We start from the raw sequence: 173208 nt of genomic DNA, 5'->3' as shown, positions 1-173208 counted from the left end.
GGGCTAAGGGCTAAGGGCTAAGGGCTAAGGGCTAAGGGCTAAGGGCTAAGGGTATTATGGAGACAATGTTGTATGGAGACAAAGTTGTATGCTGGGATCAAACTGCAGATAAATGAAATGTAACTCACTTTGTACTGATCGATGTTGCATGGAAGATATTGTTCGCAAATAAGGTGAAGAGAGCCATGTAGCTACTTCATCTGAATGATGACATTCCGTCAGAGACAGAGGAAGGCTTTGATAGCATCATATTTTTACAGAAATAATAAATTAATATTATCACCTTTGAAGTCAAATACTTAACAATGAAAAAAATCATAGTAAAAACAGAGTTAATCAAGCTAGAAACCCTCGAACAGAAGCCTACTGGTTTAGAGACCGTCAGAAGAAAGTAAGATTTCAGTCGTAACACCAGCCAACGCTTTCTTGGACGGTCATTCCACTGACTACCTATTTAATTGATTAAGTCATGACCATTATTACTCTATCTCGACACCATCTCAGTTATCACTTCTGTGATATATAAACTCAAATGGTCTTTGTGTATTATTTTCATAAAGTTAAATTTATGAGTTTTAGAAACAACAGCAACAGCAACAGCAACAGCAACAGCAACAGCAACAGCAAATTAAATATAATCAGCACAATATGAAGAAATAAAGTTTCCTTTCAAAATTAAATCTGATCAAAACCGCAAATAGAATGCGACATAAAATTAACATTCTATTTTGTATAAACTACCAGAACGTTATACGGGAAGAACGGCACTTATGAGTTTGATCTTAATTCTTAATTTTTCCTTAAGTTTTAATGCGCTGGATTGTTTCATTCCACACAGACATTTGGACAGTACAACACCCAATAGCAGTTAATAGAATGTCCTACCAAAATGGTAGATCCTTTATCCAATTCACATTAGCAATAATCCAGTAAACAAACCTATTCTGTAATAAATCAAGCCATATCTTTATATTTCTTGTCATACTCGTCATGAATAGCCGTGAAATAAGATTCTTAATAAACAAGAACACTTCATACATAAGAATATATTTATTCTGTTCCAGGTAACGCTGTTATTACTGGCTGTTTCTAATGCCCAGATGACCATCACGGCTAACCTTGTTGCATCAACCTGCGATGTTAGCTTATCCACCAATAACGTCAATCTGGGTAACTATACAAAAGCCAGTTTACTTCTCTAACAACTACGATAGCCACCACTCTGAAACCTTTTACTGTGGGCGTGAATAACTACGAAACACCACTAAAAGGTAGTGATATAGCAAACTGAATCGATGTGGAGCATGTCACCTTTAATAATACTCCGATCAAAATCAAGAGCATTATAGCAACAGAGCCCTCAGAAGAGATTAACAATTAAATAACCCGACGATTATTTTCTGGTGGTACGAATCCGCCCACAGGAAATGCTACAGCGGCGGAGGAGATGTTAGTGATATTCAATTAATAAGGGGTAAAATATCTCCTTTGCAACAAACACTATCTTATAGTTCAGGTTAATATAGAAAGGTTAAGACTGAGTCTAATGCAGAAAAGATATTTTTTAGCCATAATACCAATTGACTCACAACCCATTCTTTAACTGTTCAAGTTTTAGGGTATTCCCTTCATGCTTTAGCTGGGAATGAATTACTCAACATATTTTCAATGGAAACAATGGCATAATAACATGAGGTAACACATGTCTAACATTATAATATTCAGCAAGCACGATTTAATTAGATTTTACTTTAAAAAACTAATAACGGATATCTTTGATAGAAATTTTGGAGGGCATGACACACAAGTAAAAATCTGCTATACACTCTTTGAGTTTAACACAGTAATATCTGAGACTGATAATGCACACATAATTCTTGATGCTGACAATATCGATAAAAGTGACATGCTTGATATGATTCTTGTTTTAAATAAAGGAAAAAAAAGGTTCAAACTATTTTTGATTTTAAAAAATAGAAATAGTTTAAATTACTTTTCTGAATTAAAAAAAATCCCTGTCGTTTTCATATGTAAAAGTTCAGCACAAGCTCTATTAGAAAAAACATTAGAGGATTTCATATCAAACCAGAGAATAAATGACGGCGAATTAAAATTAAATAAAAAATCAAAAAAACTTCATAAACTAACCAAAAGAGAAGGACAAGTGATATACTATTTATTAAAAGGACTATCCAATGGTGAAATAGCTAACATCCTTAGAATTAATTATAAAACAGTCAGTTCACATAGAGTGAGTATTTACAGGAAGTATAACGTTAATAATTCCATTGGGCTTTATCTGCATCCCGAACTCCATCGCCAACTTCTTCATACAAGTACACAGATAGAATAGACAGCGGCAGGGAGTTGATATAAAAATCGCGGCACCAAACTTTTATATCTGGCCCACAATCATTGTTAAAAATCGGTATATAAGAGTTTTCTATTGCAAATAGCGTAGCTATCTACTTTATATTAAAAAAAGCCATTTAACAGGAATTTTTAAAATCTCTATGTATTTTTGGCCGTCCTTGATATTGCAAACATGATACCAGCCATCGCAACTTTCGGGAGATACTAGCTAAATACAGTGTCAACGTCGGCCACTCCACATTTATTTTTAAGTTAAATGCTATACCCGAGGATGGGAAAAACCATATTAGCACTGCCATGAGCATTCAGCTAATTATCTCAGATATGTCGATACTCATTGGGAGTTTCCACGCGATACCATCACTTAGTGTACCTGTGTTACCTCCACGAATTCATTTTGAGGCCAGGTAAAATAGCTATTCATTTTCATTCCAAATGATAAAATCCGCACCCTATTTTAACCACGTATGGCAATATTCCTAAAACTATTAGTCCATCATTATGTAACTGATTATAGTGACCAACTAAAGCTCATCACCGCATTATAGGACATAGCCCCCTCGCCACTATTTGTAGTTGCTGCGATTAACACCGAACACATGACATAATCCCCCCACGAAATCATTCACCCTGATATTCCCAATTAACAAGAGCTATTCAGGAAGTCTGACATAAAGAGCACGGTAGCCTTTTTTATATTTAATTTTCCATTTTCATTGGATGACCGATGTTGTCCTGAGGTAAACATATCACCTCTGTTCAGGCGATAGAATTCAGTAAACCACGACATAATGACATTATAGCACCATAGCGACTTTTCGGTGCAATAGTAGTAGTTTCCAGTAGATACTTGTAACAACACGTCAAATCTACATGCATAAATAACATTCTGTCATTACAAGTCTGCCATTGAACAGAATTAGCTGTGAGCCGGTCAACAACAATAGACAATATCTCATCAAGTTCGGTACAGAACTGTAACATAATGCAGGGTCATAGCCTGAGAGCATCTTCATCAATTCCTTCCCATTATTTAGCTTATCTTACCCTCTTTAGTCAAATATGGAAAAACAGATGCGAGAAGGAATTCTTAATGTATTAGAAGCTAATAGCCTTACCGCTCGTGGTCATATTTGCTATTCGCCAATAAAATGGCATCATCTCGTTGGCAGGGATTCATTCAGAATATTATAAAGTCTGCAAACACACAGTTTATAGGGCTCTCACAGCTGCAGAATGATATTCAGATGGGTTTCATCTGATGAGTTTTTTGAAAAATTGCAATGGCGTGGATGCATTATGGAAATTCCAAGACCGAATACTGGGCAATCGGAGATAAAGTTAATTTATACATTTGTTTTCACACATATGTAATGACTTACGGGGAGGGATAAGGACAAATATTAACGTTAGATCTAGTGAAAAGTACTTCATTGTATTCTTAGCGCACACTTTCACTCTACTAGCCATCAAACTCCGTATTGTAGATAAAACTCAACCTATTGGCGGTATCACTACGAAATGTTCATTTTTTGAAATTAACAATATCTGATTTCGTTATTAATATTAAATACAGATGCAACCATATTTGTATATGTAATAAGTAAATTTTAATCTTCTAATAAAATAATTTTACTTGTTGTGTTTTTATTTTTAAATATACTGATTTTGCTTCAGGAGAATAATTGATATAGACGTATAGTAGTTTTATTAGCTTTATCTTTAATTTTTTTGTTATCTAAATTTCCCATATACTTAATCATAAGTAGGAGTCAATATGTCATTGTTAATTCAATATGATGAGGCCACAGAGAAGTCTTATGACTTAGATGGCTTTTCAGCTAAAACTGAGACGAATAATTATAGCTATACATCCGCACGTGTCGCGAAAAGTGTTTATAACAAATATAATGTTAAAGGGAGAGCTAAAGTTATAGGCTATTATACTGATTGGTCACAATATGATGGCCGACTAGATAATAATCAGCAAAAAAGTTTACGCGGACGTGGCGTTGATTTAGCTCTGGTTGATCCACTTGCTTATGACAAGTTGATCATCGGATTCTGCGGAATTGTTGGCGATCAAGGTGATAAACATCAACTAATTGCTCAACAGTCACCTTTATTTGGCCGTTTTTACCCAGGTGAGGCATCATTTATCGATGCTTGGGGAGATTGTCAGTCTTACCGTAATTGTGGATTTCCTGCTTATCAGGATATTCCTATGCCACAAGGTTTTAACCAGCTCAACGCTATGGGAGTACTCGGCGGGCTGAGAGATTTGCAAAGAAAAGCTCTTGAGCAAGGCCACGAACTAGCTTTATCTTTCAGTATCGGTGGTTGGACCATGAGTAATGCTTTCCATGACATGGTGAGAGATATTCATCTTCGTCAGGTATTTTGCCGTAGCGTAGTAGATATCTTCACTCGTTTCCCTATGTTCTCAGAAGTTGACATTGATTGGGAATATCCTGGTTCAGCAGGTAATAATAATCCTTTCGATGAAAATGACGGAAAATGCTATGCCCTCTTAATTAAAGAGTTAAAAGGTATGCTGGTTGCAGCTAATCGGCCAGATGTAAAAATAAGCATCGCCTGCTCTGCCATCCCTGCAATTATGGCCAAATCAAATATCCCAGAATTAATCAGTGCAGGTTTATATGGACTGAATGTCATGACATATGACTTCTTTGGAACCCCGTGGTCTGAATTAGTTACCCATCATACTAATTTACATTCAACACCCGAAACCTCCTATAGTGTAGAGTCTGCAGTTGACTATCTACTCGCACAAGGTGTACCTGCAGAGGCTATCAATATCGGCTACGCAGGATATTCACGAAATGCAAAAATGGCTAAATTAAGCACTCTATCACCGTTAAGTGGTAACTATAATCCTGGTGATGGCAATACTACTGGCACATTTGATTCTGGTTCAACTGAATGGTATGACATAATCAATAATTATTTAGACCTGGAGAACAGAAAAGGAAGAAATGGTTTTAACTTATATACAGATGAAGTGGCGGATGCTGATTACTTATATAATCCAGAGTCCTCACTGTTTATTTCGATTGATACTCCTCGAACCGTTAAAGCAAAAGCGGAATATGTAAAAAATAAAAATTTGGGAGGCATCTTTACCTGGACAGCCGATCAAGACCAAGGATTACTTGTTAATGCTGCACGCGAGGGGCTAGAGTGCCCTGTTGTTAAGCAAAACATTGATATGTCACCTTTCTATTTTAAAGGTATCAATGTCACTCCGTCACCAATTGAAGCAATAAGAACGGTAATCACGGGGCCTACTATTTCCAAAATAGGAGACAAAGTGACTCTTTCAGGTGAAAACAGCTCATCTGCCACCCCAGGATCATTGCAGTTCACTTGGATAACTCCAGACTCTGTAAATCCAGATGCCAAGGACAAATCTGTCATTAGTTTCATTGTCCCATCAGTTAACAGCTCAATGGAAAAACTTCAGTTTATGCTTTCTGTAACTGATGGCGTTGACCATGCTACTGTATCGCACTCTATTTCTGTAGTATCACCTCCAGATTATCCAGAGTGGCAAAAAGAGGCGACTTATATTGCTTCTGATCGAGTAAGTTGGAAAGGCGATAATTGGGAAGCGAAATGGTGGACATACGCAGCTGAACCAGGAACTGCTGACCCCACAGATGCTTATCCATGGAAAAAATTAATTTAAAGTAAGATTTAAGTCCATGATCGATTGCTCGCTATTAAGCAGTCGATATAAATAATTTTCTTATAGTTTAATAAAAGTATTTTTATTATTTAAAGTTATAGATACCCAAATGAATAATAATATAAATTTAATATCACAATTACTCGATTCATCATTATCAAACCTTACTGATATGGGTTATGGAGCGATCGCTGGAATAATTGCATGGTTGCGTGGGAGATATCATTACAAGCCATTAAAACACTGTTTTTTTGATGCATTAATATGTTTATTTATTGCTTTTTCAGTTCGCGACCTACTCGTTTTCATTGATGTAACCACTGACCTTGCATATTTATCAAGTGTCACTATTGGTTATATGGGAACTGATTACATATCTAAATTAGTCAGATGGAGGTTTGGAGAAAAAAATATTAACATAGGAAAAAAGAATGATGAATAATTTCAAGCTAAGCAAAAGAAGCGAACAAAATTTAATAGATGTCCATCCGGACTTGATTAAAATTGTACATTATGCTCTGAAAATTAGCACCGTAGACTTTGGTATTATCGAAGGTTTACGTTCTATTTCCAGGCAAAAAGAGTTATTTACTAGTGGTGCAAGTCAGACATTTAATAGTCGCCACCTTTCAGGTCATGCCATTGATATTGCTGTTTATATTGATGGAAAAATAAGTTGGGAGTGGCAATATTATGAACGACTTGCTAACACAATGAAGTCAGCAGCTAAAGAATTGAATATCCCTATTGAATGGGGAGGGGATTGGAAATCGTTAAAAGATGGCCCACACTTCCAACTTCCGTTCAAAGAGTATCCGATATGAACTGGACTATTATTAAAATACAGTCCATAGCCATGATTTTTTTGGGAGGCTTTGCCGTTTTTCTCCTACTGAGTATAAATAGTCTTTTTAATGAGAACAAAAAACAAAAAGTCGCACTGGCAATGGCGAATACTAAGAATGAACTGCTTGCGGATACAATCAATACTTTTAGGATTAATGAGTCTGAAAATTGGGTTGTTACGGAGCGCTACTTATTACTTGATCAGCAACTAAAGAAGAAAGTCGATGCGGAAACGACACAACTTCAACATGCTTTATCCCGTGAGCAATGTGCTAATAATACTATCCCTGATAATATTTTTAACATCTTGCAGTAATAATAATGAAAGAAAACAAACAAAATTCATTTATAAGTACCCGGCAGATATATTACTAATCTCGTGTAACAAACCTAAATTATCAGGTAATACATGGCGAGACATTGCAATTCTCGCCAAACAGCGTGGGCTGGCTTTAGATATATGTGCCAATCAGATAGATGAAATTATAAAGTGGCGAAAGAACATAGATATTAAATCAAGTAATTAAATATTTTCACTAGTAGTACTAATGGGGAAATTGTGATTAAGCATATCCCATTCAACCAAAATAGAGTTATATCCTGCAACTATGCAGTTGCTATCAATCCAAAAGGAGTTATATATGAACGAAGTAAATAAAAGTGCAACCGGTGCTATATTTTTCCAGCAGAAAAACTTTAATGGCAAACCTCACAATTATAAAGAGCGTGAGATTGTCTACAACCTATCTCCGGAACTCAATGATAAATTCCTATCAGTTGACATTGCAGAATTAAGTATTGTTCACGGCTGGCGACATTATCATGATTCTCAGCCTGAACAAATCTATAAGGTGTGGACAACATCACAGCCGGATATCAGTGATATTCAAGGATTGTCGAAGTTTGTGACTGCACCAAAAGATACGGAGCTTCTGGCCATTAAGTTGACCAATAAATCACCAAGCAACAATCTGGACTATGTTTTCATTCAAACATATACAATTGATAATCCTGTGAACATTTCTGCTAATGGTGATTATGATATTATTGGCCTTATTCCGAATGATGGAAGAATGTATGTAACGTCAATTATTCTGTTCGATAAAAACAAGACTCCTCTGGAAATCGGTTCTGCCTATTTCATGTATGATACTTCTGCGAAAGAACTTAAAGCAGTTACTTATTCTGAAACTTTCCCTGCTGGCTGGGAACTGGTTAAAAAGACAGGATATCGTTTTGAACTCGTCATCAACAGTATCACTCAAAGCCGCAATGGCGTGGCTATGGTAAAGTAATAAGTAACTAATAAATTCGCCACATATATTATATGTGGCGAATTTAAGCCTCTCTAACAAAGTTTTAGCTCGCATAGGTCACAGTTTGCAATACTGATACCGAAGACATTATTGGCTTGCATGAATTTATCCAGCGTCAAAATAGACTTTATGCCCGTACCCTGATGAGCTTCGCGACTGATGAACCTTAAAAACTGGGCAGATTTTAGAGCGCCGCCTCATAAACACTTGCTCGGAAAATATACTATTTTTGGTAATGTCGCCTATTTATTTTTTTGATCTAAAAGGTCTTCCGCCGCCTGCATTCCCCCTATAGGTGTTATCCGTCAGATGTCGTTACAGGGTAAAGTATTTCGCTAGCATAAACGTTGTATGGGGCAGCGATGACAAATGGAGGAAACCTACACCAACATTAAAAGGTAGTGGAAATATCTATGCTGTGCGGTCAATACTGGAGGCCAAGCTATCAAGTTTCGGCTAACAGCCAAACGAAATTCCGCCGCTACACTGCGTTTATTTTGCAAGACTATTCGACACCACAGTAAACCTGCGAGATTAACCATTGAAAAAAGTGGTGCCGACAAATCCTGTAAAGAAATCATTGCCATCAGACAGAAGAAATATCTGAATAACCAGGTTGAATGAGACCACCGAAATATCAAACAACGGATATGACAAACTTTGGGATTCAAATAGTTCCGATGGGCCCAGATACATCTGGCCAGCATCGAACCACTACAGATGATATGCAAAGGGTAATATCAACATCTGCAAAATGATGAGTTGTCACCCGTGGACAAATTTTGTCTGCTGAAGGCTAGAAAAATCCACTGCGCAACGTTTACTAGCTTATCTACGTTAATACGACAGAACCAGATTGCTAACTATCAACTAGTCATTCTGGTACAACGAATAGTAAACAAGATGAGTGATTATATTATGTTAATTATCAGTTTCAATAATATAATATACACATCACATATTACTGCCATGTTAATTGTGAAGTTTATATAACAAAAATAAGAGGCCTACATGTTTCTATCAAGAGAACTAAAGTCATTCATATCCGTCGCTGAAGAAAAGTCAATAAAGGTAGCAGCAGAACGCTTGAATTTGAGCCCTCCCGCTGTATCAAGTATGCTAAAAAAAATGGAGGAACGGTTAGAAATAAAACTCTTTAAATATAAAAATGGGTCTATGGAAATGTCACGTGATGCTTTTATGTTATACAAAGACTTATCAAGTCACTATCACGGACTGTGTGAAATTGAAAGTAAAATATCAAGGAAAAACAAGAACATTAACATATACCTTGATAAAGACCTGTACTTTCTAGTTGATATGATTAGTTGCTATTTCATGGCTCTTGGTATAAGCGCAAAAGTTAATTTCTCTAATGCCTTATCCAGCTATATAGACTTAAGCATTAGGAAAACCATTAGTGATGAGAAAGATAGCAACACTGATTTAATTGACATAAAGTTTAGTTTGATCAAAAAGATAGGCAAAGAAGCCAATATAATGGTGCTTGACCCCAGATTTAGTGATATTAGTATTTTCCACGAATTGAAAAATGAAGTAACAAAAAAATATGGAATTGAGAAAGTGATATTTACTGAAGATTTCCATTACTTGGTTGAGATGGTATCAACGGGGTTGGCAGTTTCAGTACTTCCAAGTATCACTCACTTTTCGAAGTCCGTTAATCAAAGTTCATTAGAATTTGAGTTGAAAGAACTCAACCTTAAGCAAGCGATACATTTAAATAGTGACAAAGTGAAATGTCCATCTTTGAAATTAATAATTTCTGACTTCATCATTGCTCTTAAAGATAGATGTAACTGCAATTTATAATGAATTGTAGTCCCTCCGGTTATAGTACCACCCTCAATGAGGGTCTCCGGCCAGTTCTTGTCTCGCGTAGATAACTGGCGGCATATCGTCAAGTGAACTATGTGGGCGTACTTAGTTATATTCTGTGCGCCAATTTTTTGTTAGTACGCGAACTTCAGACAACCTTCTGAACAGATGCATATCGAATATTTCTGTTTACAGCGATTTGTTAAATCACTCAATAAACACGGTTTGCATTCCAAAGCCTTTGCCTGGCGTAACTTATAGAACATCAGCCAAAACCATATACAGGATATTGATGTGCTGGCTTTTACAATGCTTCGACCACCTGTATATCCCTTGCTGTGTTCAGACGGTATACAGCAGGCTTCGACTGAAGCACACAATCCGGTCACCCGTGCCGGGCATCATCAACCTCTTTAAAAACCCGCAAGGTCTGAGTTTCAGTAGAACATGCTGTCTTCATCATGCGCCATTGATTGTATTTTAACCACACAACTCCATTATGCAGCAAAGCTAAATTCAGGGGACTACAAAGGCGGCTAACTATTCTTATCATTTTATGAAAAATTTAATTTTTAGGGAGGGGGAGAAAAGTCCTCAGTGAGGCATAAATAACACACCCAATATTTACCTCTATTCAATTATAATGTCTCTATGCTATTTTATAAATTATATGAGGTTATCTTTTGTGTTAACTCCTGCTGAGGTATCGGTATTCAATACTACTGCTATCAACGTTGTTCCTAACTTTTATATTATGTTGATGAGGCAGAGCTGGTTATGCTACTTCCTCTGCATCTGTCACGATTTCAGTCACAGATTCGGCATCGCTGACATCTTGGTGGAGAGACATCTTAATCCTATTAGATATCTGCAACTGATCAGTAATGGCAAAGTTGAACAGAATAGTGTTGGTTTAGATAAAACAGTTTATGTAGCATATGGTTAAGATAGCATTCTTCAATTGCAACTGAACTTGGAGAACGAACACCACATAAAATAAACGCCTGCCCTTCAATATTAAATCAGGGGTAAACAGGTTAACTTGTGATATTTTTATTGAAGCCTGTGATGGAACGTCCAAAATACTAGTTATCACTTTAAAAATAATAGCTTTTAACGTTGTTGTATTTATAATTACATCATGAAAACTCAGCTATCCTTATGTCTGTTTGGCGTTAAGGTATACGACAACGATTTTATTTAAAGAAGAACCCATTTACATTTTTAAAATAACGAAAAATCAATTAACAGACAAAAAAAGAAAATAAAATCAATAGGTTAAAAATAAAACCCAATAAATAGCCAACAAAAGATTATTGATTTTATTGGGTATGGCTTTATAGTCGAGACATCACAAACATGCTTAACAAAAAGATAAATAACAATCAGTTACCAAAAAAGAAAGCAATTAAAGATAGGGTGGCATAAACACTGAGGTTAATAGGCTACTGGTTTATAAAATAAAAAACATCATTGCAAATAATTTAGCCATAAATCAGGTATTGCGGCAATCCTTGGGGCGTTTGGTGAACTGCATTTTTAACCGCCCTAATTATTATCAGAGAAGATGAATGGTTCTTTAATTGCTAACTACAATAATAACGTATATGAAACGCACACCGATTTGGGAATTTTCCCACAATGAAAAAGCTAATTCTTATATTGTATGTATTACATCAATACGATAATCACCTACTTAAAATAGTTTACTAAACCTGGTGGAATTAATGCATAATTTTTTTTGGACGAAATCATTCAAAACACCCTCGGGACGTAGGTTCGCAGTTGCATGCGCGCAACCGCGAATGTTGAAGACCATTACTTGGGTTAATATCCTTTTCCAGTTACTTTTTCCTTTAAGTTTATCTTTTACGCCGGTTATTGCTGCGGCACAAACATCAAAAGCAACAATAATAAATGTCACGACAGAACCTTATATTCTTAACACCAACGAAAATATAGAAATTATAGCTAAAAGATACGGTTTGACTGTAGATGAGCTTAAAAAAATTAATAATTATCGCACCTTTTCAAAACCTTTTAGCTCATTAACTACAGGGGACGAAATTGATGTACCCCGCAAAGTCTCACCATTTTCCATTGATAATCAAAAAAATAGCAACACAGACATCTCTCTGGAAAATAAATTGGCCTCTCATGCTCAAACCGGAGCCACTGCATTAGCCACCGGTAATGCGGCCAAATCCGGTGAACGCATGATCCGCTCTGCCGCCAACAATGAATTCAACAACCAGGTACAGGGCTGGCTCGGTCAGTTTGGAACCGCGCGTGTACAGATGAATTTGAATGACGATTTGAAACTCGATGGCAGTGCTGTCGATGTATTGGTGCCACTCTACGATAATCAAAAATCAATGTTATTTACCCAGTTGGGGGCCCGTAATAAAGATAGCCGCAACACCGTAAATATCGGAGCCGGAGTACGTACCTTCCAGAACGACTGGATGTACGGTGCCAACACTTTCTTTGATAACGATATGACGGGAAAAAACCGCCGGATCGGTGTAGGTGTAGAAGCCTGGACCGATTACCTCAAACTGTCTGCCAACAGTTATTTCGGTACTACTGACTGGCACCAGTCACGGGATTTTGTCGACTACAATGAACGTCCCGCTAACGGTTACGATGTACGTGCCGAAGCCTACCTTCCTGCTTATCCGCAGTTGGGCGGTAAGCTGATGTATGAAAAATACCGAGGGGATGAAGTGGCTCTATTCGGTAAAGATGACCGTCAGAAAAACCCGCATGCCGTGACGGCCGGGGTAAATTACTCTCCCATTCCATTATTAACCGTGGGAGCAGAGCATCGTGCCGGTAAAGGCAGTAAGAATGACAGCAGTATTAATTTTCAGTTTAATTACCGGTTGGGTGAGTCCTGGCAATCACATATTAATCCCACTGCGGTGGCTTCAACCCGCACACTGGCAGGCAGCCGCTACGATCTGGTGGAACGTAATAACGATATTGTGCTCGATTATCAGAAACAGGCACTTATTAAACTGACTCTTCCAGAGGAAGTAATGGGAGAGGCTTTGTCCCGTGCAACAGTCAATGCATTGGTGGTGTCGAAATATGGGCTGGAAAGAGTTGACTGGGATAGCGCTGGGCTAATTGCAGCAGGTGGAAGCCTGACACAAGTATCGCCTCAGAAGGTATTGCTCACATTACCTCCCTATCAGTCAACACGCAGTAACAACATCCATACCTTAAGTGCTGTGGCTCATGATCGGCAAGGGAATGCTTCTCCCCGTGTAACGATGCAAATTGTGGTCATACCGAGCACCGCTAAAATTATGGAAGCAAACCTGACTGTAGTCAGAAATAACGCTATCGCTAACGGCACAGAGACCAATGAAGTTAAAGCCATTGTTACGGATGCTGGCAATAATCGGCTATCGGGCCATGCGGTAAGTTTCAGTGCTGATAATGGCTCGATGGTCACCACCGTCATTGGCACTACAGGCGCTGACGGAGTAGCCACCGCGACAATGACGAATATGACGGCAGGCACTACCTCGGTGAAAGCTACAGTTAACGGTATGAACCAGAGCGTACCGACCATTTTTATACCGGACGATAGTACCGCTCAAATTACGGCAGCAAACCTGACGGTAGTCAGAAATAACGCTATCGCTAACGGCACCGATGCCAATGAAGTTAAAGCTATTGTTACGGATGCTGGCAATAATCCGCTATCGGGTCATGCGGTAAGTTTCAGTGCTGATAATGGCGGGATGGTCACCACCGTCATTGGCACTACAGGCGCTGACGGAGTAGCCACCGCGACGATAACGAATATGACTGCCGGTGATACCTTAGTCGAGGCTACAGTCAATGGTATGAGCCAGAGTGTACCGACCACTTTTATGCCGGACGACAGTACCGCTCAAATTACCGCAGCAAACCTGACGGTAGTCAGAAATAACGCTATCGCTAACGGCACCGATGCCAATGAAGTTAAAGCCATTGTTACGGATGCTGGCAATAATCTGCTATCGGGTCATACGGTAAGTTTCAGTGCTGATAATGGCGGAATGGTCACCACCGTCATTGGCACTACAGGCACTGACGGAATAGCCACCGCGACGATAACGAATATGACTGAGGGTACAACCTCGCTGGAGGCTACAGTCAATAGTATGAGCCAGAGCGTACCGACCATTTTTATACCGGACGACAGTACCGCTCAAATTACAGCAGCAAACCTGACGGTAGTCAGAAATAATGCTATCGCTAACGGCACAGAGACCAATGAAGTTAAAGCCATTGTTACGGATGCTGGCAATAATCTGCTATCAGGTCATACGGTAAGTTTCAGTGCTGATAATGGCGGGATGGTCACCACCGTCATTGGCACTACAGGCACTGATGGAATAGCCACCGCAACGATAACGAATATGACTGCCGGTGATACTTTAGTCGAGGCTACAGTCAATGGTATGAGCCAGAGTGTACCGACCACTTTTATGCCGGACGACAGTACCGCTCAAATTACGGCAGCAAACCTGACGGTAGTCAGAAATAACGCTATCGCTAACGGCACAGAGACTAATGAAGTTAAAGCCATTGTTACGGATGCTGGCAATAATCTGCTATCGGGTCATACAGTAAGTTTCAGTGCTAATAATGGCGGGATGGTCACCACCGTCATTGGCACTACAGGCACTGATGGAATAGCCACCGCAACGATAACGAATATGACTGCCGGTGATACTTTAGTCGAGGCTACAGTCAATGGTATGAGCCAGAGTGTACCGACCACTTTTATGCCGGACGACAGTACCGCTCAAATTACGGCAGCAAACCTGACGGTAGTCAGAAATAACGCTATCGCTGACGGCACAGAGACCAATGAAGTTAAAGCCATTGTTACGGATACTGGCAATAATCTGCTATCGGGTCATACAGTAAGTTTCAGTGCTGATAATGGCGGGATGGTCACCACCGTCATTGGCACTACAGGCACTGACGGAATAGCCACCGCGACGATAACGAATATGACTGCCGGTACTACCTCGGTGAAAGCTACTGTGAACGGTATGAGCCAAACAAAAGGTGTTAATTTTACTCAAGTTCTCAATATTAAAATCGAAACGACACAGAATAATGCCATTTCAGGAGAAGAAAGCAATACGGTCAAAGCCACTGTTTCAGACAAAAATGGTAACAGAATTAACAATGTCAAGGTTGACTTTACCTCTTCTGAATCATCTGGTATTACACTAACGCCGTCCAGTGGTATGACTAATTCAAATGGCGAAATAGTTTCTTCCGTGTCTAAAAGCGGTTCGATTGGCGGGGAAATCAAGATTACAGCCACTATTTCAGAACGCGGAGAAAATGACTCATCGCTTGTTAATTTCTTAACATTACACCCAGCATATAATGTTATCGCACCAGGTAATCATCCTTTTGCATATAAAGATAGGTTCCCAACGACCGGATATGCAGGTGCTGAATTCCAAATAAACGCAAGTGGAAATATAGCAGCAAATACAAACTATACTTGGACTTCAAGCGAAAACGCCTCGATGAGTGTTGATAATGAAGGCAATGTTACTTTAACAGAGGGTAATATTCGCAATAAACCAGTCAAAATAACAGCAAGAAATAATACAGATGCTTATCGTTATGAGTTTGAGGTAACTAGCTGGTTTATCACCCATGAAGATAAGCGTACAGGAAATTTCAATGATGCCCAAAATTACTGTTTTACCCAAGGAATGGTAATGCCTAAACGTGATCAATTGACTAAAGGTGAAGGTATACGTGGAATTGGTTCATTATGGTCTGAATGGCAGAAACCGGAAAACTGGTCTGGTAGTGCTCCAAATACTGCGTATTGGACTGATACTCAGCCACCAGCAGCACCGAGTAATAGGTATATGGTAGATATGGGTACTGGGAAAGGTAGTGAATACAAAACAAATATTGGCGCATATCTGGAGTATATCTCATGTATTAAGATTGACACCCCTCAGATAATGTAACTCAGTTGTATTAGCGTAGGTAAGTTAGTCAAAGTTAGCTGCCTGTTTTAGGCAGCTAACTGATGAAAGTACTCTCCTGGCTAACTTTTTGTACAATAAAGTGCTTGATTTACTCTTTATACATAATGTGTGCCAGTTCAATACCTGACGATATCGCCCTTGATTAATCATAAAGGCCAGCACTGTCCCAAGATTTAGTTTATCTCGACGTAATCAAGCATCAAACTGACTTTTATTTAATCGCTAAATATTGTAACGCCCTAAATCATTAACTACCTCAAAATTCATTTTTGAGACATTCAGGTGTTTTAATAAACTTTTTGATAAGGTGAATTTAGATTATATTAATTTGTATAATGATTTTCTTAATGATACTTTTAGTCACCCAGTATTTTTAGTTTGATTAAACTGGCGATAACATAATTGTGATGGGTATGTTTATCTCCAGGTTAGAAAGGGGAATATCTTAATGATTTTTTAATGTATCCAGATGCATGTTTTATGTCATTTCTGCAAGATATTAATACTTATGTAATATTGTATTTTAAATCTAATATAAAAAAACTCATAAATAATTTCATTAAGATATCTATTTATTAGAGCATTAATAGACTCATTCTTATGATGATGAATTACATGAAAAACAAAAGAATAAAGTAAAATGAAAAACTTACCTAAAACAAGTCAACTTAAAAATCTAAGGGCAGTAATTTTTACTGGAAGTATTCGTGCTGCGGCTAAAGCAACAAACCAAACACCTTCATCAGTGAACAGAAGTATACAGGGACTTGAAAATATTGTGGGGGGTGATTTGTTAAAGCGAGGAACAAATGGTATCCAGTTAACCGAAATGGGCAAGTTTTTTGAACCCTGCATGAATAAAGTCCTTAATGAGCTTGAACGTAGTTTGGATGATTTATCCCAGTTTATTAATGAATCACAAGGCGCTATTCGGTTTGGCTGTTCACATTTACCCGCTTATGGAGTTATGCCCGGCATCATTAAAAACTTTCAAAAACGATATCCTCAATCAAAACTAACAGTTGTCGAAGGACAATTTTCCGAACTTGTACAGTCAATTCGAGAAGGTAAACTTAGTTTTTTCATCGGGATAACAACGCCAGATATATCGCTAAATGAGTTTCATGTAGAGTACCTGACAGATACTCAGTTTTATGTTTTCTCCAGTAAAGACCATCCACTCATTAACAGTAGCTCATTAGAGGCTCTCAAGAATGAAAAATGGTATTTACCAGGGGCTGGAGCTGATATGTTTCGTTCTCTAGAGAAAATAATATTCCCTTATGGCGTTGGTACAGAGCACTCTGTTTTATACGGTGACTCTATTGCTATTGCAGAACAGTTGATTCTTAATGAAGGTTACATATCAATTGGCCCAAAAGAAATATTAGAAAATCAATATATTGGCAAGAAACTTTCAATTATTAATGTTTCAGAAGAACTTCCAGTCGGGCGTTACGCTATTATTATGAGACTAAAAATGAAACAAGCACCAATCACAAAATGGCTTATTGATGAAGTTCGGCATAGGTTTTTATCAGGAGAGCACTAGCCAAATAGAATATTTTTGGTAAAAAACAGATGAGATAATATATGAATAACACGATTTATATTTAGTGAAAATCATCTACATGATTAATTAAGCTCAGCTAGAATTATAAATCCTAACCATACATTTTATTAACATAGCTATAATTATAATCTTAGGGTAACGTATAAGTGAAATAAAGCATTACTGCTCAGAAGACGGGTGCACGGAGAGTCGGCGCAGTGTATTAAGGTCAGTTTTTGACATTACAGCTGCTGACCTGCTCCCCATTAATTAGTACACCCTGACGTTAGTAATATCTTCATAAAAAAATCGATCATAGGCTGAATTTACCTGCCGGGAGCTTAGGTTTATCCAACTGATGAACTCTTCGTGCTAAAAATAATATTTGGTACTTATCCGTTTTATACCTCGCAATAATCAATCTAAGTTGAAAGATAAAATTTACAAATCCCTCCTGCTCATTTAATGAAGCAGTGCCAACGATTCTGAAGTATTCGTCATTTTCCCCATCACAAAAGCCAGATTGGCTGCAGCGACCAAAGATGCGGCATGGGCGTCAGTGCTCATTTGCTGTGCATTCAACAATCCATTAGCAGCCTCGTTGGCGACCGTTATGGTACCGACACCATTGCGATAAGACTCCAGTGCGGCGTCATAGGTAATAAACGAGGTTTTCACCAGAGTTAATGCCGCCTGATTAGCTTCAAGCGCAGAACGTAAAGTATCTGCTGCGACGACAATTTCACGCACCGCCAATTCTTGCGTTTTCTTAAATCCTTCGGCAGCAACCGCAGCTCGAGATTCCGCCTCTTTCACCCGCGCGGCACGTATCCCACCATCGTAAAGAGGAACACTGACACCGACTAAAATACTGGAAGATGAAGTTTGTGGGCTAATACCCGGCAGGCCCTGAATATCAAAATGCCCATCACCGCTTGCTACCGCCCCGGCCAGATAGACTTTCGGCAAGAAATCAGCTTCTGTTGCTTTGATACCCGCCTTAGCCGCCTCGACCGCGGCATAGCTGGCCAACACATCTGGCCGCTGAGAGAGAGCCAGTCGAATCATCTGTTCGGTTGGTGCGCTCATCCCATCAGGTAAAGCACGATCTTCGGCATAAGCGACTTTAATATCCAATGAGGGAGAAACCCCCATTGCGCCCAATAATGCCTGATAAGCATCACGTTCAGTGCCCTTAGCCACCACACGACGCAACTCAGACTGCGCAACTTGCTGGCGTGCCAGTGCGACTTCAACTGTCGTCGCGATACCATTTTTGCGCCGTTCCTCGGCAGCATCTTGAATCTTTAGGCTATTTTTCAGTGTTTGTTCTGCTATCTGGCGCTGAGTTTGTGCCGCACCATATTGGAAATATGTGCGAGTGACATCATAAATGAGCTTCTGGTGCATACCATTAAAGGTCACATTGGCGGCATAAGAAGTCTGTTTAGCGGCATCAAGCAACGCGCTGCGCTGACCAAAATCAAAAATAAGCCACTGTAATGCCAAGGCAGGAACCACCGCACTTCCGCTGGTTTTCAAATCCTTTTCGTTGCCGATGGCATAAGGTAAAGGCGTGGTCGTACGCTGGTAACCACCAATCACACTGGCCGAAATTATGGGTAAAAATATAGCTTCCCCCATTCCGACCGCCAGCGCAGCCTGCCGTGCTTGTTGCCAGGCAATGCGGGTATCTGGATTTTGACTCTGGGCGATATCAATCAATTCAGGTAACGAATAAGTATGCTCGCTTTTTATGCTGGGTGGCGCTGCTAATTCCGCCACCAGCGGGTTCGCCGGCACAGAAAAATTGCCGCTCCCTATAGGCGCATTTGCATCCGCCTTCCAGGGTTCGGTATAAGATGCAGGTGCAAGATCCAAGCTGTCTGTAGCACAACCGGCGACCAGTATGCTCAGACTCAATACCGAGCCAGTCAGACCTATTTTGGCTATCCGGGCCATCAATACAGCGTGCGTCATCATGTCATCCAATTTCCAGAAGTTTCTCAAGCCGCTTTATACGTTGTTGAATAGTCAGATCAATCGGCGATGCTCCCTGCCGTGATGATTCGCTATTCGCTCCTTGCTCATCCGATAATGTCGCGGCACCGCTACCTGTCGAGAGGCGACGCAGTTGTGCCACATCAGAGGCCGACTTTTCCGTCGGTAGAAACAGCACCGGGCACAACTTACCCATCTCTGCCAGTATGGCCTGTAAGCGCGCGCACTCTTCTCGCGAGGGGCGTAATTGTGCAGGTTCAAAGGGGATCAGCGCCAACTCTTCTTGCGCGCTGGTAATCTCCGCCTCGATCGTTGTCGCTTCTCTGAGCGCTGCAGGCCGGGCATCGGGCGCTAATGTGGCCAGGTTTGTCAGCCCCTTCAAGGCCTGGCTAATATGGACCTGCACCGCGTCTACAATCGCCACCGGCCACAGTCGGGTGAAAATCAAATACACCACCAGATTACCCAGCAAAATACCCAGCACCCTATCCAGAGCTACGCCCAGATCGGTGCTTGGCCCGAAGCCTTGTAATACCGTCAGCAAGAAAGCCAACCCAACCTGTACACCGGCATAGGCAATACGTTCACTGCCACATGACACCCAAGCGGCCAAGAGAATGCAACCAAATACCAGCGCCATCAATTGCCCGATATCGTTCATATGGGGAATGATGAAGATAATCGATAGCACTCCCATCAATGCCCCGATCAAACAACCAATAATCCGCAAGACTAGCTTATGTACCGTCTCACCGGTGGTGCCCAATGCAGCAACATAACAAGTGATCATGGCGGTATGAATGTCTTGCCAATCCAGCGCGGTGTATATCAGATAACAAATCAGTGCCGCAGCGGTAGTTTTCAGCGCGAACTGCTGATGAACAGGATTGGTTAGGGCGTCTGCGGCAAAGAAGGTGGATTTCGGGGCATTCAGGTCTTGCCCAATATCGGCAGTTGCCAGTGCTGTCAGCGCGTTTCTGATTTCATTAATTTCATCGCTGGGATCGTCAATGGCGAAGTGAGGGGTAGGCGCAAGATTGCCAGCAGCAATCGCCTGCGCCGCGCCATCACAGTAAGCCGCCAGCTCAAGTCGTGCATTCTCCGGTGAAGTCGCAGGTAAAGCCGAAGTAGCCAACAATAACCGGTAACTGCTTTTTACTGCACTTTCAAGCCAGGCCGCTTCAGCCGAAGGCCGCAGATGAAAAATACGCACAAAAAGCGCCCGTTGCTGATGCTCATTTTGCCCTTCTTGCAGCAGTTCCTTAACCCTATCCATAGTGGCAACATCAGGTTGACGCAATGCCTCGGCCACCGCCAATAATCGCTCAGATAGGCTGTCGCGCAATAAGCGCTGTGGCATGCGGCCAAAGAAAAGGTTAAAAACAATCAGCAGCAGCATGGGGGAAACAGCCATTAGCCAGGCATACAGCAGCCCCCGCGTAGCCACTTCTCCCATGGGGATATTGCTCAGTAACGTCATGACAAAAGCAATCACCAGCGCAATAATGCTGCCGACCGGGCCGAGCTTACTGGCCGATCCGAGATAGAGAAAGAGAAACGAACTGACAATCAAGGCGGCCATGCGCAGTGGCGCGGCTTCTAGCGTGAAGTGGATGAGTAGAAATACCAAGCCAACAACCAGCGACACCAATATGGTGATCGCAACCGCCATCACCATGCTCTCGACGCCATCAGGTTTCATCACGAAAATAATGAGATAACAGCTAATCGCGGATTCTGGAATGCCATATATCATGGCAATCATCGCCATCAATGCACAGAGCGCAGCAACACGCCACGCCTGAGCCACCCTGCCAGGGAAATAGGCTAGATCAACTTTTGCCTGACGGATTATGCCGCCAAGCGTACCGTCAGCAACCCTCGTCATTTCGCACGATAACCACAGCAGTCGCCCCGATTCGCATCAGGTCCTCCGGCGGTTTTTCCAGACTAATTCTGACAGGGAAACGCTGAACGACACGCACCCAATTTAATGACTTCGGCACATAAGGCAGGCCACGTGGGATATTCAACATATCTTCAGAACTTACACCCCAACCAATACCCTCGACTCGCCCCTGAATCGCGCGCTGTCTGTCCGCCATAACATAGACAGTGGCGCAATCACCCACCTTGATATGCTTCAACTCCGTTTCGCGGAAAAATGCCGAAGCATGCCAGTGTTCGGTATTGATAAGTGTGAAAATAGCCTGGTCCGGGACGACAAACTCCCCGGCAGAGACAGTCAACCCGACAACCCGACCATCATGAGGCGCGCGGATTTGCGTATTCGCCAGTTCCCGCTCGGCAATAGCAAGTGCCGCGCGGCGCGCCACCACCAGCGCTTCCGAAGCAGCGGTGCTGCTGACCAACGCCTCAGCGGCAAATGACTGTTTTAATGCCTGTTTTAGGCTGACCTCAGCATCATGTTTCGCCGTCGCGGCATCATCTACCTGCTGGGCGGTAACATAGCCTTTGGGGAGTAGCGGTTGTAAGCGAGCTAACGTCTGAGTCGCTAATTTGAGATTGGCTTGCGCCCGAACAATCTGTTCATTGGTAATGGCTGCGTTGGACTGCTCTGCGACCACGGTGCGTTGCTGGGTATCGCGGGCAGCTTCTGCCATTTTCAACTCAGCCTGCGCTTGCTCGACTTGCAAACGGTAGAGGTCTGGCTCAATGGAAAACAACAAATCACCACGTCGGACTTTGCTGTTTTCCTCAACATTAATTGAGATAATACGGCCCGGAACCGAGCTGGCAATATGCACCACGCTAGCCCCCAGTTCCGCATCCTCAGACAATGGATTCAGTGTGGTCTGCCGCACCGATAGCCAGCCAAAAATCACGGCGGCAACAATGATAACGCCAGCAACAATGAGTGCCAGTCGCCGCTTACGCTCACTCCCTTGTAGTTTATTCATATTCATTATTCATCGCGTAAACAGTAATAGGGAACAGATGAATGCCACAGCAAGCGCCAGGCAGACATACACAAATAGCCGCCATGGCAGCACCTCATCAATACCAACGCGAATAAACAGAACACGAGCAATCACCGCAGTGATTATCCCGATAAAGGCGCAAGCCATCCAGGAAGGAAAATAGGAACCCACTAGCGAAAATGAAGGAGCCTCAGCACCAGAGCAACCACTCAGGGCGATAACTGATAACAGAACCCATGGATCACGCCACAATCCCTGTTTTGCCGTACTTAAAAACCTGAAGAAAAACCGCTGCTGCTTCCTGATGGAAGTCATATTATTCATTGAACAGCCTCAATTAATACGCGGAACCCCACCTGAAGGCAGGGTTTGCCATCATAAAAACCGCTAATGATCACTTCCCAGCGTGTTTTTGAAAATTTGCCCATCTTTCATAATGACTCTAAATGCTTTATCTGGCTGGGCTACGAGTTGGATATCATCGAGCGGATTACCGTCCACCAAAATCAGGTCAGCCAGCGCACCATTTTCCACTACGCCCAATTTTCCTGGATACGGGTTTCTCGGGCCAGAGAAAGCACAAAGTTCAGCGTTAACACTGGTCGCCATTTTGAGAATCTCAAGCGGTGAATACCACCGAGTCAGCTTGGCTAATTGCGCCCCTTGTCGGGTTGCCAGTCGGGCATCAAACAGCGTGTCGGTGCCCCATGCTGTCTTGATATTGTATTTTTTTGCCAACATATAGGCGGTATCAGTCCCTGCTACCATTTCAAGTTGCTTGGCTCGCGATGCCGGGCTTGGTGTTGGCACCGCATCTTCATCATCAAGGAAAGGTTGCAAGCTCCACCAGATGCCTTTTTCGGCCATTAGCTGCACAGTTTCCTCATCCAACAACTGGCCATGTTCAATACACTTAACCCCGCCTTTGATAGCCATAGTAACAGCACGAGGGGTGTAGGCATGGACGGTCACATAGGTGCCCCAGTTTTCAGCTGCGGTTACTGCGGCCTGGATTTCGGCTACAGAACCTTCCGTCACATCGATGGAGTCGTACATGGAGCTGACACCACCACCGGCCATATATTTGAGTTGCGAAGCACCTCGCATAAGTTGTTCTCTGGCGCGCAGCAATACCTGATCAGCACCATCGGCAATTGCCGTCATCCCCACACGCTCGGCATAACTTAAGGGATCTGATGGGGTATGCGGCAACTCACCCAGCAAGCGAAAATCACCGTGCCCACCGGTTTGAGTGATAAATGCACCCGAAGGGAAAATTCGTGGGCCAATAGCGACATGTTCATCAATGGCTCGTTTCAAGCCAAAAACCGGCCCGCCCATATCACGTACCGTGGTGAAGCCGCGCATTAAGGTGGCATCAGCTTCAGCAATGGCCAGCGCCTGAATATAGTTAAAATCTGCCGTCATGGCAGTCATCATTGACGGGCGAGCCATAATGGCGTGCCAGTGAGCATCAATCAGCCCCGGCATTAATACGCCGCCACCGCCATCAATTAGCTCCACATCCGGTGAAAGCGGTGTATCCGCAGGCTCTACCGACTTTATTTTGTTGCCTTCCACTAATACTCGCAGCCCGTCTCGTAGTTGGTCTGAAACACCATCAAAGACACGAACATTAATAAAAGCCATCACACGTACCGCATTAGCGGCAACATCTCTTTTTTGCGATTTTGCTCCCGGTACAGCCGCCGCAACCGTTGCCGCAGTAATAGGGGCTGATTGAGCTGATTTTTGGGAAAATACCGTATTGATACGTATGAATGCCGGGCTATTACAGAGGCAACCTTCGCCATGCGTGTGGGGGAGCTGAATTAATGGCATATGAGACATAAAGTTCTCCTTAATGAACAGTCCCCCAATAAGCAAGCCGAGGGCACGCTGTCGATCATAGAACAAATTCTCTGATAACAACTTATTTTTATGACAAAAGTTGCCCCGAAAGAGTGATGCTACTCTTATCCTATGATGACAAATCGAGTAATCACATTTTTATTTTCAGATTATTTAATACTGTCAGGCTCTGATATCTCCGTTCAGAAAGAGAACTGTTTCAGCTTAAGTTGATGCGTTTTTTCATTGTCATACGGTGTTCTGTTTTCATCAACCAAACGTCCGGCAACATACTTTTTCACCGACTCCATGTTATGAGTGGTTTTAGAGGACGCTACCGTAGCTAAATACCCTTTCCTGAACTCCAGCGAGGTCTGAGACGAACTTTCATCATTAATCTGATGGTAAGTGTAGCTTTGCGATTGTAACAACATCCCCAGTGACAACGGCGCTGTTGGGTTCAGTGCTTCATGATAGCTGGCTTGCAGATGAGATTTTGTGTGCTGTACCCTATTACTAAGCTCACCTTTGCTGTTACTAGCTTCTTCAGTCGTTTGGCTAAAATTGTATGCGAAGGTATCTTTCTCTTCTTTCTTAAGCGGATTGGAGGATGTTTGCGCTTGCTGGAAAGATGCTGAAAAATCAGCTAAACCACTCAGGTAAGTACGCGCCTTATCCGTCTCCGACATGAAAATTGTCTTTTCGCTGCTGTCTATTTCATTGGAACCATAATGGCTATTCATTGCACGAAAAGTGGCCTTAAACATATCCATTTGTGTCTTGTCGCCACGCCCACGGAAATTTGCATTATCTAACTGTTTTTCATACGCAGAAAGTGCTCGAACTTGCTGTCCGTATGTTCCCAGCACTTCAGGGTGACTAAGGTCAGTATTTAATTGAAAAGTGACATTGCTGTCTTTGTAACTTAGTGCTCTGCTGGAATTATCACTTTGATAATTCAATGACTGTAGAGAATCATTTCCTTGCCGAACATCGGTATTCAAGTCAACCGACTTCAGGATTGTATTATCAAATTGAGTTAACCCGTCAATATTGACGACTGGCGGCTGAGCAGACAATCCATCAAGAGTCGCCTGAAATGCATCGGCAAGATCTGAGATAGCCAAAACCTCGTTCTCATTAAGATCGCCATCGCCAGTTTGTATCTGTGCAACTATGCCATCTTGCTGTCGGGACAGCGACACACTGACTTTCACACCACTTTGCGTAACGATATCCAGTGCAACAGCGGCGGCTTTATCATTGTCGCCACTGGTCTGAATATCAACCGGTGATGCCACCACACTGGAGAAATCTGTTGGATCATCTTTCAGTTGTAATAACAGTGCCTTTCCCAACCCCTGAAAAGAAACAGATGCTGGTTGATTGAGATTTGCGCTCATCAGATAGGTTAATTGACTATTACCACTGGTGATCGACGTACGTAACTTTTGCGCACCAATGTTATAAATGGCATTAATTTCATCAGCGGCATCACTCAAAGTGACACGAGTCGAAGACTGAAACGGAGCCGGTGACTGTTTTGCTCCGGTAATAACATTGCTCATAACGCGAGGGACCGGAAATCCGATACTACTGATCTGGCCTACCATATGTCTCATCTCTTTTATTTTGCCTACCTCTGGTATCGACCAAAACCTGACTGACTTAAATAAAAGTGGCTATTACTGTGCCTACTTATTTTGATAAGCACCCTATTTTGAGATAAAACATTAACGTGATGTACCTCGTCGATAAAAAAATAAGTTAGATATAGTATTTAGTATTAAACTATTGATGTTTATATCTTTGAATTGAGGCCGTGATGTCGAAGGTAACGAAAATATTGTTAGTGGAGGATGATCACCGCCTGGCCACTTTAATCGCTGAATTTTTAGCTAAACAACTGTTCGAAGTAAAAATAATTAGCCGTGGTGATACCGTTGCTGAATATGTGAGAAATAATGCTATTGACTTGATCCTATTGGATATTATGTTGCCGGGCATGAATGGACTTGATGTTTGTAAGGTTATTCGCGAATTTTACCACGGCCCGATTATAATGATCACGGCATTAGGGGAGAGCCTGGATGAAATATTGGGGCTTGAGTTGGGTGCCGATGATTATGTAATTAAACCCATAGAGCCACGAGTATTACTGGCAAGAGTACGCGCCCAATTACGTCGATTCACTCAACCATTAAACAATCTTCAAAACTCCACAATACAGACAACAGAATCAACAAATCTTATCTTTGGCCAACTTACGATTGCCCCCGCCTCTCGAACAGTCACTTTATATGAACAAGATATTCCGATGACAACAGCTGAATTTGATGTTCTGCTGCTACTGGCAAAAGATGCCGGTAAAGTGCTTAGTCGGGATGAATTATTGTTAGGTTTAAAAGGCATCGATTTTGATGGTGTCGATCGCACGATCGATATTCATATTTCCCGATTACGTCGGAAACTCGATGATGACCTTGATATTCCCAACAGGATTAAGACACTGAGAAGTAAAGGCTATCTATTTAACAGTCATGGCTGGGACTGATTGAGACTGCAGATTATGAAAATAAAATTTACGCCACGGTTTCGTGTATTTCTGCGGTTTTACTTGTTTTGGTTATTAGCCGCTTTAGCTCTTTATTACTCGGTATTAGTTATCCGGAACCAAGTGACGCAAACCCTGACGCATATGATTCAATATCAGATGATGCAGAAAACCCTCGCCAGTATTGAGGAACATATGCGTATGCAACCACCACAAAATTGGCACGAAGACGTGCAAAAAATGAACAACTTATTCTCCTTTCCGCTGAGTATAGAAAAAACCTCTAACTTGAAGAATCGAATGAATAAAGAGGACTATCAAATATTACTCAAAGATGGGGGACTATTTGTTCATGATGGTTTTATCTATAAAGTTATCAAAGGCACTGATGAGGTTTTATTGATTGGCCCTATTATCGCCACTTTAAATGATAATTCCGATGGCATATCAAGCTATGAAATACAGCTTTTGTTGTTTGAGTGGGGCGGAACCATCATATTAAGTTTTATTTTTTCCTATATATGGCTAAGGCCAGTATGGAACAGCGTCAACAATTTGCGTAGCACTGCACAGGCATTAAGCGCCGGCAATCTTACTGCACGCGCATCACCCAAACAGTCATATCTGGTCAGGCCGATAGCTTCGGCGCTCAATAGCATGGCCGCAAAAGTTCAACAGTTTGTCGCCTTGCGACAAGAGATGAGCCACACCATGGCCCATGAGCTCCGAACCCCGATTGCACGTATTCGCTTTCACCTGGCGAACTACCTCGACCATCATTCAGACAAAGACGATTTTTCTGATATTAATCGGGTTTATCAAGAGTTGGATGAAGTTGAAACACTCATTTCAATGGCGTTGAATTATGCCCGTTTTGAGCGGCAGCGTTCGCATTCATCCACGGAAACAATATGCATCAACATGGCTAGAAGAACAGGTAAAAATATCTCATCTCAGCGACCGGAGAATCGATGTGAAACTCCGCGCCAGTGATGACCTGGGTTGGATAGAGATTGACCCTCAGATCATGCCTTATGTTACGCAAAACTTGCTCAGTAATGCTAAAAAATATGCCAGAGAAAACATTTATCTGAGTGCAGAACGAGTGGGAGAACGTTTATTTATCGTTGTCGAAGATGATGGGCGTGGTATCAATCAAGCCGATTATAAAAAGATATTTTTACCGTTTTATCGAGGAAAAGTTGATGAAGAAGCGGGAATCAGTGGCTTTGGTTTAGGTTTATCTATTGCCTTACAAGTCGCTCAATTGCACGGCGGTAGTCTCAGTGTTACTCGCTCTGAGGAGCTAGGAGGCGCGAAATTTACTCTGGAGTTCCCCTGCAAATATCGCCCTCCCGTAACCACCTGATACGTTTTGGCTGTAAATATAAAATTAGAGTCACGGCCACCCATTTAATTTCAGATATTTAAATTTTAAAATAACGTAACAGGGCTAGATTTTCACTAGCCCTATTTTATTTCGCCAGTAGTAAGCGAATAATTTTACAATTTGTAACAGGCTGTACAAAAGCTAACACTCAGGCAACTAAACTACCTAACATAGAATAAAAACAACCCCTAATATAGTGGCATAAATTGAATGCACAGACAGCAAAAATAAAATATCAACGTCTATTTAAGCACAGCAATACTTTATTATTTCAAGCGGTCATATAATAGTGATATTTAATTATTCACAATAAAAGCCATCTGTCGCTTTCATAGAAAAAATAACCTATTAAAGGGACTACAATATGAATATTGCATTAGTAGATAGCTCACCACTGGTGGTATTGGGGTTAGAGCACGAACTGAAAGAAAAAAATCTTGATATCAATGTGATAAGCATTTCTGATAATTTTCAACAATTAGAACATGACTTAAGTCATAAAAAGATAGATATCGTTTTTCTCGGGATTTTAGTTGCAGATGACAAACCATTTCATAGCATAAAGCAGGTTTATCAACTCAAACAACGTTGGCCTGATATTAAATTCGTCCTCTATACCGATATCAAAAATGTCAGTGTTTTACGGTATTTTTCATATATGCAAATGGATGCAATATTATCGAGTAATGATTGTCTGAATAATATCATTGAGATCAGTAAAGGGGATTTTTTTTACAGTCATAAATATAACAGAGAATTTATGCAAAATACCATCGGGCATAACTCGATGAGCCGAATGATGACCAATAATGAAATTGAGGTTCTTGACAGAATTTCGCTCGGTGAATCGGTTTCTGAGATTGCGGTACAGTCTCAACGTAGTATCAAAACTATCAGTAACCATAAACGCAATGCCATGAGTAAGTTAGGAGTAGAAACAGATTGGGAGCTTTCTTTATTTGTACTGAGTGTGCTAGGAAAGATCCCAGCCTACCCAGAAGACAGTAAATTTGCGCTCTCTTGATAACTATATAGCCATCTCTCAGTATCTATATTACTAACCTTTTTAACCCGAGAGAATTCCTACAAGGTTTGTAGATATTTCAGATTATTAAGTAAGGAGACTATAAATTTTAGTTGTATTTCTATCTGGGAATGGACATTGATCTTGAAGTATTAGGTCAAATAAAAATAGAAGATTAGCGTAATGATCTGACAGTAGATCACGCAACAGAACAAAGCACCACAACAACCACATGTTGCGATCAATTTTGTCGAAAAAATTGGTATTTACCAGATAAAAAGATCGTGTATATTATTTTCATAGTGAATCAGAGTTGTTTTACCATCATTTGCAGACATGATGGTAACATTCAGTAGAATTCATTATTAAACAGTCATGAATTACCTACCAGCTATGTATTTTTAATATTAATCCATCCCTACCGATTAATATTTTTGGAAAAAAATAACGACATTGTATTGCCATATAACTTGCAATGTTTTTATCGAAATTCTGCGATTTTAAAATTTGGCCTTGCGCCATACAACTGACGGGCAATCAATATTAGCCCATCAACTTATATTAAGTTATTTAAATAAAGGTTATTTATGTCTCTTTTCAATAAAGCATTATTAGCAACAACTATTTTATCTACTTTCGCATTTACCGCCCAAGCAGCTGATAGCGGTTCTGGCACTGTGACCTTCACCGGTTCTATTATTGATGCACCTTGCTCAATCACACCAGAATCTAGTGACCAAACTGTTGATTTGGGGCAAATATCTTCAGCTTCATTAGTCAATAAAGGCACTTCTACTCCGCGTAATTTCAGTATTGAACTGGAAAAATGTGATATCACCACAATGAAAAACGTGGCAATTACCTTTACAGGTTCTACTGACAATACTGACCCGGCACTATTGGGAATTACCGGTACAGCTAAAGGTGCAGGTGTGGTCATTACCGATGGTAGCGGCTCAACTATCAAGCTGGGTCAAGCCTCAGCCGCTCATACCTTGGGGGCAGACAACAATACCCTGATATATTCCGCATACCTGCAAGGCAATAGCGCCACTGTTGGTAGCGTAGTCCCTGGTGAATTCACCAGCGTAGCTAACTTCACCTTAGCTTATAACTGATTTTCGTGAGAAGCATATGGCATTATCCGTGTGCTTCTTCCTGAATAAACAACAGTCGATATTTCCTATCATTATGATGAGATTATTATTGCCACTACTGATTTTATTTTTTTCATCGCCTATTTTTGCTATTCAACAAGAAAAAGGGCGTGTCAGTATGAATGGTGTAATAATAAATCCGGCTTGTGCTATTTATTCAGACACCCTTGACCAAACAGTAGATTTGGGAATCATCCCAATAGAAAGAATTACCGAATTACCTTCAGGCGAAGGCTATCCTTTCTCTATAACATTAATGAATTGTATTTTGCAATCCAATAATAATAGCACCACACAATATTCCACATTTAGCCTGGCCTTTGATGGGCCGACAGAAAATGGCAACAATTTATTCGCGCTGAGTGGTGATGCCAAAGGGGTTTCCTTTGAACTCAGAGATGAACAGGGAAAAAAAATAACACCGGGTTTAGGTATTTCTCATCACGGTGTATTAGACGAAAAGAAAACCTTGAATTACTCGTTGCATTTAATCAGAAACTCAACGCTTCCCCAATCCGGGCGGTTTCATGCTGCGGTTCATTTTATCCTGACTTACCAGTAAGCGTTTTTTCACTTGGGTATTTCACTCACCCCTTTGCCAGGCATTTTGTTCGCTAATTCGGTCATTTATATGAATACCCCAATGAATCATCTTAAGACAATTTATAAGACCGTCATTGCCTCGTCATTGGTGGGACTCATTGGGGCGGCGAATGCTGTCGAATTCAATATGGATGTTATGGATGCGGAAGATAAACAAAATATCGATTTATCGCGTTTCACTGCCTCCGGTTATGTTATGCCAGGGCAATACTTGTTAGTAATCAATGTGAATCAACACAATTTACCGGAGCAAACAGTACCTTTCATGCCACGCGAAGGCAGACCTGATAGCAGTGAACCTTGCCTTGCACCGGTAGTGATTAAGCAGTTTGGTCTGAAGCCAGAAGTATTGAGCAAAGTGATGTATTGGCATCAGGATCAATGCGCAGATCTCAGTGCATTGGAAGGTGTGGTGACAAAAACAGACCTCGCCGCAGGGGTGCTTTACATCACAATTCCACAGGCCTGGCTTGAATATGTCGATGCCAATTGGGTGCCCCCAGCCCTGTGGGATGACGGTATTCCGGGATTGATGCTGGATTACAACCTCAATACGTTGTTTAGCAAACCTAATCAAGGAGATACCACACGTAATGCCAGTTTAAATGGCACCACAGGTTTGAACTATGGCCCATGGCGACTGCGCGGTGATTATCAAGGTAATTATAGTCATACCAGCGGAAATAATAGCCAGCAACAAAGTCAGTTTGACTGGAGCCGGATTTATGCTTACCGGGCCATTCGCTCATTAGCCGCCACGCTAACCATAGGGGAGAACTATTTCTCTTCTGATATTTTTAACACTTTTCGTTATACCGGCCTGAGTTTAGCCAGCGATGAAAAAATGTTGCCGCCAAACTTACGTGGCTATGCACCGGAAGTTAGCGGAATTGCACGGACTAATGCCAAGGTTACCGTAAGTCAGCAAGGGCGCTTGATCTATCAGACCACTGTGCCATCCGGGCCTTTTCGAATTCAAGATTTAAATAGCTCAGTCAGTGGGTTGTTAGACGTCAAAGTGGAAGAACAGGATGGTAGCGTACAGACCTTTCAGGTGAACACCGCCACCATCCCCTATCTGACACGCCCGGGTGCCATTCGCTATAAAACGGCAGTTGGCCGCCCATCAACACTGAGTCATGGCTTTGAAGGCCCCGCTTTTGCCAGTAGCGAATTGTCCTGGGGGATCAGCAATAGCTGGTCATTATATGGCGGCGCAATTATTGCTGGTGATTATAACGCGTTATCCATGGGCCTTGGCCGCGACTTGTATGCTTTTGGCGCACTGTCGGCCGATATTACTCAATCTTATGCCACAAATTTGCCACAACAAACGACGCAACAAGGTAAATCTTTCCGGTTGAGTTATGCCAAACGGTTTGACCAGCTAGACAGCGAGGTCACCTTTGCCGGTTACCGCTTCTCGGAGCGCGAGTTCATGACCATGGACCAATATTTGAGTAACCGTTATAGAGACAATACCGCGGGTACGGACAAAGAGATGTACACCATTACAGCAAACAAAAACTTCCCCGATGCGCGGGTCAGTTTATATCTCTCGTACAGTCATCAGACCTATTGGGATCAGCAAGCGGCGGATAGCTATAACCTGACCCTCAGCCAATATTTTGATGCGCTATCGCTGAAAGAGTTATCCGTTAATGCCTCCGCCAGCCGCAGTAAAAATAATGGCATTAATGATGATGCCATTTATTTGAGCCTGTCAGTTCCGTTAGGAAATAGGCAAAGCATCAGTTATAGCGGGCAGCACAGAAATAACAGTTATAACCAAACCGTCAGTTACATGAATAACAATGCACAAAATAGCAGCTACAGATTAGCGGCTGGTTTGAATAGCCAACAGGATAATGGCACCAAAGGCCAGTTCAGTGGGTTCTATAACCAACGCAATAGTATTGCGGAAATGAGTGTTAACACCGCCTACGCACAGGACAGTTATACCTCCTATGGCTTATCAGCCAGAGGCGGGGCAACGCTGACCACCAAGGGCGCGGCCTTGCACAGTAGCGGCAGCAGCGGCGGCACCCGTTTAATGGTGGATACCGACGGCGTGCCCGGAGTACCCATTGAAGGGCAAAACTTACGTTCGAATACCTTCGGTATTGCTGTTGTGAATGATATGAGCAGCTATTACCGCACCGATACCCGCATTGATATCAATCAGTTAGATGAAGATGTCGAAGCCCGTCAATCAGCAGTCGAAAGCTCATTAACCGAAGGCGCTATTGGTTATCGCCGTTTTAGCATGATGAAAGGCGCGAAAATTATCGCCACATTGCGGCGGGATGATGGTAGTTACCCCCCGTTTGGCGGCAGCGTATTCAACACCAAAGGCCAGGAATTGGCGATTGTCAGTGATGATGGATTTGCTTATCTGAGTGGTGTTCAGCCAGGTGAGACACTGGATGTGGCATGGAATGGCAGCACACAATGTCAGGTGAATATTCCTGAGAAATTACAGGCGCAGACGCATTTATTACTGCCCTGCCAACTCATTAAATAGGTAAATACAAAGATGCAACACATAAAGAAAATAGCACTATTTTGCACATTCGTACTCAGTGCTCAGGCAGCGAATGCGGCCATCGCTTTAGACCGTACCCGCGTGATTTATAACGGTCAAAATAAGTCAGTCAGCCTGAATATCAGCAATGAAAATAAAGAATTACCCTATCTCGCCCAATCATGGATTGAAGACAGTGACGGTAAGAAAATCACCACACCATTAGTGGTCACCCCGCCCGTCCAGCGAATTGAGCCGGGTGCGAAAAGTGCCGTCAGAATTTCCGCCATGCCTGAAGCGCTGAAATTGCCACAGGATCGCGAGTCACTGTTTTATTTCAATCTGCGGGAAATCCCACCACGCAGCGAAAAATCCAACGTCATGCAAATTGCATTACAAACCAAAATCAAACTGTTCTATCGCCCACAAGCCATTACACCAAAGTCAGGTGATATCTGGCAGCAGCAAGTGGTATTACATAAAACAGCACAGGGCTATCGGGTCGATAATCCAACGCCTTATTACCTGACCATTATTGGTTTAGTTAATAAAGGCACGGTATTAACCGGAGAGGAACCATCCACCATGGTGGCACCGAAGTCCAGCAGTGAACTGAAATCGGCTCATTTTAGCCAACCAGTACTGACTTACATTAATGATTTTGGTGGCCGCCCGTCACTGACGTTCAGTTGTAATGGGGCGACTTGTCAAACCGCAAAATCAGCAGGGTAATAGATGAAGAGATTACACCGAACAACAATAGGTTACCGTCGGTTATGGGCAATGGTCTGTACATTGTTACTCACAATGGCTTATATCGGACAGAGCCAGGCCGTGATTGTTACTGCCAGCTGTAACGCCGGCACCATTACTGCCGGGCCTTATATTATTTCAGCTATGCCGACTAATTTGACCGATGGTTTTGTGATAGCAAAGAGGGTGATGACCACTTCGTTTACCTATAACAAGACGGGGACGGCAGCTGACCAATTAATCGTTGGTGGTTGGTATACTCAGGGTACGATGAATAGCATCCATAGAACTATCCCGGTGTTAGGGGCAAGCGGCATAGGTTTTCGTATGACCAATATGGGCAATAGCCCTGGAGGTTCAGTCAGCACAACTGCGTTCAATATATTAAATACCCGTACAGTCCAAACCGCCGGTAATCAATTAATAGCGACCGAGACTTGGTTACAAGAATTTGTGGTTACCAACGCCCAAGTCTATAGCGGTGGTAAAGTAACAGGTATCGCTGGAGCCTTACTGAATCTTATTTTTGGTAATACCAATACCTGGAATGATAAGAATCTGCTGCCCGGTGGTAGTCGCTGTACTGCTTTCCATATCTTGATGGGCCAGGATATTATCGCACCAGAAGGCGGCGGCAATATTCTGCCCGAATTACCGCCACCAGCTAACCCAACTTGCGATTTAGGTGGCGTCAATATAGAGGTGGGCTTACCGGAGGCAGAATCATCCTCATTGCTCAAAGAGGGAGATATCAGCGGCGGTAAGTCATTTAGCATCCCGCTAGGGAATTGCGGTAAAGATGCAAAACCCTATATCACCTTTACAGACAGTAATAACAAATCCAATCGTACCAATATCTTATCATTATCACCGAGCAGTACCGCCAAAGGCGTTGGTATTGTGCTGGAGAAAAGTGATAGCAGCCAGGTGCAATTAGGGGCGCAAAATACCACCGTGAGCAGTAGTAATGTCGGCCAATTTTTAGTGGGAACCTCAACATCTGAGGGTGGTTCCGTTCCTTTAAACCTGACCGCAAAATATATTCGCACCAAAGGTGAATTAGGCACAGGTGGTGTTAAAGCCGATGCAATATTTACCGTGGCTTATCCTTAAAATATCACACCATCTTTTCTTTATTATCTTGATGGATATTTATCGTATTGGGTCAGTTATTTATTAATATATTGTCACTTACCCCAGGGAAATGACAATTAACTTACAAAATAATTAAAAAGAGCGATTACATGTATAATATAATTATCTTTAGTGGTTGTGGACTCATTCGATTCTCATTACAAAAAACCGTTACCGACGTTATGAGGAAAGATATTTTTTCGACTAACACTATCAATACTTTTGTGTGCTCAGAATTTGACAGTTTTATCGATTTATTAATTCAAAAAAATGAAGTGATATGTATTTTTGATGTTGATGGCATCAGCATAAAAAATCAGGAAAAGGTCTTTTCTTTAATTCGCGCGCGCTTTGGAGAATCATCTCTAATGGTATTGTGGAAAGGTTCTGAATTGAAGTTCTATTATGACTTTTTGCAGTCAAACACCCAATTTCTATTAAGTAAGTCAGCGACTACCAGTGAGATTGAGCACAATTTTTATCAATTAGTTAAGATGAAAAATAAAATAAAAGAGGGTAAAAAAAACTCGAATGTTAGACATAAAACCCCAAGCCGTCGTGGTTTAACTCATCGTCAACAACAAGTATTGAAGTTTATTATGCTTGGCATGAACAATAAAGACATTGCCGAACACCTAGGTATTAGCGATAAAACGGTCAGTGCACACAGAAAAAGCATCTACGATAAATATAACGTGAAAAATGAGATCAGTCTTTATTATAAAGTTAATGAGTCAATGCTACATTAATACACTTACTGGCGGGATGGTTCGTGCCCTGATTGAAAAGGCTCAGAGTAATATTCTCACGCACCTCTGAGCCTGATTTTATCTGCTAAATTGCAGGCAGTTATCTGCCAGCATTACATTTTTTTATCTTGAATTTCAAAACGCGGTGCAACAAAGCCATAGAGTGTCCACCCGAGGAACGTCACGATAGCACCATACATCATGGCTTCTTCACCGGATGAATACAGAGCATAGAAGCTATATAGAGCACCAATTAGTGCAATGATATTGGCTGCCCGAGCTTTGGCCGAATCTACCTTAGCCACTTTCTGAATGATAATCAGCGCCGCCATCGACAAGATATAAGGAATAATATTGGTGACCACCGCCAGATTAACCAGCACGTTAAACTGTTTATTCAGTGAAGGGCTGATGGTCATCAAAGACAGCACCGTCTGAATAACCACAATAACGAGCATGCCTTTGATGGGTGCTTCTGCTTGACTGATTTTGGAGAATACTTTCGGGAAATAACCTTCATCGGCAGAGGATTTAAACACCTGGGCAATAGTAAATTGCCAGCCGAGCAAGGAACCGCAGCAAGACATCACCATCAGCGCCATAATAATTTTACCCACGGTAGGGTCAAACATCTGGGCGAAGGCCAGACCAAAAGGTGCGGTAGAATTCGCCAAATCCATATTCGGCACAATACCGGCAATCACATTGGTTGAAACGATGTAAATCACCGCTGTACCCAGTGTTCCGCCCAGCACCGCGATAGGGACATTTTTCTCCGGATTTTCCACTACATCAGTGTTGGCGCAAGCGGACTCCAACCCCAGAAATGCCCACAAAGTCATGGCAATAGAAGCACCAATAGCTTCAAATGTCGGTACATGATGAGGGTTCCAGGACTCGACATACAGGGTCGGGCTAAACCAGAACCAGCCAATAACGGACAACCCCACTACCGGGATGATAACCCCCCAGACGGTAATTTCACTGATCTTACCGGTAATACGTGCACCACCGAAGTTAGCAACAGTACACAGCCACAACACACCTATTGTTGCCAGACAGATCCCCAACGGACTCAACTCTGCCCCCATCAACTCAGTACCGTAACCCACCGCCGAAATAGCAATGGCTACGTTAGCAATCAATAACGACACACCATAGGTATAGTTGGCCATAAAGTTGCCAGACTTACCGAAAGCATATTCCGCATAACCGCCCATACCGCCCGACTTACGGCTAAACATCCCGCATTTGGCGAATGCATAGGCCAACGCCATCGACCCCACAGCGGTCACTAACCACGAAACGATAGAGATAGTCCCGACTTCTGCCAGTTTGGTTGGCAGCATGATGATCCCGGACCCCATCATATTCACCGCAGTCAAAATGGTGAGCTGAACAACGCCCATTTTGTTCGATTTAGACGCACTCATTATCCTTACTCTCTGTAAAAATTGAGAAAGCGGAGAGCATGGCTGGATGCACAACTCTAGAGCCACGCCCTCCGCAGTTTTGGTTATCAAAAAATCAATTTGGCTCAATACGTAGCCAACAACTTATTGTTTGATGACATAGCCATAAGCACGTTTACGGCCATCAGCGTCTTGCTGGATATAGACCCCCTGCAGCTCAGGCGCAAAGCCCGGTAACAGGTTAATGCCCTCTTCCAACGCCAGGAAGTAACGCTGTACTGAACCACCCCATACTTCACCGGGAACGACACACAGAATGCCGGGTGGATAAGGCAGTGCACCCTCGGCGGCGATACGGCCTTCTATCTGATCCAATGCCACCAACTCGATATTGCCACGGACAAATTCGATATGTGCTTGTTGCGGATTCATTACTGCTTTCGGGAAATGCGCCTTACGGAACATCTCTTTCTGCAACTCTTTCACATTGTGGCTGACATACAGATCATGCATTTCCTGACACAGCTGGCGGATGGAGTACCTCTGATAACGCGCTTCGTTAGCCTGATAGATTGACGGTAACACTTCAGCTAACGGCGCATCTTGTTCTAACAGGCGCTCAAAACGCGCAATCTGAGCAACAAGATGCTGCATCTTGGCCATATCTTCCGCTGGGGTCAGCAGGAACAGAATCGAGTTAAGATCGCATTTTTCCGGCACGATGCCATTTTCACGCAGGAAGTTCGCCAAAATGGTGGCCGGAACACCAAACTTCTCATACTCGCCGGTCTGCACATTGATACCCGGTGTGGTCAGCATCAGTTTGCATGGGTCGACAAAATATTGATGTTCAGCATAGCCCGCAAAGGAGTGCCAAGGTTCCCCCGGAACAAAGGCAAAGAAGCGCAGATCATTGGCCATTTGGTCGGTATCGAACTCCTCCCACCGACGGCCATCAATAGTTTCTGGCACAAACGGGCGAATGTGTTGGCACAGCTTCAGCAACTGTTTACGGGTTTCGATCCCCAGCTTGACGCAGTCCATCCACATGCGCTTACCGCTTTCACCTTCATGCATTCTGGCATTCACATCCAGCGCAGCGAATAGCGGATAGAATGGGCTGGTTGAGGCCTGCATCATAAACGCGTTATTCATTCGTTTATGATTCACATAGCGCGCCTGACCTTTGATATGTTTATCTTTTTTGTGGATTTGCGAAGTCTGAGAGAAACCAGCCTGCTGCTTGTGGACAGATTGAGTTACCAGAATACCCGGATCGTTTTCATTCAATTCCAACAGCAGTGGAGAACAATCTTTCATCATTGGGATGAACTGTTCGTAACCCACCCATGCAGAGTCAAACAGAATGTAATCACACAGATGACCAATCTTATCCACCACTTGACGAGCGTTATAAATCGTACCGTCATAGGTGCCCAACTGAATAACAGCCAACCGGAATGGCCGTTGCTCTGTGGCTCGCTCTGGTGCCACTTCACGAATTAAATTGCGCAGATATTTCTCTTCAAAGCAGTGCGAATCGATACCACCGATAAAACCAAACGGGTTACGCGCGGTTTCCAAATATACCGGGGTCGCGCCCGCTTGAATTAATGCACCATGATGTACCGACTTATGGTTATTACGATCAAAAAGAACTAAATCACCTGGGGTCAATAAAGCGTGTAGTGCAACTTTATTTGAAGAGGAGGTTCCGTTCAGAACAAAGTAGGTTTTATCGGCATTAAAGACTTTTGCCGCGTGTTGCTGTGCTGCACAAGGTGCCCCTTCATGAATAAGCAGGTCACCCATGGAAACATCAGCATTACATAAATCTGAGCGGAATAAGGTCTCACCAAAATAATCAAAGAATTGGCGGCCAGCGGGATGACGGCGGAAGAATTGCCCGCCCTGATGCCCTGGGCAATCAAACGCTGCATTCCCCTGTTGTACATATTCCACTAAACTGCCGAAAAACGGCGGCAGGACTTCTTTTTCATATTTGGTCGCAGCAGCTTCCAGTTGTTTACCATAAAAATCATTATTGCCATCATTCAATTCAAATACGCTGGTTACCCGCGGTAGAATTTCAGCGGGTAACTCTTCTCGATGGCAAACGGCAACGAATATCGGCAGACCAAAACCAGTTTGTTCTATCCTGTCGAGTAGCCCCGTCACGGCATCATCTACGGAAATAACGACGGCGGAGACATCAGTGAAATTTGTATCATGAATATCAACAAGTTCGCGTTCAGTAGTAAAGCAATGTGCTGTATTGGCACTGAACGCAACTTTTAATTTTTTCATATTACCTATCTCTTTATTTATCTATGGCAAAGCATAACCACAGAACCAAAGTGTTATTGGCTCTGACGATAAGACACTGTTATCCGTAATAATTGAGTTTATGAAATTGAGGAGGGGAACAGCCTGAGGTAAAACAGATGGAAATCAAAACAACTGCGTTGCGATAGCATGACCAGATGAATCACGCGTTGGATATGTGAGCAAAATTTATGTTGGTATTTCATCGCCTATTTCCTTTCACCTCTCTTGTTGCGGAAATCGGGATTATTGGAATCAATTGATAGCCCGGAAATATTATCTAATCCATTTTTGAAAATTCAAGCCATTTTTTACAAAAAAAATAAAATTAACTGTATTTTTACTTCTTAATTTCTCACTAAAATAGGAATATTACGATTAGTTAACGGGTCAATAAAAAATCATTAAAATAAGGTATCAATAAGGCCGCCTTCCCTGCCAGCAGTAATAAAGAGATACCTTAAAATATTCAGGCGATCAGCGAGTGACTTCTTCCAGGTAATCCAATACATCTTGTACCCGATACCATGTCATCCAGGTTTTATCGTCCAGTGGATGTTCGGTATATTTTTCCACTGCTGACACCAATTCCAGCATCTCCAGAGAGTCGAGATGAAGATCGACAATCAGACGCGATTGCATATCCCAATTTTGGGTCGCGCCCGAGTAGGCGCGAATCTGGGTTAGTTCTGACTTAAGCCAGCACTGATGGGGGCTTTCTGATTTCATCACTTAGCCTCTGACGGGTTATTGGGTTGCTGACTATTGGTGAATTTATCTGCGCGATATCGATCTTTCTCAGTAAGAACGCGAGTCTGCGCCCCTTCTTGAGTCAATACCACATTAGCACCCTTATTATTGATCCAGGATTGTGTCAGCTCTGGGATCGAGGGATTTTTCCCAACCCCAACAAATTGATTACCCTGAGCATTAACTGAAGTAGAACTTTTTGGCTGCGAGCCTCCCAATCGGTAAGCTAATTTACTACTCAACTCGCGCGTCTGTGCACCTTGTTGCGTCAGTGTCACCACAGAATCATGGTTCGCCAGCCCGGATTGTGTTGACGCCGAGGCTGCCTCCACCTTCATACCAAATGAAGTCCCCTGGGCATTAAGATGCTTCTCAGCTACAACCTTAGCGGGAGTCGCACGATAAGTATCATCAGCAGTTTGCTGCAATGTTCCATCTGAGTTGACCTGAATATCCAGCGTAGTCATAAAGTTAGGTTCTTTCCCTGGGACGAGTAAATCCGCTTTGTAACTCACCTGAGGCGCATCTTGCCTGACCTGCCGAGTTTCACCGATACTGCGTGAAGAGGTTGTTACAGCATCCGATTTCCCCATTCCGGCAAATAAAGTCCCCTGCGCATTGACCGAGGTGGGTTGTTTTGATGGTGAGTCACCCAGCCCATAAGCCTGTTTTCGACTGAGATCACGAGCCTGTCCACCTCGAGTCAATATCACTTCAGAACCTGACTTATCCCGCGAGGATGACACTGTGTCTTCAGTATCGGCTACAGTCTTGGCAGAATTAAGAGGCTCGTCGGCCTCAGCCATAGCAGGAACTGCATGATAAATGCCATCTGTGTCTTCCGGTGTTTTGTCTGAATTCAACGCATTATCCGACACAGGGATATCTCTTGCTGTGGATAAACCCGATGTATTGTTCACTTGAGGTGCATCTTGCTCAGCCTTATCCGCCCCACGTATTGGTGCAGGTGCAGGGTTCTGTTGCCCAAACCCAACAAATTGATTACCAAAACTATTTAGCGAAGCGGGCTGTTTTTTCTCCACGCCATCCTGCCCATAAGACTGTTTTCGGCTAAGATCACGAACCAGCCCATCGTTGGTCAGTGATACCTTAGCATCCTTGCCTAACCATGATGGTGTTGGCCCTTTCATACCAAATAAAGTCCCGGAAGAATTAAGAGATTTATTGGTCGCGGAAGTGCTGGCAGAAGTAGCAGGTTTAAGATTATCTGGCGATGCTGATGCACTATCAACTTCGTCGAATGCTTGAGTAGACGAGTCCGTCATATCTGCTTGTGTTTGAGAGGCTGTCGCGCTCTGCGGCTGGTTATTCTCAGGTTTGGTTGTCGTCTCTGTACCTGATATATTTATAGTTTCAGTCGAAATATAAGTGCGGGTAGATGGCGGCGAACCATAATAATAATTATTTGTCGTCGTAATATTAGTAATATTCGGTGCGACAGGCTCAGGCTTGGCTGTATTATTACCATTAGCGGGAGCGGGTTGCGCTATATCTTGGTCGACTGCAATACCATCAACTGGTGATGAAGGTGCATCTGGCGTTGCAATATCGGGCATCAACCCAGCTATTATTTGCGTTTTTTGCTCCAATGCCGCGAGTAGTGAATACATTACCATCACTTTATCGCCTTTCTTGGTATGTTGTGCAAACTGCGCCTTCAACGTATCAATCGTATTATTGTTAGTGGTGTTTTGCCCATCATAGAGATATTCGACGGCTCCCTCGGGATTCTTCCTTAGCCCTTCCAGAATACCAGGTGACAACTTGCCCTCAAGTTTGGAAATAATATCCGAACAGACATCTTTCTTCAGATAGTCAGCACAAAACTTAGTTAAGTTATCTGATTTATTGTTTTCCCCAGATAACCCCAGCTTTTCCGAAAGGGCAGAGGTCAATGTCTTTAACGCCTTATATGCAGAATTCTTTTTTTCAGTAGACCCCGGCGACTGGGAGAAGTTATCCATCGCTTGATAGAAAGCTGTTGCTTTGCCTATTAAGGCTTTATCTTGCATATCCGCAGGAACAGCATTAAATAATGCCAGCGCTACTTTAGTACCCTGCTCTATGGTAGAGTTTTTTAAATCACGGCCGTAGCCATGATTCATCACTTGGGTTAACTTCTCCAAATTACCAATCCTGGCTCCATGTTTTTGCAAACTGGTGAAAAAGACCTCCATATGTTTGGCCTTGTTTACCTCACCTAATGGCTGCCCATTAGCAGAACTTTGGCTGAAATGAAGAACGCTATCACTATCAACCGCAGAGGAACCAGGGAATTGTAAAGGGGTAACTGAAACTCCGGAGAGGTTTCCCGCCAAAGAGTTTTCATTACTGGGGGACGCTCTACCAGAATCAGTCCGTGAGGAAATTGGACTTACAGCAGTGCGTACTAAAGACTGCGGCGCAATCATAAATAATCTACCTTATATAAACAGCTTAAAAATTTTGTAATACAACAGTGCGCACCGGTTGCAAAAAAAATATCCAGCACTCTGCGGTATACCGTGCTCTTAATATTTTTAGACGATCATATTATTACTGGTTTGCGTCACGCTGCTCGAATAAGTAGCAGGCCATAAACCCTGCTACTTTATTTAAAATATTATTTAATTCATATAACCAGCATTATAACGATGTAAATCTTCTGTGATTTTAGTTAGCAATTGGATCATGGTTTCAAAGCTACTATTATCCTGTCGAAAAACTTCCACCAATCGCGATACACTACTACTTACCGCATTTTTTTGACTATCCAGGGAGGATTGTAAACTTTGAAAAACTTGTGTAAGCATATCTCCTCCATTCCATCCGGTATTGAGGTCAGCTACAGTTGAATATATTTTCCTGATAGGATCTAAATTAGGAAGAATTTGAATTTCACCACCAGCAATTTGTTTTATGATAAAATCATTGCCCAGTTTATTTTTCCAAAAATCAAATGCTTTACTGTCTCCTTTAAAAGTATAAAGAGGTGTTGTGGTATCGTTATTAGGAGACCAACTCCAATAATCATCGGTGCCACTTACTGTAAAACTTGTATATTTCCCAAAAACCTTGTCCATTTCCTGTACAAAAGCCAGAGGTTTGAATTCTATTTTTCCATCCTTACCCGCTTCCATAAACTTACTGATTGTACCCAGTGCGTTATTGGTATCTTTCATAAACACTGCGGCTGCTTTATTAATTTCGACATACGGTGCCTGAAAATCCGAATGTATTGAATCAATCAGATTTTCCAGTGTTGCAATATGAGCTGGTGTTCCCTTATTACCGGCTGCTACAGTCAACTTTCTTTGTGCAGCGCTGTAAGCATCGCTATTCATACTTGCCCGGCGCGATAGCCCCCGCGTCTCCAGCTCTTCCGATGATACTGGGGACTCGAACAGATGAGAATTACTGTCTGCTATCTGTTGCGCCAAAGCATAAGGATCGTCCTGAGGTTGCTGCAATGCTGAGAAATCCCAATCGGATAGCGGCATCGTCTGCGCACCCGCTCCAGGGCTATGGGCCAGAGGCATTTTCATGCCGAACATAGATTCCAGAGCCTGTTGTGGTGATGAAATAGAAGTTGTCATATTGATTCCCTATTTAAGCGCGAACCAGGGCCAGGCCAGCTTGGAGGGTGCCGTCGCGCATCGCACTGATATGCTGACGTATCTCTTTCACGTTCTCGGTACTCTTATCAATCTGTCTCTCTTTATCACTGGCAATACCGCGCGCCACCTCTGCCACAGAGTTTTGGATCATTTTATCCGCTTCAGCCTGTTTGACTTCCACCATATTAGAAGCGTTGACCAACTGACCGGCGTTATCGGACATACGTGTCATTTGCTCAGTTACACTGCCCATAGTGCGATATTTATTGGTTTGCTGTTCGTATTTCTGATTATGCAGATCGGCATTGTTCTGTGCTTCATTCACTCGCTGTTGCTGTTGCTGCTTAAATTGTGCCTGTTCAGCTTTAGTTGGTGTCGCGACCTGTTTCAGTGTTTGCCCATCCGGGCCAGTACGGTTGATAACATTCTTAGCTGGCGCCCCCATTTGATGTATCTCTAGTGAGAGTTTCTTGGCATCAGCACCGTGCTGATTAGCGGGTTTCAAATGGTTCTTAACTGCCTGACTCTGCTTAAATAAACCGCCCGCCTGCAGACCTGTTCCTACCGCGGTAATCGCCATAGATGTGGCAAAGCCGATAACAGCACTATGGTAGATTTGTTTCCCTTCGCGGATAGTGGAATCCGCTGCTTTCAGTGTCATATCAGCACTTAAAGAAGCAAACATGCTATTAATTTGGCGCTCAGAGGTATTGAGTTCAGCCATAACCTCGCGCAGTAGGTTGAGCAAGAAACTCATCATGCTATTAGTCTGAATACCGACAAATTCACGCTGTTTGGTCGCATCCGGAGATTCAATTTTATTGTTCCCTTCCTCCAGAGTTATCCCGACGCTATTGGCTTCTTTCAGCAAAGCGCCACCCAGCATCATCTGAGCGGCCGATGCCAAATTGCGTTGTTCCACATCGTCCGTCGCCAGTGCATCAAACAGGGCACGGTTACTCGAACTCTTTTCGAGTTTAGCCTCCTCCCGTTGTAATACCGTCGTCAGTGCTTGTTGGAATTTTGCTGCCACGGGTAAAGAGGTAATCGGCAAATCATCCAGGCTTATGATCTTGTCAGGCGCATCAAGCCCATCAAGTTGTGTCAGCATCTGATCATGATTCATCGCCACCTGCGGCACCATCAATTGTGGTTTTCCGGCGGTATTAGCAACATCGGAGGTTATTGACTTAACATCGTGCAGTCCCAGCTTGCTGGCGCTATGTTGCTCGGCATCAACGGACGCTGGCAGCAGAGCCAGGTTGGGGTTAGTATTGATGCTAAAATGATTTTGGGTTTGTTGGATAGTTGTCATAAATAGTTTCTCCTAAGATTAAACAAAGCTGCTGCTTGCCATCATGTTGGCTTTGGCTTTGCCGGATTCATTCAATGCCGTGAGCATGCCTTCGAACATCTCATTAATTTGGTCATAGCCTTGCGACATGCTCTTAATCAACGCTTTCAATAAATCATCCAGTGCCTGGATAATGGCGTTATTCAGCATCATGCCCGCCAGCATCTCTTTCATATCGCGGGTCATGCTGCTGGAATATAAATTCAGCCCACCGCTGACTGCAGTCTTGGTCACGCCAAGAGCCATGTTGGCACCATTAAGGCCCATTTCGACTTTACGCGCGGTCACATTGGTAACTCTACTCACGTCGTCAGCTTTATCGGCAATCTTCGCCAATGGCTTGCTGAGGTTAGTGGCCTTGCTGCCCAATTTGCCAGCGGTACTGATGAAATCACGCGGTAGCGCTTTCACTGCGCTTTTCATCAGGTTAGCCACCTGCTTACTGGCGTTTTTGGCAAAATTCACTGCCGTCTGACCGATATTTTTGGCAAATGATGACAACGAAATGAGAGAAATCGCGAGGAAAGCAACGGCCGCTAATACCATGCCCACAATGCTGCCGATCTCTTTGGCTTTTTCTTCCGGTACTCCGCAGGCAACTAGCATATTGGTGATACCGGTTGAGATTTCTGCCGCCAACATCTGCATCAAACTACCGTTGCCAGTCTCCTCCAGAATGATATCGGCCACTGTCATGGCGATACCAATTGCCGCAATAGCCAACGTCAGCGGCCCGGCAGTTCCCAAGGAAGCGATGGTTGCCACAACCGATACTGCCAACATGATGTAACCAAAGATTTTACTGGTGCAGGAAGACGCTTTACTCGCCTCATCAGCTTTAGCCTGAGCCGCTTCCGCTTCTTTAGCTTTTTTCGCTGAGTCTTTACGCGAGGCTTCACTGATGGTATCCATCACTTCCTGCTGCTTGCGCATACTTTTAATCGAGTCGTCGTTCATCGCCTTCTTCAACTGCGCAGTCAGTAGTGTCAGCACCGATAGCGCATTCTCCCAACGCTCACCGTCTATCTGCGGCGGACGAGTAGCATCATCAATAAAGTTATTAATTTCGATGCGATGATTATTTGCTTTTTGCGAAACAGCGACAGACTCATTCAGGGCCTGCTCATAAACCCCTTGAAGCTGCGTACTGCTGAGTACAGCGACATCAAGTTTGCTCTCCAATACTGTGATGCTATTGGACAACTTCTGTTGATTTACCTGTAAGGCATTTAGCCTAATGTTTAGCTCGGTAACCTTATCGGTCAGTAGCTGATGTTGCGCCTGCTGTGCTTGGGTTTGCGGCGGCGTGGGGAGTGCTTTCAGTTCCGATGTCGCCTGCTCCAGTTTCAGCTGAGTTGCAGCTAATTTCTGTTGATTACTACTGGATTTTGTCTGTAGCCCTTGTTGCTCTTTCGTCAGCTCAGCTACCGCCCCTTTGCTTTGTAGCCAGCTCTGTTCACAGTCCTTAACCTTACCATCGGCGATTTTTAACTCATTGGTACTGTCTTCAAATGCTGATAACAGCTGTTCTCCTTGTGCCTGCAGAGCAGAGGATTCTGAGTTAATCATTTTCAGGCGGCTGCGTAATTCGTCCATGTTGCCATCATTTAATAACTGACGCAGTGTCGCTATTGACCCTATCAACGATGCCGCGGCATTAAAGCTGGCGCGGTTTTTCGGAGAGTTAGCCCCCGAACCTGCACTGGCACCAGCGGCTTCTTGTGAGTGTTGTTGGGTTTCCGTCTGAGCATTGGCCTGTGCAAGAGTCATCCTGGGTGCTGCCAGTCGTGGTGCCCCCTCTTTGGCTGAACGTCGTTCTTGCTCCGTTGAAACCAATTCCCGGCAAGCATCCTCCAGACCCAGAAGGTTTTTGGTACTATCATCACGTATCTGGTTAATATTCACACCTTGCGTAAAGGTGCGAATATTATTGATTCGTTCACTGCCACTCTGCGTTATATTTGCCATATAATACTTTTACCTTATTGAATCAGAGTTATTCTTCTGCTGGTTCATTTTCTGTCAGATTTTTCTTTAATGCGGTTAAATATACGGAGGATTTTTGTTGTAACTCCGAATCATTACTTTTATTAAAGGTACTTTCAAAACAATGCAACGCAGCACTACTTTTTTTCAGCATTAAATTACACTGTCCGGCATGAAATAATGGGCGGTAATCATCTTTTGCCAAAACAAAAGCCAGTGAATAGAGTTCTGCCGCTTTTTCATAACGTTTTGTTAGCTGATAAACTGCCGCCAGCCCCATAACATAATCAGTATTATAAAAATCATAAATACTGAGGAAACGGAAAAACGTTTCGGCCTCACTTAATTTACCTTGTTGATAAAACTCATAGGCGTAAGCATAAAGTCCATCCATTGTACTTTGTGGAATACCATGAATATCTTTATAACTGGCGCCATCCATTAATGCCTGGCAAAGCTCATCAAAAACAACATCCATATCTTCAGTCTGATTTTGTTCTGCATCATGTTTCTGGTTCATATACTTTTTCCTAATTAATAATATGAGAGTTATGATGCAGTGCTGATGTTTGCATCATAAATAGTTAGAACGGTTAGTTCTTATAAAAAACGATTCAAGTTAATTTTGCTGGCTATCGTTAGTCTCTTCCTGGGCAGCCTGATTGGTAGCAATATTGGCCTCCAGTTGCGCCAGTGCAGCATCGACATCAATGCCCATATTTTCCAGCTCAATGCGTATCAACCAGTGAATGATGGACATCACATCATCCAACCCTTGCTCATCAATAAAGCTGTTTTTACGATAATTGCGCCATATTTGCCGCGCTAAAGGAATATCCCTAATTACCGGCACCCCTTGGCTTTCGGCATAGGCAATAATGGCTTTTGCCTGGAGGCCTTGAGTTTTCATCATAATATATGGTAGCGGGGCTATTTCAGTATTGTAATAAATTGCCATCGCAATATGCGTTGGGTTTGCCATAATAAAGTTTGAGTCACGAACATCCGCTTTAACTTCTTCTGACAATAACTCCTGATGCAACCCTCTACGAGCACTTTTAATATGGGGATCACCATCATTATCTTTGTGTTCTTTTTTTACCTCCTGCTTTTCCATTTTCAAATCTTTCATAAACAGGAAAAACTCAGTCAAAGTATCAATTAACAAAATTATCAATGCCACTGCCAAAAACACGATAATAAACGTAATACACAAACTCCCCCACTGACCGATCATTCCATTAATTGTCGTGCGGTAGAGCATAAATATCTCTTGTCGCCAGAAAATAAAGAACAACGCAGCAGAAGCACCAAATACTAATAAATACAGAAACGCTTTCACCAGTTCTTTTAATGAACGCAGTGAAAATATTTTTTTAAATCCAGAAATCGGATTTAAGTGAGAAAAATCAATTTTTATCGCTTCAGTTGCTAAACGAAAACGGCTCTGTAATAACGAAATAATGGCTCCGGGTAAAAAGCAGGCCAACAATACCGGGACAACTGCCATTAAAAACAAGCTATACAACTTATCCAGTAAGGCCTCGACCCCCATCGCAGTGGGTGAGAGCAAAATCCTTTGCATTAAACTGCCGAGGCCCATCAAACTGGAAAAACCTGACACCGCAAAAGCCCCGGCAACCAAGACTACTGCTGCAACCATATCCTTACTTTTAAAACTTTGCCCTTTCTTCGCCGAGTCACGAATCTTTTTGTCTGTGGGCTTTTCTGTTTTTTCAGCCATGAGAAATCTCCGCTCTTATTACTGCGCCACACCAAATATGTCGCGCAACGGACTCAGGGAGATCATATTAGCCAGCATGGACGGCACCTCATTCTGGAAATAGAGCAGGAAGACCATAAATGCAACCGCAGATTTAATCGTTAATGATAATGAAAAGGCATTGAGCTGCGGGCAAAAACGGGAATATAGCCCCAACGCTACCTCAGTAATAAACAACGTCACCAGAATAGGAGCAGCCAATATAATGCCCTGCACCACTAACTGATTAAGCCAACGCCCCAACGGCAGGCTGTCAAAATGAGTGAATCCACCAGCAAACGGTAACAACCGGTAACTCTCGGCAAGGGTCTGCGCCAATTGATACATTCCCCCCTGCGCCAGAAAAATCATCACCACAATATGGCTGACCAACACCGACATCTCTGACGATTCCACACCATTGGCAGGATCGATGGTATCGCTGATGGTTGCCCCGCGCTGGTTATCGATCAATTCACCGATAATATTCGCAATAAGAAACGGTAGGCTCAAAATAAACGCCAGCACCAGGCCGATCGCCAGTTCATATAGAATGACTTCACCGAGATTGATTTCTTCCCAGTTAAGTTCACGCGCCGAGAAAAAAGGCCACATCCCCAGAGCCAGAAAGATGGCAACACAGTTTTTAATCATGCCGCTGTTAAGCAATTTACTGCTGAGAAACGGCAGAAAAAAGAATAACGGTGCAATCCGTACCCAAGCTAACGCCAGCTTCATTAGCCCCATCTGAAATGCAGAATAGAGCGACACATAAAAAGCCAGCATATCCTGATTCATCACCCCACTCCCGCTGGTGACAATGCGATAGCTAACATTTCAGTGGCGTAGTTCATTATTTTGTCCGACAACCAACCTGAGATCATAAAAAGCGAGCCAAACACCGCGAGCAGTTTGATACCAAAAGGCAATGTCTGCTCTTGCAGCTGGGTCACGGTCTGAATCAGACCAACCAACAGGCCAACTGCCGTAGCTACCATCACTGGGATCGCCGACAGTATGACAATAAGCAACATGGCTTTATTACTGGCGTAAATAATTTGTTCCATAATTTTGTTACCTGGCTAATGCTGTGCCAGCTCCATGTATTGCATAATCAGTCCTTTGGAAATCAGCGTCCAACCGTCGATTGCCACGAACAAGATCAGTTTTACCGGAACAGAAATAGTGACCGGGCTCATCATCATCATCCCCAATGCGAGCAGAATGCTGGAGATAATCAGGTCTATCACCACAAAGGGCAGATAGATGTAAAAGCCAATCTCAAACGCCGACTTGATTTCACTTAATGCATAAGCAGGCAGTAGAGAAAACAGCGTGGGTTCGCGCGAATCTGCCTCAGCACTGGCTTCCTCTTCACTACGACCTTGTTGCAACGACTCAAAGAAGTTGAGCAATTCCGGGTCAGAATATTTCTTCAGATAGGACTTGTAACTGCCAAGCCCCCCTTCGACAAAGTTATCCACCGAATCAACATTGCTGAAATCCACCTTTTCGGTGCGCATATATTGATTTACATCCTGAATCACCGGCATCATCACAAACAGTGACAACAATAGTGCAATCCCGTTAAGCGTCAGACTGGAAGGCACCTGTTGCACCCCCATGGCATTACGTACCATGATCAGCACAATTGATATTTTCAGGTAACAAGTTCCCGCCGCGATAACAAAAGGCAGTAACGTCGAAAATGCGATAATCGCCAGTAAGGGGATATCCCCCGGTATCGTTGGCATAACTTATGACCCCAGGTTGCCCTGGTTCGCCAACTTTGTGACCTCCAGACCCAGTTCTTCACCATCATCGATATAAATAAGTTCGCCTTCTGCCACCAATTGTTTATTGGCGTAGACTTTCACTTCCCGGTCTTTATCTGCACCCAACGAGTACACAGCACCAGGCTGAATATGCGCCAATTCTTCAAACGGAATTTCACTGTGGCCCAGGACAAAGGTTAATTTCACAGTCAGTTTGGCAGCATCAAAGCGGCCAGGTAAGCTCTCTGGCAGCACCTCTTCCAATGTGGGCGCCATCTCTTGCGCTTCCTGCTCATTATCAATATTTTCTTCTATCACGAACTCGCCCTCTTGCTGTTTCTGAAAGCGGGCCACCGGGCGGCCCGCTACGTTTAAGCACAATTGCAATTGCTGAATACAGAGCACATCGCGCAACGCTAATGATTGCAATAATCCGGCGCTGATGTGGCTGTATCCCAACACCCAGTCAACTTGCTGAGTCACACTTTTCCATAATTGCTGCCCTGCGGGCTGGCTCTCAAGCCGGCTGAAAGGTGAGGCTAGCAGCACCGTCCCCAACACTGGTTCTGCCACGGTTAGCCAAGGCTGGTTGACTTCTTCACCATCAACAATCTCAAGATTTTCCACACGGAATTCAGCGGAAAAAAAAGTACGCCCACTGTTTTCTTGAGTAAAAATTCCGGTCAGGCTTTGGTTATCCAGCCCCTGCCAGGCACAACTTTTCAGTTCTGGCCAACGAAAGCGACACCAATTGTCGACCGACACCAGCGCCGAAATTTTTTCAGTGACACTGCTCAGTTCCAGTCGGAAATAACGTTCATCAGCCTGTGGCGTGATAGCGTTTCGATCCGGTTGATAGCGCTGCTGCCAGCGCGTAACCTGAATGTGGCGCGTACTGAGTCGACGGATATTGAGCATAATTATTTTTCATCCTCCTGCTCTGACTGTTGCTGACCACGACGTTGTTCATCTTGCTGTTCATCGCGGAAATACAGCGGATTCTCCGATTCCAATAAATGATGGTTGTTCTGTAACGCCTGCTGAACTTCCACACTGTCAGTCATGGCAGTCAATTCACCAGCAGTAGACACTTCAAACTTCACCGTTGGGCTGTCTTTCCACTGAGTAAAGGTGTAACTCAAGGTACGACGCCCGGTTGTTGGCTCACTTTCTGCACGTTCCGGCATTGCGGCCATCACTGTCTGAGCGGTGGTTTTAACCTCTTCAGGTTGAGTGACCATAGGTGCCTGTGTCGCCAATGGCTGTGCGGCCATTTGTTGGTTGGCAAACACCGGTGATCGATCACTGCTTAACGTACTTTCCTTTTTTTCCGCTAACGGCAAAGAAGGTGTTGATTCACCCTCAGGCTCAGACAAAACCACCATCGGCTGTTCAACTGCTGAACGAGACATGTTTGGCATATCCTGAGAAACCGAGGTGTAAGACTTCTCTTCTTTATGTTCCGTCCTGATAGCGCCAGAGGAGGCGACGGATATTGTCGGTTTCTCCGGGTTATCTCTGGTAGTAGCAACCAAACGAGGCTGCGGCTGTTCAGCGTGACTCTTCGGGATGACATTCGGCTGAGTCAATGTTTCTGCCAGTTTGGTCAATACGTCTGCCGTCACGACGCCACTCAGTTTGTCCACAACCGGCTTGGCACGCGTTTCTACCCTAGCCAGCGGTTGCTCTGCTGACTCATGTCCCTGCACTGAAGCATTTAGTTTCTGTGAAGCATCCGGTTTCTGTGCCGATACCCGCCCAGTCTGTTGTGCGATATTCGGCAACGCCATCTGTTTACTTAATGGCATGGGCATGCTGTTTACCATCATCATCGGAGCAGAAACTGAGGGTGATAACTGCTCCTCGGCCTGTTTTTTGCGCTGCTTTGCCCGAGCCAGCAACTCCGCCATTTTCTTTTGCACGTCCTGTTGCACTGATTTCACTACCTGCCCATTATCGCTGCGCAATTTTTCTGGCCGAGATACGGCGGCAGGTTCATCTGTTCGAATATCAGTAGAAGCGCTATGAGTTACCTGTTTTATTGCCACCATATGTGGATAGCTCCTCAATTTCGTATTGCTGTTGAAGTTCTCTATTTAAACGTCTTCTGCTACTTTCGCGCTTTAGATAAGTTCGGAATTTCTCACACCGAGTGTCGATTTCCCGTAACTGGCGCTGCATCTGCCGTTGCCTCTTTTCGAGTGCTATCTGTTCCGACTGGATATTCTCCAGGTCATATAACTGACGAGCAATTTCCGCCAATAAAGCAGCCTTATGGCGTTGGCGTTCAAAAAAGGCTTCGCGGGTCAACTCAGCAGATTGGTCATACAGGCTACTTTGAGCTTCCATAACCTGTATCCGTGTGCGGATATCATGCTGCTGTTGCAGCAGCTCCTGTAACGAGCGCCGCAACAACTGCTGCTGTTGTTTGACTCGTTCCAGCCGCCGTTCCGTTAGGCTCAGCAGATTTCTTACCATTAGTCTGCCAACTCACTGAGTTGATTGAGTGTGGCGGAAAACTCACCAGGCTCTTCCATCGCTTGTTGCAAGAAGCCTTCAATAACCTCTCTATTATCCAGTGCATGATCGTTGTCGATATTTTCACCGCGCTGATACTCACCGAGATCGAGATAGAGTTGAATTTGTGCCAATCGCCCAAGCATATCGCGGGTTTTCGCCGCGTCCTGACGATGCTGTGCAGTGGTGACTTTGGAAAACACACGGCTGATGCTGTGCAGAATATCAATCGCCGGGTAGTGACCACGCCCGGCGAGTTTTGCACTAAGGTAGATGTGGCCGTCGATTATCGAGCGAATTTCATCACCAATCGGGTCGGATTCTTCTTCGCTCTCCAATAGCACGGTATAAAAAGCGGTAATAGAACCATGCTGCAATGCGCCGGGACGTTCCAATAACAGTGGCAACTGCTCGAAAACTGATGCCGGATAACCGCGCCGGGCGGGAAGTTCCCCCGCCGCCAATGCCACATCGCGCAAGGCACGGGCATAACGCGTCATGGAATCGACAAACAGCAGTACATCTTTGCCCTGATCCCGAAAATATTCCGCCATCGCCGTTGCCAGCAAAGCGGCATTGCAGCGCTCAACCGCCGGGCTGTCTGAGGTGGCGTACACCAGAATAGTTTGTGCGGCACGCGGGGAGGCCTGCAATTCATGAATGAATTCGGTCACCTCGCGCCCTCGCTCACCAATTAGCGCAATAACACAAATATCCGCCACCGCATGGTTCATAATCATGCTCATCAGGGAGGTTTTACCGCTACCTGCTGCGGCAAAAATCCCCATCCGCTGCCCCTGGCCACAGGTGAGCAGGCCATCAATCGCCCTGACCCCAGTCACCAACGGCGTGGTAACCGGTCGACGCAAATTGACACTGACCGGCGGGCTATCAACCCGACACTGCGTGGTGAATAGCGGTTCTGACGATGCCGCTGCATGGCTAAGCACGCCCACTTCTTCTCCGGCAGCGTCGTAAATTTTACCCGCCAGATGTTCGCCCATCTCAAAAACAAAAGGCTGGCCGGTGGGACGTATCACTACTTCACGCGTCAGTCCCTGTGCTCGCCCAATCAAACTCAGAATAGTTTGCCCTTCCCTAAACCCTACCACCTGAGCTTTAGCGATCACTTCCGGCTGACGCAAATCACGTTCAATAAAACAGATTTCACCAATAAAGACCCCATGTAACGGGGCCTCTAGCAAGCAACCATGGATGCGCGATGGGTGCGCACAGCTATCAAAGAGATTCATAAATCAGCCAGCTAACATGGTGGTTAATCGATGACTGCGCTCATAAAACTCATTTAGGCTGTCAGCAAATAACTCTGCATCATTCATTGCTTCTTCACGCATCACCGCGGAAAGTACCAGGCTGTTATCCATAAAACTCAATGCGGGCTGCCCAACCTGGAAATTACGCGGGGTATATTCCAGTAGTTCGCTTAACAATGTTTGACCCAATGCTTCAAGATGCCCCATTTGGCATTCAGACAAATTGCTCCACAAAATAATATCGTCGGTTAGCAGATCAACATTAATAGGTGGAGCCTCATTCAGCTCTAACTGAATAGTTGAATGACAATCAAGCTGTGAGTTAATTAACTCCTCACGACCTTCAGTGGATAAAAAAGAATTCAATGCTTCAACAAAACGGTATTTCATGGTAGTTCTCCTTACACGGTTTTAATTACATTCACTTTCACTGTCTCGGAGATCTCATTAAATGAGAGCACCTCCAGTTCAGGAAAACGACTCTCAAGAATTTTTTTCACAAAACGACGAATATCCACTGGCACCAGCACATTCATATCTCTAATGGAGAGATAACTGTTTTCCACTGCCTGGGCAAAAGCCTGAATAATGTCATCGGTTTTTTCCGGGGCAAGGCTTAGGAAGCCGCCGCCAGAAGCCTGACGAATCCCTTGGCGAATCATGTCTTCAAACTGATCGTTAATCATCAGAACATTCAAACGTCCATCGGTCGCAAAACGGGATGAGATATAACGTGCCATTGCACCACGTACATATTCCACCAACATCATGCTGTCTTTCTCTTTTGGCACCCACTGCACCAGGGTTTCCAAAATTAGTTTCATATTACGGATGGAAATCTTTTCCATCAGCAAACGCTGAAATACTTCGGTAATCTTTTGTACTGTCGCGTGGCGATAGCACTCTTTTAATAATTCTGGATATTTCTTTTCCAGATCGTCTAGCAGGTTTTTGGTTTCCTGAATCCCAAAGAACTCATTAATATGATGTAGTAATAAAGTTCCGATACAGTCGATGATTTCACTAATATCATCACGTACCATTAAACCTAGTTGTTTAATCTCATCCGCATGTTTACTGGCAACCCAAGTACTAACAGCACCATGCTCATCGCTAAAGTGAGTTAAATCCAGACCCAAATATTCCAGTTCGTCGTTAACCGTCAGAAGACGCAAACCACCAAAGCAAATATTATAATCACCGGCACGGATTTCATTAATCAGCACAATGATTTTGTCGCTTGGCACTATCGGTGAATAGTTAATTGCAATATCAGGGATACGGTAACCATAGCGCACGAAAATATCTTTCTTGATACGTGACAGGAAACTATGTTCCTCCAGCAATGACTTATGTATCTGGCTTACCGAAATAATAATTGGCAGCGTTTCTGGTACATATTCATCTTCTGAAATCTGACTTTCTCGTCGAGTCTCACCTTCAGCCACTTCAGAACTGACTTCAGCATCACTTTGTTCATCACCGGAGAGACGTTTTTTCTCTTTGCGCTTCTGTAACTTGCGATACCACAGTAGCGCCACCATTAACCCGGATAAGAACAGGAAAATGAACGTTGGAAACCCGGGCAGAAAACCGATACTAAAGACAATAATAGCGGTGATTAAAATGGTGAAATCTTTGGCAAACAGCTCAGAGACAATATTTTCACCGAGGTTTTTATCATTACCGCCCACGCGAGTCACAATAAAGCCCGCACTGATGGAAATAAGCAGCGCTGGAATTTGCGCTACCAAACCATCGCCAATGGTCAGCAGGGTGAAAGTGTTCAGTGCCGTAGGCATATCCATGCCCAATTGCGCCATCCCGACGGAAATACCACCAATCAGGTTGACAAAAATAATGATAATCCCAGCGATAGCATCGCCTTTAATGAATTTCATCGCGCCATCAAAAGAGCCGTACAGCTGACTCTCATTTTCCATATCACTGCGTTTTTCTTTTACTGTTGCCTCATCAATCACCCCGGCACGCAGATCAGCATCTATGCTCATCTGTTTACCTGGCATCGCATCAAGTGAAAAGCGTGCTGCAACTTCAGCGATACGCTCAGAACCTTTGGTAATCACAATAAACTGCACGATGGTCACGATAGCAAATACCACCATCCCGACGACCAAATTGTCCTGAATAACAAATTCGCCAAAAGTGGCAATAATGTCTCCAGCATCCGCTTCCAGCAAAATAAGACGGCTGGTACTGATGGATAACGCCAAGCGGAATAAGGTCGTAATCAACAAAATTGAGGGGAAAGACCGAAAATCCAGTGCACGGGTAATATAAAAAGATCCCATAAAAATCAGCACCGAAATCATAATGTTCAGGCCAATTAACAGGTCTACCAAAATCGTCGGTAACGGTATAATTAACATGGCAATGACCATCACCATGATGACTAACACCAATAATTCAGGACGATTGCGAATATTTAATAATAATTCGCTAATTTTATTCATGGAATATTCTCTTCTTCGTCATGTAATACCCGTCGAGCCATAACAAGCTCTTGCTCCATAAGATGGCTCATATATTCTCTCAATCCGTCAATAAGATGCTCACGATCTTCCAACGAGGGGAAAATACCTACCGGCAATATAGAAAAGGCAATAATCAAAATTTGCAAAAAACACGCGCGCATATCCGTGCTTAAGGCGCTGAGTTGCGTCGAATAAAAAGCAATTAAGTTTTCATTAAAATTATCTTGGCCACGAATGGCACTGGTAAATAATTTACTGAGCATTTTCTCGCCGCTCAGACTAATAAAAGCAAAACCCGTATGTGCAAAACGTTGGCGGAATATGCCGTCCAAAGACTGCATCTCTCTTAATCGGCTAATTCGATTAAATAGAGCACCAAATTCGCTGACATTAATGTTCCCCAATGGCAATACTTGTAAATCACAGGCCAAGGCTCGAGCCAGATAACAGATGATACTTTCACGCTCCTGAGCCGTCATTTCATCTACCCATTGCTCATAGAGATAAATCGCTGGGCCGTCATAACTGAGAAACTCGCGATATAACATTCTCAAGTTACCTGCCGACTGCTGCATTTTTTGCGCAAAGGCTTTAGCTACCAGAGCGATATTGATGCCAGCCTGGGCACTGCGATCGAGGTCTTCTGCCTCTAACTGCTCACGCAATGCTTCCAGTTGCTCAAGCTGCTTACGTTTTAACCGGCTGCGCTGAATCAATGCGGCTAACGCCATCAACAAATCACTGGTATCAGTAAAGAATTGCAGTAAAAAAGCACGTAACTGCTGCGGCGTCATAAACTTGCTATTAAGCGCAGTTTCAACTCGCAGGATTTTTTCATCCGCCTGCCCATCCAAAATACGTTCCGAAAAACGTGTCCACTCTTCCTTGTTGTCGGTTGTCGGGCCGCGGCGGCGAACATGGCTGGCCGCCAACATGGACATCGAGGCATATTCACTACTGTTATCAATGACTCCCTGTCCACGCCCTGCTTCATCAGCATCATCACTGGCCTGGGCCGCAGAACTACTTTTGTCACGCTGGCCCACTAAAAAGCGTGCGTTACCGCCAACTGGCCCTATTGCCACGGCTGACTCGCATACTTTTTCAGAAACTCAACAGTGCCGCGCAACTTGCTATCATGTTGGGTCAAACGCTCACTATCAGAGAACTGTCGGCCATCCCAGGCTTCGTTTTCATCCAGTAAACGTGGCTGAATCAAAAAGATACGGATCATTTTTTGCTGGTTATGCGAACGGTACTTAAACAGATTACCCAGCAGTGGAATATCGCTTAACAGCGGAATACGTGTTTCACCTTCTTCAACCTGATCACGGGTATATCCACCAATCAGCAGGCTTTTATCGCGGCCAATACGGGCCACTGTATTGATATTGGTGCGGTTAACTTCCGGCAACCCGGCGATATCGGCAACCTTGCCCGAGTTGTCACGATTCAACCCACCATCTTCAATATTGACTTCCATTTCGACACCGCTCCCCCCAGAAAGGCGCGGCAATACACTGATCATGGTGCCATAGGTCACTTGCTCCAGTGTCGCTACCCGATCCCCTTCCACCCGGGCATAAAAGCTGGTGTTGTTATCAAATAGCGCCGGAACATTCTCTTGCGTCAGGATGACCGGACGAGAAACGATACGGGCGTTACCGGTTTTACTGATAGCATCAATTTGTGCCAAAAACGTTTTACTGTCGCTCAACGTACTGCGGTTAAAAGTGACTGAACCGCCGGCCACTCCGATATTCCCCGCTTCCCAGCGCACCCCCAGATCGTCCACTTTGCTTTGCGTTACATCGATAATCCACAGTGATAATTCCACCTGGCTACGACTATTATCCAGGGTATGAACTAACTGACGAACATAACGAATCTGTTCTGCACTACCCTTTACTACCAGACTATTGCTGTCGGGATAGGCTACCAGCGAAAACGGGCTGCTGGTTTTAGTAGCAGCGGCGAGCTTGACAGCACTATTCCCACCATCAAGTGATGGCGGCACCGGAAAACCGGCCTCTACCTTTGGTTCGCCCTCTTTCGGTTGTATCGTCAGAGTACTTTCTGCCGTACCATTGTTATCTTTAAACAGTGCATTAAGTGCGGTTAACATCCCTGGAATGGTGATGCTTTGTCCACGTTGGCTATAAGTACGATCGGTGACCGATGAGTGTTTTAACGGAATAACTGCCACTTCACCGCCACTGGCCAAATCTTCCTGCTTAACGCGTTCATCCAGATATGCAGCAGCGGCACTGATCAACTCCACATACAACGGTGGCCCTGAGACAAACAGTAAACGGTTATCACCCTGGGTGCGCACCGGGAAACGTTTATCGTAAATCCCAGTTTGCTGAATATAGTTAAGCACCTGCCCACTGCCAGCAGCCTGAGTGTGAACAATGACACTGCGCATTTCGCTATTGTCATAAACATAGATCCCGGCACCATCGTCATACCACACCAGTGCCATACGTCGGGACAGTGATTTAAACATCTCATCAGCATTCGCCAGATTAAAGTTCCCAGTCACGCGCTTTTGTGCCGCCAACTTACTGAGAATAATCGGCTTCTCCAGCCGCTCAGCGACAGCATCAAACAGCTTGCCGACCATGACATTATTCGCGACAAAGGAGTCATTCACTTTTTCCTGCCCAACGGGCAATGCGGTAATTACCTCAGCGTTGACATGACTCATATTGCCCGCCAACAACAAGAGTGAAAAATAGATCACTCCTTTGTATTTAACTTTCATATAAAATAGACTCCAAACGTCTTATTTCTGAGGGTGTTAACCCCAACTCTTTTTTGAGATCATTAGTAAAATGCGAGGCCGAGCAATATCCGGCATCGAGGCCCACATCCAGGATTGAACCTTCACTTTCTATAAGCTGTAATACGGCTGATGCCATACGCACGCTCATCATTTTTTTCTTAGCCGTCGCCTTAAAGCTCTCTCGATATAATTGCCTGAAGTAGGCCGCAGAGACGCCATAGCGCTGGCTTAAATAATTAATACTGACATTATCTTTTTGTTCCGAAGACGATAATAAAAAGCACATCATTCCGTAGGCTTCATATTTCCTTAATAGATCGCACCAAGTATTGAATTCCATTTGGTTGCGCATTATTAAATCAATCACGGTGTTATTTACTGACATTGGGGTCGTACAATTAGTCATATCGATGGAAATCACTTCTGACCACGGTTGCGCCGCTACAGATGATTTCCCCCCAGAATCCAAAAATGATTTACCCAATGCAGAATCAATCGTTGCGAGGATCTCGGTGAAACTGGCTAACGTGATGCTGTGCAAAAACCAGTGAGTTTTATCTCGCTCAATTTCGTCGGGGTTATTGCAAATAAACAGTGAAGGTTGAGTAATTAAGACGCTGTTACCCGAATACACAGAGCGAAACGTCAACGCCAGCGCCTGTTCATCAGGTACAGCCAACACCAGGCTATCCTCCAGGGATAAACAATGGGCCACTGGTGTTACCGGCTTAATGTCATTATTTATTGCTGTCATCGTTCTTCGTCTCCAGCTCGTTATTTGAGTTGCAACACAATGAACGATGATGTCGATTTATTAAACGGAATCACTCGGAATAGCCATTACTCCTCTTAGGAATCCCTTCAGTCAGAAATAGTCAGGTCAATTCCGCTGACAAAAAATTCGCACTCGGTTTTACTTAGCGCCAATTTGGTTCAACGAGAAAATATTATGAGGGACACAGACAACCGCGTCTTGATAATGAGGATTGCCAGTGGGCCTCTAAGCGGTAATGAATTAATGCTCAAAGCAGGTAACCACCGGATAGTTATTGGCCCTGAGCAAAGTTATGCAACAGAAACAGATAGCGATGGTTTCACTACCTATTATTTACCTGGTGAGCATGGCAATTACGAATTAACCCTTGCTTGTGACGATGACGCAACTTCAACGTCTGAAGCAGAGAACATAGGGCAGTGGTATATCACTCTGAGCGGTGATTGCCCTGATATTAAGCAACCGGTGATATTTCAGGAAGTGATGCTGGCCGAGCAATTTCCGGTGGTGATCAAAATGCTGAACACCCCGTGGAATAGTGAAGAGAGTTCGGCTCTTAACCTGCAAACAGCCGATGTGGAAAACGCAGTCAGTGATGCCCGTACTAGCCCATCTACTGAGCGTAACCTTAATCCGGTTTATGTGGCCGGAATTATGCTTGCCGTACTTGCTACTGTCATTGGTTGGAAGTTGATTAACTACAACAGTGAAGCACGCCAGGTCAAAACGTTAGAAACGTTGCTGCATGGAAGTAGCTCACCGTTGACAGTTACCACCACTGGCAATGGTCAGAGCCTGGTGCTGGTAAGAACACAGCGTGATTTAGATTGGAGTACCCAACGTTTACTACGGGAACGTTATCAAGAACCGGTGGTATTGAAAAAAATCACCGAGTTGGAAGAAGAGATAGAAACTGAGCTGGGCAAGAAATTACCGGGCCTGTTGAAAGTGGATTTAACCCTCCCTTGTCAGCCGGTGATTCGCTGGTTGAAGGGCGATTATCCCGCACCAGATAATAAGTTGATTAAGCAGACACTGACAGGTTTTCTCGGATGTCCGGTAAAAAATCAGTTAGAGAGTTACACCGCAACCGAATTGATGCACAAAGCAGAACAAGGTTTGACGGAAAGCAATGTGCCTTGGCGGGTAAATAATAAAAGCGGAACCTCTGTTTTTATCATTAATGCCAGCCTTAACGATAAGCAGGCGCTATCGGCAATTGATTTTTCCAAACATTTCACAAAGAGATATGGAGTGCGTCATATACAGTTCTCTATATCTTTGAGTACGAATCATCTGGCAGGAAAGTCGCTCGTTAATAATCCGAACGGCTATGTTCTACTGGATAATAACCACTGGTACTTTAATCCAGTGACATTTTAAAACTAACACTAAATAACGAGGATTTTATTATGAGTAATATTGGACTTGATTCAGTAGGTAATTGGGAAGTTAACAAACTAGAGACAAATGCTGCTTCACCAGTATCACAATGGGGGATGCAATATCGAGTTGGCGCAAAAATGAACCCTCAAGTTAAAAAATTGGCAGACGAGCTTGATGGCTTACTTTCCAAGGCAAATCAAGAACTTGATAACCCTGAAGTGCTGGCAAAAATTGCTTCAGTTAGTGGCCACTACAATAGTGCACGTCAAGCGCAAAGCAGTATTATGAAATCTATTAAAGACACCGCTCAGTCGATTATTCGTAATATGTAATTTTATTATTACCTCATATTCCCAAGTAATTGGAGTGACAGCCAACGCCTCTGTAACACCAATTACTTGGGAAATGATATTACGCAATTATTAAGGATAGTTTATGTCAATGTTTATCAATATTTCTCCTGCTGTACAACCAGTAGTGGAACAGAATATTCCTGCAATAACGGCGGGTGGCTCGGTAGAAGATCGAGTAAGAAGCCAGTTTGCTCATTACAGCGCAGCCGCCAGCCAGGAAAAAGCCGCGATTATTAATCAGGCAAATCATGGCGATATGACAAACCCTGGTGAGTTATTAAAATTACAGAATCGGATGGGCAATTATAGCCTAGGTATCAATTTGATCAGTACGCTGACCCATAAGAGTGCCTCTGCCATCGACTCTGTCTTAAAAGCCCAGTAAATCATGAATAAGCTGACAAAATTTCTGCTGATAAGTACTTTCTGTCTGCTGTCTGGTTGTGATAACCAGGTGCTGCTCACCGAACTTAGCCAGCGCCAGAGCAATGAAGTTCTGGCAGTCCTACAAGAAAATGGCGTGGAAGGCACACGCAGGGAAAACGGCAAACTGGGTAATTCCATTAAGGTCGCGCGCAGTGATTTTGTTACCGCAGTGGATTTGCTACGTCTGTACAACCTGCCGTCTAAAGAGTCAGTGGAAATTATTCAGGCGTTCCCAGGGGACTCATTGGTGGCGTCACCACAGGCGGAACGCTCTCGTCTGCTGTCCTTAATTGAACAACGACTGGAACAATCGCTACTGACCATTCCCGGCGTGGTGAATGCCCGAGTCCACGTCAGTTATCCTTTAAATGGCAATAATCGGGTCAAAGAGCCACAGCAGGTTTCAAGTCTGGTGACTTATTCCGGTAATGAAGATCATAAACTGATGATGAGTAAAATTAAGTTATTTCTCACCAACAGTTTTGCCGAGGCCAGCTTTGATAACGTTTCGGTCGTGGTAGTTGAACGCCCGCCATTACAGCGTCAGGTCAAAAATGAGCCAGAGTTCCCCGTCCCGCCGGTACTACTGATTGGCATTGCTGCCGCGCTGATAACCGCTGCCGGTGCCATTTTGTTACTTTGGCGTCGTAAGCAACAAAATAGTCAGAAAGAAGTACCGCCGGGCAGCACGGAGCAAAAAACATGACAGTTCATCCCGGTAGGTTGGGTTTCGCTTGCCAGCATAAAATCTTGCTGGCACCGGGTAGCTACTTTCACGCAGAGCATAGCGGTATTGATTATCCCGCCCTACCTCAGGTGTTGCAACAAGCCCATAACCAGCGCTTGCTGACGCAGTATCAACTGCCGATGCCTGACCGAAATACGCTGCCGTTGCCCGATTTTATTGTTGAACATTGGTCGCAATTACCCAAGGTTGCCTGGGCGCTGGGGGTACTGTTGCACCCAGCGCCACTACCGTGGTGGGTGGAAACATCCCAATATGCACAACTGCATCAACGCGTGAATGTAAATTTCCGCCAACCGCAGGAGACACTATCATCGCCGCAAACACTATTGGCGACAGGTGCGGCCCAATTACTGGCGGGCCTGGCACCCTTTGGCCGCGTCTATACCGTTCGTGCCAGTTATATGTTCAGTGCCATAACCCGACAATTAATGGAAGCGCCGGTGAAAAATGCCCTTCCGTGGAATGTGATAGAAGGAGCCTGCCGCTATGTCACAACAATCTGAGCTGGATATCCGGCAAACCGCAGTTGAAAAGGTGCTAATTAAGCATCAAGCCATAAAAGCGAGCCGCTATCAAAAAATAGTGACAGCACAGGCCAGAAAACAGGCCACAGAATACTGTCAGTTGGCTCAACAAGAGGCAGAGGAAATACAACGTATTGCTTATCAGCAAGGTTATCAGGATGGGCTACAAAAACTGCTAGCCGACCTTTTACTCGGGTTGGAATCTAGCCAGCGTCAATATCAACAAGCAGTGGCAAGTAGTGAAGCCCGCTTGCAGACACAATTGGAGGAGATGTTTGGCGACCCACGGATGTATGAAATTATCAGTGAGCACTTTATTCGGCAACATCCTGAATCCACGCGGATTCAGATGCACCTGCCCCCCTCATTGCTGAAAAAACTAAAACCCGTGTTGGTAAAAATTCAGCATATCAATGTAGTTGGTGGTACGGAGGAGAGTATTGCGCTGGAGGTCAATAATGAAATCCTCCATTTCTCCCCACAGAGCGCGGCACAACGAACATTGCCGCATATTTTATCTCTGCCGGCGCGCTGCACTATTTTGCAGTCCAAAAAGGCGTTGTACCAAAAATTTTCCGAACAATTCAGTCAATCAGGAGATGCACATGACAATTTCGATGATTCAATCTGCGCTAAAAATGACAGCAGCAATCACGGACACTAAATCAGTTACTAACACGGTACAGCAGCGAGTGGCACAAGCATGGCAGGCCAGTCCGGGTGGAGCCTCCCCCACTACGGAGAAAAAGGAACCAGGGCTACAACTGTCGACAAAGGAGCAAGCGGCAATTGATGAGTTTATCGAAAAGATGCGCACCACAGACATGAAAAAAAAGGAAGAAAAGAGAGAATTATTCAGCATGCTCAATAAAAAACTAATCAGTTTGTCGTCAGCTGAACGCGTTAGTTTTATGACCGGATTGAGTGTAACAATCAAGGACTCCGAGGTGCCAGGAGATGAGACTTTACTGAAAGAAAAGTTTAATCCGGTTTATTCCCTGTATCTCGCAAACGATATGTTCTTAACCCAAATGAAAGAAGAAATCTTCTCCAAAATGGGCAAAGTGCCTAATGAAGACGATGACGATTCAAACGAATTTTAAATTTATATCCCTATGAAAAATATTATTTATTATTTATCAACTCTGCTATTTCTCAGCCCTGTTGTAGCCCAGGCTTCATGCTTATCAAATGCAGCTATACGCTGGGATGTACCAGAAATTATTCTCGAGGCGATTATTCTTCATGAATCGGGGGGTCAGCCGGACGCCCGTAATACGAATAAAAATGGCAGCCATGATTATGGCCTGATGCAGATTAATACCGTTAATATTGATCCGCTAAAATCCCAAGGGATCATCAAGGATAAACAGGCGCTGATGCACCCTTGTACCAATATTGAGGCTGGAGCCTATTTGCTGAGCCAGAAGTTTAAGAAACATGGCTATAGCTGGCGCGCCGTGGGTGCGTATCATTCAGAAACCGCCCATTATAGAGATAAGTACGCCAGCAAAATTATGAAAATCGTCAGTTCCGGCCCTGATTTTGCCCAAAGAAACGCGTCACTGTTAAGATCTTCCCCAACATTTTAATATTTATCACCAAAAAGAAGTAAAATCCTCAAACACACAGAGAGCACTCTCCAAACGCATGGAGAGTATTCTTTAATATACCCATATTAGTCTTCTGCCGTTGAGAACCTTTTAAGGAGAAGGTATAAAACACGCCTTGAACTTAGTTAATCTTTTACGAAGGCGAAAATATTATGACCAATACCAATAATGAACTGACTCCAGCCAACATTATTTTAAGTGAAGGTGTTATTTTTAATTCCTGGAAGAGAACCTTGACCCAACAAGAAACTGTCGTGGTACTTTCAGAAAGTGAATCATGTCTGTTAAAAATGCTACTGGATAAAACCTGTAGCAAAAGAGAAGTCATGTATGCAATTTGGGAAAAGCGCGGCGTTATTGTGACTGAGAGCAGTTATTATAAACTTGTCAGACAATTACGCTGTTCATTTAAGAAAGCCAATTTGGATGAAACCCTGATTGCCACTTTACCAAGAATTGGTATTTCCTATACGGGAGCCATACAAGCAGTAGCGGCCGAGCCTACATCGGTAGCCCCGAAACAGAACAAAGTTGTGCGACAGAAAGGCATCATTGATGCAGTCATTACAACCTGTACACTGGCTATCGCAGCAACTTGTTCTTATTTTTATATTTTTACCGCAGGATAATCCGATGAGATCTTTTTTTAATACTCGTACAAATAGTTATTCCTATTGTTTAATTTTATTACTGTCTTTGATTTTATCTGGCTGTACTCTTCCGTCTGGCAATAGCCATAATTATAATGGGGATTACGTTCAGGGAAATATTAAAAGCAATAATAAGATAATACCTGAAAATGTTAAAATCACGTTCACTCTTTCTCAGAATAAAGCCTCTGGAGAAAAAGAATACACACTGCATGAGTATAGTTTTATGACTCAAACAAAAAGTTTTACAATTCCATTTCGCTTGCAACTACCGAATGAGTTATCATTATCTTCGCAGCCTCTTAATATCAGTGTAAGGGTAGAGAAAGAGGGTGAATTGATAATGATGAGTGATAAACTCACGCCGCTCCTACGTCAATCAGGTGAAAAGTTATTACTGACAGTAAATGACAGTTAGCGCTTGCCTCACTTGATCGAGGCCTTTTATGACGCAAACGAAAACGCTCAATATAGCAATGATCGAAGATGAACCTTTCAGTCGACTGGCACTGATGGAGATCTTAAAAAAATATCCTTATCATCACAAAGAACCAGAACTCCAGCTTATTTACAGTGACTTTTCGCTACAAGTCGTCGGTTGTGTCAGCAATACACCCGAACTCATAACGTTACTAGAAAGCAATCCTGAGATTGAAGTACTGTTACTGGATTATTCACTCGCGACAGGCGAAACAGACGAGAATGCGGATGCATCTCTGTCTCAGGATGGCGCCGGGCTTATCAAACGCCTTCTTCAGTTGCGCCCTGCATTGAAAATCATTGTGCATACCGCCCATAAAAGTCTGGCGGTAGCACGTCTCGCCTGGCAAGCAGGCGCGTGGGGGTTTGTGCAAAAAAGCAGTGATATTCAGGAGCTATTTTTTGCTATCTCGTATGTCGCCCGAGGTAAAAAATTCTTCCCTATTGAGCTGGCAGCACTGTCTCAACCCACAGAACAAAATACACACCATACTTTAACCGGGCGTGAAACCGAAGTGCTGCGGATGCTACTCAATGGTCTGAAACAAAAAGAAATCAGTGTGCGCCTTAATATCAGTTTTAAAACAGTATCCAACACGAAAACGCGTGCCTTCAAAAAGCTAGGGCTTACTTCAAACACTGATTTCTTTAAATATGCTCATGAAATTTCTCTCTAAATTATATCTGGTATTGGTCGTTACCCTGCTGTCATCAACCGTAGTTTATGCCACCAACACCATCAGTTTTTCACCGCAAGAGTTGGATTATATAAAATCTCACCCAGTGGTGAACTACGGTATTTTCCCAAACTCTTATCCAATTGAAACCTTTAATAGTAATGGCGAGCATATTGGATTAACTCGGGATTATATTGACTTAATCGCCGCTGCCACTGGGATAAACTTTAAGCCAGTGCTAACTAGCGACGACGACGAATCTATTGCAAATCTGGAGCGCGGTAAGATCTCATTACTTACCAGCACTTCCAGCGCCTTTGTCAAGGCTAATAACCTGATCAGTAGTGTGCCTATCTTTTCTACCTGGCCGGTGACTGTCACCCGCAAAGCCACGCGTCACATTGTGACCCCGGACGACGTTATGGAAGGGTATGTTGCCATCACTGATTACTTATCGCTGATTGAGTGGTTTACCAAGCAATTTCCAGGTGTACATTACAAAATCGTTTATTCTCCCGAAGAGACAATCGGTGAGGTGATAAACCGGCAGGCTGAAGCCGCAGTCGTCCTTTCACCCACCGCTCTCTACTATATGAATGTCAAATATCCGGGGCAGTTAAAAGTATCACGTCCTCACTCTTCCAAGATCTCCCTGGTAATGAGTACGCGGCCCGAAAATCAGCTCCTGATCGATATCATTAACAAAGTGATCGCATCCATTCCCGCTAAACAGCAAACGGAACTCACCACAAAATGGATTATTAGCGACAATAATATTCCGCTGCCGAGCGATAACACGCTGGCTTTCTATGTCGGGGGACTGGCTACAGTCTTATTATGCCTACTGCTATTCATTTTTTATCGTTACCGGCGGTTAAAACTAGAACTTGTCCAACTGGGTTCAAAAACCAATCTGGAATTGTCAGTTATTGCGCACGAATTACGCACGCCGTTGATTGGTATTCTGACCGCCTGCGAAGGACTGGTAGATAAAATAGCCTCAACCAGCCAGCGGGAAAGGCTTGCTAACGTTATTCATGTCACGCGGGAATTGCTGGATAATCTTGACCTGTCACTGGATAACGCCAAAATCAATGCCGGTTCGGTCACTCAAAACCCGCAACCGCATTTACTGGCTGAATTGTGCGATACCACGGTCAAACTCTTTACCAGTTTTGCCGAAACACATGGCACTACACTTCAGGTTCGCTACCTGTCAAAGCAGTTTTTTTTACCCCACCTAATCGATGGCACCCTGCTCTCTCAGGCACTGAACAATATTGTCAGCAATGCCATTAAGCACACCCATGGTGGTATGGTATTGATCGAATGCTCATTGCCACAAATGGACGGCAAGAACATGTTCAGCATTGAGGTAATCGACACCGGCACCGGTATCCCCAGCAAAGTACTGGCACGGCTTTCAGAGCCATTTTATCAAGGCAAACTCACTCGCACAGATAACGATACCCCTCACCCCAAAGGTACTGGGCTGGGATTATTCGTCGCCAAGAAAAATATGCATCTCACCGGCGGACATCTGGCCATCGCCAGCCAGCCTGGGGTCGGCTCACGGGTGACCATTGCCCTACCTGCTATTGCTGCCCATTATGCTATTGAAAACCCGCTACCTGAAGGGCTGCATATCATCATACCTGCAGATATATCTCCCTCACTTAGCGGTGAAATCACCCAGATTCTGGATGGCTGTAATCTGCCCTATTATTCCACTACTGAGCTACTCTCGGTTGCGGCTCGCGGGCCGGAGATTAAGCTGCATCTCGATCAGGTACAAAACCACTGGCAGTTGCACAATCACCTGGGAGAATCTATCGTCGTTCCCCGCCCGCTGTACGCCTCGGCTCTCTATCTTGCCATCACCGACTTATGTAATGAGGAACAAACACAAGACAGTGGTCGTGAAAATCCTGAGGTATGCTCACCCACCACTATTACAGAATCACGGCGTCTGTTGGTAGTGGAGGATGAGCCACTGCTGTTGGAAGTTCAGTATGAGTTATTTAGCAGCATGGGGTTTCAGGTAGATGCGGTAGCGAATACACAGCAGGCTTATCAAAGCTGGTTACAACACCACCATACCATTATTGTCACTGATTGCCGGCTCGATGAAAGTGATGGTTTTGAACTGGTTCGCCATCTGAGAAAATTGATGCAGGATATTCAGGAGCCTGTGCTGGTTATCGGCCAATCCGCCTCACTGAAAGCAGAAGATGCACAGCGCGCCCGCGAAGTCGGCATGGATTACTTGCTACAAAAACCTGTTGCACGCGAACAATGGCAGCAATTGATACGTGACTATTTTGCTTCTAAGGAAAAAGAGCATGACTGATACCACCTTCAGCGCACGATTTTACGCCAGTATTCGTGATTATCTTGGCCGTATTGAAGAGTTGATAAAAGAGGGTGATCTGGAGGCCGCGCAACAGCTCGGCCATAAGATGCTGGGATTGTGCCAGATGTTTGGCACCACTGAGCAGATAACCTTATGCGAAGCATTGGAATATGCCGAGAGCTTACAACATTTGCAACAAACTCTTTCACAGTTTTATGTGCTACTTGATCACAGCTAAATAAATAGCCCCGGCAGCTAGCTGGGGTTCGAAAAATGAAAGTACTGTTTGTTAATAAATGCCATAGTCAGGGTGTGTTACATCTTCAAAAAAAGCATCTGTATTGAAAATTAGCCAAGAATTCACAAGTTTTCCAAAATAGTCGCTATCGCAAACAACGTAAATCAGTTCGGAAAAATACGATTTTAGTATTTTACGTCGCCTACAGAATCAATATCAATCTGGTCATTTATTAAACTATTTTAATTATAGGATAACTCCCACAAGGATTGGAGAGTTCACCTAATTCAATTTTAAAATCAACCTGGTTAAACTGTACTTGAAATACAGCAGAGCCAATAAGAACTGAATAACACCTTCTAAAATTATTCATTTATAGCCTGCATAACTAAATTTAATTTAGTTAATAAGTACACCTGTAGTTAACACCATGTTTGCCGCTTGTATAGCGGCTTTTTTTAATCGGAAATGAAAATGAAAAAAAAGTATTCCTGGCAGCAAGTGATCTTACACTGGATTTCTGCATTGGTTATCATTTGGGCCACAATTTCCGGTTTTTATGTCGGTCTATTTGATGTATCTCCCGAACTGAAGACACTAACAGGATTTATTAATGTTTCGCTGACAACCTTATTGATCCCTGTATTCATTATTAGGATTTATTTCTACTTGGTATCAGAAAAACCTGAAGAGATTAATACTAATGGGTTCGCCCGTTTTATTGCTCACGCCGTACATTTCATTCTTTATCTAAATATTTCCGTGGTGCTGGTAACAGGAGTTCTGATGATGGAAAGAGATATCAACGTTTTTGATCTCTTTATCATCCCACAGCCTATTCATGACCTTGCTGTAACCAAACTATTCAACTCTATTCACATTCTTTCCTGCGCCACACTCGCTATATTAGTGTTGCTGCACATAGCAGCAGTCATTAAACATGAACTGAGTGGTAAAAAAGTGCTTAAGAGAATGTCACTCTAGTGAAGCAAGAGAAATATTAAATTGAATACACAGGTCAAGGATATAACAGCATGTTAGATAGGGAAGAATGCATCCAATTACTTAGCGATGAAACTCTCACTTATAAAGATATATTTACGTTGCAGTGTTCAATCAATAAGTTGGTCATCCATGCCAGCCAACAGACTATCGCCTTAAGTGAGGGGCAAAAAAGGCTGCTGGTTGCCTTGCTTAAGGATATTAATTGTAAGCGAAAGATCATTAATTTGGTTTGGTATGAAAATCATCAACGAATCAGTGATAACAACTATCATCAGCTGATATTTCAGTTACGTGCGTTATTGCAGCGCTATAACATCACTGGAGATCTGATTGTTACGATCCCTCATTATGGTCTTAAGTTAAATGAGGGGTCAATCAGTGTGTGCAATCCACAATCTGACAAAAAAGTGGAACAGCGCAGACAAAAGACAAGTGATACCGAACCCAAACGCAATGTCAATTTTGCCATTACCCGAATTGTCAATTTTGGGCGTTCATTATTTATATCTTCATAACTGGTCATAACTTGATTATACGAGATTATTTACACTCACTTGGCTTGGCTAAATATTTAAATACCAAGGTAAGAAATATTGTTGCGGCTTTACTGCTGCTCATTTTGATTTTGCTGCGTATTGAGCATCATCCGCTGCCACTTTGGTTATCCACTACAGACGATAATGCAGAAACACATGCACCAGAAACGTATAAATCTGGCATTAAAGGAAATGAGACTGCAGAGCTCAAAAAGCTAAATTTATTTTCAACAGAAACAGTTGATGCTTCTGATAACCCCTATCGAGTGGGTTATTTAGCGGCAGATGATCCATTATTATTTCAGGCTCCACACAGCCGTTTGACCGCCCGTTTGGTGGGTGTACTGACCAGTAGCATACATGAGAAGAGTATTGCCATTATTGAGCAGAACAAGCACCAGAGTTCCTACAGCCAGGGTGAAAAACTACCAGAGAATCATGCTGTGGTGATAAAAATATTTGACGACCGCGTCATCATTAATCACCAAGGATATTACGAATCCCTGTTGTTAAATTAAGCGTTAATTGATTGAAATAACCTTAACTGACGGCAGAATTTATCTCATTATTAGATTAAAGATGAAAAAATGATATTTAATCGCGATATAACATTAAATTATTATCAGAATATCAGCACATTAAGTCAGCGGATTATATCCTTTGGCGTCATTATGCTATTGCTAATGACTGCACTATATCAACCACGGGCAAATGCTGAAACTTTTTCTGTTAACTTCAAAAATACTGATATTAATGAGTTTATCAATACCGTCAGTAAAAACTTGAATAAAACCGCCATTATCGATCCGGCAGTAAAAGGAAATATCAGCGTACGCAGCTATCAGGAGCTGGAACCTGAACGTTACTATCCTTTCTTCCTGAGTGTCCTGGAAGTTTATGGCTTTACCGTGGTCAATATGCCCGGTGATGTGATCAAAATTATTCCGGCCAAAAATGCCAAAGGTTCCGCTATCCCTTTAATTGAAGGTGAAAACCCGGCAGAAGGCGACGAAGTTGTCATGCGTGTAGTTTCATTACATAACGTTGCCGCCAAAGAACTGGCTCCGCTGCTACGCCAACTGAATGATGCCGCTTTCGGCACTGTTGTTCATTATGACCCTTCAAATGTCTTGTTGTTAACCGGGCGAGCGGCAGTGGTTAATCAGCTAGTCGCCATTATTAAAAATGTCGATAAAGCAGGTGACCAAACAGTTGAAACCATCAAATTACAGTTTGCCTCGGCTTCCGAGGTGGCACGTATTGCTGAATCTCTACATAAAAGTAGTGGAAAGAATGCCAGTGGCAGAATGTCTGCCACTATTGTGGCCGACGAACGCACCAATTCGGTATTGATCGGTGGTGAAGAACAAGTACGCAAACGCATGATCGACACCGTACAAGAGTTGGATAGACAAGGTGATATCCACGGCAATACCAAAGTTATTTATCTCAAATTTGCCAAGGCAGAAAGCCTGTTAGACGTCCTGAATGGCGTGAGTACCAACCAGCAGGGTGGTAAAAGCCAGGCTACCCCTGCCGTTGCCATGATGAAAAATGTGGTCATTAAGGCCGATGCACAAACTAACTCCCTGATTATCAATGCTGCTCCTGATTTGCTGCGTGATCTTGAACAGGTCATTAATCAATTGGATATTCGCCGGGCGCAAGTCCTGGTCGAAGCCATCATTGTCGAAGTTCAGGACAGTGACGCACTGAATCTAGGGGTGCAATGGTTTAATCACAATGGCGGCGGCAGTAATTTCCCGGAAAACGGCGCATCTGCCAGCTCTATCACCTCTAATGATGTGGGCAGTTCGCTTAAAGGCATCACCGGTCTGGCTACTGGTTTTTACCGTGGTAACTGGAGCGGCCTGTTTACCGCCCTGCGTACCAATAGTCAGAACGATATTTTGGCAACCCCCAGCATTGTGACGCTCGACAATATGGAAGCGGAATTCAGTGTCGGTCAGGAAGTCCCTGTTTTGAGCGGTTCTCAAACCACCACCGGAGATAATATTTTCCGCACGGTAGACCGTAAAAGTGTCGGCATTAAGCTGAAAGTCAAACCGCAAATCAATAAAGGCGACTCGGTGTTGCTTGAAATTGAACAGGAAGTTTCCAGTGTGGCAGAGAAAGCACCCGGTGGAACGGGCGATCTGGGCGCGACTTTCAACACTCGCATGGTCAAAAATGCGGTGATGGTTGGCAGTAATAATATTGTGGTAGTTGGCGGGTTACTGGATAGCACCAGCCATGATGTCACCAGTAAAGTTCCTGTGCTAGGCGATATTCCGGGTATTGGTTTTCTGTTCCGTTCAACATCGCAAAAAATGGTGAAACGTAACCTGATGCTGTTTATCCGTCCAACGATTATTCGTGAACAAGGCGACTATGTTGATGCCAGTAAGCAAAAACTCGATAAATTTCAACAAGAGCAAGACATTGATCGCACCACTAACGGGCAACGTATTAATGAGAATCTGAACAAAGCACTGTCTGGGGGTCACTCTCTAAACGCACTGCAAAATGACATCAATGCCTTTTATACCCTGGGGGCACGATGAGCCAGACAGTAACACTGCAGCCACAGTTACCCTTTGCCTGGGTACAACAATATGGGGTGCTGCATCAGCAACACCCTGTGTACGGTGAACAACTGTTATTTCGGCAATCTGCCAGCCCGGAAGCCCTGCTGGAAGCCAGGCGTATGCTGCCGTTGGGTCAGTTGCAATTTGTCAGTGACGAGGTTTTCGAGTCCAGCATGGTTGAGCATTACCAGCAAGACTCGGATCAAGCGCGCCAAATGATGGAAAATCTGGGCAATGAAATCGATTATTGTCAATTGGCTGATGCACTGCCACAAAGCGACGACTTGCTAGACAGCGATGACGGTGCGCCGATTATTCGTCTGATCAACGCCATCCTGGGTGAAGCTATCAAAGAAGGTGCATCCGATATTCATGTCGAACCTTTCGAGCGCCAATTAGCCATTCGTTTTCGTATTGATGGCGAGTTACGCCAAATCCTCTCGCCGCCACGCCAATTGGCTGCATTGTTGGTATCGCGTATCAAGGTGATGGCCAAGTTGGATATTGCCGAAAAACGCTTGCCTCAGGATGGGCGTATTTCTCTGCGTATTGCTGGCCGGGCGATTGATATTCGTGTTTCCACTCTGCCGTCCAACCACGGTGAGCGCGTGGTTATGCGTTTACTGGATAAAAACAATATGCGGCTCGACCTGTCTCATTCAGGAATGGCCGCTGATAAACAGGCATTGTTCAGCGAAATTCTGAAGCAGCCCCACGGGATTATTCTGGTCACGGGGCCCACCGGATCAGGCAAAAGTACCACGCTGTACGCCGCACTTCAGCAAATCAACAGCCAGTCGCTCAATATTATGACGGTCGAAGATCCTATCGAATACGATCTGGATAATATTGGTCAGACTCAGGTTAATGCCAAAGTGGATATGACCTTCGCCCGCGGTCTGCGCGCGATCCTGCGCCAGGACCCTGATGTGGTGATGATTGGTGAGATACGTGATACCGAAACAGCACAAATTGCTGTGCAGGCTTCACTCACCGGGCATCTGGTGCTCTCGACTCTGCATACCAATAGCGCCAGTGGAGCCGTCGGGCGCTTGCGCGATATGGGCGTCGAGCCTTTCTTGCTCGGCAGCTCACTTATCGGCGTGCTGGCGCAGCGGCTGGTGCGCACACTCTGTCAGCACTGTAAAAAACAGGAACAGGTTAGCGCCGACGTGCTGCAACGCTTTGGTTTTACCCCTGCTGATAACGGGATACACAGCCTTTTCCATCCTGGTAGCTGCGAACAGTGCAATTTCACCGGCTATCGCGGGCGTACCGGTATACACGAGCTGATGCATGTCACTGATTCATTACGTGAAGCTATTTCTCAGGGATGTAGTGAAGTTGAGTTGGAAAAAAAACTCCACCAGCAAACCCCAAGCATTCGCCATGACGGTTTCGAGAAAGTTCTCGCCGGGGTCACCAGCCTTGAAGAGGTTTTACGTGTCACCAGAGCCAGTGAACCATGATCCAGTACCAATATTTGGCTGTTAACGATAACGGCAAAAAATGTCGTGGCACACTGAGCGCAGAATCCCCCAGAGCGGCACGGGCGCAATTGCTTGGGCAACAACTGACACCGATCAGCCTGACACCTGAAAGTGACGCACCGAGTAAGTTTTCACTCTCGCTTGGGCGCTCTCAGGATAATATTGGTGGCAATGATTTAGTGTTACTGACACGTCAATTGTCGACGCTGGTTGCCGCTGCGTTACCGCTGGAAGAGGCTTTGCAGGCTTTGGCGCAACAGAGTGAAAAGCCACGCCATCGCGCAGTGCTGGAGCAAGTGCGTAATAAAATATTGGAAGGCCTGCCACTGGCTGACGCACTTGCCAGTTTCCCTAAAACATTTACCTCGCTGTTTCGCACTATGGTCGCTGCCGGAGAGGCTTCCGGTCATCTTGATAAAGTGTTGTTACGACTGGCAGATAATGCCGAGCAGAGCCAAAAGCTAAAAAGCAAAATGCTCCAGGCCATGATCTACCCGCTGGTGCTCACGGTGGTTGCTATTGCAGTAGTGGCAATCCTACTCACCGCAGTGGTGCCTAAAGTGATCGAGCAATTTATCCATATGCAACAGGCGCTACCACTTTCCACTCGCCTGCTTATTTCAATCAGTGACGTATTACGCGACTTTGGTCTGTGGGCATTATTAGCGTTTTTGCTGACAGCATTGGGTATACGCCAATGGCTAAAGCCCGCTGACAACCTGATGTGGTGGCATAAAAAAATGCTGAATTTGCCGTCGATCGGCCGGGTGGTACTGGATCTCAATCTCGCCCGTTATGCCCGCACCCTGAGCATTCTCAACGCCAGTGCAGTACCGCTTTTGGAAGCCATGCATATCAGTGCCTCAGTATTGGCGAACAACTATGCACGCCAACAATTAGTTGAAGCCAGCGAAAAAGTCCGCGAGGGCAGCCGTTTGGCAACAGCACTGGAACATACCGGCTTATTGTCGCCAATGATGCGCCACATGATCGCCTCGGGAGAGAACAGTGGTGAGTTGGACAGCATGCTGGAACGGGCCGCCGACATTCAGGAAAACGCCTTTGTCAGCCGGATGACCATCGCGCTGGCACTGTTTGAGCCGCTACTGGTGGTCAGCATGGCTACCGTGGTGCTGTTTATTATTCTCGCCATTCTACAACCCATCTTGCAGCTCAACAGCATGATGGGATAACCCCAAATTATCGACGATTTAAGGAATATTGACTTATGAAAACTCAACCGACCCTATTAGCACGCAAACACCGTCAAGGCGGCTTTACCTTACTGGAAATTATGGTGGTCATTGTCATTCTTGGCGTGCTCGCCAGTCTCACCATTCCCAGTCTGATGGGTAACAAAGACCGGGCTGATAACCAAAAAGCGGTCAGCGATCTGGTTACGCTGGAAAACGCCTTGGATATGTACAAGTTAGATAATAGCCGCTATCCCACCACCGCTCAGGGTCTGAGTGCGCTGGTGACGAAGCCGACTCTGGCTCCCGTACCGAGAAGCTACCGGGCCGAAGGCTATATTCGCCGCCTGCCAGCGGATCCATGGGGTAGCCCCTACCAGCTGACCAGCCCTGGTGAACATGGTGCGGTTGATATCTATTCCGTCGGCCCCGATGCGCTACCACAGACTGAAGATGACATTAACAACTGGGATATCGGTGCTAACGGTGAGGAAAACCCGTAATGCAGTCGCTAAAGGCTAAAACTGCCAGCCGTGGCTTTACCTTAATGGAAATCATGTTGGTACTGGTGCTATTGGGCTGCATGGCCAAGCTGGTACTGGGCACGTTTCCCTCAGCCAGCAAGATAAATCAGGAAAGCGATCGGTTAGCCGTGGCATTGCAATGGGCGGCACAACAAGCTGAACAGGATGGCAAAGTGTACGGGCTTTCTGTTTCCCATGATAAATGGCAGTTGATGACACTCAATAACCAACCCCATACCAAAGGGGAAAGTTACCTGTGGCCACACCATTACTGGCACCCGATCAACAACGGGAAATTAAAACAGCAGCGCCAGCTACCTGATGGTCTGAACCTTGAGCTGACCTTACAGGATCAACCAATCCCACTAAACAATATGCAGGATAACGGATTGATTAATGAGCCGAAAATTGTCTTTTTCCCCGGAGGAGAAAGCTCGATCTTCGAGCTAACCTTAAGCGAAAAAGAGGGTCAGACACGGCGCATCACGGAACAAGGCGTATTGCCTGATACTGAGGCCTCACGCCCCGCCACACTTTCGTATAACGAAACGCAAGGGAATTAATCCTGATGAATTGCCGTGGCATGACGTTATTGGAAGTGTTGGTCGCCTTGGCGGTACTGGCATTGGCAGGTTTGGCCATCATTAAAAGTACTGGTGAACAGGTCAGGAATCTCAGTCATCTTGAAAAGAAACAATTTGCCGCCTGGGTCGCTGAAAACCAATTGGTCAGGTTGCGGCTGCAAAATGTCTGGCCAGCAGAGCGTTGGCATGAAGGTAAAAGTTCGATGGCTGATATCACCTGGCATTGGCGCTGGCGTGGTGTCGCGACATCGGATGCCAAAGTACGTGCACTGGAAATTGAAGTCAGTCAAGACGAACGCTATAGCGCCTCGTTAGCCGAGCTACGCAGTTATCAGGTTAAACCATGAGTCAGGTTAAATTATGTCAGGCTAAACAGCAGGGATTCACCCTGATAGAAATGATGCTAGCCATCGCCCTGTTTTCCCTTCTTAGCATGGCAGGCTATCAGTTGCTGCAAGCGGTGCTGCGTAACAGCGAATTGACGCATCAACACGCCACCAGACTGGCTGACATTCAACGTGCCTTTACCTTAATGGAACGCGATATTTCCCATGCACGGATTCGGCCAATAGTCCCTTCGTCATTATCCGCAACTAATGACTTCCATGTGTCACGTGTCGGGAAAAACCACAGCCTGACACTAATCCATGATAACTGGCGCAACCCCGCAGCTTTTCTCCCACGATCCAGCCTGGAAAAAGTGACCTGGCAAATTCAGCAGGGAAAACTTGAGCGTTTGAGCCATCACCAGCCTGATAACCAGCAAACGCGGCCTAAATTGAGTGTCTCGCTGGATAATATTAATACTTTCAAACTGCGTTTTTGGTCACAGGGGCGTTGGCAAGATGGCTGGAGCAATAGCCGAACCTTACCAGAAGGAATTGAAGTCACTTTGGAGACGGGTGACTTTGGCAACTTACAACGGGTCTTCTTTCTAACGGTGAATCATGAAAAATAATCACCAGCGCGGAATGGCTCTACTGGTAGTACTAATGATCACCGCCATGATGACCATTACTGCCGTCAGTATGAATGACCACTGGTTGCGGGCGTTTAATCGCGCCACCAGCAGCCAATTTTATCAGCAAAGTAAATGGTTGCTGCTCAGCATGGAATCATTGGTTCAGCACCAGCAATTATCACCTTTACCCGCAGATAAAATTCATCTGGGCCAGCCTTGGGCGCGCGCTGCTCAACAAATTTCGCTGGATGGAAATCAGGTGAGTTTCAGCCTGCGCGATCGCCAATCCTGCTTTAATCTCAATGGCATTGGTCAGGGCGGCGTCACCGGTAAAAAAGTTAGAAAACCGACAAAGACAGAAACAGAGGCAAAAACAGAGGCCGAGGCTGAAACCGAAACTCAAACTGAAACAGAAGAGCCATTAGCACCCTATTCTCAGCAGGTATTTCAACATCTGTTGATGACACAGGGTTTAAACGCGGCACAGGCACAAGAGACAACCTTTGCGCTGGCCGACTGGTTAGATAAAGACGATATATCCCGCAGTGGTGGGAGTGAGGCGGCGCTGTATCAGCAACGCCGCCCAATATTGATTCCGGCTAACCGTCCAATGCTCAATATTAGCGAGCTTAGAGTGCTACCTGGTGTCAGTCAGGCTCTATTCCAGCGCTTGAAACCGCTGATTTGCACACTACCCAATCAGAATTTACGCATCAATATTAATACCTTGTCTTCTGCTCAGGCACCATTGCTGGCAGCACTTTTTTTGGGGGAAATGTCGGTAGAGGAGGCTCAGAAACTGATAGACAGCCGCCCAGTCAACGGTTGGGAAAACATCAACGATATTAAATCCTTTATTGCAGATAACGATGCCTCGTTTGCTAAGGCACAAACTGCCCTCACGCTGACCAGCAACTACTTTGAGTTGTTGTTATGGCTGGATGAAAATCAGCAAAACAACAGCATGCGCAGCCTATTCCAGCGAGATGGAAAGGTTATTAAGGTTCTTTCCCGTCAATACGGTCTTAGTGATTGAAATGAAATCTATGTTATTACAGAAAAATAAAACATCTTGCGACGAATTATTTATCTCTCTCGATGAGAGCGACGGGCAGTTGGTTCACTGGTATCACCAGCCCAGCCAGGGAGATGCGCTGCAAGGTGAGTTGGCAGATGAAACCGCGTTGCATGAGTTGTTACCTCTGGCGGCCACCAGCCAGATTACATTATTGATTCCTGCAAAAAATATGCTGTTCAAACCAGTTACATTCAATGGTAAATATCGCCAGCAACACCTGTCGGCACTCAGCTGGCAGCTGGAGTCATTTTGCCCAGGTGATGTGGAACAATTACATCTCACTGTGTTGCAACGCCACGGAACGCAGTTCTCTGTCGCGGCAATAGATAAAAACCAATTGCAACAGTGGTTAGGCTGGTTGCGTAGTGCAGGTCTGACAGCCTCAAGAGCATTACCTGATGTACTGGCACTGCCGGTGCCAACTGCTGGCTGGACTGCCGCTTGTTTTAAAAACACCTGGCTGATACGTCAATCGGCGGATCAAGGATTCAGTGCTGCTGATGATGAAGAACTGGGTTTTATTCTCGGCCGTTATCCCACCGTACCCACTATCTTAAGCTACAGCCAACGTCCAGAAACTGAGCCGACGTGGTTGCAAAAAAGCGATCAACCTATCTGGCCACTGTTGGTTCAAGGTGCGCAGAAAAATAGTATCAATTTACTGCATGGGGATTTCACCCCGCCCCGCACAACTAAAGCGCGAGGAAATAAATTACTGGCCGTTTTAGCGGCATTTTATCTGCTGACCTTTATCACTGAACCCGTGCTAAACGGCTATCTCACTCAGCAACAAGTCGAGCAAATACAACACAAAACACAGCAGCTATATCAGCAGAACTTCCCTGGCGCCACGCCCCCCAAACAGTGGGTACAGGGCATAGCCCAGCAAATCCATCAATTGGAAAAAGGCATTACGCCCCCCGGCCTGTTAAGCCAACTGAGAATGGCAATGCCCACGTTACAGCCGTTGAAAGGGGTCAAAACGCAAGCAATGGAATGGCAGAGTGACACGCTATCCTTAACATTTAATCTCGCTGAACCAGAACTCTTGGCACGTATCCCGCGTCAAAACTCGAACACACTCAGCATAACTACCCAACCAGTGGATCAGCAGCACAGTCTGCTAACCGTCAAAGGAACTAACAATGATGACAAAGATTAAGCAACGCTGGCAAAATTACAGTAAACGTGAACAATTGATTTTTTCCCTCGGCGGCTTGGTATTGCTGGGCCTGATAGTTAGCCAAGGCATTGTTGCCCCACTCGAAAATTATCAGCGCCAAAGTACACAAAACTTACACAACGCCCAACGTGATTTTGCTGCGTTATTGCAACAACAGGATCGAATTAGCAATTTACAGGCACAGCAACCACCACAATACGCACTATCGGCAGATCGAGCGCTACATGAAAGCGCACATCAAAAAAACATCACGATAACTTTGCTGGAAGCCAATGCCAACCGGGCTGTTGTCGCGCCATTATCTCTCCCTTTCTCCCAGTTATTGAGCTGGCTGGAACAGTTGGAGGCGCAATATGGTTTACAAGCTAGCCAGCTAAAATTGGTTGCTGATGCCAACAATCCCAAACGGGTTTATATCACTACCCTGGTATTGCAACGCACCGAGACCACAACATTATGATGGACATATTCTATGCTCTCCAAACGACTACGCCGCTGTGGTGGTGTAGTCTGGCCTTACTTGGTCTGTGTGTCGGCAGTTTTCTTAACGTGGTCATTTATCGGCTGCCACTGATGTTAACCAGCACTCAACCGGACGACTTCAACCTCTGCTTACCTCACTCCCACTGCCCTCAATGCCAAACTCAATTGAAATGGAGAGATAATATTCCGCTGTTCAGTTGGCTATGGTTACAGGGGCAATGTCGCTTCTGCCAGAATTCAATCCCAATGCGCTACCCACTGGTCGAAGTGATAACCATGCTGGTGACATTATTGATGGCAGCTATCATTCCATTTGGCAGCCCGCTTCTGGCAGCGTTGTTACTCAGTTGGACATTGATAGCACTTACCCTGATCGATATCGATCACTTGCTGTTACCGGACAACCTGACATTACCGCTGCTATGGGCTGGATTACTATTTCATCTATTTAACGACACATTACCCTTAAGTGATGCCGTCATTGGCGCGGTGAGTGGATATTTGATTTTATGGTGCCTTTACTGGGCATTTTGGTGGATCACCCGGCGAGAAGTTCTCGGTTATGGGGATTTTAAATTATTGGCTGCATTAGGAGCATGGTTGGGATGGATGGCATTGCCTTCTTTACTACTAGCCGCTTCGCTAACCGGTATCGCTTTCGCACTGATTTTCCGCTTGCTTAGGAAGCGGCCACTAAATACGGCGCTCCCATTTGGGCCGTTTCTCGCATTCAGTGGCTGGGTTTTATTCTTACAACAGTATATCCAATAGATTTTCCCCCTACGAGGACGCTAACGCGGCGAATTATTGTTTACGTTGCGTTGCGCCTCGTCCACAAAATCAACCATCAATAAATTAAGTTCGTTACATAACGACTTTTCAGCACTATTTTCTTTCACTAACGCCAAATAACGTTCCTGACTATGCTCGCCAAGTAATTTATACGCCGGGGCACGGGTATCCCAGTGGCGAGAAGCCGCCAGTTTTAGCGCCGTTTTTACCAATACAGCTTCATCAGGAACATCGGTGCGCTGACAATCCTTCTGTAGATAATGCGCACCAGCAACCAAAGCCGACAATTGCTTAATTTGCTGTTGGGCTGGAGGTTGAACTGTTTTATTCATCGGTTGTTGGCAACCTGCCAATAAAACTAAAGGTAACAACCAGGATAATTTACGTGTGGTAGATAACATTTTTTAACTCGTCAATAATAAGGAATTAATAATTTTAAATCAGGAGACGAAACCAGAACACCATTACTTCCTTATTACCCAGGAATAACCCAACTCTAATTTTGGAATACGTTAATTCCATATTAGTAAGATAAAAGAAAAGATCTGACCACAGCGCACCAACACTGCGTCAACACCATGATTCAATGTGAAAAACTCATTAAAATCCATTCCAAAAAAATCAATTATTGGCCTTTAATATTTATAATGACAAAAAGTTTCAACATCCTAATAAATTCATCTATGTTTTATTCCGCCAACAATATTATTTAGCAACAAAGTATCTGTTAGCAGAAAGAATTGTCTTCGATACAAAAAATACGACTCCGATGAAATCGTTCAATGGAAGTTATTTATATAATAGGAAAGGAATAAAACATGAAATTGAATAAAATTATGTTAGCTATGGTAGTTATGTCGATTAGCGGTGGTGCAATGGCCCATGGCTTCATTGAGAATCCACCATCACGTAACTTCCTGTGTCACGTTGATGGCAAAAACATGAATAAAGATTGTGGTGCAGTTCAATATGAACCACAAAGCTCTGGCGAAACCGCCGATGGTTTCCCGGAAAAAGGCCCTGAAGACGGTAAACTGGCCAGTGGCACCAACTGGATCAGCCAGCAACTTAATCAACAGACATCAGATCGCTGGGCAAAAGTTAAGATGAAAGCTGGAGTGCAAAAATTCACCTGGGCCTTTACTCAATCACATCCAATCGCCAGTTTTAAATATTATATGACCAAGCAAGATTGGGATTCAAATGCGCCATTGACCCGCGATTCATTCGAACTTACACCATTCTGCGAACTGCCATCCGCGCCAGCCATTCCGCAAGTTGGAGCAAAAGTTCGTACCTCTCACGAATGTGATGTTCCGGAACGTACTGGCTATCAGGTTATTTATGGCGCATGGGATGTTGCAGATACTGATGGCACCTTCTATCAAATGATTGATGCCGAATTCGAACCTGCAACGGGTGAAGTGACACCTTCTGAATGGTCTGTATCAGTCGGTAATATTGATCCTATCTCTGATTTGAACACTGGCGATAAAGTAAAAGTTCGCGTATTTACCGCTGCTGGCGAACAAGAGCATTTATCAATGGAAATGGTTATTGATAATGCATCACAAGGTAAGAAAAACAGTTGGACTCACGCTCTCGCCAGCAAAATCAACAAAGAACGCACTGATCTTCAGGCGGGTAAAGTGGCAGCATCTGGAAAGGTGGCCCCAGTTTACGGTGTGAATACCCTTTACACCAAAGCGGGCAGTGAGATTACCAGCATCGTCATTGCTATCGAAAAAGCACAGGTTGAAGTTCAGTCAAGTTTCTCAGTATCTGGTGTGAAAAGTGAATACCAGATGGCTGCGGGCGCACTGACCTTGCACGCCAATCTGAATACTGTAGGGAAAATGGATCTGGAAGCCAAAGTCTATGCTCCAGACAACTCAGTAACAGGCTATGCAAACGCCACTTTGGAAGATGCTTCGCAGAGTGTCTCCATTTCCATGGCTGACCTGAAAGCGGGCAAACACTCACTTGTTATCACCGGTACTGATGCAAAAGGTAACTCTCATCAGAAAAAATTCGACTTTATGATTAAGGGCGAGACTGTCAAACCAGAAGTCAAACCAGAAGTTAAACCTGAAGTTAAACCAGAAGCAGACGGCGCTAACAAGCAATGTACCGCACCAGCCTGGAGCAATAAATCAACTTACAATGCCAAAGATACCGTAACGCATAATGGCCGTATCTATATGAGCAAATGGTGGGCTGATAAGAATTCCGTACCTGGCGATGCAGCAGTCACGGATACCACAGGTAACAGCACCGGTTGGGGCCTGGTTTGGGAAGATAAAGGCGCGTGCTAATTACGTAAATTAATACCGCATGATAACAAGAGGCAGGGGAAACCCTGCCTCACCCGTTTCAAGGAAAAATGAAAAAATACGGGTTATTAATATTATTAACGCTATTGGAAACTTTATGAGTTCAATTCCCTCATCAAGCCGCGCCGCATGGCTAGCGCTGGTCACTCGTTTACACTTTTATATTGGCCTTTTTATCGCGCCATTTATCTTTTTTGCCGCATTAAGTGGCACCGGGTATGTGATTGCTCCCAACATCGAAAAAAACCTGTATTCCGAGCAGCTTTACCCTGGTAGTGAAGGTAAGGCTTATCCCTTAATGCAGCAAATTACTGCCGCGCAAGGTGCTGCGGGGGAAAATGCGCAGATTATTGCTGTTCGCCCAGCGCCTGCCAGTGGTGAAAGTACTCGCGTCATGTTCGCAGCATCAGGGCTTAATACCGGCGAAAGTCAGGCAATATTTATCGATCCTGTCACTCTGGCCGTGTTAGGAGATATGCCGGTTTATGGTTCCAGCGGTTCTTTGCCTTTACGTACCTGGTTGGACAAATTACACAGTGGCGCGTTGTTTGGCGATTTAGGGCGAAACTACAGCGAACTGGCCGCATCGTGGATGTGGGTCGCTGCACTGGGCGGCATCATTATGTGGGCAGTGCAACGACGTAAAAAAAAGCCGGTTACTGCAACGAAAAAAACGCATCGTCACCGTCATATCGTTATTGGCCTGACACTATTGCCCCTGCTACTGTTTATTTCAGTAACTGGCCTAACCTGGTCAAAATGGGCGGGGGATAATATCTCGGTATTGCGCACCACACTGGCGTGGAAAACACCATCATTGAACACCGCATTAACGTCAAAAATACCTGGCACCGATGACACTCCCCCCCCACACTGCGCAGCCCATGCTCCCGGTATGGCGATGCCATCCTACCAACTTTGGCGTTATGACGCCGTATTAGAACAGGCCAGGCTGGCAGGTATTGACGCCGCCAAGGTCGAGATTCGACCAGGTAACAGCAATAATCACGCCTGGACGGTGGCAGAAATCGATCGTAGCTGGCCAACTCAGGTTGATGCTCGAGCCTTTAATATCAAAACTATGCAGGTAGTTGATCAGTTGAATTTTGACCAATTTCCGCTAGTTGCAAAATTAATTCGCTGGGGTATTGATGCCCATATGGGCATCCTGTTTGGTGCCGCCAACCAACTTGTACTGATATTTTTTGGTATTGGATTGTGCAGCACTATTATCATGGGTTATTGCATGTGGTGGCGACGCCGGCCCAAACACCAACGATTCCCAATACAAGGTTCGCTGATGTCTTCACTGGGCCGCTTATCACTAATGAGTAAAATCCTCTGCCTGATCCCAACCTTATTATTGGCGTTTAGTCTGCCGCTGATGGGAATAAGCCTAACGGCATTCTTAATCCTCGACGGTTTGTGTTGGCTCAAAGCCCGCAGGCTTAAAGATGCTGGCTTGAAAACAGGTGAACAGGGAAGCTGATTGAAAATAACGCTCTGAAGAGATTTCAGGGCGTTTTAATTGCAATAAAAATAATTAAATTAAGATCATCGGAGGAGAAATAATATTTTTTTAAAAAATATAGTATTCCGACTTAAACGGAAATCCGTAAAATTCCGTTTCGATTGCAATAATTAAGTACATATCATTATTCCCACCACTCCTCAATGTTACTGTCGGAATTATGAGAGCAACGAAAACGTTAAATATAGCAATGATCGAAGATGAACCTTTCAGCCGCCTTGCACTAATGGAGATATTAAAAAAGTATCCTTATCATTACAAAAAGCCGGAACGTCAGCTTATTTCCAGCGCCTTTTCACTTCACGTGGCTGGTTATGCCAGCAATGCATCCGAACTCATTCAATTACTCAAAAGTAACCCTGAGATAGAAGTGCTGTTGCTGGATTATTCACTGGCAGACTACGAAGCAGGGACAGATGTATCACTGTCTCAAGATGGTGCAGGGCTTATCAAACGCCTTCTTCAGTTGCGTCCTGCCTTGAAAATTATTGTGCATACCGCTCATAAAAGTCTGATAGTAGCGCGTCTTGCCTGGCAGGCGGGTGCATGGGGATTTGTACGCAAGAGTAATGATATTCAGGAACTATTTTTTGCTATCTCGTATGTCGCTCGTGGTAAGAAATTCTTCCCTATTGAGTTGGCAGCACTACCTTCATCCACGAAAGATGACACACAGTATGCTTTAACGGTGCGTCAAACTGAAGTCCTAAGAATGTTACTCAATGGCGTGAAACAAAAAGAGATCAGTACGCGTCTGAATATCAGTTTTAAAACAGTATCCAACACGAAAATACGCGCTTTCAAAAAACTGGGGCTGACTTCAAACACCGACTTTTTCCAATATGCCCATGAAATTTCTTTATAAAGCCTATCTGATATCGGCGTTTACTCTACTTTCATCGACAAGTGGTTATACCGCCACCATCAATTTCTCACCGGAGGAACTGCGTTATATAGAGGAAAATCCGGTGGTAAAATATGGTATATCCCCACATTTTTATCCTATTGAGAATTTTAATAGCACTGGGGAGCATATTGGGCTGACTCGGGATTATATCGATATCATCTCCGCCGCTACCGGAATAAAATTTCAGCCGGTATTCAGTAACAATAGCATTAGACCTTTTGTGAATCTGCAAAGCGGCCATGTCTCGCTACTCACCAGTACATCCAGCGCATTCGCACAGGCTAAGGGGCTGGCAAGCAGCATTCCAATGTTTTCTACCTGGCCAGTCACCGTCACGCGTAAGGCGACGCGCCATATCGAAACACCAGATGATCTACTGGAAGGTTATGTTTCCATCACCGACTATCTGTCGCTGATTGAATGGTTTACTGAACAATTTCCCAGTATTAATTATAAAGTATCGCGTTCGCCCGAAGAGGCAATCGGTGAAGTGATACACGGGCGAGCTAAAGCTGCGGTCGTCCTCTCACCCACCGCACTTTATTATATGAATGTCGTTCATCCTGGGCAGTTAAAAATGTCACATCCCCATAAAGTGAAGATCCCCAGAGTAATGAGTGCACGGCCCGAAGATCAGATCCTGATCGATATTATTAACAAAGTCATCGCGTCCGTTTCCGCCAAACAGCAATCTGATCTCATGGCAAAATGGATGCTCGGCGACACGAGTTCTCAACCGGAGAATATCCAACCAAGTTGGTACTACTATAGTCTGGCCATTACATTGTTATGCTTGCTGTTATTTGTCTATTATCGTAACCGACAGTTAAAAATGGCATTCATCCGACTGGGGTCTAAAAATAATCTGGAACTGTCGGTTATTGCACACGAATTACGCACACCATTGATTGGTATTCTAACCGCCTGCGAAGGACTGGTAGACAAAATAACCTCAATCAGCCAGCGGGAAAGGCTCGCTAACGTTATTCATGTCACGCGAGAATTGCTGGATAATCTTGATCTGTCACTGGATAACGCCAAAATCAATGCCGGTTCGGTCACTCAAAATCCTCAGCCGCAGTTGCTGGCAGAGTTATGCGATACCACGGTCAAACTGTTTATCAGTTTTGCCGAAACACACGGCACCACACTTCAGGTTCGCTACCTGTCAAAGCAGTTCTTTTTACCCCACCTGATCGATAGCGCCCTGCTTTCTCAGGCACTGAATAATATTGTCAGCAATGCCATAAAACACACTCATGGCGGTATGGTATTGATCGAGTGTTCATTACCGCAAGTGAATGGCAAGTATATGTTCAGTATTGAGGTAATTGATACCGGCACCGGTATCCCCAGTAAGGTACTGGCACGGCTTTCAGAGCCGTTTTATCAAGGCAAACTCGTACACGCAGGTAGCGATACCCCTCATCCCAAAGGTACAGGGCTGGGATTATTTGTCGCTAAGAAAAATATGCATCTCAGCGGAGGACATCTGGCCATTGCCAGTCAGCCGGGAGTGGGTTCGCGGGTGACTATAGCCCTACCTGCTATTTCTGCGCATTATGCTATTGAAAATCCGCTACCTGAAGAGCTGCATATCATTATACCCACGCAGCTCCCCTCCTCGCTCTGCGGTGAAATCACCCAGTTTCTGGATGGCTACGAATTACCCTATTACTCTGCCGCAGAGCCACTCCCTTCAACTGCATGCGGGCTGACAATTGAACTGCATCTGGATCTCGAGCAAAACCACTGGCAACTGCACAATCAACAAGGAACATCGATCGTCGTTCCCCGCCCGCTGTATGCCTCAGCACTCTATCTTGCCATCACTGACTTATGCAATGAGCAGCAAGCGCTGGAAAATCGTCATGAAAAAACCGAGTTCCCCTCGCCCTGCACTATTACAGAATCACGCCGTCTGTTGGTCGTCGAGGATGAGCCACTGCTGCTGGAGGTTCAGTATGAACTGTTTAGCAGTATGGGATTTCAGGTAGATGCAGTAGCAAACACACAGCAGGCGTATCAGAGTTGGCTACAACACCACCATGCTATTATTGTGACTGACTGTCGACTTGATGAGAGTGACGGTTTTGAACTGGTTCGTCATCTGAGAAAACTGATGCGGAAGACGGCAGAACCGGTATTAGTTATCGGTCAGTCAGCTTCACTGAAAGCAGAAGATGCACAGCGCGCCCGTGAAGTTGGCATGGATTACCTGCTACAAAAACCGGTTGCACGCGAGCAATGGCAGCAATTAATACGTGACTATTTCGCCTTAAGAAAATAATAACAAGCAAACCAAGCGCAACAAGTTGGCCTCGAAAAGTGAAAGAATCCATAGTGATTGAATGACAAGCTATTGCTTTTACATAATCCAACGAGGCCAGCATGCAGATTACTTTTTTTAAACCAGCAAACAGCTTCAGTGTCTTTAATAAAAAGAGTAAACCTACTCTTGCGGAGTGCACTAAAGCAGAAGAAAATCTCCAAGAAAAAATTAATAACGTAGTCAATATACTTAATGCACATGCAGTGAAACATTATTTAAATACATCTCTCATTTCTCTGCCGAAAAATGAAAGTAAACGTAATAGTACCTCTGAGATTAGAAATGCTCTCGCTCAGGGGAATTCACTTGCTAAAATATTAAAATGCATTACTGAGAATAATACTACAGCTACAATCCGTGCTGAAAACAAAGAAATAACCAAGCTAACCAAATTATTAGATAAATATGAAAAGCAGACTGAAAAACTAGAAAACAAAGGGCAACTAGCAAAAATAAAAAAATCACAAGAAATAGTAGTAGCGGAAAATAAATTAGATATCATAAAGTTAAACAGTAGCTTGCCAGAGGTAGTCACAGCACAAGAAATATATAACAAACAAGAAATAGCCAAGATAAGTAAAACAAGTAAATTACTAGGAATAAATGCATCTCTAGTGAGTGCTTCAGCACGTGAAAAAATGGGAATTATTATTGAGTATTTAACTACCACCCCTGGCTATTTCAAGGAAGAAGGAATATTTCGACATTCTGGATCCAAGGATATAATATCTAACATTACAAAATATATAGATATTGGCATCAATACCAAGGAAGAAATATTCAGCTTCTTAAAAGCAGTTAATGATTTTCACTGTATTACTGGAGCAATTAAAGAATACTTTAAATTATCATTAACCACTGGCGATAAAGAAACCATTCAATATTTAGTTAAAGCTCATAAAGCTGAAGTTGCACCTAAAAATGCCCCACAGCTAAAGCAGCAACCATTGCCAATACAGGAACTACTACCTTTCTTAGCAAAAATTGAATGTAATAAAAAAAATCTAATGACAGCCAATAGTCTGGCCAGAATATTGGCACCACAACTCCAAAATAATGACACAAAGAAACCCACTGTCGAGGAGGCACATGAATTAACTGAATTGTATATACCGTATGTAGAACATTTAATTAGTAGTAAGCTCTGCCATCCAGTGATAGCGCCGAAACCTAGTGAATGAATCAAGATAAATAGATTTTTGAGCTGCCCACAATTAACCCCGCAACTCATTCTGTAAAACTGACACCTTTAATTCGGTAATCGGTCAGACGACTACCGAATACCCCACCTCCATCGACAAAATTACCTCTATTTGTGATCGCTGCATTGTTATGCGTAACAATCTAAAGTAACAATATTTTGATGTGATTTTGATCACATTTCATCGCGTTATTTACCTCTTTAATACGATCACTCCCACGAATATAGAGGTGATATGAAAATTGATTCCCCAGCCTGTGTTGTAACAGGCGAGAAAGCGGTTACGCTGAAACATTATGAAATTGACTACAGCGGTGTAGATTGTTTGGTGAAAATAATTCGCGGCGGTATTTGTGGCTCTGATTTGCATTATTACCAGCATGGTCGTGTCGGTAATTACGCAATAACAGCACCAATGATACTGGGTCATGAGGTTATTGGAATTATTGAAAAATCTGATCGGGCCGAACTCCCCCCTGAAACTCATGTTGCCATTAATCCCAGCAAACCCTGTGGCACATGTAAGTATTGCCGGGCAAAAGAAGAAAACCAGTGCATCAATATGCATTTTTTCGGTAGTGCAATGTATACCCCACATATTGATGGCGGTTTTAGCCAATATAAAATTGTCAGCGGCGATCAGTGCATCCCCTATTCAGCTACCGTCGACGGGCAAATTATGGTATTTGCTGAGCCCTTGGCTGTGGCCATTCATGCCGTAAAACAGGCTGGCGATATTACTGGAAAAAAAGTTTTTGTTTCAGGTGTTGGGCCAATAGGTTGCCTGGTGGCGGCGGCCGCCAAAGTCTTAGGTGCGGCAGAAATAGTGACAGCTGACTTAAGTGAGCGCTGCTTGCAGATTTCACTGGCAATGGGGGCAGATAAAGCTATTGCAGCCAACTCAACAATGTTAGATGAATATGCAAATGAAAAAGGATATTTCGATATATCATTTGAAGCATCTGGGCATCCTTCTTCGGTTAATCGCTGCTTACAGATAACCCGCGCAAAAGGGAATATAGTTCAAGTCGGCATGGGTGGCCCAATAAATGAGTTCCCAATGATGACGCTTATTGCAAAAGAAATTAGCTTGATTGGTACATTCAGATTTACTGAAGAGTTCCGTACTGCGGTAAATTGGCTTGAAAATAAAAAAATCAATCCATTACCACTGTTATCATCAGAATACAATTATAGCGACTTTGAACAAGCACTGATATTTGCTGGTGACAAATCTCGAGCATCAAAAGTACAATTAGTTTTTTAGTTTCGCGACTAAATCAATAAGCACGACTTATTATTGAATCATTAAATAGTATAAATAGCTGACCAAACTCAGGATATGTATTTTATCGTTAAAAGGGATAATGAAAAGTTATTTTCTGTTTAATTTATTCCTGCTTAATTACCGATAATGGTTAATATTCCTGAAGGAAAGTTAATGCGTAATCATCGCATCAGTTTACAAGACATTGCCACCCTTGCTGGTGTGACCAAGATGACAGTCAGTCGGTATTTGCGAGATTCGCGCCAGGTTAGCTCTGTTACCGGAAAGAAAATAGCAGATGTATTAGAAGAAGTTAATTACGTTCCAAGCCGAGCACCAAATATGTTGCTAAATGCAAAAAGCAGTGCAATTGGTGTGCTGATACCGTCATTTCAGAATATTATATTCTCCGATATTCTTTCGGGTCTGGAATCTATGACCAGTAAAAATGGCTATCAATTATTAATATCTGAATATAATTATTCCAGGGAGGCTGAAGAAAAACAAATCATTAACTTACTATCTTATGATATTGAAGGACTGGTTCTTTCCGAGAAAACTCATACTATGAGAGCGCAAAGTTATTTGCATTCGGCGAAAATACCCATAGTAGAAATTATGGATACACTGGAACCGAAAATTGATATGGAAGTGGGGCTTGATAATAGGATCGCTGCCTTTGAAATGGTGAGTGCCATGATAAGGCGAGGGAAACGCAATATTTATTATTTCAGTTCTCGTGATGACCAACGCGATAATCAGCGTGATATTGGCTACCAGTTGGCTATGAAAACAAATGGTTTGATACCGCGACGTATTTCACCCAATAGCATGTCGTCATTTACATTAGGCTCTACGATGTTAAAGCAGGTCCTACAAGAGGAAATTATTCCTGATGGAATATTCTGCACCAATGATGATATTGCCGTGGGTGTATTACTGGAGTGTCTTAAGTTGGGTATAAGTGTTCCGGATGAAATGGCTATTGCTGGTTTTCATGGTTTAGATATTGGAAAAACGGTCACCCCCTCTTTAGCCAGTGTTATTACACCACGTTTTGCAATAGGTCAAAAGTCAGCCGAACTTATTATTCAGAGAATTAATAATAATTTGGTTGATAACAGCATAGATCTTGGTTTTGAGATTTTCCATGGGGAAACCATATAGTTTCTAACCGTTACATATGAAAATTTAAAATGATTTCTATTAAGATGAGATAACTATGAACTCTACTACTATAAATGTGCTTGTTATTCAGCCATTGATGGATGAATTAGCCAAGCGACTTTCTGATCGTTTTATTTGCCATAATCTTTATGAACACAGGGACATTGATCATTTTCTTTCCCAACATGGAAAAGAAATCCGTGCCGTTGCCACTCGTGGCGATGTAGGGTTGGATGCTGAATTAATGGCAAGACTTCCTAATTTAGAGATTATATCTGTATTTGGTGTAGGCACTGATGGTATTGATCTTAAATCTGCCGCCAAGCGAAATATAATTGTCGCTATAACTTCCGACACATTAACCGATGATGTGGCTGATCTGGCAATGGGATTAGTTATTGCCACATCACGCCAGTTAATTATCCAGGATAAATTCGCGCGTTCTGGGGGATGGCTTACTGCATCCCCCACACTGGCCAGTAAGGTCAGTGGCAAAAAACTGGGAATTGTAGGACTTGGAAAAATCGGTAAAGCCATAGCAAAGCGCGCTGCTGCTTTTGATATGCCAATTGGGTATTGCGATCAGACAGATCAAAAAATTGAAAATTATCATTACTTTCCATCAGTTATCGCGCTGGCGGATTCTTGCGATTTTCTCGTATTGGCATTGCCTGGCGGTGAAGAGAATAAAGGGATGATCAATATAGAGGTTTTACGTGCATTAGGTTCTAAAGGAACGCTGATTAATATTGCGCGCGGCTCTCTGGTCAATGAAGCAGATCTTATTATTGCTCTCAAAGAATGTGCAATAAAAGGTGCCGGATTAGACGTATACGATAACGAACCTTATATCCCTGAAGAATTACTAACATTCGATAATGTCGTTATTACACCTCATATCGCCAGCGCAACCACTGAAACAAGAATAAATATGGCTCGGATTGTTTATGACAATCTTGATAGCTATTTCACCCATGGGAATGCGATTACACCAATAAATTTAAACAAATAACAGTGCAGTCATATTTTTCTCGCTCACTGTCATTATCACGTTGAGGTCGAATATGGACAATCAAACGATACAACCCCATTGGATCCACCGAATTACCCGCCCACAATGGAAAGCCTTCTGGGCAGCCTGGATGGGATATATGCTCGATGGATTTGATTTCGTCATCATTACATTAGTGCTGACGGAAATCATGTCTGAGTTTAATGTTTCCACCGTTGAAGCCGCAGGCTTGGTTTCAGCCGCATTTATTTTGCGCTGGTTCGGGGGTTTAGCATTAGGAGCCATGGGCGATAAATTAGGTCGCAGAAGCGCCATGGTCACCAGTATTGTGCTATTCGCAGGGGGAACCTTAGCTTGCGGCCTGGCCCCTAACTACACCTGGATGTTTATTGCACGAGTGTTAGTCGGTGTAGGTATGGCTGGGGAATATGGCACCAGCTCAGCTTATGTTATTGAAACCTGGCCTAAAGATATGCGTAACAAAGCCAGTGCATTTCTCAACTCAGGGTTTTCTGCCGGCGCAATCCTGTCTGTTTTAGCCTATAGCATCATCGTTCCACTGTGGGGATGGCGGGTACTATTTTATATCGGCATTATCCCTATTTTTTATGCGCTATGGCTGCGGCGCGCGATTCCCGAAGCGGAAGAGTGGGCAAAGAATCGGGAGAAATCTACCAAACCAATATTTACCATGGTCGACCTGCTTTATCGTAACGAAAGTAAATCGACAAGCCTGATGAATATCGTCCTTTCACTGGTTGCGGCTGCTGCTTTATATCTTTGTTTTGATCATGGTACAGCACCAATGATAGTGGCTTTATTAGGTGTAATAACGGCGCTTATATTTGTCTCATTCTTGGTACAAAGCGGTGGAAAACGCTGGCCTACCAGTTTGATGTTAACTGTCATTATTCTGTGCGTATTTTTATATGGTTGGCCAATTCATGCTTTATTACCGACATATTTAAAAACCGAGCTGCATTACTCACCGGAAATAGTCGCATTGGTCTTTTCTTTCAGTCGCTTTGGTATGGGGCTGGGCTGCTGCTTCGCGGGTATTGCTGGGGATCATTTTGGTACGCGAAAAACCTATGTCCTGAGTTTGCTGATTGCACAACTTATTATTATCCCCGTTTTTGCACTTACAGGATCCAGCGTCTGGCTATTATGCATCCTGATATTCCTACAGCAGCTATTTAGCCAGGGTGTAGGGGGATTATTGGCGAAACTGATTAGTGGCTATTTTGATACTGATCAACGAGCTGCCAACCTTGGCTTTATCTACAACATCGGCTCATTAGGTGGAGCATTAGCTCCGGTATTAGGTGCCACTATCGCTCAAAACTTCAGCCTCGGTACGGCACTGAGCGGCTTGTCATTCTCATTAACTTTCGTGGTTATTTTACTCATCGGTTTCGATATGCCTTCACGCCTCCAGCGCTGGCTGAAACCTGAAGCATTACGTTATTACGATGCGGTAGATGGCACTCCTTTGAGCGGTGCATTTACTAAACAAACCACACCAGAACAAATTACTCACGCTGAGCAATTTCAGAAACAACAGTGATTGGAGAAAATAATTATGGCTATCGGTAATCGAGTATTCCTAAAAAGACCTATGGATGCAGCACAATATTTGGCGGCATTTCGCCAATTACCTGCCGCAGTCGTTGCAGATTGTATGAGCCGTCTGCCAGCACTGTCCTCAGATATTCGCCTGATGAGTGCCCCTAAAAAACCAATAATGTGTGGTTTGGCTGTGACAGTAAAAGCCCGTTCTGGCGATAATCTGATGTTACATAAAGCCATGGATATGGCCAAAAAAGATGATGTCATTATTTTATCTAATGAAGGTGATCGCAGTCAGTCCTTAATGGGGGAAGTGATGACCACCTATGCTCGCTACCAAGGGATGGAGGGTATTGTCCTGGACGGCCCAATTCGCGATATTACCGGGATTTCTAAAATGGATTTCCCGTTATATGCCACCGGCCACACACCAGGCGGCCCATTCAAAGATGGTCCAGGAGAAATTAACGTTCCTATTGCTTGCGGTAAAATTCATGTTTGTCCTGGAGATATTGTATTGGGAGACACTGATGGGGTGATTATTATCCCCCGACAGGATGCGGCTCGAATTCTAAAAGAAGCGCAAGATTATCTGTTAGTTGATCTCCATAATTTTGAATTAGCAAAATCCGGTGCACTAAAACGGGCATGGATTGATGAGTTTTTCGAAATGAAAAATGTGGAAGTGATTGACAGTATTTACGAATAACCACGCTACTCATATTGGCCTTGGTTATTTCAACGACCAAGGCCACTTCGAATGATTGACTGGAGATAACAATGATTGTTTCTTCCCTGGCCTCAATAAATGAGCACCCTGAGATGAATACGGGCTTACAACAATGCATTGCACGGATTCTCAGTTTCGATTTGATCCATCTGGCTCCCGGTAGTTATCCAATAGAGGGGGAAATGCTTTCGTTTAAGATAATGGATAGACAACTCACAGCGCCTGAGGATAAGCAGTTTGAAGTTCATCGGCAGTATATTGATATTCATATTCCGCTAAATACCAACGAAGCTATAGGTTATAGCCTACAAAACTCAAATATGGCCTTATCCTCTCCCTTTGATAATCAGAATGATATTGGTTTTTCTGATTCTGAACAAAGCTCTTCCTGGCTAATTTTATCCCCCGGTGACATGGCGATAATCTTCCCACAAGAATGGCACAAGCCTGCCTGTACTCTTCTATCATCACAGTTATTGAGGAAAGTCGTCGCAAAAATTCACCGTTCATACCTACTAAAGTAAAGGCTTCCCCCTAACAATGACCTAAGCACCTTGCGAAACAAGCAGGTGTATTTTATTTTCCATTGTGGCAATATACGTATCATATATGTTTCGTATAGGTGCTTTATGGGAATTGTTAAAATCTCCGATTTAATGCATGAAAATCTGCGTATCGCCAGTAATGCTATGAGCCGGTCAATTAACGCACAAGCCGAGCATTGGCTCAAAATGGGTATGCTGGCCGAACTGTATCCCCAATTGAGCCACCATGAGCTGGCCCGAGCACTGGTTCAGGCTGAATTACAGGGCGGGGCTGACATTGCCAGAATCATCCAGAATGACGCCCATACGTTTAATAAAGAAGAGAATGCGCAATGACAACAGTAAAAATTCACTCACCAGCAGAAATTGAAATGGCGCGAGCCGCAGGCCAAGCCGCCGCGAAAGTGCTGGAAATGATCACACCTTATGTCCGCGCGGGGGTCACAACAAATGAAATTGATCGGTTATGTCACGATTATGTCGTTAACGAACTGAAAGTCATTCCTGCCAATATAGGCTATCACGGCTATGCGCACACCGTCTGTACTTCAGTCAACCATGTGGTTTGCCACGGGATTCCGTCGGATAAAAAACTCAAAAATGGCGATATCGTCAATATTGATGTCGCTATTATTAAAGATGGTTGGTATGGCGATACCAGCAGAATGTACTATGTTGGAGAGCCGTCGGTCAGAGCTAAACGTTTGGTGGATATCACTTATTTATCGATGGTTGCTGGGATTAAGGTGGTACGCCCAGGGGCAACACTCGGGGATATCGGAGCAGCTATTCAACAAGTGGCGGAAGGTGCAGGTTTTTCTGTGGTGAGGGAGTATTGTGGTCACGGCGTGGGTCAGGAATATCATACTGCACCACAAGTCCTGCACTATGGGACGCCAGGGCTCGGTATGCCGCTGAAAGCGGGAATGATTTTCACCATTGAGCCGATGATTAATGCCGGGAAAGCCGCCACCAGTGTCCTGTCTGATGGTTGGACAGTTGTCACCAAAGACCGCTCTCTTTCAGCACAATGGGAACACACTATTGCCGTGACTGACACCGGTTACGACCTGTTGACACCTTGGCCTGAAGGCACCGGAGAATACGCCGCCATTTAGTGACTCAGGCTGCTGACAAAGTTAATTAGCGGGGAAATGGGCTCCTATTCATTTAAAATGTAAGTGCCGTAAGCCGTCGGAGCGCCCATTGATGCAATCGCCCCGCGAGTTTCCGGGCAATAAAATAGCTTTATCGTCAACCTTAACGGTAATAAACCGCGATATGCTGATCTTGCACTTTTTCTATTCTGATTTTTATATCAAAAATGTCTTCCAGGATATCCGGCTGCATTATTTCTTCGGGTGCACCACGATAGATAACAGCACCGTCTTTCATGGCAATGATATGGTCGGAATAGGCAGAAGCAAAATTGATATCATGAATAACCAAAATAATTGTTTTCTTCAATTCATCCGCCGCACGCCGCAATTGCTTCATCATCGCGACACAATGTTTCATGTCCAGATTATTTAATGGCTCATCCAGCAGGATATATTTCGTATCCTGACACAACACCATTGCCACATAAGCACGTTGCCGTTGCCCACCCGACAGTTCATCAAGATAGCGGTCTTTCAGTGGCATTAGATTGAGGAACTCCATCGCCGCATCAATATATTGGCGATCATTTTCATTGAGCCGCCCTTTCGAATAAGGGTAACGGCCAAATCCAACCAAGTCCGAAACTGTCAATCGACTGGTAAAGTGGTTTTCTTGCCGCAGGACTGAAAGGATAGTTGCCAATTTATCCCCAGAGGTTTTGGCAACATCCAGCCCGTTAAACTCAACACGCCCGAGATCTGGCGTCAGTAAACGGCTCATAATCGATAATAACGTCGACTTACCCGCGCCATTTGGCCCGATGATTGACGTTATTCCGCCAGAAGGAATGCTCTCATTTATATTACTGAGTACCGTTGTATTCTGGTATTTCTTATTAATATCCGTTATTTCAATCACACCGGAGCCTTTTTTATTAAAAGATAAATAAACAGCGCGCCACCCACAAACTCAATGACCACGGAGAGCGTTCCCGACATGTTCAGCAAACGTTCGAGGATCAATTGCCCACCGACCAGCGTAATAACCCCCAGCAAAAAGACTCCAGGCAACAAATATTGATGCCGGAATGACCCTACCAACGGGTAAGCCAGATTAGCGATAAGCAGACCTAAAAAGGTTAACGGCCCAACCAGTGCCGTCGATATAGCGACCAGCAATGAGACCAACAGTAAGATAGTGGTGATTTTTTTCTGGTAAGCAACGCCCAGATTAATCGCAGTATTTCTACCCAAAGCGATAATATCGAGGCAATGGCGCATACGCCAAATGGTTATCGCCACGATAATAATTATCCCAGCAGAAAGCGCAATAATCTCCGGCGCAGCACGGGTAAAGGTGGCAAAGACCCTACCCTGCAAAACAGCGAATTCTCCGGGTGAGAGCAGGCGCTGCATCAAGCTGGATAAACTACGGAACAAAGTGCCACACACCAACCCGACCAATAACACCTTGTGCAGATTAATTCCTACTCCGGTCAGTAACCAACGATAAAGAAATACCGAGAACAGCAGCAGCAAAGCCGATTCACAAAGAAACTTTCCTGTTATTCCTAGTACCCTGAACCCATTGGCATCGACAAAAAAGATCAACATGGTTTGGATCAGGATAAACAGCGCCTCAAGTCCCATCACTGATGGCGTCAAAATCCGGTTATTAGTGACCGTTTGGAATAACACGGTGGCAATACCGGCCGCAAAGGCAACTAATACCATCGTGGCTAAAATAAGGCCACGATGCACCAGTACATATTGAATATTGCCTCTAAGATTAATGGTCATGAAAATAACCATTGCGACAAGGGCAATAACACTCAATAACAATAATCGTTTTGCTGGTGAACTTAAGGTTTTGCTTTCCCCATGGGGAAAAGACTGCGGTGAAGAGTACTCATTAGCCTGCATGACGTTTTGTCCTAACAATTAATAATAGGAAAACGAGTGCGCCAATCGCGCCCAGAATAACGCTGGCAGGTATTTCAAACGGATAACTGACTAACCGACCAATAATGTCACATAACACCACCAGACCACCGCCACACAGTGCCACCCAAGGGATGGTTCGGCGTAAATTATCCCCCATCGCCATGCTGACAATATTGGGTACAATTAATCCGAGGAAGGGCAGCACACCGATCACCACCACCACCACGCCACTGATAATGGCAATAATAGACATCCCCATTAGCATGACCCGTTGATAATTCAGGCCTACATTAACCGAGAAATCCCGACCCATACCAGCGACAGTAAAGCGGTCAGCTATCAAGCAAGCAATTAATGTCAATGCACCCACTATCCACAACAATTCATAGCGACCTTGCAATACACCAGAGAAATCACCCGATTCCCAACTGCCTAATGATTGCAGCAGATCAAACTCCATTGCCAGGAAAGTGGTGACTGCGCTAAATACCGCCCCCAGCATAATGCCGGTCAGCGGCACCATCAGCGCCGATTTCATTCTCATTCGTGCCAGCAACAGCATAAAAAGTGCAGTCCCCCCCATGGCAAATAGGGTCGCCACCAACATCTTCACCATTACAGGTGCCGCGGGGCTAAATACCATCACTAGCAATAAGCCGAGGCTTGCCGACTGGGTGGTGCCAGCAATCGAGGGTTCGACAAAGCGGTTCTGAGTGAGCATCTGCATAATAAGGCCTGCAACACTCATAGCACTGCCAGCCAGAACCAAGGCTAATGTTCGCGGCACACGGCTTATCAAAAAGATGTCGCGCATGTCAGGATCTGACCAGACTTCGGACAATGTGACATTCCCAGCACCAATAAATAGGCTGCATGCCATAAGGCCCAGTAAAATAACCAGGCCAGCTATAAAGCTAAGGTTTTTCATTAGTGAGAACTACTGCGCAGCGGTTTGTTTATCCAGCACTGAGCTGATTTTATCCATCAGTTGCATATAACTCTGCACACCACCGGCAATATAGAGCGAGGCAGAATCGAGATAAATCACATGACCGTTTTGCCACGCCTTGGTTTTACGAATCAGTGGGTTATCCAGTATCTGTTGTGCAGACTGGTTTTCAGTACGGCCAATGGCATTATCGCGATCAAGAACGAACAGCCATTCAGGGTTGGCATTAAGGATAAACTCGGAAGTCACCACGTTGCCATGATTGCCGGCTTCAGTGAAGCTGGCCGCAGGAGTGAAGCCTAACTCATCAAAAATAAAGCCAAAACGCGAACCCGGTGTATAGGCCGACATTTTTCCGCCACTGACCATCACCACCATGGCAGAGCCAGCATTAGCTGATTTCTGCTTGATAGCATCTATCTGAGAAGTAAATTTACCCAGCAGTGTTTTCGCCTCTTCTTCTTTACCGAAGATAGATGCTAATTGATCTGTGCGCTGAGTCAGGCTTTGGGTAAAGTGCTTAGGATCGATATCCAGTGCGATAGTTGGGGCAATGGCGCTCAGTTTGTCATAGGCATCTTGAGCACGTCCCCCGGCGATAATCAGGTCTGGTTTAGCCTGACTCAGTGCTTCATAGTCCGGTTCAAATAAGGTGCCCGCATTCAGATATTCTGAACCAGCGTATTTGGATAGAAATTCAGGAAGATGTGTACTGGTTTGGGGAACACCAGCCACTTTGATATTCAGGGCGTCGGCCGTATCCAATACAGAGGGGTTCAGTATGATAACTTTTTGCGGATTAAGTGGAACCTGAGTCGTGCCTTGCGCATGTTCGATACTGATTTTCGATGTTTCTTCAGGGGTTGCCGATGAATTATCACACCCGGTAAGCACAGCAGTAAGTGCCAATAATGATGAAAATAAAGCTAAACGTAATCGCATTTTCTCTCCTGAAAAGTGGGGATGTAGATATCCTTGATTGGGAACGACAATGATTTGCATTACTAATATCAGGATAATACCGATATATGCCTGTTATTAATAGTTTAGGTCGCCGGATCTGCGGATAAATCTTCACTCGGACGAGAAATCAAACCCGTCACTCAAGTTTTTCCGATGAGAGAATAAACTGTAATCAATTGTTTTTATTAAATATAAAATCAAACATTGTACTTGCTGCGCCATGATTTCGCATCGCGCAGAGTTGGTGATTGGTCACTCTGATGATTGGGATAGTTCTAACGCGAAAGTTCTAGCGCGAAACCGCCTCAACTATCGACAGAAAACCATCCGTTTCTATAATGCGGTTTATTCGCAGGTCAGCATCAGCGAGCAATTCTTTCAACTCAGCTTCGGTACGTTCTCTCCCACCATCAAGACATGCCAACATCATAATATCCATGCTTTTGCCATAATGGGGCTGGTTATCTTCCTGAATAAGAGCATCAATAATCAGTACTTTGCCATTGGGCCGCATCGCCTTGCGACAATTTTGCAGTATGACGACTGCCTTTTCATCGGGCCAGTCGTGGATAATATTTTTCAGTAAATAGATATCAGCCACCGGACATGACATGAAGAAATTGCCGGATTGGAGTCTCCAACGTGAATCATCACCCAGCTCGCCCAGACAATTACTGGCCAGCACCGACTCTTGATCGAATAAAATACCGTGCAGGCTGGGGTTTGCCTGTAATACCCGCAGCAGTAATCCCCCTTTTCCTCCCGCTATATCTGCCACAGTTATGTTTTCGGGGAAGTGATAACTGCGCACCAACCCAGGATTCTCCACAGCAGATAACGAAGACATACCGCTGTGGAAATCATAGTCGGAGGCCTGATTCTCTGGCTTTGACCAATACTCAAAAAAAGAAGTACCAAACACCTGATTAAAAGCACAATGACCACGCACACTGTCGGCAACTAAACTCAGCGGGAGCCAGAAAGTTTCATCGGTGATCATCAGTACCGCTTCGCGCAATGAGTGGGGAGAAGATTGGCATAAAAACTCCGCCGCTGGCGTCAGTTCAAATCGCTGCCCGGCTATCTCTTTAAAAATATTCCGAGTCGCCAGTAATCGCAGTACACGATGTAAAGGCAACGCGGCAACATCTATTTTCTCTGCCAATTCTGTTGCTGTTTTTGGCCCGTCTAAAAGATGATCAGCAATACCCAACGCGGCAACGGCTCGCAATGACGCCTGATAGGAAAACCCCGCCACTTGTTCCAAAAGATAAAATGCATTTTTTTCATTTTCAGATGTAAGTGTTTTATTCATTTCCATGATTGCATACCCCTAATAAAACTTTGGACAAACAACATAAATAAACAAGTCACGAGCGAGTACTCAACAAATTAACCAGAAGTGAAAAGCCCGCAAATAATATGCGGGCAGAAAGAAAATTGAGTCTGATACAGGAGAATTTATACCCCAAATAATTCGAGTTGCAGGAAAGCAGCCGACGCACAGGCAGCTGGAACTATAAGGGGTATAAGAATCTCAATATTTAACGAGCAACCGCCTCGACTATCGAGATATAACTGCCCGTGTCTATAATGCGATTTAATTTAAGATCGGCTTTGGCAAGCAACTCTTTAAGCTCAGTCTCGGTGCGTTCTCTGCCGCCATCAAAACTTCCCATCAAGAGAATGTCCATATATTTACCGAAGTGTGGGGCATTACTTTCAGGAATAACGGTCTCCATTATCAGTACTTTCCCATTAGGAAGCATTGCCTTACGGCAGTTATGGAGTATTTCGGCTGTCTTCTCATCTGGCCAGTCATGGGTAATGTATTTTAGTAAATAAATATCTGCCGCAGGGCAGGATTCAAAGAAACTGCCCGGTTGGAGTCTCCAACGAGAATTATCACCCAACTCACCCAGACGATTTTTTTCCAGAACCGGTGCCCGGTCGAATAAAATACCTTTGAGTGTTGGGTTAGCCTGCAATACGGTTAACAGTAACCCTCCTCTTCCCCCCGCGATATCAGCAACAGTGGCATTTTCTGGGAAATGATAACCACGAACCAAAGCGAGGTTTTCCACCACCGACATGGAAGACATACCGGAATGGAAATCATAATCTGGCGTACGAGTCTGGGGTTTTGACCAATATTCGAAGAATGACATGCCATAAACATTTTTAAAGGCGGATTCACCATGAACTTCATCCACCACATTCCCCAACGGCCGCCACATTGTTTCATCGGTTAGCATCAATACCCCGTAGCGCAGTGAAAGCGGATGGGATGTGGATAAAAACTCAGCCGACGGAGTGAGTATAAATCTCTGGCCATCAATTTCTTTAAAGATATCTCTGGTCGCCAGTAGTCGCAGGATGCGATACAAATTCAGCGATTCAACACCAAGTTCCTTACTCAATTGCTGTGCTGTTTTTGGCCCATCAATAAGATGGTCTGCCACCCCCAAAATAGCGGCAGCGCGAAGTGCCGCTTGGTAGGTGAAACCCATTGTTTGGTCTAATAAATATAATGCCGCTTTCTCGCTTTCAGGCGTAAATGTCTTATTAGTTGTCATGCTTATAATACCTCTAATGTAATATTTAATAAGAGTTATAATCGCAACATCCAGACAAAACGTTCAGTCTCATTGAGGCAGAACCTTTGCTCGCATATATAATGGTCGCTTAAAACAAGCACGCCACTCACTAATGTTAAATACATTTAATGTTATTTGTTGTTTTTTATTTACGCCTGGCCGCTGCTGTTTACGTTATAGTTTAATCTCTTCTGTCACTTTTATTATCAACTTGATTTACCTGAATAATCATCTAGATAGGAATTTTATTTAATAAAAACAACACAAAGATATTGATAATATTACTGATAAACTCATTATTAACATTAAAATAACAGACAGAAAAGCATGATTAATATTAAATAATAACCAGGTGAAATATAAACACAAGGTATATAGTTTCTTATGCTTATTATATTGAAAGTAAAAAATCAACAATCCTAATAAATATAATATGTTGCTCAATAATATAATCTCATCATTCTGTGAGAATAACGAAATACGTTAACAAAACTGATCAATACTTAGCTATGTGGATCGATAAAAGTATCAATATGCAGACTTGTGCCCAGACCACTTAACCTGGCAAATAATTTGTCACTTATTACGATAAGCTGCCAAATATCTCATTCAGTTTGATGATTGCCCGAGTGATCTCTTCGTCACTGTATTCGCCCAACCCAAGCAATAGCCCGGAACGACGAATATTTGTGTCATATATAGGGGAAATCGCGCGCACCGATATTCCTGCCGCTGCGCATTTTTGTACCACTTCGCCATCATCCAACCCCTGTTTTAGCCACAAAATCATGTGTATTCCCTGGTCGCAGGGCTGAAGCTCAGCCAGTTCCACGTCAATATGCACTCTGACTGCCTCAAGCAGTCCACTGGCAAATAACCGATGCGCCGGAAAAATATATTAGCGCCATGGTAAAGGCCATTGTCGGAGTGGAAATAGTGATTACAGAGCTTAGCGGCGTGATGAAACTTAGCCAAAATAAGGGCAACGCCGATGCCAGCGGTGCAAGTGAAAATCTAATAAAAAATGGCAATGTCGCTATTGGGCAGGCGATGTTGTCACAACGGTGTGAGCGTTAATTATATGTCCAACGTCGAGTCACCGGGGTGTTATTCACGATATGTATTACCGCTAAAATAGCATCCATTCTTATTTATAATATTTGTGAGTTTTACTGTGCCAGCCCGCTAATTTCGTCATCGGTGGCAGAAATTGCTATCATGGTTGAATCTTGAATGTCGATGGCGACTTTAAAGACACTGATTTTGGTATCGCTCCCGAAGCCGCACATGTGATGTTAACCAGTAGGCTGACATTACACTTTAGCCCGGAGAATCTGCGTTTGAATGTCGGCACTCCGACATCACAGGGCAAACCGGCAAAAATTCTGCAATCCGTTGATAATAAAAGCTCCTGGATATCCTTTATCAAGCCTTGAGCAATTCCTGATTGGAGCCACTCACAAAAATCTGAGACTGACCATGCTGACACTGCTTCATCTGCTTTCATCCGTCGCCCTACTGGTGTGGGGCACACACATCGTCCGCACAGGTATTATGCGGGTTTATGGTGCTGATTTACGCCGAGTCCTGAGCGCCAGTATCCAGAAAAAACCGACGGCATTTATGGCCGGGATTGGCGTCACCGCGCTGGTGCAAAGTAGTAATGCTACGGCGTTGCTGGTGATTTCATTTGTCTCACAGGGGCTGATTTCATTGTCCCCTGCCCTGGTGATTATGTTAGGAGCCGATGTCGGCACTGCACTGATGGCACGGGTGCTGACCTTTGATCTCTCCTGGTTATCGCCACTGCTGATTCTGGGCGGGGTCATTGTCTTCCTTGGGCAGCGCAAAGCGCGTGTGGGCCAGATGGGGCGAGTGTGTATTGGCCTCGGGCTGATTATTCTGGCGCTGCAACTGATTGTCACCGCCGCCGGGCCGATTACACAGGCGACTGCGGTTCAGGCCATTTTTTCCTCCCTGACCGGCGATACCATTCTGGCACTGCTGATTGGCGCGCTGTTTGCCATGATCAGTTATTCCAGTTTAGCTGCCGTGCTGCTGACCGCGACACTCGCCGCTACCGGTCTGGTGCCACTGAATATCGCGCTCTGCATTGTGATTGGTTCAAATCTGGGCAGCGGATTGCTGGCCTTAATCAGTAGCCGTGGGCAGAATGCCGTCTCCCGCCAGGTGGTGTTGGGGAGCTTGCTGTTTAAGGTTATTGGCTGCATTTTGGTGGTTCCCTGGGTCAATGTGTTAGGACAATGGCTAATCGGGCGAAATTTACCTGCCGCCGAAGTGGTCATTTACTTCCACGTTTTCTATAACCTGCTGCGCTGCTTGTTGATGTTGCCATTGGTTGGAGTGATGGCTCGTATTTGTAGCCGGTTGGTCAGTGATGATCCCAATACCGCACAGCCCTCAGCGCCGCGTTATCTCGATATTACCGCTATCGATACTCCGTCACTGGCATTAGCCAATGCAGTACGGGAAACCCTGCGTATGGGGGATGTGCTGGAGCAGATGTTATTTCGCTTTAAAGAAGTGTTGGAAGGCAATAAACAGCAAAAGCATGAAGTCAGCTTGTTGGAAGATGAAGTCGACATGCTGTATAGCGCGATAAAACTGTATTTAGCCCAAATTCAGCAAGATGAATTAGGCGAGATTGATTCACGGCGATGGGCTGAAATCATTGATACCGCAGTCAATCTTCAGCAAGCGGGCGATATTATTGGCCGCATGACCTCGGACGTCGCCGCCAAATCACTCAATGCGCGCAAGCCATTTTCAGCCGAAGGGTTGGAGGAATTAAATACCCTACATGCCCGGTTGGTGACGAATCTGGATTTAGGAATGTCAGTATTTTTATCGCGCGATATTAATAATGCCAAGCGCTTACGCCGCGCCAAACATCGTTTTCGCTTACTAAACCGCCGTTATTCTCATGCTCACGTTGAGCGCTTGCATCAACAAAACGTACTAAGCATCGAGACCAGCAGCCTGCATATGGGGCTATTGGGGGATATGAAGCGCTTGAACTCACTGTTCTGTTCAACGGCATATCATGTATTGGAAGTGCAGGAAGAAGCATTGGATTAAATAACAAGTTGGGGGAGTAAAAACGCTCCCCAAAATTATCTTAGATAAATAATATTAAGAAAATATATCCAAAACAGTTAACCAGCCCAATCGGTCAGAATCTGCTGCGTTGTTTTTACAGTAATACGATTACCCGGAATCGCAAGTTCAGACCAGACTTCATTATGCTGCGCGATAAGTTGCTGGGCTGTGACGTGTTGCCTATCCGCAGTAGTATGAGCATCAGAGGCAATGGTCAGAGCGTATCCCTTGCTGGCTGCAATTTTAACTGTGGTATCAACACAATAATCAGTGGCACAACCGCAGATAGTGAGATGAGTTGCTCCCAATTTGGCAATAACATTATCGAGTGAAGTTCGATAAAACGAATCACAAGCCGTTTTATTTACAGATATTGCGCTTTCCGGGTGATGAAGCTCCGGCAATATCTGCCACAACTCACTCCCCTCGGTCATGTCATCTTCAATATGCTGTATGAAAATAACCTGGTCAGCATGATCTATCAGTTGATTAATACGGGCTACTCTACCTGCGCTATCAAAGCGAGGATTAGCTAAAACGCCATTTTGCATATCAATAACGATAACAACCTTTTCTTTGGTCATAATGACCTCAATATTGAAAGTAAAAGTAGAATCTGAGAAAACAAGTTTCAACGAAAGAGCCGAGTAATCAAAGCAAATTCAGTATTGAGTTGATGGAAAGAACATACTTATCAATAAAAAAATCAGCCGCTAAGCTGATTTTTATTTAATCTTTACCTCAGACTAACTCTAGTCAGGATTATTTCTGCAAATGCAATGTCGTCATACAAGTTTGGCTTTCAGCTTGAGTAGCAAAAGGTGATACCGCTTTGAGGCCTTGATAGCTCACTTCAATCGTCCCTTCTGTATTACGTGGCAACCACACGCCAATAAAACCATTTTGATAGCTGGTCAGGGTATCTTGCAGAATAACTTTCCCGGCTTTATCAGTAATTTTTACATCAAATGGTGTATTCGCTAATTCGCCACGACAGCCAGATAAACTGTGGTTAAAACAGGGGTGGGTTTGGTTTATATAAGGCGCAAATGAGAGATAGAACTTATCCCCCACTGGAAAAGAAAACTGCTGTTGCCCATCTGATAATTTCAACTCAGTCCCTGTCACCGAGGCTGAATAGGCCAAAGGACGCTCTTGTTTAGATTGATCAATAGTATCAATCATCTGTTCAGTGGTTTTTCCAGATAAACCGTGTTGAGCCAAAAACTCTGTTTGTGTCGTCGCTGAGGCGAAATGGCTGAAAGTGACTGCGGCTAAAGCAACCATAGCCAGCCGGGCAGTTGAAGCAAATGTCTTTTTCACTGTCATGGTATCCTTTCAGTAAGAGTAAAATATTAGATATAGATAGGAATAATGACTGATAATCTAAACCCTCCCCTTGGGGGAGGGTCAAAGACAGATTTGAATAGAAAGGTAAGCTATTGTATAGAAATGGATTTTCTTGATCTAAATCAAACTGAAACCGTGATATGCCTCTCAAATAGTTTTAATTAATATCCGGGTGTTGAGCAATCAGATTCTTTCTCTTTTTCTCAAGTTCCGCTATTTGCTGGTCAATATCTTCAATATTCTGTTCGATGTGATCATGATGTTCCTGCAATATCTCTTTGGCTTCGGCTTTATCTGACGCCGCAGGTGTCGCCCCTTTCAATGGCTTATTCGCCGTTTCCTTCATAAATACACCAGTCACCAAACCAATAACCGCTACCACCATCAGATAATAGGCTGGCATAAACAGATTCTGAGTGGTTTCAACCAACCATGCGGCTACTGTCGGTGTCAGACCTGCGACCAATACCGAGATATTAAAGGCGATAGCCAACGCACTGTAGCGAATATGGGTTGGGAACATTGCTGGTAATATCGACGCCATTACACCGGTAAAGCAGTTAAGCAAAATAGCCAAAATCAACAAACCACAAAATATCAAACCAATAATGCCGCTGTTAATAAGGATAAAACTTGGAATGGCTAGAACAAACAGCCCAATACTGCCACAAATAACAAACGGCTTACGGCCAATTCGGTCACTCATTAATCCCATCACCGGTTGGACAAATAACATACCCAGCATGATGGCGATAATAATCAATACGCCGTGGTCTTCTGAATAATGCAGGCTGTGAGACAAATAGCTCGGCATATAGGTCAGAAGCATGTAATAAGTGACATTAGTCGCAATCACCATACCGACACAGATAGTCAGGTTCTTCCACTGTTTAGTCAGAATTTCGCGGAAAGAAACTTTCGGTGGCTGAGCAATATTATGGCGCGAGTCATTATCTATTTTATCGACGTGTTGCTGGAAAGTCGGTGTTTCTTCCAACGCATGGCGCAAATAGATTCCAATAAGCCCTAACGGTGCCGCCACAAAGAACGGAATACGCCATCCCCATTCAAGGAAACTGGCCTCGCCAACAATACTGGATATCAGTAATACAACGCCGGCCCCGAGAACAAAACCGGCAATAGAGCCAAAATCCAGCCAACTGCCAAGGAAACCACGTTTTCTGTCCGGTGAATACTCCGCAACAAAAATAGCTGCGCCGGTATATTCACCACCAACTGAAAAGCCCTGTGCCAATTTTGCTAATAGCAGCAAGATGGGCGCCCAAATACCTATCGAAGCATAAGAGGGAATCAACCCAATACAGAAAGTACTGACCGACATAATAATGATGGTGACTGACAGGACTTTTTGTCGCCCATATTTATCGCCCAATGCACCAAAGAATAGGCCGCCGAGAGGCCGAACCAGGAAAGGAACGGAAAAGGTCGCCAGTGCGGCAATCATCTGAATACCGGGGTCAGCGCCGGGGAAAAACACCTGGCCAAGTGCGAATGCGACAAAACCATAGACACCAAAGTCGAACCACTCCATGGCGTTGCCTAACGCCGCTGCGGTGATAGCTTTCTTTAGTTTGGCATCATCAATGATCGTAATATCATTGATTTGCATAGGTTTAACACTCTTTCTTCGTAGTCCCATTTTTTCTTCCTTAATTCCCAATAGTTCCACTGCAAAGTATGAAAATGAAAAGGCGCAGCAATACCGATTAAAAATTCAAATTTCGTGAAATGTTTATAAGAATAGTTGTAAAACGAGGATGTGCGTAGGGTAGTTCGTCCTGCAATCATTAGATATATTAACTTAATATCGTCGAGAATGCATTTTTGATAACTATCAATCAATGGCGGAGTGATATTTACCGCCATTTTGGTTTGAAAAATCAGTTTGATATACCATCTCGAACAGCAATTTCATAAGCAGGACTTATACGACCATGTAATGCGGGGTTATCACTCTCATCCTTAAGTTGTACGCCGGATAAACGCCTCTGGAAAGATTGCTCTAACAACCATGCCAACTTAAAAGCAGCTTGCGGATAATCCAGCCCTTCAGGGCGAATATTGGAGATACAGTTGCGTTCAGACTCTAACCGCTGAATATTGGGTCCCCAGGTCATATAAATCCCCAGGCTGTCAGGGGAAGAAAGTCCCGGTCTTTCACCAATCAACATGACTACAGCTTTGGCTTGCAGACATTCACCAGCATCATCGCCCAATGCCACTCGCGACTGATGAGCCAGCACCACAGGTGCCAACGATAAGCCCAGTATTTGCAAATATGGCAGCAAAGCTATCACCAGCGGAATCGCCTGTCGGTGAACCGCTTTTGATGATAAACCGTCGCCAATTACCAATAAAACATCGGCTTGTTTCTCGGGCCAGGCAGACAATTGCTCACGGCTTTGTTGAGACAATTTCCGCCCCAAATCAGGGCGGCACAGATAAGTTGATCGTTCCGGTGCAGCACTGTTGACGGTAAGCGTGGGAAGCCCCAAATCTGCTAACTGGCAGGCAAGATCTTCACTGATAAAAGGCTGATGTACCGCATCACGGGCCTGAGCATGAGCCAGACCAAACTTCAGCAATTCGTGGGTCGGTAAACTTGCGCCAGTACGACCAAGGGCGATACGGGCAGCAGTAAACTGGCGCAGAGCTTCCCATGGATTACGATGCAACAGAGGATTATTATCATTACTCATCAGAATGCCTCTATCTGGGGTAATTGCGCCAATAATGGATGATTAATGGTGGTATCACGCAAACGCCCTTGGGTATCCATGATTTTCATTTTTTCCAGCCACAGACCAAACTCGGGAGCATGTTTCAAACCAAGTAATTGACGGATATACAGCGCATCATGGAAGGACGTACTTTGATAATTCAGCATAATGTCATCAGCCCCAGGGATACCCATCATAAAGGTTAATCCCGCCGTCCCAAGCAGCGTCAGTAAGGTATCCATATCATCCTGATCCGCTTCTGCGTGGTTGGTATAGCAAACATCACAGCCGAGTGGAACGCCCAATAATTTGCCACAAAAATGGTCTTCTAAACCGGCACGAATAATCTGTTTGCCGTCGTAGAGATATTCCGGCCCGATAAATCCGACCACGGTATTAGTCAATAGCGGGGAGAAACGGCGCGCAATCGCATAAGCACGAGCCTCACAGGTTTGCTGATCCACACCAAAATGAGCATTACCAGAGAGGCAACTGCCCTGCCCGGTTTCAAAATACATCACATTGTCGCCGACAGTACCACGCTTTAAGCTCAGTGCAGCAAGTTGCGCTTCTTCCAACAACGCGAGATTGATACCAAAACCGGCATTTGCAGCCTCACTGCCCGCAATGGACTGAAAGACCAAATCAACCGGAGTGCCGCGTTCAATCAGCTTAAGGGTGTTGGTGACATGTGTTAAAACGCAAGACTGAGTAGGGATCTCAAAGCGATTGATAACATCGTCGAGCATATAATTCAGTTTTTCCAGCAGCGGCAAACTGTCACTGGCGGGATTAATGCCAATCACGGCATCACCACTGCCATACAGCAGGCCGTCGAGCATGCTGGCCGCAATACCTTGTAAGCTGTCGGTCGGATGATTAGGTTGTAGCCGCACACTCAAATGCCCGGGAAGGCCAATAGTATTGCGAAATCGCGTGATGACATGGCATTTCTTTGCCACCAGAATCAAATCCTGATTACGCATAATTTTACTGACTGCCGCAGCCATCTCCGGGGTAATACCTGCGCTAACTTGTGCCAGCATCACACTGTCAGCTTGCTCGCTAAGCAACCAATCACGAAAGTCCCCAACGGTCAGATGAGCAATCGGGGCGAAAGATTGCGAATCATGGCTATCAATAATGAGTCGCGTAACTTCATCCTGTTCATAAGGAATGAGCATTTGCTGCAAAAACGTTTTTAATGGCAAATCGGCCAATGCCATGCGAGCAGCCATGCGTTCTTCCGCCGTTTCTGCTGCGACACCGGCCAGATAATCCCCTGAACGCGCAGGCGAAGATTTCGCCATTAAATCCCGTAAATCATCAAAGTGATAGGTGCGATGGCTCAATGTTGTCTGATACATAACGCGTCCTTTAGCTCATCAGGCTGCGACAGCAGCCTGTATTTATGTCTATATCACTCTGCACCACTCAACTGTGGATCAAATGCGGCAGCGGCGCGCGAACGATGGGTTAGACGGAAATAAATATAACCGGCTAACATCATTCCAGCGAATATCAGCGCCAACAGAGGGTTGTAATAGATCATGGCCACCAGACAGACTACCGCCAACACCAATGCTAATGCGGGGGCGAATGGGTAAAGTGGCGCGGAGAAAGGACGCGTTAAAGCAGGCTCTGTTTGCCGCAATTTAAATAATGACAACATCGAGGTGATATACATCACGATGGCACCAAACACCGACATAGTGACGATATTTGCTGTTAGTGGCATGCCACCAATGACTATCAATGAATCCGAGAAAATCGCCGCGATACCCACCACACCACCAGCCAAAATTGCCAGGTGAGGAGTACGAAAACGCCGATTGACGGTTGCCAAAGGCTTAGGCAAATACCCCGCGCGGGCCAGGGCAAAAATTTGGCGTGAATACCCCATGATAATACCGTGGAAAGAAGCTATCAGGCCAAACAACCCGAGCCATACCAGCATATGTAACCAGCCACTGTCACTGCCAACAATAATTTTCATTGCTTGTGGTAACGGATCATTAATATTCGACAACTTAGTCCAGTCACCGACCCCACCAGCAAAGACCATAACACCCAATGCCAGCACCACTAATGTCAAAATGCCGCAAATAAAAGCACGCGGAATAGTGCGCTGCGGCTCCTTGGCTTCTTCAGCAGCCATCGAAGCCCCTTCAATCGCCAGGAAGAACCAGATAGCAAAAGGAATGGCAGCAAAAATACCTGACATTGATCCCAGACTGAATGTATCGGCGCCAGCCCAGCCCCCTTTAACAAAGTTACTGGCTTCAAAACCCGGTGCAACCACACCCATAAACACCAGTAATTCAAAAATCGCCAAAACTGTGACTAATAATTCAAAGGTGGCAGCAATACTGACACCCAAAATATTCAGTGACATAAAGACCAAATAAGCGCCAACAGCAACCCATTTAGGGTCAATAGCGGGGAATTGGACGTTAATATAAGCACCAATTGCCATCGCAATTGCTGGCGGCGCAAAGACAAACTCAATCAAGGTCGCAAGACCGGCAATAAATCCACCGGTAGGGCCAAATGCACGGTGAGCGTAAGCAAATGGCCCGCCTGCATGGGGAATTGAAGTGGTTAGCTCAGTAAAACTGAAAATAAATGCCGTATACATGGCGGCGACACCTAAAGCGGTGAACAAAAACCCTAGCGTCCCCGCCTGCGCCCAGCCATAACTCCAGCCAAAGTATTCGCCGGAAATCACCAATCCGACGGCAATACCCCATAATTGAAAACTACCTAATGTGCGTTTTAATTCCGGTACTTGTTTTACCTGTGACATAGACCTTATCCCTGCAATTTAACAGTAATAGAGCGGTCTATGGCTAAAGCAAGGTTTGTACCAAATAACAAACACCCGCTCACCGGCCGGAATACCCGCACTTTATGTAATGGGAAAGGCCAATATGATGATAACAAGTTCGAGTTATGCGCACTTTTAAGAGGCAAATGCACAAAGATGTCGCAGAATGATGCCACCACGTAGTGGTGGTGGCATCATAAGTTAATAGTTACGGTTGTAGATCAGTATCAGAAGGAGACTTAGGTGTTTTGGTCCATTCACGTAACCGCTGAATATGCAGATACAGGGCAGGAATAAACAAAATTCCGACAGCGGTGGCCATTAACATGCCGCCAAACACAGTGATACCAATAATCTGACGGCTCATTGCCCCCGCACCACTGGCAAACACCAACGGCATCACGCCGAGGATAAATGAGATTGCCGTCATCATCACCGCGCGGAAACGCTGTTTGGCACCGTCTTGTGCCGCCTGTGCAATAGTCGCTCCCTCTTCCCGCCGGGCTTTGGAGAATTCGACAATCAATATCGCATTCTTGGCCGCCAGCCCTATCAAGAGCACCAATCCGATCTGTGCGTACACATCATTGGCAAAGCCCATCGCTGACAACCCTGCGACCGCACCGCCCACCGCAAATACCACCGAGAGGATCACCACCAGCGGTATACTCCAGCTTTCATACTGGGCCACCAGGAACAAGTAAGCGAACACTAACGCCGCCAGATAAATAAACACTACCTGACCGCCAGTTTGCTGCTCTTGCCATGACATCCCACTCCAGCTATAGCTGTAACCTTGCGGTAAATTCTGTGCTAATAGCGCCTCCATCGCCGCCATTGCCTGCCCAGAACTGGCCCCATCAGCCGCAGACCCGCTAATCGCTACCGAGGGGAACTGGTTAAAATTGCTGATAAACGGCGCGCCAACTGAGGGGGTCAGAGTGACCAGATTCGCTAAACTGACCAATGCGCCGTTATCACTGCGCACATTCAAACTATTGATCTGCGCAGTACGCTGACGGAAATCCATATCATTTTGTAACTGCACTCGAAACATACGGTTATTGAGGGTGAAATCACCGGCATTCATCCCCCCAAGTGAGGTCTGTAACGTCTGGAAAATACGACTGACTGGCACCTGTAATAACGCGGCACGATCGCGGTCAATACTCAGGTTAGTTTCAGGTACTGAAGCACTAAATGTGGTAAACACCCGACTCAGTTTTGGGTCTTGGTTGGCAGCAAAAATAATCCCCTGACTGACCTGCGCCAATTCCTGCGGGGTTTGCCCCAACAGGGCTTGAATCCGCAAATCAAAGCCCGAAGCACTGCCCAAACCGGCAATTGCCGGTGGGTTAACCGCCATGATCATCGCAGAGGGAATGGCCGCCAGATTGGCCTGAATATTCGCCAGCACCTGATCAATATGTGGCCGCTGCCCCCAAGGTTTAAGCATCACAATCGCAAAACCCGCATTTGGCGAGTTATTGCCACTAAGCAAGCTGAAACCGGTAATTTTGATCACATCCTCGACTGCGTCGTTGGCGGTCACCTGCTGGTACATCTGGTCCATTACCGTCTGCGTGCGATTCAAAGACGCCCCATCGGGCAGTTGCAAACTGACAAAGAAATAGCCCTGATCCTCTTCCGGCAAGAATGAAGTCGGCAAGCGGGTATAACCCCACCAGGTTGCCAGCCCCACCAGCAGCAATGCGGCAATACTGAATACGGCGCGGCTACTGATTCGTCCTGTTAATGAGACATAGCCATCACGGGCACTGTCCAACCCGCGGTTTATCCCGCCAAACACGCCGGTAGTCGACAACGTGCGGCGCTTAAGCAATACCGCACAGAGTGCGGGGCTTAAGGTTAATGCATTGATACTGGACAAAATAACCGCCGCCGAGAGAGTGACGGCGAACTGTCGATACAGCTCCCCCACGATGCCGGGCAGAATGGCGATGGGCACAAATACCGCCATCAGCACCAGTGTGGTGGCAATAATTGGCCCGGCAATCTGACTCATTGCCTGTTTGGTTGCTTGCGCTGGGGTGAGGTCTGGATCATTTGATAGCAAACGCTCGACGTTTTCGACCACCACAATGGCGTCATCCACCACAATAGTCAGTGCCAAAATAATCGCGAACAGACTGAGCGTATTCGCTGAGTAACCAAAGACATACAGCACAGCAAAGGTGCCTAGCAGCGAAACCGGAATGGTGAGCGCGACAATAAAGGTCGCCCGCATACTTTGTAAAAACAGATACACCACCGCTAACACCACAATCAGCGTCAATGTCAGTGAAAGCGCGATTTCATGCAAGGTTGCCGTGACCGGCAAAGTGGAGTCGTAGTTGATTTCATAGGTCAGATCGGGAGGGAAAGAGGCCGACAGGCGAGCCATCTCATCCCGCACGCCATTTGCCACATTTAACGCATTGGCACCGGGAACCGGATACACCACCAAAAAGGCTGACTCAGTCTGGTTTTGTGCTGCACTAACCTGATAGTTTTGCGCACCAAGCGCTACGCGTGCAACATCACCCAGCCGAATCATACCGCCCTGTGGATTGCTACGAATAATGACATTGGCAAATTCTTGCGGGTCGCTCAGCCGCCCTTGCCCACTAATGGTCAGGGTTTGCTGCTGGTCTGGCGTCGACGGCGACGAACCAATCTGCCCTGCTGCTGCCTGCACATTCTGCTGTTGTAATGCCGCTACAATGTCCTGCACACTGACATTCAGGGATTCCATGCGTTGTGGATTCAGCCACACGCGCATGCTGTAATCACGCGCACCAAACACCTGCACATCACCCACACCATTGATACGCGCAATAGCATCACGCAGTTGTATGCTGGTGTAGTTGCTCACAAACAAAGCGTTATGGGTCTGTTTCGGTGAGAAGACACTCACGCCCAATAGCAAGTTAGAAGCGCGTTTGCGCACTGAAATACCGTTTTCATTCACTTCTGCCGGGAGCTGGGCGCTCACCTGAGAAATGCGGTTTTGCACTTCAACTGCGGCCATATCCGGATCAGTGCCACTGGCGAAAGTGATGCTCAGTTGATAGCTGCCGTTATTGCCACTGGTGGATTCCATATACAGCATATTGCTGACACCATTGACCTGAGCCTCCAGCGGTGACGCAATAGCTTGCGCCACATCGCGAGCACTGGCCCCCGGATAAACAGCACTGACCGACACAACTGGCGGCGTGATATCTGGATATTGCTCGACCGGAATCACATGCAGTGACACCCAGCCAACAATGGTTATCACTAGCGCAATAACAATGGCGAACTTGGGACGACGGATAAAGAAATGCAGCATCTGTCCTTCCCCTTAGTTCGCAGTCAGCGGCGTGGCAACACTGGCGTTCACGGTCATACCCGGCCGGACATGCTGTAGCCCCGATACAATCACGCGCTCGCCCACTTTCAGCCCATCTTTCACTTCATATTGCTGTTCAAACTGCTCACCGAGGGTGACCGGCCGCACTTCCACCTGATCTTTATCTGTCACGACCAACACAAAATGACCCTGTTTATTCTGTTGCAATGCCGCAATCGGGATGGCGGTAACGGCTTTTGCGGTTTCAGCCGCCAGCGACACATTCACCACACCTCCGGGCAGTAATAAATGCCGTGGATTGTCAAAACGGGTGCGAATCGTCACAGTGCCGGTCTGTTTATCAATTTGATTATCAACCGATTCAAAAACACCGCTTTCTGGATATTGCTTACCATTTGCCAGTTGAATGCGCGGAGTGAAATGCTCAAATGCCAGTGCGCTGTTGTCGCTGGCAGAGGCTGCACCTGTCGTGGATAACTGATATGTGGCAGTGATGTAATCTCTTTCATTTACCGCTATAGCCACACGAATAGGGTCAAGTTGTACAATACTCACTAAGGTGCCACTGGCTGGGTTAATCAAACTGCCAACATTAAAGCGGCTGTGTCCAATTTGGCCGGTGATCGGGGCATAAATGCGAGTAAAACTGAGTTGCAGTTGTTGAATCTGCAAGTTTGCTTGCGCCTGAGCTACCGCCGCTCGGCTAATATCTCGCTGCGCCTGCGCTTCATCGACTTCAGCCTGACTGACCGAGCGGTTATTGCCCAAACGCTGTATGCGGGTGAGATTCACCTGTGCATGGTTGGCGCTGGCGGTTGCACTGTCTAACTGGGCCTGAGCCTGAGTCACAGATGCCTGATGCAAAGCAGGATCAATTTCATATAGCAGGTCTCCCTGCTTAACCATCTGGCCTTCGGTAAACAATCTGGCGGCAATAAATCCCTCTGTTCGGGTTGTTACATCCACCGCCTGAATAGCTTCTACCCGTCCGAGAAACTGCAATGCACTATCTGGGATTGCAGAAGTCACTACCGCAACGGTCACCGCGGGCAATGGGGCTGCTGCCATCACACTTTGCGCGCTGATACCTAATAAAGTAAGGAAACACAGCATCAAAAAATGTAGCCGAGCGCAAAGGGTTCGCAGTACGTCAGGCATTATCGGTTTGCAAACCCAATTCAGTGTAAACATGGTCATTAATTCCTTACTCTCGGCGGGGACATTAGGTTGGATGTAACATAAGCAAAGTTTAGTATGATTAATAATAATCTTAAGTCACTTTAACGCCTTGCAGCCAAAATTCCTATCGTAGAGCTGTAACCATTCCAGCACTTCCTTGATAGCTCCTTGCACATTTGCCGTAGTGAAAAAACCATCGTCTGGTTTTATTCCTATCGTTTTTGGTGAAAAAACAGCAGCAAAACACCATATTATTCTAAGCTCAAATAATAACTCGGCGGAGTTATGTTAGTTTATATTGCCCAGAGCCTTCATTTCCTGTGGATTAAACCGATATTTAATGAGTATGCCCCAGAGATTTCCAGCTAACGGAAGATACAGTGAGCAAGAGGTTAATCGGTCTGGAGCCGATTTGAACGATGACGGGTATAAAGGAATTCACTATGACAAACTCCACCCCGCCAGAACCGCGGGCAAGAGGGGAAAATGTTTTCTTTGCTAAACGGACTTTGCAAACCATGGCATTGTTAGTTGGGGCAACGATTATTATCGCCGCAGCAGGCATTATCTACATCGCTTCACAATTAAATGAACAAGCGGTATCCCAAAGTCGTTTTCTGGTGGAAAAAGCCTGGGAACTGCGCCAGAAATCCATGAAAGTCAGAATAAAAGATAATGCTTTTTGGGGCGATGCCTATCAACATCTGCATGTTACGGTAGACCCTGACTGGGCCTTTGTCAGCCAGAATTTGGGGCCATCACTTTACAAAAACTTTGGTTATGACGGCATTTTTGTTATCGATGGACAAGGAAAAACCCGTTATTCCGTCATTAATGGGCAATGGGTCAATACCCCCCTGCAAGATTGGCTCCACGAAGATATTACGCCATTTGTTAATTCAGTACGCAATCAGGCGGAAAATGAATATGCCGCGACAGAAATCATCAATGTTGACGGACTGCCTGCCATTATTGCCGCCGCCGCTTTAACCACCGGCAATGATCCACGAGTTAAGCCCATTGCTGGCCCACCTTCTGTTTTAGTCTTTGCCAACTTATTGACGCAATCTGAGCTACAAGCGCTGGGAGAGAGTTACGGCATTAATCAACTGCGCACACCTCGGGACGAAAAAGATGCGGCTTCCAGCCCCTCAATGCAATTATCATCTAATGATAACAGTGTGCTGACGCTGCGCTGGAACCAAAATATGCCGGGAGTGCAATTGCTCAATATTTTGCTCCCACTGCTGGCACTGGTTGCTTTGATTCTCGGACTGAGTGGTTGGCTGGTGCTACGGCGGGCTATGTCTGAAGCACGTATCGCTGATGAAAATAAAGCGGCTTTAATCGCCAGCGAAGAACGCTTTCGACATGTAGCTGAAGCTGCAACTGACTGGTTATGGGAAACCGATGCCGATCTGCGCATCACTTATCTTTCCCAGCGATTTTTAACCATTACCGGGTTAAGCGTTGAACGCTGGTTGGGCCGTAATCTCGACTCACTGTTAAATTGTGACCTTATTCCGCTGCGCTCCTGGCTGCAATATACCCACCTGACGGAATCGCGCAATGAGCTGCAATGCACCTATTTCTCAGCAAAAGGCGACAAACGTATTTGCCGGATTTATGCCAAACCCATCATCAAAAATGACCAAATTGTGGGTTTTCGTGGCACCGCCTCGGATATTACCAGAGAGATAGAAGCACAAGAACGAATCCAACACCTTTCATTGCATGACGCACTGACTGGTTTACCTAACCGCCTGCGAATGAAAGAGTTTTTAGAAAACAAACTGAGAAACCTGGCCGCTGCACCACATCCATTAGTGATCCTCAATGTTGATCTGGATAAGTTTAAACCGGTTAACGATACCTTTGGTCATGTTACCGGTGATCAGGTGCTACATCAGGTATCTGAACGCCTGAGAAGCTGTTTGCGCGATCAGGATTTGGTCGCTCGTCAGGGAGGAGATGAATTCATTCTGATTATTACCGGGCTTTCTTCTACCAAAGAAATTGAACAACTCTGCGCCCGTGTTATTGCTCGTATCGAAAGCCCATATATGATTAATAATCAGGAGATTTTTATCGGTGCCAGCATTGGCATTGCTCTGGCACCACAAGACTCAATGCAAGCAGAGGAGCTATTACGTTTTGCCGATATTGCGATGTATGCAGCCAAAAATAGCGGCCGTAACCGCTGGAGTTTCTATTCCAGCGAAATGAATGACCGCCTGATGCAGCGCAGTGAACTGGAGCGTTTCTTACGTCAGGCAGTTAAACATAATGAATTCAGTCTTTATTATCAGCCACGTTATCGCATTGAGGGCACAAAACTGACCGGTGCTGAAGCTCTGGTACGCTGGAACCACCCTGTTTTAGGGTTACTAATGCCAGATCAATTTATTGCTCTGGCAGAGGAAACCGGACTTATCACCGCCATCAGTGACTGGACGATGTTGCAAGCCTGTCAGGACGCGGCTGCCTGGCCAGCATCATTGATTATTTCTGTCAATATTTCTGCCATTGAATTCAGAAGCCAACGCCTGATCGAACGGGTGCGACAAGTTCTGTTATTAACCGGGCTACCGAGCCATCGACTGGAATTGGAAATCACTGAACGGATAATGATTGAAGATGCCGATGGAGCATTTAAAACCATGACAGCATTGAAAGCCCTTGGCGTGCGTTTATCCATGGATGATTTTGGGACCGGATACTCTTCACTGAATTACCTGCGCCGCTTCCCATTCGATGGACTAAAAATAGATAAGAGCTTTATTGATGAACTGACGCAATCCCATGAGGGGCAATCAATTGTTGAAGGTATTATAAATCTCGGCCACGCACTATCAATGACGGTCACCGCCGAGGGAGTAGAAACCACAGAACAACTTGAGCATCTACAAACACTCAAGTGCGATGAAGTTCAGGGTTATCTGCTAGGTAAGCCGATGAAATTAAACGAGCTATTAAATATTACTCATCAGGCGGGTTACAGCGAGTAAAGTTTCAATAAGTACCGCTCAGCCACCAGATTAATTACTCTCCGGGGCTGAGCGGCAATCAATATTTTATGAAGCGGGCTGGCTTTTAACCTTGAAATTAATAATGTCGTAAACCAATCCATCTATTGTACTTTTTACTTCATCAGCAGTGATTGGTTCACCACTATTACTGACATCTTTACCATAGGCTTTGCGCACCACAACAATAACCGGTTTGCCGGTATTGGAGTCGATAACCTGTATTTCCAAATAAAGCGCAGTATGCTGAGTACGATTACCCGTTGCTGCCATGGTGCCAGCAATAACAGCAGCTATGGGTATCATCTCATAGACTTCAAGATCTTTATCTTCGGCAGAAACCGCAGTAATAGCACCTCGTACAATCAACGTATTCCGTTTTTTCGGTGAATTAACTAACGGCAATTGGTGGCTAACGGCTTCTTTAAGTCTTTTATTCGCGTAATCCAGTATGTCATTTAATGTTTTTTGACTCACTCGCTGATTTGGACTTGATTTTGGATAATAGACCAGCGGTGTATAATAAACACCAGTATACTTCGCCACATTAAAATCTGGCGAAACCCAACGCAATATTTTCTGGCCGCTCGCAGATTCCGCTTCTTGTAACTTACTATAATCACCAAGAAAACCAGAGTATTGTGCACTGGTTGTCATTTTTGAGGCGCATCCTGCTACGAGAATTCCGACGACAAATAACGCCGCTATTTTATAACTGTTCAAACTGGCCATTGTATTTTCCTATATGTTTATTAGGGAGCTAAAAAACAGGGATGTAGAAAAAGACCAAGAAAACAAAAGAATGAGAATGCTCTCCATTCAAATTCTAAACCATGGAAAAATATTTGCTGAAAATTAATTTAAAGCCTCCAAAGAGGCACAGAATTAATTTTAATCTGAGAATAAAATCTGTCAGGAAGGCGATAAAATCAGGCGAGACTTAATACGTGAGGATTTCCAATTGATAAAGGCCATCAAGGAAGGCTGGCACAAAACTCCCCGGTCCTGCGACGCGTTGAGATACTTGCCCCCCGACCTGCGACATAATTCGGCAAGCGGTCGCAACGTGGTGCAAACGATCGCCTTCTAGCGCACAAAACGCCGCCACCACTGCAGACAGTGCGCAGCCGGCCCCGACTACACGGGTCATTAGCTTATCGCCACCAGTCACCGCAACATCGCGCAGACCATCAGTGATGTAATCAACCTCCCCCGTCACCGCAACCACTGTCTGGGCGCGCTGTGCCAATTGGCGAGCGGCCGGTAATGCCGCCAGTGACGTATCGACACTATCGACACCGCGCCCCATGGTTGCCATACCACTCAATGCCATGATCTCTGAGGCATTTCCACGTATAGCCGCCGGTTTTAGGGTGAGTAAATGGCGGGCAAAATCAGTGCGATATGCCAGACCACCCACAGCAACCGGATCGAGTACCCATGGCGTGCCCGCTTGATTGGCTGCGGTTATCGCGCTCAGCATCGACTCTGCTCGCGCCCGATGCAACGTACCAATATTGATAAGCAAACTGTTCGCCATCGTACTGAATTGCGCCGCCTCTTGCGGCTCGACCACCATCGCAGGGAAAGCCCCCAGTGCGAGTAACACATTGGCTGTAAATGACTGCACCACTTCGTTGGTCAGACAATGCACCAATGGCGGCGTGGCACGAAATTGCTGTAAGCAAGCGCTGGCCAGTGCATCTGGCAATAAATCCATCAAATAATCCTCCAATAGCCACTTTTGGTCGCACCAACTCTAACAAGGCAACCCTTCTGTTGTAGTCGTTTGATATTACGCTCAATTGTACGGCTACTGACTTTCAATTCATTGGCCATTTCAACAATCGTAATAGTAGGATTTACGATAATAGCCGCTAAGATACGCTCAGCTATCGGGTTTAAAGCCGATGCGCTTTCTACCGACATTTCTACCGACAATTTTGACTATTATTAACACGATTGACCGCCATTAAACACGATCTGCTGTAATCATCACTTCGAATTATTTTGTTCTGAAAAACACTGGTGTTAATGACTCGCCACTTGCCTGCATTATCAGCAGCTCTGGCACGGTACAATCGCCCTGATCAGCTGCGCGCAGCCGCTATTACTGCCTGCCCCAGCGCTAGTCCACCATCACCGGCTGGCAGGCGCTGAGGCATCAATAGCTGGAAATCATGCAATTGTTCGCTGAGTAATTCACGTAGTAATCGGTTATGCAGCACGCCGCCAGAAAATGCAATAGTTTCAATGCCAAAGCGCTGTGCTGCCTGTCGGGCCAAAGTCGCAAAGCCCTGCGCGAGAGCAAAGTGGAAAGCATAAGCTCTTTCAGCCGGTGCAGCATCGAAAGCCAGCCATTGTCGCCAAAAGGTTGCTAAGTCCAATTGATTATCGCGCAGTGGCATAGTAACGGGTGGAACTGTTCTGGAACTTTGCCATGCCAGTGCTTCCAACAGACAAGCCGCCTCTCCCTCCCAGCTGATAGCTTGCGGCACAATATTTAGCGCCGCCGCTACCGCATCAAATAACCGCCCCGCCGACGAGGCTAATGGCGCATTAATGCCGCGCGCAATCGCCCGCGCCAGTACCTCACCCTGCGGTTGAGGGATAGCCCCCGCTTCGGGCAAGTTTTGCCAATTCGGTACAAAACGCTGAAACTGCGCCAGTAAATTGCGCCACGGCTGGCGCGAGGCCAGATCCCCACCGGGTAAAGCCACCGCAGGCAAACCGCCAACGTATTCACAATTCACATAATCCACTCGTAGGCATTCGCCGCCCCAGAGCTTCCCTTCTGCGCCATATCCCAGCCCGTCCAACGCCAGGCCTATCACCTCTCCAGCTTGACGCGGCCAAGCATGTTCTGCCAGGCAAGCCGCTAAATGAGCATGATGATGAAGCACTTCCACGTAGGGAATGTTGTGCTGCGCCGCCCATTCTTGACCAAATTGGTGACTGACATAAGCGGGATGCGCATCTACCACCACCGCCTGCGGGGTAAAATGATAAATATCGCAAAACAGTGCGAGTAACTGCTGCTGTTGCTGCGCAATATCGCGATCTTCCAGATCACCCAAATGCTGGCTTAGCACCGCATTGCTGTCTCGCAGCAAGCAAAAGGTATTTTTCATATCCGCCCCCAGCGCCAGAATAGCGGGTTGCTGGCTAAACCCTGGCGGCAACTCGAAAGTGTCTGGTACATAACCTCGGGCGCGGCGCAGCATTTCAGCCCCGCGCGGCGTCAGGCGCACCAATGAATCGTCTGCGCGTTGCACGATTTCCCTGTCGTGCAGCAGCCAGTGGTCGGCAATTTCACTCAAGGCACTCAGAGCCTGTTGATTACTCAGAGCGGGCGGCTTACCTCTACCATTACCGGAGGTCATCACCAACGGGCGCGCCACCTGTTGCAGCAGCAAATGTTGCAGTGGGTTAGCCGGCAGCATCACGCCAATTTCGGGTAACTCGGGCGCGACCTCCGCACAAAGTGGGCTTTCCGGCTGCTTTGCCACCAGAACTATCGGGGCGGCCGGGCTGCGTAGCAAACCGAGCAACGCAGTATGATCAGCACTTGATACACAGCTATGCAGCCAATCGACATCCGGTAACATTACCGCCAGCGGCTTGGATGGCCGATGTTTACGCTCGCGCAAGCGAGTCACGGCGACAGCATTGGTGGCATCCACCGCCAGATGAAAACCACCCAGCCCTTTGACGGCCACAATGTTGCCCGCCAACAGCGCCGCAGCGGCCTGCTCTAGCGCGGAGAAACCCAGAGCCATGGTCTGCCCATCAGCTCCCGTTAGCCACAGTTGCGGGCCACAATCCGCGCAAGCATTGGGCTGGGCATGAAAACGACGGTCTGCGGGATGGTCATATTCAGCCTGACAAGCCGCACACAGCGGGAACTTACTCATGGCGGTAAAAGGGCGGTCATACGGCATGCGCTGGATAATAGTAAAACGTGGGCCGCAATGGGTGCAGTTGATAAAAGGATAGTGGTAGCGACGGTTAGCAGGGTTATTCATCTCACTCAGGCAAGCATCACAGGTCGCGGCATCCGGCACAATTTGGGTGTCCATCTGCCCAGCCCCACTGTGCTGAATCACGAAATCCAGCGGCGGCTGCGCCCAGTGGTATGGTGTGGTATCAATGCTATCAATGTGCGCCAATGGTGGGCAATCTTGTGGCAATGCTTGTAAAAAATCCGCCACCGCCGGGGCTCGCCATAGGTGAACCGTCACCCCCGCGCTGTCGTTGCTGACATCCCCTTGCAGGCCAAAACGGTGGGCAAGTTGCCAGATATAGGGGCGAAAACCCACCCCTTGCACCTTACCTTTTATCCGCAGACTGAGACCGTTTTTATCCACAAAAACTCCTTCGCAAGGCTGCCAGCAGCCTGTTTTATCGCCTGGAGATCGCGGGGCGACTGCACCGATGGGCGCTCCGGCGACTTACGTCGCTACGACCCATTCGGCATATTTCCCCGCTTATCAACTTGTTAATCGCCTGTCACTTTCATGACAAATGGAATCCCAAAAGTCATTGGAGTTGCAGGTAGGCAGCAAGTAAGCAAATCCCGATGAGCTGACACAAGTCAGTGATTCGGGTGCGCGAACGCAGCTAACACCCCTGCGGCTTTAAGGACAAATGGGATCCCAAAAGTCATTGGAGTTGCAGGTAGGCAGCAAGTAAGCAAATCCCGATGAGCTGACACAAGTCAGTGATTCGGGTGTGCGAACGCAGCTAACACCCCTGCGGCTTCAAGGACAAATGGGATCAGCAGATTCGAGGTAGCGGCTCATCCAACGGCAAATCCAGTTTACGTGAAACGCCAAATGCGCCGCATAACCGCACCTGTTTATTCTCGGTCACCTGCCCGATAACGGCGGCATCACGGCCGAGTGGGTGGCGCTGTAATTCAGCTAAAACAGCATCTTGCGCATCAGGTGAGACCACCAGTACCAGCTTGCCCTCATTGGCAAAGTTGAGTGCATCCAGCCCCAGTAATTCACAAATACCACGTACCGCCGGTTTTAATGGTAAATCCGCTTCGTTGATTTCCATGCCACAGCCGCTGGCGGCGGCGAATTCGTGCAGAATTGCCGTAACCCCACCACGAGTGGCATCACGCAGCGCCCGCACACCGGTAATATGGCGTAGTGGCGCAATCAACGGTGCCAGTAGCGCGCAATCACTGGTCAGTTCCGCCTCTAGCCCCAAACCTTCGCGTAAATTTAGGATAGTTGCGCCATGATCACCTAAGGTGCCGCTGACAACGATCCGATCGCCCGCACGGATCATCGCCGTTCCCCACTGGATATCTGCTGGGATCACGCCGATGCCGGTGGTATTGATAAAGATCTTATCAGCCGCGCCACGCTGAACCACTTTGGTATCGCCGGTGACTATCTGAATGCCCGCTTGCTGTGCGGTGGCCGCCATTGAATGCACAATGCGCTCCAGAGCAGCCATTGGTAGCCCTTCTTCCAGAATAAAACCACAGGAAAGATAGCGCGGAGCCGCGCCACTCACCGCCACATCATTGGCCGTGCCGCACACCGCCAGTTTGCCAATGTCGCCGCCGGGAAAGAAAATAGGATCAATCACATAGCTGTCGGTCGATACCGCCAGTCGATCCCCCTGTGCAACCAGATCCGCCAGCGCAATACGCGCCTGATCTTCCCGCTCATTCAGAGCCGGGTTAGAGAACGCCGCCAAAAACAGAGATTCGATCAAGCTCTGCATTGCCCGCCCGCCACTGCCATGTGCCAGGGTAATCTCTTGTTTATTCATTTAGTTGTGGCCTTATTTGTAGCGATGGTAGGCGGCGCAAGCCCCTTCGGAGGAAACCATCAGCGCCCCAAATGCATTATCTGGCGTGCATTCGCCACCAAACAGCGGGCATTGATCCGGTTTGCAACGGCCGGTCAATACATCGCCGCAACGGGATCGCGGATCATCGGCCACTTGCTGCTGCTGCGGGGTGAAGCGCCGCTCAGCATCAAACGCCTGATAAGCCGGGCTAAGCTGTACACCGGAATCGGCGATTTCACCCAATCCACGCCACTCGCTGCGCTCTTTGGTTGCAAATACCTCGGTCAGCGCCTGTTGCGCTAGCAGGTTGCCGCTGTCGGGCACAATGCGCCGATATTGATTTTCCACCGCACAACGCCCACTGACCATCTGCTCCAGCAGCATCACCAGCCCCTGCAAAATATCCAGCGGCTCAAAGCCGGTGACCACCAGCGGTTTATTGAATTGGCTGCATATAAAGTCGTATGGCGTAGTGCCAATCACCATGCTGACATGGCCGGGTGCAAGGAAACCGTCAATGCGCACATCGGGTTGTTGTAGCAGGCTGCGCAAGGTAGGAATGATAGTGATGTGCTGGCAGAACACGGTGAAGTTGGTCAACCCCAGCCGTTTGGCTTGTTGCAGTGTTAAGGCGGTAGCAGGCATGGTGGTTTCAAAACCGAGGCCGAAAAATACCACTTCGCGATCAGGATGGTGCTGTGCCAACGTCAGGGCATCCAGCGGCGAGTAAACCACACGGATATCTGCCCCGCGCCGCTTGGCATCCAGCATTGAGCCATTGCGCCCCGGCACCCGCATAGCGTCGCCGTAAGTGCAGAAAATCACCTGTGGGTGAGCGGCAATTTCCAAACAACTGTCGATACGGCCCATCGGCAATACACACACCGGGCAACCCGGCCCGTGAACAAATTCCAAACCCTCTGGCAGCAGTTGATCCAGACCAAATTTGAAGATCGCGTGCGTGTGGCCGCCACACACTTCCATAATTTGCAGCGGCAAACGTTGTTGATCGGCAAGTTGTGGCAGTAAGTTTTCGATCCGCTGTAATAATGCACTGACCAGTGCCGGATCGCGGAATTCATCAACGTAGCGCATCATTAGCCTCGCTGGCGACATCATCCAGATCCAGCCCAACGGCTTGCATATGGGCTAATGCCGCCAGTGTTTGCTGGGCTTCTTCTTCATCAAGCAAGCTCATAGCAAACCCGACATGCACCAATACCCATTGGCCGAGCAGGTCAGACGGTGACTCGTCGCACACCAACGCGATATTGATTTCACGTTTGACACCGCTCACTTCCACCCATGCCAGTTGATGGATATCTTCCCCCACCGCGACTATTTTGCCGGGTACGCCTAAGCACATCGCTGTGCCTCCAGCCATTCAAGCCACATATCCATTCCCTCGCCACTACTGGCTGACAGCGCAATCACCTGAATGTCAGGATTTACCTGACGGGCATAATTAATGCACTGCTCAATATCAAAATCCAGATAGGGTAACAGGTCGATTTTATTAATGATCATCAGTGTGGAAGCGGCAAACATATGAGGATATTTCAGCGGCTTATCTTCGCCTTCCGTTACCGAAAGCACCGCTACTTTGTGCCGTTCGCCAAGGTCAAAGCTGGCCGGACACACCAAATTACCAACGTTCTCAATAAATAACAGGCTGTCATTGCTGAGATTCAGGCGGTGCGCAGCATCATGTACCATCTGCGCATCCAGATGACAGCCTTTACCGGTATTGACCTGAATCGCCGGGACACCGGTGGCGCGAATGCGTTCAGCATCATGAGTCGTTTGCTGATCACCTTCAATCACCGCGCAAGGCACTTGCCCAGCCAGCAGCTGCAAAGTGGTGGTCAACAGCGTGGTTTTGCCGGAACCGGGGCTGGAAACCAAATTCAGCGCCAGAATATGTTGCTCGACAAAATGCTCACGGTTATGGCTGGCTAACTGATTATTTTTGCTCAGTACATCTTGCTCGATTTGCAACAAACGGCGCTGCCCCATGCCCGGCGCATGGCTACCAGCTTCACCCTGCCCATAATGCAGCCCTTGCTGGTCAGCATGAACTTGCGGGGTGAAAGGCTCAGCGGCGGGGGCATCGGTGTCATCGGGTTCGATGCCCTCAGATTCAATGGCTGTCATCGGCTCTGGCGCTTTGCCATGATAGTGATGGTGAACATCGCCCTGATGGTAATAGTAGTGGTGGTGAACAATCACCGGTTGTGTCCCCTTGGCAACATATTTGTGTTTATGTTTATGCTGAATCTTTTGCGTCGGGGCATCACTTTCATGTTGGTCATGGTGGTGATGATCGTGATGGTGGCCGTCATCGTGATGATGATGGTGGTGATCGTCATGGTGGTCGTGGTGGTGATCATCATGTTGATGATTGTCGTCGCCCTCGATCTTTCTCTCACCGCTGGCGCAACCACAAGTCGTACACATAGGAATTCACTCCTTCAGAATTATTCCACTTCTATCTGTTTCACCTGCAAATTGCTGCCACTCTCTACTTGCAGAGCATGGCTGCCGCAATGCGGGCACCCGGCATCATGCCGTTCAATGGCAACACTGTTGCTGCATTCCCAACACCAGGCCACTGCGGGCAAGTAGCTGAGATGCAATTGGCAATTTGCTGCCAGTGTTTGGCGGCTGGCGGCCTCAAAACTGAAGCGTAAGGCACTCTCTTCAATACAGGAGAGCGCGCCAATTTCCAGCCAGACCGCGGTTATCCGCGTGGCACCATTAAGCCGCGCCTGTTTTTCAATCAGCTCCAGCGTGCTGAGACACAAACTGATTTCATGCATGCTGATTCTTTATTTGGCTAACTTTGTTAAACAACGCCCGCCGCCGTGGGTTGGCGGGGGCATCGGTATCCACTACCGGCAGTGAGAGCGCCATACGCGCACTTTGCTCCGCCAGTTGTAACGCCCGTTCAGCACTGAGCGAGGTGTCCAGCGGTGACATCAATGAGCGGCTCAAATACTGGCCGCAACCAGCAATTTCACTAACAGTAAAACCAATAGTGCCGCAAGGAAGTGCCAGCATCAGCCGCTCCCCCACTGCACGACGTTGCCAGCTCTGCTGCGGTCCCGGTAATACCACTAAACTCAGCATCCACGGGGTCAATAACGCGCCGATCCATTGCTGCTCAAATAACTGAAATCCGCAGGCGCGCAGCGGAATGTGGTCACGGTAAAAGGGTAAGCCGTGCATTTCATCGGCAGCCACCTGGCCGAAAACCTGTTCCAGCAATGCCGTTGGGTTTTGTTCATGACCGGCAATGACATCAAACATGACTTTCTTCTCGTGCCTTGAGGGTGATCCCACTGGCCTGTAATGCTGCCAGAATCTGTTCCAGCGCTGGCTCTATGGCCCGCGTGACCGTTGGCGTCAGGCCGATATTCGGTGCCAGTGATTCGGGCACCACCCCCACCAGAGTGAGCTGGCGCGGGAACTCATCGGTCAATTGCAGAGCCATCAGCACATCACATAACCCCAACTGATGCGGTGACACTTTGCGGCTAAACATCGCCGGGATCTCTTTATCACGCAGCACCGCAACACTGCCCGGTGGTTGCCCGGTCAGCACCGCATCAGCCACAATCAAATGCTCGCGATTCGCCATAGCGTCCATCAGTTCCAGCCCAGCCGTGCCACCATCCAGCACGTCAAGCTCCGGTGGGATGTGAAAGCGCTGCTCCAGCGCTTCAACAATTCGCACACCGACAGCTTCATCGCTGAGTAATAAATTGCCTATACCTAATACCAAAATCCCCATCACAGCACCTTGACTTTGGTCACTTCGTTGCCCGTTGTATCAACAATATGTACAGCACAGGACATACACGGGTCGAATGAGTGAATGGTCCGCACCACTTCGAGTGGTTTGGCAGGATCGGCAACCGGTGTCCCCACCAGCGCTTGCTCGTATGGCCCCGGCTCATCGTTATAATTGCGTGGGCCAGCATTCCAGGTTGATGGCACCACCGCCTGATAGTTGGCGATTTTGCCATCCTTGATAACTACCCAGTGCGACAACATGCCGCGCGGCGCTTCTTCAAAACCCACACCACGGATTTCGCCATTCAAAGGAATATCTGGCTTGATAAAGGTTTCGACATCACCAGTACCAATATTGGTGACCAGTGCCGTCCATTGCTGGGCCAGGGTTTCATGCAGCACACAGCAATGCACCGCACGGCCAATAATGCGCCCCAGAGTCGATGGCAACTGTTCGGCGGTAATGGCCTGCCCGCTCAGTTTTTGGTAAGCCGCACCGATGTCAGTGAAATGCTGTTTCGTCGGCGCATGTCCGGCGGCCAGCCCGCACATCAGCCACGCCAACGGCCCCACCTCCACCGTCTTACCGTAGAAAGTGGGCGCTTTTACCCACGAATATTTGCCATCTTCCTGCCAGCCGGTGTAATTCGGGTTGGTTTTCCCCTCCCACGGTGCCAGCGGTTCGTCGTCCTGATACCAGGCGTGTTTGCCGCTCTCGGCAATACCTTTGATCAAGTACGGATCGTTGTGATTGGCAATCGGGCGGAAAGACCCCTTTTCCAGATATCCCCCCGGCAACAGGAAGTTTTCCCCTTTACGATCGGTTGGCAGCTCCGGCACGCTAAGGTAGTAATCCGCCCCTTTGCCCAGATTGAGCCAGTTCGGATAGTGAGCAGCGATCACCGCGGTATCGACCTTATAAACCTGCTCAATAAAGCTGCCCAACCGGTCAATAAAAGATTTCACCAACATTAGGCGTTCCAGATTGAGCACACTTGGCATATCCAGATTAATGGGGTTGGCAACCCCGCCCACTGCCAGATTCTGAATATGCGGTGTTTTACCGCCGAGCACCGCCACTATACGGTTAGCATCGCGCTGGCACTCCAGCGCTTGCAGATAATGTGCCACCGCAATCAAATTGACCTCTGGCGGCAATGCCATCGCCGGATGGCCCCAATAGCCGTTGGCAAAAATACCTAACTGCCCACTGGCGACCAAATCTTTGATTTTCTGCTGCACGCGGGTGAACTCTTCAGCACTGTTCAACGGCCAACTGGACAACCCACTCAGCATCGCGGCCGCCTTTTGCGGTGAGGCTTGCAGCGCCGAGGTGACATCCACCCAATCCAGTGCCGAGAGTTGATAGAAATGCACAATATGGTCATGAATGCTGTGTGCGGCCAGAATCAAGTTACGGATATGCTGAGCATTAACCGGCACTTCCATCCCTAATGCATTTTCCACCGCCCGCACTGAAGCAATGGCGTGAATGGTGGTACAGACGCCGCAAATGCGCTGCACAATCATCCAGGCATCGCGCGGGTCATTGCCTTGTAAAATTTCTTCCATGCCACGCCACATGGTGCCGGAGGACCAGGCTTTAATGACTTTGCCGTCCTCAATTTCGCAGTCGATCCGTAAGTGCCCCTCAATACGGGTGACGGGATCAATGGTGATGCGTTGGCTCATGCTTTACCTCTGTCTGATTATTCTTATGTAACTGTCCGTGAGCAGGAAGCACCGGCAACAGTCGAATCAATAAAATGTAAGCACAGACCTCAATGGCAACGAAGCCGATGGAGATCAGGATTTCACTGGTGGTGGGAAAGTAGTTATAGCCGCCGCCGGGGTTGAAGGCTAAGAGTGAGTAATTGAGCCGCCACAGCGCTCCACCACTTATCATGCACAGCGCCCCGATAAACAGTAACCGGCTATCTTCTCTGGCCCGCCGAATACGGAAGATCAGTAGTGGCAAAGCCATCAGGACAATTTCAGCCCAGAAAGCGATGGCATAGCGGTCAAAATGCCACAGGTATTCCGTCTTATGGCGCACCATAACTTCACCGAGACGTAGCAGGATAAACAGCAGTAAAAAGACGTCGATGATGGTGGTTAATCGTGTGAATAATGGCGCTTCATTGGCTCCCCGTCCCCGTAATCCGGCCTGTACCAGCGAGCCTTCGAAAATAACAATCGAGAAGCCCAAAATGGCGGCGGTTAACAAGGAGAATAGTGGCAACATCTCGTAGCTTTGCCATAACGGATGGATCTTGGCACCGGCGGCGATCATTAATGATCCCATTGAAGACTGATGCATGGTCGGCAGCAGCGCACCGAGCGCGATAACAAAAAACATCACTTTGTTCAGCCGCTTCAGCGAAACTTTCCACCCCAACCGTTCAAACAGCGCCGGAGCAAACTCCACGGCCATCACGCCGATATAAATGGTCATACAGACGGCGGTTTCGAATAGCACCGAATTGACGTTGAAATGGCCGGGAATAAAGAAGTAAGGCAAGTTCCAGTAACGACCCACATCGATGGTGATGGAAAGCCCACCGAGCGCGTAACCAAACAAACTGGCGAGTAGCGCCGGGCGCACCAGCGGGTGATATTCGCCCCGATTGAATACGTAAACCGCCCAGGCCAATGCCCAACCGCCGCACGCCAAACCGGTGCCGACCAGTAAGTCGAAAGCTATCCAGATCCCCCACGGGAAGCCGCCATTCAAGTCACTGACCGACCCCAAGCCCAGCACCAAACGTTTGACAATCAACAGTGCGCACAGCACGACAAAAGGCGCTAGCAGCATTACCGGCCAACTGACCAGCCGCCCACCCAGTGGGCTGGATTTATGCATCGTCATCATGGCCGTCCTTTTTATCGTGCTGGTCAGTATCGCTGTCTTGGCGCTCATCACGGGTATTGCGATGCACCAACGCGGTAACCCCCGCCAATACCGCCAGCGGCAGGATCATGCCTTTGTACAAGGTGTGCTGGACATGCTCAGAACGCGCGCCAGTCGCCAGTTCTGCCAGAGGGGGTAAATCAAGTTTCTCGGTCGGAATACCAGCCAGCACCAATACCTGAGTGCCGCCGCCCTCTTTCTCGCCATAAACATGCGGGTCATAGTGGGCAACCGGATGCTCGTAGGTGTCATTGGCGCTGAGTGTTTGGCGCGGGAAGCGGTAATTCTCGCCCGGTTTTAGCGTCAACCGCCGTTGTGCTTCTGACAGCAATTCTTCGCGGGTACCAAATATCACCGCTCCAGTCGGACAGACCTCGACACAGCCGGGTAAGCCGCCTTTATCAAGCCGCTCGACGCCCTTCTGGTTGCACAATTCACATTTATGAATCTTGCCAAACGGGTTGTGATAATCGTATTTCGGCACATTGAACGGGCAGCCGACCATGCAGTAGCGGCAGCCGGTGCAGACATCCGGGTCATAGTGAACAATGCCGGTTTTAGCATCTTTGCGCAGCGCACTAACCGGGCAGACGGAAACACAGTTTGGATCAACGCAGTGCATGCATTGCTTTTTGATATAGGCGTAGCCGTCTTCCAATTGATCTTTATGAATGCCCGCGCCGCTGGTCCAGACCTGAATGATATTGTTGGTGTAGGGGCTGAGTTTGTCGTTATCCGCCCAAAGGGCGTCACCACTGGCATAGATCTCACTGTGGTTGACCTGCTGACATTTGCTCACGCAGGCCTGACAACCAACACATAACGTGGAGTCATACAACATGCCCAGCGCACCGGGGATCGGTGGCCGATTTTGTACCTCAGCTTTGCTGCTGGGGGAAAGCCCCGCCAACAGCACGCCGCCGGAGGCTAGTTTGAAAAAGTGACGTCGATTCACGGCTATTCCTCCCGCGATGAGTGATCGTCATCTTTGCGGCGCTGCTTCTGTTGCCGCCCCAGTTCACGTACCGTCATCAGGCTGACACCGGCGACCAATCCCACCACGCCGCCCAGTAGTGCCGTCGCGGTCGTCGAAATCTCGCCGCCTTCCGGATTATGAATCAGAGGTTTTTCAGCACGCGGTGTCGGGTTCTCAACATTCGCCAGTTGGGCGATGCCTTTAGTGAAACCAATCCCTTCTTCATTACAGCCATAGCAAGGGTGCCCAATCCCCACCGGCCAAATCCCGCCGCCAACATCGCAGAACTCCAGTGTCGGGCAGTTACCGTAGGTCTCCGGCCCTTTGCAGCCGAGATGATAAAGGCACCAGCCCTGCCGATGACCTTCATCGCCAAACTGACGGGCAAAACGGCCCGCATCAAAGTGTGGTCGGCGCTCGCAGTTTTCATGGATCAAGCGGCCATAAGCAAAGGTCGGACGGTTTTTGCTGTCCAATGCCGGTGCCCGCCCGAAGGTAATGATATGAGCCACTGTTGCCAGAAAATTATGAGGATTGGGTGGACAGCCGGGGATATTTATCACGGTTTTACCCGGTAGCGCCGCTTGCAAACTCACCGCGCCAGTTGGGTTACCGCCGGTCGCTGGCACACCGCCCCAGGCGGAACAGGAACCAATAGCAATAATCGCCGCCGCATGTTCTGCTGCTTCACGGATATGCTCAACAATCGGTTTACCCGCCACCATGCAGTAAATTCCACCGTCTTTCAGTGGAATCGACCCATCCACCACCAGCACATATTTCCCTTTGTACTGCTCGATGGCCCGGTGTTTATTCTCCTCCGCTTGCTCACCAAAAGCGGCAGAGAGCACTTCGTGATACTCCATCGAGATAACACTCAACAGCAGGTTCTCAATGGTCGGGTGAGTTGAACGTAACAGTGATTCAGTACAACCGGTACACTCCTGAGCGCCAATCCAGATAACCGGTGGACGCTGGGGTGAACTGACGGTGTTGGCAATTTCAGCGGCAGCCTTGCTGCTGAGACCCATGGTGGCCGCCAATGCGGCACAGAGCTTCATAAAATCACGACGGTTAACGCCATGCTGGGAAAGCATGTTTTTTTCCCCTGTATTATTATTCTATTGTTCACATACCCGATATTAACAATGGGTATATCCCCATAAAAAACGTGGCTTTCTGTTAATAGTTTGTAACTCTGCAACTTTAATTAAGTTGATCTTTATCAATGGAAATTGATTGAATGTGGATGGGGGAAATATCTGTGAACTAAAACCGTTTCAGCAACTATTTCATTTGCCAGAAATTTAAAAATCTGTCAGGTAGCAATATGACGCGGGTTAATACAATTGAATATCATTAGGCTCAAAAGGGCGATTCGCTATAATGAATTTAATTAATTATTAGTTTTTTTAGTTACTTAACTAGAAACAAAAATTTCACTTTCATAAAAAATGAAATGAGAAAAATTCGTAAATATAAATCTGACCTAGCAATTTATAATTAATTTAACAGCGACACTAATATGAATTGTTAAATCTGGCGGCCATAAGATTTTTATCAATTTCATTCAGTTTGAAGATTTGTTACCGGTGTTTTTACCCTTTTTAGCCGCACATCTTAATGTTACAAAACGGATCATCATGGGATAACGGCTGAAATATAATGAGTTAATTATGTATTTTGTGCATGAATCAATTTATGGCAAAGCAAGTCGTGCTATGATTAATTTACCGGTCACTATTCAACCGGTTATGTGATAAATGTTATCTGGCAACAACTTTAACCAGGAAGGGTCTCTATGATTAAGCCACTCATTGCTGTTGCTATCGCCGTTGCCACACTCAGTGGTTGCGCCAATAATAATACTCTTTCAGGCGACACATTCAGCAGTTCTCAAGCCGGTCAGGCTCAGGCCGTCAGTTACGGGACTCTGGTTTCGGTACGCCCGGTCACGATTCAGGGTGGAGATGGCAATAATATTGCCGGTGCCGTTGGCGGCGCGGTGGTCGGCGGATTCCTCGGTAATACCATTGGTGGCGGAACAGGCCGACGCCTCGGGACAGCAGCTGGGGCGGTTGCGGGTGGGGTTGTTGGTCAACAAGTCCAGAGCATGATGAACCGCAATAGTGGAGTCGAATTGGAAGTGCGCCGTGATAACGGAACGACCTTCCTGGTAGTTCAGGCTCAAGGAGTAACGCAGTTCCAGCCGGGTCAACGGGTGACTATTGCGACGCACGGCAATACGGTCACTATTACGCCGCGCTAAATATCCACCATGTTTCAAATTATAGGGAGGGTTAGCAACCTCCCTTACCACTGAATCATTTGAGTATCTAACACATTTATTTCACCATCATCGCCATCGCCGCTGACAATACCTAACTCCAGCTGCAAATAGCGCTCAGATTTATTATCATCCAGAGTAATAACCATATTCTTAAGTTCTACGAATTGAACTGCTGTATCGCCACGAACCAAAGATTTACTGGCGATCATTAACTCGCGGTTTAACTTCATCCAGAGCGGATTAGCACTAAATAACATTATGCTGACTGAAATAATTAACAATATAAACAATCCTATCCATAGAGAAGATATTACTTTTTTACTATCCATTTTTAGTCCTTGATACCGTTATTAGAATCATCACTTCCTGTGTTTTTCCAATACACAATGACACTCAATTAATTGATTTTATTAATAATTTAAACATAGATGCAAGATACCCTGTTCAATAGAGAAATTGATAAGTAATTAATCGCTAAAATACGCCTATAGCCGGTATCACAAGTGACTTTGACGAGATTCCCCAGTTTATTAAAGACGCTTCCCACAATCATGATTTACCCTTCACCAAGGGTAAGCACCTTTTATCCCTGATGATGAAAAATATTAACGCGTCTATTTAACTGGGGTCGTCCAAAAACAATATGAAAAACTACATATATATCGTTAATCATTGGTCAATTGACTTGACCTCAGGTTTTATTACTCACCAAATAACGCAAGAACAAAAACGCTTGGGTGAGTATCAGCTAAAACTCATCACAGTATTACTGGAACATGCCGGTGAAGTTTTGTCTCGTGAGAAATTAACCCATCTTGTATGGCAGGACAGGGTTATTGGTGATAACAGTCTGCCTAATGCCATTCACACTTTACGAGTGGCTCTGGGTGACAGAAATAAACAGCGGCGCATTATTAAAACCATCCCCAAAATGGGCTATCTAATAGATCCCACATTTTGCAAAACGATTGGCGAAAAAACCGAGATTGAACCTGATAAACCCAAAACAGAACAAACTTTAATGACGCAAGCTATAGCCATTGTGCCGGTTCATCACGCACCAATATCAACACCAAGTGAAATCATGCAGCCAAGAGACATATTCAATAGTAAGCGCCTGTCTGCCAGTTTGTTATTAATTATCATGATTATTTCTGGTCTTGGCTATTGGGTACTATAACTGCATCAAGCACCTAACTATCTGTATTAGTTTGTTTTTATTATAATACTTATGTTCAATAAATATTTTAGGTGTTAAAAAAACCACTGAAATTACGTAAGTTGGTATCTTTATTGATAATACAATGACTATATCCTGATAAATCAAAATAAATAAATTAAAAAAAAATTAAAAGATTAATATAATAAAATCAAAAGAAAACACCCCGTCAGCGTCTTGCTAACAGGGTGGGAATAATTTTAATTAATATTATTAAGCAGCCTGCGTATTATCCGACAAAGAAAAAACGGCAACCGCTTCCGTCAATTGACGTGCCTGTTCTTCTAAAGAAGCCGCGGCGGCGGCAGACTCTTGTACCAATGAGGCATTTTGCTGCGTGACACCATCCATTTCTGCAACCGCCTGACCAATTTGGCTAATCCCACGGCTTTGCTCATCAGAAGCAGAAGCAATTTCCCCCATAATATCAGTCACATTTGTCACTGCCTGGACAATACTGTTCATGGTTTCCCCTGCTTTCGAGACTTGCTGCGACCCCATATTTACTCGGGATACCGACTCACTGATAAGCCCTTCAATTTCCTTAGCAGCCTGTGCACTGCGTTGTGCTAAATTGCGGACTTCGCTTGCGACCACAGCAAAACCACGCCCTTGTTCACCGGCGCGTGCTGCTTCAACCGCCGCGTTTAATGCCAGGATATTAGTTTGGAATGCGATGCTGTTTATCACGCCGATAATATCGGCGATGCGGCGTGAGCTTTCGGTAATGCTGCTCATGGTCGCAACGACATCATTAACAATGCGCCCCCCATTTTGGGCTGTTGTAGAAGCATTCTCTGCTAATTTACTGGCTTGATGGGCATTCTCGGCATTCTGTTTCACCGTCGCATTTAACTGTTCCATGCTGGCTGCGGTTTCTTCTAATGCCGCAGCTTGTTGCTCGGTACGCGAAGAGAGGTCGGCATTTCCTGCGGCTATTTCACCCGCACCGGTATATATCGCATCAGTACTATTACGAATAGTTGATACCGTATTGACCAAACTATTTTGCATCTCACGTAAATAAGGAATCAATTGTCCAACACAGTTACGACCAAACTCAGCCATAGGCCTGCCTAACTGCCCCTGCGCTAATCGGCTAAAATGTAACTTAATTGAATCCAGTGGACGCACCAAATAGCTGACAATATAGCGATCAGTTAATACCAGAATAATAATACCGGCGATTAATGCCCCCAGTAGCGCACGCACACACCATGTAACCAGGGTTTCAACCCGGAGGCTAGCCGCCTCTGTTGATTGATCCACTGCCGAATTGTATTTCTCGATAGTGGCACCGAATTCACGACTGAATTGCGGATATTCAGTGTTAAACAAGCGATTATAGTCTGCAAAACGGCTCTCACTGACCGCCTTAAACATAGGTTCAATCCCTTTATCCAAGAGTATTGACCAACTTTGAATAGTTTTTTCCGCCAGTAACGGTTCCATCCCCTCATGAGATTGCAGCTTAAATTTCTGCAATGCTTCTTGTGTATTTTTCAGGGCGACGCCTGCCGAGGCCAATTCACGATCAGCATCGGCAATAGCTCCACTTTGACGATAAGCTGCAGCACGATTTAAACGAGTGACCACACGAAAATACTGGTCATTACCCCGATTAATAATATTAACGCTTTTCTGTTGGCTTGAACTCAGGTGTAAGGAATGAGTTAATTGGTTAAGTGAAAATAATGTGAAAGTGGAAACACCTCCCCATAGCAACAAAAATATAACAAGAATAGATAATAACGCCATCCTGATGGTGATATGTTTTAGAAAAGTCACGGGAATACCCCTGTGTTTTATTTTTTTAGTTTATTTCCTTGAGATTTCAAGGTGTTTATCGCTGATAATTTACGCAGGGAAAAGGCTAATTATCAGGATTAAGCAGTAAAATAGCATAAAACCAATACAAAAGATCAAGATCACCGATCAATAATAACTAACCAATTGATTTCACCTATTAAAATGTAAATGATCATCGTTTATTTTTATTTAAAAATCATTAACAAATTTCAGTGTTTTGCACAAAATATGTGTTTATTTTGAATATAAATACAGCATCGTTCTTTTGATTAAATTAAAAAATCATAAGCAAACAAATTAATTTAATTACAGATAGGTTATTACTCATTTTTGCACTGACAGAATTAAATATTTTATTAAACAAGATTTGGCGCGATAAATAAAATACTAACAAAAATTCATATCAAACCATCAGGCACGATATACAGAAAAATTAATCTATTTATTCAAATCGTTTTGTGTGATGTTTTTTTGAGCAAGAAAATAGGACCAGAGGAATAACCATTTTATTCATTCAGATGCGATTAGACATATCACATCGCATCTGGTCGCCTGGCCCCAACACTTGGGCAAGCCACACAGAGTCTGTGATTATTAATCACGTATAAATGATAATAATAATTACTACTATTCATTTTTGGCGTGCTAAATTACGACTTATTTTCAAACAATATGAGCAGACAGTGATATGTTCCGTTACCCACATGCTATCCAATCCCAAGGATTGCGTTTATGGCTGGCCGGACTGGCTTGCCTGAGTCTGATATTCAGCTTATCCGCTTGCAAACCTGCGGAAGAAAAACACACTTCGCCAACAGACAATAAGCCAGCAGCATGGACTCGTACCGTAGAAACGGCGAAAGGCCCGGTGACACTGACCCAGCAACCAAAGCGGATTGTTTCCACCAGCATCACTATCACCGGAACCTTGCTGGCTATCAACGCTCCAGTCATTGCCAGTGGTGCGACCGTGCCTGATACCACCGTGGCTGATAATCAAGGTTTCTTTACCCAATGGTCAGAGGTTGCCCAAGCTAAAAAACTGGTGCCGATATACCAGACAGAGCCGAATGCGGAAGCTGTCGCGGGAATGAATCCAGATTTAATTATTATTTCTGCCACTGGCGGAGATTCGGCGTTGAAGTTGTATGAGCAGTTGTCGGTTATCGCCCCAACATTGGTGATTAATTATGATGACAAGAGTTGGCAAGAGCTGGCGGTTTTGCTTGGGCAGGCGACAGGGCATGAGGCCGATGCGCAGCAAGTCATTGCAACATTCACTCATCGACTCAATGAGGTAAAGCAGAACATTACGCTGCCACCACAACCCACCTCAGCCTTTGTCTATCAAGCGGCAGACAGTACCGCCAATTTGTGGACTGAAAATTCGGCGCAGGGAAAATTGTTGCAGGAATTAGGCTTCACACTGGCTCAGATTCCTGATGCTGTGAAAGGCAATACCAGTATGGGGCACCGCAAAGACATTATTCAACTGGGTGGAGAGAAGCTGGCCGAGGGCCTGAATGGCGAGACTATTTTACTGTTTTCCGGCGATCAACCAGCAATTGACGCATTGAAAAGTAATAAGTTTTTGGCTCATACCCCCGCAATTGAACACAATCGAGTGTATGCCGCAGGCTATGATACCTTCCGATTGGATTACTACAGTGCGAGTAAATTGTTAGCACGGCTTGAGGAAATGTTTAAGGCTAAGTCTTAATCATCTTAAAGCAGGGCGATAAAGAGAATATTAATCTTACTTAGCATGGGGTTTTACCCATGCATTCTCATAATAAGTCGTGTTAACATATATTAGAAAATAATAATGATAATCAAAACGATAACCATTTATAAACAATCAGCATTTGTTAAAAAGAGTGACAATGCCAGCGACTGCTCCCCCAAACCAATTTTCATCAAAGCGGCTCAAACCTGCCCCTGCTCTCGGTAAATACACGCCACCTCGCCGTGGGCTTTGGCTACTAACCAGCATTGTTGTATTGATACTAGTGATGGCCGCCAGCTTGATGCTCGGTGCCAAAGCTATCCCCTTTTCAGTAGTCTGGCAAAGTTTACTGGGCGAACACAGCAATGCTGACAGTATCTTAATTCTGGAGTCGCGCTTACCCCGCACCTTAATTGGTGTGCTCGCCGGTGCCGCCTTGGGGTTATCGGGTGCCGTCATTCAAGCCCTGACTCGAAACCCACTGGCTGATCCGGGAATATTGGGGGTCAATGCTGGAGCCAGTTTTGCCGTGGTGATAGGTATTACTATTTTTGGCGTTCATGCTATTCACGGCTATATGCTTTCGGCCTTTATCGGCGCGATGATAACCACACTGGTGGTGTATTGGGTCGGAACTCAGGGCGGCGGGCGAGTTGACCCTTTGCGTCTAACACTCTCTGGCGTGGCTATCGGGGCAGTATTACTCGGGATCTCGACCGGCATTTCACTGACACATCCACAGGTCTACGATCGGGTTCGCTTCTGGCAAGCAGGCTCGCTGGATATCCGTGATATGTCGGTAGTAGCGGCAGTCGCGCCCGCAATTCTTCTCGGCGGCGTGATTGCCTTGCTATTGGCGCGCCCTCTCAATGCTATGCACATGGGGGAAGATTTAGCCGCCGCAATTGGCGCACGCATTGCCCAAACCCAGTTTTGGGCCGTGGTAACAGTGACCTTGCTGTGTGGTGCGGCTACCGCCGCTGTTGGCCCGATCGCCTTTGTCGGCCTGATGGTGCCACATATTGCCCGCTGGATTGTCGGGCCGAATCAGTGCTGGGTTCTCCCTTTCACCTTGGTTATGACCCCCATTTTGCTATTAGTTTCAGATATTGTGGGACGCTTTCTGGTTCCCGGTGAATTACGGGTTTCCATCGTGACAGCGTTTATTGGCGCTCCTTTATTGATCTGGCTGGTACGCCGTAATAAGAGGATGACCGCACTATGAAACCCGCCACTCCACCGTGGCTATTTGGCCGCCCTGATGGCCCCATTAATCTGCGTATCCAGCCCCGTAGCTTGATAGTCGGCGGGTTACTGCTATTGGCCTGCTTGCTGGCGGCGATGCTGGCTTTAATGGTCGGTACATTACCGCTCACTCCGGAGCAAGTATTTGAAGCCTTATTCGGCCATGCCAGCGGTGCGGCGAATATTATCGTCAATCAATGGCGTTTACCGCGTGCAATGATGGCGTTGATTTTCGGGGCCGCACTGGGGATCAGTGGTGCCATATTTCAGTCTCTGGTACGTAACCCATTGGGTAGCCCCGATATCATCGGCTTTAATGCAGGCGCTTATACTGGCGCGTTGGTGGCGATTACTCTGTTCAATGGCAACTATTTTGAGATTGCCAGTAGTGCGCTAGGGGGCGGATTGCTGTCTGCTATCGCGGTGTATCTGTTGGCCTACCGTCAGGGGATTCAGGGCTTTCGGCTGATTATTGTCGGTATTGCCATGGGCGCAATGTTAACCGCATTTAATACCTGGCTGACTATCACCGCTTCATTGGAAGCCGCCATCACTGCCGCCGCATGGGGAGCCGGTTCTCTCAATGGTTTGACGTGGGCAAAGGGCCTGCCATCAGTGATATTTATTGCCATCGCCGCCGTGGTGGCTATGTTACTGAGCCGCCGTATGCCGCTGCTGGAAATGGGCGATGATGCTGCGGGCGCTTTAGGTGTTCCAGTTGAAAAAACTCGGTTGGGCCTGATGGCTATTGGCGTCATTTTGATGGCAGCGGTCACGGCGGCGGCGGGGCCGATTTCCTTTATTGCGCTAGCCGCACCGCAAATCGCCAAACGCCTGTCTGGTACATCATCAGTGACATTGACCGCTTCTGCATTGATGGGAGCCCTGTTATTGATTGCCGCTGATTTGTGCGCCCAACACCTGTTTTCACCTAATCAATTGCCAGTCGGTGTTGTGACTATCAGCATCGGTGGTCTGTATCTTATTTGGCTTTTAATCCGCGAGTCTGGACGATCATGAGTAATGCTAGTTCCACCACTTCACCTACCTCTCGCTTGCGGGCCGAAGCGCTGACTTTGGGTTATGACGGCAAGATAATCAGCGAAAACCTGAGTGTCGCCATTCCTGATGGTGAGTTTACGGTTATCGTCGGCCCCAATGCCTGTGGTAAATCGACACTGCTGCGCGCCTTGAGTCGATTACTGAAACCACAGGCAGGTCAGGTAATTTTGGATGGTAAGAATATTACCAGCCTTGATACCCGGCATGTTGCGCGCCATTTGGGCTTATTACCACAAAGCTCGCAAGCACCGGACGGGATCAGTGTGCTGGATCTGGTGGCGCGTGGCCGTTACCCCCACCAGAAATTATTGCAGCAATGGACACAGGCTGATAAGCAAGCAGTCAGCGATGCCATGCAGGCCACGGGTGTCAGTGAACTGGCAGACAGGTCAGTGGATGCTTTATCAGGCGGGCAACGCCAGCGAGTTTGGATAGCTATGGTGCTGGCGCAGCAAACACCATTACTGTTATTGGATGAGCCGACCACCTATCTGGATATCGCCCATCAGATTGATTTGCTTGAATTGTTTAGCAATCTTAATCAACAGCATAACCATACCCTGGTTGCTGTGCTGCATGATCTGAATCATGCCTGCCGCTATGCCACCCATATTATCGCCATGCGCGATGGAAAGATTGTCACCCAAGGAATACCGCGCGAAGTGATCACCGCAGATCTGGTGGAGCATGTCTTTGGTATGCCCTGTTTGATCATTGATGATCCGGTGTCGCACACCCCTCTGGTTATCCCAAAGGGGCGGTTTAAGGTGTGATTTAGGCTTCGGTTTTAGTAGGCAAGCAAGCGGTGTAATCCATCAATCAAACCACCGCGCCAGCACAGCGAATCATGCCCACCGCTATAAATCCGATAATGTAATCGATGCCCCGCCTGACGCAGCGCCTCGCTCATGGCCTCATTAACCTGATAAATCACATCTTCACGGCGACCCGCCTCCATAAAAATATCCAATGGATGAGCATTACCCAAACCTTGGTAAACCTGTTCGGTCAGCCAGCCTTGACGCTCGGCAGTTCCGGCAGTCAGAGCTTTAAAATTATCAACATCCGGCCACCAGAAGGAGCCGGACTGACTCAGCACACAACCAAAACGCTGCGGCCAATGTAATCCGGCATATAGCGAGGCCAATCCACCAAAACTTTGCCCTGCCACCAGGGTACGCGAGGCTTGGTCAGTAAAAGGTTGTAGCGCAGCAACTTGTGGCAATAATTCTGTTTGTAGCGCCTGCCAAAAATCCTGATTGCAAGGCAACTCTACTGAGCGATGGGGCTGGTCAATAATGTCGATCAGCACATACACACTGGCGGGCAAACGTCCGGCATCAGTTTCATTATCCAGCACACCGAATATCGGTTGCCTGGTTGCCCAATACTGCCCATCAAGCAAGATAGCCAATGGCCGCTCGGCGTTATCTGCCGTGCCCTGTGTGTGGTAAATCCATACATTGCGGCTGTTACCTAGCAATTTGCTATGCCAGGTAATTAATTGCAGCCGTTGCGTATCCGTTGGCAGTTGCTGGCCTGCATCAATAGGCTGCCAGGCGGTCTGAGGTAGGGCATCAACTAAATGCACCGCAGAAAGTGGCCTTCCGCGATAGCTGGCATGGGGGGCGGTGTGATTGAACGGATCGTTTTGTGCCAAATCCATCAAGGAGATCCACCAATTACGCTGTGCCTGCCGGCGTTCTTGTGGCGTTCCCTCAGGTAAATTCAGGCAATGTTCCGCAGTGACTGGCATAAAACTGTAGCTGCCGCGGAAATCAGATTCCACTTCAGCCTGCCAATACCAAACGTTGGTTTGGCCCAGGTGATGTAGGGTTTCAGGATGAGTACTGTGATGGTCTGTCACGCCGTTAACATCAATGTAGACACGACTATAAGTAGGTTCATCTGCCCCAGCTACCGGCTCCCGCCAAAGAAATGTCAGTCTGACTTTATCCTCAGATATCGGCTCTACCAGCGGTGTTCCCCACTGTGCAATCTGCTGCCACCACGATTCACTACCGGCTAAAGGGTCTGCTAGCAAGCGTTGGCTATCAGGATGTTCATTTGTCGTGCTCACACTCAATCCTCTTGATTTCATTGCCCAAGTCTATTCACCACTCATCGCGCCAAGGTATGCCCGCATGTGGTCAGGTTAAATACATTTGAGATTAATGACAAAGCTATTGATAACTCAGTGAGTAAAGGGTTTACCGCACCTCGGGGCACTCCGGTGGCTTACGCCACTACGACCCCAACGGCACGCTTCCCCTTCGTTTTACGTTGTCATAAATCTAATACATTTGTTATTTTTATATGAATACAAATAATATTGAGAAGTATTATTATTTGCAATAACATAGTGCGCGTTCTTTCTTGGGCGTCACCTTATTCCTGAATATGTATAAGGATACAGCCGCAACTGATTGAATGGGCAGAAATCTTTTTTATATCCATACCGGATAATAAATAAATCTGGGTGGATCCAGCACTTTTATTATTGTCTTTCCAGGTAGGGATAAATCATGTTTGATATTTCTGGCAAAAAAATGCCAAGGAAATTGCCATTCCAGGCAAGCTACACCTCAAAAGCCTTATTATTGACCTCCGCACTGATATTCATCCCCTCTCTACACACTTTGGCGGCAACTGCCGCGCAAGAAACTGCAGCAACAAAAGAAGACAAATTAGTGGTAGTTGCCAAAGCGGGTAGCGGGCAACAAGATGCGGGTTTTGTCGCCAAAAACAGTTCAACTGGAACAAAAATTGATACTCCGCTGATTCGCACTCCGCAATCTATTTCCGTTATTACCAGCCAGCAAATGCAGGATCAAGGCGCAACTTCTGTTGCTCAAGCATTGCGTTATACCGCTGGTGTAGTACCGGAATATCGCGGTGGCTCTAACATGAATGACGAAGTGATCATTCGTGGCTTCGGCTATGCACCGCGTTTTCTTGATGGCTTGAGCTACAACTCATTGGGTGGCGCACGGCGTGGTGGTCAGATTGATCCGTGGTTATTGGAGCGGGTGGAAGTGGTTCGTGGCCCGGCATCAGTACTGTATGGACAGGTCAATCCGGGTGGTCTGATCAATATGGTCAGCAAGCGCCCAACGGCTGAAAGTATTCACAAAGTACAGGTAGGAGCGGGTAATAATAGCCTGGCGGAAGCCGCTTTTGATTTTGGCGGTGTCTTGGATGATGAAGGGAAAGTTCTCTATCGCCTGAATGGGATTGGCAGAACGCAGGATGATGCGGTGAATACCTACAAGCAGGAACGTTTTGCTATCGCCCCGGCAATAACCTTTATTCCGAATGAAGACACTACCTTTACCTTATTAACCAGCTATCAGAAAGAACCCAAAGCCGGTTCACGTAACTTCTTACCGGCGACCGGCACGGTATTTGGTACCGCTTACGGCAAAATACCTTACGATTTTAACGTCAGTGACCCGTCATTTGAGCAATCTGAACGCGAGCAAACCTCAGTCGGTTATGCCCTTGAGCATTACATCAATGACACCTTTAAATTCCGTCAGAACCTGCGTTACAGCTATAACAAGCAAGACTATAAGTATCTGGTTTTTATGGATTTATTGTCCGATAGCCGCACCATGACCCGCCGCCCACAAATTGAACGCCAGACAACCGCTGAGTTTGCAGTCGATAACCAACTACAAGCTGATTTCTGGACCGGTCAACTCAACCACACGGTACTCACCGGATTGGATTACAAACGCACCCGTATTGATAGCCGATTTTATATGGGCACGGTACAGACAAAATATAATCTGGATTGGGTATCACCGGTTTATGGTCTGAATATCAAAGACAGTGACCTGTCACTGAATAGCAGTGATTTGACCAAACTTGATCAGGTTGGGGTGTATTTACAAGATCAAATCGAACTGGATAAGTGGAACTTCCTGTTGTCCGGGCGCTATGACTGGTCACAGTTAAAAACCATGAACCGTAAAACCGTCACTCAAGATCAACAAGACGATCATGCATTTACCGGCCGTGGCGGTGTGTTGTATGCCTTTGATTCTGGTATCTCACCCTATGTTAGCTACAGCACTTCATTTGAGCCAAGTACCGCCAAAGGTGCACCTGGCACCGGTGCATTAGACCCGGTCACGGCACGTCAGGTCGAACTCGGCGTTAAATACCAGCCGCCGGGCAGCAGCACTTTACTGACCACCGCACTGTATGATTTACGTCAGAAAAATATTAGCCAATACGATCAGGCTCTGGCCTATAACGTACCAATTGGCGAAGTTCAGTCTCAGGGGATCGAAACTCAGTTAAACAGTGAGATTAACGATAATATCAACCTTATTGCCGCCTATACCTACACCAAAGGGAAAGTACGTGAAACCAAGACCGCCGCTGAATTAGGCAAAATGCCCGCTCGCACACCTAGCCATTCCGCCTCACTGTGGGGTATGTACAGCTTTGATAAGGGTGTAGTAGATGGATTATCCACCGGCGTTGGCGTGCGCTACATCGGCACCAGCTGGGGTGATGCGAAAAACAGCTTTAAAGTCCCAGCGGTTACGTTATATGACTGGATGATGCGTTATGAACTGGGGCAAGTTTTACCATCCATGAAAGGCACCAGTTTGCAGGTCAACGTTAATAACGTCTTTAACAAAGAATATGTAGCCAGTTGCGCACAAATGGCGGCCTGTTTCTATGGCAGCGGCCGTGTTGCAACCGCAACCGTCAGTTATTCCTGGTAAATTTTCACTTTCAGCCGCGCCGGTTATATATGCTGGTGCGGTTTTTATCCTAATGCGTTTTTATCCTAACGAATAAGAATTGCTTAAAGAAAAGTAAATATTTGCTCTAACTAATGCCATTTTGGCGGTCATATTAAAAATAAATCTAATAAATTCAGCCTAATAACCTTTCAGTAACCTTTCATTCTATTTAGCGTAACCGGACAAAACCATTCTAAAAACAGTGGGATAATCCTATACTCGCTAACAGCATTATTTAATCGCGCCATATATTCAGGGTAAACATGCCAGCATTTAAAGGAATATCACAGCTTATGCACCGAACACGCGCCTGTAAAAAGCGCTTGTGCGGTATACTGCTGATTACCTGCTGGTTTTTCCTAAATACCCAACTGGCAATAGCCGGACATCAGTGTGATATTGCCCCTGCCGACTCGCCGGTCTTTAGCCAGCATCAAGGGCATTTACAATCAGACCCGATGCAACACATGTTGTCGGCGATGGAAATGTCTCATGGTCAGGCGCAAAACTCCCTGTGTGAAAAGCATTGTATTCCTGACTCAGTTCAATCTGACAGCGGGATGCTGGTACTGGCAGCTTTGCCGACCCACACTGAATTAGTGTTAGCGGATGTACAGCAAGCCCCACGCATTCACCGCCTCGACTGGCATATGCCGCCCATTGTCGGGCCACCCACCGAAATCGCGCTCTGCCGCTTTAGAGAATAGATCCAGACAGATTTAACCACATTATTCACGCGTCTTGCGTGCTGTGCTTATTTTATGTTTTGGAGCTATTCCTATGAGTACTTTATTTAACGCCGTATCCACCACTGCTACCACTTTAGTTTGCGCTGTTGTTCTTTTCTCTGCCCCGCTGTTGGCCGCCACCCCATCAATGACAGAAAGTATGCCGATGTCCCATAACCACGGGGCAATGATGGCTGATGCCACCACGACCAATACCAATGACTATCACTCTGGTGGGCAAATAAAAGCCTGGAATGCCAACAGCGTATCCATCGCCCACAGTGCCATTCCAGCCCTAAACTGGCCACCAATGACTATGTCCTTTGACCTGCCGGATAACCTTGCTGCAACCCCAATCCCGGTAGGCACTCAGGTCACATTTAGCTTCCGCCAGACTGAACAGGGCTATCAGCTCACCGCCATTTCAGCACAGCAACCCTAAGGCGGGAGCCATCATGAACCACTTATTGAATCACCCACTGCCGGTGCGGCCTGCGGCTGCATTGCGCTTAGGAATAGCCCGCCTGCTGATGGCTGCGACATTCAGTTTACCCGCCCTGAGCCACGCGGCGGATATCACTCTGGATCAGGCGCTGGTTTCCGCAGAGCGCTACTCGGCCGAGTTATCTGCCAATCAGCATCAGGTTAATGCGCTGGAAAATATGGCCAGTTCTGCCACCCAACTGCCTGATCCCAAATTGAAGTTTGGTATAGAAAACCTGCCAGTTGGGGGCAGCAATGCCCGCCGTTTTACCCGCGAGGGTATGACCATGCAGCGGATCGGCATCATGCAGGATTATGTCAGCAGTGATAAACGGCAAAGAAAAGCCGATACCCTCAGTGCCGAAGCGCGTAAAACCGCAGCGGGCAGCGAAACTATCCGTACCCGATTACAAAAGGAAACCGCGCAAGCCTGGCTGGATCTGGCGCTCACCGAGCAGGCCGCGAGTGATGCTAAGGTTTTAGTGCTGGAGAGCGAAAAACAGGTAGCACTACAACGGGTCGGAGTTGCCAGCGGTGGTGCGTTACCCAGCAGTGTGTTGGATGCACGTCTGACCCTGGCGGCGATGCAAGATAGATTAACCACCGCACAACGCGACGTGACTTTGTCGCAGACCCAACTGACCCAGTTAACCGGTATTGAAGTTCAGCACGTCGATGGCCCATTACCCAAGTTCTCCCGCCTGCCAGCGGATATCACCGTATTGCGAGACACCATCAATCAGCATCCGGAAATCTTGCTCGCCAGCCGCGAAGCGGAGGTTGCCAAAGCACGTTCGGCGCAATCAGCCATTGCGGCGATACCGGATGTCGGTATTGAAGTTTATTACGCCAAACGCGCAGAAGAGTATGAGGATATGGCAGGGGTGATGGTAACCGTCGATCTGCCGCTATTTCGCTCGCAACGTCAGGATAAAGACTATGCCGCGGATGTCTCGCGCACCATGGAAGCCAACGACCAGCTCACTCTACTGACCCGTGACCATCGGGCGCAGCTCGACACGCTGCTGGCGCAATATCAGGCTACACAGCAGTTATGGCAGCGACAGATTAATGATGTTTTACCACTGCAAAAACAACGTGTTGATTTGATGATGGCACAGTATCAAGCCAATAAAAGCGATTTGAGCAGTGTACTGGAAGCCCGGCGCGCCCTGCTCGATAGCCAGCTCAACACCAGCAATGCCGCCAGAGAATTAGCCCGTACCTGGGCTGCTATCCGTTATCTGACCCCGCAGGAGAGCGTGCGATGAAAAAGTATTTTAGCCTGACTTTAGTGGCTGTCGCCGTCATCAGTGGCATCGCGGGTTATCTGCTCGGGAAACCGGCATCACATGCCACATCAACCGTTGCTGCAAGCCCTGAAGTCACAGCGGAAAACAGCCGCACAGTGCTGTATTGGTACGATCCGATGTCCCCCGGTCAACGCTTTGATAAACCGGGAAAATCACCGTTTATGGATATGGAACTGGTGCCGCGCTATGCCGGTGAAACCGTGGAAGATGGAGGCGTCATGATCAGCGCCCGTCAACAGCAAAATTTGGGGCTGCGCACCGCGCCAGCAGAAATGCGCACACTCAACTATCGCCTTACTGGCTACGGCACCGTGGCAACAGATGAGCGCAGTGTACAAGTCATCGCTGCCCGCGCTAACGGCATTATCGAGCAATTATATGTACGCGCCAATCAGCAGCCAGTGACAAAAAATCAATCCTTGGCGCAGTTATGGGTTCCCGACTGGAGTGCTGCTCAGCAAGAGTATCTGGCTATCCGCAAATTGGGGGACCGTGCATTGACTGCGGCGGCACGCCAGCGGCTACAGCTGCAATTTATGCCAGAAGAGGTGATTCGCAGTGTCGAAAAAAGTGGCCAGCCACAAACTCGGGTGACACTGCGCTCCCCTGCCAATGGCTATGTCAATAAACTGGATATCCGTGCCGGTTCGCAAGTCACAGCAACGCAATCCCTGTTTGAGTTAGCCAGCCTCGATCCAGTGTGGATCGTGATGGATTATCCGCAATCGCAAGCCAGTTTAGTCCGGATCGGCAGTGAAGTTACTGCGACTACGGCCAGTTGGCCGGGTGAGTCCTTCCACGGCAAAGTCAGCGAGTTATTGCCTAATATGGATCTCGCAACCCGCACTCTGAAAGCACGTATTACCTTGGAAAACCCACAACAAAAGCTCAAACCGGGTATGTACCTGAATGTGCAATCGACACAAACAGATACGCTTGAACCGGTGCTGGTCATTCCACAGGAAGCCTTATTGATGACGGGCAGCCGCAACACCGTATTACTGGCAGAAGGAAATGGTCACTTTAAGCCGGTTGAAGTCAGTGCCGGGCAAACTCAGGACGGTTGGGTAGAAATCAAATCGGGGCTGAGTCAGGGTCAGTTGGTGGTGACCTCCGGGCAGTTCCTGATTGATTCAGAAGCCAGCTTACAAAGTGCCCTGCCGCAAATGGCTGACACCCCAGAAACCGTGGCGCCAGCCGTTGATAGCACCGCACCAGCGCCGGTCGATATTTACTCGGTACAAGGGGAGGTCAATGCGATTAATGGCTCAACAATCACGCTTTCGCATGGCCCGATAGCCGCCTTGAAATGGGGCGCGATGACCATGGATTTCCTGCTGCCACCGGGCAAACTATCAGCGGATATCCACGTTGGTAGTGAAGTCAATTTCACCTTTACCTTGACTGAGCAAGGCGCGCAAATCCGTCAGATCCAACCGGTAAAAAACAATAACTCCAATAACAACATGGATATTCATGGGAGTCACTTATGATCGCCGCCATTATCCGCTGGTCGTTGCGCAACCGGCTGTTGGTACTGCTGGGCGCAGTCATGATGGCTGCCTGGGGGATTTGGTCACTGCAACAAACTCCGCTGGATGCGTTGCCAGACTTGTCGGACACGCAAGTGATCATTCGTGTCAGTTACCCTGGCAAAGCCCCACAAGTAGTGGAGGATCAGGTCACTTATCCGCTGACTACCACCATGTTGTCGGTGCCCGGCGCTAAAACTGTGCGCGGTTTTTCCATGTTCGGCGATGCCTATGTTTATGTTTTATTTGATGATGGCACCGATCCTTACTGGGCGCGCTCAAGGGTGCTGGAGTACCTCAGCCAGGTGCAATCCACCCTGCCTGCCGAGGCCAAAGCGGCACTGGGGCCAGACGCCACTGGTGTCGGCTGGATTTATGAATATGCATTAATTGATAGAACCGGCAAACACAGCCTGGCCGATTTACGCGCATTGCAGGATTGGACACTGAAGTTTGAGTTAAAAACGGTGCCAAATGTGTCAGAAGTTGCCAGTGTTGGCGGCATGGTACGCCAATATCAGGTGATTCTTGATCCGGAAAGGATGCGTGCGCTGAATCTATCTCATCAGCAAATCGCCAGCGCCATTGCCGACAGTAATCAGGAAGGCGGCGGCTCAGTGCTAGAAATGGGGGCTGCCGAATATATGGTGCGCGCCAGCGGCTACCTGAAAACGCCGGATGATTTTAGAAATATTGTGATTACCGCCCGTGATGGCATTCCTATTTTACTGTCTGATGTTGCCAGCGTGCGCATGGGGCCAGAAATGCGGCGCGGCGTAGCAGAATTGAACGGTGAAGGGGAAGTCGCTGGCGGCATCATTGTGATGCGCTACGGCAAAAATGCCCTGGAAACCATCAACGGCGTGAAAGAGAAGCTACAACAGATTCAGCGCAGCTTACCCGCCGGAGTGGAAATTGTACCGGTGTATGATCGCTCACACCTGATTACTCAGGCCATCGACAGTTTATCATTTAAGTTGTTGGAAGAGTTTTTAGTGGTCGCGGTTATCTGCTCGCTGTTTTTGTTCCACTTCCGTTCCGCGCTGGTCGCCATCATCACCCTACCCCTTGGCATCCTTGGTGCCTTTATTGTTATGCACTATCAAGGGGTTAATGCCAATATCATGTCGCTGGGTGGCATCGCCATAGCCATTGGTGCCATGGTGGATGCGGCGATCGTCATGATCGAAAACATGCACAAAGTATTAGAGCAATGGCGGCGAGATCACCCCGGCCAAACACCAGTTAGTCAAGATTATTGGCGTATTTCAGAACAAGCGGCGATTGAAGTCGGCCCGGCTCTGTTTTGCAGTTTATTGATTATCACTTTGTCATTCATTCCGGTCTTTACCCTACAGGCGCAGGAGGGGCGGATGTTTTCCCCACTGGCCTTTACGAAAACCTATGCCATGGCGGTTTCTGCCGGTTTAGCGATAACGTTGGTGCCGGTATTAATGGGGTATTTTATTCGCGGGAAAATTCCTGACGAAAATGCGAATCCGATTAACCGCTGGCTCATCGCCCTTTATCACCCGGTATTGACCGCGGTGCTGGCGCGGCCCAAAACTACCCTGGCCGTCGCAGGGATGTTATTGCTGGCAACCTTATACCCACTAAGCCGCTTGGGCAGCGAGTTTATGCCCGCTTTGGATGAAGGCGATTTACTGTATATGCCCTCAACCTTACCGGGAATCTCAGTGCGAGAAGCCAGCCATTTGCTGCAACAAACGGATCGTTTAATCAAAACAGTACCCGAAGTGGATACCGTGTTTGGTAAAGCCGGACGTGCAGAAACAGCCACCGATCCCGCGCCACTCACTATGATCGAAACCACCATTCGGTTTAAACCCAAAAGTCAATGGCGGCCGGGCATGACCATGGATAAGTTGATTGAAGAACTGGATGCTACGGTCAATGTTCCCGGTATTGCCAATTTGTGGGTACCACCGATCCGTAATCGGCTGGACATGCTATCTACCGGGATCAAAAGCCCGGTGGGGATCAAAGTGAACGGCAAAAATGTGCAGCAAATTGAGCAGGTGGCACAGCAAATTGAGCAGGTGGTACGTAAAGTGCCGGGCGTGACCTCAGCGCTGTCTGAACGGCTGGCCGGTGGCCGCTATGTGGATATCGACATCGATCGCAAACGAGCCGCCCGCTATGGTGTTTCAGTTAAAGAGCTGCAATCGTTGGTGGAAACCGTGATTGGCGGGCAAAACATCGGTGAAACCATTGAAGGCCGCGAGCGCTATCCCATCAATCTGCGTTATCCACGGGAAATTCGTGATTCACTACAGAAATTGCGCGACTTACCGGTTGTCACCGCCAGTGGCGGGCAAGTGGCATTATCTGAACTGGCGGATATTAAAGTAACAGAAGGCCCGCCGATGCTGAAAAGTGAAAATGCGCGCTTATCCGATTGGGTTTATGTCGATCTGCGAGGTCGGGATTTAAAATCAGCCGTCACAGATATGCAGCAGGCCGTCGCTGAGCAAGTCAAACTGCCGGAGGGTGTCTCGCTCAGTTGGTCTGGGCAATTTGAATATCTGGAGCGGGCAACAGCGAAACTGAAAATTGTCCTGCCGGTTACCTTGACTATCATTTTCGTGCTGCTGTATGTGACTTTCAGCAGTGTCCGTGATGCCGCTTTGATTATGGCAACCCTGCCGTTTGCCTTGATTGGCGGGGTCTGGTTGCTCTATGGACTGGGCTATAACTTTTCCGTTGCCGCCGCCGTCGGCTTTATTGCGTTGGCGGGGGTAGCGGCAGAGTTTGGCGTGATCATGGTGCTGTATCTCAATCAGGCAGTGAAAAAACATCAACGGCCCGGTATACCGATGACGGCCAATGAAATGAGCGCTGCCATTCACGAAGGTGCGGTATTGCGAGTTCGCCCCAAAGCCATGACCGTTGCCACCATAATGGCCGGCTTGTTGCCCATTATGTGGGGAGGGGGGACGGGATCAGAAGTAATGCAGCGCATCGCTGCCCCGATGATCGGTGGAATGGTGAGCGCGCCATTGCTTTCCATGCTGGTCATTCCTGCGGTGTATATGTTGCTGCATAAAAAAGACAGCAAACAACACTAAATCTCAAAAGTATTACCATAGCCCTCAGTTCTGCTTTGCTGAACTGAGGGCTTTCTTATTAATATCTCATAACTTCTCATTTCGCCCAGTACAACGAAAAGTTAAGTTAATACGATATGCCCCAGTTGCGGGAGAGAACCCGGCTTTAATCGGCAATACACCGTGGTAATTCAAGCGAGACGGCCCGCCCCACACCACCACATCGCCTTCACTCAATAAAACTCTCTGACATTTAGCCTCACGGGATGCACCACCAAATTGAAATACCGCTGGCAGCCCCAACGAAACAGAGACAATGGGTTGGCGTAAATCCAACTCATCTCTATCTTGATGCAAGGATAACTTAGCCCCCACCTCATAACGATTTATCAAACAGGCATCGGGCTGAAAATCCACAAAACCAGCTTGTTGCGCAGCGGCCACTGCCAGCGACATAAAACTTTGCGGTATGGCGGGCCAACACATCTCTGTTAGCGGATCGATCGGACTATAGCGGTAACCACGAGCATCGCTGACCCATCCCAACGAACCACAATTACTCATGGCGACCGACATCCGGTAGCCACCTGGGGTAATTAAATGTCGAAAGGGAGCTACAGTGGTAATAGTTGTGATCTCAGCCAACAGCGAGGGTGCCTGCTCTTGGGCAAAATGATGTAAAATAAAAGCTCCAGGAGCTAACTCTTCAACCCAAGGTTCATTGGGTAACTGAGAAAACAGATCCATGGTCATGATGGCCTCACTTCAGCTCAAGCTAACGCATGACTAAAATCAACATAGTTTACTCTAAGCACTCATTTAGCGTCATGACGTTATACTTTTCCTATGCACAGGGAACACATTAAGATTAAAAATCCTTAAAGATCATAAAAAATGCAGAATAAAAATGTCGAAAATATAGTTAAATAAAGAATACAGGATGAAAAGAAAATAAGAAACAATGATAATTAATGAAAAAAAATAGTATATTCAGGTTAAATACCCGCTTGTTCATTTAAATTAAATCATGCAAGAATATGCCGCGTAGTTATTTCAATCCTTTAAAAATTAAAACAAAGAAAGATAAAAATGAATTAATAACTTTACAATAAAAATACATGGCAAAAGCCATTTTTAACACACACAGCATCAAAGAGAAAACCTCATTTAGCGTAAACCTTATTTATCAAAAATAAGATAAAACCTTATAGATATAAAAGAGTAAATATACACCTTATACAGGATAGGTAGCCGTCGATATGGAGACAAATGAGATTGTGTTTAAATTAGAAGGAACAGTGCTATTTTCTCCAGCACAACGTTGCTTGAATGGTCCCGATGGTTCAGTGGTAATATTAACTGAAAATAATCTTAGATTTTTACAACTGTTACTTGAAGGAATAACTGAAAAAGAACTGATTATCAATCAGGTATGGAAAGAACAACGCGGAGCTGTCAGTGAAAGCAGCTATTATGGACAACTCTATATGCTGCGTAAGGCATTTGTTCAGGTAGGGCTGAATGAGTCCCTTATTCATACCATTCCGCGCAAAGGCGTTCGTTATACCGGTTCAGTAAGCCAAATGATGGCAAGTAAGGAGTCCGAAAACCAATCAAAAAACAATGATAATCATAACGTAATGACTTTTCCTGATCCCTCTCAGATAGCGACACTTACTGTGCCTACACATAGTGTAGTGTCGCAGGTTGCTCCGATACACATTAAACAAAGTTTTTTGCAAAGCAATCGTTGGAAAAAATTAATTTCATTACTCGCTTTTTTCTCTTTCTGCTGGCTCTCATTTCTCTCCGTCTTGGTCATTATTATCTTATTAGGTGGAAATAAATAAGAATCTTAATAGCTCCACTTAAATAAATATGATTTTAAAAGACTAAATGATGGTACTAAAAAGGATTTACCACTTACGAAAGTATTTAATAGCTACCACTACGAACGAGGCGAAAATAAAAACATCAATTTTAGTAGTAGCAATATATCATCTCAGTACTGGATTTAAGTTACTGGGAAAACTTCACAATAATTAGCAAGGAAAGTAAATCATGATGAATTTAATGACTAAAGGTTATGTCGCAGCACAAGTTAATGCACAAGAATTTCTGAAAGACAATCGCGGTTCTATTATTGAATACGTCATGATTATTGCATTAGCAGGTATCCTTATTACTGCGGCTAAAACACCACTAACTGAGCTGGTAGCTGAGTTAGTTAAAGAAGCTAAAGCAGCTGTGACTAAATAATTTTCATTTCAATACTGTTAATATGGCAGCCTTAGGCTGCCATATTATTAACATCTAACCAGGCCGAGTAGTGAATATATTACAAGTACTGTTAGCCACTTTATTAGTGCTGCAATTACTATTAATCTGTTATAGCGACATTCGCCATCGAGTTATTAGCAATAAATGGATAATTACAGTTACCATCAATACATTGACGTTAAGTTTAATCACATATTCTACAGCTAGCATTGCTATTCCTCTATTAGCATTATTAATAGGTTATATTATTTTTCATTTAAAACTGATAGGGGGTGGCGACGTTAAATTAATAACCGTATTACTAATTACATTGAATACCGAGCAATCGATTAATTTTATTCTGTATACGGCGATAATGGGCGGAGTTGTGATGATAGTAGGCATATTAATCAACCGTACTGATATTCAACAAAGAGGTGTTCCTTATGCTGTTGCGATTTCTGGTGGCTTCTTAATATCTTTTCTTTTCTAAATGCTAATCGCAGCACTTTAGATAAAATAGGGTTATTATTATGAATCGCAAGTTCCTCTTATCATTTTCCATTCTTATTATTGCGATAGGTCTCACTGGCATACTGATGGGATCCGAAGATGACAAAGAAATAATGAATAATCTCATTACAACAAGCAACGAGAAAGAGGTCGTAGTTATATTAGCACAAGCTACCAAAGATTTACTTCCAGGTACTCTCTTGAGCCAAACAGATTACGCTGTAAAAAAAATAACAGTCCCAGAATCAAGTGAGCTAATAAAAAATGACATCTCTGAAAATGTTAATATTAATAGTTATCTATTAAAAGTTAACATTCTGGCTGGCTCCTATATCACAAGAGATATGCTAGTCTCACCAGGAAGTGATGAGTTTAATTATCTAAACTTACAGAAAGGCCAGGTTATTTATAAATTTCAAATAAAACAACAGGATGATTATTTACTGGATGCATTGAGCATTGGAAATATGCTTACTCTTCAGTTGATCACTCTTGAAACGGATAAAAACAAAGGGATGGAACACGGCACATTTATTAATACAAAAACAATAAACGACAGAAAAAAACAGAGTTATTCATTGAATAAAATAATCCCTAACATGAAAATAGTAAGAATAAAAAAGTATTCCACTAGTGAATTACCAGAAAAAAATAGCAAGAATCAAAAGACTGAAGACACATTAGTAGGTTATATTGCTGTCATAATAAAGACAAAAGAAATTGAACTTATACATATTGCTGAAAAATCAGGTGATATACTACTAACACCCCAAAATAAGAATGATGCTAACAATAGCATATCAACAAATTTATATGACATTATCCCTAAATTACGGACAACAAGAGAACTAAGAGGATGAAAATGTTTAGGCCAGGTTATATAAGTCATAGAATATTATTTTTTATTTTTGTTATTATTTCCTGGAAAATATCAGTAAATAAAGCACATGCAAAACCAGTTTATCTATCCACTGGTGAGTCATATATTATTAATACAAATAATGAAATAGATACTGTATTTGTTTCTTCGGCAGCGACAGCTGACTATGAAGTTATTGGTAAAAACAGTGTGATTGTTTACGCAAAAAAAGAAGGGATAGCAGAGTTCATCTTGTTCGATCAGAATAATAAACCACTTATGAAGTCAAAAGTCTTTGTTAATAATATCATTTCCGTTGCACATAAGCGAATACAGATCGAATACCCAGAAAGCAACATAGAGATAAATAAAATAGGTGACAGTTATGTTCTTACAGGTACAGTAGAATCAGAGGAAGCTAAAGACACTATTGCTACCATTATTGGTGAGTCGGTTGGCAGTAAAAAATCAGGGAACAACGATAGCCAAGCACTTAATATCTCTAATTATTCAGGTGTCATCAATAAAATAAAATTACCGCAATCCAACCAGGTAAATGTAAAGCTCACCATTGCCGAGGTCACGAAAGATTTTACTGAGAATATCGGAATAAACTGGAGCACCATAGGTGATTCAGTTGGCACTTTTCAATTTTTTAAATTCAATGCTAAAGGGATCAGTACATTAGTTCATGCAATTAACGACAACGCAATTGCTCGTGTTTTAGCTGAGCCAAACCTCTCAGTATTATCTGGTGAAAGCGCATCATTTTTAGTCGGTGGCGAAATACCTATTGTAAACACTACACAAAATAGCAGAGAAGTAAGCTATAAAGAATTTGGCATAAAACTAAATATTGGTGCCAAAGTTAATGATAAAAAGCGTATTCGCATTATCTTAAGCGAAGAAGTCAGTAGTATAGGAAAATCATTTAATATTCAAGGAGGGGATTCCTACCCTTCATTAAGAACACGCAAGGCGGCCACAACATTAGAACTGGGAGATGGGGAAAGTTTCATTTTAGGCGGGCTTATCAGTAATACAGAAAGGGAATCACTGAAAAAAATACCATTAATCGGAGATATTCCTATATTAGGTGCATTCTTCCGTAATGCACAAACAGAACAAAGCCAAACAGAACTAGTAGTGATCGCAACCGTGAACCTGGTGAATCCAGTCTCAGAAAAAGAAGTTGAATTACCCGATTTTATGCACACTTCAACACTTGAACGATTCTTTAATTTCACTCCTATTATGGAAGAAAGAAGAAAAAAGATTGCCAGAGAATTTCTGCGTAAAGGTGGATTTATTAAATGAGATTATTAATAGTATGGATATTAATATTATTTACTCACATAACTCAGGCGGCGCTTACCATCAAACCTATTGATAATGACCATTCATTCTTTCTAATAAGATGCAATCAAGAAAAAATAATAACTAATCATGGTTCAAAAAAAGACAGTATTGGCATTAAAAATAAAACTTGCAATTATAACATTAATTATTTTTGTTACATCCCAAATCGTGAAACTGACTGTGCTGTAAATACTAACATAAAAAAGTCCACTAAAAATGGGGATATATGCAATTAATACGAAATAAGGACTTAATAAACAGACAAGAACGTAAGGTTAAAAACACCATAACCATTATCTCAACAAGAAAATGGCTTATAGATAAAGTATCAGAAAAAATACGTTTAGCTGATATAAGCAACATTAATGAAATCAATAAAAATGTATTTTCAATACCATTGACTCAATTATCAGAACAAACAATTGGTATCATTGTCGATGTGGAAAACAATAAAGATATAGAAAAAATAACAGACATAATGAAAAGTCATACCCCACGAGATTGCTGGTGTATATTAGTTGGTGACATAGACTCAATAAGTATTGCACAGCAATTTACTGAACGAGGAGTATTATATTTAAACATACACTCACAATCAGACGAGCTAACCCAATTATTACTTAAGGGTATTCAGATAGAATTAGAAAGGAAAGCATTTTTCATTAGCATACTTGGTTGTAAAGGGGGAATAGGAGCTACGTTACTTAGTTATCATTTAGCGCATGAGATCTCTAGAATAAAAAAAACTCCTACCTTATTATTGCAAGGTAATCAGGGTTCTCAAGATCTTGACCTTGTTGCAGAGAAAAAAATGAGTGCTGAAATCACTGAATGTCATAAAAACCTGGATATTATGTTATGTAGAGAAAATAAATTAAGCGATATTGATAACTTAACAAATAGGAAACACAATTTTATTGTTTTAGATCAGCCTATCAATAATGTTTCAAAAGAAAACACAACTGATTATATTGTACAATCTAACTGTATTATTATATTACTCGATAGCAGTATGATGTCAGTTCGCGTGGCTAAGGAGTTTATTTCCACCTATGACAGATTCAAAAGAGATAACAGACAAACTACTCGATTAATCATTTGTTTAAACGAAAGCAGGCCTGTAACCAAAGATATGTTAGACAGTACGGACATACAATCATTGTTAGAACGAGCTATAGACGTGCATATACCTTATATAAATAGTACTAAATCATCATTAAGCGATCCTAACTACTTTGGTAGAAAAAAATCTAAAATAAATACTCTGGCAAAAAATACATTGGGTATGAAGAAAAACACTCCGATTAATAAATTTATATGGATAAACAAAATAATAACGATATTTCAAGGTAGGAAATAATAATGGAGATATCATTAACCATTCAAGAATTAATTCGTGAAAAGATGCTGAGCAATATCGATATTGACAAAGTTGAATATCTTGTTGACAACTACAGCAAACTTAGCGAGTTATTATCTCAAACATTTGATGAATTATTTAATGATAACGAATATCAACTTACCACTCAGGATCAAAAACAAATAATTTCAATGATTGCAGATGAAATCACGGGATTTGGGCCATTAAGAGAACTCATGGAAGATGACTCCATTAGCGATATTATGGTCAATGGCCCTAATAAAATATTTGTTGAGCGGTATGGTCTGATAACCTTAACGGATCGTCATTTTATTAATAATACTCAACTAACAGATATCGCCAAACGTTTGATGCAAAGGGTAAATCGCCGTATTGATGAAGGTCGCCCCTTAGCTGATGCTCGATTAATTGATGGTAGCCGTATTAATGTTGCAATGAGCCCGATAGCCCTTGATGGAACGGCGCTTTCCATCCGAAAATTTAGTAAAAATAAACGAAAATTAGAAGACTTAGTTGATATGGGCGCAATGAGCAGTGATATGGCTAATTTTCTGATTATTGCGGCTAGTTGTAGAGTCAATATCATTATTTCTGGTGGCACCGGCTCAGGAAAAACAACTCTGCTCAATGCGCTATCAAAGTATATTTCCCAAAATGAGAGAGTTATTACTTTAGAAGATGCAGCAGAGTTAAATCTTGAACAGCCTCATGTTGTAAGAATGGAAACGCGACTCGCTGGTCTGGAAAATACCGGGCAGATAACTATGCGGGACTTGGTGATTAACTCACTGCGGATGCGCCCAGATAGAATTATTATCGGTGAATGCCGAGGCGAAGAAACTTTTGAAATGCTGCAGGCAATGAATAGCGGGCATAATGGCTCGATGTCAACATTACATGCTAATACCCCTCGTGATGCTATTGCCCGTTTGGAAAGTATGATCATGATGGGGCCAGTTAACATGCCGCTCTTCACTATCAGGCGAAATATAGCATCTGCAATCAATCTGATTATCCAGGTTTCGCGGATGAATGATGGTACAAGAAAAGTTCGCTATATCAGTGAAATTATGGGGATGGAAGGTGAAAATATTGTATTACAGAATATATTTTCATTTAAACCAGCAAAAACGCGTAATGATCAAGGTAGAATTCAGGGTGAGTTTATTAATCATGGGTTATTCAATCGCTCTTCCGTTAGAGTAAATGCTGATATATATAATTTATCTAACGAGTTAGAGAGTGTTTTTTCTGCGGTGGTAAAATGATTTATTACGTAATATTATCATCTGGCTTATTATTGCTATTATTAAATAATCTTAAATGGATAAAAATAAAAAAATCTGTCAATAATACAACAAAGAAAAAAAACAAGCATAATTACTCTATAACTTCATTGTTTACAAAATTATTTTTAGAATGGTTACAGTATATTCGTGGCATAATTAAAAATAACAATAAGTTGCATATAACCATTCCTATAATTTATTCAATGGGCATCTATACTGCTAATTCATTCTGGTTCCATTTAAATGAATTTATTATTTTACCCTTAATACTACTAAGCATTATTTATTTTCAATTAAAACTATCCAGAAAGATACACCATGCACTTTTTAAACAAAATTTTCCAGAAGTTCTTCTGATGATAAATATGGCAACCAGTAGTGGTGCGAGTATAAATCAAGTACTAGAGCGATGCGGACAAGAAATCAGTGGGCCGCTAGGGCACGAAATGGGCCTTATTTGCCGTCGTCTCAACCTAGGTGAATCACCTGAAACCATTTTTTATGATGCTTATAAACGATTTAATTACCCTGAATTTTATTTTCTTATGACAATTATTTTACTCAATTTACAACAAGGTGGGCAATTAAAAGAACTGACTAGCAGATTATCACAAGTGATAACCAAAAATAAAACAGCCGAGCAGAAGAAGGATGTAATGACAGCTCAAACACGAATGTCAGTCAACATTATATCTATTATGCCTGTTGCCTTTTCCCTTTTACTTTATTTTATTGACCCTAGCAACATAGAATCCATGTGGAACCATCATATTGGTAAAAATATCTTTTACTATATTCTTGTTAGTGAAGTAATTGGCATTTATTTAATTAGAAAAATGCTCAGGAAAACACTATGAAGATATTATTCATTCTGCTTTCATTACTGGGTTTAATACTTTTATTTAGAACAAAATCAAGAGATGATAAGATTTCAACCTATAATAAAATAAATAAAAATGACAAATTTAAAGATGACAAAGAAAATAAAAAATATATCAATGAACAAGGTAAAAACATTTCTGATTTTATCATTACTTCTACACTGATTGATAAAGTAATATACTTTAAATTATTTACTGTTATTACAAGTTTAATAACAATCACTATATTGATGATAAATAACATTGTCGAACATAATTTTGTTAATTTCTCCGTCTTCGGATTAATAACCTTGACCATAACTTTATATATCCCCAAAATAGTCTTGAAGAATATAGTGCTCAGAAGAACTGAGATTATGCTAAAGTCACTCCCATTTTTCATAGATATCACCGCTGCCTGTGTTCAATCTGGAATGACAATAGACAACTCACTTGTTTATACTGCAAAAAAATTCAAATTAATTAATTCTGACTTGAGCTTGATTATTCTAAAAATGACTAAACGAGCAGAACTGCATGGATTAGAATCAGCAATTAAAGAATTTCATCAGTATTCTTCAGCTACAGAAATAAGAATGTTTTGTAGTGCACTACAATATAGTATTAGTTTTGGTTCAAGTGTATATGAGCAACTTATTAAATTATCTCAAGATATGAGAGAAATGCATTTATTAATAACAGAAGAAAGAATCAGTAAGTTATCAGCAAAACTAACATTCCCATTATTTATATTTATTCTTATTCCATTCATCGTACTAGTTATATCACCCAGTATATTAGAGATACTTACCTATGTACAAAAAAGCTAACAATGTTATTATGCTTGCGATTTTTATTTTACTACTAAATGGTTGTTCTTGGAACAATGGTATGAATCAAAAGGAATTTGCTTACCGGGAAAACATTTTAACTAAAGCAAATAATTACGGTGGGTTAATAACTTTATATAGGAATAAATTAAAAATTAAAGAAGATGATATTGTCAGACTAAAACTTGCTAATGCATATTATCTTGCAGGAGATACTCACTCATCATTATATTACTTGGCCCCTATAGCCTATAAAAGAGATGAATCTATTTATTTATTACTCGCAAAAAACCTCATTAATAACAATGATAACTTAGGAGCAAAAATTGTCATTGAAAAATTATTAGCTATGTCGCCAAATAATGCTGAAGGTCATAACATTAATGGTATTATTTTAGCAAATGACGGTGAAATTAACAAAGCAGAAAAAGCCATTGAAAAATCTAGAAATTTATTTATATCTGATGAAACAGCGATGAATAATCTTGCAGTAATAGCGATCCTCGATGAACGCTACAAGGATGCGGTCAGAATATTGCTTCCTGACTATCTGGCTGGAAAAAGAGGAAGTTTAATGTTGCATAACTTAGTTTTTTCGTTAATAAAACTCGATGATAAACAATATGCCAAAAGGATAATAATAGCAGAGAAAATGGCTAAAGATCCTAATGAATTAATACTTGCTCTCAGTCAAGTAAGTGTCCCATATCAAGATAAATTCTCTAGCGAGATCCAAAAATGAATGTAATTACTCACCGTTTTTTACACTCAATTAGAGGCTCAGTTACTATAGAGTTTTCATTCATCCTTATTTTATTGTTATTTATTTTACTATCGAGTGCTGAAATTTCTCGTTTATTTTATATCTCTTCCAGTCTGGATCTAGCCGTATCCGAAGCAGCAAAGTCGGCTAAGAATAAAGATTCGAATAATAATGTCAGATATAAGTCAGTGTTACAGCAAAAGTTAACTACCCACCATGGCGTGTTAGGATCCTTTATCGCTAAAAATAATGAGGTAAAGGCCGATGTTGTTTTTAGTGAAAATATTTCAGATATGATTAACGATAAAATTTCGACTGACCATAATCTCCCTCTGGCCAAATATAGTGTCAGTTATCTATATCGTCCAGTATTTTTCCCCCTTTCCCCCTTATGGGTAAACACATTACTATTACGAGAGGTTATTTTTGTACAAGAAAATTAATCGCCAGAATGTAATTTCAAACACTCATGGTGCAGTCATTATTGAATTTATTTATATTACTTTCATTATAATCATTTTAATTAAGATACTAATATTCACTTCAGAACATTATTCCACTGTTGGAAAGTTAGATCGTATTTCATATTCATTATCTGGGATGATACGTGAAAGAACTCGACTATATGGCGGCGATAATAAGCTAACAGAAGAGCAAGTGAGTCAACTAAGAGTATTGGCTAATAAAATGCTATCGAACTCAGGATTGTCTGAGTCTAACGTTGCAATAACTGTTGAAACGATACATTTCAATCCAACGCAATCATCAGAGGTTGAACATAAAGTTATCAATGATACGAAAAGTTTATCCTTCAGCATTGGATCTTGTGAACCGGATAAGCCACTTAAAGCATTAACTCAATTATCACCATTCAGTAATGCTGGAAGGTGGATACCGCTATATCAAGTGACATTATGTTTACCTGCCAGCACTTGGTATAACGCATTGTTTAACCAGGGAGGGAGTACTAATTATATTAAGTCATCATCAATGACAATAGAACGTTAATTCATTAATAACATTGATGCAACCATTACATAATATAGGCGATATATGTTTAAGAAATACATTAGTTTTATGAGTAATGAAAGTGGTGCTATATTGTTGCCATTTATTATTCTCTTACCTTTTATTATTGGTCTGCTTTTTTTGTCTTTTGAAATATCTCGTTTTATACAAAAAAAAGCCAAACTTTCGGATGCTATTGAACAAGCCACATTAGCGCTGACTGTGGAGAATGGTAGCCATAATCCCAATGAAGCCCAAAAATCAAGAAACGCGGCATTGGTGACCTCTTATGCTAATGCCTACCTACCATCAGAAACATTTTCCACACCAGAAATCAAAATTATCTCTCATCTCACTCATCTTGAATACCGGACAACAACGACACTGAGTTACGCCCCTCAATTCTTGACCAAAAGTCCTATCACAAATACAGATAAGAATATCCAGATGACCGATAATGCCATAGCAAAAAAAAGCATATTTATAGGCCCTACAGAAAAAACAGATGTGGTTTTTGTTGCAGATTATTCCAGTTCTATGGAAGACGGCTTTGTCGGTGACTCAAATAATAAAAGTAAGATTAACTATTTAAGAGAGGTATTTGATAAATTAAACGACACTATATTAAAAAATAATGATATTAATATCATTGGATTTATACCATTCTCATGGGGAACTAAAAAAATTACTGGTAATAAAAATCAGTCTAATAGTTTTTGTCATTTCCCTTTCGTATCGAGAATAAATAGCTCTATAAATAAAGATATTAAATCGCATAATAAAACAAGAAAATCTACAGATATTAGTCATAGCCCAATACAGCAAATAATTGAAAATAACATTGATTTGGACGCAACTATTAAGTCAATAAGATATGATAATAAAATGATTGATATTAATATGGATGACATTTTTTATGATAGTATTTGTTTAAAAGGTTCCGATGCGTATTCATTAAAGTCAGATCATAATAATAAAGAACTGATTGAGGACATCATTGTTATGAAACCCCATGGGGCAACATTGGTTAGTGCAGGAATATTAGCAGGAAATAATATTCTTAAAGAATCAAATAGTCAGAAATTAATGATAATTCTGTCGGATGGCGAAGATACTTATCTTAGTAAAAACATTAGTAAGGAACTTATCAATAAAGGAATGTGTGAGAAAATCAAAGATAATGGTACTAGAATGGTGTTTATTAAAATTGGGTATAAATCTAGTAATATTAATTGGAAGAAATGTGTCGGAAGTGGAAATTACTATGAAGCTCATAATGTCTATCAACTCGAAGCTGATCTGATGCAGGCATTAGGCGCAACAGAAATACGTGAAGTCGGCCGTAATACGCCAAAAGATTAATATCAGACGCGGCGACATTCACCGCGCCTGTTTTGATTATTTCGCGCCGCCTGCTTCCATACCGACTAACCCAACCTTGAGATAACCCGATTTACGCAGTGCATCCATCACGCTCATCAGAGTTTCATAATCCACCACTTTATCCGCCTGGAAGAAAATGGTGGTTTCTTTGTTTGATTGGGTCACTTTATCCAGCGCAACCGCCAGTGTGTCGCGGTCTACCTGTTGATCGCCGACATAAAGCTGATTATCGGCTTTCACTGTCAGAAATACCGGTTTCTCTGGCCGTGGCTGTGGCACTGCAGAAGATGCCGGTAAGTCCACTTTGATATCAACCGTTGCCAATGGCGCTGCCACCATAAAGATAATCAGCAATACCAACATGACATCAATAAACGGTGTCACGTTAATTTCGTGCAGTTCACCGCTTTCATCAAGGTTATCGTTCATCCGCATGGCCATAAATCACCCCGCACGCAATTGATGAGGTTGCTTAGGAGACTTTGCTTCAGCGCTGCTGCTCAAATCAAGATCACGGCTCAGTAGTAATAATACCTGTGCGGCGACATCCCCTACCTGAGCACGATAAGATCCAATCAAGCGCGCGAAAATATTATAGATAACCACCGCTGGAATTGCGGCAACCAGGCCAAGAGCTGTCGCCAACAATGCTTCTGCAATACCTGGAGCAACAACTGCCAGATTGGTCGTTTGTGAGTGGGCAATACCGATAAAGCTGTTCATGATGCCCCAAACCGTACCAAACAAGCCGACAAACGGAGAAATAGCACCGATGGTTGCCAGGAAACCGTTGCCTTTACCCATTTGACGGCTGATTGCAGCCACACGACGTTCTAAACGGAAAGCGGTACGTTCTTTAATGCCGTTGTTATCATTTGATTCTGCCGATAACAGACGCTCATTTTGCGCCTCACGCAGTAACAGGCCGCTGATACTCTCTGGAGAAAAAGCCGCTGCTCGCTCTGACGCAGTATCAAGATCAGTGACTGCGCCGATAACCTCATGCTCTTGCTGCAACCGGCGACGTGCACGGAATAGTTCAGTACCTTTCGAGAACAAAATGGTCCAGGTCACGATAGATGCCAATACCAGGCCGATCATTACACCTTTAACCACCACGTCGGCATGTTGATACATACCCCAAACCGAGAGATCCATTGCCAGCCCTTGTGGTGCCGGAGCCGTTAGTGGCTGAACCATTGGCGCGGATGTGGCTGGGGCAACAGCGTCTGCATTAGCAGGAGTTGCCGCGACTGGGGTGATTTCCGGCGCAGGTAGTGGCGTTGATGTTGCCGTTGTTGGTGTTGTAACAGATGCAGCAACTGCACTACTGTTGCCTGGCGCGGCGAATGCATGACCGGTTAAACCTGCCACCAGCAATAATGCCATCGCGCCTTTCATCATTCGGCCTTGCACGAATGATTTATCTTTAATCTTTTTGCCAGCTGTTTTCACGCTGTGCCTCCACCCAATATACAGATCAATTTAAGGACGAAATCAGCTGTTGATCATATCAAACAAATGAGGGATTGATAGTAATTATCATTAGTATTTACGCCTATTTTTTGAGAAAAAATAAGAATTGCCCTGATATCAGGGACTACGCAGTATGATAAACAGATAGGCGTTCCTGGCTGTAAAGACTGAATGACATGCTATGTAAAGATGAAAGAGGATTAACTGCATAAGGCATGCTCACATAACTACAAGCATCACCTAACGACGACGCCTTAATAAATTCCCTATTTCGCTACTTACACAACATTTTTCCATCGCAAACCACCAGAAAACAGCGAGTCGCCCTATTGAGTTTTTTTCATGCTAAAAGCTGCTCTCACACCACAATCATCATGCTAACGTAAGGAATAAATACATCCCTATAATGAATGCTGACCATAGAATAATGGGCACGCTGATAAGAAGGTGGCAACGCAACATGTCTGCAAATAAACCTACAACAGAAAAACTGGAAACAACCTTAGTTAGCGCGGGCAGAAGTAAGAAATTCACCCAAGGCTCGGTCAATACCGTAATTCAGCGGGCATCTTCTCTGGTTTTCGACTCGGTGAAAGCGAAAAAGCATGCCACGATTAATCGCGGCAATGGTGAATTATTCTATGGCCGCAGAGGCACGCTTACCCACTTCTCCTTGCAAGAAGCGATGACCGAACTCGAAGGCGGCGCGGGTTGTGTGCTTTATCCTTGCGGTGCCGCTGCCATCAGCAATGCCATCTTGTCATTTGTTTCCACAGGCGATCACGTGTTGATGACCGGCTCAGCCTATGAACCGGCGCAAAGTTTTTGCGATAAAATCTTATCGCGCATGAATATCGCCACTACTTATTTCGACCCCATGATAGGCGCGGAAATAGCTTCGCTAATCACACCGGAAACCAAAGTAGTTTTCCTTGAATCACCGGGTTCCATCACCATGGAAGTGCAAGATATCCCCGCCATAGTGAAAGCCATCCGCGCGGTTGCTCCTGAAATGATTATCATGATGGACAACACATGGGCGGCTGGGGTGCTGTTTAAAGCATTGGATTTTGATATTGATATCTCCATCCAATCAGGTACTAAATACATTATTGGTCATTCCGATGCCATGCTGGGAATTGCTGTTGCCAATGCACGTTGTTGGGAGCAACTGCGGGAAGACTCATACCTAATGGGGCAAATGGTAGATGCCGATACTGCTTATCTTGCCAGCCGAGGCCTACGTACTCTGGGTGTACGCTTAAAACAGCACGAAAAAAACAGTATTGAAATCGCCAACTGGCTGGCACAGCGTCCGGAAGTTGCTGCGGTTTATCACCCCGCACTGCCTGGCTGTAAAGGGCATGAATTCTACAAACGAGATTTTACCGGCTGCAATGGCCTGTTTTCTTTTGAATTAAAAGAAGAGCTCACTCAGCAACAGCTAGAGGCCTATCTCGACCACTTTACCCATTTCAGTATGGCTTTCTCATGGGGTGGATTTGAGTCCTTGATTCTGGGTTATCAACCCAAGGATATCCGGGCAATCCGCAGATACGAATGTGAGGGAATCAAAGGTACATTGTTCCGTCTACATATTGGGCTGGAAAATGTGCAAGATTTGCAGGACGATTTAACCGCTGGGTTTGAGCGCATCAAAGCTACGCAGTAAAATTTCTGAGTGATAGGGTTTGTTAATGCGCGG

General features: G+C 45.0%; 152 protein-coding genes and 6 pseudogenes. 92 read left to right on the top strand and 66 right to left on the bottom strand.

Features of this window, described 5'->3' with window-relative positions:
* Positions 1–1702: 1702 nt before the first annotated feature.
* The gene (locus tag FTB31_RS11005) at positions 1703–2353 is read left to right on the top strand and encodes a response regulator transcription factor (protein ID WP_077175263.1); all 651 of its coding nucleotides are present in this window, start codon (positions 1703–1705) and stop codon (positions 2351–2353) included.
* Positions 2354–2942: 589 nt separating this feature from the next.
* Here the strand turns inward: FTB31_RS11005 and FTB31_RS11000 are convergent.
* Positions 2943–3068 (bottom strand): annotated as a pseudogene (locus FTB31_RS11000) (IS3 family transposase); the annotation flags it as partial.
* 1082 nt (positions 3069–4150) lie between these two features.
* Here FTB31_RS11000 and FTB31_RS10995 point away from each other — a divergent pair.
* From FTB31_RS10995 to FTB31_RS10965, 8 genes and pseudogenes are all read left to right on the top strand, one after another.
* Positions 4151–6082 carry a glycosyl hydrolase family 18 protein gene (locus FTB31_RS10995; RefSeq protein WP_227731375.1) on the top strand — a complete coding sequence of 644 codons (1932 nt, stop codon included), beginning with the start codon at positions 4151–4153 and terminating at the stop codon, positions 6080–6082.
* A gap of 109 nt (positions 6083–6191) precedes the next feature.
* Entirely contained in the window at positions 6192–6524 is a 333-nt protein-coding gene (locus FTB31_RS10990; protein ID WP_050077235.1) for a phage holin, lambda family, read from the top strand.
* Complete coding sequence (locus FTB31_RS10985; protein ID WP_227731374.1) at positions 6514–6906, top strand: M15 family metallopeptidase; 393 nt, start codon at positions 6514–6516, stop codon at positions 6904–6906. The genes FTB31_RS10990 and FTB31_RS10985 overlap by 11 nt, the downstream gene beginning before the upstream one ends.
* Positions 6903–7244: a hypothetical protein gene (locus tag FTB31_RS10980; protein WP_227731373.1), complete on the top strand. Its 342-nt coding sequence runs from the start codon at positions 6903–6905 to the stop codon at positions 7242–7244. The genes FTB31_RS10985 and FTB31_RS10980 overlap by 4 nt, the downstream gene beginning before the upstream one ends.
* Positions 7153–7455, top strand: a complete 303-nt coding sequence (gene lysC / locus FTB31_RS21640) for an Rz1-like lysis system protein LysC (RefSeq protein ID WP_431333587.1) — start codon at positions 7153–7155, stop codon at positions 7453–7455. Before FTB31_RS10980 ends, lysC begins: the two co-directional genes overlap by 92 nt.
* 114 nt (positions 7456–7569) lie before the next feature.
* The gene (locus tag FTB31_RS10975; RefSeq protein ID WP_050077233.1) at positions 7570–8223 is read left to right on the top strand and encodes a beta/gamma crystallin domain-containing protein; all 654 of its coding nucleotides are present in this window, start codon (positions 7570–7572) and stop codon (positions 8221–8223) included.
* A gap of 435 nt (positions 8224–8658) precedes the next feature.
* Positions 8659–8868, top strand: a pseudogene (locus FTB31_RS21570) (DDE-type integrase/transposase/recombinase); the annotation flags it as partial.
* 387 nt (positions 8869–9255) lie between these two features.
* Positions 9256–10077 (top strand): helix-turn-helix domain-containing protein, encoded by an 822-nt coding sequence (locus FTB31_RS10965; protein WP_227731372.1) that lies wholly within the window; start codon positions 9256–9258, stop codon positions 10075–10077.
* Positions 10078–10110: 33 nt separating this feature from the next.
* Here FTB31_RS10965 and FTB31_RS10960 read toward each other — a convergent pair.
* A pseudogene (locus FTB31_RS10960) lies at positions 10111–10338 on the bottom strand (integrase core domain-containing protein); the annotation flags it as partial.
* A 1550-nt stretch (positions 10339–11888) separates the two neighbouring features.
* Here FTB31_RS10960 and yrIlm point away from each other — a divergent pair.
* Complete coding sequence (gene yrIlm / locus FTB31_RS10955) at positions 11889–16094, top strand: YrIlm family inverse autotransporter adhesin (protein WP_320407163.1); 4206 nt, start codon at positions 11889–11891, stop codon at positions 16092–16094.
* Between the two features lie 661 nt (positions 16095–16755).
* Complete coding sequence (locus FTB31_RS10950; RefSeq protein WP_050077230.1) at positions 16756–17667, top strand: LysR substrate-binding domain-containing protein; 912 nt, start codon at positions 16756–16758, stop codon at positions 17665–17667.
* A gap of 462 nt (positions 17668–18129) precedes the next feature.
* Here FTB31_RS10950 and FTB31_RS10945 read toward each other — a convergent pair whose 3' ends face one another.
* The 6 genes from FTB31_RS10945 to FTB31_RS10920 all read right to left on the bottom strand — a co-directional run bounded on the left by FTB31_RS10945 (position 18130) and on the right by FTB31_RS10920 (position 26029).
* A complete protein-coding gene (locus tag FTB31_RS10945) occupies positions 18130–19650 on the bottom strand; it encodes a TolC family protein (RefSeq protein WP_077175094.1) in 1521 nt (506 codons plus the stop codon).
* Between the two features lies 1 nt (position 19651).
* Positions 19652–21556: an FUSC family protein gene (locus tag FTB31_RS10940; protein WP_175628089.1), complete on the bottom strand. Its 1905-nt coding sequence runs from the start codon at positions 21554–21556 to the stop codon at positions 19652–19654.
* Positions 21540–22589, bottom strand: coding sequence for a multidrug transporter subunit MdtN (gene mdtN, locus FTB31_RS10935; protein WP_050077227.1), 1050 nt, complete (start codon positions 22587–22589; stop codon positions 21540–21542). Before mdtN ends, FTB31_RS10940 begins: the two co-directional genes overlap by 17 nt.
* A 9-nt stretch (positions 22590–22598) precedes the next feature.
* Positions 22599–22934: a YtcA family lipoprotein gene (locus FTB31_RS10930; protein ID WP_265102184.1), complete on the bottom strand. Its 336-nt coding sequence runs from the start codon at positions 22932–22934 to the stop codon at positions 22599–22601.
* A 63-nt stretch (positions 22935–22997) separates the two neighbouring features.
* Positions 22998–24461: a metal-dependent hydrolase family protein gene (locus FTB31_RS10925; protein ID WP_050077225.1), complete on the bottom strand. Its 1464-nt coding sequence runs from the start codon at positions 24459–24461 to the stop codon at positions 22998–23000.
* Positions 24462–24664: 203 nt separating this feature from the next.
* The gene (locus FTB31_RS10920; RefSeq protein WP_227724619.1) at positions 24665–26029 is read right to left on the bottom strand and encodes a hypothetical protein; all 1365 of its coding nucleotides are present in this window, start codon (positions 26027–26029) and stop codon (positions 24665–24667) included.
* Between the two features lie 257 nt (positions 26030–26286).
* Here FTB31_RS10920 and FTB31_RS10915 point away from each other — a divergent pair, with 257 nt between their 5' ends.
* From FTB31_RS10915 to FTB31_RS21520, 10 genes are all read left to right on the top strand, one after another.
* Positions 26287–27015, top strand: a complete 729-nt coding sequence (locus tag FTB31_RS10915; protein ID WP_077175096.1) for a response regulator — start codon at positions 26287–26289, stop codon at positions 27013–27015.
* 15 nt (positions 27016–27030) lie between these two features.
* Positions 27031–28008 (top strand): histidine kinase dimerization/phospho-acceptor domain-containing protein, encoded by a 978-nt coding sequence (locus FTB31_RS10910; protein WP_227731371.1) that lies wholly within the window; start codon positions 27031–27033, stop codon positions 28006–28008.
* Positions 27989–28384: a sensor histidine kinase gene (locus FTB31_RS10905; protein ID WP_227731370.1), complete on the top strand. Its 396-nt coding sequence runs from the start codon at positions 27989–27991 to the stop codon at positions 28382–28384. Before FTB31_RS10910 ends, FTB31_RS10905 begins: the two co-directional genes overlap by 20 nt.
* Before the next feature lie 385 nt (positions 28385–28769).
* Positions 28770–29429: a response regulator transcription factor gene (locus FTB31_RS10900; RefSeq protein ID WP_077175098.1), complete on the top strand. Its 660-nt coding sequence runs from the start codon at positions 28770–28772 to the stop codon at positions 29427–29429.
* Positions 29430–30016: 587 nt separating this feature from the next.
* Positions 30017–30547, top strand: coding sequence for a fimbrial protein (locus FTB31_RS10895; RefSeq protein ID WP_077175099.1), 531 nt, complete (start codon positions 30017–30019; stop codon positions 30545–30547).
* A 16-nt stretch (positions 30548–30563) separates the two neighbouring features.
* Complete coding sequence (locus FTB31_RS10890) at positions 30564–31148, top strand: fimbrial protein (protein ID WP_077175100.1); 585 nt, start codon at positions 30564–30566, stop codon at positions 31146–31148.
* A gap of 81 nt (positions 31149–31229) precedes the next feature.
* Positions 31230–33713 (top strand): fimbria/pilus outer membrane usher protein, encoded by a 2484-nt coding sequence (locus tag FTB31_RS10885; protein ID WP_139344326.1) that lies wholly within the window; start codon positions 31230–31232, stop codon positions 33711–33713.
* Positions 33714–33725: 12 nt separating this feature from the next.
* Complete coding sequence (locus FTB31_RS10880) at positions 33726–34445, top strand: fimbria/pilus periplasmic chaperone (RefSeq protein ID WP_227723104.1); 720 nt, start codon at positions 33726–33728, stop codon at positions 34443–34445.
* Between the two features lie 3 nt (positions 34446–34448).
* Positions 34449–35579, top strand: a complete 1131-nt coding sequence (locus tag FTB31_RS10875; protein WP_139343731.1) for a fimbrial protein — start codon at positions 34449–34451, stop codon at positions 35577–35579.
* Positions 35580–35710: 131 nt separating this feature from the next.
* A complete protein-coding gene (locus FTB31_RS21520; RefSeq protein ID WP_077295371.1) occupies positions 35711–36349 on the top strand; it encodes a helix-turn-helix transcriptional regulator in 639 nt (212 codons plus the stop codon).
* A 113-nt stretch (positions 36350–36462) separates the two neighbouring features.
* On the opposite strand, the gene potE is transcribed toward FTB31_RS21520, so the two are convergent.
* The 21 genes from potE to FTB31_RS10765 form a co-directional block, all read right to left on the bottom strand.
* Positions 36463–37782, bottom strand: a complete 1320-nt coding sequence (gene potE / locus FTB31_RS10865) for a putrescine-ornithine antiporter (RefSeq protein ID WP_077175104.1) — start codon at positions 37780–37782, stop codon at positions 36463–36465.
* Between the two features lie 123 nt (positions 37783–37905).
* The gene (gene speF / locus FTB31_RS10860) at positions 37906–40068 is read right to left on the bottom strand and encodes an ornithine decarboxylase SpeF (RefSeq protein ID WP_227723100.1); all 2163 of its coding nucleotides are present in this window, start codon (positions 40066–40068) and stop codon (positions 37906–37908) included.
* A 495-nt stretch (positions 40069–40563) separates the two neighbouring features.
* The gene (locus tag FTB31_RS10855) at positions 40564–40815 is read right to left on the bottom strand and encodes an acyl carrier protein (RefSeq protein WP_077175106.1); all 252 of its coding nucleotides are present in this window, start codon (positions 40813–40815) and stop codon (positions 40564–40566) included.
* Positions 40815–43034, bottom strand: a complete 2220-nt coding sequence (locus FTB31_RS10850) for a hypothetical protein (protein ID WP_227731369.1) — start codon at positions 43032–43034, stop codon at positions 40815–40817. Before FTB31_RS10850 ends, FTB31_RS10855 begins: the two co-directional genes overlap by 1 nt.
* Positions 43035–43463: 429 nt before the next feature.
* Positions 43464–44432, bottom strand: coding sequence for an IpaD/SipD/SspD family type III secretion system needle tip protein (locus FTB31_RS10845; protein ID WP_227731368.1), 969 nt, complete (start codon positions 44430–44432; stop codon positions 43464–43466).
* Positions 44433–44445: 13 nt separating this feature from the next.
* On the bottom strand, positions 44446–45768 hold the full coding sequence (locus FTB31_RS10840; protein ID WP_227731367.1) for an IpaC/SipC family type III secretion system effector: 1323 nt from the start codon (positions 45766–45768) through the stop codon (positions 44446–44448).
* An 18-nt stretch (positions 45769–45786) separates the two neighbouring features.
* Positions 45787–47775 carry a type III secretion system translocon subunit SctE gene (gene sctE, locus FTB31_RS10835; protein WP_227723083.1) on the bottom strand — a complete coding sequence of 663 codons (1989 nt, stop codon included), beginning with the start codon at positions 47773–47775 and terminating at the stop codon, positions 45787–45789.
* A 28-nt stretch (positions 47776–47803) separates the two neighbouring features.
* Positions 47804–48313 (bottom strand): type III secretion system translocator chaperone SicA, encoded by a 510-nt coding sequence (gene sicA, locus FTB31_RS10830; protein WP_077175111.1) that lies wholly within the window; start codon positions 48311–48313, stop codon positions 47804–47806.
* Between the two features lie 99 nt (positions 48314–48412).
* A complete protein-coding gene (locus FTB31_RS10825; RefSeq protein ID WP_227731366.1) occupies positions 48413–49537 on the bottom strand; it encodes an EscU/YscU/HrcU family type III secretion system export apparatus switch protein in 1125 nt (374 codons plus the stop codon).
* 18 nt (positions 49538–49555) lie between these two features.
* Entirely contained in the window at positions 49556–50353 is a 798-nt protein-coding gene (gene sctT, locus FTB31_RS10820; RefSeq protein ID WP_077175113.1) for a type III secretion system export apparatus subunit SctT, read from the bottom strand.
* Complete coding sequence (gene sctS, locus FTB31_RS10815) at positions 50353–50622, bottom strand: type III secretion system export apparatus subunit SctS (protein ID WP_077175114.1); 270 nt, start codon at positions 50620–50622, stop codon at positions 50353–50355. Before sctS ends, sctT begins: the two co-directional genes overlap by 1 nt.
* A gap of 15 nt (positions 50623–50637) precedes the next feature.
* On the bottom strand, positions 50638–51300 hold the full coding sequence (locus FTB31_RS10810; RefSeq protein WP_175628099.1) for an EscR/YscR/HrcR family type III secretion system export apparatus protein: 663 nt from the start codon (positions 51298–51300) through the stop codon (positions 50638–50640).
* Between the two features lie 12 nt (positions 51301–51312).
* Positions 51313–52248 carry a FliM/FliN family flagellar motor switch protein gene (locus FTB31_RS10805; RefSeq protein WP_227723079.1) on the bottom strand — a complete coding sequence of 312 codons (936 nt, stop codon included), beginning with the start codon at positions 52246–52248 and terminating at the stop codon, positions 51313–51315.
* A 2-nt stretch (positions 52249–52250) separates the two neighbouring features.
* The gene (locus FTB31_RS10800) at positions 52251–53381 is read right to left on the bottom strand and encodes a SpaN/EivJ family type III secretion system needle length determinant (RefSeq protein ID WP_227731365.1); all 1131 of its coding nucleotides are present in this window, start codon (positions 53379–53381) and stop codon (positions 52251–52253) included.
* Positions 53353–53808, bottom strand: coding sequence for a hypothetical protein (locus tag FTB31_RS10795; RefSeq protein ID WP_227728992.1), 456 nt, complete (start codon positions 53806–53808; stop codon positions 53353–53355). The genes FTB31_RS10800 and FTB31_RS10795 overlap by 29 nt, the downstream gene beginning before the upstream one ends.
* Positions 53808–55100, bottom strand: coding sequence for a type III secretion system ATPase SctN (gene sctN / locus FTB31_RS10790; RefSeq protein WP_077175119.1), 1293 nt, complete (start codon positions 55098–55100; stop codon positions 53808–53810). The genes FTB31_RS10795 and sctN overlap by 1 nt, the downstream gene beginning before the upstream one ends.
* A gap of 3 nt (positions 55101–55103) precedes the next feature.
* Entirely contained in the window at positions 55104–55511 is a 408-nt protein-coding gene (locus tag FTB31_RS10785) for an InvB/SpaK family type III secretion system chaperone (protein ID WP_077175120.1), read from the bottom strand.
* Positions 55512–55522: 11 nt separating this feature from the next.
* Entirely contained in the window at positions 55523–57595 is a 2073-nt protein-coding gene (locus tag FTB31_RS10780) for an EscV/YscV/HrcV family type III secretion system export apparatus protein (RefSeq protein ID WP_077175121.1), read from the bottom strand.
* Positions 57592–58701 (bottom strand): type III secretion system gatekeeper subunit SctW, encoded by a 1110-nt coding sequence (gene sctW, locus FTB31_RS10775; protein ID WP_077175122.1) that lies wholly within the window; start codon positions 58699–58701, stop codon positions 57592–57594. The genes FTB31_RS10780 and sctW overlap by 4 nt, the downstream gene beginning before the upstream one ends.
* Positions 58692–60383 carry a type III secretion system outer membrane ring subunit SctC gene (gene sctC, locus FTB31_RS10770; protein WP_077175123.1) on the bottom strand — a complete coding sequence of 564 codons (1692 nt, stop codon included), beginning with the start codon at positions 60381–60383 and terminating at the stop codon, positions 58692–58694. Before sctC ends, sctW begins: the two co-directional genes overlap by 10 nt.
* Positions 60373–61158 carry a helix-turn-helix domain-containing protein gene (locus FTB31_RS10765; RefSeq protein WP_139343729.1) on the bottom strand — a complete coding sequence of 262 codons (786 nt, stop codon included), beginning with the start codon at positions 61156–61158 and terminating at the stop codon, positions 60373–60375. Before FTB31_RS10765 ends, sctC begins: the two co-directional genes overlap by 11 nt.
* A 195-nt stretch (positions 61159–61353) precedes the next feature.
* Here FTB31_RS10765 and FTB31_RS10760 point away from each other — a divergent pair, with 195 nt between their 5' ends.
* The 27 genes from FTB31_RS10760 (at position 61354) to FTB31_RS10630 (ending at position 83023) form a co-directional block, all read left to right on the top strand.
* Positions 61354–62562, top strand: coding sequence for a PrgH/EprH family type III secretion apparatus protein (locus FTB31_RS10760; RefSeq protein WP_227731364.1), 1209 nt, complete (start codon positions 61354–61356; stop codon positions 62560–62562).
* A gap of 29 nt (positions 62563–62591) precedes the next feature.
* On the top strand, positions 62592–62897 hold the full coding sequence (locus FTB31_RS10755) for an EscF/YscF/HrpA family type III secretion system needle major subunit (protein WP_077175125.1): 306 nt from the start codon (positions 62592–62594) through the stop codon (positions 62895–62897).
* 103 nt (positions 62898–63000) lie between these two features.
* Complete coding sequence (gene sctI / locus FTB31_RS10750; protein WP_227719349.1) at positions 63001–63303, top strand: type III secretion system inner rod subunit SctI; 303 nt, start codon at positions 63001–63003, stop codon at positions 63301–63303.
* 3 nt (positions 63304–63306) lie between these two features.
* Entirely contained in the window at positions 63307–64050 is a 744-nt protein-coding gene (gene sctJ / locus FTB31_RS10745) for a type III secretion system inner membrane ring lipoprotein SctJ (RefSeq protein ID WP_077175126.1), read from the top strand.
* The gene (locus FTB31_RS10740) at positions 64047–64595 is read left to right on the top strand and encodes a hypothetical protein (protein WP_077295343.1); all 549 of its coding nucleotides are present in this window, start codon (positions 64047–64049) and stop codon (positions 64593–64595) included. Before sctJ ends, FTB31_RS10740 begins: the two co-directional genes overlap by 4 nt.
* Complete coding sequence (locus FTB31_RS10735) at positions 64579–65280, top strand: HrpE/YscL family type III secretion apparatus protein (protein ID WP_077295341.1); 702 nt, start codon at positions 64579–64581, stop codon at positions 65278–65280. Before FTB31_RS10740 ends, FTB31_RS10735 begins: the two co-directional genes overlap by 17 nt.
* Positions 65222–65719, top strand: a complete 498-nt coding sequence (locus FTB31_RS10730; RefSeq protein ID WP_227719350.1) for a hypothetical protein — start codon at positions 65222–65224, stop codon at positions 65717–65719. The genes FTB31_RS10735 and FTB31_RS10730 overlap by 59 nt, the downstream gene beginning before the upstream one ends.
* Positions 65720–65731: 12 nt before the next feature.
* Positions 65732–66208 (top strand): lytic transglycosylase domain-containing protein, encoded by a 477-nt coding sequence (locus FTB31_RS10725; RefSeq protein WP_227719351.1) that lies wholly within the window; start codon positions 65732–65734, stop codon positions 66206–66208.
* 173 nt (positions 66209–66381) lie between these two features.
* On the top strand, positions 66382–66858 hold the full coding sequence (locus FTB31_RS10720; protein ID WP_077175130.1) for a winged helix-turn-helix domain-containing protein: 477 nt from the start codon (positions 66382–66384) through the stop codon (positions 66856–66858).
* Between the two features lie 4 nt (positions 66859–66862).
* Complete coding sequence (locus FTB31_RS10715; protein WP_077175131.1) at positions 66863–67297, top strand: YbaY family lipoprotein; 435 nt, start codon at positions 66863–66865, stop codon at positions 67295–67297.
* A gap of 28 nt (positions 67298–67325) precedes the next feature.
* A complete protein-coding gene (locus tag FTB31_RS10710) occupies positions 67326–68036 on the top strand; it encodes a response regulator transcription factor (RefSeq protein ID WP_077175132.1) in 711 nt (236 codons plus the stop codon).
* Entirely contained in the window at positions 68020–70386 is a 2367-nt protein-coding gene (locus FTB31_RS10705) for an ATP-binding protein (protein ID WP_227719352.1), read from the top strand. The genes FTB31_RS10710 and FTB31_RS10705 overlap by 17 nt, the downstream gene beginning before the upstream one ends.
* Positions 70379–70627 (top strand): Hpt domain-containing protein, encoded by a 249-nt coding sequence (locus FTB31_RS10700; RefSeq protein WP_077175134.1) that lies wholly within the window; start codon positions 70379–70381, stop codon positions 70625–70627. The genes FTB31_RS10705 and FTB31_RS10700 overlap by 8 nt, the downstream gene beginning before the upstream one ends.
* A 474-nt stretch (positions 70628–71101) precedes the next feature.
* Positions 71102–71611: a cytochrome b gene (locus tag FTB31_RS10695; RefSeq protein ID WP_077295335.1), complete on the top strand. Its 510-nt coding sequence runs from the start codon at positions 71102–71104 to the stop codon at positions 71609–71611.
* A gap of 50 nt (positions 71612–71661) precedes the next feature.
* Entirely contained in the window at positions 71662–72147 is a 486-nt protein-coding gene (locus tag FTB31_RS10690) for a winged helix-turn-helix domain-containing protein (RefSeq protein WP_077175136.1), read from the top strand.
* A gap of 11 nt (positions 72148–72158) precedes the next feature.
* Positions 72159–72686: a type II secretion system protein N gene (locus FTB31_RS10685; protein WP_227723074.1), complete on the top strand. Its 528-nt coding sequence runs from the start codon at positions 72159–72161 to the stop codon at positions 72684–72686.
* A 153-nt stretch (positions 72687–72839) separates the two neighbouring features.
* Positions 72840–74732, top strand: a complete 1893-nt coding sequence (gene gspD / locus FTB31_RS10680) for a type II secretion system secretin GspD (protein WP_227720364.1) — start codon at positions 72840–72842, stop codon at positions 74730–74732.
* Positions 74729–76225 carry a type II secretion system ATPase GspE gene (gspE, locus tag FTB31_RS10675; protein ID WP_077175139.1) on the top strand — a complete coding sequence of 499 codons (1497 nt, stop codon included), beginning with the start codon at positions 74729–74731 and terminating at the stop codon, positions 76223–76225. Before gspD ends, gspE begins: the two co-directional genes overlap by 4 nt.
* Positions 76222–77439 carry a type II secretion system inner membrane protein GspF gene (gene gspF / locus FTB31_RS10670; RefSeq protein ID WP_077295329.1) on the top strand — a complete coding sequence of 406 codons (1218 nt, stop codon included), beginning with the start codon at positions 76222–76224 and terminating at the stop codon, positions 77437–77439. Before gspE ends, gspF begins: the two co-directional genes overlap by 4 nt.
* A gap of 35 nt (positions 77440–77474) precedes the next feature.
* Positions 77475–77942 carry a type II secretion system major pseudopilin GspG gene (gspG, locus tag FTB31_RS10665; RefSeq protein WP_077175141.1) on the top strand — a complete coding sequence of 156 codons (468 nt, stop codon included), beginning with the start codon at positions 77475–77477 and terminating at the stop codon, positions 77940–77942.
* Positions 77942–78526: a type II secretion system minor pseudopilin GspH gene (gspH, locus tag FTB31_RS10660; protein ID WP_050077224.1), complete on the top strand. Its 585-nt coding sequence runs from the start codon at positions 77942–77944 to the stop codon at positions 78524–78526. The genes gspG and gspH overlap by 1 nt, the downstream gene beginning before the upstream one ends.
* A 5-nt stretch (positions 78527–78531) precedes the next feature.
* On the top strand, positions 78532–78894 hold the full coding sequence (gene gspI / locus FTB31_RS10655) for a type II secretion system minor pseudopilin GspI (protein ID WP_050077223.1): 363 nt from the start codon (positions 78532–78534) through the stop codon (positions 78892–78894).
* Positions 78891–79505 carry a type II secretion system minor pseudopilin GspJ gene (gspJ, locus tag FTB31_RS10650; protein WP_072081812.1) on the top strand — a complete coding sequence of 205 codons (615 nt, stop codon included), beginning with the start codon at positions 78891–78893 and terminating at the stop codon, positions 79503–79505. Before gspI ends, gspJ begins: the two co-directional genes overlap by 4 nt.
* On the top strand, positions 79495–80544 hold the full coding sequence (gene gspK / locus FTB31_RS10645) for a type II secretion system minor pseudopilin GspK (RefSeq protein WP_050077220.1): 1050 nt from the start codon (positions 79495–79497) through the stop codon (positions 80542–80544). The genes gspJ and gspK overlap by 11 nt, the downstream gene beginning before the upstream one ends.
* Position 80545: 1 nt before the next feature.
* Positions 80546–81748, top strand: coding sequence for a type II secretion system protein GspL (gene gspL / locus FTB31_RS10640; RefSeq protein ID WP_077295327.1), 1203 nt, complete (start codon positions 80546–80548; stop codon positions 81746–81748).
* Positions 81732–82229 carry a type II secretion system protein GspM gene (gspM, locus tag FTB31_RS10635; protein ID WP_227720369.1) on the top strand — a complete coding sequence of 166 codons (498 nt, stop codon included), beginning with the start codon at positions 81732–81734 and terminating at the stop codon, positions 82227–82229. The genes gspL and gspM overlap by 17 nt, the downstream gene beginning before the upstream one ends.
* A complete protein-coding gene (locus FTB31_RS10630; RefSeq protein ID WP_175628092.1) occupies positions 82226–83023 on the top strand; it encodes a prepilin peptidase in 798 nt (265 codons plus the stop codon). Before gspM ends, FTB31_RS10630 begins: the two co-directional genes overlap by 4 nt.
* Positions 83024–83043: 20 nt before the next feature.
* On the opposite strand, the gene gspS is transcribed toward FTB31_RS10630, so the two are convergent.
* The gene (gspS, locus tag FTB31_RS10625) at positions 83044–83445 is read right to left on the bottom strand and encodes a type II secretion system pilot lipoprotein GspS (RefSeq protein ID WP_050077217.1); all 402 of its coding nucleotides are present in this window, start codon (positions 83443–83445) and stop codon (positions 83044–83046) included.
* Positions 83446–83862: 417 nt separating this feature from the next.
* Between gspS and gbpA the strand changes: the two genes are divergently transcribed.
* From gbpA to map, 13 genes are all read left to right on the top strand, one after another.
* Complete coding sequence (gene gbpA / locus FTB31_RS10620; protein ID WP_227726798.1) at positions 83863–85359, top strand: N-acetylglucosamine-binding protein GbpA; 1497 nt, start codon at positions 83863–83865, stop codon at positions 85357–85359.
* Between the two features lie 115 nt (positions 85360–85474).
* Positions 85475–86866, top strand: coding sequence for a PepSY-associated TM helix domain-containing protein (locus tag FTB31_RS10615; protein WP_077175143.1), 1392 nt, complete (start codon positions 85475–85477; stop codon positions 86864–86866).
* 202 nt (positions 86867–87068) lie between these two features.
* Complete coding sequence (locus FTB31_RS10610; protein ID WP_050077212.1) at positions 87069–87773, top strand: response regulator transcription factor; 705 nt, start codon at positions 87069–87071, stop codon at positions 87771–87773.
* The gene (locus FTB31_RS10605; protein ID WP_227728988.1) at positions 87757–90105 is read left to right on the top strand and encodes an ATP-binding protein; all 2349 of its coding nucleotides are present in this window, start codon (positions 87757–87759) and stop codon (positions 90103–90105) included. Before FTB31_RS10610 ends, FTB31_RS10605 begins: the two co-directional genes overlap by 17 nt.
* A 101-nt stretch (positions 90106–90206) precedes the next feature.
* Positions 90207–91328 carry a RhoGAP domain-containing protein gene (locus FTB31_RS10600; RefSeq protein WP_227731363.1) on the top strand — a complete coding sequence of 374 codons (1122 nt, stop codon included), beginning with the start codon at positions 90207–90209 and terminating at the stop codon, positions 91326–91328.
* Between the two features lie 255 nt (positions 91329–91583).
* Complete coding sequence (gene idnD, locus FTB31_RS10595) at positions 91584–92615, top strand: L-idonate 5-dehydrogenase (RefSeq protein WP_227719804.1); 1032 nt, start codon at positions 91584–91586, stop codon at positions 92613–92615.
* A 174-nt stretch (positions 92616–92789) separates the two neighbouring features.
* Positions 92790–93782, top strand: a complete 993-nt coding sequence (idnR, locus tag FTB31_RS10590; RefSeq protein WP_050077204.1) for a DNA-binding transcriptional regulator IdnR — start codon at positions 92790–92792, stop codon at positions 93780–93782.
* Between the two features lie 55 nt (positions 93783–93837).
* Entirely contained in the window at positions 93838–94794 is a 957-nt protein-coding gene (locus FTB31_RS10585; protein WP_050077202.1) for a 2-hydroxyacid dehydrogenase, read from the top strand.
* A 52-nt stretch (positions 94795–94846) separates the two neighbouring features.
* Positions 94847–96361 carry an MFS transporter gene (locus FTB31_RS10580; protein WP_050077200.1) on the top strand — a complete coding sequence of 505 codons (1515 nt, stop codon included), beginning with the start codon at positions 94847–94849 and terminating at the stop codon, positions 96359–96361.
* Positions 96362–96376: 15 nt separating this feature from the next.
* Positions 96377–97072 (top strand): RraA family protein, encoded by a 696-nt coding sequence (locus tag FTB31_RS10575; protein WP_077175147.1) that lies wholly within the window; start codon positions 96377–96379, stop codon positions 97070–97072.
* 71 nt (positions 97073–97143) lie between these two features.
* Complete coding sequence (locus FTB31_RS10570; RefSeq protein ID WP_077175148.1) at positions 97144–97617, top strand: YhcH/YjgK/YiaL family protein; 474 nt, start codon at positions 97144–97146, stop codon at positions 97615–97617.
* Between the two features lie 105 nt (positions 97618–97722).
* On the top strand, positions 97723–97974 hold the full coding sequence (locus FTB31_RS10565) for a ParD-like family protein (protein WP_050077193.1): 252 nt from the start codon (positions 97723–97725) through the stop codon (positions 97972–97974).
* Positions 97971–98756, top strand: a complete 786-nt coding sequence (map, locus tag FTB31_RS10560; protein ID WP_077175149.1) for a type I methionyl aminopeptidase — start codon at positions 97971–97973, stop codon at positions 98754–98756. The genes FTB31_RS10565 and map overlap by 4 nt, the downstream gene beginning before the upstream one ends.
* A gap of 142 nt (positions 98757–98898) precedes the next feature.
* Here the strand turns inward: map and FTB31_RS10555 are convergent, their stop codons facing one another.
* From FTB31_RS10555 to FTB31_RS10525, 7 genes are all read right to left on the bottom strand, one after another.
* Complete coding sequence (locus FTB31_RS10555; protein ID WP_077295323.1) at positions 98899–99657, bottom strand: iron ABC transporter ATP-binding protein; 759 nt, start codon at positions 99655–99657, stop codon at positions 98899–98901.
* Entirely contained in the window at positions 99654–100661 is a 1008-nt protein-coding gene (locus FTB31_RS10550) for an iron chelate uptake ABC transporter family permease subunit (RefSeq protein WP_077175151.1), read from the bottom strand. The genes FTB31_RS10555 and FTB31_RS10550 overlap by 4 nt, the downstream gene beginning before the upstream one ends.
* Positions 100651–101610: an ABC transporter permease gene (locus FTB31_RS10545; protein ID WP_050077188.1), complete on the bottom strand. Its 960-nt coding sequence runs from the start codon at positions 101608–101610 to the stop codon at positions 100651–100653. Before FTB31_RS10545 ends, FTB31_RS10550 begins: the two co-directional genes overlap by 11 nt.
* 9 nt (positions 101611–101619) lie before the next feature.
* Positions 101620–102573, bottom strand: a complete 954-nt coding sequence (locus tag FTB31_RS10540; protein ID WP_227719446.1) for a siderophore ABC transporter substrate-binding protein — start codon at positions 102571–102573, stop codon at positions 101620–101622.
* 310 nt (positions 102574–102883) lie between these two features.
* A complete protein-coding gene (locus tag FTB31_RS10535; protein ID WP_077175152.1) occupies positions 102884–103915 on the bottom strand; it encodes a methyltransferase in 1032 nt (343 codons plus the stop codon).
* 223 nt (positions 103916–104138) lie between these two features.
* Positions 104139–105170, bottom strand: coding sequence for a methyltransferase (locus tag FTB31_RS10530; RefSeq protein WP_050077184.1), 1032 nt, complete (start codon positions 105168–105170; stop codon positions 104139–104141).
* 604 nt (positions 105171–105774) lie between these two features.
* Positions 105775–105981 carry a hypothetical protein gene (locus FTB31_RS10525; RefSeq protein ID WP_227719447.1) on the bottom strand — a complete coding sequence of 69 codons (207 nt, stop codon included), beginning with the start codon at positions 105979–105981 and terminating at the stop codon, positions 105775–105777.
* Positions 105982–106040: 59 nt separating this feature from the next.
* Here FTB31_RS10525 and FTB31_RS21515 point away from each other — a divergent pair.
* The 4 genes and pseudogenes from FTB31_RS21515 to FTB31_RS10510 form a co-directional block, all read left to right on the top strand.
* Positions 106041–106097 (top strand): annotated as a pseudogene (locus FTB31_RS21515) (hypothetical protein); the annotation flags it as partial.
* A 30-nt stretch (positions 106098–106127) separates the two neighbouring features.
* Positions 106128–106268, top strand: coding sequence for a hypothetical protein (locus FTB31_RS21485; protein ID WP_230676994.1), 141 nt, complete (start codon positions 106128–106130; stop codon positions 106266–106268).
* A 78-nt stretch (positions 106269–106346) separates the two neighbouring features.
* Positions 106347–106638: pseudogene (locus tag FTB31_RS10515) on the top strand (hypothetical protein); the annotation flags it as partial.
* Between the two features lie 32 nt (positions 106639–106670).
* Positions 106671–108290 (top strand): Na/Pi cotransporter family protein, encoded by a 1620-nt coding sequence (locus FTB31_RS10510; RefSeq protein WP_077175153.1) that lies wholly within the window; start codon positions 106671–106673, stop codon positions 108288–108290.
* 77 nt (positions 108291–108367) lie between these two features.
* Here FTB31_RS10510 and FTB31_RS10505 read toward each other — a convergent pair whose 3' ends face one another.
* The 8 genes from FTB31_RS10505 to FTB31_RS10470 all read right to left on the bottom strand — a co-directional run bounded on the left by FTB31_RS10505 (position 108368) and on the right by FTB31_RS10470 (position 119775).
* Positions 108368–108895: an isochorismatase family protein gene (locus tag FTB31_RS10505; protein ID WP_227719449.1), complete on the bottom strand. Its 528-nt coding sequence runs from the start codon at positions 108893–108895 to the stop codon at positions 108368–108370.
* Positions 108896–109073: 178 nt separating this feature from the next.
* A complete protein-coding gene (gene cueP, locus FTB31_RS10500) occupies positions 109074–109634 on the bottom strand; it encodes a copper-binding periplasmic metallochaperone CueP (protein WP_050077256.1) in 561 nt (186 codons plus the stop codon).
* A gap of 184 nt (positions 109635–109818) precedes the next feature.
* Positions 109819–111321: a glycine betaine/L-proline transporter ProP gene (gene proP / locus FTB31_RS10495; protein ID WP_050077177.1), complete on the bottom strand. Its 1503-nt coding sequence runs from the start codon at positions 111319–111321 to the stop codon at positions 109819–109821.
* 241 nt (positions 111322–111562) lie between these two features.
* The gene (eutC, locus tag FTB31_RS10490; RefSeq protein WP_050077175.1) at positions 111563–112381 is read right to left on the bottom strand and encodes an ethanolamine ammonia-lyase subunit EutC; all 819 of its coding nucleotides are present in this window, start codon (positions 112379–112381) and stop codon (positions 111563–111565) included.
* Positions 112381–113769, bottom strand: a complete 1389-nt coding sequence (locus FTB31_RS10485) for an ethanolamine ammonia-lyase subunit EutB (RefSeq protein ID WP_050077173.1) — start codon at positions 113767–113769, stop codon at positions 112381–112383. The genes eutC and FTB31_RS10485 overlap by 1 nt, the downstream gene beginning before the upstream one ends.
* 53 nt (positions 113770–113822) lie before the next feature.
* A complete protein-coding gene (eat, locus tag FTB31_RS10480; RefSeq protein WP_227731362.1) occupies positions 113823–115208 on the bottom strand; it encodes an ethanolamine permease in 1386 nt (461 codons plus the stop codon).
* Positions 115209–115437: 229 nt separating this feature from the next.
* Entirely contained in the window at positions 115438–118563 is a 3126-nt protein-coding gene (locus FTB31_RS10475; RefSeq protein WP_077295319.1) for an efflux RND transporter permease subunit, read from the bottom strand.
* Between the two features lie 12 nt (positions 118564–118575).
* Positions 118576–119775 (bottom strand): efflux RND transporter periplasmic adaptor subunit, encoded by a 1200-nt coding sequence (locus FTB31_RS10470; RefSeq protein ID WP_050077168.1) that lies wholly within the window; start codon positions 119773–119775, stop codon positions 118576–118578.
* Between the two features lie 431 nt (positions 119776–120206).
* Here FTB31_RS10470 and FTB31_RS10465 point away from each other — a divergent pair, with 431 nt between their 5' ends.
* A complete protein-coding gene (locus tag FTB31_RS10465; RefSeq protein WP_050077166.1) occupies positions 120207–122771 on the top strand; it encodes a bifunctional diguanylate cyclase/phosphodiesterase in 2565 nt (854 codons plus the stop codon).
* A 66-nt stretch (positions 122772–122837) separates the two neighbouring features.
* Here FTB31_RS10465 and FTB31_RS10460 read toward each other — a convergent pair whose 3' ends face one another.
* From FTB31_RS10460 to hybO, 15 genes are all read right to left on the bottom strand, one after another.
* Positions 122838–123521, bottom strand: a complete 684-nt coding sequence (locus FTB31_RS10460; RefSeq protein ID WP_227731361.1) for a DUF3313 domain-containing protein — start codon at positions 123519–123521, stop codon at positions 122838–122840.
* Positions 123522–123729: 208 nt separating this feature from the next.
* Positions 123730–124509 carry a hydroxyethylthiazole kinase gene (gene thiM / locus FTB31_RS10455; protein ID WP_227731360.1) on the bottom strand — a complete coding sequence of 260 codons (780 nt, stop codon included), beginning with the start codon at positions 124507–124509 and terminating at the stop codon, positions 123730–123732.
* A complete protein-coding gene (locus FTB31_RS10450; RefSeq protein ID WP_077295315.1) occupies positions 124509–124718 on the bottom strand; it encodes a MarR family transcriptional regulator in 210 nt (69 codons plus the stop codon). Before FTB31_RS10450 ends, thiM begins: the two co-directional genes overlap by 1 nt.
* Positions 124719–124879: 161 nt before the next feature.
* Positions 124880–127156, bottom strand: coding sequence for a carbamoyltransferase HypF (gene hypF / locus FTB31_RS10445; protein WP_227731359.1), 2277 nt, complete (start codon positions 127154–127156; stop codon positions 124880–124882).
* 409 nt (positions 127157–127565) lie between these two features.
* On the bottom strand, positions 127566–128582 hold the full coding sequence (gene hypE, locus FTB31_RS10440; RefSeq protein WP_227731358.1) for a hydrogenase expression/formation protein HypE: 1017 nt from the start codon (positions 128580–128582) through the stop codon (positions 127566–127568).
* A gap of 12 nt (positions 128583–128594) precedes the next feature.
* Positions 128595–129698, bottom strand: a complete 1104-nt coding sequence (hypD, locus tag FTB31_RS10435; RefSeq protein WP_227731357.1) for a hydrogenase formation protein HypD — start codon at positions 129696–129698, stop codon at positions 128595–128597.
* Entirely contained in the window at positions 129685–129969 is a 285-nt protein-coding gene (gene hybG / locus FTB31_RS10430) for a hydrogenase maturation factor HybG (protein ID WP_005173940.1), read from the bottom strand. Before hybG ends, hypD begins: the two co-directional genes overlap by 14 nt.
* Complete coding sequence (gene hypB, locus FTB31_RS10425; RefSeq protein ID WP_077175160.1) at positions 129960–131060, bottom strand: hydrogenase nickel incorporation protein HypB; 1101 nt, start codon at positions 131058–131060, stop codon at positions 129960–129962. Before hypB ends, hybG begins: the two co-directional genes overlap by 10 nt.
* Positions 131061–131080: 20 nt before the next feature.
* Positions 131081–131422, bottom strand: coding sequence for a hydrogenase maturation nickel metallochaperone HypA (gene hypA / locus FTB31_RS10420; protein WP_050077154.1), 342 nt, complete (start codon positions 131420–131422; stop codon positions 131081–131083).
* The gene (hybE, locus tag FTB31_RS10415; protein ID WP_077175161.1) at positions 131415–131912 is read right to left on the bottom strand and encodes a hydrogenase-2 assembly chaperone; all 498 of its coding nucleotides are present in this window, start codon (positions 131910–131912) and stop codon (positions 131415–131417) included. The genes hypA and hybE overlap by 8 nt, the downstream gene beginning before the upstream one ends.
* Positions 131905–132396, bottom strand: coding sequence for a HyaD/HybD family hydrogenase maturation endopeptidase (locus tag FTB31_RS10410; protein WP_050077152.1), 492 nt, complete (start codon positions 132394–132396; stop codon positions 131905–131907). Before FTB31_RS10410 ends, hybE begins: the two co-directional genes overlap by 8 nt.
* A complete protein-coding gene (hybC, locus tag FTB31_RS10405) occupies positions 132396–134090 on the bottom strand; it encodes a hydrogenase 2 large subunit (RefSeq protein ID WP_077175162.1) in 1695 nt (564 codons plus the stop codon). The genes FTB31_RS10410 and hybC overlap by 1 nt, the downstream gene beginning before the upstream one ends.
* Positions 134068–135267 carry a Ni/Fe-hydrogenase cytochrome b subunit gene (gene hybB, locus FTB31_RS10400; protein WP_174849976.1) on the bottom strand — a complete coding sequence of 400 codons (1200 nt, stop codon included), beginning with the start codon at positions 135265–135267 and terminating at the stop codon, positions 134068–134070. The genes hybC and hybB overlap by 23 nt, the downstream gene beginning before the upstream one ends.
* Positions 135254–136264: a hydrogenase 2 operon protein HybA gene (hybA, locus tag FTB31_RS10395; protein ID WP_077175163.1), complete on the bottom strand. Its 1011-nt coding sequence runs from the start codon at positions 136262–136264 to the stop codon at positions 135254–135256. Before hybA ends, hybB begins: the two co-directional genes overlap by 14 nt.
* Before the next feature lie 2 nt (positions 136265–136266).
* A complete protein-coding gene (gene hybO / locus FTB31_RS10390; protein ID WP_050077148.1) occupies positions 136267–137382 on the bottom strand; it encodes a hydrogenase 2 small subunit in 1116 nt (371 codons plus the stop codon).
* Positions 137383–138086: 704 nt separating this feature from the next.
* Here hybO and FTB31_RS10385 point away from each other — a divergent pair.
* Positions 138087–138554: an outer membrane lipoprotein gene (locus FTB31_RS10385; protein WP_005157253.1), complete on the top strand. Its 468-nt coding sequence runs from the start codon at positions 138087–138089 to the stop codon at positions 138552–138554.
* A 44-nt stretch (positions 138555–138598) separates the two neighbouring features.
* Here the strand turns inward: FTB31_RS10385 and FTB31_RS10380 are convergent, their stop codons facing one another.
* Positions 138599–138904: a hypothetical protein gene (locus FTB31_RS10380; RefSeq protein WP_175631742.1), complete on the bottom strand. Its 306-nt coding sequence runs from the start codon at positions 138902–138904 to the stop codon at positions 138599–138601.
* A 314-nt stretch (positions 138905–139218) separates the two neighbouring features.
* On the opposite strand from FTB31_RS10380, the pseudogene FTB31_RS10375 reads away from it, so the two are divergent.
* Positions 139219–139546: pseudogene (locus FTB31_RS10375) on the top strand (winged helix-turn-helix domain-containing protein); the annotation flags it as partial.
* A gap of 461 nt (positions 139547–140007) precedes the next feature.
* Here FTB31_RS10375 and FTB31_RS10370 read toward each other — a convergent pair.
* Positions 140008–141582, bottom strand: a complete 1575-nt coding sequence (locus FTB31_RS10370) for a methyl-accepting chemotaxis protein (RefSeq protein WP_050077146.1) — start codon at positions 141580–141582, stop codon at positions 140008–140010.
* Between the two features lie 709 nt (positions 141583–142291).
* On the opposite strand from FTB31_RS10370, the gene fepB reads away from it, so the two are divergent.
* From fepB to FTB31_RS10350, 4 genes are all read left to right on the top strand, one after another.
* On the top strand, positions 142292–143323 hold the full coding sequence (gene fepB / locus FTB31_RS10365; protein ID WP_050077145.1) for a Fe2+-enterobactin ABC transporter substrate-binding protein: 1032 nt from the start codon (positions 142292–142294) through the stop codon (positions 143321–143323).
* 163 nt (positions 143324–143486) lie between these two features.
* Positions 143487–144554 carry a Fe(3+)-siderophore ABC transporter permease gene (fepD, locus tag FTB31_RS10360; RefSeq protein WP_227731356.1) on the top strand — a complete coding sequence of 356 codons (1068 nt, stop codon included), beginning with the start codon at positions 143487–143489 and terminating at the stop codon, positions 144552–144554.
* On the top strand, positions 144551–145594 hold the full coding sequence (gene fepG, locus FTB31_RS10355; protein WP_227726779.1) for an iron-enterobactin ABC transporter permease: 1044 nt from the start codon (positions 144551–144553) through the stop codon (positions 145592–145594). Before fepD ends, fepG begins: the two co-directional genes overlap by 4 nt.
* On the top strand, positions 145591–146409 hold the full coding sequence (locus FTB31_RS10350; RefSeq protein WP_227731355.1) for an ABC transporter ATP-binding protein: 819 nt from the start codon (positions 145591–145593) through the stop codon (positions 146407–146409). Before fepG ends, FTB31_RS10350 begins: the two co-directional genes overlap by 4 nt.
* 14 nt (positions 146410–146423) lie before the next feature.
* On the opposite strand, the gene fes is transcribed toward FTB31_RS10350, so the two are convergent.
* Positions 146424–147716, bottom strand: a complete 1293-nt coding sequence (gene fes, locus FTB31_RS10345) for an enterochelin esterase (protein ID WP_227726777.1) — start codon at positions 147714–147716, stop codon at positions 146424–146426.
* 445 nt (positions 147717–148161) lie between these two features.
* On the opposite strand from fes, the gene FTB31_RS10340 reads away from it, so the two are divergent.
* The 6 genes from FTB31_RS10340 (at position 148162) to FTB31_RS10315 (ending at position 157544) form a co-directional block, all read left to right on the top strand.
* Entirely contained in the window at positions 148162–150378 is a 2217-nt protein-coding gene (locus FTB31_RS10340; protein WP_227731354.1) for a TonB-dependent siderophore receptor, read from the top strand.
* 314 nt (positions 150379–150692) lie between these two features.
* A complete protein-coding gene (locus FTB31_RS10335) occupies positions 150693–151106 on the top strand; it encodes a hypothetical protein (RefSeq protein ID WP_050077254.1) in 414 nt (137 codons plus the stop codon).
* Between the two features lie 73 nt (positions 151107–151179).
* Positions 151180–151569: a copper-binding protein gene (locus FTB31_RS10330; RefSeq protein WP_050077139.1), complete on the top strand. Its 390-nt coding sequence runs from the start codon at positions 151180–151182 to the stop codon at positions 151567–151569.
* Positions 151570–151582: 13 nt separating this feature from the next.
* A complete protein-coding gene (locus tag FTB31_RS10325) occupies positions 151583–152881 on the top strand; it encodes a TolC family protein (RefSeq protein WP_227731353.1) in 1299 nt (432 codons plus the stop codon).
* A complete protein-coding gene (locus FTB31_RS10320; RefSeq protein WP_227731352.1) occupies positions 152878–154416 on the top strand; it encodes an efflux RND transporter periplasmic adaptor subunit in 1539 nt (512 codons plus the stop codon). The genes FTB31_RS10325 and FTB31_RS10320 overlap by 4 nt, the downstream gene beginning before the upstream one ends.
* Positions 154413–157544, top strand: a complete 3132-nt coding sequence (locus tag FTB31_RS10315) for an efflux RND transporter permease subunit (protein ID WP_227731351.1) — start codon at positions 154413–154415, stop codon at positions 157542–157544. Before FTB31_RS10320 ends, FTB31_RS10315 begins: the two co-directional genes overlap by 4 nt.
* 66 nt (positions 157545–157610) lie before the next feature.
* Here the strand turns inward: FTB31_RS10315 and alkB are convergent, their stop codons facing one another.
* Positions 157611–158276, bottom strand: coding sequence for a DNA oxidative demethylase AlkB (gene alkB / locus FTB31_RS10310; RefSeq protein ID WP_227731350.1), 666 nt, complete (start codon positions 158274–158276; stop codon positions 157611–157613).
* Between the two features lie 506 nt (positions 158277–158782).
* Between alkB and FTB31_RS10305 the strand changes: the two genes are divergently transcribed.
* From FTB31_RS10305 to FTB31_RS10245, 13 genes are all read left to right on the top strand, one after another.
* Positions 158783–159373, top strand: a complete 591-nt coding sequence (locus FTB31_RS10305) for a winged helix-turn-helix domain-containing protein (protein WP_050077133.1) — start codon at positions 158783–158785, stop codon at positions 159371–159373.
* A 211-nt stretch (positions 159374–159584) separates the two neighbouring features.
* Positions 159585–159782 (top strand): hypothetical protein, encoded by a 198-nt coding sequence (locus FTB31_RS10300; protein ID WP_050077131.1) that lies wholly within the window; start codon positions 159585–159587, stop codon positions 159780–159782.
* 70 nt (positions 159783–159852) lie between these two features.
* Entirely contained in the window at positions 159853–160275 is a 423-nt protein-coding gene (locus FTB31_RS10295; RefSeq protein ID WP_227731349.1) for an A24 family peptidase, read from the top strand.
* 40 nt (positions 160276–160315) lie between these two features.
* A complete protein-coding gene (locus tag FTB31_RS10290) occupies positions 160316–161155 on the top strand; it encodes a CpaB family protein (protein ID WP_227731348.1) in 840 nt (279 codons plus the stop codon).
* The gene (locus tag FTB31_RS10285) at positions 161152–162471 is read left to right on the top strand and encodes a type II and III secretion system protein family protein (protein WP_227731347.1); all 1320 of its coding nucleotides are present in this window, start codon (positions 161152–161154) and stop codon (positions 162469–162471) included. The genes FTB31_RS10290 and FTB31_RS10285 overlap by 4 nt, the downstream gene beginning before the upstream one ends.
* 268 nt (positions 162472–162739) lie before the next feature.
* Positions 162740–163873: a pilus assembly protein CpaE gene (locus FTB31_RS10280; RefSeq protein ID WP_050077122.1), complete on the top strand. Its 1134-nt coding sequence runs from the start codon at positions 162740–162742 to the stop codon at positions 163871–163873.
* 2 nt (positions 163874–163875) lie between these two features.
* Complete coding sequence (locus FTB31_RS10275) at positions 163876–165162, top strand: CpaF family protein (protein ID WP_227731346.1); 1287 nt, start codon at positions 163876–163878, stop codon at positions 165160–165162.
* Complete coding sequence (locus FTB31_RS10270) at positions 165159–166040, top strand: type II secretion system F family protein (RefSeq protein ID WP_227731345.1); 882 nt, start codon at positions 165159–165161, stop codon at positions 166038–166040. The genes FTB31_RS10275 and FTB31_RS10270 overlap by 4 nt, the downstream gene beginning before the upstream one ends.
* The gene (locus tag FTB31_RS10265) at positions 166037–166873 is read left to right on the top strand and encodes a type II secretion system F family protein (RefSeq protein ID WP_077175183.1); all 837 of its coding nucleotides are present in this window, start codon (positions 166037–166039) and stop codon (positions 166871–166873) included. The genes FTB31_RS10270 and FTB31_RS10265 overlap by 4 nt, the downstream gene beginning before the upstream one ends.
* Positions 166857–167615 (top strand): tetratricopeptide repeat protein, encoded by a 759-nt coding sequence (locus FTB31_RS10260; RefSeq protein ID WP_227731344.1) that lies wholly within the window; start codon positions 166857–166859, stop codon positions 167613–167615. The genes FTB31_RS10265 and FTB31_RS10260 overlap by 17 nt, the downstream gene beginning before the upstream one ends.
* Complete coding sequence (locus FTB31_RS10255; protein WP_227731343.1) at positions 167612–168079, top strand: TadE/TadG family type IV pilus assembly protein; 468 nt, start codon at positions 167612–167614, stop codon at positions 168077–168079. The genes FTB31_RS10260 and FTB31_RS10255 overlap by 4 nt, the downstream gene beginning before the upstream one ends.
* Positions 168063–168644 (top strand): tight adherence pilus pseudopilin TadF, encoded by a 582-nt coding sequence (tadF, locus tag FTB31_RS10250; RefSeq protein ID WP_227731342.1) that lies wholly within the window; start codon positions 168063–168065, stop codon positions 168642–168644. Before FTB31_RS10255 ends, tadF begins: the two co-directional genes overlap by 17 nt.
* Positions 168645–168689: 45 nt before the next feature.
* Complete coding sequence (locus FTB31_RS10245; protein WP_227731341.1) at positions 168690–170006, top strand: TadE/TadG family type IV pilus assembly protein; 1317 nt, start codon at positions 168690–168692, stop codon at positions 170004–170006.
* Positions 170007–170042: 36 nt separating this feature from the next.
* On the opposite strand, the gene exbD is transcribed toward FTB31_RS10245, so the two are convergent.
* The gene (gene exbD / locus FTB31_RS10240) at positions 170043–170468 is read right to left on the bottom strand and encodes a TonB system transport protein ExbD (protein ID WP_050077112.1); all 426 of its coding nucleotides are present in this window, start codon (positions 170466–170468) and stop codon (positions 170043–170045) included.
* Between the two features lie 3 nt (positions 170469–170471).
* The gene (exbB, locus tag FTB31_RS10235; RefSeq protein WP_072081806.1) at positions 170472–171482 is read right to left on the bottom strand and encodes a tol-pal system-associated acyl-CoA thioesterase; all 1011 of its coding nucleotides are present in this window, start codon (positions 171480–171482) and stop codon (positions 170472–170474) included.
* 481 nt (positions 171483–171963) lie between these two features.
* Here exbB and metC point away from each other — a divergent pair, with 481 nt between their 5' ends.
* Positions 171964–173175: a cystathionine beta-lyase gene (gene metC / locus FTB31_RS10230; RefSeq protein WP_050077110.1), complete on the top strand. Its 1212-nt coding sequence runs from the start codon at positions 171964–171966 to the stop codon at positions 173173–173175.
* The last annotated feature ends 33 nt before the right edge of the window (positions 173176–173208 follow it).

The sequence above is a fragment of the Yersinia proxima genome, assembly GCF_902170785.1.
GTDB lineage: Bacteria > Pseudomonadota > Gammaproteobacteria > Enterobacterales > Enterobacteriaceae > Yersinia > Yersinia proxima.
Note: the sequence above shows the minus strand (reverse complement) of the source record. Positions and strands in the feature narration are given on the sequence as shown.

What these genes read in the sequence shown, in the direction of transcription:
- sctI (WP_227719349.1), top strand. Translation starts at nt 63,001, where the DNA reads ATGTCAATGTTTATCAATATTTCTCCTGCTGTACAACCAGTAGTGGAA.
- hybE (WP_077175161.1), bottom strand. Translation starts at nt 131,912, where the DNA reads ATGTTTGATGTCATTGCCGGTCATGAACAAAACCCAACGGCATTGCTG.
- FTB31_RS10940 (WP_175628089.1), bottom strand. Translation starts at nt 21,556, where the DNA reads ATGACGAGGGTTGCTGACGGTACGCTTGGCGGCATAATCCGTCAGGCA.
- FTB31_RS10320 (WP_227731352.1), top strand. Translation starts at nt 152,878, where the DNA reads ATGAAAAAGTATTTTAGCCTGACTTTAGTGGCTGTCGCCGTCATCAGT.
- FTB31_RS10465 (WP_050077166.1), top strand. Translation starts at nt 120,207, where the DNA reads ATGACAAACTCCACCCCGCCAGAACCGCGGGCAAGAGGGGAAAATGTT.
- yrIlm (WP_320407163.1), top strand. Translation starts at nt 11,889, where the DNA reads ATGTTGAAGACCATTACTTGGGTTAATATCCTTTTCCAGTTACTTTTT.
- mdtN (WP_050077227.1), bottom strand. Translation starts at nt 22,589, where the DNA reads ATGAATAAACTACAAGGGAGTGAGCGTAAGCGGCGACTGGCACTCATT.
- FTB31_RS10795 (WP_227728992.1), bottom strand. Translation starts at nt 53,808, where the DNA reads ATGGTAAGAAATCTGCTGAGCCTAACGGAACGGCGGCTGGAACGAGTC.
- FTB31_RS10530 (WP_050077184.1), bottom strand. Translation starts at nt 105,170, where the DNA reads ATGACAACTAATAAGACATTTACGCCTGAAAGCGAGAAAGCGGCATTA.
- lysC (WP_431333587.1), top strand. Translation starts at nt 7,153, where the DNA reads ATGCGGAAACGACACAACTTCAACATGCTTTATCCCGTGAGCAATGTG.
- FTB31_RS10985 (WP_227731374.1), top strand. Translation starts at nt 6,514, where the DNA reads ATGATGAATAATTTCAAGCTAAGCAAAAGAAGCGAACAAAATTTAATA.
- FTB31_RS10330 (WP_050077139.1), top strand. Translation starts at nt 151,180, where the DNA reads ATGAGTACTTTATTTAACGCCGTATCCACCACTGCTACCACTTTAGTT.
- FTB31_RS10585 (WP_050077202.1), top strand. Translation starts at nt 93,838, where the DNA reads ATGAACTCTACTACTATAAATGTGCTTGTTATTCAGCCATTGATGGAT.
- gspG (WP_077175141.1), top strand. Translation starts at nt 77,475, where the DNA reads ATGAAAACTCAACCGACCCTATTAGCACGCAAACACCGTCAAGGCGGC.
- fepB (WP_050077145.1), top strand. Translation starts at nt 142,292, where the DNA reads ATGTTCCGTTACCCACATGCTATCCAATCCCAAGGATTGCGTTTATGG.
- FTB31_RS10910 (WP_227731371.1), top strand. Translation starts at nt 27,031, where the DNA reads ATGAAAATAAAATTTACGCCACGGTTTCGTGTATTTCTGCGGTTTTAC.
- eutC (WP_050077175.1), bottom strand. Translation starts at nt 112,381, where the DNA reads ATGAGTAATGATAATAATCCTCTGTTGCATCGTAATCCATGGGAAGCT.
- map (WP_077175149.1), top strand. Translation starts at nt 97,971, where the DNA reads ATGACAACAGTAAAAATTCACTCACCAGCAGAAATTGAAATGGCGCGA.
- exbD (WP_050077112.1), bottom strand. Translation starts at nt 170,468, where the DNA reads ATGGCCATGCGGATGAACGATAACCTTGATGAAAGCGGTGAACTGCAC.
- FTB31_RS10300 (WP_050077131.1), top strand. Translation starts at nt 159,585, where the DNA reads ATGATGAATTTAATGACTAAAGGTTATGTCGCAGCACAAGTTAATGCA.
- fepG (WP_227726779.1), top strand. Translation starts at nt 144,551, where the DNA reads ATGAAACCCGCCACTCCACCGTGGCTATTTGGCCGCCCTGATGGCCCC.
- FTB31_RS10505 (WP_227719449.1), bottom strand. Translation starts at nt 108,895, where the DNA reads ATGACCAAAGAAAAGGTTGTTATCGTTATTGATATGCAAAATGGCGTT.
- FTB31_RS10485 (WP_050077173.1), bottom strand. Translation starts at nt 113,769, where the DNA reads ATGTATCAGACAACATTGAGCCATCGCACCTATCACTTTGATGATTTA.
- hypA (WP_050077154.1), bottom strand. Translation starts at nt 131,422, where the DNA reads ATGCATGAAATCAGTTTGTGTCTCAGCACGCTGGAGCTGATTGAAAAA.
- FTB31_RS10925 (WP_050077225.1), bottom strand. Translation starts at nt 24,461, where the DNA reads ATGTCTCATATGCCATTAATTCAGCTCCCCCACACGCATGGCGAAGGT.
- FTB31_RS10285 (WP_227731347.1), top strand. Translation starts at nt 161,152, where the DNA reads ATGAAAATGTTTAGGCCAGGTTATATAAGTCATAGAATATTATTTTTT.
- FTB31_RS10890 (WP_077175100.1), top strand. Translation starts at nt 30,564, where the DNA reads ATGGCATTATCCGTGTGCTTCTTCCTGAATAAACAACAGTCGATATTT.
- gspL (WP_077295327.1), top strand. Translation starts at nt 80,546, where the DNA reads ATGAAATCTATGTTATTACAGAAAAATAAAACATCTTGCGACGAATTA.
- FTB31_RS10990 (WP_050077235.1), top strand. Translation starts at nt 6,192, where the DNA reads ATGAATAATAATATAAATTTAATATCACAATTACTCGATTCATCATTA.
- gspS (WP_050077217.1), bottom strand. Translation starts at nt 83,445, where the DNA reads ATGTTATCTACCACACGTAAATTATCCTGGTTGTTACCTTTAGTTTTA.
- sctJ (WP_077175126.1), top strand. Translation starts at nt 63,307, where the DNA reads ATGAATAAGCTGACAAAATTTCTGCTGATAAGTACTTTCTGTCTGCTG.
- gspH (WP_050077224.1), top strand. Translation starts at nt 77,942, where the DNA reads ATGCAGTCGCTAAAGGCTAAAACTGCCAGCCGTGGCTTTACCTTAATG.
- FTB31_RS10260 (WP_227731344.1), top strand. Translation starts at nt 166,857, where the DNA reads ATGTACAAAAAAGCTAACAATGTTATTATGCTTGCGATTTTTATTTTA.
- metC (WP_050077110.1), top strand. Translation starts at nt 171,964, where the DNA reads ATGTCTGCAAATAAACCTACAACAGAAAAACTGGAAACAACCTTAGTT.
- FTB31_RS10325 (WP_227731353.1), top strand. Translation starts at nt 151,583, where the DNA reads ATGAACCACTTATTGAATCACCCACTGCCGGTGCGGCCTGCGGCTGCA.
- FTB31_RS10335 (WP_050077254.1), top strand. Translation starts at nt 150,693, where the DNA reads ATGCACCGAACACGCGCCTGTAAAAAGCGCTTGTGCGGTATACTGCTG.
- FTB31_RS10410 (WP_050077152.1), bottom strand. Translation starts at nt 132,396, where the DNA reads ATGGGGATTTTGGTATTAGGTATAGGCAATTTATTACTCAGCGATGAA.
- hypD (WP_227731357.1), bottom strand. Translation starts at nt 129,698, where the DNA reads ATGCGCTACGTTGATGAATTCCGCGATCCGGCACTGGTCAGTGCATTA.
- hypB (WP_077175160.1), bottom strand. Translation starts at nt 131,060, where the DNA reads ATGTGTACGACTTGTGGTTGCGCCAGCGGTGAGAGAAAGATCGAGGGC.
- FTB31_RS10930 (WP_265102184.1), bottom strand. Translation starts at nt 22,934, where the DNA reads ATGAATAATATGACTTCCATCAGGAAGCAGCAGCGGTTTTTCTTCAGG.
- FTB31_RS10805 (WP_227723079.1), bottom strand. Translation starts at nt 52,248, where the DNA reads ATGCTCAATATCCGTCGACTCAGTACGCGCCACATTCAGGTTACGCGC.
- FTB31_RS10730 (WP_227719350.1), top strand. Translation starts at nt 65,222, where the DNA reads ATGACAATTTCGATGATTCAATCTGCGCTAAAAATGACAGCAGCAATC.
- FTB31_RS10245 (WP_227731341.1), top strand. Translation starts at nt 168,690, where the DNA reads ATGTTTAAGAAATACATTAGTTTTATGAGTAATGAAAGTGGTGCTATA.
- FTB31_RS10550 (WP_077175151.1), bottom strand. Translation starts at nt 100,661, where the DNA reads ATGCAGGCTAATGAGTACTCTTCACCGCAGTCTTTTCCCCATGGGGAA.
- FTB31_RS10725 (WP_227719351.1), top strand. Translation starts at nt 65,732, where the DNA reads ATGAAAAATATTATTTATTATTTATCAACTCTGCTATTTCTCAGCCCT.
- FTB31_RS10525 (WP_227719447.1), bottom strand. Translation starts at nt 105,981, where the DNA reads ATGATTTTGTGGCTAAAACAGGGGTTGGATGATGGCGAAGTGGTACAA.
- FTB31_RS10290 (WP_227731348.1), top strand. Translation starts at nt 160,316, where the DNA reads ATGAATCGCAAGTTCCTCTTATCATTTTCCATTCTTATTATTGCGATA.
- FTB31_RS10280 (WP_050077122.1), top strand. Translation starts at nt 162,740, where the DNA reads ATGCAATTAATACGAAATAAGGACTTAATAAACAGACAAGAACGTAAG.
- FTB31_RS10580 (WP_050077200.1), top strand. Translation starts at nt 94,847, where the DNA reads ATGGACAATCAAACGATACAACCCCATTGGATCCACCGAATTACCCGC.
- hybO (WP_050077148.1), bottom strand. Translation starts at nt 137,382, where the DNA reads ATGCTTTCCCAGCATGGCGTTAACCGTCGTGATTTTATGAAGCTCTGT.
- sctC (WP_077175123.1), bottom strand. Translation starts at nt 60,383, where the DNA reads ATGAAAGTTAAATACAAAGGAGTGATCTATTTTTCACTCTTGTTGTTG.
- gspE (WP_077175139.1), top strand. Translation starts at nt 74,729, where the DNA reads ATGAGCCAGACAGTAACACTGCAGCCACAGTTACCCTTTGCCTGGGTA.
- FTB31_RS10785 (WP_077175120.1), bottom strand. Translation starts at nt 55,511, where the DNA reads ATGAAATACCGTTTTGTTGAAGCATTGAATTCTTTTTTATCCACTGAA.
- hybG (WP_005173940.1), bottom strand. Translation starts at nt 129,969, where the DNA reads ATGTGCTTAGGCGTACCCGGCAAAATAGTCGCGGTGGGGGAAGATATC.
- gspF (WP_077295329.1), top strand. Translation starts at nt 76,222, where the DNA reads ATGATCCAGTACCAATATTTGGCTGTTAACGATAACGGCAAAAAATGT.
- gbpA (WP_227726798.1), top strand. Translation starts at nt 83,863, where the DNA reads ATGAAATTGAATAAAATTATGTTAGCTATGGTAGTTATGTCGATTAGC.
- FTB31_RS10540 (WP_227719446.1), bottom strand. Translation starts at nt 102,573, where the DNA reads ATGCGATTACGTTTAGCTTTATTTTCATCATTATTGGCACTTACTGCT.
- FTB31_RS10945 (WP_077175094.1), bottom strand. Translation starts at nt 19,650, where the DNA reads ATGATGACGCACGCTGTATTGATGGCCCGGATAGCCAAAATAGGTCTG.
- FTB31_RS10305 (WP_050077133.1), top strand. Translation starts at nt 158,783, where the DNA reads ATGGAGACAAATGAGATTGTGTTTAAATTAGAAGGAACAGTGCTATTT.
- FTB31_RS10610 (WP_050077212.1), top strand. Translation starts at nt 87,069, where the DNA reads ATGAGAGCAACGAAAACGTTAAATATAGCAATGATCGAAGATGAACCT.
- sctE (WP_227723083.1), bottom strand. Translation starts at nt 47,775, where the DNA reads ATGGCAAATATAACGCAGAGTGGCAGTGAACGAATCAATAATATTCGC.
- FTB31_RS10350 (WP_227731355.1), top strand. Translation starts at nt 145,591, where the DNA reads ATGAGTAATGCTAGTTCCACCACTTCACCTACCTCTCGCTTGCGGGCC.
- FTB31_RS10450 (WP_077295315.1), bottom strand. Translation starts at nt 124,718, where the DNA reads ATGTCGGTAGAAAGCGCATCGGCTTTAAACCCGATAGCTGAGCGTATC.
- FTB31_RS11005 (WP_077175263.1), top strand. Translation starts at nt 1,703, where the DNA reads ATGTCTAACATTATAATATTCAGCAAGCACGATTTAATTAGATTTTAC.
- FTB31_RS10460 (WP_227731361.1), bottom strand. Translation starts at nt 123,521, where the DNA reads ATGGCCAGTTTGAACAGTTATAAAATAGCGGCGTTATTTGTCGTCGGA.
- FTB31_RS10895 (WP_077175099.1), top strand. Translation starts at nt 30,017, where the DNA reads ATGTCTCTTTTCAATAAAGCATTATTAGCAACAACTATTTTATCTACT.
- idnR (WP_050077204.1), top strand. Translation starts at nt 92,790, where the DNA reads ATGCGTAATCATCGCATCAGTTTACAAGACATTGCCACCCTTGCTGGT.
- FTB31_RS10710 (WP_077175132.1), top strand. Translation starts at nt 67,326, where the DNA reads ATGACGCAAACGAAAACGCTCAATATAGCAATGATCGAAGATGAACCT.
- FTB31_RS10340 (WP_227731354.1), top strand. Translation starts at nt 148,162, where the DNA reads ATGTTTGATATTTCTGGCAAAAAAATGCCAAGGAAATTGCCATTCCAG.
- FTB31_RS10600 (WP_227731363.1), top strand. Translation starts at nt 90,207, where the DNA reads ATGCAGATTACTTTTTTTAAACCAGCAAACAGCTTCAGTGTCTTTAAT.
- thiM (WP_227731360.1), bottom strand. Translation starts at nt 124,509, where the DNA reads ATGGATTTATTGCCAGATGCACTGGCCAGCGCTTGCTTACAGCAATTT.
- FTB31_RS10565 (WP_050077193.1), top strand. Translation starts at nt 97,723, where the DNA reads ATGGGAATTGTTAAAATCTCCGATTTAATGCATGAAAATCTGCGTATC.
- FTB31_RS10385 (WP_005157253.1), top strand. Translation starts at nt 138,087, where the DNA reads ATGATTAAGCCACTCATTGCTGTTGCTATCGCCGTTGCCACACTCAGT.
- FTB31_RS10965 (WP_227731372.1), top strand. Translation starts at nt 9,256, where the DNA reads ATGTTTCTATCAAGAGAACTAAAGTCATTCATATCCGTCGCTGAAGAA.
- FTB31_RS10840 (WP_227731367.1), bottom strand. Translation starts at nt 45,768, where the DNA reads ATGACAACTATCCAACAAACCCAAAATCATTTTAGCATCAATACTAAC.
- proP (WP_050077177.1), bottom strand. Translation starts at nt 111,321, where the DNA reads ATGGGACTACGAAGAAAGAGTGTTAAACCTATGCAAATCAATGATATT.
- FTB31_RS10995 (WP_227731375.1), top strand. Translation starts at nt 4,151, where the DNA reads ATGTCATTGTTAATTCAATATGATGAGGCCACAGAGAAGTCTTATGAC.
- FTB31_RS10950 (WP_050077230.1), top strand. Translation starts at nt 16,756, where the DNA reads ATGAAAAACTTACCTAAAACAAGTCAACTTAAAAATCTAAGGGCAGTA.
- FTB31_RS10475 (WP_077295319.1), bottom strand. Translation starts at nt 118,563, where the DNA reads ATGCTGCATTTCTTTATCCGTCGTCCCAAGTTCGCCATTGTTATTGCG.
- FTB31_RS10780 (WP_077175121.1), bottom strand. Translation starts at nt 57,595, where the DNA reads ATGAATAAAATTAGCGAATTATTATTAAATATTCGCAATCGTCCTGAA.
- gspD (WP_227720364.1), top strand. Translation starts at nt 72,840, where the DNA reads ATGCTATTGCTAATGACTGCACTATATCAACCACGGGCAAATGCTGAA.
- gspJ (WP_072081812.1), top strand. Translation starts at nt 78,891, where the DNA reads ATGAGTCAGGTTAAATTATGTCAGGCTAAACAGCAGGGATTCACCCTG.
- FTB31_RS10980 (WP_227731373.1), top strand. Translation starts at nt 6,903, where the DNA reads ATGAACTGGACTATTATTAAAATACAGTCCATAGCCATGATTTTTTTG.
- FTB31_RS10605 (WP_227728988.1), top strand. Translation starts at nt 87,757, where the DNA reads ATGAAATTTCTTTATAAAGCCTATCTGATATCGGCGTTTACTCTACTT.
- gspI (WP_050077223.1), top strand. Translation starts at nt 78,532, where the DNA reads ATGAATTGCCGTGGCATGACGTTATTGGAAGTGTTGGTCGCCTTGGCG.
- FTB31_RS10885 (WP_139344326.1), top strand. Translation starts at nt 31,230, where the DNA reads ATGAATCATCTTAAGACAATTTATAAGACCGTCATTGCCTCGTCATTG.
- hybC (WP_077175162.1), bottom strand. Translation starts at nt 134,090, where the DNA reads ATGAGCCAACGCATCACCATTGATCCCGTCACCCGTATTGAGGGGCAC.
- FTB31_RS10715 (WP_077175131.1), top strand. Translation starts at nt 66,863, where the DNA reads ATGAGATCTTTTTTTAATACTCGTACAAATAGTTATTCCTATTGTTTA.
- FTB31_RS10615 (WP_077175143.1), top strand. Translation starts at nt 85,475, where the DNA reads ATGAGTTCAATTCCCTCATCAAGCCGCGCCGCATGGCTAGCGCTGGTC.
- FTB31_RS10845 (WP_227731368.1), bottom strand. Translation starts at nt 44,432, where the DNA reads ATGACAACTTCTATTTCATCACCACAACAGGCTCTGGAATCTATGTTC.
- eat (WP_227731362.1), bottom strand. Translation starts at nt 115,208, where the DNA reads ATGTCACAGGTAAAACAAGTACCGGAATTAAAACGCACATTAGGTAGT.
- potE (WP_077175104.1), bottom strand. Translation starts at nt 37,782, where the DNA reads ATGAGTGCGTCTAAATCGAACAAAATGGGCGTTGTTCAGCTCACCATT.
- alkB (WP_227731350.1), bottom strand. Translation starts at nt 158,276, where the DNA reads ATGACCATGGATCTGTTTTCTCAGTTACCCAATGAACCTTGGGTTGAA.
- FTB31_RS10270 (WP_227731345.1), top strand. Translation starts at nt 165,159, where the DNA reads ATGATTTATTACGTAATATTATCATCTGGCTTATTATTGCTATTATTA.
- FTB31_RS10765 (WP_139343729.1), bottom strand. Translation starts at nt 61,158, where the DNA reads ATGACAGCAATAAATAATGACATTAAGCCGGTAACACCAGTGGCCCAT.
- FTB31_RS10720 (WP_077175130.1), top strand. Translation starts at nt 66,382, where the DNA reads ATGACCAATACCAATAATGAACTGACTCCAGCCAACATTATTTTAAGT.
- FTB31_RS10535 (WP_077175152.1), bottom strand. Translation starts at nt 103,915, where the DNA reads ATGGAAATGAATAAAACACTTACATCTGAAAATGAAAAAAATGCATTT.
- idnD (WP_227719804.1), top strand. Translation starts at nt 91,584, where the DNA reads ATGAAAATTGATTCCCCAGCCTGTGTTGTAACAGGCGAGAAAGCGGTT.
- FTB31_RS10695 (WP_077295335.1), top strand. Translation starts at nt 71,102, where the DNA reads ATGAAAAAAAAGTATTCCTGGCAGCAAGTGATCTTACACTGGATTTCT.
- fepD (WP_227731356.1), top strand. Translation starts at nt 143,487, where the DNA reads ATGCCAGCGACTGCTCCCCCAAACCAATTTTCATCAAAGCGGCTCAAA.
- gspK (WP_050077220.1), top strand. Translation starts at nt 79,495, where the DNA reads ATGAAAAATAATCACCAGCGCGGAATGGCTCTACTGGTAGTACTAATG.
- FTB31_RS10900 (WP_077175098.1), top strand. Translation starts at nt 28,770, where the DNA reads ATGAATATTGCATTAGTAGATAGCTCACCACTGGTGGTATTGGGGTTA.
- hypE (WP_227731358.1), bottom strand. Translation starts at nt 128,582, where the DNA reads ATGAATAAACAAGAGATTACCCTGGCACATGGCAGTGGCGGGCGGGCA.
- FTB31_RS10470 (WP_050077168.1), bottom strand. Translation starts at nt 119,775, where the DNA reads ATGTTTACACTGAATTGGGTTTGCAAACCGATAATGCCTGACGTACTG.
- sctS (WP_077175114.1), bottom strand. Translation starts at nt 50,622, where the DNA reads ATGGAACAAATTATTTACGCCAGTAATAAAGCCATGTTGCTTATTGTC.
- FTB31_RS10800 (WP_227731365.1), bottom strand. Translation starts at nt 53,381, where the DNA reads ATGGTGGCAATAAAACAGGTAACTCATAGCGCTTCTACTGATATTCGA.
- FTB31_RS10755 (WP_077175125.1), top strand. Translation starts at nt 62,592, where the DNA reads ATGAGTAATATTGGACTTGATTCAGTAGGTAATTGGGAAGTTAACAAA.
- FTB31_RS10545 (WP_050077188.1), bottom strand. Translation starts at nt 101,610, where the DNA reads ATGAAAAACCTTAGCTTTATAGCTGGCCTGGTTATTTTACTGGGCCTT.
- FTB31_RS10510 (WP_077175153.1), top strand. Translation starts at nt 106,671, where the DNA reads ATGCTGACACTGCTTCATCTGCTTTCATCCGTCGCCCTACTGGTGTGG.
- FTB31_RS10275 (WP_227731346.1), top strand. Translation starts at nt 163,876, where the DNA reads ATGGAGATATCATTAACCATTCAAGAATTAATTCGTGAAAAGATGCTG.
- FTB31_RS10880 (WP_227723104.1), top strand. Translation starts at nt 33,726, where the DNA reads ATGCAACACATAAAGAAAATAGCACTATTTTGCACATTCGTACTCAGT.
- FTB31_RS10705 (WP_227719352.1), top strand. Translation starts at nt 68,020, where the DNA reads ATGAAATTTCTCTCTAAATTATATCTGGTATTGGTCGTTACCCTGCTG.
- FTB31_RS10700 (WP_077175134.1), top strand. Translation starts at nt 70,379, where the DNA reads ATGACTGATACCACCTTCAGCGCACGATTTTACGCCAGTATTCGTGAT.
- sctT (WP_077175113.1), bottom strand. Translation starts at nt 50,353, where the DNA reads ATGAATCAGGATATGCTGGCTTTTTATGTGTCGCTCTATTCTGCATTT.
- sctN (WP_077175119.1), bottom strand. Translation starts at nt 55,100, where the DNA reads ATGAATCTCTTTGATAGCTGTGCGCACCCATCGCGCATCCATGGTTGC.
- FTB31_RS10740 (WP_077295343.1), top strand. Translation starts at nt 64,047, where the DNA reads ATGACAGTTCATCCCGGTAGGTTGGGTTTCGCTTGCCAGCATAAAATC.
- FTB31_RS10760 (WP_227731364.1), top strand. Translation starts at nt 61,354, where the DNA reads ATGAGGGACACAGACAACCGCGTCTTGATAATGAGGATTGCCAGTGGG.
- FTB31_RS10920 (WP_227724619.1), bottom strand. Translation starts at nt 26,029, where the DNA reads ATGAGCAATGTTATTACCGGAGCAAAACAGTCACCGGCTCCGTTTCAG.
- FTB31_RS21520 (WP_077295371.1), top strand. Translation starts at nt 35,711, where the DNA reads ATGTATAATATAATTATCTTTAGTGGTTGTGGACTCATTCGATTCTCA.
- speF (WP_227723100.1), bottom strand. Translation starts at nt 40,068, where the DNA reads ATGAAAAAATTAAAAGTTGCGTTCAGTGCCAATACAGCACATTGCTTT.
- FTB31_RS10850 (WP_227731369.1), bottom strand. Translation starts at nt 43,034, where the DNA reads ATGGAGGTCTTTTTCACCAGTTTGCAAAAACATGGAGCCAGGATTGGT.
- FTB31_RS10735 (WP_077295341.1), top strand. Translation starts at nt 64,579, where the DNA reads ATGTCACAACAATCTGAGCTGGATATCCGGCAAACCGCAGTTGAAAAG.
- FTB31_RS10915 (WP_077175096.1), top strand. Translation starts at nt 26,287, where the DNA reads ATGTCGAAGGTAACGAAAATATTGTTAGTGGAGGATGATCACCGCCTG.
- FTB31_RS10630 (WP_175628092.1), top strand. Translation starts at nt 82,226, where the DNA reads ATGATGGACATATTCTATGCTCTCCAAACGACTACGCCGCTGTGGTGG.
- hybB (WP_174849976.1), bottom strand. Translation starts at nt 135,267, where the DNA reads ATGACGATGCATAAATCCAGCCCACTGGGTGGGCGGCTGGTCAGTTGG.
- FTB31_RS10975 (WP_050077233.1), top strand. Translation starts at nt 7,570, where the DNA reads ATGAACGAAGTAAATAAAAGTGCAACCGGTGCTATATTTTTCCAGCAG.
- FTB31_RS10570 (WP_077175148.1), top strand. Translation starts at nt 97,144, where the DNA reads ATGATTGTTTCTTCCCTGGCCTCAATAAATGAGCACCCTGAGATGAAT.
- FTB31_RS10575 (WP_077175147.1), top strand. Translation starts at nt 96,377, where the DNA reads ATGGCTATCGGTAATCGAGTATTCCTAAAAAGACCTATGGATGCAGCA.
- FTB31_RS10875 (WP_139343731.1), top strand. Translation starts at nt 34,449, where the DNA reads ATGAAGAGATTACACCGAACAACAATAGGTTACCGTCGGTTATGGGCA.
- FTB31_RS10380 (WP_175631742.1), bottom strand. Translation starts at nt 138,904, where the DNA reads ATGGATAGTAAAAAAGTAATATCTTCTCTATGGATAGGATTGTTTATA.
- FTB31_RS10265 (WP_077175183.1), top strand. Translation starts at nt 166,037, where the DNA reads ATGAAGATATTATTCATTCTGCTTTCATTACTGGGTTTAATACTTTTA.
- FTB31_RS10825 (WP_227731366.1), bottom strand. Translation starts at nt 49,537, where the DNA reads ATGGCTGAAAAAACAGAAAAGCCCACAGACAAAAAGATTCGTGACTCG.
- FTB31_RS10855 (WP_077175106.1), bottom strand. Translation starts at nt 40,815, where the DNA reads ATGAAATCAGAAAGCCCCCATCAGTGCTGGCTTAAGTCAGAACTAACC.
- FTB31_RS10255 (WP_227731343.1), top strand. Translation starts at nt 167,612, where the DNA reads ATGAATGTAATTACTCACCGTTTTTTACACTCAATTAGAGGCTCAGTT.
- sicA (WP_077175111.1), bottom strand. Translation starts at nt 48,313, where the DNA reads ATGAACCAGAAACATGATGCAGAACAAAATCAGACTGAAGATATGGAT.
- FTB31_RS10690 (WP_077175136.1), top strand. Translation starts at nt 71,662, where the DNA reads ATGTTAGATAGGGAAGAATGCATCCAATTACTTAGCGATGAAACTCTC.
- FTB31_RS10315 (WP_227731351.1), top strand. Translation starts at nt 154,413, where the DNA reads ATGATCGCCGCCATTATCCGCTGGTCGTTGCGCAACCGGCTGTTGGTA.
- gspM (WP_227720369.1), top strand. Translation starts at nt 81,732, where the DNA reads ATGATGACAAAGATTAAGCAACGCTGGCAAAATTACAGTAAACGTGAA.